163 protein-coding genes and 3 pseudogenes are annotated in these 171,409 nt (G+C 71.4%); 71 read left to right on the forward strand and 95 right to left on the reverse strand.

The features are described from left to right. Positions 1 to 993: 993 nt before the first annotated feature. Together Asi02nite_RS07010 and Asi02nite_RS07015 are read left to right on the forward strand one after the other, a co-directional pair. The gene (locus tag Asi02nite_RS07010; RefSeq protein WP_203711339.1) at positions 994 to 2,004 is read left to right on the forward strand and encodes an ATP-grasp domain-containing protein; all 1,011 of its coding nucleotides are present in this window, start codon (positions 994 to 996) and stop codon (positions 2,002 to 2,004) included. 635 nt (positions 2,005 to 2,639) lie between these two features. Further along, complete coding sequence (locus Asi02nite_RS07015) at positions 2,640 to 2,807, forward strand: hypothetical protein (RefSeq protein ID WP_203711340.1); 168 nt, start codon at positions 2,640 to 2,642, stop codon at positions 2,805 to 2,807. A gap of 142 nt (positions 2,808 to 2,949) precedes the next feature. On the opposite strand, the gene Asi02nite_RS07020 is transcribed toward Asi02nite_RS07015, so the two are convergent. Continuing rightward, positions 2,950 to 4,929, reverse strand: coding sequence for a DUF4209 domain-containing protein (locus tag Asi02nite_RS07020; RefSeq protein ID WP_203711341.1), 1,980 nt, complete (start codon positions 4,927 to 4,929; stop codon positions 2,950 to 2,952). A gap of 1,041 nt (positions 4,930 to 5,970) precedes the next feature. Between Asi02nite_RS07020 and Asi02nite_RS07025 the strand changes: the two genes are divergently transcribed. Next, a complete protein-coding gene (locus Asi02nite_RS07025; protein WP_203711342.1) occupies positions 5,971 to 6,879 on the forward strand; it encodes a hypothetical protein in 909 nt (302 codons plus the stop codon). A gap of 377 nt (positions 6,880 to 7,256) precedes the next feature. Here Asi02nite_RS07025 and Asi02nite_RS07030 read toward each other — a convergent pair whose 3' ends face one another. The 5 genes from Asi02nite_RS07030 to Asi02nite_RS07055 form a co-directional block, all read right to left on the reverse strand. Then, the gene (locus Asi02nite_RS07030; RefSeq protein ID WP_203711343.1) at positions 7,257 to 7,724 is read right to left on the reverse strand and encodes an NUDIX hydrolase; all 468 of its coding nucleotides are present in this window, start codon (positions 7,722 to 7,724) and stop codon (positions 7,257 to 7,259) included. Beyond that, positions 7,724 to 8,848, reverse strand: coding sequence for a DegT/DnrJ/EryC1/StrS family aminotransferase (locus tag Asi02nite_RS07035; RefSeq protein WP_203711344.1), 1,125 nt, complete (start codon positions 8,846 to 8,848; stop codon positions 7,724 to 7,726). Before Asi02nite_RS07035 ends, Asi02nite_RS07030 begins: the two co-directional genes overlap by 1 nt. After that, the gene (locus Asi02nite_RS07040; RefSeq protein WP_239126542.1) at positions 8,838 to 9,872 is read right to left on the reverse strand and encodes a zinc-dependent alcohol dehydrogenase; all 1,035 of its coding nucleotides are present in this window, start codon (positions 9,870 to 9,872) and stop codon (positions 8,838 to 8,840) included. Before Asi02nite_RS07040 ends, Asi02nite_RS07035 begins: the two co-directional genes overlap by 11 nt. A gap of 1,166 nt (positions 9,873 to 11,038) precedes the next feature. Further along, positions 11,039 to 11,338 (reverse strand): hypothetical protein, encoded by a 300-nt coding sequence (locus Asi02nite_RS07050; protein ID WP_203711345.1) that lies wholly within the window; start codon positions 11,336 to 11,338, stop codon positions 11,039 to 11,041. 438 nt (positions 11,339 to 11,776) lie between these two features. Then, on the reverse strand, positions 11,777 to 12,040 hold the full coding sequence (locus Asi02nite_RS07055) for a hypothetical protein (RefSeq protein ID WP_203711346.1): 264 nt from the start codon (positions 12,038 to 12,040) through the stop codon (positions 11,777 to 11,779). 567 nt (positions 12,041 to 12,607) lie between these two features. On the opposite strand from Asi02nite_RS07055, the gene Asi02nite_RS07060 reads away from it, so the two are divergent. Then, positions 12,608 to 13,171: an NUDIX hydrolase gene (locus tag Asi02nite_RS07060; protein WP_203711347.1), complete on the forward strand. Its 564-nt coding sequence runs from the start codon at positions 12,608 to 12,610 to the stop codon at positions 13,169 to 13,171. Here Asi02nite_RS07060 and Asi02nite_RS07065 read toward each other — a convergent pair. Together Asi02nite_RS07065 and Asi02nite_RS07070 are read right to left on the reverse strand one after the other, a co-directional pair. Next, positions 13,168 to 14,544 (reverse strand): helix-turn-helix domain-containing protein, encoded by a 1,377-nt coding sequence (locus Asi02nite_RS07065; RefSeq protein ID WP_203711348.1) that lies wholly within the window; start codon positions 14,542 to 14,544, stop codon positions 13,168 to 13,170. The genes Asi02nite_RS07060 and Asi02nite_RS07065 overlap by 4 nt on opposite strands. 86 nt (positions 14,545 to 14,630) lie before the next feature. After that, positions 14,631 to 15,485: a DUF2637 domain-containing protein gene (locus Asi02nite_RS07070; protein WP_239126543.1), complete on the reverse strand. Its 855-nt coding sequence runs from the start codon at positions 15,483 to 15,485 to the stop codon at positions 14,631 to 14,633. A gap of 471 nt (positions 15,486 to 15,956) precedes the next feature. Between Asi02nite_RS07070 and Asi02nite_RS07075 the strand changes: the two genes are divergently transcribed. Then, positions 15,957 to 17,339 (forward strand): hypothetical protein, encoded by a 1,383-nt coding sequence (locus Asi02nite_RS07075; RefSeq protein ID WP_203711349.1) that lies wholly within the window; start codon positions 15,957 to 15,959, stop codon positions 17,337 to 17,339. Between the two features lie 117 nt (positions 17,340 to 17,456). Here Asi02nite_RS07075 and Asi02nite_RS07080 read toward each other — a convergent pair whose 3' ends face one another. From Asi02nite_RS07080 to Asi02nite_RS07090, 3 genes are all read right to left on the reverse strand, one after another. Beyond that, a complete protein-coding gene (locus Asi02nite_RS07080; protein WP_203711350.1) occupies positions 17,457 to 18,590 on the reverse strand; it encodes a helix-turn-helix domain-containing protein in 1,134 nt (377 codons plus the stop codon). An 18-nt stretch (positions 18,591 to 18,608) separates the two neighbouring features. Beyond that, positions 18,609 to 19,559, reverse strand: a complete 951-nt coding sequence (locus tag Asi02nite_RS07085) for a pyridoxal phosphate-dependent decarboxylase family protein (RefSeq protein ID WP_203711351.1) — start codon at positions 19,557 to 19,559, stop codon at positions 18,609 to 18,611. Positions 19,560 to 19,656: 97 nt separating this feature from the next. Further along, positions 19,657 to 19,833 carry a hypothetical protein gene (locus Asi02nite_RS07090; protein ID WP_203711352.1) on the reverse strand — a complete coding sequence of 59 codons (177 nt, stop codon included), beginning with the start codon at positions 19,831 to 19,833 and terminating at the stop codon, positions 19,657 to 19,659. A gap of 202 nt (positions 19,834 to 20,035) precedes the next feature. On the opposite strand from Asi02nite_RS07090, the gene Asi02nite_RS07095 reads away from it, so the two are divergent. Continuing rightward, positions 20,036 to 20,578, forward strand: a complete 543-nt coding sequence (locus Asi02nite_RS07095) for a hypothetical protein (RefSeq protein ID WP_203711353.1) — start codon at positions 20,036 to 20,038, stop codon at positions 20,576 to 20,578. On the opposite strand, the gene Asi02nite_RS07100 is transcribed toward Asi02nite_RS07095, so the two are convergent. Both Asi02nite_RS07100 and Asi02nite_RS07105 read right to left on the reverse strand, forming a co-directional pair. Then, positions 20,579 to 21,826: a cupin domain-containing protein gene (locus Asi02nite_RS07100; protein ID WP_203711354.1), complete on the reverse strand. Its 1,248-nt coding sequence runs from the start codon at positions 21,824 to 21,826 to the stop codon at positions 20,579 to 20,581. Next, the gene (locus Asi02nite_RS07105) at positions 21,819 to 22,136 is read right to left on the reverse strand and encodes a hypothetical protein (RefSeq protein ID WP_203711355.1); all 318 of its coding nucleotides are present in this window, start codon (positions 22,134 to 22,136) and stop codon (positions 21,819 to 21,821) included. The genes Asi02nite_RS07100 and Asi02nite_RS07105 overlap by 8 nt, the downstream gene beginning before the upstream one ends. A gap of 137 nt (positions 22,137 to 22,273) precedes the next feature. Here Asi02nite_RS07105 and Asi02nite_RS07110 point away from each other — a divergent pair, with 137 nt between their 5' ends. Both Asi02nite_RS07110 and surE read left to right on the forward strand, forming a co-directional pair. After that, positions 22,274 to 23,023 carry a DUF72 domain-containing protein gene (locus Asi02nite_RS07110; protein ID WP_203711356.1) on the forward strand — a complete coding sequence of 250 codons (750 nt, stop codon included), beginning with the start codon at positions 22,274 to 22,276 and terminating at the stop codon, positions 23,021 to 23,023. Further along, positions 23,020 to 23,802 carry a 5'/3'-nucleotidase SurE gene (surE, locus tag Asi02nite_RS07115; RefSeq protein ID WP_203711357.1) on the forward strand — a complete coding sequence of 261 codons (783 nt, stop codon included), beginning with the start codon at positions 23,020 to 23,022 and terminating at the stop codon, positions 23,800 to 23,802. Before Asi02nite_RS07110 ends, surE begins: the two co-directional genes overlap by 4 nt. Here the strand turns inward: surE and Asi02nite_RS07120 are convergent, their stop codons facing one another. The 3 genes from Asi02nite_RS07120 to Asi02nite_RS07130 are packed head-to-tail and all read right to left on the reverse strand — an operon-like array spanning position 23,803 to position 25,834. After that, the gene (locus Asi02nite_RS07120; protein WP_203711358.1) at positions 23,803 to 24,258 is read right to left on the reverse strand and encodes a hypothetical protein; all 456 of its coding nucleotides are present in this window, start codon (positions 24,256 to 24,258) and stop codon (positions 23,803 to 23,805) included. 9 nt (positions 24,259 to 24,267) lie between these two features. Further along, on the reverse strand, positions 24,268 to 24,900 hold the full coding sequence (locus Asi02nite_RS07125) for a maleylpyruvate isomerase N-terminal domain-containing protein (RefSeq protein ID WP_203711359.1): 633 nt from the start codon (positions 24,898 to 24,900) through the stop codon (positions 24,268 to 24,270). Positions 24,901 to 24,916: 16 nt separating this feature from the next. Beyond that, positions 24,917 to 25,834, reverse strand: a complete 918-nt coding sequence (locus tag Asi02nite_RS07130) for an AEC family transporter (RefSeq protein ID WP_203711360.1) — start codon at positions 25,832 to 25,834, stop codon at positions 24,917 to 24,919. Between the two features lie 37 nt (positions 25,835 to 25,871). Here Asi02nite_RS07130 and Asi02nite_RS07135 point away from each other — a divergent pair, with 37 nt between their 5' ends. The 23 genes from Asi02nite_RS07135 (at position 25,872) to Asi02nite_RS07240 (ending at position 44,506) form a co-directional block, all read left to right on the forward strand. Beyond that, positions 25,872 to 26,543 carry a nucleoside/nucleotide kinase family protein gene (locus tag Asi02nite_RS07135; protein WP_203711361.1) on the forward strand — a complete coding sequence of 224 codons (672 nt, stop codon included), beginning with the start codon at positions 25,872 to 25,874 and terminating at the stop codon, positions 26,541 to 26,543. Positions 26,544 to 26,640: 97 nt separating this feature from the next. After that, complete coding sequence (locus Asi02nite_RS07140; protein ID WP_203711362.1) at positions 26,641 to 27,018, forward strand: TraR/DksA family transcriptional regulator; 378 nt, start codon at positions 26,641 to 26,643, stop codon at positions 27,016 to 27,018. Between the two features lie 9 nt (positions 27,019 to 27,027). Continuing rightward, positions 27,028 to 27,897, forward strand: coding sequence for a DUF72 domain-containing protein (locus Asi02nite_RS07145; RefSeq protein WP_203711363.1), 870 nt, complete (start codon positions 27,028 to 27,030; stop codon positions 27,895 to 27,897). A 64-nt stretch (positions 27,898 to 27,961) separates the two neighbouring features. Then, positions 27,962 to 28,897 (forward strand): tyrosine-type recombinase/integrase, encoded by a 936-nt coding sequence (locus Asi02nite_RS07150; protein ID WP_203711364.1) that lies wholly within the window; start codon positions 27,962 to 27,964, stop codon positions 28,895 to 28,897. Positions 28,898 to 29,122: 225 nt separating this feature from the next. Next, positions 29,123 to 29,389: a hypothetical protein gene (locus tag Asi02nite_RS07155; RefSeq protein WP_203711365.1), complete on the forward strand. Its 267-nt coding sequence runs from the start codon at positions 29,123 to 29,125 to the stop codon at positions 29,387 to 29,389. After that, positions 29,386 to 30,456: a hypothetical protein gene (locus tag Asi02nite_RS07160; RefSeq protein WP_203711366.1), complete on the forward strand. Its 1,071-nt coding sequence runs from the start codon at positions 29,386 to 29,388 to the stop codon at positions 30,454 to 30,456. Before Asi02nite_RS07155 ends, Asi02nite_RS07160 begins: the two co-directional genes overlap by 4 nt. Before the next feature lie 59 nt (positions 30,457 to 30,515). Then, positions 30,516 to 31,931 (forward strand): DNA primase family protein, encoded by a 1,416-nt coding sequence (locus tag Asi02nite_RS07165; RefSeq protein WP_373312178.1) that lies wholly within the window; start codon positions 30,516 to 30,518, stop codon positions 31,929 to 31,931. A 585-nt stretch (positions 31,932 to 32,516) separates the two neighbouring features. Then, the gene (locus tag Asi02nite_RS07170) at positions 32,517 to 34,034 is read left to right on the forward strand and encodes a terminase large subunit domain-containing protein (RefSeq protein WP_203711368.1); all 1,518 of its coding nucleotides are present in this window, start codon (positions 32,517 to 32,519) and stop codon (positions 34,032 to 34,034) included. A gap of 48 nt (positions 34,035 to 34,082) precedes the next feature. Beyond that, positions 34,083 to 37,067 (forward strand): phage portal protein, encoded by a 2,985-nt coding sequence (locus tag Asi02nite_RS07175; protein WP_203711369.1) that lies wholly within the window; start codon positions 34,083 to 34,085, stop codon positions 37,065 to 37,067. A 2-nt stretch (positions 37,068 to 37,069) separates the two neighbouring features. Further along, on the forward strand, positions 37,070 to 37,192 hold the full coding sequence (locus Asi02nite_RS42265) for a hypothetical protein (RefSeq protein WP_275410280.1): 123 nt from the start codon (positions 37,070 to 37,072) through the stop codon (positions 37,190 to 37,192). Beyond that, entirely contained in the window at positions 37,192 to 37,500 is a 309-nt protein-coding gene (locus Asi02nite_RS07180; protein WP_203711370.1) for a hypothetical protein, read from the forward strand. Before Asi02nite_RS42265 ends, Asi02nite_RS07180 begins: the two co-directional genes overlap by 1 nt. After that, positions 37,497 to 37,844: a hypothetical protein gene (locus Asi02nite_RS07185; RefSeq protein ID WP_203711371.1), complete on the forward strand. Its 348-nt coding sequence runs from the start codon at positions 37,497 to 37,499 to the stop codon at positions 37,842 to 37,844. The genes Asi02nite_RS07180 and Asi02nite_RS07185 overlap by 4 nt, the downstream gene beginning before the upstream one ends. Before the next feature lie 3 nt (positions 37,845 to 37,847). Next, positions 37,848 to 38,246 carry a hypothetical protein gene (locus tag Asi02nite_RS07190; protein WP_203711372.1) on the forward strand — a complete coding sequence of 133 codons (399 nt, stop codon included), beginning with the start codon at positions 37,848 to 37,850 and terminating at the stop codon, positions 38,244 to 38,246. Between the two features lie 10 nt (positions 38,247 to 38,256). Beyond that, positions 38,257 to 38,595 (forward strand): hypothetical protein, encoded by a 339-nt coding sequence (locus Asi02nite_RS07195; RefSeq protein ID WP_203711373.1) that lies wholly within the window; start codon positions 38,257 to 38,259, stop codon positions 38,593 to 38,595. Between the two features lie 10 nt (positions 38,596 to 38,605). After that, complete coding sequence (locus tag Asi02nite_RS07200; protein WP_203711374.1) at positions 38,606 to 38,941, forward strand: hypothetical protein; 336 nt, start codon at positions 38,606 to 38,608, stop codon at positions 38,939 to 38,941. After that, positions 38,919 to 39,095 (forward strand): hypothetical protein, encoded by a 177-nt coding sequence (locus Asi02nite_RS07205; protein WP_203711375.1) that lies wholly within the window; start codon positions 38,919 to 38,921, stop codon positions 39,093 to 39,095. Before Asi02nite_RS07200 ends, Asi02nite_RS07205 begins: the two co-directional genes overlap by 23 nt. Beyond that, a complete protein-coding gene (locus tag Asi02nite_RS07210) occupies positions 39,085 to 39,492 on the forward strand; it encodes an HK97 gp10 family phage protein (RefSeq protein ID WP_203711376.1) in 408 nt (135 codons plus the stop codon). The genes Asi02nite_RS07205 and Asi02nite_RS07210 overlap by 11 nt, the downstream gene beginning before the upstream one ends. Continuing rightward, complete coding sequence (locus tag Asi02nite_RS07215; protein ID WP_203711377.1) at positions 39,492 to 40,811, forward strand: hypothetical protein; 1,320 nt, start codon at positions 39,492 to 39,494, stop codon at positions 40,809 to 40,811. The genes Asi02nite_RS07210 and Asi02nite_RS07215 overlap by 1 nt, the downstream gene beginning before the upstream one ends. Continuing rightward, positions 40,804 to 42,915: a hypothetical protein gene (locus Asi02nite_RS07220; protein ID WP_203711378.1), complete on the forward strand. Its 2,112-nt coding sequence runs from the start codon at positions 40,804 to 40,806 to the stop codon at positions 42,913 to 42,915. Before Asi02nite_RS07215 ends, Asi02nite_RS07220 begins: the two co-directional genes overlap by 8 nt. A gap of 7 nt (positions 42,916 to 42,922) precedes the next feature. Continuing rightward, entirely contained in the window at positions 42,923 to 43,438 is a 516-nt protein-coding gene (locus Asi02nite_RS07225) for a hypothetical protein (RefSeq protein WP_203711379.1), read from the forward strand. Between the two features lies 1 nt (position 43,439). Beyond that, complete coding sequence (locus Asi02nite_RS07230) at positions 43,440 to 44,066, forward strand: hypothetical protein (RefSeq protein WP_203711380.1); 627 nt, start codon at positions 43,440 to 43,442, stop codon at positions 44,064 to 44,066. Further along, on the forward strand, positions 44,066 to 44,302 hold the full coding sequence (locus Asi02nite_RS07235; protein ID WP_203711381.1) for a hypothetical protein: 237 nt from the start codon (positions 44,066 to 44,068) through the stop codon (positions 44,300 to 44,302). Before Asi02nite_RS07230 ends, Asi02nite_RS07235 begins: the two co-directional genes overlap by 1 nt. Positions 44,303 to 44,311: 9 nt before the next feature. Beyond that, positions 44,312 to 44,506, forward strand: a complete 195-nt coding sequence (locus tag Asi02nite_RS07240; RefSeq protein ID WP_203711382.1) for a hypothetical protein — start codon at positions 44,312 to 44,314, stop codon at positions 44,504 to 44,506. A 67-nt stretch (positions 44,507 to 44,573) separates the two neighbouring features. On the opposite strand, the gene Asi02nite_RS07245 is transcribed toward Asi02nite_RS07240, so the two are convergent. Beyond that, on the reverse strand, positions 44,574 to 44,771 hold the full coding sequence (locus Asi02nite_RS07245; RefSeq protein ID WP_203711383.1) for a hypothetical protein: 198 nt from the start codon (positions 44,769 to 44,771) through the stop codon (positions 44,574 to 44,576). A gap of 99 nt (positions 44,772 to 44,870) precedes the next feature. Continuing rightward, positions 44,871 to 45,062, reverse strand: a complete 192-nt coding sequence (locus tag Asi02nite_RS07250; RefSeq protein WP_203711384.1) for a hypothetical protein — start codon at positions 45,060 to 45,062, stop codon at positions 44,871 to 44,873. A 146-nt stretch (positions 45,063 to 45,208) separates the two neighbouring features. Between Asi02nite_RS07250 and Asi02nite_RS07255 the strand changes: the two genes are divergently transcribed. Next, positions 45,209 to 45,460, forward strand: a complete 252-nt coding sequence (locus Asi02nite_RS07255) for a hypothetical protein (RefSeq protein ID WP_203711385.1) — start codon at positions 45,209 to 45,211, stop codon at positions 45,458 to 45,460. On the opposite strand, the gene Asi02nite_RS07260 is transcribed toward Asi02nite_RS07255, so the two are convergent. The 6 genes and pseudogenes from Asi02nite_RS07260 to Asi02nite_RS07280 all read right to left on the reverse strand — a co-directional run bounded on the left by Asi02nite_RS07260 (position 45,457) and on the right by Asi02nite_RS07280 (position 48,800). Beyond that, positions 45,457 to 45,882 carry a hypothetical protein gene (locus tag Asi02nite_RS07260; RefSeq protein ID WP_203711386.1) on the reverse strand — a complete coding sequence of 142 codons (426 nt, stop codon included), beginning with the start codon at positions 45,880 to 45,882 and terminating at the stop codon, positions 45,457 to 45,459. The genes Asi02nite_RS07255 and Asi02nite_RS07260 overlap by 4 nt on opposite strands. A 240-nt stretch (positions 45,883 to 46,122) precedes the next feature. Next, positions 46,123 to 46,662, reverse strand: coding sequence for a winged helix-turn-helix domain-containing protein (locus Asi02nite_RS42980; RefSeq protein WP_444541767.1), 540 nt, complete (start codon positions 46,660 to 46,662; stop codon positions 46,123 to 46,125). Further along, positions 46,617 to 46,916: pseudogene (locus Asi02nite_RS41460) on the reverse strand (rhodanese-like domain-containing protein); the annotation flags it as partial. The gene Asi02nite_RS42980 and the pseudogene Asi02nite_RS41460, both read right to left, overlap by 46 nt. After that, entirely contained in the window at positions 46,913 to 47,362 is a 450-nt protein-coding gene (locus tag Asi02nite_RS07270; protein WP_203711388.1) for a cysteine dioxygenase, read from the reverse strand. The pseudogene Asi02nite_RS41460 and the gene Asi02nite_RS07270, both read right to left, overlap by 4 nt. A 52-nt stretch (positions 47,363 to 47,414) precedes the next feature. Then, positions 47,415 to 47,630 carry a winged helix-turn-helix domain-containing protein gene (locus Asi02nite_RS07275; protein ID WP_203711389.1) on the reverse strand — a complete coding sequence of 72 codons (216 nt, stop codon included), beginning with the start codon at positions 47,628 to 47,630 and terminating at the stop codon, positions 47,415 to 47,417. A gap of 495 nt (positions 47,631 to 48,125) precedes the next feature. Further along, complete coding sequence (locus Asi02nite_RS07280) at positions 48,126 to 48,800, reverse strand: YdcF family protein (RefSeq protein WP_239126545.1); 675 nt, start codon at positions 48,798 to 48,800, stop codon at positions 48,126 to 48,128. Positions 48,801 to 48,891: 91 nt separating this feature from the next. Between Asi02nite_RS07280 and Asi02nite_RS07285 the strand changes: the two genes are divergently transcribed. Continuing rightward, the gene (locus Asi02nite_RS07285; protein WP_203711390.1) at positions 48,892 to 50,064 is read left to right on the forward strand and encodes an MFS transporter; all 1,173 of its coding nucleotides are present in this window, start codon (positions 48,892 to 48,894) and stop codon (positions 50,062 to 50,064) included. On the opposite strand, the gene Asi02nite_RS07290 is transcribed toward Asi02nite_RS07285, so the two are convergent. From Asi02nite_RS07290 to Asi02nite_RS07300, 3 genes are all read right to left on the reverse strand, one after another. Continuing rightward, complete coding sequence (locus Asi02nite_RS07290) at positions 50,016 to 51,383, reverse strand: serine/threonine-protein kinase (RefSeq protein WP_203711391.1); 1,368 nt, start codon at positions 51,381 to 51,383, stop codon at positions 50,016 to 50,018. The two genes, Asi02nite_RS07285 and Asi02nite_RS07290, sit on opposite strands and share 49 nt — an antisense overlap. A gap of 159 nt (positions 51,384 to 51,542) precedes the next feature. Next, complete coding sequence (gene fdhA / locus Asi02nite_RS07295) at positions 51,543 to 52,757, reverse strand: formaldehyde dehydrogenase, glutathione-independent (RefSeq protein ID WP_203711392.1); 1,215 nt, start codon at positions 52,755 to 52,757, stop codon at positions 51,543 to 51,545. Between the two features lie 149 nt (positions 52,758 to 52,906). Further along, entirely contained in the window at positions 52,907 to 53,701 is a 795-nt protein-coding gene (locus Asi02nite_RS07300) for an SDR family NAD(P)-dependent oxidoreductase (protein ID WP_203711393.1), read from the reverse strand. A 51-nt stretch (positions 53,702 to 53,752) separates the two neighbouring features. On the opposite strand from Asi02nite_RS07300, the gene Asi02nite_RS07305 reads away from it, so the two are divergent. Further along, positions 53,753 to 54,631, forward strand: a complete 879-nt coding sequence (locus Asi02nite_RS07305) for a LysR family transcriptional regulator (RefSeq protein WP_203711394.1) — start codon at positions 53,753 to 53,755, stop codon at positions 54,629 to 54,631. Here Asi02nite_RS07305 and Asi02nite_RS07310 read toward each other — a convergent pair. From Asi02nite_RS07310 to Asi02nite_RS07355, 10 genes are all read right to left on the reverse strand, one after another. Then, on the reverse strand, positions 54,628 to 55,761 hold the full coding sequence (locus Asi02nite_RS07310; RefSeq protein ID WP_203711395.1) for an ABC transporter substrate-binding protein: 1,134 nt from the start codon (positions 55,759 to 55,761) through the stop codon (positions 54,628 to 54,630). The genes Asi02nite_RS07305 and Asi02nite_RS07310 overlap by 4 nt on opposite strands. Before the next feature lie 16 nt (positions 55,762 to 55,777). Continuing rightward, positions 55,778 to 56,593 carry an ABC transporter permease gene (locus tag Asi02nite_RS07315; protein WP_239126546.1) on the reverse strand — a complete coding sequence of 272 codons (816 nt, stop codon included), beginning with the start codon at positions 56,591 to 56,593 and terminating at the stop codon, positions 55,778 to 55,780. Beyond that, on the reverse strand, positions 56,590 to 57,384 hold the full coding sequence (locus Asi02nite_RS07320) for an ABC transporter ATP-binding protein (RefSeq protein ID WP_203711396.1): 795 nt from the start codon (positions 57,382 to 57,384) through the stop codon (positions 56,590 to 56,592). Before Asi02nite_RS07320 ends, Asi02nite_RS07315 begins: the two co-directional genes overlap by 4 nt. After that, entirely contained in the window at positions 57,381 to 58,238 is an 858-nt protein-coding gene (locus tag Asi02nite_RS07325) for an ABC transporter permease (RefSeq protein WP_203711397.1), read from the reverse strand. The genes Asi02nite_RS07320 and Asi02nite_RS07325 overlap by 4 nt, the downstream gene beginning before the upstream one ends. Beyond that, positions 58,235 to 59,251, reverse strand: coding sequence for a TIGR03842 family LLM class F420-dependent oxidoreductase (locus Asi02nite_RS07330; RefSeq protein ID WP_203711398.1), 1,017 nt, complete (start codon positions 59,249 to 59,251; stop codon positions 58,235 to 58,237). Before Asi02nite_RS07330 ends, Asi02nite_RS07325 begins: the two co-directional genes overlap by 4 nt. Before the next feature lie 14 nt (positions 59,252 to 59,265). Beyond that, positions 59,266 to 60,747, reverse strand: a complete 1,482-nt coding sequence (locus Asi02nite_RS07335; RefSeq protein ID WP_203711399.1) for a CoA-acylating methylmalonate-semialdehyde dehydrogenase — start codon at positions 60,745 to 60,747, stop codon at positions 59,266 to 59,268. 10 nt (positions 60,748 to 60,757) lie between these two features. Next, complete coding sequence (gene hydA, locus Asi02nite_RS07340) at positions 60,758 to 62,164, reverse strand: dihydropyrimidinase (RefSeq protein WP_203711400.1); 1,407 nt, start codon at positions 62,162 to 62,164, stop codon at positions 60,758 to 60,760. 12 nt (positions 62,165 to 62,176) lie between these two features. Beyond that, complete coding sequence (locus tag Asi02nite_RS07345) at positions 62,177 to 63,016, reverse strand: nitrilase-related carbon-nitrogen hydrolase (RefSeq protein ID WP_203711401.1); 840 nt, start codon at positions 63,014 to 63,016, stop codon at positions 62,177 to 62,179. Between the two features lie 100 nt (positions 63,017 to 63,116). After that, the gene (locus Asi02nite_RS07350) at positions 63,117 to 63,521 is read right to left on the reverse strand and encodes an acyl-CoA thioesterase (RefSeq protein WP_203711402.1); all 405 of its coding nucleotides are present in this window, start codon (positions 63,519 to 63,521) and stop codon (positions 63,117 to 63,119) included. A gap of 6 nt (positions 63,522 to 63,527) precedes the next feature. Continuing rightward, complete coding sequence (locus Asi02nite_RS07355; protein WP_203711403.1) at positions 63,528 to 64,208, reverse strand: MBL fold metallo-hydrolase; 681 nt, start codon at positions 64,206 to 64,208, stop codon at positions 63,528 to 63,530. Positions 64,209 to 64,261: 53 nt separating this feature from the next. On the opposite strand from Asi02nite_RS07355, the gene Asi02nite_RS07360 reads away from it, so the two are divergent. The 4 genes from Asi02nite_RS07360 (at position 64,262) to Asi02nite_RS07375 (ending at position 66,819) form a co-directional block, all read left to right on the forward strand. Next, a complete protein-coding gene (locus Asi02nite_RS07360; protein WP_239126547.1) occupies positions 64,262 to 64,657 on the forward strand; it encodes an ankyrin repeat domain-containing protein in 396 nt (131 codons plus the stop codon). Further along, positions 64,654 to 65,568 carry a DUF3500 domain-containing protein gene (locus Asi02nite_RS07365; RefSeq protein WP_203711404.1) on the forward strand — a complete coding sequence of 305 codons (915 nt, stop codon included), beginning with the start codon at positions 64,654 to 64,656 and terminating at the stop codon, positions 65,566 to 65,568. Before Asi02nite_RS07360 ends, Asi02nite_RS07365 begins: the two co-directional genes overlap by 4 nt. A 104-nt stretch (positions 65,569 to 65,672) precedes the next feature. Then, positions 65,673 to 66,065 (forward strand): hypothetical protein, encoded by a 393-nt coding sequence (locus Asi02nite_RS07370; protein ID WP_203711405.1) that lies wholly within the window; start codon positions 65,673 to 65,675, stop codon positions 66,063 to 66,065. A 16-nt stretch (positions 66,066 to 66,081) separates the two neighbouring features. Next, positions 66,082 to 66,819, forward strand: a complete 738-nt coding sequence (locus Asi02nite_RS07375; protein WP_203711406.1) for a TIGR03089 family protein — start codon at positions 66,082 to 66,084, stop codon at positions 66,817 to 66,819. Positions 66,820 to 66,843: 24 nt separating this feature from the next. Here the strand turns inward: Asi02nite_RS07375 and Asi02nite_RS07380 are convergent, their stop codons facing one another. The 3 genes from Asi02nite_RS07380 to Asi02nite_RS07390 all read right to left on the reverse strand — a co-directional run bounded on the left by Asi02nite_RS07380 (position 66,844) and on the right by Asi02nite_RS07390 (position 69,619). Next, entirely contained in the window at positions 66,844 to 67,590 is a 747-nt protein-coding gene (locus Asi02nite_RS07380) for a DUF2231 domain-containing protein (protein ID WP_203711407.1), read from the reverse strand. 143 nt (positions 67,591 to 67,733) lie between these two features. After that, complete coding sequence (locus Asi02nite_RS07385) at positions 67,734 to 68,483, reverse strand: GAF and ANTAR domain-containing protein (RefSeq protein WP_203711408.1); 750 nt, start codon at positions 68,481 to 68,483, stop codon at positions 67,734 to 67,736. 203 nt (positions 68,484 to 68,686) lie between these two features. Continuing rightward, on the reverse strand, positions 68,687 to 69,619 hold the full coding sequence (locus Asi02nite_RS07390; protein ID WP_203711409.1) for an RNA polymerase subunit sigma-70: 933 nt from the start codon (positions 69,617 to 69,619) through the stop codon (positions 68,687 to 68,689). A 137-nt stretch (positions 69,620 to 69,756) separates the two neighbouring features. Between Asi02nite_RS07390 and Asi02nite_RS07395 the strand changes: the two genes are divergently transcribed. Both Asi02nite_RS07395 and Asi02nite_RS07400 read left to right on the forward strand, forming a co-directional pair. Then, on the forward strand, positions 69,757 to 70,494 hold the full coding sequence (locus Asi02nite_RS07395) for a DUF899 family protein (protein WP_203711410.1): 738 nt from the start codon (positions 69,757 to 69,759) through the stop codon (positions 70,492 to 70,494). Between the two features lie 14 nt (positions 70,495 to 70,508). Beyond that, the gene (locus Asi02nite_RS07400; RefSeq protein WP_203711411.1) at positions 70,509 to 71,564 is read left to right on the forward strand and encodes a substrate-binding domain-containing protein; all 1,056 of its coding nucleotides are present in this window, start codon (positions 70,509 to 70,511) and stop codon (positions 71,562 to 71,564) included. Between the two features lie 174 nt (positions 71,565 to 71,738). On the opposite strand, the gene secA2 is transcribed toward Asi02nite_RS07400, so the two are convergent. The 3 genes from secA2 to Asi02nite_RS07415 form a co-directional block, all read right to left on the reverse strand. Continuing rightward, positions 71,739 to 74,045: an accessory Sec system translocase SecA2 gene (gene secA2 / locus Asi02nite_RS07405; RefSeq protein ID WP_203711412.1), complete on the reverse strand. Its 2,307-nt coding sequence runs from the start codon at positions 74,043 to 74,045 to the stop codon at positions 71,739 to 71,741. A 100-nt stretch (positions 74,046 to 74,145) separates the two neighbouring features. Then, positions 74,146 to 75,246 (reverse strand): zinc-dependent alcohol dehydrogenase, encoded by a 1,101-nt coding sequence (locus tag Asi02nite_RS07410; RefSeq protein ID WP_203711413.1) that lies wholly within the window; start codon positions 75,244 to 75,246, stop codon positions 74,146 to 74,148. After that, entirely contained in the window at positions 75,239 to 76,408 is a 1,170-nt protein-coding gene (locus Asi02nite_RS07415) for a Gfo/Idh/MocA family protein (RefSeq protein ID WP_203711414.1), read from the reverse strand. The genes Asi02nite_RS07410 and Asi02nite_RS07415 overlap by 8 nt, the downstream gene beginning before the upstream one ends. A gap of 347 nt (positions 76,409 to 76,755) precedes the next feature. Between Asi02nite_RS07415 and Asi02nite_RS07420 the strand changes: the two genes are divergently transcribed. From Asi02nite_RS07420 to Asi02nite_RS07430, 3 genes are all read left to right on the forward strand, one after another. Then, positions 76,756 to 77,781 carry a glucosyl-3-phosphoglycerate synthase gene (locus Asi02nite_RS07420; protein WP_203711415.1) on the forward strand — a complete coding sequence of 342 codons (1,026 nt, stop codon included), beginning with the start codon at positions 76,756 to 76,758 and terminating at the stop codon, positions 77,779 to 77,781. A 91-nt stretch (positions 77,782 to 77,872) separates the two neighbouring features. After that, the gene (locus Asi02nite_RS07425; protein WP_203711416.1) at positions 77,873 to 79,018 is read left to right on the forward strand and encodes a glycosyltransferase; all 1,146 of its coding nucleotides are present in this window, start codon (positions 77,873 to 77,875) and stop codon (positions 79,016 to 79,018) included. An 86-nt stretch (positions 79,019 to 79,104) separates the two neighbouring features. Continuing rightward, entirely contained in the window at positions 79,105 to 79,638 is a 534-nt protein-coding gene (locus tag Asi02nite_RS07430; protein ID WP_203711417.1) for a hypothetical protein, read from the forward strand. Between the two features lie 300 nt (positions 79,639 to 79,938). Here the strand turns inward: Asi02nite_RS07430 and Asi02nite_RS07435 are convergent, their stop codons facing one another. Together Asi02nite_RS07435 and Asi02nite_RS07440 are read right to left on the reverse strand one after the other, a co-directional pair. Beyond that, positions 79,939 to 80,259, reverse strand: coding sequence for a hypothetical protein (locus Asi02nite_RS07435; protein ID WP_203711418.1), 321 nt, complete (start codon positions 80,257 to 80,259; stop codon positions 79,939 to 79,941). A 295-nt stretch (positions 80,260 to 80,554) separates the two neighbouring features. Next, positions 80,555 to 82,033: a glutamate-cysteine ligase family protein gene (locus Asi02nite_RS07440; protein WP_203711419.1), complete on the reverse strand. Its 1,479-nt coding sequence runs from the start codon at positions 82,031 to 82,033 to the stop codon at positions 80,555 to 80,557. Between the two features lie 156 nt (positions 82,034 to 82,189). Here Asi02nite_RS07440 and Asi02nite_RS07445 point away from each other — a divergent pair, with 156 nt between their 5' ends. Continuing rightward, complete coding sequence (locus Asi02nite_RS07445; protein WP_203711420.1) at positions 82,190 to 83,527, forward strand: AMP-binding protein; 1,338 nt, start codon at positions 82,190 to 82,192, stop codon at positions 83,525 to 83,527. 48 nt (positions 83,528 to 83,575) lie between these two features. Here Asi02nite_RS07445 and Asi02nite_RS07450 read toward each other — a convergent pair whose 3' ends face one another. Genes Asi02nite_RS07450 through kdpF form a run of 5 tightly spaced genes read right to left on the reverse strand, consistent with a single transcriptional unit; the run spans position 83,576 to position 90,967 of the window. Beyond that, entirely contained in the window at positions 83,576 to 86,158 is a 2,583-nt protein-coding gene (locus Asi02nite_RS07450) for a sensor histidine kinase (RefSeq protein ID WP_203711421.1), read from the reverse strand. Between the two features lie 21 nt (positions 86,159 to 86,179). Next, a complete protein-coding gene (locus tag Asi02nite_RS07455) occupies positions 86,180 to 87,082 on the reverse strand; it encodes a potassium-transporting ATPase subunit C (protein WP_203711422.1) in 903 nt (300 codons plus the stop codon). Then, positions 87,082 to 89,196, reverse strand: coding sequence for a potassium-transporting ATPase subunit KdpB (kdpB, locus tag Asi02nite_RS07460; protein ID WP_239126548.1), 2,115 nt, complete (start codon positions 89,194 to 89,196; stop codon positions 87,082 to 87,084). Before kdpB ends, Asi02nite_RS07455 begins: the two co-directional genes overlap by 1 nt. Positions 89,197 to 89,222: 26 nt before the next feature. Beyond that, a complete protein-coding gene (kdpA, locus tag Asi02nite_RS07465; RefSeq protein ID WP_203711424.1) occupies positions 89,223 to 90,878 on the reverse strand; it encodes a potassium-transporting ATPase subunit KdpA in 1,656 nt (551 codons plus the stop codon). After that, positions 90,878 to 90,967, reverse strand: coding sequence for a K(+)-transporting ATPase subunit F (kdpF, locus tag Asi02nite_RS07470; protein ID WP_203711425.1), 90 nt, complete (start codon positions 90,965 to 90,967; stop codon positions 90,878 to 90,880). Before kdpF ends, kdpA begins: the two co-directional genes overlap by 1 nt. A gap of 410 nt (positions 90,968 to 91,377) precedes the next feature. Here kdpF and Asi02nite_RS07475 point away from each other — a divergent pair, with 410 nt between their 5' ends. Genes Asi02nite_RS07475 through Asi02nite_RS07485 form a run of 3 tightly spaced genes read left to right on the forward strand, consistent with a single transcriptional unit; the run spans position 91,378 to position 92,729 of the window. Then, on the forward strand, positions 91,378 to 91,659 hold the full coding sequence (locus Asi02nite_RS07475; protein WP_203711496.1) for a G5 domain-containing protein: 282 nt from the start codon (positions 91,378 to 91,380) through the stop codon (positions 91,657 to 91,659). 45 nt (positions 91,660 to 91,704) lie between these two features. After that, positions 91,705 to 91,938 (forward strand): hypothetical protein, encoded by a 234-nt coding sequence (locus tag Asi02nite_RS07480; protein ID WP_203711426.1) that lies wholly within the window; start codon positions 91,705 to 91,707, stop codon positions 91,936 to 91,938. A 14-nt stretch (positions 91,939 to 91,952) separates the two neighbouring features. Further along, complete coding sequence (locus Asi02nite_RS07485; RefSeq protein ID WP_203711427.1) at positions 91,953 to 92,729, forward strand: DUF6236 family protein; 777 nt, start codon at positions 91,953 to 91,955, stop codon at positions 92,727 to 92,729. 3 nt (positions 92,730 to 92,732) lie between these two features. On the opposite strand, the gene treZ is transcribed toward Asi02nite_RS07485, so the two are convergent. The 7 genes from treZ to Asi02nite_RS07520 form a co-directional block, all read right to left on the reverse strand. Further along, the gene (treZ, locus tag Asi02nite_RS07490) at positions 92,733 to 94,478 is read right to left on the reverse strand and encodes a malto-oligosyltrehalose trehalohydrolase (protein WP_203711428.1); all 1,746 of its coding nucleotides are present in this window, start codon (positions 94,476 to 94,478) and stop codon (positions 92,733 to 92,735) included. Then, a complete protein-coding gene (gene treY / locus Asi02nite_RS07495) occupies positions 94,475 to 96,796 on the reverse strand; it encodes a malto-oligosyltrehalose synthase (protein WP_203711429.1) in 2,322 nt (773 codons plus the stop codon). The genes treZ and treY overlap by 4 nt, the downstream gene beginning before the upstream one ends. Before the next feature lie 10 nt (positions 96,797 to 96,806). Beyond that, a complete protein-coding gene (gene glgX, locus Asi02nite_RS07500; RefSeq protein ID WP_203711430.1) occupies positions 96,807 to 98,927 on the reverse strand; it encodes a glycogen debranching protein GlgX in 2,121 nt (706 codons plus the stop codon). A gap of 147 nt (positions 98,928 to 99,074) precedes the next feature. Further along, positions 99,075 to 100,358, reverse strand: a complete 1,284-nt coding sequence (locus tag Asi02nite_RS07505) for a citrate synthase (protein WP_203711431.1) — start codon at positions 100,356 to 100,358, stop codon at positions 99,075 to 99,077. A gap of 127 nt (positions 100,359 to 100,485) precedes the next feature. Then, a complete protein-coding gene (locus Asi02nite_RS07510) occupies positions 100,486 to 102,546 on the reverse strand; it encodes a sulfatase-like hydrolase/transferase (protein ID WP_239126549.1) in 2,061 nt (686 codons plus the stop codon). Continuing rightward, entirely contained in the window at positions 102,539 to 103,957 is a 1,419-nt protein-coding gene (locus Asi02nite_RS07515; protein WP_203711433.1) for a class I SAM-dependent methyltransferase, read from the reverse strand. The genes Asi02nite_RS07510 and Asi02nite_RS07515 overlap by 8 nt, the downstream gene beginning before the upstream one ends. Before the next feature lie 7 nt (positions 103,958 to 103,964). Then, positions 103,965 to 104,162, reverse strand: a complete 198-nt coding sequence (locus Asi02nite_RS07520; protein WP_203711434.1) for a hypothetical protein — start codon at positions 104,160 to 104,162, stop codon at positions 103,965 to 103,967. Between the two features lie 287 nt (positions 104,163 to 104,449). On the opposite strand from Asi02nite_RS07520, the gene Asi02nite_RS07525 reads away from it, so the two are divergent. Next, positions 104,450 to 104,842: a VOC family protein gene (locus tag Asi02nite_RS07525; protein ID WP_203711435.1), complete on the forward strand. Its 393-nt coding sequence runs from the start codon at positions 104,450 to 104,452 to the stop codon at positions 104,840 to 104,842. Positions 104,843 to 104,845: 3 nt separating this feature from the next. On the opposite strand, the gene Asi02nite_RS07530 is transcribed toward Asi02nite_RS07525, so the two are convergent. From Asi02nite_RS07530 to Asi02nite_RS07550, 5 genes are all read right to left on the reverse strand, one after another. Further along, positions 104,846 to 105,535, reverse strand: a complete 690-nt coding sequence (locus tag Asi02nite_RS07530) for a helix-turn-helix domain-containing protein (protein WP_203711436.1) — start codon at positions 105,533 to 105,535, stop codon at positions 104,846 to 104,848. 30 nt (positions 105,536 to 105,565) lie between these two features. Then, entirely contained in the window at positions 105,566 to 105,754 is a 189-nt protein-coding gene (locus Asi02nite_RS07535) for a hypothetical protein (RefSeq protein WP_203711437.1), read from the reverse strand. A gap of 62 nt (positions 105,755 to 105,816) precedes the next feature. Further along, positions 105,817 to 107,421, reverse strand: coding sequence for a sensor histidine kinase (locus Asi02nite_RS07540; RefSeq protein ID WP_203711438.1), 1,605 nt, complete (start codon positions 107,419 to 107,421; stop codon positions 105,817 to 105,819). After that, positions 107,399 to 108,148, reverse strand: a complete 750-nt coding sequence (locus Asi02nite_RS07545) for a response regulator transcription factor (RefSeq protein WP_203711497.1) — start codon at positions 108,146 to 108,148, stop codon at positions 107,399 to 107,401. Before Asi02nite_RS07545 ends, Asi02nite_RS07540 begins: the two co-directional genes overlap by 23 nt. Before the next feature lie 56 nt (positions 108,149 to 108,204). Continuing rightward, positions 108,205 to 108,807, reverse strand: coding sequence for a TetR/AcrR family transcriptional regulator (locus Asi02nite_RS07550; protein ID WP_203711439.1), 603 nt, complete (start codon positions 108,805 to 108,807; stop codon positions 108,205 to 108,207). Between the two features lie 36 nt (positions 108,808 to 108,843). Here Asi02nite_RS07550 and Asi02nite_RS07555 point away from each other — a divergent pair, with 36 nt between their 5' ends. The 5 genes from Asi02nite_RS07555 (at position 108,844) to Asi02nite_RS07575 (ending at position 115,180) form a co-directional block, all read left to right on the forward strand. Further along, positions 108,844 to 110,301, forward strand: a complete 1,458-nt coding sequence (locus Asi02nite_RS07555; protein ID WP_239126550.1) for a flavin-containing monooxygenase — start codon at positions 108,844 to 108,846, stop codon at positions 110,299 to 110,301. 281 nt (positions 110,302 to 110,582) lie between these two features. Next, positions 110,583 to 111,452 (forward strand): SDR family oxidoreductase, encoded by an 870-nt coding sequence (locus Asi02nite_RS07560; RefSeq protein WP_203711441.1) that lies wholly within the window; start codon positions 110,583 to 110,585, stop codon positions 111,450 to 111,452. Then, a complete protein-coding gene (locus Asi02nite_RS07565; protein ID WP_203711442.1) occupies positions 111,449 to 112,354 on the forward strand; it encodes an alpha/beta fold hydrolase in 906 nt (301 codons plus the stop codon). Before Asi02nite_RS07560 ends, Asi02nite_RS07565 begins: the two co-directional genes overlap by 4 nt. A gap of 64 nt (positions 112,355 to 112,418) precedes the next feature. Then, positions 112,419 to 113,603 (forward strand): low temperature requirement protein A, encoded by a 1,185-nt coding sequence (locus Asi02nite_RS07570; protein ID WP_239126551.1) that lies wholly within the window; start codon positions 112,419 to 112,421, stop codon positions 113,601 to 113,603. 32 nt (positions 113,604 to 113,635) lie between these two features. Then, positions 113,636 to 115,180 (forward strand): pentapeptide repeat-containing protein, encoded by a 1,545-nt coding sequence (locus tag Asi02nite_RS07575; protein ID WP_203711443.1) that lies wholly within the window; start codon positions 113,636 to 113,638, stop codon positions 115,178 to 115,180. A gap of 244 nt (positions 115,181 to 115,424) precedes the next feature. Here the strand turns inward: Asi02nite_RS07575 and Asi02nite_RS07580 are convergent, their stop codons facing one another. Together Asi02nite_RS07580 and Asi02nite_RS07585 are read right to left on the reverse strand one after the other, a co-directional pair. Further along, positions 115,425 to 115,931, reverse strand: coding sequence for a hypothetical protein (locus Asi02nite_RS07580; RefSeq protein ID WP_203711444.1), 507 nt, complete (start codon positions 115,929 to 115,931; stop codon positions 115,425 to 115,427). 103 nt (positions 115,932 to 116,034) lie between these two features. After that, complete coding sequence (locus tag Asi02nite_RS07585) at positions 116,035 to 117,291, reverse strand: CapA family protein (RefSeq protein ID WP_239126552.1); 1,257 nt, start codon at positions 117,289 to 117,291, stop codon at positions 116,035 to 116,037. A gap of 264 nt (positions 117,292 to 117,555) precedes the next feature. Between Asi02nite_RS07585 and Asi02nite_RS07590 the strand changes: the two genes are divergently transcribed. Further along, the gene (locus Asi02nite_RS07590) at positions 117,556 to 118,527 is read left to right on the forward strand and encodes a hypothetical protein (protein ID WP_203711445.1); all 972 of its coding nucleotides are present in this window, start codon (positions 117,556 to 117,558) and stop codon (positions 118,525 to 118,527) included. 58 nt (positions 118,528 to 118,585) lie between these two features. Here Asi02nite_RS07590 and Asi02nite_RS07595 read toward each other — a convergent pair whose 3' ends face one another. From Asi02nite_RS07595 to Asi02nite_RS07625, 7 genes are all read right to left on the reverse strand, one after another. Then, entirely contained in the window at positions 118,586 to 121,831 is a 3,246-nt protein-coding gene (locus Asi02nite_RS07595) for a hypothetical protein (RefSeq protein WP_203711446.1), read from the reverse strand. A 117-nt stretch (positions 121,832 to 121,948) separates the two neighbouring features. Continuing rightward, a complete protein-coding gene (locus tag Asi02nite_RS07600) occupies positions 121,949 to 122,284 on the reverse strand; it encodes an STAS domain-containing protein (protein WP_239126553.1) in 336 nt (111 codons plus the stop codon). Positions 122,285 to 123,162: 878 nt separating this feature from the next. Continuing rightward, positions 123,163 to 124,746, reverse strand: a complete 1,584-nt coding sequence (gene ppgK, locus Asi02nite_RS07605; RefSeq protein ID WP_203711447.1) for a polyphosphate--glucose phosphotransferase — start codon at positions 124,744 to 124,746, stop codon at positions 123,163 to 123,165. A gap of 47 nt (positions 124,747 to 124,793) precedes the next feature. Then, positions 124,794 to 126,803 carry a hypothetical protein gene (locus tag Asi02nite_RS07610; protein WP_203711448.1) on the reverse strand — a complete coding sequence of 670 codons (2,010 nt, stop codon included), beginning with the start codon at positions 126,801 to 126,803 and terminating at the stop codon, positions 124,794 to 124,796. A gap of 28 nt (positions 126,804 to 126,831) precedes the next feature. Continuing rightward, positions 126,832 to 127,515 (reverse strand): CPBP family intramembrane glutamic endopeptidase, encoded by a 684-nt coding sequence (locus tag Asi02nite_RS07615; protein ID WP_203711449.1) that lies wholly within the window; start codon positions 127,513 to 127,515, stop codon positions 126,832 to 126,834. Positions 127,516 to 127,583: 68 nt separating this feature from the next. Then, entirely contained in the window at positions 127,584 to 128,081 is a 498-nt protein-coding gene (locus Asi02nite_RS07620; RefSeq protein ID WP_203711450.1) for a hypothetical protein, read from the reverse strand. A 104-nt stretch (positions 128,082 to 128,185) separates the two neighbouring features. Beyond that, positions 128,186 to 130,060, reverse strand: coding sequence for a M6 family metalloprotease domain-containing protein (locus Asi02nite_RS07625; RefSeq protein ID WP_203711451.1), 1,875 nt, complete (start codon positions 130,058 to 130,060; stop codon positions 128,186 to 128,188). 233 nt (positions 130,061 to 130,293) lie between these two features. Here Asi02nite_RS07625 and Asi02nite_RS07630 point away from each other — a divergent pair, with 233 nt between their 5' ends. Then, positions 130,294 to 131,835, forward strand: a complete 1,542-nt coding sequence (locus tag Asi02nite_RS07630; RefSeq protein WP_203711452.1) for a serine/threonine-protein kinase — start codon at positions 130,294 to 130,296, stop codon at positions 131,833 to 131,835. A gap of 176 nt (positions 131,836 to 132,011) precedes the next feature. Further along, positions 132,012 to 132,326: a recombinase zinc ribbon domain-containing protein gene (locus Asi02nite_RS07635; RefSeq protein WP_203711453.1), complete on the forward strand. Its 315-nt coding sequence runs from the start codon at positions 132,012 to 132,014 to the stop codon at positions 132,324 to 132,326. A 13-nt stretch (positions 132,327 to 132,339) separates the two neighbouring features. Here the strand turns inward: Asi02nite_RS07635 and Asi02nite_RS07640 are convergent, their stop codons facing one another. The 5 genes from Asi02nite_RS07640 to Asi02nite_RS07660 all read right to left on the reverse strand — a co-directional run bounded on the left by Asi02nite_RS07640 (position 132,340) and on the right by Asi02nite_RS07660 (position 138,026). Then, the gene (locus Asi02nite_RS07640; protein WP_203711454.1) at positions 132,340 to 132,546 is read right to left on the reverse strand and encodes a hypothetical protein; all 207 of its coding nucleotides are present in this window, start codon (positions 132,544 to 132,546) and stop codon (positions 132,340 to 132,342) included. 73 nt (positions 132,547 to 132,619) lie between these two features. Beyond that, entirely contained in the window at positions 132,620 to 134,194 is a 1,575-nt protein-coding gene (gene aceB / locus Asi02nite_RS07645; RefSeq protein ID WP_203711455.1) for a malate synthase A, read from the reverse strand. Beyond that, positions 134,191 to 135,468: a (Fe-S)-binding protein gene (locus tag Asi02nite_RS07650; protein WP_203711456.1), complete on the reverse strand. Its 1,278-nt coding sequence runs from the start codon at positions 135,466 to 135,468 to the stop codon at positions 134,191 to 134,193. Before Asi02nite_RS07650 ends, aceB begins: the two co-directional genes overlap by 4 nt. Next, on the reverse strand, positions 135,469 to 136,575 hold the full coding sequence (locus Asi02nite_RS07655) for an FAD-binding oxidoreductase (protein WP_203711457.1): 1,107 nt from the start codon (positions 136,573 to 136,575) through the stop codon (positions 135,469 to 135,471). Beyond that, positions 136,575 to 138,026: an FAD-linked oxidase C-terminal domain-containing protein gene (locus Asi02nite_RS07660; RefSeq protein WP_203711458.1), complete on the reverse strand. Its 1,452-nt coding sequence runs from the start codon at positions 138,024 to 138,026 to the stop codon at positions 136,575 to 136,577. Before Asi02nite_RS07660 ends, Asi02nite_RS07655 begins: the two co-directional genes overlap by 1 nt. Positions 138,027 to 138,136: 110 nt before the next feature. On the opposite strand from Asi02nite_RS07660, the gene Asi02nite_RS07665 reads away from it, so the two are divergent. Further along, on the forward strand, positions 138,137 to 139,651 hold the full coding sequence (locus Asi02nite_RS07665; RefSeq protein ID WP_203711459.1) for an Nramp family divalent metal transporter: 1,515 nt from the start codon (positions 138,137 to 138,139) through the stop codon (positions 139,649 to 139,651). A 34-nt stretch (positions 139,652 to 139,685) separates the two neighbouring features. Here Asi02nite_RS07665 and selB read toward each other — a convergent pair whose 3' ends face one another. Then, positions 139,686 to 141,434, reverse strand: coding sequence for a selenocysteine-specific translation elongation factor (gene selB, locus Asi02nite_RS07670; protein ID WP_203711460.1), 1,749 nt, complete (start codon positions 141,432 to 141,434; stop codon positions 139,686 to 139,688). A gap of 37 nt (positions 141,435 to 141,471) precedes the next feature. Between selB and selD the strand changes: the two genes are divergently transcribed. Beyond that, positions 141,472 to 142,470, forward strand: coding sequence for a selenide, water dikinase SelD (gene selD / locus Asi02nite_RS07675; protein WP_203711461.1), 999 nt, complete (start codon positions 141,472 to 141,474; stop codon positions 142,468 to 142,470). On the opposite strand, the gene Asi02nite_RS07680 is transcribed toward selD, so the two are convergent. After that, positions 142,467 to 142,970 carry a winged helix-turn-helix transcriptional regulator gene (locus Asi02nite_RS07680; RefSeq protein WP_203711462.1) on the reverse strand — a complete coding sequence of 168 codons (504 nt, stop codon included), beginning with the start codon at positions 142,968 to 142,970 and terminating at the stop codon, positions 142,467 to 142,469. The genes selD and Asi02nite_RS07680 overlap by 4 nt on opposite strands. 85 nt (positions 142,971 to 143,055) lie before the next feature. Between Asi02nite_RS07680 and Asi02nite_RS07685 the strand changes: the two genes are divergently transcribed. Next, complete coding sequence (locus tag Asi02nite_RS07685) at positions 143,056 to 143,346, forward strand: putative quinol monooxygenase (RefSeq protein WP_203711463.1); 291 nt, start codon at positions 143,056 to 143,058, stop codon at positions 143,344 to 143,346. Here the strand turns inward: Asi02nite_RS07685 and Asi02nite_RS07690 are convergent. Continuing rightward, positions 143,343 to 144,284: a serine/threonine dehydratase gene (locus Asi02nite_RS07690; RefSeq protein ID WP_203711464.1), complete on the reverse strand. Its 942-nt coding sequence runs from the start codon at positions 144,282 to 144,284 to the stop codon at positions 143,343 to 143,345. The genes Asi02nite_RS07685 and Asi02nite_RS07690 overlap by 4 nt on opposite strands. 32 nt (positions 144,285 to 144,316) lie before the next feature. On the opposite strand from Asi02nite_RS07690, the gene Asi02nite_RS07695 reads away from it, so the two are divergent. The 3 genes and pseudogenes from Asi02nite_RS07695 to Asi02nite_RS07705 all read left to right on the forward strand — a co-directional run bounded on the left by Asi02nite_RS07695 (position 144,317) and on the right by Asi02nite_RS07705 (position 147,349). Then, positions 144,317 to 145,477 carry an ankyrin repeat domain-containing protein gene (locus Asi02nite_RS07695; RefSeq protein ID WP_203711465.1) on the forward strand — a complete coding sequence of 387 codons (1,161 nt, stop codon included), beginning with the start codon at positions 144,317 to 144,319 and terminating at the stop codon, positions 145,475 to 145,477. 55 nt (positions 145,478 to 145,532) lie between these two features. After that, entirely contained in the window at positions 145,533 to 146,366 is an 834-nt protein-coding gene (locus Asi02nite_RS07700) for a class I SAM-dependent methyltransferase (protein WP_203711466.1), read from the forward strand. A 282-nt stretch (positions 146,367 to 146,648) separates the two neighbouring features. Further along, positions 146,649 to 147,349, forward strand: a pseudogene (locus Asi02nite_RS07705) (SDR family NAD(P)-dependent oxidoreductase). 30 nt (positions 147,350 to 147,379) lie between these two features. Here Asi02nite_RS07705 and Asi02nite_RS07710 read toward each other — a convergent pair. From Asi02nite_RS07710 to Asi02nite_RS07745, 8 genes and pseudogenes are all read right to left on the reverse strand, one after another. After that, on the reverse strand, positions 147,380 to 148,192 hold the full coding sequence (locus tag Asi02nite_RS07710; protein ID WP_203711467.1) for a phosphotransferase family protein: 813 nt from the start codon (positions 148,190 to 148,192) through the stop codon (positions 147,380 to 147,382). Next, positions 148,189 to 149,442 carry a YibE/F family protein gene (locus tag Asi02nite_RS07715; RefSeq protein ID WP_203711468.1) on the reverse strand — a complete coding sequence of 418 codons (1,254 nt, stop codon included), beginning with the start codon at positions 149,440 to 149,442 and terminating at the stop codon, positions 148,189 to 148,191. The genes Asi02nite_RS07710 and Asi02nite_RS07715 overlap by 4 nt, the downstream gene beginning before the upstream one ends. Before the next feature lie 5 nt (positions 149,443 to 149,447). After that, complete coding sequence (gene nrfD / locus Asi02nite_RS07720) at positions 149,448 to 150,383, reverse strand: NrfD/PsrC family molybdoenzyme membrane anchor subunit (RefSeq protein ID WP_203711501.1); 936 nt, start codon at positions 150,381 to 150,383, stop codon at positions 149,448 to 149,450. 92 nt (positions 150,384 to 150,475) lie between these two features. After that, complete coding sequence (locus tag Asi02nite_RS07725; RefSeq protein ID WP_203711469.1) at positions 150,476 to 151,408, reverse strand: 4Fe-4S dicluster domain-containing protein; 933 nt, start codon at positions 151,406 to 151,408, stop codon at positions 150,476 to 150,478. 64 nt (positions 151,409 to 151,472) lie between these two features. Further along, positions 151,473 to 154,721: pseudogene (gene fdh, locus Asi02nite_RS07730) on the reverse strand (formate dehydrogenase); the annotation flags it as partial. 44 nt (positions 154,722 to 154,765) lie between these two features. Next, complete coding sequence (locus tag Asi02nite_RS07735) at positions 154,766 to 156,307, reverse strand: hypothetical protein (RefSeq protein WP_203711471.1); 1,542 nt, start codon at positions 156,305 to 156,307, stop codon at positions 154,766 to 154,768. Then, positions 156,308 to 156,652, reverse strand: a complete 345-nt coding sequence (locus Asi02nite_RS07740; protein WP_203711472.1) for a hypothetical protein — start codon at positions 156,650 to 156,652, stop codon at positions 156,308 to 156,310. It abuts the gene before it with no gap. A gap of 101 nt (positions 156,653 to 156,753) precedes the next feature. Next, positions 156,754 to 157,353 (reverse strand): TetR/AcrR family transcriptional regulator, encoded by a 600-nt coding sequence (locus tag Asi02nite_RS07745; protein ID WP_203711473.1) that lies wholly within the window; start codon positions 157,351 to 157,353, stop codon positions 156,754 to 156,756. A gap of 64 nt (positions 157,354 to 157,417) precedes the next feature. Here Asi02nite_RS07745 and Asi02nite_RS07750 point away from each other — a divergent pair, with 64 nt between their 5' ends. Both Asi02nite_RS07750 and Asi02nite_RS07755 read left to right on the forward strand, forming a co-directional pair. Beyond that, complete coding sequence (locus tag Asi02nite_RS07750) at positions 157,418 to 158,005, forward strand: dihydrofolate reductase family protein (protein WP_373312177.1); 588 nt, start codon at positions 157,418 to 157,420, stop codon at positions 158,003 to 158,005. Then, positions 157,990 to 158,526, forward strand: a complete 537-nt coding sequence (locus Asi02nite_RS07755) for an AAA family ATPase (protein ID WP_203711474.1) — start codon at positions 157,990 to 157,992, stop codon at positions 158,524 to 158,526. Before Asi02nite_RS07750 ends, Asi02nite_RS07755 begins: the two co-directional genes overlap by 16 nt. Here Asi02nite_RS07755 and Asi02nite_RS07760 read toward each other — a convergent pair. Next, complete coding sequence (locus Asi02nite_RS07760; protein WP_203711475.1) at positions 158,493 to 159,257, reverse strand: SDR family NAD(P)-dependent oxidoreductase; 765 nt, start codon at positions 159,255 to 159,257, stop codon at positions 158,493 to 158,495. The genes Asi02nite_RS07755 and Asi02nite_RS07760 overlap by 34 nt on opposite strands. A 169-nt stretch (positions 159,258 to 159,426) precedes the next feature. Here Asi02nite_RS07760 and Asi02nite_RS07765 point away from each other — a divergent pair, with 169 nt between their 5' ends. Continuing rightward, entirely contained in the window at positions 159,427 to 160,308 is an 882-nt protein-coding gene (locus tag Asi02nite_RS07765) for a phosphatase PAP2 family protein (RefSeq protein WP_203711476.1), read from the forward strand. Positions 160,309 to 160,312: 4 nt separating this feature from the next. On the opposite strand, the gene Asi02nite_RS07770 is transcribed toward Asi02nite_RS07765, so the two are convergent. Then, entirely contained in the window at positions 160,313 to 160,864 is a 552-nt protein-coding gene (locus Asi02nite_RS07770; protein ID WP_203711477.1) for a hypothetical protein, read from the reverse strand. 156 nt (positions 160,865 to 161,020) lie between these two features. Here Asi02nite_RS07770 and Asi02nite_RS07775 point away from each other — a divergent pair, with 156 nt between their 5' ends. After that, complete coding sequence (locus tag Asi02nite_RS07775) at positions 161,021 to 161,899, forward strand: hypothetical protein (RefSeq protein WP_203711478.1); 879 nt, start codon at positions 161,021 to 161,023, stop codon at positions 161,897 to 161,899. 68 nt (positions 161,900 to 161,967) lie between these two features. After that, positions 161,968 to 164,286, forward strand: a complete 2,319-nt coding sequence (lon, locus tag Asi02nite_RS07780) for an endopeptidase La (protein ID WP_203711479.1) — start codon at positions 161,968 to 161,970, stop codon at positions 164,284 to 164,286. 57 nt (positions 164,287 to 164,343) lie between these two features. On the opposite strand, the gene Asi02nite_RS07785 is transcribed toward lon, so the two are convergent. The 3 genes from Asi02nite_RS07785 to Asi02nite_RS07795 form a co-directional block, all read right to left on the reverse strand. Continuing rightward, complete coding sequence (locus tag Asi02nite_RS07785) at positions 164,344 to 165,252, reverse strand: hypothetical protein (protein WP_203711480.1); 909 nt, start codon at positions 165,250 to 165,252, stop codon at positions 164,344 to 164,346. Positions 165,253 to 165,428: 176 nt separating this feature from the next. Then, entirely contained in the window at positions 165,429 to 165,851 is a 423-nt protein-coding gene (locus Asi02nite_RS07790; protein WP_203711481.1) for a TIGR03668 family PPOX class F420-dependent oxidoreductase, read from the reverse strand. Beyond that, positions 165,848 to 166,672 carry a TIGR03619 family F420-dependent LLM class oxidoreductase gene (locus Asi02nite_RS07795; RefSeq protein ID WP_203711482.1) on the reverse strand — a complete coding sequence of 275 codons (825 nt, stop codon included), beginning with the start codon at positions 166,670 to 166,672 and terminating at the stop codon, positions 165,848 to 165,850. The genes Asi02nite_RS07790 and Asi02nite_RS07795 overlap by 4 nt, the downstream gene beginning before the upstream one ends. Positions 166,673 to 166,807: 135 nt before the next feature. On the opposite strand from Asi02nite_RS07795, the gene Asi02nite_RS07800 reads away from it, so the two are divergent. From Asi02nite_RS07800 to Asi02nite_RS42270, 3 genes are read left to right on the forward strand one after another with little or no spacing between them, the layout of a single operon-like run. After that, positions 166,808 to 166,993, forward strand: coding sequence for a hypothetical protein (locus tag Asi02nite_RS07800; protein ID WP_203711483.1), 186 nt, complete (start codon positions 166,808 to 166,810; stop codon positions 166,991 to 166,993). Further along, positions 166,993 to 167,958 (forward strand): golvesin C-terminal-like domain-containing protein, encoded by a 966-nt coding sequence (locus Asi02nite_RS07805; RefSeq protein WP_203711484.1) that lies wholly within the window; start codon positions 166,993 to 166,995, stop codon positions 167,956 to 167,958. The genes Asi02nite_RS07800 and Asi02nite_RS07805 overlap by 1 nt, the downstream gene beginning before the upstream one ends. Before the next feature lie 13 nt (positions 167,959 to 167,971). After that, positions 167,972 to 168,460: a DnaJ family domain-containing protein gene (locus Asi02nite_RS42270; RefSeq protein WP_203711485.1), complete on the forward strand. Its 489-nt coding sequence runs from the start codon at positions 167,972 to 167,974 to the stop codon at positions 168,458 to 168,460. On the opposite strand, the gene Asi02nite_RS07815 is transcribed toward Asi02nite_RS42270, so the two are convergent. Both Asi02nite_RS07815 and Asi02nite_RS07820 read right to left on the reverse strand, forming a co-directional pair. Beyond that, on the reverse strand, positions 168,437 to 169,402 hold the full coding sequence (locus Asi02nite_RS07815) for a hypothetical protein (RefSeq protein WP_203711486.1): 966 nt from the start codon (positions 169,400 to 169,402) through the stop codon (positions 168,437 to 168,439). The genes Asi02nite_RS42270 and Asi02nite_RS07815 overlap by 24 nt on opposite strands. A gap of 27 nt (positions 169,403 to 169,429) precedes the next feature. After that, entirely contained in the window at positions 169,430 to 170,335 is a 906-nt protein-coding gene (locus tag Asi02nite_RS07820; protein WP_203711487.1) for a hypothetical protein, read from the reverse strand. Positions 170,336 to 170,429: 94 nt separating this feature from the next. Here Asi02nite_RS07820 and Asi02nite_RS07825 point away from each other — a divergent pair, with 94 nt between their 5' ends. After that, on the forward strand, positions 170,430 to 171,119 hold the full coding sequence (locus tag Asi02nite_RS07825) for a DUF1345 domain-containing protein (RefSeq protein ID WP_203711488.1): 690 nt from the start codon (positions 170,430 to 170,432) through the stop codon (positions 171,117 to 171,119). Here Asi02nite_RS07825 and Asi02nite_RS07830 read toward each other — a convergent pair. Beyond that, on the reverse strand, positions 171,109 to 171,409 hold a 301-nt coding region (locus Asi02nite_RS07830), incomplete at its 5' end, for a Gfo/Idh/MocA family oxidoreductase (protein ID WP_203711489.1). The genes Asi02nite_RS07825 and Asi02nite_RS07830 overlap by 11 nt on opposite strands.

The following is a 171,409-nucleotide window of genomic DNA, read 5'->3' on the forward strand; positions in this document are numbered from 1 at the left end:
AGGAACGCAAGATCGACCGGATCCCCGCAAGGCATTTCAAGAGGTCCTCAGATAGCGAACAACTCCAAGTGCGGGCGTTCGCGTTAGCCACAGGCTGCCCAACATGTGGATAACTCGCGTCCGAACTCACTCGAAGGTTCAAGAGGGCGGAGTTGATCATCTTCACCGCTCCGTCCGCGTAGGTGGGCCAGGGGAGCACCGCGGCCCCATGCGACCCAGGAGTGCCCACGTCGGCCACGCCTACATGCCCCTTGTCCCTTTGCGACTCTGGTTGGCCGCGAACTACCCGGACCCGCCGCACACCAGTCGCAGCCAGACCGTGTCTGCTGGTCCAGGTCGTTCGTTTTCGTAGATCACCCGACCTTGGCCAGACGGACGCTGCTCGACCAGGCACGGTTTCCGAGTTGGCGGTCCGGACGGCCAAGGCGTCAAGTCGGTGGGCGGTGTGGCGGAGTTGGACGACCTCAAGCGGTGGCTGTCCTGCGGCGATTTCGCGGGAATCGACGTGCAACCGGTCGAGGTAGCTGAGCAATGGCTTGAGCTTTCCGACGCTATCCCGTGAAACGGCAAAGGCTCACCAGGCATCTCACCGGGTGAGCCCTTGCGTTCGACGGCGCATCGGAGCCGTCGCGATACGCAATGACGAGCACGATCCTTCCCGCCTCAATGTTGGTCGTCCAATGTCTAGGGTTCGCCCTCGCGCGGCGGCGATGCCGGCGACCAGTTGCCGTTGAGGTCGGCCTCCAGCACGCGGTCTGCGGCGCTCAGCGGCGTCCGGGGAATGGCCCCTCGTCCGGACTCGCCTTCTGACCAGGAAGCCCCCGGCCTTTAGACGACGTCGACCGGACCGTTGCGGCTGCCGCGCATCCACACCAACGACAACATGATCACCGAATGGATCAACCCGGGGGTCGTTACACTACGCGCTGTAGCTGGCCGCGCCCCGTGATTCAGGCCAGTGCATTCAAATGCCATAGTTATGTCCATGAACTCATGAACGGCTTGAAGGTCGGAGTTGGTCCCGCTGATGAAGATCGTTCGGGCTGGTTGCTGGAATCGGTGACAAACTTGAGTGCTCGCCCCGTAGTCATCGTCGGGAGTCCTTTCGACCCCCACGTTCGGGTCATCGCTGACCTCTTGCCGACTCGCGGCACTGTGGTCATCGACGCCAGCCGGCAGCATGAAGTCCTGCGGTGGCTTGATCTGCGGCAGACGGCACTGATCGATGCAGCCGGGGAGGTGCTCAAACTTGAGTCTGGCTGTCCCGGCCGCGGATGGCTTCGCCGGCTTGCGCCGGCGGGCTGGGATCGCGGAGTGGCGCTCGGCGGACACGCTGCCGCAGTGCTGTCGTCGCGGTTGTCTCTGCTAGCCACACTGCTCCGAGATCCCGGCCTGTCATGGGTCACCTCGGTCGATGCCCTTTACGCCGCCGAGAACAAGCTGGTGCAGTACCGAGCCGCGTTGCAGGAAGGGGTGCGCGTTCCATCCACCATGGTCAGCGGGTCCGCATCGGATCTCGCAGACGGACTGGGAGAACCGTTCGTGTTGAAGCCGTTTGGTCCCGGGAACTTCGAGGACGAAGGGCATCAGCAAGTCGTGCACGTCCACGCTGTTCATGCCGCTGACGTAGCCGAGGTGGAGCTGCTCGACGCGCCGTTCATTGCCCAGCAGGTCGTCCACGCGCACAAGCATCTGCGTGTGGTGACGGTGCAGGACCACGCGTGGGTGACCGAGCTGGACGCCACCGGGCTACCACTCGACTGGCGGGAACACGCACCCGCCCACCACGCCTTCACCGCCTCCGCGTGCTGGCCAGAGGTTGAGAGCGGGGCACTCCAGCTGGCTGCCGCGCTTCATGTGGGATTCAGTAGCCAGGACTGGGTGGTCGATAACGACGGCCCGCTCTTCCTCGACCTGAATCCTGGCGGCCAGTGGTTGTTCCTACCTGATCGTGTGACGACGCCGATCGCTCGTGCGCTCGCGGGCTGGTTGGCGGGAAGCTAGGTGCGGGTCATCCGGGGGAGGTTCGCCGAGCCTCGCGTCTATCTGTGGTACGTGTTCGCGTTGATCCGTCCGGGCATCGAAGTGCCGACGTTCGGCAAACCGGAGCAGTTCACCGGTGACATCGAACGGCTACCGCCCGACGATCTGAAGGTTGTCGTCGAGGAGGGACGTCGCCAAGTCGACCGTCAACTGGCTGACCTGGAGAAGAACCGTTCCCGTGCCGCGACGATGTTGACGATCGGTCTCGCGGAGGTGGCAGTCCTCTCCGCCAGCGCGCATCGAGTCTTCACCCATGGACCCTTTGTGACGCTCGTATGGACGACGAGCGTCGTCTTGGCCGTCCTCACCATCGGCGGCGCCGCGTCACTGTTAACGTCCCAAGCTGTATTCGGGCGCGTGGACACCCGACAGCTCGCGACGGGCCCCATTCCAGCGTTGCGTGAGGCGGCCCTCGGCTACGCACGCGCTGTGGGGCAAGGTGAGGAGACCATCCGGACCCGTATTACGGTGTTGCGCGATGGCGTGTCACTTGCCGTTGCGTCCGCATTGTTGTACGCAGTGATCTGGCCGTTCGTTGCGGCCTCAAGCAACCCGTCGAAGTCGGTGCCAAGCCCTCCATCCACAGGAGCGACCTCATGTCCCACGACTTGTACAAGTTCCTCGCCAAGCCCGCCGAGCCCGACGATGACCGCGACCCCAAGTCCGGCCGCGACAAACGGGACCCCAACACCGCCCTAACCGCCTCCGTAGAAACGATCGACAACGACCGGGCGACCTACCTGCTCGGGAACGTAAGCCTGTAGACCCGGGCGGACAAAGGGCACCCGGTGCCTTCGGCCATGCCCACGATGGCAGAAGGAGTGTTCACCGTCGGCCGGTGGACCTCAACGAGTTGATGGCGTGCAGTACGCAGCCTCCAGGCGGCTAGCTCGCCCTCGCCGCCGTTCACCGCGGGGCGGGTGGCTCGCCGCAGCGCTCCCGCCTTCCGTCCCGCTCCCGGGCGAGGCGCGCGCGGGCGGTCCGGACGCGCCACCATGCCCGCTCCAATATTCGGCCTCCAGCGGCCAACAGACCGTCGATGGGTCCGGACACAGGCGGGGGCGTGGCCAGTATCTTAACCAGATCGGAGCGCTCCCGGTCGCCGATCCCGACACCGTCCGGTCCGACTGGAGAGCTGACCAGCGCCAGTACAGCTACCGCGCGCAGGGTCAACGCGGCGTACTCAGGCGTTGTTTTCAGGGGCAGGCCGTGGGCCATGTTGTTGCGCAGGTTGGCCCCGAAAGGTCCGAGCAGTAGCCACCGCAAAAAGTACGCCCAGGACTCGTCGAGCGCGATTTGCTCCAGTTTGTCGAGCAGCACGTATAGGCCCGGATATCCGCCGGGATCCTTGGCCGCCTCGACCCGGTAGATGCCCTCGTCGAGTTCGAGGAGGAGGTTGCGGGCGGCGGTTTCCAGCCGAGGCGTCACCAGGTAGATGCAGGACTCGGTATCGCCGCGCCAGTAGTGGCGGAAGCCCTTGGCCAGGCTGCGCAGCAGGTTGACGTCGCGGCCACCGCGGCTGAGGAAGTAGTCGACCAGGTCGTCCTGGCCGGGAGTGCCGTACCGGTCTGCTATCCGACGGAGCCCCTCTGCCATCAGCCGGCCGATGTTCTCGGCACGGACCTGAGCGAACAGGCTCATGCCGAACCGGTCTTGCGCCTCCGGGTCACCGGCTGTGGCCCTGGGCAGGCCGTTGGCGAAGATCATCGGCGGGAGGATTCGGCTCAGTCCCTGGTGGGTTTGGCGACCGAGCTGTCGCAGCTGACCGATCGGCCCAGTGGGTGGGTCGTCGGCGAGGAATTCGTCGAGGGCGTCGCGCCAGTCCGCTGAGCGGGTGTACTCGCACAGAAACCCCTCGATCACGTGCGGCGGCAACGGTGATGACGCCTCGAAGGTCTTCAGTCCAAGCTCGGACGGAGCGATGCGTTGCATTGCTGAGACGATGTCGCGCTGCAGGTCGGGAAGGCTCCGAGCCCGGGCCACCTGGGCGGCCTCGCGGAGCCGGATCATCCTGACCGCCGGTTGGGTCGCCTGCTCGGCGTGGCGTTGGTGCCCGGTCACTTCGTCGCGGGCGATCAGTTCCAGCGTGGCGGTGTCGGCCGTCCGCCGTCGCCGAAATCCGGCGATCGCCGTGGCGTGGTTCCCGACGAACACTGCGGCAGCACGAACGAGTAGTTCGTCAACGTCGTGTGGATCAGCTGCATTGTCCCGCGCCGCCGTCTTGGGGCCGGCGGCGAGCGCACCAAGGAGCGGCACTACGACACCTGGGCTTTCGCCGGGACGGCGATCCATGACCTCCTCGAGGATTGCGGCCATCTGTGCCCGCGCCTGCGCTTCCAGGTCGTGGTTGCCGACAGACCGCGCCAGCGTCCAAGCCCGCACCACTGCATCGATCACGTCCATGCTGATGACGCCGCCCTGAGCCAGAGACAGGTAGGCCCCAGCAGACCGGCTTACCCGAGCTCGGCCATTGCCGTCGCGGCGGCAGAAGAGCAGGTCTTCAAGCCGTGCCACCGCCGCAGGGGCGGCAACGGCGGTGGCAGTCCCCCGCCACAACCGAACCACCTGGTCGGTGACCTCCCGCACCGGCGGGAGCCATCCGCCAAGCGCTACGAGCTGGCAGCCGTCCCGGCCGTCGAGGTCCAATCGCAACTGATAGGTGAACGCCAGCAGCAGTTCCCGCCGCAAGGCCTCACCCGCCGGCACACCGTCAGGGATCTCGGCCTGGGCCAGCGCGAGCGCGACGTCCGTGTAGTTTTGGGCTCCCGTACACGCCTCGTCGAGGAGTCGACCCCCCACGGCCGGGTGCGCCGAATCGAACTGGTACGGAATCCGCGGATCCATTGGGTCGTCGTCGGGTTTTTCCGCGAGCTCGGCGAGAGTCACATACATCTCCGTGTGCATCAGGTTGCGCCTGAAAAGGGCGCCATGGTTAGCAGACGGACGCATCCAAATACACGCCCCAATGAATGCACCGGCCGCCTTACCCAGCTTCTGTCGCCCGGACTCGAACAACTCTACATTCTGTCCTCCTCCCAGCTCCCGTAAAGGAAGTCCTGATGTACGTCCAGCATGGTCAACACGCCACCGTTAATTATGTCGAACGCCTCACGGAACGTCACCGCGAGCCGGCTCACATCGACCGCATAGGCTGTCGAGTTCAACTGGCCCGAGTAGCGGAAGGCTTCTCTAGCCGGGTCAATCTGGTGGATAAAGCGAAAGCACCTTCATCGTCACGTCCCCGAGGCCGCCGAGATTCAGCCTCGTGAGGAGAACCTGGAGCTGGGTAGCCAACGGCGCGAGCCTGTGGCCCTGCTTCCGCTTCAGATGAGTTTCAAGACTTTTGGCCCACGGTTCGGGTTCGCCGTTCCCGCCGAAGCAAACGCATGCCGCCGCTTGGCGGATGGCCTGCTTAGGGCGAGTTCGATGCCATGGCGGTAGTTGTAGATCAAAGGCAGGAGTACCCTGTCGTTCGGGTGAGGACCTAGCTGCCAAGCCACGAGGATGGCGTCCCCTGCCTTGGCCACCCTCCCGCTAGGCCGCGGTCGCCGTCGTAGTACTCGATCCATGCGGTGTCATCCGAGCACTCGCCGGGAAGTGCGCTGAGCAGATCACCCATGATGTGTAGTGTGGCCTGGCGTCTCGAACTCGTCATCCGAGTTCATTGGATCCCTCGATAGGGTGCCCCCGGCGCCAGTACCAGGTTCTAGGAGGTGCTGCGGTAACCACTCACGATCGAATTAGTGGTCGGGTTAAAGCATGGCGTGTCCCCCCGGGGCCAGAAGTGACGCCGAGACGCTCCGAGCAACGAGTTCACCAAAGAATCCAATAGCACAGCCCGGAACTATGGCCCGAGCATCGTGTGGTGAGCGCTACGCCGCTGAACGGCCAGCGGCTTGCAGCCGGCGCCTAAATTGGAAGGTCTCTATGCGATCCACCCAGCGTGAGAAGGACGAGATCCGCGCCTATGTAGAGGCTCAGGCCCACGAGGATGTCCTCCACCTCGAGAAGGCTGCCTCCGAGCTGATCGGCCCTGTGCGGCATGCCATCTGGGATGTGCATTGCGCGACGAGCCGCTGGTGGGTGCTTACGAACCCGACCAACCTATACGATCAGACGGACTTCAGAAGCCGTGACGTGGCGCTGACCTTCCATGTCGGACTGGCTTTACGTATGTCGTATCTCCAGGAGCGGGATGTGCTCGTCGCGCCGACACAGGCGGACCTGCTGCCTGGCTCGTGGCGGCGGTGGGAGCAGGCGTTCGAGGCATACGACAGCGGCGACGAGGCCGAGAACTTCCAGGCGGTCGGCGTTCGGCTACGCGAGTGTCTGGTGTCGTTCATCGGAGAGACGATGAGCGACGAGTTGGTGCCGACGGGCGTGGAACGTCCGAAGAACGCGGACTTCAAGGGTTGGACCGACCTGATAGCGAACGCGTTGGCTGGCGGCGACTCCTCAGCCAAGCTGCGGTCGTATTTGAAGGCGATAGCCGTCGAGACCTGGACGTACGTGAACTGGCTGACCCATGCGAAGAATGCTGTGCGGATGGATGCCGAGATCGGGCTAAAGACGGTTGAGCACCTGCTAGGGATGTTCACGGCCGCACGGCTGCGAACGAGTCGGGCCACTGGGCGTTGCGAAGAGTGTGGCTCGTACCGGGTGGTGGGTGGCGTATGCAAACACTGCGAGTGGGTTGATCCCAACTACGAGCCGCCTTTGCTGCCGCACTTGAGCGACGAAGAGCGGGCGCGGCGGCTGGCAGAGCCGTGCACGCCGAGTTCCGACATTGCGACGTTCATGAGCCCGGAGAGCGCTCGGCAAGAGACGAGTCGCTGATCTCGGCAGGAGCCCGCTTGGCGCACCGGCGTCAGCGCTCACCGCTACGCCTTCGCGTAGTCGATTGACGGGTGTCGGACCGGTGGCCTACTCATCCGAAGGTGTTCTCCCGGCTGGGCGGAAAATGCGCGATGACGACCAGTCGCACTCTCGTCAGCGTCCAGTGCGCGGCACGCGGCTGACGTCGGGCGTAGAACGCTAGCCAAAGACTGCCGAAGACGGTGCTCGCAGCCCATAGGTGGAGTCAGGTGAGGCCGTCCAGGTGGGCCAGTTCGGGCTGTCAGAACCACGCCCGCGAGCCGTATCGACCGCGGCCCGCGACCGGCTTGTTAAAGCCGCGCAACCTCACTGACATCGGTTTGCTGGCGTCGTCCGAGCTAGTGGGCCTTGGCCCAGCGTGCGGCTTCGGCGATGAGTTCGGGTAGTTCCGCAGGCGTGGGCAGGCTGACGATGCCGTCGAGTGGGACCCAGTGGGCGCCGGCGACTTCGTCGAGTTGGGCTGTGGGGAGGCCGGCGTCGGCTGGGGCGCGGCAGATGTAGACGTGGTCGATGTGGCGGTGTTCGCCAACTTTGGAGTCGGTGACGGTCATTTCGATGATGGCCCAGGGTGACGGGTGGCTGTCCACCGCGGCGTGAACGAAGGCGGGTATGCCGATGACGTGTGCGTGGATGCCGGTTTCTTCGTGGACTTCGCGGAGGGCGGCTTGGGCGGGGTCTTCGTTGGGGTCGATGTGTCCGCCGGGGTAGAGCCAGAGTCCGACTTTGTTGTGGTGGATGAGTAGGACGTTCTGGTGGGGCTCGTCGAAGACGATGGCGGAGGCGGTGTTGTGCCGGACGTTGGTCATCAGGGTTGTCCTTCGGCGAGCGCGTGGGTGCGGTCGGTGACCCATCTTAGGGCGGATGGGGTCATACCTGGGTGAACGGGTAGTTGGATGGTCGTCGCGGTGAGCTGTTCGGCGTTCGGGCATGGTGTGGCGTATTGGGCGAAGATCGGCTGGTGGTAGAGCGGCTTGTAGCGGTACCGACTGGAGTCGGGCGGCAACCCGGCCGCAGCGAAGGCGGTCGCCGTAGCTTCTGCTTTGTCGGGCCTAGTGGTCAGGACGAGGTTGTAGTAGTTGGGCTCGTCGCCTTTGGCGTACGGGAGTTCGGCCAGGATGCTGCCGTCGCGTGGTAGGCCGGCGAGGATCTGGTGGGCGTTGTCGCGGCGTTGCTGTAGTTGGGTGTGGAGTTCGCGTAGCCGAGTGAGTCCGATCGCGGCCAGCGGTGCGGCGAGTTTGTAGTTGACGCCGTGCTGTGTTCCTTTGAGGTGGCCGAGGTGGGTGTAGTGGTCGATGCGGTCGGCAAGCTCTAGATCGTCGGTGAGTACGAAGCCGCCTTCGCCGGTGGAGAGCAGCTTGCGGTCATGGGTGGAGAAGCAACCGGCGCGGTAACGGGTTCCGGCGTACTGACCGCGGATGCGGGTGCCGTGGGCCTGGCAGGCGTCTTCGATCAGCGGTACGCCGGCTTCGGCGAGAACGGTCGCGGCGTCGGCATCGTCGACCGGATATCCCCACAGCGGGAGGCTTATCGCGGCCTTGGTCCGCGCCGTGATCTTCGCTTTCAGGTCGGCTGCATGGAGGGCAAGGCTGCCGGGTCCGGTGTCGACGATGACGGGGATCGCGCCACACGTCAGGATCGGCAGAGCGGTGGGAATCGGGGCGGTCGCGGGGACGAGGACCTCGTCACCGGGTCTGACGTCCAGGGCGACGAACGCAGCGTGGATTGCGGAGCTGCCTGAGTTGACCGCTACGGCTCGCCGGACGCCGAACCAGTCCGCCAGTGCCCGCTCGTATTCGGCGAGGACGGGAGCGCCGCCGGAGAGGCGCCCGTCGGTGAAGACTGCGGCGATCTGGTCGAGCTCGCCGGTCTGTGGCGGGGTGTAACGGTCGTTGACGGGGTGGACCGCGTCGAAGGTGTCGCTAATGGTCATAGGTCAACACCACCTTGATCGTGTCTTGGGGCGTGTCGCTGATCAGCGTGTACGCGTCCGCCGCCTGGTCGAACGGGATGCGGTGGGTGATCAGGCCGTCGGTGCGGATCGTTCCGTCGGCGATGAGGTGCCAGGCGGTGCGGTTGAGTCGGTCGAGGGTCCACTGCGGGTGAGCCCGTTGCGGACACCCGTTGATCGTCATTGAGGAGATCAGCGTGATGCGGTTGCGGTGGTACTCCTCGCCGAGCCGCAGGCCGCTCTGGTCGCCGTGGTAGGAGGCGACCGTCGCGACGCGGCCGGCGACACGCAGGCAGCGGATCGCTTCGTGGAGTCCGCCGTAGGAGCCGGACGCTTCGATCGCGGCATCGGCGCCGGCTCCGTCGGTCAGGTCATGGACCTCGGCGGCCACGTCGATGGTGTCGGCATGGAGGCCGTGGACACCGAGCGCTTGGGCGGCTTGGACGCGCAGCGGGTAGCGGTCGACGCCGATCACGCGGGCGCCGGCGTGGCGGGCGTGTTGCGCGGCGAGCAGGCCCACCGTGCCGAGCCCCATCACGACCACCGTCTCGCCGACTCGTAGGGCCGCGTCATGGACGCCGGCGAGGGCGACGCGGGTGAGGATGTGGAACACGGCTCGTTCCGGATCGGTGTCGGCGGGCAGCAGTCCAGCAGTGGCCGCGGTCTCGGTGAGTAGGTGGCCCGTGGCGTGCGGGGCGTCGACAGCGACCAGGTCACCTACCTCGACGTGTGTGACAGCGCGGCCAATCTGGGCGACGCGGGCAATCGACTCGTACCCGGGCGCGACCGGATAGTCCCGGCCCTGTCCGTCGGTGTAGTAGCGGTGATCGGCATCCCAGGTGCGGTGCAGGGCGGCAGCGGCGCCGCCCAACCAGGCCATCTCGGTTCCGTGGCTGATGCCGGAGATCATCGTCTCGGCGAAGACGTCGCTGTCACCCAAGCGCGGCAGCCGCTGCTCGATAATCTCGACCTGCCCAGGCCCACAGATCAGGAGGCGTCTACACAACGGCCCTCCGCTGGGCTGGAGGGTGCGCCGAAGGGTGTGGTCCGTTGCGGTGTTGGCGGGGGTGGTCATCGGACCTCCAAAGTTGATGAGGCTGCCGCAACTGGGCGGCGAGCTCGTTGACGTGACTGTCGAGGAACGCGTCGAACGTCGATGCGTCCAGGCGGATCAGGCGCCGGTCCCAGGCGTCGTACGCGGCTTCGAAGGAGTGGGAAAGCGCGGCGGCTTCGGTTTGGCTGAAGGTCGCTTCCATGGGTCGGCCGCGTCCCCGTACTCGCTGGCATATGGTGGCCGGGTCCGCGGACATCCCGATCAGCACGTCCGGCTGCGGCACGCCCCGAGCCCACACCTGAACGGTCTCTGAGATCCGGGCAACGTCGATCTGGGGCAGCGTCGTTGCGGCGAAGATCGCCTGTTTGATCAGCGCCCAGTCAGCGATGACGTTCCGTCCGCTGGACAGGGCCTGACCGATCTCGCGTAGTTGGGCGATCCGGAGCGCGACGAATGTCAGCTCGACCCGTAACGCAGACGCGTTATCGGGACGCTCGCTTCGCAGGAGCGGTTCGAGGAACGGGTTGGCGTCGAAAGGATCCAGGACCAGGGGTTCCGTGCAGCGCTCGAGTGAGCTTTCTGGCGAGGGTCGTCTTGCCGACGCCGGTCACTCCTTCTACCGCGACGAAGAGCCCGAACGCCTTGAGCCCATCCGTCCGGACATCTCCGGTCGCGAAACAGGCCTGTGGTCCGTCGGAGTCTGGGTCGAACCGCGCCACGGACGACCCCGCGGTTTCCAGCCATTCGCTGAGGCCAGGAGCAGGGTCGTCTCGGCGGTTGCTGATGGCGCGGTCAGGCGGACCCGTCGCTGGCATCCAGGCCAGGGTCCGCTTTGCTGGCGATGCTGTCATCTGACCTCCTCGGGGGTTCCGCTCGTGCCGCGGTTGTCATACCGATCGAGAACTGCGAGCGCCCACCTGGCTTGCTCGCAGGGAAACCACACCATCCGCCGTTCGAGCCCACATCCGAGACAGAACCCGTCGTCGTCGATGTGGGTCTGAGCTACTTCCATCGCGGCGACTCGCACGCTGGACCATCCGGCATCAGCTCCGCCCGCTGCATCGGTGGGAGTCCCAGCAACCGGAGTAAAGCGAGCTGGATGCACTGCGGGTGGCCGTCTACTGCGTCGGACGCCGCTGCGCCTCCGCCCTCGTCGCCGCTGCTGGATCCGGGCCCCGGACGGGGCCGTAGACACCCCGGCGAACATCGCGGGCGAACGCGCGCATCTCGTCGGCCCAGAAGAACAACGCGTCCGCTTCCCGACCGCCTGGGGCGATCTTGATGGCGTGGCCGTCGCCGAGTTCCTGGACGTAGCGGGGTAGGTCGCCGGCCGCGATCGTCCGTAGCAGGTCCGCCCAGTCATCGCGGGTGAACCTGAGCTCCGGCCCGAGCTGCACGCGGGCGTTACGGACGAACACCGCCGTCGGCTCCTCCCGCACCGCCCAGTGAGAAGAGTCGTCACGTGCGTCCAAGCTGCTGGGAATGCCCGTGCGATACGGCATTATCTGCTCCTCCTCGGGTCTCAAGGCGTGGGGAATTCGTGGTACCGACGGCCTGGAACGTCACGGCTGCCGTGGGTGGGTTCAAGATCCGCTCGGTCACGGTCGGACCGCCGGCCCAGAACAGGAAGCGGCACGCCAGTAACCGCGGTTGCCCCTTCGCCGTTCCGTACAAGTCACTTGACGCCACGAACAGTTGACCGACCAGGTACACCGCGAGTGCGGCCTCGTCGCCGTCGAACCGCTGCGCCAGTTCTGTCCGTGCCCGAGGGCACGGCCAGTCGTCGCCGTCGACCGCACACAGCCAGCTGGGCCGCGCTGAGACATGCTCCGGTTTCGATGCACCAGACGTGCCGGTCATCGGCGCCGTCCCCGGTCACGCGGGTCTGCCACCACGCGCAAGCCAGCGACCTGTACGAACACGCAGCGACGCTCGACCGCGTCGCCTGCGGGCGTGATCTCATAGACGTCGATCCAGCACCAGCCGTCGTAAGTCGGCCAGTCATGGTGGCGGATCACCCTGGCAAGGATCGCGTTCGACCCAGCAAACTGGACACTCGCGGCGCGACTCAACACCAGAACCTCGCCCGAGCGGGGAAGCGTTGCCGCGGCTGATCTCACGCCACGCCGCCTAGCAACGACGTGCCCGCGTGAACCAGCCGTGCGCCCACCAACTCCGGGCGGGTCAGGCCAGGTCGGCGGCGCGGTAACCGGGCGCACCGCTCAAACACCCGGGCCGCCGCTTCGTGGTTCGTGCATGGTCCGAGGACCTTGCATTCCACGCACAGCCCGTCGCCGCTGGACACCGCGTGGCGATCCAGCACTGCCTGCGCCCGTTCAATCTGCTGACCGCCCGAATACGTCGCCATCTCACCGCCCTCACGTTCACGTTGGGTCGGGCGCGCCGCGCATACCCGGCGAGGTGCTCCTCCCCGGTGCATCACGCGGCACGCCCGACCCGATTCACCCGCCGCAACGGAGCCACGTGTCACGCAACGGCGGGGAGTTCTGTGCTGGCCCCATGGCGTGCGCGCCGTGGGCCGGTCGGGAACTTGCTGGTCGCAATGCCTTTCGGTCAGTAGCGTGGCGGTCGCGGACCGTTGAACTTAAGTCGACAGGCGTCAGCCGCTGTCAGCCGACACACGCCGGCGGAGTACAGGTCGGTGTACGAGCGGCTACCGTCCAGGCATGACGGCCGAACCCAAGCGCGCAAGTGAATGGACTATCCACGGGGAGCGAATTGTCGACGACACCCGGCGGGCGGTATTGAGCATTGCCGACGTGGAGCTACCCGATGGAGTTCGTTTCGAGCAATACGTGCTTCGGGTGCCCGGCGCCGCGATGGTCGTCGTTCTGGATGACGACGAGCGGGTGCTGATGGTGTGGCGGCACCGCTTCATCATGAAGCGGTGGGTCTGGGAGCTGCCCGGCGGCTACGTCGACCAGGCGGAGGATCCCCTGACCTGCGCGGCGCGGGAAGTCGAGGAAGAGACCGGATGGCGCCCGCGAACCATGGAAAAGCTCGTGACGTTTCAACCGATGGTGGGGACGATCGACCAGGAAAACGTGGTCTATCTCGCCCGTGGCGCTGACCCCACGGGTGCGGCGCCGGACATCAACGAGGCCGAGCGCGTCGGCTGGATTCCGTTGACTGAGATTCAGCAGCACCTGACCAACGGGACCATTGTTGGCGCGGGCTCCGTATCGGGTCTACTCGCTGTGCTGCTACTCAGGGCCTCTGGGAAGCTCTAGACCGTCCGAAGGACGGGCCTGGCCCGTTCGGCGAAATCGCGTACTGCGGGAAGGCCGGCATGCTTGCCGAGCCGACTTGCCAGATCGATCAGGTAGTCACGCGCCCGCGAGGAGTCGAGTCCTTCAGCGGCCTCAACCGCCTGAGTTCCCACGTGGGCCGCTTCCTCGACGTCTCCGGTTTGCGCGTGCGCGACCGCGAGGAGCGCAAGGTTGAACTGGCGACCCCGCGCGTACTGGCGTCCATCCATGTCGAGTGACCGTTTGGCGAACCGCTGGGCAACGTCACCTCGGCCGAGGGCGGTGAAGCAGTGGCCGAACTTCGCCGCGAGATACGCCTCGTCGAAATACCCGATCCACTGGGGATCGCTAGCCCGATCAGCCGTATCAAAAATTCTCTCGGCTCTGTCGAGAGCCGACGCGCACGCCGCCTCGTCGGCGCCCGCCGCGTGCCCCTGCGCCTCGAGCACGGCCGCCTCCGCCTGGATCGCGGCTACCCCCGCCTCGGTAGCGGCACGCCCGGCCGCACGGGCAAGATCTACGGCCTCGCCGGAGGCGCGCATGTACGCCGCCTGATGACTCATCGCCGCCAGAATCTCCGCACCCAACGCCCGGTCACCGGCGCTCGCCGCGAACCGCAACGCCTGGACCATGTAACGCTGAGCCAGGCCGTGCAGACCAGAATCGTATGAGGCCCACGCGGCAAGCTGCGTCGCCTCCGCGACAGCCGAGAAAAGCGCACGACCGGTTACCGGATCGAATCGGCCCCTGGCCAGTTCCGCGACGTCGCCATGGAGAAAACGAACTACGCTTTCTCGGATGTGACCGCCGCCGAACTGGTTATCCAACGTTCGGTACGTCGCGGTGATGCGGCGCACCGTCTCCACATCCGGTGAACCGATCAGCTTTTCTCCGTGACCGGCAGGTCGTTCATCCAGCGGCGAGATCAGCCACCGCATAGCGGGAGGCAGAAACGCCGCCGCGCTGAAACCCGCGGTCCGAAGTACGTCGCGCCGTTGCATGTCTCCCCGCCACAGCTCCGCGGCGACATCGATTCCGTGCCGCCAGTCCGGCGCGAACTCTAGCCCCGCCGGTGCCGCATGGGCGCCGCGTTCAACCCTGACGGGCCGTTCCTGGCTGTCGGCTGACACGGCGTACACCAAGGCTGACAGCTGTCCACCTGCGCCGAGCGCGGCGTCGAGCAGGGCCGCCACCGACACGCTCGGACGTTTGGTCCCGGATTCGAGATCCCAAAGGTAGCCGTGCGAGCAATGGATCTTCTGCCCAAGACGCCGCAACGACATACCAGACTGTTCCCGCAGTTCCTTAAGCCGCCGTCCGAAGCCCTGATCAACAACGACAGTCCGTCGCGGCATCGCTTCGCTCCCAAGGTCCAGACGAAATGTGGTTCCGTCACCCGATCGGCAATGGCGCGTTCCGCTAACGTTACCGCCACTGCGGTTCAAGCAGCGTTCTCAGTTTTGTCGGGGTCCGCCGGATGAGTTGGTGTGGACAATGGCCCGATCGTGGTCGTGTCCCGCTCGGCCTTGAGGATCTTGACCAGGAGGGATGCGCGTTCGTTGGACACGCCGTGACCACTGTCACGCAGGGCGTCCGCGAGGTTGTCTCGGGACAGTGAGCGCCCCTCGCGGGCCAACCGGGTGCGGGCGGTTCTCGCCGCCGGTATGAGGTGCGCGACGGTGCCTACGCTCGACGGCGAAGCCGGCTTGTTGTGGCCATCGATGCCTTCCGCCGCGCGGCCGACCACGTCAGCCGGGCCGGTCTCGAACGAGGGCCGGGTTTCCACCTGGTGGCAGGGGACGGTCTCGATCTCTGCTACGCCGTCCGGGTCGGCCGTCCGAACGCTTTGGGCGACGTCCGGGACTGTTGGGACCGTCCGCTGATCGTCCCGGGCGACCGCCCGATGGCTGTCCTGCGCATCAAACATGGCGAACAGCAACTTGACGGAGACGAGCATGGACAACGCCGGCCACCCAGCAAGCGCTTTGCCGATCGGATCCGCGCCACCCACCGCGACGTTCGCGGCCAGGCTCGCCGCAGTGCCGATGATCAACGCCACCCACGGAACCCAACCTGTCGGCCGCCCAGCACGACGCTGCGCGACCAGGAAGAGACTGGCCACGATTTCCAACCCGTCCACGCTGATCGGGAACGCGTACGACTTCCAACCGGTCTGGCCATGATCGGCGGCCAACTCGCGCATGTGCGCGAAACTGATCGCGCCCGCCACGATGGCAAGACCAGCGACGCAGACGGCCGTAAGGACCAACAGCATCTTGTCGGTTCGGGTCCTCATCCGTTCACCTCCACCTGAGGTGAGGCCGACCTGAGCAGCGTCACCAGGGCATCGAGCACCCGCTCGGCGGCGTCGGCGGGCATGGACAGGTGCGAGTCACCCACCTGCACATGCAGATAGGGCTCACACCGCCACGGAGCACACGCCTCCGTTAGCCAAGCCGTCCCGTCCCGAGTCGGTAGCCACTGAGCCGTCGTCAGACCCAGCGGAACCGGGGCCGACCTGTGCTCACCACCGACGCCGGACCGGTAGCCGTTGGCCTGGCTGGCCGGGTCAGCGGTGCAACGGCTGCGGTCACACCACGCGGGATGGCTTGGGACGTAACGGTTTCGGGAGCCGGACCGGGCATCAATCGATGCCTGCCTTTTTTCGCTCATTGACTACGGTGAAGCGGCACGGCCACGACGCGATACGCCGGTTGCGGGCGATCGCCCCGGACCTCGTCGACCGCGCGGCGGAGAGGAGCCCGCGATGACCGCCCGACTCCGCGAGTCGCTGCACGACGCGGCGACCGACGTCCCGGCGTACCCGGTCTACGAGAGGTCGCTCGCCACCGCCCGCCGGTCGCGGCGGCGTTCCGCGCTGGCGACGGCCCTGGTCCTGGTCGCGCTGGCCGGCGCCGGGGTGGCAGTGCCACTGGTGGCGCGGCCCGCCACGGAACCCGCCGTCGGCGCCGATGCCGGGGCCGCCCTGCCGGACCGCGTCGGTGTGCCGCCCCGCGGCAACCTGCACTCCACCGACTGGCCGCCGCTCGGTCCGGCATCGGTGGTCTTCGCGGGCCAGGCTCCCGGCCTGATGTGGGGCGACGAGGGCAGCATCATCACCATCGTCGGCGCGACCGACGACCGGTACCGGATCATCAAGGGCCGGAACGAGGCGCAACCCGGCGAGGACACGGTGTTGTCCCCCGACGGACGCCGGATAGCCGTCGGAACCGGCTCGTCCGCGCGCGTGGTGGACCTGATGACGGGGCGCAGCCGCGCTGTCGACACCGGCGTCTCCGACGTCGTGTCGTCCGAAGCCGCGGCCTGGTCGCCGGACGGTCGGGCCGTGGTGGTCCGGGAAACGGTGCCGGCCAACGCGGAAGGCAGCGCGTACCGGATGGTGTTGAGCCTCGTCCGGCTCGACGGGTCGGGGCGGGTGCGGCTGGCCGAGGCCGACCACGCCGCCGGCCTGGGCTCGCCGGTGGCTTTCGCACCCGACCGGCTCGCCTACCAGACAGGACGGACGGTCACGGTCGCGGGCCTGGACGGACGGCAGCAGTCGGCGTTCGCCCTCGCGCCCGACACGGAACTGGCCGGAAAGGGCGCCTGGAACGCGGACGGGACGCTGACGATCGCCCGGCGCGACGGCAGCGGTTGGAGTCTCCGGCGGGTCGACGCGCACACGGGTCGGGATCTCGGTGCGCTGGACACGCCGGCTGTCGCGGACGTGACCGCCATCCGGCTGCTGGGCTGGTCGGCGGACGGGTCCGCGCGGGTGGTCGCCTACGTGCCCTCCCCCACGGCACCGGCTGCGTTCGACGTGCCGCTCACGATGGACCAACGACTCGCGTACGGCAACGTCGGCACGGTCGAGGTGCTGGCGCTCGACCGGGGCGCCACCGCACCGACGACGTTGCTCACGGCCCCCGCCGACGTCGTCGCGATCGACGTCGCCGACACGGTGATCCGCAGCGGCCGCACCCGTGCCGCGACGCCGCCGGAGGGGATCGGCCCGCGCTTCTGGTTCTGGACGATCCTCCTCGTGCTGCTGGGTGTCGGCATCGTGGCCTACCGGCGCCGCGTCCAACTCGCCCTGTGGCTCGACGATCGCCGCGTCCGCCGCTCCCGCCGCCAGAGGCCACCGCGCTGAGCCTGATCGCGCGGCCGGCGAGGCAGGTGATGCCGAACGCGGTGGTGGTCATCCTGGTACCGGCGGCGCAGCGACACCAGTTCACGCCCGGCCCGCGGGCGTACGCCCGGGACGTGCTTACGGGTGGCGGCCCGCCGCCGCGAGGCTGAGTAGCGAGCGCACCAGGCCGTCGACGGTGTGCGGGTCCCAGCCCGTGATCTCCCGCCAGCGGGACAGCCGGTACTTCACGGTGTTCGGGTGCACGTGCAGCGCGTCGGCGCTGGCCGCGATCGAGAGGGCGTGCGCGGCGTACGCGGCCACCGCCTCGCCGAGATGCGGCTGCGGTGCCGCCGGCCCGGGGTCGATCAACGGCCGGAGGCGGTGCGCCTGCGGCAGCAGCGTGGCCAGCAGCCAGTCCGCCTCGAACCGCACGCTGGTGCCCCGGCTCTCGGCCAGCGCCAGCGCCCGGTCCGCGTCGGCGAGGCTGTCGGCCGCACCCGCCAGCCCTTCGCGGGACAGGCCGGAACCGGTGATGCCGCGCGTCTCCAGCGCGGCGAGGACCGTTGCCGCCGGAATGCCCTGCGCCAGCACGATCACCGTCGGACCGACCGTCACGACGCAGCTCGTGCCGCGGGTCAGCGCGCGCCGCAGGTCCCGCAACCGCTCCGCGGGCCAGTCCCGCGCCCGGCCGCGGAAGGCCTGGAAGGTGCCGTCGGGGTCGAAGCCGAGCCCGCGCGCCGCGGACCGCGCGGCTTCGGGGTCGGACCCGGCGACGAGGCCGGTGACCAGTGCCCGGGCCAACTCCGCCCGGACCTCCTCGCGATCCGCGGCCGCGGTGGCGTAGCCGTCGGCGACCGCGCCGGTGATCGCCCGTAGCCAGCCCCACATCAGGTCGATGACCGGCAGCAGCCGGCGTTCCTGGCCGGCGCCGTGGGCCGCCGCGCGCGACAGCAACTCGTCCCAGATGAGCTGGTAGCCGACGTGGTAGGCGCCCAGCGCCGTCTCGACCGGGATGCCCTGCTCGGCGCGGCGCCGGCCGAGCAGGCGCCCGTGGGCCGCCTCGGAGGCCGCCGGTGGCCGGCGCCCGGCCAGACCCGCGAGCAGGCCGCGAAACTCGCCGGTCACCATCTCGACCTGCTCGGGCTCCGGGACGACGGAGTATTCCGGAAGCTCCCGGCGGATGTGGGCGACGACGCGCGCCGCGATCGCGTCGACGTCGCGCTCCGCCTCGCGGCAGACTGCTTCGGCGAAATCCCAGGAGGATTCGTCCATCGCGTCGAGCGTACCCAGTCATGGTTCCGTCGCGAGGCGCGTGACACGCCGCAGCAGAGCCCGCAGCGTCTCCTCGTCGGTGGCCGGGGACATCGCGGTCAGCCGCAGGTGGCGCACGCCGCCGATCTCGACCGAGCTCAGGTGGAAGCTGCCCTCGTCGATCAGGCGGTCACGCAGCACGCGCTGGTCGCCGTCACCCACCCGGAAACAGACGATATTGCTGTCCGGCTCGTACGGGCAGTGCACGCCCGGATACTCGCGGGCGAGTTCCCAGAACCGGTGCGCCGTCTCGTACTGCCGCGCCACGTAGTCGCCCAGCCCGTCCTCGCCCCGCCACGCGACGTTGAGGAAGATCTTCAGTCCCAACGCGGCCTTCGTGCCCTCGACCGTGCGCCGCACCTGGTCGAACCGCTGCTCGCCGTAGAACAGATAGGACGCTTCCTGGTGGAACGCCGCGTCCAGCGCCGCCTCGTCCCTCGTGAGCACCGCCGCCGCGACCCCGGACGTGCGGAGCATCTTGTGGGCGTCCCAGACCACCGAGTCGGCGAGGTCGATGCCGTCCAGCAGGTGCCGGTGCCGCGGTGACAGCAGCGCGGACGCGCCGTGCGCGCCGTCCACGTGCAGCCAGATGCCGTGCTCCCGGCAGAACTCGCCGACACCGCGCAGGTCGTCGTACAACCCGGTCGCGGTGGCGCAGGCGTTCGCGACCAGAGCCTTGTCGAGCATCCAGCGCAGGACCTCGAACTCGACGGTGGCCGCGGCGGCGCCCATCTCGTAGACGGACATCACGTTGTTGGTGACGCCATGGACCAGATCCCCGAGCGCCGAGGGTACGTCCGGCGGCGCGGTCCGGCGGACCACCGGCACCTGCCCACGCTGACTCTCGTCGACGTACGCGGACAGCGCGTCGACGGTGACCGCGGCGGCCTTGGCGAACTCCCCGACGTCCCACGTCTGCGAACTGCTCATGGGGCCAAGTCTGGTGAGCGCGAGCCGCGCCGGCCTTGGTCACCGGGCCAAAGTCCGACCCCCGGGGCCTGCCGGTTCCGCCAACGGCGGGCTCGCCTCACGGCCGGCCGGCGGCCCGCCAGTGTCGAACGAGCGCGCGCCCGCCGACCGCGAGGCCGCCGAGGACGAGGAGAAGCCCGATGACCACGAGCCCCGGCGCGTCGTCGCTGCTCCCGTACACGACGGCCGCGACACCGAGCGCGGCCAGAACGAGCGTGACGGCAAGCGTCTTCATGGGATCCCCTTTCGCGTGCGACGAGAGGTTCAACGCGTCGCCCGGGCCAAGGGCACGTTTGCCTGCGGCTCCCGCGCGGCTGGAGGACGCTGAAAGGAAATCCGCCACTGCGTACACGGGGGTTGTCATGTTCGCGCGGTCTTCGACTCTTACCGCTCAGAAGTCCTCTATCGACCGGGGCATCGCGTTCGGTGACGAGTTGATGAGTGAGCTTCTGGAGATCGAGGGGTGCGTGGGGATGTCGCTCCTCGTCGACCGGGCGGGCGGCCGCTGTGTCGCCACCTCGTCGTGGCAGAGCGAGGACGCCATGCGGGCGAGCGAGAGTCGGGTGCCGCCGCTGCGGAAGCGGCTCATGGGTGCCTTCGGTGCCACCGATCTCACCAACGAGGAGTGGGACGTCGTCGTCATGCACCGGCTGCACCGCGCTCCCGAGGGTGCCCGCGCCCGGGTCGGCTACCTGAGCGGCGACGCCGCGCGGGCCGACGAGTGGGGCGACATCTTCAAGTCGCTGCTGCCCACGATCGAGAGCTTCTCCGGGTTCTGCAGCGCCAGCCTCCTGCTGAACCGCGACTCCGGCCGCGCGGTGGCCAACGTGATCTTCGACAGCGAGACCGCGCTCGAGCAGTCGCGCGACCAGGCCACCCGGATCCGCACCCGGGCCGCCGGGCGGATGGGTGCCGAGATCATGGACGTCGCCGAGTACGAGCTCGCCTTCGCCCACCTGCGGGTGCCCGAGCTGGTCTGACTAACCGGCGGGCACCGCGACGGCCTCGCGCAGGAGGCGGCGCGCCAGGACCAGGCGGGACTCGTCGTCGTCCAGGCCCGGCAGGTCGGCCACCCGGGTGACCGCGCCGTCCAGGAAGGCGCGCAAGGCCGGCTCGCAGCCCGCCGGGAACAGCACCGCCCGGTCGAAGACCCGCAGGCGGATCTGGCCGTCCGCCGGCTCGAGACGCCAGTGCAGACCCGGACGCGGCATGAGGTGGTCCGCCGGCGTCAGGCCCGCGACGAGACCCGCCTGGGCCAGGGGACGCAGCGGCGCCGGGCGCAGGGCCGGCCACGAGCGGCGGCGCAGCCGTTCAGCGACCGCGGCCGGTGACGCGGTCTCGAGCCACGACCGCAGCGCGGCCACCGTCTCCGTCAGCTCCGCGGAGAGCTGGTCCGGGTCGCTGACGTCCAGCCCGTACGGCAGCGACGCCCGCAGCCGCGGCGACTCCGCCGCCTCGGCCAGCAGCGCCTCCACCAGGGCGTACCTGGTCAGGGCCCGGATCCCGACCGTCAGGTGCAGCGACGAGTCGTCCTGCGCGGCCGCGCTGTGCAGCCAGCCCCGCGGCAGGTAGAGGGCGTCGCCGGGCGCGAGGACCACGTCGAGGGCCGGCTCGCCCGCCGCCGTCGCCGAGACCTCGTCGGCGCGGCCGCCCCACGCCTGCCGCTCCAGCGGGGCCTCCAGCACCGGCGGGTGGATCCGCCACCGCTTGCGGCCGTCGACCTGGAGCACGAAGACGTCGTGGGTGTCGTAGTGGGTCGAGAAGCCCTGGCTGCCCGGCGGGGTCAGGTAGGCGTTGATCTGCAACGGCTGGCGCAGCGCCGCGCCGAGCTCACCGGCGAACGCGATCAGCGGCGGCCACGTGCGGTGCAGCGCCTGCAGCACCAGGGTCGCGCCGTCCGCGTACAGGCCGAGGATCTTCTCGTCGAGAACCTGGTCGTCGATCTCGGCGCCGGCCCCGCCGCCGCCGGTGTAGCGCCCGGCCGGCACGAGCGCGCCGTCCTTGGCGACCCGAAGGAAGGGCGTCCGCAGGCCCCTCCGGCTCAGCAGCTCGTCGGCGTCCGCCGGGGACAGCAGGTCGACGAAGCCGTCGGGCCCGTTCAGCTCCGCGGCGCGCGACAACAGGGGCGCCTTGCCCCAGTAGGCGCCCGCGAACTGACCCGGGTCGACGCTGACACAACGGGTGAGCGCCGGGCGGTGCGCACCGCCCGGCGCGGTCCCGTCAGGCACCCCCGTCGGCCCCGCCGTCGTGGCCCTGCGGGTTCGTGCCGCCGTCCGCCGGGCCCTCGCCCGCGCCGCCGTCGGCGCCGCCGTCGTGACCCTGCGGGTTCGTGCCGCCGTCGGCGACGCCCTCGTTGGCGCCGGCGCTGCCGTCGGCACCACCGTCATGGCCGCCCGGGTTCGTGCCGCCGTCCGCGACGCCTTCGGCTCCGCCGTCCGCGCCACCGTCGTGACCCTGGGGGTTCGTCCCGCCGTCGGCCGGGCCTTCGCCCCCGCCACCGCCACCGGTCGTGGTCATGTCGTCGTCGTCGAGTGTCATCGAGTAGCCCCTTCGCGCTTATGACGCCCCCAAGGGGCGCTTCAACCGCTCCCGTACCCGTCGAACGATCACCTGTAACCCCAGAATGACCCGTCCGGGCGTGCCTGCGGGCGCGAATCCTGGGTAACCCAGGACCCGTGATTCGAGTCGGCACGTCCGGTTGGCAGTACCGGGACTGGCGTGGCACGTTCTATCCGGAGAAGCTCCCCCAGAAGTCCTGGCTGGAGCACTACGCCGCGCGGTTCGCCACCGTGGAGATCAACAACGCGTTCTACCGGCTCCCGGAACGCGACACGTTCGTCACCTGGCGTGAGCGGACTCCCGACGACTTCGCGGTCGGCGTCAAGATGAGCCGCTACCTCACCCACATCAAGCGCCTCAAAGACCCCGCCGAGCCCGTGAAGCGGTTCCTGGACCACGCGGAGGGCCTCGGCGACCGGCTCGGGCCAGTCCTGGTGCAGCTACCACCGAACCTGAAGGCGGTGCCGGAGGATCTGGCCGCCGTGCTCGCGCAGTTCCCCCGCGACGTCCGGGTCGCGGTCGAGCCCCGCCACGACACCTGGTGGACCCCGGAGATCAAGGCCATTCTGGAGAAGCACGGCGCGGCGTTGTCCTGGGCCGACCGGCTGGGCCGCCCGACGACCCCGCTGTGGCGCACGGCCGACTGGGGTTACCTGCGGTTCCACGAGGGCAGGGCGACACCGCGGCCACGGTACGGGCGAAGCGCGCTGCGCACCTGGGCCGGCCGGCTGAAGGAGGCGTTCGGGACCGGCGCCGACGCGTACGTCTACTTCAACAACGACCCGGGCGGCGCGGCCGTGGTCGACGCCGAGGCGTTCGCACGCGTGGCGGGCGGTGCGGGCCTGACCCCGACGCGTACGCCGTGAGCCCGCGCGTCCTGGTCACCAATGACGACGGCATCGACGCCGCCGGCATCCGCGCGCTGGCCGGGGCGTTGCGCGCGGCCGGCTTCGATACCGTCGTCGCGGCACCGAACATCGACGCCAGCGGCACGAGCGCCGCGCTGAACGCCACGGAGGAGGACGGCCGCGTGGTGATCGAGGAGCGGGATCTCGGGTACGCGATCGCCGGCTCGCCCGCGTACATCACGCTGCTGGGCCTGCACGGCGCCTTCGGTCCCGCGCCGGACCTGGTCGTCTCCGGCATCAACCGGGGCGCGAACGCGGGCCGGGCGGTGCTGCACTCGGGCACGGTCGGCGCGGCCCTGACGGCGTCGGCCGCCGGCTGCCGGGCCATGGCCGTCTCGCTGGACATCCTCTCCCCCGCGGCCGCGACCACGGCCAGCGGCGGCGCCGTCATGACGTTGTCCAAAGAGGACGAGGAGCGCCGCAACTGGGGCACGGCCGCCGCCACCGCGGTCGACCTCGTCGACGCGCTGCTCGCCGCCCCGGAGGCCGTGGTGCTCAACGTCAACGTCCCGGACCTGCCGGCGGACCGGCTGCGTGGCCTGCGGCGGGCCGGCCTCGCCGCCTTCGGCCAGGTGCAGATGACCGTGGTGGAGACCGGGCAGGGCTTCGTCCGCACCGCGCTGGAGGAGTCCGGCGAGCGGCTGGTGCCCGGCACCGACCTGGCGGCCCTGGCCGAGGGCTACGCCACCGTGACGGCCCTGCGCGCGCTGAGCGAGGTCGACCTGCCCGGCATCTGATCAGCCCGCGGCGGCGGCCGTCTCGGCGTCCCACTGGGCGATGACGACGCCGAGCACGAAGACCTGCGTCGGCAGGGGGACCGTCGGCAGCGAGAGCTCGACGTCGCGCCGCCAGACGCTCGGCCGGCGGGCATGGCCCACCGCGTTGTCACCGACGTAGAGGTCCTGCTGCTGGCTCCAGATGGAGCGGCGGCGGAACTCGAAGGCCTGGTCGCGGTAGGTCACCGTCCACCGCTTACGGCCGACCCGCGCGGCCGTCGCCAACTCGGCACCGGCCTCGTCGACCATTGTGGACCGGCCGCCCCAGGCTCTGCCGCGGACCTCGAAGCGGTGCCCGTCGAGGACGAACGCGCCTCCGTGCTTCCAGAACGAGGCTTCCCAGGTGGTCAGCGGCCGGCCGTCGAGCGCGACGTCGTAGCGGTTGCGCCAGGCGCTGACCGGGCGGGCGGTGAGCATGCACCCACGTTAGCCGCGCAGGGCAACCGGGCGGCCGTCCCAGCGCCACGATTCGCGCCGCGGGTGCCCGGGCAGCGCGATCCGGCCCGTCGCCCAGAGCAGCCGCTCCCACGGGTCGTCGTGCGCCGGGATGTCGGGGAACAGCCGCGCGACGACCCGCTCGCACAGGTCGGCCGGCGGGTGCCAGGGCAGGCCGAGGGTGCCGGCCACGTCGTGGGCGTGCACCACGGTCTCCACCACGCCCATGGCCGCGAAGCCTTCGGGGTCGCTGACGCCGTAGGTGTGGTAGGACAGCCGGTCGGCGGGCGCGGTAATGACCACGGCCGCGAGCAGCGCGCCGCACGACTCGAGCACCTGGAGCAGGCCGAGGGTGCCGGCGGCCCGCTCGACGAAGATCGTGCCGGGCGGGCCGCCGTCGCGCTCGTAGTGCCAGCGGGCCGGCACGTGCGTCTCCGTCGGCGCGTCGGTCGGGCCCAGTTGCAGCGCGTAGGCGAACAGGTCGTCGGCCGTGTGCTCGATCGTTTCCCAACACGTCCAGGTCAGGGCGCCCGCGGGCACGTCCCACGCGTCGTCGGGGACGTCGCGCAGGGTCGCGCGGAGCAACGCCACGGCGGTGGTCACGTCGGCAGGGGTAACCGTCACCGGCGGACCCTACCAATTACGTCAGCAGGGCCGCGACGACGATCAGCACGGGTACGGCCGCCAGGGTGGAGAGCACGATCGCGTCCCGGGCCAGCCCGGTGGCCCGGCCGTAGCGGGTCGCGTACACGAAGAGGTTCTGCGCGCTCGGCAGCGCCGACAGCACGACCGCCGACAGCAGCGCGTGACCGTCGAGGCCGAAGACGAAGCGCCCGATCGCCCAGGCGACCGTGGGCTGCACCACGACCTTGAGCGCGACGGCGAGGTACCGCTGCCCGGCGTCCGGGCCGCCGGCGAACGGACGGCTGCCGCGCAGGGCCAGCCCGAGGGCGAGCAGGGCCAGCGGCACGGCGGCGCCACCGACCAGTTCGAACGGGCGGAGCACCTCGGGCGGCAGGCGCCAGCCGGAGGCCGCCACCAGCAGACCGCAGAGGCAGGCGACGCTGATCGGGTTGCGCAGCGGGGCCGAGAGCAGCCGCAGCGGCGCCGGGCGGTGCCCCGCCGCGGTGACGTCGAGCACCGCCAGCGCCGTCGGTGTCGCGACCAGGAGTTGGAAGAGCAGCACGGGCACGATCAGGGAGGCGTCGCCCAGCACGTACGCGGCGATCGGCAGGCCGAGGTTGCCGGCGTTGACGTAGGACGCGCAGAGGGCGCCGATGGTCACCTCGGGCGCCGGCCGCGCGCGCAGGCTCAGGCCGACGTAGAGGCCGGCCGCCACGACCGTGCTCAGCACGAACACCGCCAGGGCCGGCGTGAACACCTTGTCGAGGCTCGAGGTGGCCAGGGTCGAGAAGAGCAGGGCCGGCGCGGCCAGGTAGAAGACCAGGCGGGCGAGGAGGGCGGTGGCGTCCGGGCCGAGGATGCCCAACCGGCCCGCCAGGTAGCCGGCCAGGGTCACCAGCCAGATACCGGCGAACCCGGTGAGCACCGCCCGCATGCCGGACATCCTGCCGGGGCCGGGGCATCATGGGCGGGTGCGTGTGCGGCCGATCACTCCGGAACTGTTCGTCGACGGGCTCGCGGAGCGGATCGCTCTCGTCGAAGGCCGGGTGCGGGTCGCGCTGGACGGGCCGCCGCCGGCCGGGGCCGGGCCGCTCGACCGCGACGGGGCCGCGGGCAGCCCACTGGCCGGGCCTGGGCCGCTGGCCGGCGCGCTGGTCGAGGCACTGCGGCTGCGCGGGCGCCCGGCGCATGCCGTACCCGCGAACGGTTTTCTCAAGGCCGCGTCGCTCCGGTTCGAACAGGGCCGGACCAACCCGGACGCGTTCTACACCGACTGGCTCGACGAGGCCGGGCTGCGCCGGGAGGTGCTCGACCCGGCCGGTCGCGGCGGCACGGGCCGGATCCTGCCCTCGCTCTGGGACCCGGCCGCGGACCGGGCGAGCCGGGCCGCGTACCAGCCGCTGGAGCCGGCCGCGGTGGTCCTGGTGACCGGCGGTTTCCTGCTCGGCGGCGGGCTCGCCTTCGACCTGACCGTCCACCTCGTCGTGTCGCCCGGCGCCCTGGCCCGCCGTACGCCCGAGGACTGGGCCTGGACCCTGCCCGCCTGGCGCCGCTACGCCGACGAGGTCGACCCGGCCGGCTGGGCCGACGTGGTCGTGCGCACCGACGACCCGCGCCATCCGGCCCTGGTGGAGCGCGAATGAACGGGAGTGAACGCCGGTAACCGCTGGTCACTTGTTTGATCGGTGCGCAGGATGGGTAAACGCCGGCACCTCCACCACGACCCGGAAGGCGGCCGCCATGCTGATCGAGGATGCGACCCGGTCCGAGCAGATCCGGCTCACGCTGCAGGCCCGCTACGACGAGCTGACCGCCGAGTACGAGGCGGAGCGCGAGCGCGGCCACCTGCTGCGCCTGGTCGAGGCGAGCGACTCGGCCGGTGACGACCAGGCCGACAGCGGCTCCAAGGCGGCCGAGCGCGACGCGGCCCGCTCGGTGCTCGGGGTCATCCTGGACCGCCGCACCCAGTACGAGCACGCGCTGGCCCGGCTCGCGGCGGGCGGCTACGGCGCCTGCGAGACCTGCGCCGCCCCGATCCCGGTCGAGCGGCTGGAGATCTTCCCCGCGGCGACGAGTTGCGTGGCGTGCAAGCAGACGAAGGAGCGCCGGGCGGCCTAGGGTCGTCCTGTGGGCGACATCAAGGTCGGCACCGCGTCGTGGACCGACAAGACGCTGCTCGAGTCGGGGTGGTACCCGCCGGGCGAGGACACGCCGGAGAAGCGGCTGGCGTACTACGCCGGCCGGTTCCCGCTGGTCGAGGTCGACTCGACCTACTACGGCCCGCCGGCGGAGCAGACGGCCGCGCTCTGGGCCGCCCGGACCCCGCCCGGGTTCACCTTCAACATCAAGGCGTACAGCCTGCTGACCGGGCATCCGACCCGCGTCAGCTCGATCTACAAGGACCTGCGGCCGGAGACCGACAAGACCAACATCTATCCGAAAGACCTGCCACCCCAGGCGTACGAGCAGGTCTGGGAACGTTTCCTGAGCGCGCTCGACCCGCTCGTCGCGGCGGGCAAGCTCGGGGCGTTGCTGTTCCAGTTCCCGCCGTGGTTCGGCATCCGCCGGTCCAACAAGAACTTCCTGCTGGAGGTACGCGACCGCGTCAAGCCTCTGCGGCCGGTCTTCGAGTTCCGCAACGCGGCGTGGTTCGAGGGCGACAACAAGGTGGAGACGCTGGAGTTCCTGCGCCAGCACCAGCTGCCTTATGTCGTGGTCGACATGCCGCAGGGGCACCGCTCGTCGATCCCGCCCATCGTGGAGGCGACCGCTTCGCTGGCGGTGGTGCGGTTCCACGGGCACAGTCTCAAGTGGACGAGCAAGAACATCTACGAGAAGTTCGGGTACGAGTACTCGCGCAAGGAACTGGCGGCGTGGGCGCCGAAGCTGCGCAAGCTCGCGTCGGACGCTGACGAGACGCACGTACTCATGAACAACTGTTACTCGGACTACGCGCAGAGGAACGCCAGTCTTCTGTCAGGCCTTCTGACCAGCTAGAACGTCCGCTCGTCGTCCGGTCCGGGGAGTAGTACAACGCTCCTAGTTGCGATAACCTACGCCCGTGACCTCGCCATCGCAAGACCGACACGCGGCCTTCGACGACCTGGCCGACAGCTGGGACCTTTCGCTCGACGCCGATGGCTACTCGGCCAACACCCGGACCGCCTACCGCAACGCGCTGCGCAGCCTGGGCCGCTACCTCGCCGAGCACCACCCCGACGTCCGCGAGTCCGGAGACGTTACCCGCGACCAGATCCGGGGCTGGATCGTCCACACACGAGAGTCGCTGTCGAGCGGCACGGCCCGCTCCCACTTCGCCGGCGCCCGTCACTTCTTCCGCTGGGCGGTCGCGGAGAGCGAGATCGAGCGCGACCCCACCGAAGGCATCCGGACGCCCAAGGCGAACGAGGCCCAGACGCCCGTGCTGTCCAAGGCCGAGGTGAAGAAGCTGCTCGCCGCGTGCGCTGGCACGGACTTCCGGGCCCGCCGCGACATGGCGATCATCCTGCTGTTTCTCGACGGCGGCCTGCGCCTGGCCGAGCTCACCGGGCTTCTGGTCGACTCGGTGTCGTTGCGCGACCGCGTCGTCTTCGTCGAGGGCAAGGGCAGCAACCGGTCGGGTCCACGGCGGCGCGCCGTGCCAGTCGGCGTCAAGGCGACCCAGGCGCTCGACCGGTACCTGCGGGAGCGTCGCAAGCACCCGTTCCAGGCGCGCGAGCAGCTCTGGCTCGGCGACCGCAACCGCCCGTCGCTGTCGGCCGAGGGCGTCGACATGGTCGTGCAGCGCCGGGCCACCGCGGCCGGCCTGACCGTCCACCCGCACCAGCTACGCCACACCTGGGCGTCCGAGGCGCGCGCGGCCGGGCTGTCCGAAGGCGACCTCATGGTGCTCGGCGGGTGGCGGTCCCGCGCGATGCTCGACCGGTACGGTGCCACCGCGGCGTCCGAACGGGCGGCTGACGCGTACCGCCGGTTGAGTCTTGGCGATCGCCTTTGACGGTGTGCTACCGTCGTCCCCAGCACCAAGGTCCACACGCGGCGCTTCCCTCCGCAGGATCTTGGTCGACCACCCGCTCATTGCGAGAAGCGACCGGCCAGGTGCTCGGTCCGGGGGTCCAGCGAGGCACTGACGAACGCAAGCACGTGTCGGGTGGCGCGGCCGTATAGGGAAGCGCGGACCACCAGCACGTGAAGATCACGACCCGTCAAGGGGTGACTTCACGTGCTATCCCCCGAGTCGCGCACCATGCGCGCCCGGATCGCAGCCCACACCAAGTGGGCCAACACCGACGACCCGTCCGCGGCGACGGCGCCCGCCCGCAAGGCGTTCGCTGACCGCTTCATCACGCAGGCCCGCGAGCAGTTCGGCGACCTGCCCGAGGCCGAGCTCACCCGGCGCGCCGAGCACCTACGTCAGGCCCACTTCCAGCGGATGGCGTTCCGCTCGGCCCAGGCCCGCAAGGCCCGCAAGGCGGGTGCTGCGGCATGACCCAGGACAAGGACACCCGGCCGGAGGCTAGCCGGCCGGGGGTCAATGAGACCTTACTCGCCGAATTCCGTCGGTATGCCGTCGCGTTGGCCGCTAACGACACGTGGGTGCCGTGGGCAGAGTTCGCGGAGAAGGTGTGGTTGTACCTGGCGCCCCGCCGCAAGGCCCACGACACCGCGAAGTGCGCCCGGTGCCAAGTTCACACCAACTGGGTGGCAGCGATCAGCGAACAGTTCCACGAGCGCCGTCGTGTGTACGACGAAGAATGGCGCAACGTGACCGCCAGGTCCGTCGCGAAGTACGGCGACCACCCGCTCAGCTTCGGTCAGCGGGCGCTGCTATCGAGAGAGGTGGACGCAGCCACCCGCGAGCGCGTACCCGACCCCACCCCACCTGCACTGCTCGACGCGGCCAGCCGGCACGTAGCCCGCGAGCAGGAGTATGACCAGGACGGCCGTCGGCGCATCGACGACTCACTCGGGGCCTGGCGGCAAGTCCGTGGCTTCGTGCTGAGCCAACTGTTCGAGTTGGGCCTAACCGGGACCGTGGTGCGTACGGACTGCGACCGACACCTCGCCGAGCACGAGGCGGACCTGTCTGGGCTGGTCCGCCTGCACACCGCAGATGGGCCACCTGAGTCGTCCCTACCATCGTGGGCTTGGCACGGCAGAGACACCCACGCCAAGCACGCCCTGAGGATGATGGCCAACTATGGCCTGATGCCGGCGAACGTTCCTACCGGATTGCGGGGGTTCTGCGGACAGCACACCGCCAAGCCCGACAGTCCAGTGTGGATGGATCACGTCAACGGATGGCTTGACGAAGAAGAGCTCCCCGTGCTCACCGTCGAGCCTTACGGGCACACCGACAACCCGCTGTTGCTCGCCGCCGAAATCGCTGCGTACATCGAGGAACAGGCGCTACCACTGGTAGTCGACGAGCCACGACCCGGCCTGTGGAACGACAGCACGACGCTGGTGATCCTGCGGTATGACCCCGAAGCCCCCGTGATCACCGCAGAACGGCGTGTTTACAGCCCCCTGACGCAGCGGATGGAGTCGGCGTGAACGGACCCCTGTCCGCGAGCTTCACCCAGTCGCAGCTGGCTGCGAACTTCGCCCTGAACGTGCTGACCCGGCGCTACCGGTGGGCCGACGCCCTCGGCTGGGTCGGCTGGGACGGCCGGCGCTGGAAGCCGTGCCCGGAAGAGGTCATCACCGAGCAGGCCCGCCAGTGGGCCAGCCGGATGCTGGAAGAGGCCAGCAAGGCGATGCGCACCGGCAACGGGAACATCGACGACGTCAAGGCGTGGTTCTCCGTCGCGAAGACCGCGGCCAGCCTGCGCGCCATCACCGGCCTGTCCCGCGGGATCGCCGGCGTCATCACCGAAGCGGAGCGGTTCGACACCTACCCCGACCTGCTCAACGTCGGCAACGGGGTCATCGACCTGCGTACGGGTGTGCTCATGCCGCACGACCCCGACCTGCTCATGACCAAGCTCGCCCCGGTCGACTACCACCCGGGGGCCACGCACCCGGACTGGGCGGCCGCGCTCGAGGCCCTGCCGGCCGAGGTGCGGCCCTGGTACCAGGTCCGCCTGGGCCAGAGCATCACGGGGCACATGACCCCCGACGACGTGCTCGTGGTGCAGCAGGGCGGCGGCGAGAACGGCAAGACCACCGTGCTGGGCTCCGTCGAGAAGGTGCTCGGCGACTACGCGGTGCTCGTCTCTGACAAGGTCATTCTGGCCGACCCGAAGGCGCACAGCACCGAGCGCATGGAGCTGCGCGGCGCCCGGTTCGCCCTGATCGAAGAGACCCCCGAGGCCCGCCGGCTGTCCGTGAGCCTGCTCAAGAAGGTGCTCGGCACACCCACCATGACCGCGCGGTACGTCCGGCAGAACGAAACGCGCTGGGACGCGTCGCACAGCCTGTGGCTCTCGACCAACTACCTGCCCATCGTGGAAGAGGTCGACCACGGCACCTGGCGACGCCTGCTCGCCCTGAAGTTCCCCTACACCTTCATCAAGCCGCCCGGGACGCCCCAGCACGCCACCGAGCGCCCCTCGGACCCCGGCCTACGAGACCGGATGCGCCTGAGCCCCGACAAACAGCACGAGGCCGTTCTGGCGTGGCTCGTGACGGGCGCTGCGGTCTGGTACGCCTCCGGGCGGCAGCTACCCCCGCCACCTGGCCTCGTCGCCGCTGACACGCTCGCCTGGCGCAAGGAGTCGGACTCCGTGCTCGCGTACGTAAGCGAGCGGCTGGAATTCGACCCGAATAGCCATGTAATCGCTACCGAGCTACTCGACGACTGGAATTCGTGGGTTAACCGACGTGGGGGTAAGACCTGGTCGGATAAGACCTTCGCCCAGCGGTTCGGGAACCACCACGAAATTGCGTCCCGGCACATTAAGAAGGACCGGGTGTCGCGAACCGAAGGGCTGTCCCGACCGAACCGAAGCGGGCCCGCTATGCCCGTCCAAGCGGCCCCTGACAGGTACATGGCGTGGTGGGGTGTGAGGTTCGCCGACGGGGCCTGACCTGCAAATCGTCAGGGTTGGCAGGGTCACTCCGTTAACCGGCAAATGTATATCTCACGTGGGACTTATGGGAGCGACCCTGCCAACCCTGACATGATCTTGAGAGGGCGATCATGGACATTGAAGTTGGTGACAACCTCGGCCTGGCGCTATTGGTCTTTGTGGCCTTGCTCGGTATTGCGGCGATCAGGTGGGCAGGACGTAAGTGAGCAAGCAATGGGAGCGCGGCAGCACCAGGGCGTGGCGGCGTATTCGCGCCTCGGTGCTGCTGCGTGACCAGGGCAAGGGGTGCAGGGCGCACAACGAGGGGTGGTGCACCCGGGCAGGGGTGGGCGCACACGGCTGCACCAACCGGGCCGAGCACGCGCACCACACGCTCGGCCGGGCGAGGACCGGCGACGACCCGCGGTACATCGTGAGCGCGTGCGCCACCTGCAACCTGGTCATCGGTGACCCGTCGAAGAAGGCAGACCCGCCAGGCAGGAGCGCAACGCGATGGTGACCCAGTTTTCCCCACCGGCCACCCCAGGGGACACCCGCCGCCCTGTTTCTTCTCTCTCTCCCGATCTTGCCCGACCCGGCCCGATGGGCGCCCCGGGCGGCCTGCTCGGCTCAACGGAACCCCGACTGTGGACGCCGCCGCTGCGGCCCCTCACGGAGGAGACCAGCTACGGCTTCGCGGTGGTCGCGTTCGCGCGTGACGTGCTCGGCATGCCGCTCGACCCGTGGGAGGAGTGGCTCGTCATCCACGCCGGCGAGATGCTGGAGGACGGCCGGCCGCGCTTCCGGACGCTGCTGGTGCTCGTCGCCCGGCAGAACGGGAAGACCCACCTGCTCACCGTGCTGGCGCTGTTCTGGCTGTTCGTCGAGCGGTGGCCGCTGGTGCTCGGCGTGTCGACGCTGCTCGACTACGCCAAGGAGGCGTGGGACGCCGCGGTGCAGTTCGCGCTCGACACGCCCGAGCTCGCCGAGCAGCTCCCCGTCGGGCGGCCGTCGGCGGTGAAGGAGGGCAACAACGACGTCCGGCTGCTGACTTCCCACGGCACGCGGTACAAGATCGCGGCGGCGAACCGGCGGGCCGGCCGGTCGCTGCGGATCGACCGGCTGATCGTGGATGAGGTGCGCGAGCACCAGACCCGCGCGGTGTGGAACGCGGCCTTCAACGCGATGAACGCGCGCCCGTTCGGCCAGTGCTGGGCGATCAGCAACCAGGGCGACGACACCGCGATCATCCTCAACGAGCTGCGCACCTCGGCGCTCGGCTTCCTCGAGACCGGCGAGGGCGACCAACGCCTCGGCCTGTTCGAGTGGTCGGCGCCGCTGGGCTGCGAGGTCGACGACCCCCGCGCGCTCGCGCAGGCCAACCCGAACGCCGGCCGCCGGCTGCACTGGGACGACCTGCTCGGCCCGGCCCGCCGCGCGAAGAAGGCGGGCGGCGAGGCTGAGGCCGACTTTCGCGTAGAGGTGCTCTGTCAGGCCGTGCCCAAGCTGCGCCCGGCGATCGACCCGGACGCCTGGCGGGCGGCGTACGAGCTGGGTGACCTGGCCGCGGTCCGCAGCCGGGTGGCGGTCGTGCTGGAGGTGGCGCCGGACCAGCAGCACGTCACCCTCTACGCGGCGGCGGTCCTGCCCGACGGCCGGGCGCGGGTCGACTTCGTCAAGGCGTGGGACGGGCCGGGCTGCGGCGACCGCGCCCAACGCGAGCTTCCCGCGCTGCTGGAGCGGGTCAAGCCCCGGGCGTTCGGCTGGCTGCCCAACGGGCCCACCGCCGCGCTCGCCGCCGCGCTCGCCGACCTGCGGGCGAAGGGTCGGCACGGCTGGCCGCCGCCCGGCGTGACGGTGGAGGAGATCAGGGGCGACGTCCCCGCGGTGTGCATGGGCTTCGCGCAGGCGGTGGTCGCCGGCCAGGTCGTCCACTCCGGTGACCCGCTGCTGGACTCGCAGGTGGCCGGTGCCGAGCAGTTGCCGCGCGGCGACGCCTGGGTGTTCTCTCGGCGCGGCGACGGCCACGTGGACGCCGTCTACGCGGCGGCGGCCGCGGTGCACCTGGCCCGGACCCTGCCGACGTCGGCGGGCAAGCCGCGGGTGCTCGTGGCACGCTGACCAGGCGTCCTATACCCATACCCCGCACGGGTATGCGAAACTGTGTCCGTGGGTATCTGGCGACGCGTCGGTTCGTTCCTCGGCGTGCCCGCCCACCAGTTCGCCGCCGATGAATCCGCCCCGCAGCCGATTGACCAGATGCTGCGCTCGATGCTCGCCTCGGCTGCGGTCGGCGGCCGGGTCAGTCGCAACGAGGCCCTGGCCGTCCCCGCCGTGCAGCAGGGACGGCGGATGGTCGGCGCCGTCGCCACGCTGCCGCTCGCTGCGTACCGGCTCGCCGACTGGGTGGAGATCGACAACCCGCTGCTGCGCCAGATCGACCCGGACGTGCCGAACGTGATCACGCTCGGCCAGACGATCGACGACCTGCTGTTCGACGCGGTGTCGTGGTGGCGGGTGACCGCCCGGGACTTCGACGGGTTCCCGATCTCCGCGCGGCACCTCGACCTGACCAGCGTGGTGGTCCGGCAGCGCAACGACCGCCAGTCGCCGGCGCCGCTGCCGTCGGGCATCGACCCCCGCGGGGCGACCGTCTACGTCGACGGCGTGCTCACCAGCTGGGCCGACCTGATCCGCTTCGACAGCCCGTCGCCGCCACTGCTCACTGTCGGCGCCCGTGCGGTCCGGCGGGCCCTGGCGATCGACAACGCCGCCGAGATGTACGCCAACGACCCTCGGCCGCTCGACTACTTCACCCCGGTGGAGGGCGCCGACCCGGTCGACGACGACGAGATCGTGGACTTCCTCGGCGTATGGCGGGGCGCACGCCGCGAGCGCAGCACCGCCTACGTTCCGACCGCGCTGAAGTACAACGAGGTGACCGCGCCCAGCCCGCAGGAACTTCAGCTCGTCGAGCTGCAGCGCCAGGCCACCCTCGACATCGCCAACGCGATGGGCGCCGACCCCGAGGATCTCGGCGTGTCGACGACCAGCCGAACGTACGCCAACGCGGTGGACCGCCGGCAGGACAAGGTCAACACCACACTGGCGCCGTTCATCCGCGCGATCACCGACCGGCTCTCGATGGGCGACGTGACCCGCCGCGGCTACGTGGTGCGGTTCGACCTCGATGACTTCCTCAAGGCCAACCCGACCGACCGCTGGGCGGTCTACTCGCAGGCGAAGGCGATGGGCGCGATGGGCGTGAGCGAGATCCGCACCAAGGAGAAGCTGGGCCCGCTGCCCGACGACGCCGAAGCCACCCCGCCGCCCGCGCCGCCGGCACCGGCCGAGGACGACGAGCAGGCAGACGCCGACCTGGCCGCCGGCCCGGTGCTGACGTTCGGCGGCGCCGAGCTGCTGACGTTCGCGGCCGACACCATCGAGTTCTCGGTCGACCGCGAGACCCGCACCATCCGCGGGACCGCGCTGCCGTACGGCAAGCTGTCGTCCACCAAGGGCGGCCTCAAGTACGAGTTCGAGCGCGGCTCTCTGCGCTGGGCCACCGACGTGAGCCGGACCAAGCTCACCGAGGACCACGAGATGACCAAGGCCATCGGCTACGCCCTTGAGCTGGGCGAGGCGCGCGGCGGCCTGGCCTCGGTCTTCAAGGTCGCCCGCGGTGCCGAGGGAGACCGGGCGCTGACGCTGGCCGAGGACAAGGTCAAGGACGGCCTGTCCGTCGGGCTCGACCCGGAGAGCGTCCGGGCCGTCCCCCACCCGCGCGTCAAGAACGCGCTGCTGGTCAAGAGCGCCTTCGTCCGCGAGATCGCACTCACTGCCGCACCCAGCTTCGACGACGCTCGCGTGAGCGCCGTCGCCTTCAACCAGGAGGACCAGATGCCCGACGAGCCGGAGCAGACCGCTCCCGCCGCTCCGGCCGCGCCGGCCGCGCCGGAGCAGCCCAACGACCAGGCCGCGCAGTTCGCGGCGTTCACCGCCTGGCAGGCCGAGCAGGCAAATGGCGGCCCGACCCGTCCGCCGGGCCCGGAGACCGAGCGCCCGCGGGTAGTCAACCCCACCCGGCCGGTCGCGTTCGTCAGCGAGCCGCAGCCGTACCGGTTCGACCGGGCCGGCAACTTCGTGCCCGGCCAGGAGTTCACCTTCTCCGCCGACCTGCACGCGATGGCCGCGGAGAACGACCCGTTCGGCACCAAGACCGAGGCGGGCAAGCGGGTCATGGCCCTGCTCGCCGCGACGTTCGACGTCGACTCGGCCGACATCAACGAGGTCACCCCGGCGATCAACCGTCCGGACATGTACGTCGATCAGCGTGACTACCGCACTCCACTGTGGAACTTCGTGAACAAGGGCGCCCCGCCCAACGGCATCACGCCGTTCATCTTCCCGAAGTTCAGCTCGGCGTCCGGCCTGGTCGGCGACCACACCGAGGGCACCGAGCCCACCGGCGGCACGCTCGTCACCACCAACCAGACCGTGACCCCGTCGGCCCTGTCGGGCAAGGCGTACATCACGCGCGAGGTGTGGGACATGGGCGGCAACCCGGCCGTGTCGACGCTGATCTGGAACCAGATGGTGCGCGGCTACCGCGAGGGCCTGGAGTCGGCGACGGCCACCTTCCTCAACACGCTGACCGCGGCGACCGACATCACGCTGCCGGCTGGCTCGGCGGACGAGACCCTGGCGGCCGCGTGGGAGGCCGCGGTGGCGGATCTCCAGTTCATCCGGGGCTACGACTTCGAGGCGTTCGCGCTGGAGAAGGAGCTGTACAAGAAGTTCGCCGCGGCCCGCGACACGTCGGAGCGGCCGCTGTACCCGATCCTCTCGCCCATGAACGCCAACGGCACCGCGGCGTCGCGGTTCCGGACCCTCAACCTGGCCGGCGTGACCGGCGTCCCGTCGTGGGCGCTGGCCTCGACGGCGGGCAGCCCGAACAACTCGTGGCTGTTCGACCCGACCACCGTCCACGGCTGGGCCACCGCGCCGCAGCGTCTGGAGTTCCCGGGCGGCTCGGACGACAACACCACGTACCAGCCGGTGGCCAAGGTGGGCCTGGGCATCTGGGGCTACAAGGCGTTCGCCAACAGCGACATCGCCGGCGTGCGCCAGGTCATCTACGACACCACGGCCTGATCATGCGGCTCAGGGAACTGGCCACCGAGGTCCAGCAGCTGCGCGAGGAAGTGGCGCGGCTGCGGACCCAGGTCGACGCGCTCACCCCCAAGCCCGCCAAGGCCGCGCCCGCGAAGAAGGTGTGATGCCGACCCCGACCGCCACCGACTGCGCCGCCTACCTCGGCGAGACGTCCTGGACCGAAGAGGAGATCCAGGGCGCGCTCGACGCTGAGCTGGCGGCGCAGGCGAAGGTGTGTCGGGTGCCGGTCGACATGCCGGCCGACCTCGCCGAGGCGGTCAAGCGCCGGGTCGCCCGGAACCTCGCCCTGCGGCCGCTGCCGCTCGCTGTGCTCCAGGGCGACGCGCAGGGCGGCAGCGACACCGTGCTGCCCGGCCGCGACCCGGAGGTGCGCCGGCTCGAGGCGCCGCATCGGAAGCTGGTGATCGGATGACCATGGCCAACGACCGGGAGACCCTGAAGGCCACGCTCGACGGGGTCGACGGGGTCAAGGGGTACGCCTACCGCCCGCGCGCGGTGAAGCCCGGGGACGCCTGGCCGATCCTGCGGTCGGTCGAGCTCGTGGACGGTCTGGCGTGGCAGCCGACGTGGGGCGCGATCGTGGCGCTCTCGCCCGACGAGCGCACCGCGGCCGAGTGGGTCGACACCCACTTCGAGGAACTGGTGCTCGCGCTGCGCGGTCCCGGGTTCCCCGACGGCGCCGAGATGGCGCTCATGGGCACCGAGGGCGGCCCGCTGTTCATCCTCGACATCACTCTCACGACAGACCCGGAGTAGGCCATGGGTTGGGTTCACGGCAAGAAGACGGTCCTCATCCTCAACGGTGTCGACATCTCGGCGTACTGCAACACCAGCGAGTTCGAACGCAACGCCGACAAGCACGACACGACCACGTACGGCAAGGACGACCACGAGTACGACGGCGGTCTGGGCGACGGCGCCGCGTCGTGCGGCGGCCTCTACGACAACACCGCCGCTGGCCCGCGCGACACCATCGAGCCGCTCGTCGGCACGAAGGTCACGCTCGTTCGCCGGCCGGAGGGCACCGGGGCCGGGCTGCCGCAGGACAGCGTGACCGTGCTGATCGAGAAGTACGTCGAGACGTCGCCCGTCGCGGAGTACGTCGCGTGGTCGTGCACCATGCAGCCGTCCGGCGCCGTCACCTCCACCAACCAGTAAGGGGCCCGCCATGGGTGCACTCGCCGCGACCACTCCGACCCGCACCGGCGCGACGTCGGCCGGCGCCGCCGTGGCGGCCTCGGACACCATCAACGTCTCCGTGATGGGCCCGCTCGGCTGCATCCTGGAGATCATCAACGGGAACGCGTCGCCGGACAGCATGACCATCTCCGACGACAGCGTCACGCCGTCCGGCGCGGCGGCCGCGGCCAACGCGCCGAGCGTCGCGAACGGCACCGCGAAGGTGTTCTTCATCAGCCGCAAGCAGGCGGCGCTGGCCACCGGCAACGTCACCATCACGCACACGGTCACCAGCACGGTGACGTACAAGCTCTACCCGGTCGGCTGAGGAGGCCACAGTGGACAAGAAGACGGTGCTCGCCGAGCGGTTCAAGACGGGTGATGTCGAGGTCGAGGGCGTCGGCACGTTCACCGTGCGCGGCATGTCCCGCTGGGAAGTCGCGATGGCCAACAAGGCGCTGGAGAAGGGCGGCGACCTGGAGTACGAGCGGTTCGTCCTGGCCCGCTGCATCCTCGACCCGGTGATGACCGAGGGCGAGATTGGCGAGTGGCAGAAGGTCGCCGGCCCGCTGGAGCTCGTCACCGTCGGCAACAAGGTCAACGAGCTGTCCGGCATCGGGAAGGGCGCCGACAAAAGCGACCTTCCTGAGGATGGAGACGAATCCGGATCTTGAGTTCGACCACTTCCTGGCCGAGAAGCTCGGGAAGTTCGTGCACGAGATCCGGGAGATGCCGGCCGCCGACTACTACGAGTCGGCCATCTACTACGCGCGCAAGGCCCAGCGGGCGCAGCTGGAGCAGTTGAAGGGAGGCGGCAGTGGCAAATGACCCGATCCACATCGTCGGCCTCCGCGAGTTCAACAAGGCGCTCAAGGGCCTCGACTCCAACCTTCCCAAGGGCGTCCGGCTCGCGCTGAACGAGGCCGCCAACCTGATCATCGACAAGGCCGTGCCCAAGGTGCCATCACGCACCGGGCGGGCCCGCCGGTCGCTGGCGGCCAGGTCGACGCGCACCACCGCCCGGGTCGCCGGCGGCGGCACGAAGGCGCCGTACTACCCGTGGCTCGACTTCGGTGGCACCAACGGACGCGGCGTGAAGAGGCCGTTCTACAAGGACGGTCGCTACCTCTACGCCACCTACTACGAGCACCAGGACGAGTTCGTCGGCGTCATGGCGCAGGCCCTCAATAAGGTCGCCGAGGACGCCGGGCTGGTGATCGACTGATGGCCGGCAACCAGGTAACCCTGACCTTCGCCGGCGACGCCAACAAGCTCGTCAAGGAGCAGCAGCGCGCGGCCAAGGCCACGCAGGAGTTCGCCGACGGCGCCACACAGGCGTCGCGTCAGGCGGGCGAGGCGGCGTCGGCCAGCTCCGGCCTGACCGACCGGCTGTCGAAGCTCGGCAACATCGCCGAGGGCGCGACGGCTGCGATCGACAGCGCCGGCTCCGGAATGCAGGCCCTCGTCGACATCCAGCAGGCCGGCACCGAACGCGCGGCCCGGCTCGCCCGCGCGGTCAACGACGTCAAGCAGGCCCAGGAGGACGCGGCCCAGGCCACCCGCGACTACGCGCAGGCCGGCATCGACTCCCGCCAGGCCGCGCAGGACGTCGAACAGGCCGAGCTGGACAAGAAGGTCGCGCTCGAGGACTACACCGCCGCGGTCAAGGAGCACGGCAAGAACAGCAACAAAGCGCAGCAGGCGTGGCTCGACGCGAAGCAGGCCGGCATCGACCTTGCCCAGGCCAACGAGGACAGCGCCCAGGCGACCCGCGACGCCAGCCAGGCGACCATCGACGCGGAGGCCGCGCAGCTCGACCTCAACGAGGCGCAAAGGGAAGCTAACCCGCCCGAGATGCAGGGGTGGGCCGACAAGCTGAACCTGGTCACCCCGCTCATCTCGGCGCTGGTTGGCGTCGTCACCCTGGCCACTGCCGCCCAGTGGAGCCTCAACGTCGCGTGGCTCGCCTCGCCCATCACGTGGATCGTGGTCGGCATCGCCGCCGTCGTGGCGGCCATCGTGTTGATCGCGACCAAGACCGACTGGTTCCAGAAGGCGTGGCGGGCGTCGTGGGGGTGGGTCAAGTCCGCCGCGTCGAACACCTGGGAGTTCCTGCAGAAGATCCCCGGCTGGATCGGCACGGCGTTCTCCAAGGTCAGCTCGGCCATCACCGCGCCGTTCCGGTCGGCGTTCAACTTCGTCGCCGACGCCTGGAACAACACCGTCGGCGCGCTGCACTTCTCCATTCCCGGCTGGGTGCCGGGCCTGGGCGGCAACAGCTTCGGCGTGCCGAACATCCCCAAGTTCCACACCGGCGGCATGGCCTCGGGTGCGATGGGCGGCGAGTTCCTAGCCGTGCTGCGCGCCGGCGAGCGTGTCACCCCGCCCACCGGGTCCGCCGGACGCGGCGCGCTCACCCTCGCCGCGTCCGGCAACGGCACCAGCGTCGACCGGGCGCTGGCCGAGATGGTCGTCGGCGCGATCAACCGGGGCGCGCTCAAGCTGACCGTCCGCAACGACCGGGTGGCGGCCGCCAATGGCTAAGCAGGACATCAAGGTCGAGGTGTTCTACGACGGCACCTGGCACGTCATCCCCGTCTACACCCGCAACCCGATCAGCATCAGCTGGGGCAAGGGCGACCCGCTGTCCGACCCCGTGCCGGCCTCGCTGACCCTGCAGGCCGACAACCGCGACGGCAACCTCAACCCCCGCAACCCGATGTCGCCGCTGTACGGCCTGGCCGGCCGGAACGCACCCATCCGGGTCACGCTCAACGGCACCGACGTGCGCCTGGTCGCCGAGATCGCGGAGTGGAACCTGCAGCGCACCGAGGAGTTCGTCGTCGGCGGCAAGCGCGGTGACTCGTGGGTCGACATCGTGGCCGGCGGCGTGCTGCGCCGGCTCGGCCGGGGCACCGACCCGCGGTCCGCGCTGTGGCGCACCATCACAGCAAGCAACCCCGTGGCGTACTGGCCGATGGAGGACGGCAAGGACGCCAACCGCGCCGCGAGCGGCATCCCCGGTGGCCCGCAGATGGTCATCGCCTCCGGGGTCATCGACTTCGAGACCGACGGCGCGCTGCCCGGCATGGCCGGCTACGCGCTGGTGCAAGAGGAGACCACCGCGCAGCTGACGGTGGACATCCCCGCCTTCACCAACACCGGCTGGTTCCAGCTATCGGCGTGGACCCGTGGCACGGCCGCGAACCCCACGGACTACGAGGAGTACGCCCCGCTGGGCGTCGAGTTGAGCTCGGGCCGCAAGTGGCTGTTCGGGCAGTCGACCGGCGCCGGCGTCCAACCCACGTTCTTCGTGTCCCTGCGCGAGAGCAACGGCGACTACGTCCTGCACGTCGGCTCACCCACGGCGCCCGCGCCAGGCCCGCTCGACGGCTCGTGGCACCTGATGCAGCTGTGGGTCGAGCAGGTCAACGCGACCGAGCAGGACGTCCAGTTGTGGGTCGACGGGAGCTTCGTCGACTCGGACACGTTCACCGAGAACAGCCTGCCGACCCGGCTGCTGATCCCCGACTGGATCGGCTCCATCGAGGTGGTCGACGTCGGGATCGCGCACATCGCCGTGCACAACAGCCAGAGCCTGGTGTCACAGTGGTACGCCGGCCTCGGCTGGCCGAACGAGTCCGCGGTGGCCCGCGTGCAGGGCCTGGCCAGCGAGCGTGGCCTGCCCGTCGAGGTCGTCGGCGACCCGGCCGGCAGCCAGACGATGGGCCCGCAGTACCCGGACACCACGATGAACCTGCTCGGCGAGACCGAGCGCACCGAGGCCGGCATCCTGTCCGACCGCCGCGACGCTCTCGGGCTGCGCATCCGGACCGGCCGGGACCTCTACCGCCAGGACCCGGTGCTCGAGCTGAACTTCGCCGACATCATGGCGCCGCTGGATCCGGTCTTCGACGACCGGGCCACCCGCAACGACGTGACGGTCAACCGCCGCGAGGGCGCCTCCGCGCGGGCGGTGCAGGAGACCGGTCCGATGAACGTCCAGGACCCGAGCGACGACCCCGACGGCGTCGGCCGGACCGTCGCCACCATCGACCTGAACCCGTCGACCGACGAGATCCTGCCCCACCACGCCACATGGCAGCTGCACCTCGGCGTCGTCGACGAGATCACCTTCGCCCAGGTGACCGTCAACGCCGACAAGGTGCCCGGCGTCTCTGCCGTGACCGAGGGCGACCTGATCACCATCGCCGGCCTGCCCGCCGACCTGACACCCGACCTCGCCCGGCTGATCGTCATCGGCGGCAAGGAGCGCATCGAGTCTCACCGCCGCACGGTCACGTTCAACTGCATGCCGGCCAGCCCGTACGACGTGGGTGAGTGGGACGAGGCGGTGACCCCCACGTCGACCCGCTGGGGGCCGTCGGTGTCGACGACCGCAGGGACCATCACCACCGGCACGAGCACCAGCCTGTCCGTGACCGGCGCCGAGGTGTGGACGACGTCCGCTGGCGACTTCCCGCTGGACATCAACCTGCTCGGCGCGCGGGTGCGGGTCACCAACATCACCGGGTCCAGCCCCAACTGGACGTTCACCATCTCCACCTCCGTGGTCAACGGGGTGCGGAAGTCGATCCCGTCCGGCACGCCGGTGCGCCTGTGGCAGCCGGCCCTCTGGGGACTGTGAGGCAGCCATGACCATCGCCGCAGGGGCCGACATCCTGGCCACCGACGTCACCGCGCTGACCACGCGCATCGCCGCGCTGGAGAGCCCGCCCCGCTGCCGGGCCTGGTCGTCGGCCGGCGTCGCCAGCTCCGCCAACAACAGCCTGGTTCTCGTGCCGCTGGACAGCGAGTCGTACGACTCGGCCTCGATGCACTCGACGGGGACCAACAACAGCCGGATCGTCATCCCGTCGGCCGGCACGTACAAGGTGCTGGCGCAGGCCAACTGGTCGGCGAACGCCACTGGCCGACGCGCGATCAGCGTCCGGCTCAACGCCGCCGGCAGCGGCAGCGGGGGCACGGAGATCATGCTGGCCAGCCGAGCGCCGGCGCCGGCCTCGGGTACGCAGCTCCAGGTCGCCGACGAGCTGGTGTTCGCGCAGAACGACTACATCGAGATGTTCACGCTCCAGTCCAGCGGCGGCACGCTCACCGTCGGCGGCGGCCAGTACGCGACGTGGCTCCTGGCCCGGAAGGTGGCCTGACATGGCTTGGCACCTGAACCCCGCCCTGACCCGCTTCCGGGCCGAAGTTGACGAACGGTGGCCGCGCCGCGACCGAGGTAGCGACGGCACGATCGGCGACGCGGCGCACCAGCAGACCGACTCCGACCACAACCCCGATGCCGACGGCTCCGTCGACGCGTGGGACATGGACAGGGACGGCGTCGACGTCAACGCGTGCATCGCGGCCGCGCTGCGCCACGAGTCGATCCAGTACGTGATCTGGAACCGGCGCATCACCTCGAGGTCGTGGGGCCTCGGGACCTGGCGGCCGTACACCGGCAGCAACCCGCACGACAAGCACGTGCACTTCAACACCCGCCCGTCCCACGAGCGCAGCACCAAGCCGTGGTTCCCGCCCGCCCCTCCGGAGGTAGAAGTGATCGAGGACAGCAAGGACGGCCAGGCCCTGATCTGGCGCGTCGAGGCGCTCGCCGCCGGTCGCGAGACCGTCGGCGGTGGCCCGCTCAAGGGCGAGCCGGTCGCCGTCGTCAAGGAGCTGCGCGCGCTCGCGCGGAAGGTCGACGCGCTGCCCGCGGCCGCGCCGGAGCTCGACTACGACCGCCTCGCCGAGGCCCTGCTCCGTCGCATCGCCGCGGGGGCCGGCTGATGGACCCGAACCACGGCGTCCAGATCACCGTCAAGGACGTCTACGACCAGGTGCTCGGCATGCGCTCCACCGTCGACGTGATGCTCCACCGCCAGACCGACGCCGAGGCCCGGGGCGTCGACCACGAGGCCCGGCTCCGCTCGCTCGAGCGCGGCCGCTGGCCGCTGCACACCGTGTCCGTCCTGCTCGCCCTGGCCGCCGCCGCGATCGCGCTGGTCGGCCTACTCACCCGTTAGGAGATCATCATGACCAAGGCCAAGGCGCTCGTCGCCGCCGTGATGGCGGTCGGCGGTGTGCTCACCGCAGCGTTCGCCGACGACGTGTTCGGCGCGTCGGAGGTCGGCACCACCGTGGCCGTGCTCGTCGAGCAGGCCATCGGCGTGTGGGCCGTCTGGCGCGTGCCGAACAAGCCGGTCCCGGCGTCCACGCGCCTCCGCTGACGAAGGCCCGCCGCGCCACCCCATGGGGGAGGATGCCGCCAAGCACCCGGGGCAGCGCGGCGGGAGTCTAGAGGCCGAGGATCTCTTTCGCCTCGGTCAACCGCGGGCAGACCAGCTGCCGCTTGCAGAACGCGCACGGCACCGAGCCGGTCGCGTGGTACGCCACGACCTGGCGGGCCATCCACTCGTCGCCGACCGGCGGCACGTCAACGTGCTCCCACCACCACTCGTCGTCGACGCGCTGGTACAGCTCGTACCTAGGCACGGCCGTCCACCACCAGCGACCAGAGCACCATGATGGCGACCAGCGTGATGAGGACCAGGCCGGGCCAGGACGCCTCGCGCAGCCGTCGCAGCAGCTCCCTCATCGGAGCAGGCGCCAGACCGGGCGGACGCCGGCCACCACGAACCAGGTGGCGACGGTGACGATCAAGATCGAGTTGCCCGCGTTGAACCAGGCGTCGGAGATCGCGGCGTACAGCAGGACGAACGCGACGCCGGCCACGAAGGCGGCGAGGATCGCGACACCCAGCGCGCGGCGGTTGCGGCGACTCACCTGGTCATCCCCCTCGCTGAATGGCACCGGGGCCCCGGGCCTTGCCAACTAGTGAAGCACAAGGTTGGCATACCTGGCTAGCACAACGTTGGCATACTTGATCCATACCCCATCTGGCCTGCCCAGCGACCTGGGACGATGCCTATGTGGATCAACTCGGCGAGGCGGTACGGGCGTTCAAGGCCGCACAGGCCGCGCTCCCCCGCGCCGAGGAACGCGCCGACCAGCTCGTCGCCGACGCCCGCGCCCGGATCAGCGAGGCCCGGGCCGCGCTCGCCGCGGAGATCGTGGCCGAGTACGAGAACGGTGCGCGGGTCAATGACCTCGCGCACCGCTCGGGTTACACCCGGGAGACCATCCGGCGCATCCTGCGCGCCGCCGGCATCCCGCCGGACTAGGCAGCCAGGTGGCCGGCCTTGATCAGGTAGAGGCCCAGCTCGACGGCCTGGCCGGGCGTCAGGTGCAGGCCGCGCTCGAACTTGTGGCTGGCCGACGCGCGCAGCTGGAACCGGACGCGAGCCGGGGCGCGCGTGTCGCCCTCGGTCTGCTCGACGGCCAGCCAGGTCGACACGGGCTCGTTGAGGGAGTCGGCGTCGGCCAGGTCCATCTCGGCGACGTCGCGGGTGTGGAACATCTCGCCGGTCGGCATCTGGCACCCCTCGCGGGAGCACCAGTCCGGGTGCGGCACCAGGAACGCGTCGATCGCGTCCTGCGTCACCTTCGAGCCGAGCGGGGCCATACGTCGAAGGTAGGCCACGGCATCGGGGATGTTGTCGGGTGTCTGGCTGCTCTGGGCATCCGGGGGCAGTACGGTGCTCATGGGTCGCCTCCTGCGGGCGATTCAGGGGGCTCGGCGCTCAGGTGGTAGGACACCTGCCGGGCCCATCTACTTTGGGGCTGGAGAGCCTCCGTAGTAGTCCCGATAAACTCCGCGCTACGCTTCCGCCCCACCTCAAGAAACCCCAGGTGGCACAACGCTTACGGCGTGGACAGACAACTGTTACTCGGACTATGCGCAGCGCAACGGCCAGGAGCTGGTCGACCTGCTCTCCTGAGGTCCTTACGCGGCTTCGGTCGCGCTGTCCGTGATCAGGGTGACGGGGGCCCGGTCGTCGAGGCGGTAGCCGACGCCGTAGACGGTGCGGACGAGCGGCGCGTCGAGCTTGCCGCGCAAGCGTCTGATGTGGACGTCGACGGTGCGCGGCCCGGCGATCTCGTAGCCCCAGACGTGGCGCAGGAGCTGGTCACGGGTGAACACCCGGCGTGGGTGGCGGGCGAGGAAGAGCAGCAGGTCGAACTCGAGGCGGGTCAGCGCGACCTCGAGACCGGCCTTGAGCACCTGGCGGGCGGCGACGTCGATCCAGACCTCGTGGTCGGTCCTGGGTGTCGGGAACGCGAGCAAGGTCGTGTGCGCGGGTGCGGTCACGATTCCTCCCGGGGGTGGGCGAGGGCGAGCGGCGGGGTGGGCCGGGGTGGCGGCAGGATCGGCAGGCCGGCGGCGCGCCAGGCGACGAAGCCGCCGGACATGTCGGTCGCCCGGTGCAGGCCGAGGTCCTGCAGCGAGGCGGCGGCCAGCGAGGACGAGTAGCCCTGCTGGCAGAACAGGATGTAGTGCGTGTCGTACGACTCGGCGATCGGCAGTCGCGCGTCGCAGCGGGGGTCGAGCCGCCACTCCAGCACGTTGCGGTCGATGATCAGCGCGCCCGGGATGGTGCCGGTCGCCTCGCGCTGGCCGACCGGCCGGGTGTCGATCAGGACGGCGCCCTCGCGAGCCGCGAGGTGGGCGGGCTCCGGGTCGAGCCGGATCAGGCGCTCGCGCGCCGCTTCGAGGATCTCGTCAATGGAACGACTCACCAGGCCACCCCCGCGCGGGCCACGTCGGCAACCCGGAGGGCGCCGTCGATCAGGTCATATCTGGTCATAGTAGTTAATTCCGGCGCGTAGCAGTGGACGCTGATCGCCGGGTCGGGGCCGTTGTTGCTGACCCGATGGACGTAGCGGGGGCCGAATCGGCGCCCGGCGCCGGGCGGCAGCGCCTTCGTGCGCAGGGTCCCGCGCTGGACGGTCTCCTCGGTCAGGGCGCCGGAGACGACGGTGAAGCCACCGCTGGCGCCGCCGTGGTCGTGCAGGTCGGTGTGCTGGCCTGGCAGCCAGGTGAGCAGCCAGACCTCGTGCTCGGGCGTGGCGGCGATCCGCTGGTACCACCGCTCGACGGGGTCGAACCGCGGCGTGACCGGCCAGGCGGCCGGGTCGCCGGCGTACCGCCGGGCGACGCTGAGCAGGTCATCAGGGAGGAACATGCGGCTCAGCATAGCCCACTAATCCTACTGGGTTAGTAGGTTGTCCCGCATGTCAGGAACGGACGTACCGCCCCTTGCCCGGCACGCCACGGATCAGCCCACGATCCTCCAGGGTCGTGGTGACGCGATGGATGGTGGAGATGCTGACGGTGTACTCGGCGGCGAGCCGCACGGTCGAGGGCAGCTTCTCGCCCGGTGCGAGCTCACCCGACGTGATCCGGCGGACCAGGTCATCGAGCACGCGCCGATATTCGGTGGTGGGTTCCACGATGGAGCTCGCTTTCCGGTTGGCCACCGCGAGTCCACCACACCGGACCTTGTCATGTCATCTTGTTGGAACAAGTTGAGATTGCATATTGACCAGATGGAACCAGTTGGAATAGGTTGGGTTCTGGAACGCGGCGGGTCACTTCCGGGTTGGCGCCTACGGTGACCACCCGCGTCCCGGGCGGACCACCGGCTGGGCAGCTCGGTGGCCAAGCCCCCTGCCGGCCGGCGACCCCCATCTCCGGCCGGCAGGAGACCCCTGCCGCGTGTGCGGACCTCAATTGCGACCGAGAGGCCGCGACGCACCCAGTCACCATGGACCCGGCGCCCCACCCAACCGGCAGCGCAAGCACAACCCCCCACCCAGCCGCCATGAACACCGCACCGCACCCAACCGCCCGCGCAGCGCAACCCCCACCAGCTGCCACGGACCCCGCGCCGCAACCCACCGCCAGGGGCTGCGGGCCTGAGCGGACGCCGTGCCCGCCGGTCGCGGTCAGGCGGCGAGGATGGGCTGGCGCCAGAGCCAGCCGAGGTATGCCCGTAGCTCCGCAGGGGTGGCCACCCAGCCGCGGTCCATGTAGGTGAGGATGCGTTTCAGCTCCCCGGGCACCAGGTCGAAGGCGGTGGCGCCGGTCTCCGGGATCCGCGCGTCCGGTGGCACCGCCGCCGGGACCGGGACGAGCGGCACCCGTTCGTCGCCGCACGCCTTCAGGAGCGTGAGGAACACCCGGGCCAGGTGGTACGGCGAGACCGTGAGCGCCAGGCTCGTGATGCCGAGGTCCCGCACCGTCGCGACGAGCCAGGCTGCCTGCAGGCCCGTGTTCGGTGCCGGCTCCGGCTGGATGCGGACGCCCTCCGTGCGGGTCAGGCCCAGGCCGCGCAGGTAGTCCGCCGTGATCGGCACGTACGTCCGCTCCAGCGGGTTGCCGTTCGCCACCAGCAGGTGACACGGTCCCGAACTCTTCTCCCAGCGCCCGATCGCCTCCGTCAGCCGCCACTCCTCGCCCTGGCCCGCGACCACCGCCAGCGCGTCCGCGCGGTCCGCCGCCGCCTGCGGCAGGGTGAGGATCATTGTCAGCGCGGTCACCGCGTCCACCAACCGGGCCGTGTCGAAACCGGCGAAGTCCGTGGCGCCGACCACGCGGGGTGTCCGCGACTCGTTCAGCACACGCGGAGGCTAACTGTCGATATCAAGGCCTACCCGTTCGTCGTGTCTGTGGCGTCCGTCGGACGGGCGCCCGGCAGGAGGGACAGCGGGCATGGCGCGTTGGGCGATCACCGCGGTTTTCGCGGCCAATGGATTGTTGGTGGCCTCGTTCGCGGCGCGGGCGCCGTCGGTCAAGGTGGATCTCGGGCTTTCCGCCGGGGAGCTCGGGCTCGTCACCGCCGCGTTCGGGGCCGCGGCCGTCGTCGCGATGCAGGGTGCCGGGCGGCTCGCCGCCCGGTTCGGGAGCCGCCGGGTCGTCCGCGCCGCCGTGTGCGTGCTGCCGGGCGCCCTCCTCGGCACCGCGTACGCCGGCGACCTGGTCAGCCTCGCCGCGGTCTTCCTGCTCGTCGGCGCCGTGCACGGGCTGCTCGACGTCGCGATGAACGCGCACGCCGTCGCCGTCGAGCGGGCGCTCGCCCGGCCGATCCTGAACGGCTGCCACGCCGCCTGGAGCATCGGGGCCGTCGGTGGGTCGTTGCTCGCCTCCGGCGCCGCGCAGCTCGGCTGGAGCCGGGCCATCCACTTCGGACTCGTCGCCGCCGTGCTCGTGCCCGTCCTCGCCGCCTGGACGCGGGCGCTGCTGCCGCCGGGTGCGGACCGCGCCCACACCGCCGGGAAGCGGATCGGGTGGAGCCGCCCGCTGGTCGTGCTCGGCGCGATGGGCGCGACCGTCCTCACCGTCGAGGCCGCCGTGGCCAACTGGAGCGGGATCCTCCTGCACGAACGGCTGGCCGCACCGCTCGGCGTCGCGGCGCTCGGGTACGTCGCGTTCACCGCCTGCCAGACCGCCGGCCGGCTGGTCGGCGACCGGCTGCTCGCGCGCCGGCCGCCGTACCAGTTGGTCCGGGTCGGCACCCTCGTCGCCGCCGGCGGGCTCGCCGTGGTCGTGCTCAGCCCGTGGCCGGCGCTCGCGGTCGCCGGGTTCGCCGTGGTCGGCCTCGGCCTCGCCACTCCCCTGCCGGTGCTGTTCGGCGCCGCCGGCCACCTGGGCGCCGCCACCGGTGACGCGGCGGCCGCGGTCGCGCGGTTCAGCACGATGACGTACACCGGGATCCTGGTCGCCCCCGCGATCATCGGCGCTGTCGCCGACCTGGTCGGTCTCACCTGGACGCTGGCCGCCCTCGCGCCGCTGCTGGCCCTCGTCGCCGCCGCGGACCCGCGGGTGGTGACCGGGACCTACCGGGACGCGGACAGGGCGTCGACGTCGCGGACCAGCGCCGCGTAGCCCGGGTCGGACAACTCGCCTCGTTCGCGCAGGTCCCCGAGCCGCGTACGCAGTTCCCGGATCTTCCGGTCGACCCCCACGTCGTCGCCGGCGTCGAGCCGACGCCCGATGTCGTCGGTCCGCTTCCGCAGGTCCTCCGCCGGCTTGGCCTTCAGCTGGCCGCTGTCCACCTGAGCGTCGATGGTCCGGCGCAACGCGACGACCGGATCGACAGGCGGCGGCACCGGCAAGCGGGTGAGTGTCGTGGTCGGTCGCGGTGCCGGCGGCGTCGACGGCGCCGGCACCGCCGCCGGGCTCGCCGTGCGGGGGCCTCGGCCGGGCGGCGCGGACGTCGGCGCGAGGGTCGGCCGCGCCGAGGCGGCGGCCGTCGACGCGACGGGCGGGGCGACGACCGTGCCCGGCACGCCGTCCCCGGCCGAGGCGAGCAACGAGACCAGCACCACGCCCGCGACAGCCGCCGCGCCGGCGGCGACGAGCCCCCAGACCAGCCGCCGGCGCCGTGGGGCGGCCACCGGCAGCGCGGCCAACCGGGCCCCCACCACCCGGGCGGAGCCCGGCCGGTCCTCCGGCCGCTTCGCCAGCAGGTCGGCCACCAGCGTCGCCAGCGCCGGCGGCACGTCGGGCCGGGCCCGCAGCAGGTCGGGCGGCGGCGTCGTGACGTGCTGGTGCACGACGGCGAGCGGCGTCGCACCGACGAACGGCGGTGCCCCGGCGAGCAACGCGTACAGCGTGCAGCCGAGCCCGTACAGGTCGGTCCGCGCGTCGACCGGCTCCCCGTTGACCTGCTCCGGCGCCATGTAGCTGGTGGAGCCCATGGCGATCGCGCTGCTGGTCAGTCGCTCCGCGTGCGCCAGGTGCGCCACGCCGAAGTCGCAGACCTTCACGACCCCCGCCGGCGTGCGGATCAGGTTGGCCGGCTTGACGTCGCGGTGGACGATCCCGGCGTCGTGCGCCGCCGCCAGCCCGGCGCAGGCCTGCGCCGTCACCTCGACCGCATCGGCGACCGGCAGCGGCCCGTCGGCCAGCACCGCGGCCAGGCTGCGCCCCTCGACGAGCTCCATGACCAGGTAGGAGTCGTCCCCGTCGGTGCCGAAGTCGTGGATGCCGACGATGTTCGGATGGTTGAGCAGCGCCGCGGCCCGGGCCTCGCGGGCGAACCGCTCGACCATGGTCGGATCGGCCGCCGCCGGACCGGACACGAGCTTGACGGCGACGGCGCGGTCGAGCCGCAGGTCGCGGCCGCGCCAGACGACACCCATGCCGCCGCGGGCCAGCACCTCCTCCAGCTCGTACCGGTCGGCCAACCGCCGTCCAGACACGCCGTCCTCCCCACGAGGGCATCGATGGACACGATACGCACGAGCCTCGACGACCGCCCGCGGCCGATCCGGATACCCGCGCTCTCCGCCGGCTAACCTCGGAGGTCTCCGCCGGTGGCGGCCGGTCACGGCCGCCACCGGGTGGAATCCGCAGGACGGCTAGACGAGCATGCCGTGCGGGTCGAGCACGTACTTGCGGGCCGCGCCCTCGTCGAACTCCTCGTAGCCGCGCGGGCTCTCGCCCAACGGGATCGGGGTCGCGTTGACGTTCTTCGCGATCTGGACCCGGTCGTTGAGGATCGCCATCATCAGCTTGCGGTTGTACCGCATCACCGGGCACTGGCCGGTGACGAAGGAGTGCGACTTGGCCCAGCCGAGGCCGAGCCGGATGGAGAGCGAGCCCTCCTGGGCCGCCTCGTCGCTCGCCCCCGGGTCGCCGGTCACGTAGAGCCCGGGGATCCCGAGCGCGCCGCCGGCGCGGGTGAGGTCCATCAGCGAGTTGAGCACGGTCGCCGGATGCTCGGTCGCGGCGTGCTCGCCGTGCCCGCGCGCCTCGAAGCCGACCGCGTCGACGCCGCAGTCCACCTCGGGCGTACCCAGGATCTGCTCGATCTGGTCCTTGGGCTCGCCGGCGGACACGTCCACGGTCTCGCAGCCGAAGCTGCGCGCCTGGGCGAGCCGCTCCTCCTGGAGGTCGCCGACGATCACCGTGGCCGCCCCGAGCAACTGGGCCGAGGTCGCGGCGGCCAGCCCGACCGGCCCGGCACCGGCGATGTAGGCCGTCGACCCGGTGGTCACCCCGGCGCTCACGCAGCCGTGGTAGCCGGTCGGGAAGATGTCGGCCAGCATGGCCAGGTCCAGGATCTTCTCCATGGCCTGGTCCCTGTCGGGGAAGACCAGCAGGTTCCAGTCCGCGTACGGGACCATCACGTACTCGGCCTGCCCGCCGACCCAACCGCCCATGTCGACGTAGCCGTACGCCGAGCCCGGCCGGTCGGGGTTGACGTTGAGGCAGACTCCGGTCTTGCCCTCCTTACAGTTGATGCACCGTCCGCAGGAGATGTTGAAGGGTACGGACACCATGTCGCCGACCTGCACGTACTCGACGTCCGGGCCCTTCTCCACCACCTCGCCGGTGATCTCGTGACCGAGGATCAGCCCCGCGGGCGCGGTCGTGCGACCGCGGACCATGTGCTGGTCACTACCGCAGATGTTGGTGGCGACGCACTTCACGATCGCCGCGTGGGGCACCTTCCGGCCCACGTTGTCCGGGTGTACGCCCGGCCCGTCCTTGAGCTCGAAGGTCGGGTAGTCGATCTCGGTGACCTCGACCTGACCCGGCTTGATGTAGGCGACCCCTTTGTTGCCTGTCATGACTCTGCTCCGATCCGATCCGCGCACGGTGGGCGGCCGGCATCGGATCGGCTGGGCACGGGGTCCACGCCGATCGGCGCGGCACCACCGCGCTCACCATGTTTCGGCGGGTTACATAGAGCGTTCCCGTTCGCCGGGAGATGAAACCGTCAGAAGGCGGCCAACAGGTCGCGGGTCAGGCCGCGCAGCCGGGCCCGGTAGGCGGGGTCGTAGATCTCCGCGGCGGCCCGGGCTTCGGTGCCGCTGTCGAAGTAGCGACCCGTCACGCCGGCCAGATCGGCGCCGTCGACCAGCCGCCGGGTGGCGGCCACCCCCTTCTCCAGGGTGTCGACCTGGTCCATGCCCGACGCTTTCGACATGGTCGTCGGCATGTACGAGGCCGGGTGCAGGCTGTTCGCGGTGACCCCAGTGCCGGCGAGGTCGGCGGCCAGGTCGATGGTGTGCGCGATGAGCGCGAGCTTCGACCGGCAGTACGCGGCGACCTCGGAGTAGTCGCGGGCGAACTGCGGGTCGTCGAAGTCCACCGGCGCCTGCCCGACCGAGGCGACGTTGACGATCCGGGCGGCGGGCGCCTGGTGCAGCAGGGGCAGCAGATGCCGGGTGAGCAGCACCGGGGCCAGATAGTTGACCGCGAGGCGCGACTCGTAGCCGTCCCGGGACAGCACCCGGGTCGTGCCGTCGACGTGGAAGCCGATGCCGGCGTTGTTGACCAGCACGTCGAGGCGGTCGTACTTGTCGGCGACCTCGGTCGCGAGCCGCCGCACGTCGGCGAGCGACGCGAAGTCGGCCTGGAACGGCGTGCCGCCCGTGGCGGTCGCCACCGCCGCGAGCCGGCCGGCGTCGCGGCCGTGCAGCAGCAGTTCGTGCCCGCCGGTCGCGGCGAGGTCTTCCGCCAGGGCACGGCCCAGGCCGTCCGAGGCTCCGGTGATCAGGATGCGTGACATGGCTGCGACGCTAGGCCGGTGAGCCATCACGCAACCAATAGGATTGATGCTATGACCACCAGGAATGCTGATGGGTCGCCGCTGGACCTGACGCAGCTCCGGACGTTCCTCGCGGTCCACCGCACCGGATCGCTGACGGCCGCCGCCCGCGCGCTCGGGCTGGCCCAGCCCACCGTCACCGCCCAGATCCGGGCCCTCGAGGAGCGCCTCGACCGGCAGCTCTTCGAGCGGCTCCCGCGCGGCGTCGCCCCGACCCCGGACGCCGACGACCTGGCCGCCCGCATCGCGGCTCCGCTGGACCAACTCGCCCTGGTCGCCGAGCCCGACCGGGCGCCGGCGGAGCCCGTCCGCCTAGCCGGCCCGGCGGAGATGGTCGCGGTGCGGATCATGCCGGTCCTGGCGCCGCTCGTCGCCGCCGGCACCCGGGTGCGGGTCGACACCGGCCTGGCCGACGACCTCCTCGACGGGCTGCGCGCCGGCCGCTACGACCTCGTCCTGTCGGCTGTCCGCCCGCGGGGCCGGTCCGTCGTGGCGAGCACCCTGATGGACGAGGAGTTCGTGCTGGTGGGTGCGCGGCGCTGGCGGGACGCGTACGAGACCGCACCGCTGCTCAGCTACGCCGTCGACCTGCCGATCCTGCGCCGCTACTGGCGCCACGTGTTCGGCCGGCGGCTGACCGCCGAGCCCGCGCTGGTGGTCCCCGACCTCCGCGCGGTGCGGGCGGCCGCGGTGGCCGGGGCGGGCGTCACCGTCCTGCCGAGGTACCTGTGTGCCGACGAGTTGCGGGACGGCACGCTCGTCGCGCTGCTGGACCCGGAGGATCCCCCGATCAACACCGGGTTCATCGCCGAGCGCGCCCACTCGGTGCTGAGCCCGGCGGCGACCCGGGTGCGCGATGCCATCCGGGTCGCCGCACGGGACTGGGCCTAGACGCCGCCCTCGTTGAGGGTGACGGTCTTCGGGGTGAAGCCCGTGCCGTTGACGTCCACGTTCTGCGACTTGAGCGTGTCCAGCGCCTTGCGTACGTAGTCGTTCGTGTAGGCCAGCCCCTCGGGCGCCTTGGTCAACACCGTCTGGCCGTCGGCGTTCTTCGTGGTCATCGAGAGGTCCACGGTGGCCTTCCAGGCGGCCTCGTCGATCACGCCTGCGCCGGCCGGTGACGGCCAGACCAGCTTGTTGGTCTCGTTGACCTGCCAGAGCTGGTGGCTCGCGCCGAGCTTCGAGCCGCGCTTCACGACCAGGTCGCGGCAGGCCTCGGGGTTGTCGCGGCAGTAGGCCCAGCCCTTGATCGAGGCGGCCAGGAACTTCACCGCGGTGTCCTGGTAGGACTGGTCCGACAGCTTCGAGGTGTTGGCCCACACCGCGTCCTGGAGCATCGCGGTGCCCTCCTTGTTCCAGTCGAGCACCGTGAACGCCTCGGGCTTGTAGAGCTGCCCCGTCGCCGGGTCCTTCGCCTCCAGGAGCTGCGCGTACTCGTTGTAGCTCATCGCCTGGGCCGCGTCGATGTCCTTGCGCAGCAACCCTTGCATGTCGAACTGCTGCTGCACCAGCGTCACGTCCTTGCCGGGGTCGAGCCCGGCCTTGGTCATCGCGGCGAACAGCTCGAACTCGTTGCCGAAGCCCCAGTTGCCGACCTTCTTCCCGCGCAGGTCGGCCGGCGACGTGATGTTGGACGAGGCGAACGAGACCTGGTAGGTCCCCGAGCGCTGGAAGATCTGACCGATGTTGGTGATCTCCGCGCCCTGCTCGCGGGAGGCGAGCGCCTTCGGCACCCAGGCGATCGCGAAGTCGGCCTGACCCTGGGCCAGCACGGTCTGCGGCACGATGTCGACGCCGCCCTCGAGGATCTCGACGTCGAGCCCCTGCTCCCGGTAGAAGCCCTGGTCGGCCGCCGCGATGTAGCCGGCGAACTGGCCCTGCACGAACCACTGCAACTGGAGCTTGACCTTGGTGGTGCCGCCGGCGCCGGACGGTGTCGGCTCGTCGGCCGTGCCACAGGCGGTGAGCATCAACGCGGACAGCGCGAGTGCGGCACCGGCCACGCGGATCAACTTGCGCATCTGGTCCTCCGGTTGTTCAGACCCTCCGCCAGGGCATAACGAGCCGCTCGAGCAGAAGGGCCGCCAGATAGAAGACGAGACCGAGCACGCACGCGCCGACCACGAAGGCCCAGGCGCGGGGGTACGCGGTGTTGGCCGCCGCCGAGGTGATCCGGGAGCCCAGGCCGTTCTGCAGACCGCCGAAGTACTCCGCGACCACCGCCGCGATCACCGCCAGGGAGGACGCCTGGCGCAAACCGGTGAAGACGAACGGCAGGGCGGCGGGGAGGCGGACCAGCCGGGTGACGGTCCAGCCGCGCGCCGCGTAGCTGGCCATCAGGTCCCGGTGGATCGGGTCGACCTCGCGCAGCCCGCGCAGCGCGTTGACGAACACGGGGAAGAACACCACGATCGCGACCACCAGCCGCCGGGGCACGCTGCTGGTCGAGTCGAACATGTTGTTGAGGATGGGTGCCAGGGCGATGATCGGCAGCGCGTTCAGCGCGGCCGCCACCGGGATCGAGACTTCACCGAGGTACGCGAAGCGGGCCGCCACCATCGCCGCGAGCAACCCCACCGCGGCCCCGACGAGCAGGCCGATCAGCGCGTTCCCACCGCTGGCGAGGCCGGTACGCCAGACGACCTCGCGGCTCTGCCAGAGCTGCTCGCCGATCGCGGACGGGGCGGGGAGCACGTAGGGCGCGACCCGGCCGAGCGTGACGACGGCCTCCCAGAGCAGCAGGCCGACGACGCCGACGAGCAGCGGAGGGACGAAGGCCGAGCCGTGCCGCCGCCGGGCCACTACGGGCGCGGCGGGGTCGGCCGCGACCACCGGGTCGACGGCCGTGGTCACGGCGCGACCAGGGGCTCGGCCGCCGGCACCGGGTCGCCGCGCAGCGCCTTGCGGACCTTGGTGATGCCGGCGAAGAACCCGGGCGACTGCCGGGTCGCCTCGGTACGCGGGCCGAGGTCGACCGGCACGACCTCGGTGATCCGCCCCGGCCGCGCCGACATGACGACGACCCGGTCGGAGAGGTACACGGCCTCGGGAATGGAGTGGGTGACGAAGATCGTGCTGGTGCCGGTGCTGGCGCAGATCCGCAGCAGCTCGTCCTGGAGCCGCTCGCGGGTCATCTCGTCGAGCGCCCCGAACGGCTCGTCCATGAGCAGCAACGGCGGGTGTACGGCCAGCGCCCGCGCGATCGCCACCCGCTGCTGCATGCCGCCGGAGAGCTGGGCCGGGTAGTGGCCGGCGAACTCCGCGAGCCCGACCAGGTCGAGCATCTCGCGGGCCCGGTCGTGACGCTCTTGACGGGGTGACCCACGCAGCTCCAGCGGAAGCTCGACGTTGCGCTGCACGGTCCGCCAGTCGAAGAGCCCGGCCTGCTGAAACGCGATCCCGTATTCCTGGTCGACGCGGGCGGTCCGGGCCGACTTGCCGGCGACGGTGATGGCGCCGCTCGTCGGTTGGATCAGGTCACCGACGAGCCGCAACAGCGTGGACTTGCCACACCCCGACGGACCGATGAGCGAGACGAACTCGCCGCGCGCGACGGTCAGGTCGACCCCGGTCAGCGCGGTCACCTCGTCGGCCCGACCCGCGTTGAACACCTTGGAGACACCCTCGAGCACCACACTCGTCATGCCCGCACCCTCCGCCGGCCGACCAGGAACTCGCCCAGGCCCACGATCGCGGCGACCGCCAGCCCGAGGGCGGCCGCGCCGACCATCGCCGTGAAGACCTTGGCGGGGTCGGTGGTGGCCTCCCGTGAGTATTCGATCACCAATCGACCGACGCCACCACGGGTGCCGGTGGAAATCTCGCCGACCACCGCTCCGACCACGGCCGCCGCGGCGGCGAGCCGCAGCGCCGGGAACAGGTAGGGAGTGGACGCGGGGAGCCGGAGCTTGACCAGCGTGCGCCACCAGCCGGCGGCGTAGCTGCGCATCAGCTCCTCGGCGATCGGTGCCGGCGACTGCAGGCCGCGCAGCATGCCCACCGCGACCGGGAAGAACGCCAGGTACAGCGCGATCACGGTGACGGACATCCAGGGCTGCCACGGGTACGGGCCGATCGCGAGGCGGCCGCCCCAGCCGGCGATGACCGGGGCGAGCGCGATCAGCGGCACCGTCTGGGAGAGGATCACGTAGGGCAGCAAGCCCCGCTCGACCACCCGCAGCCGCTGCATCAACACCGCGAGCAGCAGCCCGACGAGCGCCCCGGCGACGAACCCGATGGCGACGCTGCGCAGCGTGAACAGGCACGCCTGGAGCACCACGAGCCAGATCGGGTCGCCGCCGGCCAACTCGGGGTCGCCGAACCGGGACAGCACCGTCCACACGTGCGGCATGGCCGCGTCGTCGGTGCGCGGCAGGACGCGCGCTCCGAACAGGACGGTGCCGTCGGGGTCGCCGACCGCCTTGTAGCCCTCCCACAGGGCCACACCCACGAGCACGGCCCCCACCCCGCCGAGGGCCAGCCGCAGCCGCCGGTTCATCGCCGCGACGGTGCCGCCGTGGCCAGGGCCGGGATGATCTTCTCCCCGTACGCCTGGAGGGTGTTCTCCTTGTCGTCGTGTTGCAGGTAGAGCGCGAACTGGTCGACGCCCAGCTCGCGGAGGGCCGCCAGCTTCTCCAGGTGGGCCTCGACCGGGCCGAGCACGCAGAACCGGTCGACGATCTCGTCGGGTACGAACTCGGTGTGCGTGTTGCCGGCCCGGCCGTGCTCGGAGTAGTCGTAGCCCTGACGCCCGTGGATGTAGTCGGTCAGCGCCTGCGGCACCGCGCCCGACTCGCCGTACCGGCTCACGATGTCGGCGACGTGGTTGCCCACCATGCCGCCGAACCACCGGGTCTGCTCGCGCTGGTGGGCGAGGTCGTCGCCGACGTAGGCCGGCGCGGCGACGCAGAACGTGATCGACGCCGGGTCACGACCGGCCTTCTCGGCGGCGGCCCGGACCGACTTGATCATCCAGGCGGCGATGTCGGGGTCGGCGAGCTGCAGGATGTAGCCGTCGCCCACCTCCCCCGCCAACGCCAGCGCCCGCGGCCCGTACGCCGCGATCCACATCTCCAGCGCGCCGTCGCGTACCCACGGGAAGTGCACCGGGCGGCCCTTGTAGTCGGCCTCCCGCCCGTGCGCCAGGTCCCGGATCACCGTGACGCACTCCTTGAGCTCAGCGATCGTCGTGGGCTTGTAGCCCAGCGTCCGCAGCGCCGAGTCGCCCCGGCCGATGCCGCAGACCGTCCGGTTGCCGAACATCTCGTTGAGCGTGGCGAACAGTGACGCCGTCACGGTCCAGTCACGGGTCCCCGGGTTCGTGACCATCGGGCCGACCGTCACCCGCTCCGTCTGGGCGAGGATCTGGCTGTAGATGACGAAGGGCTCCTCCCAGAGCAGATGGGAGTCGAACGTCCACACGTGACTGAAACCGAGCGACTCCGCCTGCCTGGCGAGGCGGACGACCTCGCTGGCCGGCGGGTCGCACTGGAAGACGACACCGATGTCCATCTGGCGGAGCCTTTCTATCGGACTTTGGGGAACCCCAGGTCGACTTCGCTCGTGGCCGGATCCGGCCACCGGGAGGTGACCACCTTGGTGCGGGTGTAGAAGCGCAGGCCGTCCGGCCCGTACATATGCAGGTCGCCGAAGAGCGACGCCTTCCAGCCGCCGAAGCTGTAGTAGGCGACCGGGACCGGGATCGGCACGTTGACGCCGACCATGCCGCACTCGATGTCGTATTGGAATTGTCGGGCCGCCCCGCCGTCGCGGGTGAAGATGGCGGTCCCGTTGCCCCACGGGTTGTCGTTGACGAGCTGAACCGCGTCGTCGTACGTGTCGACGCGGACGACCGACAGCACCGGTCCGAAGATCTCGTCGGTGTAGTAGGCCGACGCCGGGTCGACCTTGTCCACGAGGGACGGCGCGAGGAAGAAGCCCGGGCCGCCCGAGATGTCGGCCTCGCGGCCGTCGACCACGATCTCGCCGCCCTCACCGTCCAGATAGGAGCGCACCCGGTCGCGATGCGGCGCGCTGATCAGCGGGCCCATCTCGGCGTCGGGGTCGCTGGCCGCGCCGACCTTGATGCGGCCGATCCGGGTGGCGATCTCCTCGACCAGCGTGTCGGCGACCGCGCCGACCGCGACCACGACCGAGACCGCCATGCAGCGCTCCCCCGCCGAGCCGAAACCGGCGCTGACGGCGGCGTCGGCGGCCGCCGGGACGTCGGCGTCGGGCAGCACCACCATGTGGTTCTTGGCGCCGCCGAGCGCCTGCACCCGCTTGCCGTTGCGGGTGCCGGTCTCGTAGATCGACTTCGCCACCGGGGTCGACCCGACGAAGCTGACCGCCTTGACGTCGGGGTCGGCGAGCAGCGCGTCGACCGCCTCCTTGTCGCCCTGCACGACGTTGAAGACGCCATCCGGCAGGCCGGAGCGGCGCAGCAGGTCGGCCAGCAGCAGCGAGACCGAGGGGTCCTTCTCGCTGGGCTTGAGGACGAAGCCGTTGCCGGCGACCAGCGCGTTGCAGAACATCCACATCGGCACCATCGCCGGGAAGTTGAACGGCGTGATGCCGGCGACGACGCCGAGCGGCTGCTGGATCGAGTAGACGTCGACGCCGCCGGCCGCCTGCTCGCTGTAGCCGCCCTTGAGCAGGTGCGGGGCGCCGGCCGCGAACTCGGCGTTTTCCAGGCCGCGGGCGACCTCGCCGGCCGCGTCCGCGACCGTCTTGCCGTGCTCCGACGAGAGCAGCGAGGCGATCTCCTTGCGGTGGCCGTCGACGAGGTCCCGGAAGCGGAACATCACCTCGGCGCGGCGGGACAGGCTGGCCGCCCGCCAGGCCGGTTGCGCGGCCCGCGCGGTCTCGACCGCCGTGCGTACCTCCTCGGCCGTGGCGGCGAGGACCTCGGCCTGGATCTCGCCGGTGGCGGGGTCGAAGACGGGCAGCCGGCGGGTGCCCGTGCCGGCGACCTCGCGTCCACCGATCCAATGTGGAATTTGCCGCATCGATCTCACCTCACCGTAGGTAGGAGGACAGGCCGCGCTTGACGTACCGGCCCCGGCCCTTGCGGCCGTGGTAGGTGCCGTCGCGGTCGACGAGGACCTCGCCGCGGGAGATGACGGTGTCGACCTTGCCCGCGATCTCGACGCCCTCCCACGCGGAGTAGTCCAGGTTCATGTGGTGGGTGGCGGCGCTGATCGTGGTGCGGCCGGCGGGGTCGTAGAGCACGATGTCGGCGTCGGAGCCCGGCGCGATCACGCCCTTGCGCGGGTAGAGCCCGAACATCCGGGCCGGCGTGGTCGCGATCGTCTCGACCCAGCGCTCGACGGACAGCTTGCCCTCGGCCACGCCCTGGTAGACGAGGTCGACGCGGTGCTCGACCGTACCGATGCCGTTGGGGATCTTGGAGAAGTCGCCGAGCCCCAACTCCTTCTGGTCCTTCATGCAGAAGGGGCAGTGGTCGGTCGAGACGATGGCGAGATCGTTGGTACGCAGGCCGCGCCAGAGGTCGTCGCGGTGCGACTCGTCCCGCGGCCGCAGCGGCGGCGAGGCGACCCACTTGGCGCCCTCGAAGCCGGGCGCGCCGAGCTGGTCCTCCAGCGTCAGATACAGGTATTGCGGGCAGGTCTCGGCGAACACGTTGCGGCCGGTGGCGCGGGCCGCGGCCACCTCGGCGAGGGCCTCGCTGGCTGACAGGTGCACGAAGTAGAGCGGGGTGTCCCGGGCGACCTGCGCGAGGGCGATCGCCCGGTGGGTGGCCTCGCCTTCCAGGATCGAGGGGCGGGTGATGCCGTGGTAAACCGGATCCGTCTCACCGCGGGCGAGCGCCTGGGCGACCAGCACGTCGATCGCGATGCCGTTCTCGGCGTGCATCATGATCGTGGCGCCGTTCTCCCGCGCGGTCTGCATCGCCCGCAGGATCTTGCCGTCGTCGGAGTAGAAGACGCCCGGGTACGCCATGAACAGCTTGAAGCTGGTCACGCCCTCGTCGGCGACGAGCTGGTCCATCGCCTTGAGCGCGTCGTCGTCGACCCCACCGATGATCATGTGGAAGCCGTAGTCGATGTGCGCGTTGCCGTCGGCGAGCGCGTGCCAGGCGGCCAGCCCGTCCTGGACGACCTCACCGGTGCGCTGCACGGCGAAGTCGACGATCGTCGTGGTGCCGCCGTGCGCCGCCGCCCTGGTGCCCGTGTCGAAGTCGTCGGACGCGTGCGTGCCGCCGAACGGCAGCTTCATGTGGGTGTGCACGTCGATGCCGCCGGGGATGACGAGCTTGCCGGTCGCGTCGATCGTCTGCTCGGGCTGGCCCGTCCAGGTGCCCGGTGCGAGGAGTGCGCTGATCGTCTCGCCGTCGACCAGCACGTCGGCGGCGAAGCGGCCGGTCGGGCCGACCACCTCGCCACCGGTGATGAGGAGGGTCATGCCGTCGGCTCCTTAAGGCTTGACGAGCTGGTCGTAGGCGTCCGGGCGGCGGTCGCGGTAGAACTGCCAGCGGTCGCGGACCTCTTCGAGGAGCTCCATGTCGAGGTCGCGGACGATCAGCTCGGGGTTGTGCGCGTCACCGACGTCGCCGACGAACTTGCCCTCGGGGTCGACGAAGTAGGACGTGCCGTAGAAGTCGTTCTCACCGAGGGGCTCGATGCCGGTGCGGTTGATCGCGCCGATGAAGTACTCGTTGGCGACGGCACTCGCCGGCTGTTCGAGCTGCCACAGGTAGCTGGACAGGCCGCGGTGGGTCGCGCTCGGGTTGAAGACGATGCGGGCGCCGGCCAGGCCCAGGGCCCGCCAGCCCTCGGGGAAGTGCCGGTCGTAGCAGATGTAGACGCCGATGCGGCCGACCGCCGTGTCGAACGTCGGGTAGCCCAGGTTGCCGGGCCGGAAGTAGAACTTCTCCCAGAAGCCCTTCACCTGCGGGATGTGGGTCTTGCGGTATTTCCCGAGGTAGCTGCCGTCGGCGTCGACCACAGCCGCCGTGTTGTAGAGGACGCCCGGCTGCTCCTGCTCGTACATCGGCAGGATCATGACCATGCCCAGCTCCGCGGCGAGGGCCTGGAAGCGCTCGGTGGTCGGGCCGGGGATGCTTTCCGCGTACGAGTAGTACTGCTTGTCCTGCACCTGGCAGAAGTAGGGGCCGTAGAACAGCTCCTGGAAGCAGATGACCTTGGCGCCCTGCGCGGCCGCCTGCCGGGCGTACTCCTCGTGTGCCTTGATCATCGACTCTTTGTCGCCGGTCCAGCTCGTCTGCACCAGAGCGGCGCGGATGTTCTCCGCCATCGGAACCTCCTCGTCCCAGGCCAGCGTGAATCCGTTCAGCCTATGACCGAGGGCCGGTTGACGACAGATTTCCGCGTCGTGGCGACGGGCCGGATTTGGCTCAGAGCCCCAGCACGGCGGGCCGCGGGGTCACCTTTCGCCACGCTTCGACGGGATCGGGCAGGAGTTTGCGGGCGCCCAGGTCGAGCATCCCGTCGAGCTCGGCGGCGAGGGTGCCGTCGGTCCGGCGGATCTCCTGGTGCATGCCGAACGTGCGGCCCTCGCCCCACCGGAACTCGCAGCTCACGTCGACCTCGTCGCCGGCGCGCAGCTCCCGGCGGTACTTGATCGTCGTCTCCAGGACCACCGGGGCCACGCCGGAGTCCAGCAGCGTCGCCTGCTCGAGGCCGGCGGCGCGCAGGATCTCCCAGCGCGCGTGCTCGGCGTACTGCAGGTAGACGGCCTGGTTGAGGTGGCCGAGGCTGTCGAGCTCGTAGCCGCGGACGGTGACCCTGACCTGGAACAACGTCGTCTAGTCCCTTCGCTCTCCGGGCATCCAGACGGCGGCGTCGTGTGCGAAGACGACCGCCTTGGGGTCGAGCTCTTTCAAGCGGTCGACCCATGTCGGGTACGGGACGTCGGGCGCGTGGTGGGCGAGCACGTCACGCCCGTACGCGGTGGCGTCGTCGCGGGCCTGACCGGCGAGGATCACCGTGCCGTCGTCGCGGCGCACGGCCACCGACTGGTGCCCGTCGGTGTGTCCCGGGGTCGGGATGATCCACACGCCGGGCCACAGCTCGGTCTCACCGCTGATCTCGAGGTAGTGGGCGCCGTCGAAGTCGACCAGCTCGGGGAGGGTGTAGTCCGGTGTGCTGCGGGCGCTTTCGAGCTCTGTGCGCTGCACGACGATCGGCTTGTTCCTGAAGCTGGGATTGGCGCCGCAGTGGTCGAAGTGCAGGTGGCAGTTGACGACCACCGTGACGTCTTCCGTTGTGACGCCGGCGTGCGCGAGCGCCTCGTCGAGCGGGCGGCGGGTCGGGCGGTAGTGGGCGTCGACGTCGGGGTGGCTGCCCATGCCCGTGTCGAAGAGCAGGAGGCCCTCGGGGCGGCGGACCAGGTAGCCGTAGACCGGCTCGACGCGGGGGTGCGCGGTGCCGGCCTCGTCCGCCGGCCGGACGAACCAGCCGAGGTCGATCCGGCGGACATCTCCCACGTTCTTGATCCTTGCATGGTGACGGCACGGGCGGGTGTGTGAGGCTGGACGTCGTGACCGAGGAACTCGACGACGCGACGCTGGCGTACGCGCACCGGATGTTCGACCTCGCCCGGTCCGGGGCGACGGAGGAGCTCGCGACTCAGGTCGACGCCGGGCTGCCGGTCGACCTGACCAACGACAAGGGCGACACCCTGCTGATCCTGGCCGCCTACCACGACCACCCGGCGACGGTCTCGGCGTTGCTCGCGCGGGGCGCGGACCCGGACCGGGCCAACGACCGCGGGCAGACGGCGCTGGCGGCGGCCGTGTTCCGGCAGAACCGCGTGTCGGTGGGCGCGCTGCTGGACGCGGGGGCGTCACCGGCCGCCGGTGGGCCGTCGGCGCTGGCGACCGCGGAGTTCTTCAAGCTGCCGGAGATGGCGGCGCTGCTGCGGGCGGCGTCATGAGCCTCGCCGCCGCCATGGACGAGGCGGCCCTGCGGCTGCTGTCGCTCGTCGGCCCGCCGCTGCCGTACCCGTTCGACGACGCGGGGCGGCGGTGGATCGAGTACCGGCCGCGGACCCGGCCCGGGGTGTCGCTCTCGGCGTTGGATCCGGCGGCGCGGAAGGCGGCGTTCCAACTCCTGGCGACCGGGCTTCGCGACCACGCGTACGCGCAGGCGTTGTCGATCGTGTCGTTGGAGGAGGTGCTGGACCGGTCGGAGTCGTTCGCCCGGGGGCGGCATCTCCTGGACTACTGGGTGTCGGTGTTCGGAACCCCGGGCTCGGACGCGCCTTGGTCGTGGCGGTTCGAGGGGCATCACCTGTCGGTGTCGATGACGGTGGTGGGGTCCGCGGTGTCACCGGCGCCGGTGTTCTTCGGGGCCAACCCGGCCCGGGTCGCGTACGGCGGGCACACCGTGTCGCGGCCGCTGGCGCCCGAGGAGGACGTGGCGCTCGCGCTGCTGGCCTCGTTGTCGCCGACGGAGCGGTCGCTGGCCGTGGTGTCGGACGCCCCGCCGCCGGACATCGCGAGCGGCACGTCGGAGGTCGCCGGTTTCCTGACACCGGCGGGTGTGTCGGCCACGTCGCTGAACCCGGCCGCCGGCGCGCTGCTGGCGCAGTTGGTCGAGGTCTACCTGGACCGGCTGCCGGAGTCGTTGGCCGAGGACCTGAGCCCGTCGCTGGAGTCGCTGCGGTTCGCGTGGTCGGGTCCGGAACGGCCGGGCGTCCCCGCCTACTACCGGATCCAGGCCGAGGACCTGTTGATCGAGTACGACAACACGGCGGGCGGGAACCACGCGCACACGGTGCTGCGCCGGCCGTCGAGCGACTTCGGCGCGGATCTGCTGGCTGCGCACCGCCGGGCGTACCACTGACGGGTTAGCCCGTTCGTGTGGTTCTTGTTGATCTGCACCACGAGCCGCTTTCGTCCGGTTGAATAGCTGGGTCCCGCTGGTGCCACCGCCACGGAGCTGCCCTGATGTCAGCGTCGCCGGTCGCCACGCCCGAGTGGCAGATGACACCCCGCGCCCGCAAGGCGTTCATCGGCCTGATCGTGGGCGCGGTGGTGGTGATCCTGCTGGGCAGCGCCTGGATGACCTACGACGTCCGGGTCGGCCAGGATCCGGGCCTGCGGGCGTGCGGGTCGTTCGCGCGCACGTCCGCGGTCGAGTTGAGCGAGGCGGAGTTCCGCAAGCTGTCGGCGATGTTCGCCCGGTCGACGCGCCCGGCGCTGCGCGAGCACGGCGGCCGGGCCCTCTCCGCGAGCGTGGTCTCCCAGGGTCCGACGCTCGTGGCGGTGCTGCGCCCGGCGGAGGGCGAGGCGGCGGCGCTGCGGGCGGCCTGCGTTGCCGAGGGTGCGCTGCCAGGCTGACGGTAGGGTGTCCGGCGTGGAGGACTCGCTGGTCTCGCCCGTCTCGCCTGCGGACCCGCCGCTGCTGACGTTCTACGACGACGCTTCGGGATCGCGCGTCGCACTGACCGCGCCGGAGTTGGGGCGGCTGGCGTCCTCGGTCACGTCGCTGCTGTCGTCGTGCGGCCTGGGCCTGGGCAGCCGGGTCGCGGTGCTGCTGCCGCCACACTGGCAGACGGCGGCGGCGCTGCTCGGCGCGTGGTCGGCGGGGGTGGCGGTCTCGTTCCGCCTGTCGGCGACGGCGGGCCTGCCGGCCCTGGACTCGGCGGTCGAACCGTTCGACGCGGTGTTCGTGTCGCGGGGCGCACTGGACGACTGGCTGGTCGACGTCCCGGCGGCGACGCACCGCCTGCTGTTCGACGTGGGCGACGAGAAACGCCCGGTCGCGACCCCGTCGGGCTACCGGGAGTTCCTGCCGTCGGTGGCGATGCACGCGGGCGACCCGGACCCGATGGTCTTCCTGCGGGCAACGGACCCGGCGAGCGCGGACGGCACGACGTACGCCCAGTGGGGTTCGATCGCGGTCGAGATCGCCCGACAGGCGTCGCTGTGCCGCGGTGACCGCCTCCTGATCGACGGCGCGGCGCACGAGCACCCGGTGAAGTGGCTCCTGGCACCGCTGTCGGCGGGGGCGTCGGTGGTGTTGTGCGCGAACCTGGACAGGTCACGGCTGGAGTCGCGGGTGGCGGCGGAGCGGGTGACGCGGGTCCTTTAGGCGCGGCCCGGCTGCAGCTGAGAACTAGACGGGGTTGCGAGTGTCGGTGCCGAGGTCGCCGAGGCCGGCGAGGCCCGGGCGGAACTCCGCGGTCATGTCGAGGTCGCTCGGCTCCGGCTGGCGGAACGCGAGGCCGGCACGGTGGGCGGCGCGGTTGGTCGCGTACACGGTGCCGGAACCGTCCGCCGCCGGCGTCGCGACCAGGCGGCGGCCCTTCGGGCCGACGCGGTCCCCCGCCATCGTGCCGAAGCGCCGCATGAGCCCGGCGCCGAGCCGGATCCCGAGCACGCCGACGCCGAGCGCGATCACCTCCATGACGACCATGGGCACGCTGGCGACCATGTGGCCGCTACCGGCCCGCATCAGGCAGACCACCAGGAAGATCCCGGCCATGGCGGCGTTGACGGCGTTGAAGGTCATGACGTCGCGGCGCGCGGGGCCGGCCGGCACGTCCCAGAGGTCGACCATGCCGGCCACCATCGTCAGAGCGGTAGCCACCAGCCCGGCCACGGCCGTCCAGTAACCCACTTCCCCGACGATCGCCGGCGCACCGACCAGCCGCCCGACGTCGAACACGACGGCACACACGTACAGACCAACCGGAAACGTCATCAGCACCGGCTGGATTGGATGGCCGGAGATCCGAAGGCGGGTATCCACGAGCTCCTCCAGCCTTGATAAGTCGTGGTCAGGGTGCCACGCGCCATTACCCGAAACCCGTGGACAAAAACCCACGTCGCCCGATTCACCCGATCGATACGGTTTGAGCATTGTAGGCACCATCCGTTCAGGCTCGCCGCTTCGGACAGCACTCATCCCCCGATCCGCCCGACCCTCCATTCCCGACATATCCGCCGAACCTCAGGAAAGCGGCGGCACGGGGGCGTGCTCGCCGATCGGGCCAGGGAGGGAGATCAGCCGGCGCTGGCGCGGGCGCGGTCCTCGGCCGAACGGACCAGCCGCCGGGCCACGTCCTCGACGGGAATGGAGAGCGCGGTGGACGCGCCGCGCAGGACGTCGAGGGCCTCGGCCGGCGGGCAACGGCGCTGCATCATCACGACCCCGATCGCCTGGCCGATCACCTCACCCGAGGCGAGGGTGTCGGCGAGATCGCTGGGCACGGAGTCGCGGCGGTCACGCTCCCGCACCGCCGCGAGCAGCAGACCGGCATGCTCGGCGAGCAACATCGCGGTGAGCTGGGCGCCCTGGCCGAGGACGCCGGGCGCACACGCGTACAAGCTGATCGATCCAAGCACCTGATCGTCAACGTCGACGGGCGCCGCGAGCACGGCGCAGGCGCCGTAGGTCACGGCCCGCGGCGTCCACTCGTTCCACCGCGTCTCGCTGTGAAGATCGTCGGCGAGGATGACCTCACGCTGGCGGATGGCACTCATCGCGGGCCCGTCGGCGGCGTACTGCAGCGAGTCCAGCCGCCGCGCCCGCCGATCCGACGCGGCGACACTGGCCGGCTCCCCCGCCCGCAGCAGGGTGACGCTGGACCACGCCACGCCGGGCAGCGCATGCCGGCTGGTCTTGGCCAGATGATCCAACGCCTCTTCGAGGTCGTTGCTGGCCAGAAGCCCGGCGGTCAGCTCCCGCAGCAGAGCGGCGGTCTCCACCGCCACCAGACTGGTGGGATCCCCGTCCGAACCAGGACCCGCCATCTCAGTTGTCCTCCCCCCGCACCGCGGACGCGAACGCCCCCTGTGCGACCGCGGCACCCCGTGTACCCAGGGTGCGCGCCTCCACGCCATACTGCCCGCACGGAGATCCCCCGGGGCAAGTTCCAGCGCGCTATGCGTTCCTGATCACTAAATCGACCGAACACGCCGTTCGCCCCCGGTGCCGGGTTCCCCCGGGGCGGCGTCTAGGGCTCGAGCGTGGCGGGCATGTTGAAGGCTGTGACGTGACGGGCGCCGATGAAGGCGTTGCTCTCTACGATCTTCCCGTTCTCGATGCGGAGCACGTCGACGACCAACGCCTCGTAGTGCGGGCTGCCGGGCCGGCGGAGATAGTTGATCAGTGCCGGGCGCCCGTTGGCGGAGGTGGGGAACGTACGCCAGTCGAGCGGTCGGCTGAGGAACTCCGTGGCCGCGTCGATCCCGACGACCGGCGGCTCGGGCGGCATCGTGATCCGTACGTTCTCGGCGAGCAGTGCCCGGAACGTCTCCGGGTCGTTCGCGTTGGCGTAGCGGCGCAGGATCTCTTCGTCCTCGCTGGTGAGCCGCGGGCGGCGCCAGTCCTTCGGGTCCGACGGGGCGTGGCTCCGCAGGGTGTGGCGGGCCCGCTGGAGGAGGCTGTTGACCGCCGCGACCGGGGTGTCGAGCGCGGCGGCGATCTCCTGCGGCGTCCAGCCGTGGACGTCGCGCAGCACGAAAGCCGCCCGCTGCCGAGGCGGCAGGTACATGAGCGCGGCGATCACGGCGAGCTCGACGGTCTCCCGGGCGGCCAGACGGGTCTGCGGGTCGGTCTGCGGGTCGTCGGCCAGCAGGGCGTCGGGGTAGGGGCCGAGCTCGGTGGACCACTCCAGCGGATCGCCATACGGCACGGTCCGGCGACCGGCCGCCTTGCGACTGTCGAGAAACACGTTCGTGGCGATCCGGTAGAACCAGGTGCGCGCCGACGCCCGGCCCTCGAAGCGGTCGCGAGCACGCCAGGCACGCAGGAAGGTCTCCTGCACGAGGTCGTCCGCGTCGGTGACGTTCCCGGCGAGGCGGTAGCAGTGCACGTGTAGCTCACGCCGGTGCGCGTCGAAGGCACGCTGGAGCCAGACCGCCTGCTCGTCGGGCGAGTCGGACATGTGGTCTCCCCGGGGCGCAGTGGTCCTCACCACCGTACTGACGACCGCCGACCCCATCCGTCATCGGTCACCGATGACGACCGCCGGCTCGGTCGTCTGTACCTGTGACCGATCACCACTCCACGAAGGAGACAGCCATGACGGCAACCCCCGTGTCCAGCGCCGCCGCGCCCCCGGTCGTCGACCGGGAGACCTGGCTGCGCAAGCGCGACGAACTGCTGGCCCGGGAGAAGGCCCACACCCGCGAAGCAGACGCGATCGCAGCCGCTCGCCGTCAGCTTCCCATGACCGTGATGCCGGCGGTGACGGTGCGGGGCCCGGGCGGGGACACCCCGCTGGTGGAGGTGTTCGAGGGCCGCCGGATGCTCATCGCCTACTTCCACATGTGGCACGACGGCAAACCGTACGAGCATCAGTGTGAGGGGTGCACGTTCTCGACCTGCCACGTGCGGACGCTGGACTACCTGCACGCCCGCGACGTCACCTACGCCGTGTTCTGCCAGGGCTCCTACGACGAAAGTGCCCCGTTCGCCGAGTTCATGGGCTATGAGTTCCCCTGGTATTCGGCGAAGGACTCCGACCCGGCTCTGGCCGACGGTCGCGACTTCGGGTTCATCGCGTGCTACCTGCGCGACGGCGACGAGGTCTACGAGACCTACTGGACCACCGGGCGGGGCGTGGAGGCGTTGATGACCACCTACCACGCCCTGGACCTCACGGTGTACGGCCGGCAGGAGAACTGGGAAAACTCGCCTGAAGGCTGGCCGCGGGTCACCGGGCACCCGTGGCGCCTCAACGGCCGCCCCACCGCGCAATGGTCACGCTCCGGCGCGGTGTCGTCAGCCTGCGGCTGCGTCGCGCCTGCTGGTCCGTGATGGCAGGAAGTCCCGTGCCGCCCAGGGACGGCCGCGCGACGCTGTCGACCGTCGCCAGGTCCGCCGGTGTCTCGGTCACCACCGTGTCCAAAGTGGTCAATGGACGCCCCGATGTCGGCGCCGGGACCCGCGCGCTGGTGGAGTCGCTGCTGGCGCAGCACGACTACATCGGCCGGCGGTCGCCCGCGGCCGAGGGCAGCCCGGCCACGGCGCGGATCGAGGTGGTCCTCGAGGGTGACCTCAACGCGTACTCCACCAAGATCATCCAGGGTGTCCTCGACGCCGGCGGCGAGGCCGGCATCGGGGTGGCGATCGGCACCCAGGCCGGCGCCGACGCCAGCCGTCCGCGGGGCTGGGCGCGCGACCTGGCCGCCGCGGGCCGGCGGGCGGTGATCGCGGTTGTCGACGAGCCCCCCTCCACCGACCGGGCCGCGCTTTCCCGCGCGCACCTGCCGCTGGTCGTCATCGCCCCGCTCAACCCGCAGCGGGAGCGAGTGACCAGCGTCGGCTCCACCAACTTCGCGGGCGGCATGGCCGCGGCACAGCACCTGCTCGCCCTCGGCCACCGCCGGATCGGCTACGTCGGCGGCTCGAGCCGGTCGGCCCGCGACCAGGCCCGGATGCACGGCTACCGGGCGGCGCTCGAGGCGGCCGGCGTGCCCGTGCCCGACGACTACCAGCGCACGGGCGACTCCCGCTATCAGGACGGGATCGCGGGCGGCGCCGCGCAGCTCGACCTGCCCGAGCGGCCGACCGCCGTGTTCGCCGGCAGCGACGAGACCGCGGCGGGCGTGATCGAGGCGGCCCGGGCCCGCGGGCTGCGGGTGCCCGACGACCTGAGCGTGGTGGGGTTCGACGACACCGAGGTCGCCCGCCTCACCTCGCCGCCGCTGACCACGGTGCGGCAACCGCTGCGCGAGATGGGCGGCGTCGCCCTGCGCACCGCACTGCGGCTGGCGGCCGGCGAGAAACTGGACTCGCACCACGTGGAGCTGGCCACCGAGCTGATCGTCCGCGGCTCGACCGCGGCCCGCCAGGTCGGTGGCGGGGCCGACCCGGCCACGCGGTAGCAGAAGACGAACGCGTGGCCGCGGCTGTCGGCGGTCCCGACGAACGGGCTCGTCGCGGTCGACGGACCACGAGGCGGCCATGACCGCGCCCCACGTAGCCGCGCCGCGCGAACCAAGCCGGGCGCCGCCCAGCCGGAGCGTGCGCGACGCCCGGCTGGGCAGGCCCGTTGGCGGTTAGTTGTTGCCGCCCGAGCTCAGGCGGCGGCCGACCGCTGCGATGAGGCGGTCGAGTTCCGAGCCGAACGGGTTGTCGTGGACCAGGTAGGTCCAGGTCGCGCTCGGGCGTACGAGCGTGTTGTCGTCCGGGGTCCAGTTCTCGTCGAACTCGTTCTCCTCGAACGTTTCGACCGTGCGCTCCTCGATCGCCGGCACCAGCGCGTTGAAGGCCGGCACCGCCGCGCGGTGGAACTCGTCGAGTGGGTCGAGGCGGCCCAGGGCGCGAAGGTGGACGCCCTCGCGGACCTCGGAGAGCTCCGCCAGGTGCTCTGCCCATAGCCGGTCGATGTGGAAGAGCGCGATCGACCGGGCCACCCGCGGCAGCAGGTCCTCGTCGAGTTCTTTCAGCTCTTCGGCCTTCTCCGGCTCGCGCTTCTCCAGCATCTCGGCGGCCACGTCGGTGGTCAGCACGCGCTCGCGGCGCTCGGAGAGTGCCTTGCGCTGCTGCTCGATCACCACGCTGTAGCGCCAGGTGTTGCGGTGGATCTCATGCTGCACGCCCTCGGACACCCGCTGGGCGTGTTCCACGGCGTAGTCGACCTGCTCGTCGGTGACCAGGCCGTCGAAGTTCATGCGCGGCGACGCCGGGATCGCGTCGGGGGCATTGCGCTGGATCAGGTCGTCCTCGAGGCTCACGAAGAACGTTGAGGCGCCCGGGTCGCCCTGGCGGCCGGCCCGGCCGCGGAGCTGGTCGTCGACGCGGCGGCTGTGGTGCCGACCGCCGCCGAGGACGTAGAGGCCGCCCAGCTCGGCGACCCGCTCGCGGTCGGACTGGTCGCTGCCGCCGAGCCGGATGTCGACACCGCGGCCCGCCATCTGCGTGGAGACGGTCACGGCGCCGAACTTGCCGGCCTCCGCGATGATCGCCGCTTCCTCGTCGTCGTTCTTGGCGTTGAGGACGCTGCACGGGATGCCGGCCTCGTCGAGCGCCTTGGCCAGGCTCTCGGACTCTTTCACGTCGAGGGTGCCGACCAGCACCGGCCGGCCCTTCTCGTGGCTGAGGGTGATCTCGGCGACCAGGGCGTCTTCCTTCTCCTGCCGGGTCGCGTAGATGCGGTCGGCCTCGTCGACGCGGATGCACGGCGTGTTGGGCGGGATGACCGCGACCTCGAGCTTGAAGTATTCGCGGAGCTGCTCGCCGACCAGCACCGCCGTCGCGGTCATGCCGCAGACCGTCGGGTAGAGCGCGATGTAGGCCTGGACCGTGATGGTGCCCAGCACCTCCCCCTCGGCGGTGGCGTCGAGCCCTTCCTTGGCCTCGACGGCGGCCTGGAGGCCGTCGGGCCAGCGGCGCCGCTGCGCCACCCGGCCGCGCATCTCGTCGACCAGCTCGACGGCGCCGTTGCGCACGATGTAGTCGACGTCGCGGTGCAGCAGTGCGTGCGCGTGCAGGGCGACGTTGACCGCGGAGAGCTGCTCCACGTGCTCGTCGTCGTAGAGGTCGATGCCACCGAGCTTGCGCTCGACGACCTCGAGCCCCTTGGTGGTGAACGCGACGCTGCGGCCGTCGTCGGCGATCTCGTAGTGCCGGCCGGAGCGCAGCCCGCGCACCACACCGGCCGCGACGTGCACCGGGTCCTGCTCGCCCGCCACCGCGCCGGCGAGCACCATCGGCACCCGGGCCTCGTCGATCAGGATGGAGTCGGCCTCGTCGACGATCGCCGTCGCCGGCGCCCGCTGGACCCGGTCGTCGATGTCGGTGACGAGCTGGTCGCGTAGGTAGTCGAAGCCGGCTTCGCTGACCGAGGCGTACGTGACGTCGCAGGCGTAGGCCGCGCGCCGCTCCTCGGGCGACGACGACTCGGTGACCCAGCCGACGGAGAGGCCGAGCAGCTTGTAGACCGGCTCCATCCACTCGGCGTCACGACGGGCCAGGTAGTCGTTGACGGTCAGCACGTGGACGGGGCCGTTGCCGCTGCGCACATGCCCGTACGCCGCGATCGCCGCCGTCAGGGTCTTGCCCTCACCGGTGGCCATCTCGGCGACGCTGCCGCCCAGCATCGCCAGCACGCCCAGGAGCTGCACGTCATAGGGGCGCTCGTCGAGGGCGCGCCGCGCTGCCTCGCGGCCCAGAGCAGCGATCTCGGCGACCCTGGTGGCCTCGGCGGCCCGCTCCGTCAGCGCCGCGTCGTCGAGCTCCTTGAACTCGTCCTCGAGGGCCTCGATCTCGGGCAGCACCTTCTGCAGCGGCGCCAGGTCGACCGTCGTGCCGGGACGCTGGAGGAACCGCTGGGTCCTGTTCTTCAACCGCTGCATGACTCCCATGGACCGAAACGGTACCTGGAAGACGCCTCGATTCGGAGCCCGGCACGAGCCTGTGGACAAGTGTTCGAAACTGCCTGTGGACAACCGACCTGATCTTGGTTCAGACGCGCAGAATCACCTGCAGTTCCTGGCGTTTGCGGTCCGCGAGGTCGGTGAGCAGCTCAGGCGCCGACTCGAAGGGCACGACGGCCGACACGACGTGGGTACGCAGCAGCGCGCCCGAGGGAGAACGGAGCAGGTCGATGGTTTCGGCGGAGAGGCGATCCCGGTCCCAGGCGTGGGCGAGGCCGCGCGGCACCCGCCCGATCTGCGCACAGCGCAGGGAAAGGCCGTTGTGATGGAACTCCTCGCCCAGCCGCACCGCGTCCGCCCCCGCCTGATAGAAGGCGAGGTCGACCACCGTGCCCTGGGGCCGCAGCAGCCGCAGGGCCAGTTGCAGCGCGAACGCCTGGCCCCGGCACTGGAACACGACGTCGGCGCCGCGGTCGCCGGCGGCGTGCCGCCACCGGGTCTTCATCACCACAGCCGGGTCCTCGGCGCCGTCCGGGTCCAGCACCTCGAAACCCAGGGCTGCCGCGACGGCCCGGCGGGCCGGCGTCGGGTCGACCACGACGACGGAGGCCGCGCCGTGGTGGCGGGCGAGGGCGGCGGTGAGCAGCGCGACGACGCCGGCGCCCACAACCGCGACCCGCCTCCCCCGCACCCCGTCGCCGAGCCCCCGCACGTCGCCGTGTGCGAGGTCGGCGGCGGCGTGGAGCAGCCCGTTGGCGCAGATCGGGCCCATGTGGGCGGCATAGACGCCGAGCATCGGGTCCAGGTCGGCCGGCAGGGGCACCACCCTGTCGACGAGCGGGTCGCCGAGATAGGCCGTGCGGTGGCCGTAGGTCATCGCGACCATGCCGCCCTCCGGGACCGCGGCGGTCCGGCTGGCCACCACCCGGCCGACCTCCATATATCCCAACCGCTCGACCGGGTACGGAGAAGCCGTGGCGCCGGGTTCGAACAGGCCGAGTTCCGCGTTCCAGGTTGACCCGAGATAGGGGTTGGTGCCTTTGAGGTAGCTCAGCTCGGTACCCGCCGAGATGCCGGTGAAGACGGTCTCGACCCGGAAGGTCCCGGGGCGCACCGGTTCGGCCTCGACGTCCCGGATGGCGACCTTGCCCGGCTCGGCCACCACCACGTTCCGGTCAGCATCAGCCATCGGCCGGCCCACCCTCCGCGGGCACCGACGTGGGTGCCGCGCCCTGACCGGTAGCTGCCGCGCCCGGTCCGACGGCTGCCGCGTCCGGGCGCCCGTCGCCGCCGGGTGCCGTCCACTGGCCCGGAATGACGCGGTCGACGGCCGCGCCTGACGGCGCCGGCGCCGCGCCGTCGGCCCCGACCGGCCCGGGGCTCAGCCGCACCACCTGGCCGGTCCGGGCCGACTCCGCGATCGCGCAGGTGACGCGGTGGGTCTCGAGGGCCTCGGCGTACGGCACGCGGATGTCGTCGCCCAGCCCGCGGACCGCGTCGACGAACGCGCGGTCGACGGCGACCCGGGCGGCGTCCGGATCGCCGGGGATGCGGCGTTCCTGTCCGGATCCGTCGCGTACGACCAGCTCGTCCTCGCCGACGAACAGCGCCAGCCCGTCGGCGATGATCTCCAGTCCGGCGCGCTGCTTCCAGCCGAGAACACAGGTGGAGCTGAGCGTCCCTACCGCACCACCCGCGAAGATCATCGTCGCGGCGGTGGCCGCGTCGACGTCGGCGTCGGCGACCGGGGGTGGCGCCCCGGTGCCGGCGGCGTAGACCGCGGTCACCGGGCCGACCAGCGCCCGCGCCAGGTCGACCACATGCGCCGCCTGTTCCACGACCGGTCCGCCGGACCGGTCGGACCGGATCCACCAGGCCACGGGAGGCACCTTGTCCCACCACATGCCGTTCACCAGCCGCACCTGGCGGCCGGCCAGCAACGTGGCCGCCGTGCGTACCACGTCGAGGTACCGCCAGTGGTGACCGACGGCCGTGCGCGTGCCGCGGCGGGCGACCTCCGCGGCCAGGCGGGTCGGCACCGTCAGGTCCACGCCCAGCGGCTTCTCGACGAACATGGCCGCCCCCGACGCCAACACCGCTTCTTCGGCATGGCCGTGGGCGAATGGGGGAACACATACGTAGACAGCGTCGGGTTCGAGCGAGAGGAGGGTCGCGGCGTCCGGGAGGGCTGGCGCGTCACACGTCGTGGCCAGGGCCTCGGCGGCGGGCGGCACGACGTCGGTCACACCGATGATCTCCACGTCGGCGAAGCTGGACAGCACGCGCGCGTGCCGTTGAGCGACATTTCCCGCGCCGATCATCCCTATCCGACACTTTTCGCTACTCGCCATAAACCGACCTTTCACCTCGAATGTCCGCGTCACACCAGTTACTTTTGCCACCGGCGTATGCGGATCAAACATCTGATATGAGTCGGGCATACGGAACCATCGACACCTGCAGCGTCATCAAACGTTCACACAGGTGAGTGGGCAATGCGCAATTCGATGATCAGTATGTGTAAAAGCGGGCGTGGTTTGCTTCGGGCAAACCGGGGAAATGGAACGCGCCCGCGGCGCCGCCGATGAGGCACGGCGGCCCGCGACTGCAACGCGCAACTGCCGTGTGACACGACGAAACAGCGCGCAACGGCACAGCAGAACTGAAGGCACAGCGGATCGCGTCTGGGGGTGTGCCTGTGTGGCACTCGCGTACAACAGTTTCACCAGTGGTCGAGGCCTGGTCGACCTACCGCACCGGCTCCGCGGGTCAGTGGACGCCGCGCCAGCTCGTCGCCGCCAAGCGCGGCACGACAGTGAGCGTCGTCATTCCCGCGCGTAACGAGGAAGCGACGATCGGTGCGATCGTCGCCACCATCCGCCAACAGCTCGTCGAGCGGGTCCACCTGGTCGACGAGCTCATCGTGGTCGACTCACGGTCGTCCGACGCCACCGCCCGGGTGGCGGCCGCGGCCGGCGCCCACGTGGTCAGCCAGGACCAGATGACTCGGGGTCTGCCCCGGCTCGAGGGCAAGGGCGACGCGCTCTGGGCCGGCCTGGTGGCCGCCAGCGGCGACGTCGTGGCGTTCGTCGACGGCGACCTCGAGGACTTCGACGCCCGGTTCGTCACCGGGCTGGTCGGGCCGCTGCTCACCGACCAGAGCGTCGGCTTCGTCAAGGGCTTCTACCACCGTGGCCTGCACCACTCCGCCGGCGTGGTCGAGGCCGATGGCGGCGGTCGGGTCACCGAGCTGACCGCACGGCCACTGCTGAACCTCTTCTGGCCGGAGCTGTCCGGATTCGTGCAGCCGCTCGCGGGTGAGTACGCGGGCCGCCGGACGCTCCTCGAGCAGCTCCCGTTCGTCTCCGGCTACGGCGTGGAGACCGCGATGCTGATCGACCTGCTGGAGCTCGTCGGCCTCGACGCGCTCGCCCAGGTCGACCTCGGCGAGCGGCGCCACCGCCACCAGAGCACGGAGGCGCTCGGCCGGATGTCCGCGCAGATCATGCACACGGCCTGGGTACGCCTGCAGCGCCAGGGCTGGGTCACCGCCGACTCGCAGCCCTCGACCCTGCTCACCCAGTTCCGCCGCGGCGGCACCGACGCGCTGCCCAACCTGGACCGCGAGATCGTCGTCACCGACGTGTCGGTCCAGGAGCGCCCGCCGCTGCGCGAGATGGCCGACCTGGCCAGCCGGCGCCGCCGCAGCCGGGTGGCCGCATGAACAGCAACGGCGCGCGGATGAACAGGCCGCGGGAGAGCCGCGGCGACGGCCACACCCGGATAGCCACCGCCGGCGGAAGCGGGGCGGCCGCATGACCTTCACCGTCCTGGTCAACGCCGGCCCCTGGCTGCCGGTCCCGCCCCGCGGCTACGGCGGCATCGAGAACATCATCGCGACGCTCGTGCCGGAGCTGCGCCGCCTCGGCGTCACCGTCGTGCTCGCCTCCGTCGGCACCAGCACCGAGCCCGTCGACGAGCTCCTCGCCACCTTCCCGGACGGCCAGTTCGGCTGGCTGCAACGCCCCTTCAACCAGGCGAGCGGCGTCGCGATCGCGCACCAGGCGTCCGTGGTCCGCACGATCCGGGAGCGCGACGACATCGACCTCGTGCACGACCACGTCGAGGCGATCGGTCTGGCCATGCTCGCCGCGATGGAGCCCGCCGCCACCCCGGTGCTGCACACGCTGCACTGGGACCTGGCAAAGCATCCCGAGTTCTACGGCTCGTTCGACGGCGGCGGCCGGATCAGCGTCAACGGCGTCAGCGCGTCGCAGCTGAGGAGGGCACCGCGCGCACTCCGCGCGCACGCCATAGGCCACGTGCACCTGGCCACGCCGCTCGCCGTACACGCGGAGCGAAGACCCGTCCCTGACCGCTCCGAGCACCTGGTCATGCTCGGCCGCATCACCCCCGGAAAGGGCCAGGACCTGGGCGTACGCCTGGCGCACGAGATCGGTTTCGACCTCGTGCTGGCCGGCCCGGTCGGCCCCTACAAGCAGCCCGACGACCTGGCCGCCGCCCTCCGCGACCCGGCCGCCGCCAACAACCCCGACGTCCGCTTCTGGCGCGAGCAGGTCGCGCCGCTCGTCGACGGCAGCCGCGTCCGCTGGGTCGGCACGCTCACCGGCGACGCGCGCGACACCCTCGTCGCCGAGGCCCGCGCGATGCTCGCACCGCTGCGCTGGGAGGAGCCGGGCGGCACGTTCGTCGTCGAGTCACTCGCCCTCGGCACGCCGGTCGTCGGCACGGCCCGCGGCTGCCTACCCGAGTTGATCGACCACGGCCGCACCGGCCTGCTCACCAACGACGAAGCCGAACTGGCCGACCTGGTCATCGCCGCCGGCAAGCTCGACCCCGCCGAATGCCGGCAGGAGGCGGCCACCAGGTTCACACCGGCGGTCATGGCCGAACGCTACGTCGAGCTCTACGAGGAGGTGGCCGGTCGCCCCGTCGGGTGATCTTCACGGCGATTCATTCACGGGCGATCATCAGCGCTGATCAATACACTGGGTGAACACGGCCTGACGCAAAGTGGTGGTCAGCGATGAATGACACGACGGTCTTCTACCACTCCGGACCGACCCTGACAGGCCGCGTCGTGCGGCTGATGCCTGGATACGCCCGCGAGATGAAGGTCGGCCAGCCGATCCTCGTAGCGGTCCTGGCAGCCGCCACCGTGGGGCGGCTGATCGGCCGCGCCATCCTCTCGGCCCTCCAGGCCGGCACCCGCGGCGCCGCGCCCCGCCGCTTCAAGGACCTGCGCAAGGCGCCGGAGTTCCTGGTGACGCCACTACGCCTCCGCGACACGGCCGGCCGCCTCTGCGAGGTCGAGATCCACGGCCACCTACCGCAGAGCGCGCTGGAGCCGTCCGACCACATCCAGGTGACGGTCGTCCGCCCGAAGGACCGCAGCACACCCCCCAAGGTGGAGCGCATCGTCAACATCACCACCGGCCAGTTGCTGCGCCCCCGCATCCCCACCCTGTGGTCCCACATCGGCCCGGCCCTCCTCCTCCAGGCAGTACTCGGCCTGACCCTCGTCGGCGTGATCGCCACCGCCTTCACCGCCGGCCGCTGAAACCAACCAGAACGCCGAACTGTGGCTCGGGTCCGCGGTGGTCCGGACCGTCGCTCCCGCCAGACACCGCTCGCTCCGCTTAGCTGCCGGGTCCGCGCCCCACACCCGAACCAGAAAGACATCACGAGACCAGCCACACCGCGACGACCGACGACGGCGTCGGGCGCGGGAACCCGCGTGCCCCCTGTTGGGCACAGTGAAGTCATGGGTCCCGCACACCGCGGACCAACCGGTAATCGCGTCTGCGCGACAGTGGTGGCGATCGCCTCGGCGAGCCAGTTACGGAGACAGAGCCAGAAGTTAGCCCGGGCGGTAGTAACGCGTCCAGCACCGCAACTGGCGCAGGGCCACAGCACCCGGCCGCCGGCCGCGGCGAGCGCCAAGCGGATGCCGTCCCCGGCCACTGTCGAATAGCAGCCAGCCGACGTCGCACCAGGTCGCCGGGTCACCGAGCGCCCAGTCCAGGCAGTCGAACTGCCGGGGCCGGAACAGTGATTTGTAGAGCCGGCGGTCGTGCCGGTACCGCCCGTCGGGCTCCCGCTGCGCGGACGGGGACGATCCTGTGCCACGCGTGCGGACCCAGATCTCACCCGGCGCCGACATGCTTTCGCATGTAGCCACGTGTCTAAGCATGTACGCGGCACCGGTGGTACCCCGCGACGGGCGGAACTGACCGGTTACGCCGCCTAACCCCCGCGAAAGCCAAGAAGCTCGACTCGATCGGTACGAGCGGCGGCCGGGTGGCTCGACCGGCGAGGTCGCGTGCGCGCAGGCGAGGCCGACGGGGGCTGTCGAACCGCCACACCACGACCGCGCAACCGGAAGCCAGGTCCAGCGGGCCGATCGCCTCGGCCGTTCGCGGCGCGACACCAAAGTGGACGGGGCTACGAGCACCCAGGACGTGGGCTGACGAGGCCTACGCGGAAGGCCACTCGTGGACCGGTTGGTTGCTGTGCATCAGGGGGACGTAGCGCTTCACTACCTCGCGGAGCGCCTCTCGGCGGTCGAGGTTGCCCTCCACCTCCAGATGGTGCAGGGTTTCCACCTGCCAGCTCGCCCCGTTGCGGCCCAGCAGGCAACGCTGTTCGATGATGCCGAGCAGGCGGTCGCGTTCCTCCGGGGCCACACCCCAGAGGTCCAGCCCCGAAGCGGCCAGCGGCAGCAGGCGGCGCAGCACGAGCTCCGTGACCGGGAGATAGCCCAGGCCCGGCCAGAAGACCTGGGCCGCTATGCCGTTGCGGGCGCAGTTGTGGAAGTTCTCCTCCGCCGCGCTGAAGGACATCTGGGACCACAGTGGGCGGTCCGACTCCGCCAGCGTGCGGACCACTCCGAAGTAGAACGCCGCGTTCGCGATCGTGTCGATGACCGTCGGGCCCGCCGGGAGGACGCGATTCTCCACCCGAAGGTGCGGGCGGTTGCGGACCACGTCGTAGATCGGGCGGTTCCACCGGTAGATCGTCCCGTTGTGCAACCGCAGTTCGGCCAAGGCCGGGGTGTCGCCCTGCGCCAGGGCCTCCGCCGGGTCCTCCGGGTCGCAGATCGGCAGCAGCGCCGGGAAATAGCGGACGTTCTCCTCGAACAGGTCGAAGACCGAGGTGATCCAGCGCTCGCCGAACCAGACCCGCGGGCGTACACCCTGGGCTTTGATCTCTTCCGATCTGGTGTCGGTGGCCTGCTCGAAGAGCGGGATCCGGGTCTCCCGCCACAGCTCCTTGCCGTAGAGGAACGGCGAGTTCGCGCCCAGCGCCACCTGCACCCCGGCGATCGTCTGGGCCGCGTTCCAGTAGGAGGCGAACTGCGCCGGCGACACCTGCAGGTGGAACTGCGTCGACGTGCACGCCGCCTCCGGCGCGACCGTGTCGGCCGTCGTGTTGAGGCGCTCGACCCCGTCGATCCGGATCGTCAGGTCCTCGCCGCGGGCCGTGAAGATCTGCTCGTTGATCAAGGCGTAGCGCGGGTTGGCCGACAGCGACTCGACCGTCAGATGGCTCTGCCGCAATGTCGGCAGGATGCCGATCATGACCATGTGCGCACCGACAGCGCGCGCCTTGTCCTCGGCGGCGTTCAGCGAGGCCCGGATGTCGGACTCGAACTCCGCCGAACCCCGCGTCCCAAGCCGCCGCGGCGCCACGTTGATCTCGACGTTGAACTGGCCGAGCTCCGTCTGGAAAGCGGGATCGGCCACCGCCGCCAGCACGTCGGCGTTGCGCATCGCCGGGTCGGCCGAGTCGTCGATCAGGTTGAGCTCGATCTCCATGCCGGTCAACGGCCGCTCGAAGTCGAAGCGTGACTCGCGCAGCATCTCCGCGAACACGTCGAGGCAGCGGCGCACCTTCTGCCGGTAGCGCGCCCGATCTTCGCGGGTGAACTCCCGCTGGTCGACCTCTTCGCCCATCAGTCACCGCCCGTAGGAGTGGGTCCACCCGATGTACCCACAAAGCTCCCACGACACGCGGCCCGTCGGAAGGGTTACGGCGCGTTGTCCTAGAACTACCCAACAACACTAGGGGTACGGGGGCCCCGACGGCGGCGATATGGCAGCGTTGGCCGCGTGTCCCTGCTGCCCGCCCTGACCGGCGCCCACGGCGACGCACCCGACGCGGTGCGGATCGGCGACGACGCCCTCTCCTTCGCCGACCTGGCCGCGACGAGCGCCGCCCTGGCCCGGCGCATCACCGGCGCCACCGCGGTCGCCGTCACCGCCACGTCCACCGTGGATACGGTCGTCGCGGTGCTCGCGGGCATCGCCGCCGGCGTACCCGTCGTGCCGGTCCCACCCGACTCCGGCCCGGCCGAGCGCGACCACATCCTCCGCGACTCCGGCGCGGAGCTGATCCTCGACGACGAGGCGGCCAGGACCGACGGCTCCGCCACCTGGCCGGACCCGACGGCCACGGACCGGCCGGCACTGATCCTCTACACGAGCGGCACCACCGGCCCACCCAAGGGCGTGCCCATCGCCGGCACCGCGATCGCGGCCTGCCTGGACGGCCTCGCCGACGCCTGGCACTGGACACCGGACGACCGCCTCGTCCACGCGCTGCCGCTCTACCACGTACACGGCCTGGTCCTCGGTGTCCTCGGTGCCCTCCGCACGGGCAGCCACCTGCACCACACCGGCAAACCCCGGCCCGACCTGCTCGCCGCGGCGAAGGGCAGCCTCTATTTCGCCGTCCCGACGATCTGGCACCGGGTCGCCGCCGCCCCGGACGCCGCTAGAGCTCTCCGCCACGCCCGCCTGCTCGTCTCCGGCAGCGCCGCCCTGCCGGCCGGCGTCTTCACGGCCATCGAGAGCCTGACGGGCCAGGCCCCGGTCGAGCGGTACGGCATGACCGAAACGCTGATCACCGTGGCCACCCGCGCCGACGGCCACCGGCGCCCGGGCGCGGTCGGCATCCCGATCGAGGGGGTCGAGACCCGCCTGGTCCACGACGACGACGACACCGCTCCGGGCGCGCTCGAGATCCGTGGCAGCACGGTCTTCGCCGGCTACCTCGGCCAACCGGACGCGACGGCCAGGGCTTTCACCGCCGACGGCTGGTTCCGCACCGGCGACGTCGCCACGATCGACGCGGACGGCGTGCACCGGATCGTCGGCCGCGCCTCCACCGACCTGATCAAGACGGGCGGCTACCGGGTCGGCGCCGGCGAGATCGAGGACGCGCTCCTCACCCACCCGGCGGTACGCGAGGCGGCGGTGCTCGGCCGCCCGGACGACGACCTGGGCCAGCGCGTGGTCGCGTACGTGGTCGCCGACGGCGTGTCAGCCGACAGCCTGATCCAGCACGTCGCGACGACCCTGTCGGCCCACAAGCGACCCCGCGAGGTCATCTTCGTGGCCGAGCTCCCCCGCAACGCCCTCGGCAAGGTCCAGAAGCACCGGCTCTAACCTGCGACGTCCGGACGATCTGCGGGTCGTCGACGACGAGCACCCGCATCATCGCCGGTGGCGGCGCTCCCGCACCGCCCGTTCGACCGCCTCGGTCGCCGCGCCGTCGCCTGGGGAGACCGCCGCCGGCAGGACGAGCACCATCGTCAGCCCGCCGCCCGGCGTGGTCTCCGGGTGCACGCTGCCACCCATCGCCTCGGCCAGGCCGCGGGACAGGGCCAGGCCGAGCCCGACCCCGTTGTGGTTGTCGTGGTCGCCCATCCGCTGGAACGGCACGAACACCTTGTCGCGGTCCTCCTCCGGGATGCCGGGGCCGTGGTCGACCACCCGCAGCTCCACGCGGTCCGCCTGGTAGCGGGCGGTGACCAGCGGCGGCCGGCCCGGCGGGCTGAACCGCAGCGCGTTGGCGATCAGGTTGACGAGGATGCGCTCCAGCAGCCCCGGGTCGGCGGCGACGGCCGGCAGGTCGGCCGTGATGTCGGAGCGCACCTCCGCGCCGAGCTCGTCGAGCGCCCGCGGCACCGCGTCCTCCAGCCCGATCTCGGCCACGGTCACGCCGAGCGCTCCGGCCTGCAGGCGGCTCAGGTCGAGCAGGTTGTCAACCAGCCGGGTCAACCGTTCCAACGACTCGCGGGCGGCGTCCAGCAGGTCGTCGCGGTCGTCGTCCGAGAACGCGACCTCCTCGCCGAGCAGGCTGTCGACGGCGGCCTTCGCGGAGGCGAGGGGCGTACGCAGGTCGTGGCTGACCGCGGCGAGCAGCGCCGTGCGCATCCGGTCGGCCTCGGCCAGCGGCCGCGCCTGGGCCGCCTGCTCGGCGAGCCGTTCCTGGCGCAGCGCGACCGCGGCCTGGGCGGCGAACGCCTCGATCAACCGCCGGTCGAAAGCGGCGGGGGTACGCCCGCGCAGGGCCAGGACCAGCCCGTCGTCGACGGCGACCTCCGTGGCCGCCTCACCGGGCGCGCAGCACGGCGGCCCGCCGACATTGGCGGCGACGTCCCAGGAGAGCGGGCTGCGGTGCCGGTCGGGCCGGTCGCCGGCGTCGGCCCGGCGCTCCAGCAGCGTCACCGCCTCGAGCCCGAAGGTCTCCCGGAGCCGCTCCAGCAGCGCGGTCAGCGGCCCGGTCCCGCGCAGCACGCTGCCCGCCACCGTGGACAGGGTCTGCGCCTCGGCACTGGCCTGGGCGGCCTCCCGGGTACGCCGCGCGGCCACGTCGACGATCCACGACACGGCGGCCGCGATCGCGATGAACACGGCCAGCGCCAGGATGTTCTCGCGCTGGGCGATCGTCCACTCGTTGGTCGGCGGGGTGAAGAAGTAGTTGAGCAGCAGCGACGCGGCGACGGCGGCGAGCAGCGCCGGCCAGATCCCGCCGACCAGCGCGATGCCGACGACGGCGGCGAGGAAGAGCAGCATCTCGCTGGGCAGTGACAGGTCGGGGCGCAGCGGCAGCAGGGCGCCCGCTAACAGCGGCAGGCCGAGGACGACCAGCCCGAAGCCGATCAGGCGGCGGCGCGGTGAGAGCGCGGGCGCCGGCACCGCCAGCCGGCCGCGGCCGACCTCGGCGTGCGGCACGAGGTGCACGTCGATCGCGTCCGAGCGGGCCGACGTGGTGACGCCGACGCCGGCGGCGAAGACCTGGGCCAGCCGCCCGCGCCGGCTCACGCCCAGCACGAGCTGGGTCGCGTTGACGCCGCGGGCGAAGTCGAGCAGGGCCCGCGGGATGTCGCCGCCGACCACCTGGTGGAAGCTGCCGCCGAGGCTCTCCACGAGCAGCCGCTGCTTGGCCAGCAGGGCCGGGTCGGCACCGGTCAGGCCGTCGGAGTTGGCCACGTGTACGGCCATCAGGTCGGTGCCCTTGCCCCGCGCGGCGATCCGGGCCGCGCGGCGGATCAGCGTGTCGCCCTCGGGGCCGCCGGTGACCGCGACGACCACCCGTTCCCGGGTCTCCCAGGTCCGGCCGATCCCGTGGGCGTCGCGGTAGCGCTCGAGCTGTTGGTCGACCTTGTCGGCCAGCCAGAGCAGGGCCAGCTCGCGCAGCGCGGTCAGGTTGCCGACCCGGAAGTAGTTGCCGAGCGCGGCGTCGATCTTGTCGGGGTGGTAGATGTTGCCGTGCGCCATCCGCCGGCGCAGCGCCTCGGGCGTCATGTCGACCAGCTCGACCTGGTCGGCCCCCCGTACGACGCTGTCCGGCACGGTCTCCCGCTGGACGATGCCCGTGATCTGCTCGACCACGTCGTTGAGCGACTCGAGATGCTGGACGTTGACCGTCGACAGCACCGTGATGCCCGCGTCGAGCAGCTCCTGGACGTCCTGCCAGCGCTTCTCGTTGCGCGACCCCGGCACGTTGGTGTGCGCCAGCTCGTCGACGACCGCGACCTCGGGCCGGCGCGCGAGGAGCGCGTCGACGTCGAGCTCGGTGAAGGTGGCGCCGCGGTACTCCACGGAGCGCCGCGGCACCACCTCCAGGTCGCCGATCATCCGGGCCGTGTAGGCCCGGCCGTGGGTCTCGACGAAACACACGGCCACGTCGGTGCCACGCTCGATCCGGCGGCGCGCCTCTTCGAGCATGGCCACCGTCTTGCCCACCCCCGGGGCGGCCCCGAGATAGATGCGTAGTTCTCCGCGTGCCATGTCGGAACCGCCCCGCCCCCGTCAGCGGGCCGGGAGGTCGCGGTCGAGCGCCAGGTTGAGCTGGAGCACGTTGACCGCGGGCTCGCCCATGAAGCCGAGCGCCCGGCCCGTCGTGTTCGCGTCGACCAGCTCACGCACCGCCGCCGGGTCCGCGCCGCGCTCGCGCGCGACCCGGGTCACCTGGAGCGCGGCGTAGTCCGCGCTGATGTGCGGGTCGAGGCCGGAGCCGCTGGCCGTCACCGCGTCCGCGGGGACCGCGGGCGAAGCCGGCGCGTCGCCCCGGATCGGCACCAGCACGCCGCCCGAGTAGTCGTCGCCGGGCTTGGCGGACTCGACGGTGACGCCCTCGTAGGTGGCGATGAACGGGGTCGCCGGGGCGGCCTGGTTGACGCTGACCGCCCGGGTCACGCTCCCGGTCAGACCGGACGAGTAGAAGACCCGCAGGACCGCGCCGACGCCGTCGGGCGTGCAGTACGGCCGGGCGCCGGAGACGCCCTCCCGCTCGCCGACCTCCAGGCTGCGCGCGCAGACCTGGGTGAGCAGGCTCTGCGAGCCCTCGTCGGGGTTGCCCTCGTCGTCGACCGCGCCCGGCACCGGCAGGGTGTCCTCGACGCTCTCCGGCCCCAGGTTCGAGGCCGCGGTCGAGGTCGGGTCGTAGCCGTCGCCGGCCGCGGACGGCCGGGACTGGAAGTACGTGAGCACCGCGTTGCCGTCGGCGTCGGTGAACGACTGGCCGATCAGTGAGCTGCCCACGTCCCGACCGTCGGCGGTCTGGATGACCGACCCGTTCGCGTTGTCGCGCAGGCCCGGAAGCTGGGCGATGCCCGTCATCAGGAACGGATAGGCGAGGCCGAGGATGACCGTGAACACCAGGACGGCGCGCAATGCCGCCAGGTGCTGTGAGATCCAGGAAGGAAGGCGCATCAGAAGATCCCTTGGATGATCAGGTCGATGATCTTGATGCCCACGAACGGGACGACGATCCCGCCCAGGCCATAGATCCAGAGGTTGCGGGTCAGCAGCTTCGACGCGCTGCTGGGCCGGTAGCGGACGCCGCGCAGGGCCAGCGGGATCAGCGCGACGATGATCAGCGCGTTGAAGACGACCGCCGATAGGATCGCCGACTCCGGGCTGCTCAGCCGCATGATGTTGAGCGCGTCCAGGCTCGGGTAGATGCCCGCGAACATCGCCGGGATGATCGCGAAGTACTTCGCGATGTCGTTGGCGATCGAGAAGGTGGTCAGCGCACCGCGGGTGATCAGCAACTGCTTGCCGATCTCCACGATCTCGATGAGCTTCGTCGGGTCGGAGTCGAGGTCGACCATGTTGCCGGCCTCTTTCGCGGCCGACGTGCCGGTGTTCATCGCGACGCCGACGTCGGCCTGCGCGAGCGCGGGCGCGTCGTTGGTGCCGTCACCGGTCATGGCGACCAGGCGGCCGCCCTCCTGCTCCTTCTTGATGAGGGCCATCTTGTCCTCGGGCTTGGCCTCGGCGAGGAAGTCGTCGACGCCGGCCTCGTCCGCGATGGCCTTCGCGGTGCGGGGGTTGTCACCCGTGATCATGACGGTACGGATGCCCATGCGCCGCATCTCGTCGAACCGCTCGCGCATCCCGGCCTTGACGACGTCCTTGAGGTGGACGACGCCGAGCGCGCGGGCGGGCTGACCCTCGACGTGCTCCGCCACGACCAGCGGGGTGCCGCCGGAGCCGGCGATCGCGTCGACGGTGTCGCCGACCTCCTCGGTCGGGTGGCCGCCGTTCTCGCGTACCCACTTCATCACGGCCGCGGCCGCGCCCTTGCGGATGCGCCGGTCCGTGAGGTCCACACCGGACATTCGTGTCTCCGCGCTGAACGGCACGAACGTCGCGTTCGGCATCACGCCTTCCGCGCGGGCCCGCAGCTCGTAGTCCTGCTTGGCCAGCACGACGATCGACCGGCCCTCCGGCGTCTCGTCGGCGAGGCTCGAAAGCTGGGCCGCGTCGGCGAGGGTCTCCGGGGTGACGCCCTCGACGGGCAGGAACTCCGACGCCTGCCGGTTGCCGAGGGTGATCGTGCCGGTCTTGTCGAGCAGCAACGTGTTGACGTCGCCCGCGGCCTCCACCGCACGGCCCGACATCGCCAGCACGTTGCGCTGGACGAGGCGGTCCATGCCCGCGATGCCGATCGCGGAGAGCAGCGCGCCGATGGTGGTCGGGATGAGGCAGACCAGCAACGAGACGAGCACGATGCCGGAGATGCCGTCCGCGTTCAGGGCCGCCGTGTCCGGCGCCGCGCCCTGGAACGCCTTGGCGAAGATCGCCATCGGCTGGAGCGTGACCACCGCGAACAGGAAGATGATCGTCAGCGCGGCCAGCAGGATGTTGAGCGCGATCTCGTTGGGCGTCTTCTGCCGGCTCGCTCCTTCGACCAGCGCGATCATGCGGTCGATGAAGCTCTCGCCCGGCTTCTGCGTGATCTTGACGACGATCCGGTCGCTCAGCACCTTGGTGCCGCCGGTGACGGCGCTGCGGTCGCCGCCGGACTCCCGGATGACCGGGGCCGACTCGCCGGTGATCGCCGACTCGTCGACGCTGGCGATGCCCTCGACGACGTCACCGTCGCCGGGGATCGTCTGGCCCGCCTCGACGTACACGACGTCGCCCTGCCGCAGTTCCGAAGCCGCGACGGACTCCTCGCGGTAGCGCGTGCGGTCCTGGCCCGGCGTCCATTCGGCCAGGCGGAGCGCCATGGTGTCGCGCTTGGCGGCCCGCAGCGTGGCCGCCTGCGCCTTGCCGCGACCCTCGGCCACGGCCTCCGCGAGGTTCGCGGAGAGCACCGTGAGCCAGAGCCAGATCGTGATCAGCCAGGCGAACAGCGACGGGTCGCCGATCGCCAGCACGGTGGTGAACACCGCGCCGATCTCGACGATGAACATGACGGGGTTGCGCCACAGGGTGCGCGGGTTGAGCTTGAGAAGTGCGTCGGGCAACGACTTCCAGAGCTGTTTCGGGTCGAGCAGGCCGCCGCCGATCCGGCCCGGCGTGGTGGTTGCAGTCATCTCCATTTTCCTTTGTGGACGGCGGCTCAGAGGCCCTCGGCCAGCGGGCCGAGAGCGAGCGCGGGCAGGAACGTCAGCGCGACGAGCACCACGGTGACGCCGGCGAGCATCGCGACGAACAGCGGCTTGTGCGTCGGCAGCGTGCCCTGGGACTCCGGCACCGGTTGCTGGCTCGCCAGCGAGCCGGCCAGGCCGAGCACCATGATGATCGGCAGGAAGCGGCCGAGCAGCATCGCGAAGCCGAGCGCCGTGTCCCACCAGCCGGTGTTGACCGTGATGCCGGCGAACGCGGAGCCGTTGTTGTTGGCCGCCGAGGTGAACGCGTAGAGCACCTCGGAGAAGCCGTGCGGGCCGACGTTCAGCATCGTCGTGTGGTTGCTGGTCGCCATCGCCGCCGCGACGCCGGTGAGCACCACCAGCGGCGTGATCAGGAAATAGAGCGACGCGAACTTGATCTCGCGCGCGCCGATCTTCTTGCCCAGGTACTCGGGCGTACGACCGACCATCAGGCCGGCGACGAAGACCGTGATCACGGCGAGCACGAGCATGCCGTAGAGACCCGCGCCGACACCGCCGGGCGCGACCTCGCCGAGCATCATGTTGAACATCGGCATCATGCCGCCGAGCGCGGTGTACGAGTCGTGGAACGAGTTGACAGCACCGGTCGAGGTGAGCGTCGTTATCGAGCCGAAGGTCGCCGAGTTGGAGACGCCGAACCGCATCTCCTTGCCCTCGAGCGCGGCCCCGATCGCCTGCGGCACCGTACCGCCGCCGTGGATCTCGAAGCCGTTCGTGAGCGCGATGCTGACGACGGCGAGGATGCCCATCACGGCGAGGATCGCGTACCCCTGGCGGTTCTGACCCACCATCCGGCCGAACACCCGCGGCATGGCCACCGGGATCAGCAGGATGAGGACCAACTCGACCCAGTTGGTCCAGCTCGTCGGGTTCTCGAAGGGGTGGGCACTGTTGGCGTTCATGAAGCCGCCGCCGTTGGTGCCGAGCTCCTTGATGACCTCCTGGCTGGCCACGGGGCCGCCGGTAAGCGTCTGCGTGCCGCCCGTCAGCGTGGTCACGTCGTGGCCGCCCGAGAAGTTCTGCACGACGCCGCCGACGATCAGGATGATCGTGCCGACGACCGCGACGGGCAGCAGGATGCGCAGCGTGATCCGGGTCAGGTCGACCCAGAAGTTGCCGAGGTCGTTGGTCTTCCGCCGGGCGAACCCGCGCACGAACGCCACGGCGACCGCGATGCCCACGCCGGCGGAGACGAAGTTCTGCACCGACAGGCCGGCCATCTGCGACAGGTGGGTCATGGTCGACTCACCGGAGTACGCCTGCCAGTTCGTGTTGGTCACGAACGAGACGGCGGTGTTCCAGGCGATGTGGTTCGTGACCCCGGGGAAGTCCGGGTTGGGCCAGAGCACGTGCTGGAGGCGCAGCAGCGCGTAGAGGAAGAGCAGGGAGACGGCGGAGAACGCGAGCAGGGAGCCCGCGTACGCCTTCCAGCTCTGCTCGCCCTCGGGGTTGACGCGGAGGACCTTGTAGATGCCCCGCTCGACCACGGAGTGCCGTCTTCCGACGACGACGCGGTACATGTAGTCGCCGAAGTACCGGTAGGCGACCGCCAGGACGGCGATCAGCGAGAGGACGAACACCACGCCGGCGGCAGTCATGCTCATCAGAAACGCTCCGGGAACAGCAGTGCGGCGAGAAGGAAGACGGCCAGCGCGGCCGAGACGACGAGCCCGATCAGATTGACGGCGCTCACAGCTTCGACACCCCCCGCACGACCAGTCCGAGGATGGCGAAGAAGGCCACCGTCACGAGTACCAGCAGCACGTCAATCACGTGCGAAACTCCTATTCATCGAATCGAGGGCAGCCTGGAGGTCGGACAGGTGCCGGAAAGGATGAAATCGCCTCGCGAGACGCCGCGGAACGGGTCCAGACGCCTTCCATACGCGGCCTGACGCTTTCTTGACGCCCTGACTACACGGGCGTGACGGGCACCACGAAGGGGCGGGGCCGGGTACGTATGGGTCGCGTCAAGACCCTTGGCGTTCCCGCGGCCGCGGTGGTGACCTGGTGAGGTGCTGACAACACTGGCGCTCACCGCCGCACTTCTGGTGCCGCTGATCCTCGGCCTGCGCTGGCTGAGCCGCCCATCGGACCAAACGACCTGGTAGTTCGGGAGACCCAGCGGATCGCGTTCTCGACCCGCACCTTGAAGGACGCGTCGCTTGCGTCCGGCACGCGCGAGGTGCGTACGAAGGGCGTGGCGGGGCAGACCACCCGCAAGTCCGACGCGAACTACAGCGGCTGCGTGCCGGTCGCATCCGATGTGGACTGCCCGGGCGGCGACGGCAACGGCCCGGCATACGTCCAGGGCCCGGTCAAAGTCATCGGCGGCGACATCTACGACCTGGACCGCGACGGCGACGGGACCGCGTGCGACAGCTGAATCAGGCCTGACCCACGACAGCGGCAGGCTGCTAGCATTCCGCAAATGCAGGCCGCCCTGTATTTTCCGTTCATCAATGTGCCGTCAACGGCCTGGTGGACTCGAACACTGCTTTACTGGGATCGCGTCGGGACGATTGTGCCGCACTCGTACCGGCACGAGCCGGAGAACCTTGGCTTGCACACCCTCGAACTTATCCGCGAGGGCTTGCTCGACCAGTACCCGCCCGATTTTGCTGGGTCGTCCACATCCACCGGGACAAGTGGACTACGCACATGAGTGGCCTAGGACAGGTGCGACGATGGGGGCTGGCCCTGCACGATCGGGAATCGACCCGTCGCGATGATTGGATCGCGGTCGAGCAGACCACCGCCAACGAGTTCATGGCTGCCCTCACCCTCGCAGTCCGCGAGGAACTCGATCGCGACCACCGGTTCAACCAGCCAAACCAACGGATGACCTGGGTTCCGACGACAGACCTGGCCGAGGCGGTGCAAGCACTACTGGCCGGCCTGCGTGCGGCCACCCCTGCGGATGACGATGCTCGCCTGCGCCTGCGCGTGAGTGGGGAACTGGCCGCAGCCGAGATCCGTACTGAACTGTTGCGCGATCTACTGCCAGTGCCGACCGAACCGCTTCCGGCGAGCAAGATCTTCGAGTTTCGTCGCAAGCACGGCAGCCTTCTACCTGACCTCCGCCGGCACCTCGAGAGCAAGATCGACGAAGCACTCGCGATCGAAGACGAGATCCTGCGCTTTCGCCTTCTTGATCGCGTGCGGGACCAACTAGAGGATCAGGTCAGTGAAGCTGAGACCTACCTGCGCGAACTTTCACTGAAGCGGATCTCCCGTTCCTCAATCCTCAAGATTTTGACGTTCGTGCCCTTTCTCAAGGATCCGATTGAAGCCGGCCAGGATCTGGCGGAGAGCGCCAGGACCAATCCCGCGTTTGATGCCGAACCCCTGGCGTACCTGGCGTTCGCGCGCACCGCCTTCGCCCCAGGACAACGCTTGGTCGCCGACGATTCTGCCCGCGCCACGTTGGTCGAGGCACTCGCAGACAGAAAGTAGCCCCTATGCCAGGGCGACGACCACCGCGGACTCGGCCGGGAGTTGGATGCCGTCGCGCATCACCGTGGTGCCGGTTTCCGTTGCCAGGAGGACCGACCGGATGAAGCCCGGCAGCGTGATGCGTTGTGGCTTGGGCGCCAGGTTCGCGGCTACCGCCACCCCGCCGCGGTGCATGACCAGCCACTGGTCGCCGTGGGTCACCTCGATCTTGTCGAGGCGCGGGTCCGACAGGTCCGGGTGTGACTTGCGCAGCGCGATCAACCGGCGGTAGAAGGCCAGAATGTCGGCGTGGTCGGGCTTGTCCAGCTCTGCCCAGTCCAATCGCGACCGGAGATACGTCTCCGGGTCCTGTGGGTCCGGGACCTCCGCCTCCGCCCAGCCGTGGGACGCGAATTCGCGGCGGCGTCCGTCGGCCACCGCCGCCGCCAGCTCCGGCTCCGGGTGGCTCGTGAAGAACTGCCACGGCGTCGTCGCGCCCCACTCCTCGCCCATGAAGAGCATCGGGGTGAACGGGGCCGTGAACAGCAGCGTCGCGCCGACGCGCAGCAGGCCCGGCGACAGCGTCGCCGTCAGGCGGTCGCCGATCGCGCGGTTGCCGATCTGGTCGTGGTTCTGCAGGTAGGCCACGAAGCGGTAACCGGGGATGCGTCCCCGGTCGACCGGGCGGCCGTGCACCCGCCGGCGGAACGACGACCACGTGCCCGCGTGGAAGAAAGCGCCCGTCAGCACGTCCGACAGCGTCTGCGGCGAGCCGAAGTCGGCGTAGTAACCCTGCCGCTCCCCCGTCAGCAGTGTGTGCAGCGCGTGGTGCGCGTCGTCGTCCCACTGCGCCGTCAGCCCGTAGCCGCCGCCCTCGCGCGGTGTGATCAACCGCGGGTCGTTGAGGTCGGACTCCGCGATCAGCGACAGCGGGCGCCCGAGGTGCGCCGACAACCCGTCGACCGCGACAGCCAGATCTTCCAGCAAATGTACGGCCCCGCGGTCGACGAGCGCGTGCACGGCGTCGAGCCGCAGCCCGTCGACGTGGTAGTCGCGCAGCCACGCCAGCACGCTGTCGACGATGTAGGAGCGCACCTCGCCCGAGAGCGGCCCGTCCAGGTTGACCGAGGATCCCCAACTGTTGCCGGGACCCTCGGACAGGTAGGGGCCGAACATCGGCGCGTAGGCCCCCGAGGGCCCGAAATGGTTGTAGACGACGTCGAGGACCACCCCCAGCCCACGCTGGTGGCACGCGTCCACGAACCGCTTCAGACCGTCGGGGCCGCCGTACGACTCCTGCGGCGCGAACCAGCAGACCCCGTCGTACCCCCAGTTGTGCTCGCCGTTGAACGCGTTGACCGGCAGCAGCTCGACCAGGTCGACGCCCAGGGAGACGAGATGGTCGAGGCGGGAGATGGCCGCGTCGAAGGTGCCCTCCGGCGTGAACGTCCCGACGTGCAACTCGTAGAGCACGCTGCCGGGCAGCTGGCGACCCGTCCACGACGCGTCGGACCAGCGGTAGGCCGACTGGTCGTACACCCGGCTGAAGCCGTGCACCCCGGCCGGCTGCCAGGCCGAGCGCGGGTCGGGCAGCGCCTTGTCGTCGTCGCCGAGCAGGAACGCGTAGTCGGTGCCCGGCCCGGCGGACGGCACGTCGAGGGTCCACCAGCCGGCCCGCGCCGGGTCGCGCTCCAGAGCCTGGTCGGGACCGGAGGCGAGACGCAGGCGCACCCGCGACACGTCCGGAGCCCACACGGAGAAGACAGTCACGGCGCCACCACGGGTTCGGCGGGGGTGGGGGTCAGCAGGGCGACCGGATAGCGGTCGAGCAGCGACGACACCGGCACCCGTCGCCCACTGTAGACCCGTCCGGTGAACGAATCAGTAAAACGCCGCGAAGACGCAGAGTCATCGGGAACGGAAGAATTGCCCGGAAGCGTCAGATACGTCTCTCCCCAGCCGCCGCGCAACGTCAGGCCGACGGGCAGCCGGGTCGCGACCGCCACCGCGCCGCCGCGGTCGAACGCGACCACGTGATCGGCCGCCGGACCAAACGCCGGGAGCTGCCGGTAGCCCGTGAACAGCGCCGGCTGGTCGCGCCGCAGCCGCAGGGTCCGGGACACCACCAGCAGCTTCGCGGCGCCGCCCGCGTCGACCGGCGGCTGCCAGCCCTCGTCGAGCCGGGCCAGCAGCGCCGCCCGGGCCGCGAAGTCGACCGGCCGCCGGTTGTCGGGGTCGACCAGCGAGTTCTCCCACAGCTCGGTGCCCTGGTAGACGTCGGGCACCCCGGGCATCGTCAGCTGCACCAGCTTCTGCCCGAGCGCGTTGGACCAGCCCGCCGGCGTGATCTCGTCGACGAACCGGGTTACCGAGGCCAGCAGCGCGGCGTCGTCGAAGATCAGGTCGACGACCTTGTGCAACCGCTCCTCGAAGGTGGCCGCCGGCGCGGTCCAGCTCGTCGACACCCCGGCCTCGCGGGCCGCCTTCTCGACGTACCCGTGCAGCCGGTCGGGCGTCAGCGGCCAGGCGCCGACCACCGTCTGCCAGAGCAGGTGGGCGAACGCCGGGTCCGGCAGCGGCGCGGCGGCCATCCAGGACGACAGCAGGCGCGACCACCGGTCCGGCACCTCGGCCAGCACGGCCAGCCGGGCACGGACGTCCTCGCCGCGCTTCGTGTCGTGCGTCGACAGCGCGGTCATCCCCCGCGGCCAGGTCCGCTGCCGTTGCGCGGCGGCCGCGTGGAACTCGCCCAGCCCCACCCCGAACCGCTCGGGGGCACCGCCGACCTCGTTGAGCGCGACGAACCGCGTCCACCGGTAGTAGGCGGTGTCCTCCACACCCTTGGCCATCACGGCGCCGGTGAGCTGGGAGAACCGCTGGCCCAACTCGTCGGCGGGGTCGCGCAGCCGGGCGGTCAGCGCGTCCAGCGTCGGGATCAGATCGGGCCGCCGCCGCCCGGCCTCGGACCGCGCCCGGGCCAGGTGCCGCAGCCCGTCGGCCCCGTACGACCGGTAGACCGGGAAGTTGGCGGCCAGCTCGGCGAGCCCCGCCGCCGCCTCGGGCAGGGCCGGCGCCAGGGAAGCCAGCCGGTGCAGCTCGGCCGGGAACATCCCCAGCGCGACCTCGAGCTTGCAGGCGTGCGTCAGCTCGGGCCAGGACACCTCGACCCCGGTCAGGGACGCGTCGAGCGTGGTGAACGCCCGCTCCCCCGCCGGGTCGACGAAGACGCCGCCGGCCTCGCGCAGGGCGTCGTACCCCGTGGTGCCGTCCACCGGCCAGCCGGTCGGCAGCGCCTCCCCGTACTCGAGGATCTTCTCGACGACCAGCCACACGTCGGGCGCGGCCGCCCGCAGCCGCTCCAGATAGCCGACGGGGTCGCGCAGCCCGTCGGGATGGTCGACCCGGATCCCGTCGACGTCGCCGGCCGCGACCCAGCGCAGGATCTCGGCGTGCGTCGCGTCGAAGACCGCCGGGTCCTCGACCCGCAGCCCGGCCAGGTCGCTCACCGCGAAGAACCGCCGGTAGTTGAGCTCGCTGTCGCCACGCCGCCAGCCGACCAGCTCGTAGTGCTGCCGGGCGTGCACCTCCCGCGGCGTCCCGGCACCGGTGCCTGGGGCGATCGGGTAGCGGTGCGCGTAGTAGCGCAGCTCCCCGTCCTCGACGCGCAGGGCATCGAGATCGCCGTCGGCGCCGAGCACCGGGATCAGGATCCGGTCGCGGGACCAGTCGATGTCGAACCAGTCCGCGTACGCCGAGCCCCGCCCGTTGCGCAGCACGTCCCACCAGGCCGGGTTGGCCGCCGGCACGGCGACGCCGGCATGGTTCGGCACGATGTCGACGACGAAGCCCAGCCCGGCCACCCGCAGCGCCGCCACCAGCCGCTGCCGCCCCTCCTCACCGCCGATCTGCGGGTTGGCGGACCGGTGGTCGACCACGTCGTAGTTGTGCGCCGAGCCCGGCGCCGCGGTCAGCAGCGGCGCGCTGTAGAGATGGCTGGCGCCCAGGTCGGCCAGGTAGCCGACGACGGCCGCGGTGTCGTCGAAGGTGAAGTCGGGGCGGATCTGCACGCGGTAGGTGGCGGTGGGCATCCGCGTCTCCCTAGACAGTGCGGTCGAGAACCACGAGGGACCGATCGGGTACGAGGATCGAGGCGCCCGCCTCCACCACGACCTGCTGCCCCTCTGCCGGATATTCGGCCGTGCTGATCACGGCCTCCCATTTCTGGCCGTACTCGTGTGCCGGGACCGTGAACCGCAGCCCGTCGTCGTGTGCGTTGAAGCAGAGCAGGAACGAGTCGTCGACGTGGCGCTGCCCGTACTGGCCGCGCTCTCTGATGCCCTCCCCGTTGACGAAGAGCATCACCGCCCGCCCGAAGTGGTTGCCCCAGTCCTCCCGCGTCATCTCCCGCCCGTCGGGGGTGAACCAGGCGAGGTCCGGCAGCGGCGCCCCGGCGCTGCGGGTCTGGACGGGCAGGCCGCTGAAGAACCGGCGGCGGCGGAAGACCCGGTGCCGGGCGCGGAACGCGGTCAGCGTACGGACGAAGGCCAGCAGGTGCTCGTCGACGTGCTCCCAGTCGACCCAGCTGATCTCGTTGTCCTGGCAGTAGGCGTTGTTGTTGCCCCGCTGCGTGCGACCCATCTCGTCGCCGTGCCCGAGCATCGGCACGCCCTGCGACAGCAGCAGCGTGGCGAGGAAGTTGCGCCGTTGCCGGGCCCGCAACGCGAGCACGCCCGGGTCCTCGGTCGGGCCCTCGACCCCGCAGTTCCAGGACCGGTTGTGCCCCTCGCCGTCGCGGTTGTCCTCGCCGTTGGCCTGGTTGTGCTTGTCGTTGTAGGACACCAGGTCGTTGAGCGTGAACCCGTCGTGGCAGGTCACGAAGTTGATGCTGTGGAACGGCTTGCGGCCGTCGTCCTGGTAGAGGTCGGCCGAGCCGGAGATCCGGGACGCGAACTCGGCCAGCGTCGCGGGCTCGCCGCGCCAGAAGTCCCGTACGGTGTCGCGGTATTTGCCGTTCCACTCGGTCCACACCGGCGGGAAGTTGCCGACCTGATAGCCGCCCGGCCCGATGTCCCACGGCTCCGCGATCAGCTTCACCTGGCTGACCACCGGGTCCTGCTGCACCACCTCGAAGAACGTGGACAGCCGGTCGACCTCGTAGAACTCCCGGGCCAGCGTCGCCGCCAGGTCGAACCGGAACCCGTCGACGTGCATCTCCTGCACCCAGTAGCGCAGCGAATCCATGATCAGCTGCAGGGAGTGCGGGCTGCGCATGTTGAGGCTGTTGCCGGTGCCGGTGTAGTCGACGTAGTAGCGGCGGTCCTGCTCGGAGAGCCGGTAGTAGCTCGGGTTGTCGATGCCCTTGAAGCTCAGCGTCGGGCCCAGGTGGTTGCCCTCGGCCGTGTGGTTGTAGACGACGTCGAGGATCACCTCGATGTTGGCCGCGTGCAGGGTCTTCACCATGCCGCGGAACTCCTGCACCTGCTGGCCGAGCCGGCCCATCGCCGAGTAGCCGTGGTAGGGGGCGAAGAAGCCGATGGTGTTGTAGCCCCAGTAGTTGCGCAGCCCCAGGTCCGAGAGCCGGTTGTCGTGCACGAACTGGTGCACCGGCATGAGCTCGATCGCGGTCACGCCCATCTTCTTGAGATGGTCGACGATCGCCGGGTGGCCGATCCCCGCGTACGTGCCGCGCAGTTCCTCCGGGACCTCGGGGTGCCGGCGGGTCAGCCCGCGCACGTGCGCCTCGTAGACGACGGACTCGTGATAGGGGATGCGGGGCGGCCGGTCGTTGCCCCAGTCGAAGTAGGGGTTGACCACCACGCTCTTCGGCACGAACGGGCCCGAGTCGGTGGTCGACATCCGGCCCGGGTCGTCGAAGTCGTAGTCGTAGACCGCCGGATCCCAGCGGACGTCGTCGTCGATCGCCTTCGCGTACGGGTCGATCAGCAGCTTGTTGGGGTTGCAGCGCAGCCCGGCGCTCGGGTCGAAGCGCCCGTGCACCCGGTAGCCGTAGCGCTGGCCCGGCTCGACGCCGGGCAGGTAGGCGTGCCAGACGTAGGCGTCGACCTCCTGCATGGTGACCCGGCGTTCGTTGCCGAGCCCCCACTCGTCGAACAGGCACAGTTCGACGCCCTCCGCGACCTCCGAGAAGATCGCGAAGTTGGTGCCGGTGCCGTCGTAGCTCGCACCGAGGGGATAGCGCTGGCCAGGCCAGACCTGCATGGGACGCGTGCCTCCTGTGTAGGAGCGGCACCGGCCGGGTCGACCCGGCCGGCGCCGCTTACTTCCCCACCGACGGTAGCGTCAATCCAGGAGGTCGTCCGGTCACGACCTCGTCGCGCGTTTTGCCGGATCTTGTGCAGATTACCGTCAGCGCTGCGCGATGGTGACGTAGTCACGCTGCGCGGCGCCCGTGTAGAGCTGCCGCGGGCGGCCGATCTTGGTGGCCGGGTCGGCGATCATCTCGCGCCACTGCGCGATCCACCCGGGCAGCCGGCCCAGGGCGAACAGCACGGTGAACATCTTGGTCGGGAAACCCATGGCCTTGTAGATCAGACCGGTGTAGAAGTCGACGTTCGGGTAGAGCTTGCGCGACACGAAGAAGTCGTCGGCGAGCGCGATCTCCTCGAGCTGCATGGCGAGGTCGAGCAGCGGGTCGGCCTTCGACATGCGGGACAGCACGTCCTGGGCCGACTTCTTCACGATCGCCGCGCGCGGGTCGTAGTTCTTGTAGACCCGGTGCCCGAAGCCCATCAGCTTGACGCCGGCCTCGCGGTTCTTGACCTTGTTGACGAACGCCTTGACGTCGCCGCCGTCGGCCTGGATCTGGTGGAGCATCTCGAGCACGGCCTGGTTGGCGCCACCGTGCAGCGGGCCCATCAGCGCGTTGACGCCGGCCGCGACCGAGACGAACATGTTGGCGTTGGCCGAGCCGACCAGCCGTACGGTCGAGGTGGAGCAGTTCTGCTCGTGGTCGGCGTGCAGGATGAACAGCATGTCGAGGGCCTTGGCCATCACCGGGTCGACCTCGTATTTGGTCGCCGGCACGCCGAAGGTCATGCGCAGGAAGTCCTCGACGTAGCCGAGGGAGTTGTCCGGGTAGAGCAGGGGCTGGCCGATCGACTTCTTGTACGCGTACGACGCGATCGTCGGCACCTTGGCGAGCATCCGGATCGTCGAGATCTCGACCTGGTCGCGGTCGAACGGGTCGAGGCTGTCCTGGTAGAAGGTCGACAGCGCGCTGACGGCCGAGGAGAGCACCGGCATCGGGTGGGCGTCACGCGGGAAGCCGTCGAAGAAGCCCCGGAAGTCCTCGTGCAGCAGGGTGTGCCGACGGATCTTGTCGGTGAACTCGGCGAGCTGGTCGGACGTGGGGAGCTCGCCGTAGATCAGCAGGTAGGTGACCTCGAGGAAGGACGAGTGTTCGGCCAGCTGCTCGATCGGGTACCCGCGGTAGCGGAGGATGCCCTCGTCGCCGTCGATGTAGGTGATCTCCGACGAGGTGGCGGCGGTGTTGACGAACCCCGGGTCGTAGGTGACGTACCCGGTCTCCTTGAGCAGCGCGCCGACGTCGAGGCCCGCTGGGCCCTCCACGGCCGGGCGTACCGCCATCGAGAGCTGTCCGGCCGGGTGGTCTAGCTTGACATCGGTCATCAGGTCCTCGCTTTTGACGGGTGGGGGGATGTCGCGTCGTTGTTACGCCTCAGTACAACGGTAATCGTTCGGCATGATCGGCCGGAATCTCGCCTGGGTCCCCGACCGGGAGGGATATGCCACACCCTCAGCCGTTTCGGAACCGCCGAAGCTCGTCGCCGGCCACCTCGTAGACCGCCACGGTGTTGGCGCCGGCCACGAAGAGCCCCTCGTCGGTCACCAGGGCGGCGAACCGGCGCCCCTGCTTGTCGGCCCAGGTGGCCTGGGTGACAGCGCCGATCCGCCCGTTGACCGCGATGGCCAGCGGCGTGCCGTCACGGACCGTGGCGGGCAGCTCACCATAGACCAGGGCCGGCAGACGGCCGGTCCCGGGAGTGACGTCGGCGAACGCGGAGGCATTGTCGATTTTCACCCGCGCACCCGGTTTCTCGCTGACCCGAAGCGCCTCGACGTCCCTGCCGATCAGGTCCGGCCTGACCGGCGGGTCCAGGTGCGGGCCGGCCTGACCCGAGATGATCTTCTGGAACGTGGTGGAATCGTCGATTTCGACGGGTTTGCCGGGAAGATCGCTGTAGACGTGGGCGTGGCTGTTTCGCGGCGGCGCGGACGCCGGCCGGCCGTCCACCTGCCACGGCACCGACACCCCCGCGAGCTCGGCGACCGTCGGCAGCAGGTCGACGTGCTGCCAGTTGCGGTCGTCGACCGCGCCCTGCCGCTGTCCGGGCGTCTTGACGAACGTCGGCACCCAGAGCACCTCTTCGGGAGAGGCCTCCACCGGGCCCATCCCCCGGCCCTGGTGGTCCATGGTGAAGGAGACGCCGTGGTCGGCGGTCACGATCACGACGGCCCGGTCCCAGAGCCCGGTCTGCTTCATCCGGTCGATCATCTTGCCGACCAATTTGTCGGTGTAGCCGACCTGGGCCAGGTGCCGGTCCCGGGCGGTCTGCAGCCAGCCGGGCCCGTCGAGCGGGAAGTCCTCCGGCGCGTCGTAGCGGGTGCCGGAGGACAGGTAGTTCCACGGCGTGTGCGGCATCAGGAGGTGCAGGAAGTGCAGCGTGGGCCGCGGGGTCGGCGTCAGGCCGTCGAGGAAGGCGGTGAACCGCGACGGCTGGTTGTCGTCGAGGGTGTCCCAGCGGAACTTCGGGTCGCCGGGCGCCACGCCCGAGCGCGCCTCGGCCAGCGTCGCCTCGCGGTAGGACGCCTCCGGGTCGCTGGCGGGCTCGTCGCGGGGCGAGGCGATCTGCCGGAACAGGCCGGCCACCTCGCGCAGCAGCGCCGGCAGTCCACCCGGGCGCTCGATCGCGTCACCGCACTCGCTGGGCGGGCACAGTTCGGTGATCGTCTCCTGCACCTCGGTCTCGTAGGTGCCGCCGAGGAGCGTGAAGAGATTGTCCGGGTACGCGGCGTAGTGCGGCGCGACCTCCCGTGCCGGGTGGCGGCCGGTGAGCATCGCGGGCATCGCGTACGGGGTCCAGCCGCTGACCCCGGTCGCGTTGCGGTACCAGGTCGAGGTGCCCGCCAGGGCGCCGATGTTGGGGTACTTGGCCTGGTCGATCCGGCCGTTCCCGTCGAGCAGCGAGACGAGGGGGAACTCGTCGAGCATCAGCATGACGACGGGCGGGTGGCTGGCCTTGGTCGCCGTGACGTCGGCCCGGGCGTCGAGGGCCGCGCTGGGCAGGACGACGGCGGAGGTCGGTGAGGCGAACGCGAACAGGGCGACGAAGACGAGCGGGCCGACCGCGGCGATGCGCATGAGCTGGCCGGGGACGCGCCAACGCCAGTAGGCGTACGCGATGCCGGCGCCGACGGCTGCGGCCAGCGCGGCCAGCGGGAGGCCGCGCATGGGGAGCACCTGCTTGCCGACCTGGACCGCGATGGCGGTGATCAGCAGGCCGACGGTGGCCGCGTGGGTGATCCGCCGCGTGCGCGGGCCGATCAGCCGGGTCGCGGCGCCCAGGAGCCAGAGGACCAGCGGGGGTACGAGGGTGACCAGCGCGACGAGCAGCAGGATCTCGCGGCGGCCCGCGCCGTAGAAGAGGAAGAAGTCGGGGCTCTTGCCGGTGACGTCGAGCAGCGGCTGGGCGATCGCCAGGCCGCACAGGGCCAGGATCTCGAGGAGGGGTGCCACCTCGCTCCTGGCCCAGGTGCGGATCTTCCTGGCTTTCGGTGCCGTGCTCTCGTCAGTCACGCCGGACACCCGCGATCAGGGTACGGCTGCCGCCCGGCAGCGTCTCCTTCCGCGCGATGTCGAAGCGTTCGCCGAGCAGTTTCTCGAACGTGTCCACGTGGTAGTCCGGGAACAGGCCGTCGGGCTTGTTGGCCAGCAGGCGCTGCGCCATCGGGTCCTCGGCGTGCACGAACTCGACGACGACCGTCCGGCCCATGCCGGCCAGCCAGTCGACGACGCGTGGGAGCGGCACGTTGCGGCCGATGGCGAGGTGGTGGACGAGGGCGAGGGCCAGGGTGACGTCGGCGCGCGCGGCCCTCTGCGGGAAGCCGGCCCGTTCCGTGCCCGCCCAGCCGCCGCCCGGTGAGGGATCGGCCAGATCCATCACGATCGGCAGGATCCGCTGCTCACCCTCGGCGCGGAGCTGCCGGTAGAGGGTGTCGACGACCGCCGGGTCGGCCTCGACGGCGACCACGTGCTGCGCCCTGGTCGCGGCCTGGCGGCTGAACACGCCGTCGTTGGCGCCGAGGTCGAGGACCAGGTCGGTCTTGGCGGCCGCCGTCAGTGCGGCGTCGACGAAGGCCTGCTTGGCCGCCCGGTCCGCCTCGCTGTAGCTGCAGGTCTCGCGGTAGTCGCCCCAGTGCGTGGCCGGTGGTGCCCAGTCGAGCTGGTCGACGAGCTTCGCCATGGCTTTCACGGCGGCCAGCACGAGCTCGCTGTTGAAGCCGGCGTCCTTGAGCTGCTCGCGGACGGCGCCGGTGCTGCGGTCGGCGTTGCGGGACTGGATGCTGTCGTGCAGGTGCACGTGCTTGAGCACGCCCCTGGCCAGCCGCTTGGTGCCGCCGAACATTCGGCGCATCTGGGCCGGCTCGACGCCGTCGATCTGGGCCCGCAGCAGCGGCCGCGGGTCGAGGTCGAGGTGCGCCTGGAGCATCAGCGGGTAGAGCAGCGTCTGGCAGAACTGGCGGTAGCCGGCCCAGGGCTCACCCGCTCTTGCCGGCTCGAACGAGCCGACGTCGACGAACTCCGGCGCGGCGCCCCGCCACTGCACGTTGTAGGCGGAGCCGTCCTTCATCGTGAAGCCCGCCGCCAGGGCGTCCTGGAGCAGGCGGAGGTGGAGCCGGGCCGCGTCCTGGCGCATCGCGTGCGACCACTCGTAGGGATAGGTCACGAACGGCAGCGGCTCGTGGCGCAGGGTGGCACTCCAGGTGCCGGGCGCGCCGGGCAGCTCCCGGTCGACCTCCTCGGTCCTCGTCACGGTGCGCTCGGCCTGGGTGCGGGCGAAGAAGTCGCTGGCGCGCAGCGCCTTCCAGTCCTGTGCAGCCTGCGCCCCCAGACCGCGCAGCACCTCGCCGTCGGCGTGGAAGACACGGGTCTGGGGGTCGCGGAAAGAGCCCGGCTCGGCCTGCGGCCGGGTGTGTTCTGGTGTCACCGGGCGCTCAGTCCCGGTCGGCCGTGGCCTTGGGCTGTTCGGCGACGGGTGCCGCCGGTTCTGCTGGCGTCTTCCTGCGGAAGACGCTGGTCAGCCGCCGCCAGTAGAGCTTCGCCGCCACGACTACGCCAGCGGTGCCGGCCACCACCGCTTGCACGATCAGGCTGCCCGAGCCCGCGTCCAAGTAGGCCAGATGAGGCTCCATCCCGCCTGTTCTCCTCCCTCTGTGACACCACGCGCCCACGCGACCGCCCCCGCGGTCGGCTCGAGCGTCGCGGTGTTGTCGGCCCCGTCCTCCCCGGCACCGCGTCATCGCGCAGACAACACCCGTATCCCACCGCGACAGGTGTTTGTCATGTGCCGTCCCCCGACCCTACGCTTGAGATCGCCTCGGCGCAGCGTCCGCAGCGCACCGTCCGACGTGTTTTGTCCGACATGCGAGGGTCTGATTCGTTCAAGACTCTGCTTCCGTACGCGGCCTACGGTGCTCCCATGACTGTTCACATCGATGTGTTCGGCGTGGTCGTGGCCGATATGGGCCGCTCGCTGGCGTTCTACCGCGCCCTCGGTCTGCCGGTGCCGGCATCGGCCGACACGTCTCCGCATGTGGAGGTGGCGCTGCCGGGCGGCCTGCGGCTGGCCTTCGACACGATCGACACGATCCGCTCGTTCGACCCGACGTGGCAGGCGCCGGTCGGATCGGCCCGCACGTCGCTGGCCTTCCGCTGCGACTCGCCGCCCGAGGTGGACGAGGTCTACACCCGCATGACCACCGACGGCTGGGGGGCTGGTGTCAAGCCCTTCGACGCGTTCTGGGGCCAGCGCTACGCAACACTGCACGACCCGGACGACAACGCGGTGGACCTGTTCGCAGCCCTCAGCTAGCGGTCAGTTGAGGTTCAGGTCGCTCAGGGGGACGCCGGCCAGGGCGCGGACGTCGCGGGACAGGTGCGGCTGGTCCGCGTAGCCCGCCTCGGCCGCCGCCCGTGCCTTCGGCGCGCCCGAACGCAGCAGGGCCAAAGCCCTGCGCAGTCGCAGGATGCGGGCCAGCGTCTTCGGGCCGTAGCCGAACAGGTCTCGGCTCGCACGGTGCAGATGGCGCTCGGTGAACCCCAGGTCCGCCGCGGTGGCGGCGACCGTGGCGCCGGCGGCGAGGCTGCGGGTGATCACCGCAGCCCGGGGATCGGGGCCGCCGACGGCGCGTAGTCGGGTGTCGGCGACGCGGTCCAGCAGATCACCGCCGCCGCCCCGGGCCATGCCCTCGGCGATCTCCGCCACCGTGGACGCCGACCAGAGCGCGGAGAGCGGCACCCGCTGGTCGGTGAGCGCGCCGGCCGGGACGCCGAAGACCGCCGGGCCCGTGCCCGGCGGGAACCGTAGGCCGACGATCCGGTCGCCGGCCCGCAGGTCGGCCAGCTCGGCCGTCGTGTCGGGCCCGGCGACGGTCAGGCCCGTGCGGCTCGACCAGATCAGGTCGGTGCAGCCGTCGGGCAGGATGCGGGCCTGGCGCGCGGTGGTCACCGTGCGCTGCCAGACGATCCCGCGGGTGCGGGGCGCGCGCGACTCGTACGGGCTCATGCTGTCGAGGTTCCCACCCGCGTACGACAGTTATCGGTCGTCCTGCCGCCCTGCGTCGGCGTCGTTGCTGCCGAAACCCAGCGCGATGCCGATCGCCAGGCCGATGCCGATGCCGGACGCGATGCCGGTGGCCAGGTTGTCGAAGACGAACACGCCGAGCAGGATGCCGACCACCACACCCAGCGCGACCCCCGTTGCCAATGTGCGAGCGCGGATCACGGGGCTCCACCTCCGTCGATGTCTCCCCTCCGCGTACCCGGCATGGTTGATGGGCAAACCGGTTATTTGTCCGTTTCGCCGCCCGACGTGAACAGCGGCAGCCGTACCGTGAACGCCGTCCGCCCCGGCTCGCTCTCGAGCGTGACCGAGCCGTGGTGCGCGCCCACGACGGCGGCCACGATGGCCAGGCCGAGCCCGGTGCTGCCGGCGGCCCGCGACCGCGACGAGTCACCGCGGGCGAACCGGTCGAAGACCTCCGGCTGCAGGGCCGCCGGAATGCCGGGCCCGTTGTCGATCACCGTGAGCACCGCGACACCCCCATCGGTGGCGAGCCCCGTGACCACCGTGGTCCCGGGCGGGGTGTGGGTGCGCGCGTTGGCGAGCAGGTTGGCCAGCACCTGGTGCAGCCGCTGACCGTCGCCGCCGACGACGATCGCCTCGGTCGGCAGGTCGAGCCGCCAGTGGTGGTCGGGCCCGGCCACGTGCGCGTCGCCGACCGCGTCGACCATCAGCGCGGTCAGGTCCACGGCCCCATCGGCCAGCGGCCGGCCGGCATCGAGGCGGGCGAGCAGCAGCAGGTCCTCGACCAGCGAGGTCATCCGGGCGCTCTCCGACTCGACACGGCGGATCGCGTGCGCGACGTCGTCGGGCACCGGGCCCGGGTTGCGGCGGCTCAGCTCGGCGTAGCCGCGGATGGCGGCGAGCGGCGTTCGCAGCTCGTGGCTGGCATCGGCGACGAACTGGCGTACCCGCGTCTCACTGGCCTGCCGCGCGGCGAGCGCGTCGCTGACGTGGGTGAGCATCCGGTTCAGCGCGGCGCCGACCCGGCCGACCTCGGTGTCGGGATCTTCCTCGGGTACGCGCATCGGCAGCGCGACCTCGCCCCGGTCGAGCTCGAGCGCGGTGACGGCGGTGGCGGTGGCGGCGACCCGCTCGAGCGGCCGCAGCTCCCGGCGGACGATGAGGGCCCCGGCCCCGCCGGCCAGCAGCAGCGCGGCGACCGCGAGGGCGGACTCGACGATCAGCAGGTCACGGACCGTGTCCTCGACCGGCTCCAGCGGGAGCCCGATCACGATGACGCTGCCGGCGTCCTCCTTGGCGGCCAGCCGGTACGCGCCGAGGGTGGGCAGATCCCGGGTGTACGCGTTGCCGTCGGCGGGGACGCTCGACAGCGCCGCGTGGGCGGCCGCCGGAACTTCGAGGATCTCCCTGTTGGACTCCGGGTCGCGGCGGCCGGAAAGCGTCACGGTGCCGCCGTCGACGCGGGCGGCGAGGGTGTCGGGTGGCTGTCCGTTGATGGCCGGGCCGACGTCGACCCAGGCGAACGGCGGTGGCGGCCGGTCGGGCGGGCCCCCGGGTGGCGGTCTTCGTCCGTCGTCGCCCGGGTCGCCCTCGGGCGGGCGGCGGTCGGGTGGCTCGAGAGGACGTTCGCCGGCGGGTGGGAGGCCGGCGCGGGCCTGACTCGCGGCGAGCTGGCGGTCGACCTGGCCGATCAGCGAGCCGCGCAGCGCGACCGTGGTGATCGCGCCGGTGGTGACGAGGACGATCGCGAGCAGGGCGATGACCGTGACCAGCAGGCGGGCGCGGAGCGTGCGTCGCCTCCTACGAGGCGCCGGAGGCGCTGGGGAGAGCGCCTCCGGCGGCTCAGTCGGCGGGCTTGAGGACATACCCGGCGCCACGCAGCGTGTGGATCATCGGTGCGTGCCCGGCGTCGATCTTCTTCCGGAGGTACGAGATGTAGAGCTCAACGACATTTGCCTGCCCGCCGAAGTCGTAGTTCCACACCCGGTCGAGGATCTGTGCCTTGCTGAGCACCCGCCGCGGGTTGCGCATCAGGAACCTGAGCAGCTCGAACTCCGTCGCGGTCAGTGCGATCAATGTACCGGCCCGGGTGACCTCGTGCGAGTCCTCGTCGAGGGTGAGGTCGCCGACGGTGATGACGGCCTCCTCGCGGGCGCTGACCCCGACGCCGGCGCGGCGCATCAGGGCGCGCAGCCGGGCCACGACCTCTTCGAGGCTGAACGGCTTGGTCACGTAGTCGTCGCCGCCCGCGGTCAGCCCGACGACCCGGTCCTCGACGGCGTCGCGCGCGGTCAGGAACAGCACGGGGACGTGGGGCGCGTGCACCCGCAGGCGGCGCATCACCTCGAGCCCGTCGAAGTCGGGCAGCATCACGTCGAGCACGACCACGTCGGGGTCGAAGGCCTTGGCCTCCTGTACGGCGTCGCCGCCGGTGCCGGCCGCACGGACCTCCCAGCCCTCGTACCGCAGCGCGAGTTGGAGCAGGTCGGTCAGCGTCGGTTCGTCGTCGACGACGAGCACCCTGATCGGCCCTCCGTCGATACGCCGGAAGTCCGCGAGCCGCCCATCGCCGATCGTGACCATGCGTCTCATCGTCATGGCGCTTCCTGTGCGCGGTTTAGGCCTTTCCTGTGTAGCACCTGTGTGTTCTATGTGGTCTTCTCGGGTACGACCGCGGTGAAGAGGGCGACCACCGGCTCCCGCAGGCCGGCGAAGCTGCCACCGGGCTCGCCGCTCGGGCCGACGACGTCGAGCATGAGCTCGGTGATGCCGCCGACCAGGGCGAGGGCCATCGTCGCCGTGAGTGGTCCGACGTGCGGGTTGGCGGCGCGGGCATCGTCGACGATGTCGACCAGGGTCTGCGCGAACTCGCGCTGCATGCTCTGGCGCATCCGGTACGCCCGTACGCCTGCCGCCTGCATCTCGACGACGACCGCGCGGTTGACCGGCAGCATCGAGTCGAGCGTGGCGAGGTAGGCGTCGGTCACGGCGCGCACCTGGTCGGGCCAGCTCTCCCGCGGTTTCGCGGCGCCGCGCAGCACCGTCATGATCTGGGTGCAGGCGTCGCCGTACAGTGCCAGCAGGCACTCCTCCTTGTCGGCGAAGTGCTCGTAGAAGGTGCGTTTGGAGACGCGCGCGTTCGTCACGATGTCCGCGATCGTGGTCGCGGCGTAGCCTTTCTCGGCAACGGCCTTGGCGAGGGCGAGCTCGAGGCTCGCGCGCACGTCGGCCCGGTTGCGCGGGGCGGTCATGGGTGTCGCCTCCGGATGGCTGCTGTGGGAGGTTTCGTGGACGCCGGCCCCCGGCACTGCCGGATCGCCGTCATCGGTGCGGGCTTCGGCGGCATCGCGGCGGGCCTGCGGCTCCGTGGTGCGGGACGGGACGACTTCCTGATCTTCGACCGGGGTACGGAGGTCGGCGGCACCTGGCGCGACAACACGTACCCGGGTTGCGCCTGCGACGTCCCGTCCCACATGTATTCATTGTCGTTCATGCCGAACCCGGCGTGGTCCCGCAGCTTCTCGGGGCAGCCGGAGATCTGGTCGTACCTGCGGCGGTGCGCGGCGTCGCTGCGCCCGCACCTGCGCCTGTCGCACGAGATCCTGGGCGCGTCGTGGCGGTCGGGCCGGTGGGTGCTCTCGACGTCGCGGGGTGAGTACACGGCCGATTTCCTGGTCGCGGCCGGTGGGCCGTTGTCTTCACCCGTGGTGCCCCCTCTGCCTGGACTGTCGTCGTTCGCCGGGTCGGCGTTCCACTCGGCGCGCTGGCGGCACGACCTGGACCTGACGGGCCGGCAGGTGGCGGTGGTGGGCACCGGCGCGTCGGCGGTGCAGTTCGTCCCGCGGATCGCGCCGCTGGTCGCGGGTTTGCGGGTCTTCCAGCGGACGGCGCCGTGGGTGCTGCCGCGCGGCGACCGTGACTTCACGGCGCGGGAGAAGCGGTGGTTCGGCCGGGTCCCGGCTCTGCGGCGGCTGGCCCGGGCGGGCGTCTACTGGGGACGCGAGATGGCGGCGCTGGGTTTCCTGCACCCACCGGTGATGCGGCTGGCGGAACGCACGGCCCGGCGCCACCTGGCGGCGTCGATCGCGGACCCGTCGCTGCGGCGGGCGCTGACCCCCGCGTACCGGATGGGTTGCAAACGGGTCCTGCTCTCCGACGATTTCTATCCGGCGCTGACGCGGCCGCACGTCACCGTGGTCACCTCGCCACTCACGGAGGTGACGCCGACGTCGTTGCGCACGGCGGACGGTTCGTCCCACCCCGTCGACACGATCATCTTCGGTACTGGGTTCGAGGCGACCGAGCCGCCGCTGGCCGCGCTGATCCGGGGCCGCGACGGTCAGACGCTGGCGTCGGCGTGGGGTGGCAGCATGCACGCGTACCTGGGGTCGGGGGTGTTTGGTTTCCCGAACCTGTTCCTGCTGCTGGGGCCGAACACGGGTCTGGGGCACACGTCGGTGGTATTCATGATCGAATGTCAGGTGGACCATCTGCTGCGGCTGCTCACCCACATCGACACGGCGGGCGGTGGGGCGTGGGAGCCGACGCGGGAGGCCCAGGATCGGTTCGTCGCGTCGATCGACCGCCGGATGACGGGGACGGTCTGGCAGTCGGGCGGGTGCCGGAGCTGGTACCAGGACCGCACCGGCCGCGTGTCCACCCTCTGGCCGGGACATACGTGGTCGTACTGGTTGCGCACGCGGCGCTTCGCCGCGAAGGCGTACCACCGCGTGGCGGCCTCCTGATGTCCGGAACCGCCCGATCAGGGGGCGCATGCGGTCGGGCCCGCAGAAGGTGCGCGGCGCTCCGGCAGGGCCGGGCCCAACCCCGACCCAAGCCGTCCGCCCCGGCTGGACGCCGCGCCCGAGTCCCGGCCGACATGCGCCCGCCCGTCCGAACGCCACGCCCGAGTCCCCGTCGACGGGCGCCAGCACGGCCGGACGCCGCGCCCGGGTCCAGGCCGACATGCGCCGGCCCGGCCCGGTCGTCGCGGCGCTCCCAACCGTCTTGTTCCGGAGGTGACCCGATGAAAGACAGCGTCCTGTTCATCACCGGTGCCGCGCGCGGGATCGGCGCGCACACGGCGCGGCTGGCCGTCGCCCGCGGCGCCCGGGTAGCCCTCGTCGGCCTCGAGCCCGCGCGCCTCGCCGACCTGGCGGCGGACCTCGGCGACGCGGCCCGGTGGTTCGAGGCCGACGTGACCGACCAGGCGGCACTCGACCTCGCGGTTCGCGGCACGGTCGACGCCTTCGGCGGCATCGACACGGTCGTCGCCAACGCGGGCATCGCCAACCGCGGCACGATCGCGGTCGGTGACCTGGAGGCGCTGGTCCGCACGATCGAGGTCAACCTGCTCGGCACCGTCCGCACGGTCGGCGCCACGGTCGCGGCGGTGTCCGCCCGCCGCGGGTACTACCTCCTCGTCTCGTCCGCCGCCGCCTTCGCGGCGTTGCCCGGCATGTCCGCCTACTGCGCGGCGAAGTCCGGCGTGGAGCACTTCGGCAACGCGATCCGCCTCGAACTCGCCCACCGCGGCGTCGGCGTCGGTACGGCCCACATGAGCTGGGTCGACACCGACATGGTCCGGGACGTGAAGGACGACCTGCCCACGTTCAAGGCCGCCCTCGACCGCCTGCCGGGCCCGTTCGGCCGCAGCGTTCCGGTCGAACGCTGCGCGGCCGCGTTCGTCGACGCGATCGCCCGCCGCCGGCGCCGCGTCTACGTACCCCGCGCCGTCGCCCTCGCCTCCGCGTTCCGCACGGTCGCGAACGGCCCACTCGGCGGTTGGATCAGCCGCCGCGCCGCCGCCACGTCCGTACCGGAGCTCGAAGCCCAACTCGACGCCCTCGGCCGCGGCTACGGCCGCAACACGGCACCGCAGTCGCAGTCACGATGAACGCGACCGACCTGGTCCACGAACGCCGGGGCGCGGGCCCACCGCTCGTCCTGCTGCACGGCATCGGCCACCACTGGCGTGCCTGGGAGCCCGTACTCGACCGCCTGGCCGAACACCACGACGTGATCGCGGTAGACCTGCCGGGCTTCGGCCGCTCCCCACGCCCGACCACTGACCTGAGCGGAATGGCGTCACTCGTCGAAGCCCTGACGTCCTTCTTCACCTCTCTCGGTCTCACCTCGCCTGCGCCGCCGGCCGCATCCGACGGCCCCACCACCCTGCAGCCGCCGACGGCCGGCACCGACCGCCACCCGCCGGCGGCTGCGTCCGAAGGTCTCGCGGACCCGCGCCCACACGTGGCCGGAAACAGCCTCGGCGGCGCGATCGCACTGGAGCTGGCCGCCGCGGGCCACGTCGCATCCGCGACGGCGCTGTCACCCGCCGGCTTCGCCACCGCCCGCCAGCTCCGCTACGCGGTCGCCATGCTCACCGCCCACCGCCTCGCGTCCCGCCTGCCCACTCCCCTCGTGCGTACGGTCCTGCGCTCACCCCGCCTCCGCTCCGCCGCCTTCGGCATGCTGCTGTCCCACCCGCGCCGGCTCACCCTCGACCGCGCCGTCGCCGACTCGCTGGCGCTGCGGAACGGCGCCGCGTTCCGGGCAGTCGCCCGCGCGAGCCGCGGCTACGCCTTCACCGGCGCGCCCGCCGTACCGGTCACCGTCGCCTGGGGCACCCGCGACCTGATCCTGCGGTACAGCCAGGCCGCCGTCGCCCGCCGCGGCCTGCCGAACGCGCGCCACGTCGACCTCCCGGGCTGCGGCCACGTGCCGATGAGCGACGACCCCGACCTGGTAGCCGACCTCATCCTGGCGACGACGGGCGCCAAATCGGCGCCGGCTTGAGCCACCCCGCCCGACCCGGCTGTCACGGTCCGCCCCGGGCCATGGCCTGTGGCAAAGTGCCTGCGTGACGACTGAGCGACGCCGCAACTGGTACCGGCCCATGCGGTCCCGGTCTTCGACCGAACCGCATCGCGCGTCGACGCCCCTGGAGCTGTTCTTCGACCTGAGTTTCGTCGTCGCGGTCGCTCAGGCGGCCGTGCTCCTCGAACACGACGTGGCCGAGCATCATTTCGCTCATGGGATCCGCTCCTACTTCATGATCTTCTTTGCGATCTGGTGGGCGTGGATGAACTTCACGTGGTTCGCGTCGGCCTATGACACCGACGACGACGTCTACCGCTTGTCGGTGCTGATCACGATCGTGGGCGCGCTGATCATCGCGGCCGGCGTGCCGCGGGCGTTCGACGACGGCGACTTCCTGATCGCCACGATCGGTTACTCGATCATGCGACTGGCCAACGTCGGCCAGTGGATCCGGGCTGCGATTTCGGACCCGCCCCACCGGAAGTCGGCGACCCGCTATGCGATCGGGACCGCCGTCGTGCAGGTCGGTTGGTGGCTGTTTCTCCTCACGGGCGGCACGGCCGTCTACTGGACGTTCCTCGGACTCGTCATCGCCGAGCTCCTGGTGCCGGTCTGGGCGGAGCGGCCGGCGGGGACCACCTGGCACCCGCGACACATCACCGAACGCTTCGGCCTGTTCACCTTGATCGTGCTTGGCGAAGCGGTGCTGGCCGCGTCGATCGCCTTCGAAGGCGGCCTCGATCTGGGCGCCAACGCGAAGCTCATCTGGCTCGCGGCGGCGGGCATCGTCATCGTGTTCGCGATGTGGTGGCTCTACTTCGACCGCGAGACGACGACGCCGCCGGGCTTGGCCGTTTTCCTCTGGTCGTACGGCCACTATCTGATCTTCTCCGCCGCCGCCGCGGTCGGGGCCGGCCTCGCCCTCTACGTCGCCTACCTGGCCCACGACACGGAGATCTCGCGTACGGCCGCCGGCTACGCGATCGCCATTCCGGTGTCGGTCTATCTCCTCGCGGTCTGGGGTCTGCACTACGTGCCGCATGAGCGTGGCCTCCTCCTCTTGGCACCGCCGCTGGGCGTGGTGTTGATCCTGTTGACGCCGTTGTGGCCCGCGACCCCGCAGCTGATCGCGGTGGTGCTGGCGCTCGTGGTGGCGGTTACCGTACTGCGGACGCGGCGCGCGTTTGAGTTATCCACAGGCGACAGTTATCCACAGGCCGACTGAGACGATCGCCGATCGGTGGCAAGCTGACCGCCGTGGCAGATCCCAAGCGCACCGACACCCTCCGCGTGATGCCCTGGTGGCTCGTGCTCCTCGGCGTGCTGCTGGCCGTCGCCCTGGGCTGGCTGGTCCTCGACTGGCTGCTCGGCGAGGCTGATCGCGCGACCGGTGTCGACACCCGCGCCACACTGCGCGTCGACGCCATCCGCACCGGCCTCACGGTCGTCGCGGGCACAGGCGGTGGCCTGGCGTTGCTGTTGGCTGCCCGCCGGCAGTGGTTGAGCGAGCGGGCTCAACGCCATCAGGAGTTCGTCGCGACCCGCGACCATTCCCACCGCGAACGCGTCCAGGCCCACACCGAGCAGGTCGCGGCCACCACGCACAAGAGCCAGGAGCAGCAGGCCCAGATCGCGGCGTACGACGCGACCGAGCGCCGTGTCACCGACCTCTTCACCAAGGCCGTCGACCTGCTGGGCAGTGACAAGGCGGCGGTACGACTAGGTGGCCTCTACGCGCTGGAGCGCCTGGCCCAGGACAACTCCGGCCAGCGGCAGACCGTGGTGGCCGTGGTCTGCGCCTACCTACGCATGAGCGACGAGACCAGCGAACCCATTAGCGACGAGACCGGCGCGGAGGCGCCCGGGTCCGGCGACACGAGCCACCGAGCACCCGCGGGGAGCGCCCACGGCGCTCGGCGCCCGGCGACGTCGCCGGACGACACCGGGTCGCAACAGGCCGGCGCCACGCCACGAGCGCCGGCCCAGGACGCGAGCTACGGTGCGCCGAAGGGGAACCACGAGGACGAGGTACGCCGCAGCGCTCAACGGCTGCTCACCCGACACCTGCGGGCGGACGTCGAGGACAGCTACTGGCCGCAGGTCCGGCTCGACCTGGCCGACACACGCTTGGTCGACTTCGACGCGAGCGGCTGCACGCTGGTCGACGCCGACTTCACCGGCGCCCGGTTCATCGGCCACACCCGCTTCACCGGGGCGATCGCCGAGGGCCGCCTCGCACTTGCCCGCGCCACCTTCGATCAGGCGACGTTCGACGACCTCACCGCCTCGGGAGAGGTCGTCCTGGACGCCGCCAGCTTCCAGGGAGAAGCCACCTTCGACCGCGCCACGTTCGGCGGCGAGCTCACGGGCCGCCGAGCCCGCTTCGCGTCGGCATCGTTCGTGGACGCGGTGTTCAGCGCGACTGTGACCTTCGACCACGCTCGCTTCGACGGCTCGACGTCGTTCTCCGGCGCCACGTTCCGCAGTGGGCTCTCCATCGAGCGCGGCACCTTCGCCTCTTACGCGGGCTTTCGGAAGGCGACGTTCGAAGACATGGCGTTCTTCCGGTGGACGACGTTCGAGGGCGACGCCTACTTCGAGAACTCCGTGTTCGAGGGCGCCGTCAACATCGGCAGGGCCGAGTTCCACGGCCGCGCGAGCTTCTCGGGCGCGACGCTCCGCCGCCGCCCGAACTTCGACCACGTCCGGGCCTCCGCGACCCAGACCCACAGGTGGCCCACCGGCACCACGACAGAGAAGGAGGACGACGACTGGATCGTGCTGATCGACCACCGGCCCTGACCGGCCCCACTCGCCGGCCGACTCAGGCCCGCGGACCGGGACCGCCAGTCCATCCCGCCCCCAGGACGGGGACCGCCCCGCCCCAAGGACGGGGACCGCCAGTCCATCCGACCCCGCGGACGGAGACCGGCAGGACCATCCGGCGCCAGGCTACGCAAGCAAGCGGGCCGCCCGCCGGCGGTGCGGGCCGAATGCCTGGAACCGCGTGCGGACGAACACCTCAACCGCGTGCAAGACGAATGCCTCAACCGCCCAGTCGGGACCGCGGCCCGAACCGTCGAGCCAGAACGAACCCCGCCCCGGCCAACGCGACCACGATCCCGACCGAGGCCACCAACGCCTGGGCCACCGAGCCGCCGGCGGGTTCGACTGTCGGAGGCCCCGCGGGCAGACCCACCACCAGGGTCGCGTCCCCGGCCAGGCCGTCGTCGCATTCGGCGCGGAGCCCGTAGGACCCCGGCGCCGCGGCCGCCGGGATCACATAGGCGACGCGGAAGGCGCCGGGCCCGCCGGCCGGGTACGGCTCGAGCGGAAGCTCCGGCGGCCCGCCGAACGGCATCACGTTCACGCTCGCCGAGGTCGCCTGGGCGCCGCACCACACGTCGATCATGGTGGTCCGGCCGGGCAGGCCCTTGGGGGCGTACACGGTCGCGTCGGCCACCGCCGGCGCCGCCCCGGCGAAGACGAACAACCCCACCAGGGCCGCGCCGCCGATGGACCGCGATACCACCACGCGCAGGCCTCGCCGCATGACGCCATCCACTCCCGCCGCTCGACGCTAGCCACAGGACACCAGAAAACCGCGAGCCACAGCCAGATTCCGCGATTCAGGCCCGCCGCCCCGCACGCTCCACTTAAGATGATCCGTCGATTCGCAGGCCCGCCTCCCGGGCGCCCCGCAGATCGAGATAGCCACTGATCCGCTCATGGACACGCGCCCAGTCGGCCCCTGCCCGCTGCGCCGCGGGAAGATCGACCACCCGCGCCGCCGGCTCGTACCGCATGAAGGTCGGCACCGCCGTGGCCGACGTCGCCACCCACCGACCCGACCCGGTCCGCTCGAACGTGAACGAAGCGATCACCGCGTCCTGCGTGTTCTCCGGCGACCCGTCGGGAAACCGCGTCGTCAGGTTCCCCAGCCCGTACGCCACCCACTTGTCGCCGATCTTCTCGAACGGCTGCACCACATGCGCGTGATGCCCCACGATCAGGTCGATGTCCGGCGACGCGAGCAGCTCCCGGGCCGTCTCGAGCTGAGCCTCGTCGGGCTCGTTCTGGTACTCGGTGCCCCAGTGCAAAGACGCCACCACGATCTCCGCGCCGGCCGCCCGCGCCTGACGCGCCGCGCCCAGCACGGAAGACGTCGACAGCAGGTTCGCCGACCACTCCTGACCAGGCGCACGCAGCAGCCCGTTGAAGCTGAACGTGTACGACAGATGGGCCACCTTGACCCCGCGTACCGTCAGAATTGTCGGTTTCATCCCCTCCGCCGCGGACCGCGCCGTGCCCGCGTGCCGGATTCCGACGCGGTCAAGGTTGGCGAGCGTCCGCGCGATGCCCTCCGTGCCGGTGTCCAGCGAATGGTTCGAAGCCGTCGAACACGTGTCGAACCCGGCCCAGGCCGCCGCATCAGCGAGCGACGGCGGCACGCTGAAGATCGGGTACCCGGTGAACGGCCCGCCCTCCTCCGCCAGCGGCGTCTCCATATGACAGATGCCCAGGTCAGCCGTCCGGATCCGGGGCGCGACACCGGCCAGCACCCGAGTGAAGTCGTACGCACCCGGCCGACCCGCGTCCGCCGCCGCCTGCGCGGTCAACTCCGGATGGACCAGCAGGTCCCCCGCCGCCGCGATCGTGATCGAGTCGGCCGCGGAGCCGTCCCGCGCCCCGCCCAGCCCCACCGGCAGCAAGCCCGCCAGCGCCGACACGGGCACGAACCAAGCCAGGGAAACCACGAGCACCGCCGGCACGATGCTCGCGACCAGGGCACGCAAGAAAACCGGCATTACCTGCTTAGCAGGCTTGTCGTCCATATCAGACAATATTGGGGCAATACGCATGCGGTCCGGAGATGAACGGCAAAAGACGATCAAGCCGCAGGTGTACGGCAAGCCGATCCTCGACTCGGCCCGTTGGCTACCGCTACTCCCCCATTCGACCGAGGCGGCGGCTTGGGCCCCGATTGCGGGCGAACGCTTCCGAACTGCCAGGCTTGTCCGCGTGTGCATGGATTAAACGGACAAGCCGGTCTGGCGCCTTGCCCTCCCAGGGTCTCCCGGGGTCGTCCCGCTTGACTAGCAGACGACCGCAAGACTGTGGCGCAGACCACAAAAGTGGCAGGTCAAACCCCTGCGACCCCTGACTAACCTGCTCGGGTGCCGCCCAAGGAAATCGGAAAACATCGACATGACGGAATTCGCCCGACTAGCCGTTCGGTTGAGGTCACTTCAGACGGACAGCCGGCCGGCCGCCACAGACGAGAGATCCAGCCGCAGGAGCTGAGCAAGCTCCGTACCTGGCTTCAACCGATATTCGCCACCCCCGCAGCGCGCATCGGTCTCGTCGCCGGTCTCGCCTGCTGCCTCGGTCTGGCGGCCGTGGTCGAGACCCGCGACGCCAACGCCCCGGCCCGGTCCATCACCTCGGTGGCCGCCGCCGAGCAGGCCGCCGCACAGGCAGCCGCCGAGCGCTCCCTGGCCGAGACGCAGCAACGCGCCTCCCGGGCGAACGACCGCACCGCCCTCATCCCCGAAAGTTCCCCCACCCCCACGCCGACGGCCAGCACCCCCGCCCCGCCGGCACCGACCAAGACCACCCCCACCCGTAAGCCGACCCCCCGCAACACGGCCACGAAGAAACCGACCCCCACCAAGGCCGCCACGACGAGCAAGCCGAAGCCGACGTCGACGGTCGTCGCGCCGGTCGCCGGCCTGACCCAGGCGCAGATGAACAACGCCGCCACCATCGTGCGTACGGGCGTCAAGATGGGCATCCCGGAGCGCGGCCTGATCGTCGCGATCGCGACCTCGATGCAGGAGAGCCGCCTCCTCAACCTGGCCAACACCGGCCTGCCGGAGTCGCTCAACTACCCCAACGAGGGCACCGGGTACGACCACGACTCGGTCGGCCTGTTCCAGCAGCGCACCAGCACCGGCTGGGGCACCGTGCAGGAACTGATGACGCCGTCGGTCTCGGCGTCGAAGTTCTTCGCCGCGCTCCAGCAGGTGCTGGGATGGCAGAACATGTCGATCGCCGGCGCCGCCCAGGCGGTGCAGGTGTCCGCGTTCCCCGACGCGTACGCCCAGCACGAGGGTGTCGCCACCACGGTGGTCGAAGCGCTCACCTGAGCGCACGACGACGAGGACCCGGGTGGCTCGCCGGCCGCCCGGGTCCTCCCGTCTTCACTCAGCGAATGACGGCGGTACGCCGCCCGCGTAGCCGCGGCCATTTCCCCTTGCGGCCCTTGCCGTCGTCGTCCTTGCCCTCGTCGGCCGCCGCGTCGGCGTCCTCTTGATCATCGGGTACGGCCGACCGGGGCGCCTTGGGCGCCTCGGAGCCGCCGCCCGCCGGCGCTCGGTCGTCGCGCGCCCCGTCGACGGCCGGCGCACCGGCCCGCAGGGGCGGCAACTCCGGCGCCTGGGTACGCAGCCCGTTGTCACCGACGTCGGCCTTCGCCGACAGCCCCGCCTGCTGCTCCGCCGCCGACTCACCAACGGCGCCGCCGCTTGGCGTACTTCCGCTTCGGCTGTCCTGCTCTTCCGCCCGTCGCTCCGGTGCCCGAGGGGCGCTGGTATGGCCAGATGGGCTGTTGTCCGCGTTCTCGACCGCCTTGCCTTTGTCGGACCCACCGGCGGCGGGCTTCCCGCCGCCACCGGAGCCGCCGGCAGCCCGCCCGGCCTGCCGGGTGCCACCCTCGGCCGACCGCCCACCACCGTGCGCGGGCCGCCCGGCCCGGTCACGCCCGTCCCCGTTCGCGGGCCGCCCAGGAGTCGCCGGCGCACCGGGCCGGATCCCCCCGCCGTCAGCGGGCGCGGGCGCCCGCCCGGTGATCGGCACCCCGGTCGGCGCACCCGCTTGCGCGTCACGGTTCCCCGCCGGCGCATCACCCGAGGGTTTGCCGTTGCCAGCCGCCGCGGAGGTGCCTGTCCTGGGTGCCTGGCCGGCCGCGGGCCGGCCGACGTATCCGTTGGATCCCGCCTGCCCGCTCGTCGTGGCCGAGGCGGCACCGGCCGCCGGCGTCTTGCCGGTGGTCGGGCTGGCATCCGGCCGGGTCGCACTCTCGCTGGCACCCGCGGCTGCCCGCTTGGCGGGCGCCTGGTCCGGCCCGGCCGCAGCGCCGCGGCTGGTCCCGGCGCCACCGCCACGCTTGGCGGGCGCCTGGCCAGAGCCAGCAGTCGCGCCGTTGCCACCGGCACCGCGACCTGCAGCCGCCTGACCAGCGCCACCGGCAGCGCCGTTGCCGTTAGCACCCCGGCCAGCAGCCGCCTGAGGGGAACCGCCGGCAGCGCCGTTGCCATTAACACCCGGGCCAGCAGCCGCCCGATCAGCAGCGCCGCCCGCGCCATCGCCGTTCGCACCCGGACCAGGAGCCGCTGGAGGAGGAGCGCCGGCAGCGCTGTCGCCGTTAACACCCCGACCAGCAGCCACCTGACCAGCTGCGCCGGCAGCGCCATCGCCGCTGACACCCCGACCAGCGGCCGCCTGACCAGCAGCGCCGTTGCCGTTGGCAGCGCGGCCAGCCGAAGCCGGGCCAGCTCCACCGCCTGCAGCGGCCGCCTGACCTGCGTTGGCGCGGACCCCGGAGCTGTTGCTGGCTGCGTCGTGACCGGACCCGGCCTCAGCCCCCGCGGCAGCGCCGTCGGTGGCCGCCCGACCCGATCCGGCGGGCCCGGCACCACTGCCATTGGGCACCTGGCCCGACCCGGTCGACGCCGGGGCAGGGCCGCTGCGACCAGCGGCCGCCTGGTTCGAAGAAGCGGCCGGAGCCTTGGCGCTGCCGCCAGCGCTACCCGCGGCATCGCGGCTGGCAGGTGCCTGAGGCGCACCGGCCGCCGTCCCCGCGGAGGCGTTGCCGCCACCAGCGCCACCCTGACCGGCAACCGCCTGGCCTGAGCCGGCCGGCACGGCGCCGCCCCCGTTCGCGCCAGTTGCGGCGCTACGACCGGAAGCTACCTGGCTCGAACCAGCCGACGCCGCACTTCCGCCATGTGCGCCGGCGCCGGCATCGCGGCTGGCCGCGGCTTGCCCCGAACCGGCCGGCGCCCCAGCAGCACTACTCCTCGCGCCACCAGTCGCGGCCGGCCCCGAACCAGCTGGCGCGCTCGCACCACCGTTCGCGCCAGCAGCCGCGTCCCGACCGGCACCGGGCTGACCCGTTCCAGCCGGCGCCCCGGTTGCGCCGTGACCGCCAGCAGCCGCGTCCCGACCGGCACCGGCCTGACCCGTTCCAGCCGGCGCCCCGGTGCCGTCATGACCGCCAGCAGCCGCGTCCCGACCGGCACCGGCCTGACCTGCGCCAGCCAGCGCCCCGGCGGCGCCGTGAGCGCCAGCAGACGGTTCGCGGTTGACAGCGGGCGAGGTCGTACTCCCCGGCACGCCTGCACGGCCCGTCGCCTTCGGTGGCGCGCCGTCGGCCGCCGATCCGCCAGCGCCGGACTCAGGTCCGGACCCCTTGGGCTCCGCAGCGCGGCGGCTGTTGCGCCCCTTGGGGGCGGCCGCCTCCGACTTGGCGTTCTTCGTCGTGCCGCCCTTGCCACGCCCCTTGCCCAGCAGCCCGCCCTTCCCGAACAAACCAGCCTTGCCGCTCTTCGACTCAGCCGAAGCCTCGGGGGCCGAGCCGGCCACGGGCGCGGCGTCGAGCACGGGTCCCATCTCACCGTTGACCGGCGTAGGCGACGGCCGCCCAGCCGCGGCGTCGTGCCGGCCCGCGGCGGCGTTGCCCTTGCCACCGGCCGCTCCGGCTTCGTGGTGGCGGGCACCGTCGTTGCCTTGCGGCCGACCGCCGGCTACAGGGCCGGCCGGTAGAACGGCAGGCCCGCCAACCGACGCGGCCGCGCCGGCAGCGGAAACAGCGGGTTTAGGAGCGGCACCGGCAACAGCAGGGCTCGAAGCGGCGCCGGCGGCGACCGGAGCGGACCCGGTAGCGCGGCTGCCGACGGCCTGGGCGCCGGCGAGGCTACGGCCGGCGCTGGGGGGCGCGGCGTAGGTACCCGGGGAGTCCGGCGCGCGCGAGAACGAGACCGTGGAGAGGACCTGGTCCGCCTTGTGCTCGCGCGAGCGGCGAGCGGCGAGCGCGAGCTCGAAGTCACGGCGGGCCTTGACCGCGTCGTTGTAGGCCTCCGCCCGGATCCGCTGCGCGTCCTCACGGGCCTTGGCCAGCACCTCGCGGGCCTCCGCGGTGATCTCGGCGGCCTCCTCCTCGGCGAGGGCGATCATCTGCTGTACGCGGAGGGTGTTGCGGTAGACCGCCGGCCGGGCCCGCAGCATCTCGTGCAACCGTTCGGCCTCGGCGCGCACCATGCCCAGCTCGACCCGCATCTTGGCGGCGCTCTCAGCCTGCGCGGAGGCCGCGGCGAGCTGCTCACCCAGGTCCAGCAGGCAACTCTCGACCTCTTCGCGGTCGTAGCCGGATTCGACGATGGAGAAGTCCATTAGCACGCCCCCAGGTAGCCAGTCGTTTCCCCTCCCGGCCATCCTCCCGAGGCATTACCCCGTTTCGGAGCATTTTGCGGAATTAAATCCACATTGGCCCAACGGGGGTCGCGCGCGCTAGGAGTCGTCGCTCAGTAAGGTATCCAGACCGCTGATCTTGAGGACCCGGGCTACGACCCCGCGCGCGCCGACCAGCCGAAGGTAGCCGCCGGCGGCGGAGCTCAAATGGTGGCCACGGATGAAGGCTGACATTCCGGTCGAGTCACAGAAGGTCACCTCATGAAGATCAACCACGATGGCGGTACGGCCGTCGCCGATAACCTCGTCGATGCGCTCGCTGAGATGCGGGGCGGTGCTCAGGTCGAGCTCACCCGCGAGCCGCAACACAACCACATCCGCCAGGTCCTCCCGGCGAACCGTCAATGTGACGGAGGCGTCGTCAATCGTTGCCACCCAGCAAGGATATAACCCACAGCGACCGTCCGCGCCTCGGGTACGCCCACCGTTATCAGCAGGTTACGCTCCCACGCCGCCCCACCTCGCCCGAACCACCCGACAGCCTTCGGCTCCCACGTTCACGACGACCACGACATCGACACGTCCGAAAGAGACGATCAAAACCCGGGTCATCCCGAGCTGCGCATAACCAGCCTCGCAAACGACCTCACCGGAAGGACAATGCGCGACGGGGCGCGGAGATCCGAGGCCCCGGAATGCGACGCGGGCAGGAGACGCACGCGGAAAGCGGCGCGCGGGCGGGAGACGCGCACGGGAGGCGGCGCGTCGATTCAGCCTGGGGAACCCGACGCGGGCGGGAGGCGGCGCAGGCGAGAGACGGTGCGTGAACGATGGCACCCGAGAGGCCGCACGCCGGGGCGCCCCAGGCGGGAGTCGGCGTGCGGGAGGCCGCGCGCGGCAGACGGTGTGGGCGTGAGACGGCGCGCGGGAGGCCGCGCGGAAGGCGGCCCGGCCGTGAGACGGCGCGCGGGAAGGCGGCGCGAGACGGCGCGCGGGGGCAGGAGACGGCGCCCGCCCAGCGGATGGAGACGGCGCGCGGGGGCAGGAGACGGCGCCCGCCCAGCGGATGGCAGCGGGTCGCATAGGGAGCAGGCACGGCCGAGAGCGCGGACAGGACGGATAGGCGGCGCGGACGCACGCAGTGCGGCGCGCGGGCCACAGCACGGAACGTGGCGCCTTGGAAGTCGGCCGTGCGAGCAGTGACAGCCTCGCATGACGGCCGCCTTCAGTGCTCCGGGAGGTGGGCCCTCCACTGTGGAGGGCGGCGGCAGCCGACGGCGCCGGGAGCCGTTAGGGTTCCCGGCGCCGGTGTGTTAACCGCGCTTTTGTGTCCTTGGGTTTTTGGGTGTTGTGCGGCGGATCTGGCTCGTGGCGCGGGGTGTCGATGTCGACTTGCGGGCCGCGCTTGTCGTCTTTCGCGTTCTGGTCGTCGACTTGCGGGCCGAGGTCGACTTGCGCGCTGCCGTTGCCTTGCGGGTCGAGCCCGTGCGGACCGAGCCTGCTTTGCGGGCCGTGCCTGCGCGGCGGGCGGGGCCCGTCGATGCCTTGCGCGGCGCGGTCGACTTGCGGGCCGTCGTCGACTTGCGCGTCGCGGGCGCCTTGCGGGCGGTCGAGGACTTGCGCGGTGTGGCGGCCTTGCGGGCGGTCGACTTGCGGCCCGTCGTGGACTTGCGCGTTGCTGTCGACTTGCGGGGCGTCGTCGACTTTGACGCCGCCGTTGACTTGCGGGGCGAGGTCGACTTCGACGCCGTCGCCGACTTACGCGGGGACGTCGACTTCGACGCCGTCGCCGACTTACGCGGAGATGTCGACTTAGAGGCCGTCGTTGATTTACGCGGAGACGTCGACTTAGAGGCCGTCGTTGATTTACGCGGAGACGTCGACTTCGACGCCGTCGCCGACTTACGCGCGGACGTCGACTTCGACGCCGTCGCCGACTTACGCGCGGACGTCGACTTCGACGCCGTCGTCGACGTGCGGGGCGAGGTCGACTTGCGGGTGCTTGCGGACTTGCTCGCCGTTGACTTGCGGGGGGTTGTCGACTTCGCCGACTTGCGAGCCGTGGGGCTGGAGGTCCCAGCCTTCTTCGCCGTCGTCTTGCGGGAGGTACCCGTCGTCTTGCGGGCGCCTGTCGACGTTGCCGGCATCGGGCGGCCCTCGGTTGCCTGCGGTGTCGCCAGCGCCGCGCCGATGATGCCGGCGTTGTTCAGGAGCATCGCGGGGACGACCTCTGTCTCGATGTCGATCCGGTCCAGGAAGTTGTCGGACTTCCGGCTCACTCCGCCGCCCACGATGAACAGGTCCGGGCTTAGCAGCTGCTCCAGGTGTTGCAGGTACTTCCGCACGCGTTTCGACCAGGCGCCCCAACCCAGGTCCTCGTCCTGCCGCACCCGGGCGGCCGCGCGCTTCTCCGCGTCGACGCCGTGCATCTTGATGTGGCCGAACTCCGTGTTCGGGACCAGCATGCCGTCGATGAAGACCGCGCTGCCGATGCCCGTACCGAAGGTCAGCATGACGACCTTGCCCTTGCGGCCCTTGCCCGCGCCGAACTCCATCTCGGCCATGCCGGCCGCGTCGGCGTCGTTGACGAGGGCCACCGGGCAGTGCAGCTCCTGCGAGAAGAGCTGCGCGCCGTTGGTGTTCATCCAACTCTTGTCGACGTTGGCCGCCGTGCGGACCACGCCGTTGGAGATCACGCCCGGGAAGGTGATGCCCACCCGCTCCGGGCGGCCACGGAAGTGGCCCACCACCTCGGCGACCGCCGAAACGACGCTCTTGGGGTTGGAAGGCTCCGGCGTGTCCACCCGGAAGCGCTCGCCGACCAGCTCACCCCGCCTGATGTCGACCAAGGCGCCCTTGATGCCCGAGCCGCCGATGTCGATGCCGATAACCGCCATGTTTTTCACGTTAACGCCCGATACGTGAGCCGCGCAGCGTTTCGGTGTCAGGACAGCGGCGGAGGGGTTACCTTGCGGTTCGGATCCACGTTGGATGACGGCCGGTAACGGGTCGCGCCCGCGTTCTTCTCGCGGCTGCCGACCCACGTGGCCGCCGGCGGCTGCCCGCCGACGCTGCGCGGCGACCGCCCCGGCTCGTCGAGGTCGCGGTCGCCGTCGCCGTCGCGGGTCGAGGGCTCCGACGGAACGGCACCAGCCTGGGGTACGGCCCCGTGGTCGCCCGGACGCGAGTCGTCGAGCACCTCCCCGACGAGTTCACCCGCGTCGGAGCCCGTGTCCGCCGGCACGGCCGCGTCGCCCGCCGACCAGGTCGACATGCCGGCCACCAACCCACCGGCGAACGCGCCGCACCCGGCCGCCGTCGCCCCGCCGATCATGCCTCCCTGCGAGTGGCACCCACCGCCGAAGGAAGGCTCGCAATCCCGCTCGGGCGGCGGACGCTTGGTCAGCCCGGCAACGGCAGCGCCAGCGCCAGCAGACGCGGAAGCGGCCGAAGCCGGCAGGCTCGCGAAGTACGGACCCGGCCCACCGACCGGCGACGCACCCGGCAGCACCGAAGGCGGCGCCGCCGGCCCGCCGAGCGCGGGCGGCGCGGCCGGCAACGGCCGCTCAGCCGGAGCCGCCACGTTGGCCGGCGCCCCGTCGAGCGGCGAAGGCGCGGCACTCGGCATCACGGTCTCCCGATCGGCGGAAGCGACGACCGGAAGAGCCCCGGGATACGCGCCCGGCCCGATGTCCGCGGCACCCGACGGCACCGCACCCGCCGACCCGGCGGACAGCGACGCCGCAGCAGGTGCGGCCGCGCCGCCACCCCAGGAAAGACGGCCGGCCCGCGACCCCGAAGCCCGCCCGGCCGCCACCGTCGCCGCCCCGAGGCCCGCCGCCACACCCGCACTGGCGGCGACCCGCGTCGGCGACGGCCGCCCGGCCTCCGCAGCCTCCGCGGACCCGTCATCCGCCGCAGCCTCGTCCCGCACCGCGCTCCGGATCGCATACTCGAGCGCGGCCAGCAACAGCAGATCGATCAACAGCGCCGGAATCGCGGCGAACTGGTAGACAGCGAACTCGAACACCCGCGTCAGCAGAAGGTCGATCAGCACGGCCCGCTGCAGCCACCGATAGCCCGTCACCCGGCGCTTCTGCCGCAGCCGCACCAACCCCCACACCACGCACGCCGCCGACACCAGCGAACTCGCCCCACCGACCGCGGTCGGCACCGGCTCGGTGAAGCGGAGCGTGACGTCCGCCCCCGCCTCGAACGCGAGCAGCGCCGACAGAATCAGCAACGCGAACCCCAGCGTCACCACGGTCTGCACCACCAGGATCACGATCGTCGTGACCATGGCCCACCGGGTCCGCAGCGACTTCGCGATCCGCCGCGCCACCCGGGTCCCGATCTGGCTGACGTCGTACTTCTCCGCCCGCCCGCGCGGAATCTCGTGCACCAGCGCCGCGGCGGCCTCCGTCCCCGGCAGGCCGCCGGCCGCGTGCAGCCGGCGCAGCGCCATCTGCCGCGAATAGTCCGTCATCCCGTTGGTCACCCCTGCCGCGGCGGTGGTGAGCGCGGCCGCGTACAGCTCCCGCGGTGACATGGGCCGGCGCCCGTGCAGGGCGTGGATCCCGAGCACCAGCAGCACGATCACCACGTACATGATCGCGATGCTCGGGGTGAAGAAGTAGTCGTTGTCGCTGGTCAGGAACTTGCCGACCTCGTCGATGAACAGTCCGAAGCCGACCCCGGCCAGGAACGACCCGATGGGTCTGATCACCCGCCCGTTGAACGACAGCAGCCCCATCACGCCGACGGCCATCAGCAGGCCGCCCCACAGGACGTGCGCGACGTGCAGGCCGCCGCCACCCAGGCGGGGGTAGCCGGTGATGAACAGGGCGAACCGGATGGACAGCACCGTCGCGACTGCGACGACGATGAACTCCATCAGCAGGGGCACGGCATTGGCGGCTCGTGGGAGCCCCCAGCGCACCAGGCGATCGCCCACACTTCTTCGTACCAAATGTGAAGGCTATTCAGCCCGAGATCGCCCAGATCGCCGCGCCCAGCAGGTAGCCGAGGCCGTTGGTCGCCCAGTGCAGGACGAACGGCGCGAGCAGGCTCCGGGAGCGCCACCGCAGGGCCGCGAAGAGCACGCCGGCCAGCGCGGTGGCGAGCACGGCCGCGAGAGTGATCAGGAAGGTCGAGCCCGAGAGCGCGCCGACCACCCGGTTGTTGCCGCCCAGCCCGAGCGACGGCAGCACGTGCCAGAACCCGAACAGCAGGGACGACACGAGCGTCGCCCAGACCGGCCCGCGCAGCCGGCACACCATCCCCCACAGCACGCCGCGGAAGCCGACCTCCTCGAGCAGCACGGTGCCGACCGGCACGCTCAGGAACGCGGCGTACAGCGCACCGCCGAGCGAGAGGTGCGCCCGCTGGTCGAGAAACGCGTCGCGCCCGGCCGGGAACGCCAGCGCGAGCAGGTAGAGGACCAGGACGACGGCGAACGAGACGGCACCCCAGCGGAGTCCGCGGCGCCACGTCGGGCGAGCCAGACCGAGATCATCCGGACGGAGCCCGGCGCCGGCGGCCAGCAGGAGGAGCACAAGGACCTCGACCAGGGAGATCCACGGGTACGCGCCCGGTAGCGCGACGTTGTTGAGCCAGTTCGCGGCGCAGAGCACCGCGACCACCGCCACCAACCACCGAACCCGCACGCAGACCAGTGTCGGGGGGTTGGCACAGGTCGTGTGCGGGTTCGGCGGTCCCTGAGGTCAGGCGGCGACTACTTCCAGTCGTGGCCTCCGCGGCCCTGCCAGCCGCCCCAACCGGCGCCACCCGGGCCGCCGGGGAAAACGCCCTTCTCGGCGGCCGCGATGATCGCGTCGGCCTGGGCCTGGGTCAGCTTGCCGTCCTTGACCGCTTTGGCGAGCCTATCCTTCAGCTGGTCGGCCCGCTCCGCCTTGGCGTCGCTGGCAAGATCTTTCTGCACCTTGGTCAGCGCGTCGGCGACCTTCTTCTGGTCGATGCCGAGTTCCTTGGCCAGGGCCGCGGCCAGCTTCTCCTGCCGGTCGGCGCGGGCCTGCTTGGCCTTCTCCTGCCAGTCCTTGTCGTGCCCCGCCTTGCCGTGCTCCGACGTGGCCGGAGCCGGCGCCGACGCGGTCGAGGACGGCGCGGGTGACGGACCGTCATTGCCCGCCGCGAAGGCCGGCACGCTGATCCCGATGGCCAGAACGCCGGCCGCACCGGCTCCGACCAGCGCAAGCTTCCTGGGTACTCGCATGAGTTCTCGCTCCTGGTGTTGAGGGGACCCGGAGCACTCTGCGTTATCCCCCTGAGGGAAACATTGGGGGCAGCTATGAAGTTCCTGGCAAATACGACAAGTGGCTATGTGCCGACGGTGATCTCGATCCGCCACCGCTCGAGGGTCCCGGCGTCGTCCGAGGACGCGTCGGTGACCCGGAGCAACCAGTCGCCCGCGACCGGCTGACCGACCATCGGGGCGAGCGCCGACGGCGGCTCCGAGTCGAGCTCGAGGTGCAGGTTGCGGCCGGTGCGGACCCGGTCGTGCAGCACGGCCCGCCGGCCGGTCGGCGAGAGCAGCACGATCCGCAGGTCGCCGGCGAACGGGTGGGTGATGTCGGCCTCGAAGGTCATCGCGCGGACGGTGCCCGGCGAGTCGAAGGTGATCGTGTCGGCCACGCCGTTCATGTCGCCGTCGGGGATGACCGCCCGCGGCTCGGACTTGCCGACCACCGACGCACCGGCGTCGCCGACCTCGCCCACCTGGAAGGTGATCACCTCACCGGGCGCGCTGACGTCGGAGATCGTCAGGCCCGACTCGACGCCGTCCCAGCGGCGGGTCGCCGGCCGGGTGGCGTGCGAGACCGCCGTGCCCACGACCCGGCCGAACAGGTCGCCGCCGTCGCCCTGGTTGGCGTTGGCCTCGAGGTCGAGGTGGCCGTCGGCCTGCAGCACCGCGCACTGGTAGTGCTGCTCGCGGGTGCCCTGCTGGAACTCGTTGGAGCCGCGGGTGTCGCAGTGGTAGACCGCCAGCCCGCTGGACGGCAGGTGCAGGTCGAACCCGGCCCGCGCGCGGTTCTCGACGAGGAAGTACTCGTTGTCGAGGCCGGTGGACCAGCGCATGACCGTGTCGTAGTCACCCTGCTTGGCCTCGAACCGCCCGCCCGCGTTGAGGTCGACCTCGGTGCCGGTCCAGCCGACCAGGTTCCGCAGGTACGCGGAGATCGGCGCCGGGGTGCGGCCCCGGTCGAGGTGGTTGCCGGCGCCCATCACGCAGTACATGCCGACGCCGGCGCTCTTGAAGTCGTCACCCTCGCGCTCGGCGAGCCCGTAGTCGTAGAGGTCCGGGAAGCGGCAGAGCATGTGCCCGGCCTCGTGACAGAACGTGCCGATGCTGAGGTCCTCGGCGCGCCGCCCGGCGCTGGTGACGATGTAGAGCTCGGTGCGGACACCGTTGTATTCCTCGCGGTGCACGAAGTTGTGCGGCCACAGGTCGCCTTTGTATTCCGTCTGGCCCGCGTACATGATGCAGAGCGAGTCGACGATGCCCTCACCGCACGAGTCGAACCGGGTCAGGTCGACGCCGGCGGCCAGCGCGAGCTGGATCGCCTCCGGCACCAGTTGGCCCTCGGTGTTGGCATAGAAGAGCCGGGGTCGGCTCATCCGGAACGGGCCGACGACCACGTTGCTGAAGTCGAGCCGGCCGGTCGACATCGTCCGGAAATAGGAGCGCACCGAGCCCGCGTTGCCGCCGCCCGTGTAGGCGGTGCCGTTGAGCAGCCCGTCGACCTCCGGCGCGGCGACCGCGGCCGGGTTGTCGGGGAAGTCGACGAGGATGGTCAGGCCCGTGACGGCGCCGGAGCTCAGCCGCCGGCCGGGCAGCAGCCCGCCGCTGGGGCCGAAGGTCAGGAACTTCTCGCGCCCACCGGCCGCCTCCCCCGGCGGCACCATCGCCTCGTGCCGCGCCTTTACCCGACCGTTACGAACGGCGGCGGACTCGTGCAGGTGGCGCTGGGAGCCGGGCGGCGGCGGGCCGGCGTCGACCCGGTGCCCCGTCGAGGCGAACCGCCCCTCGTCGAGGTCGGCGTAGCAGTAGGCGCCGGTGTGCTGGTCGTAGACCGCGGTGTAGCCCTCCGGCGTCTCGTAGCGCGCGTACATCTCGTCGCCGAGCACCACCAGGGCCACGTCGTCGCCGTCGCGCTGCTGGAACCGCAGCGTCTCGCCGAAGATCGCACTCATCCCGACACACCCGCCTTCGCCTGTGGACGGACCGACGCTAGTCCCGCACGACCGTGACGGCAGTCACGGATCGGACATTGATCGTGACGCCCGCCGGACGGGCGACGCTGTCCGTAGGACGGACCCCCGCGCCCGGTGGCGGTCGGGGCCGGGCCGCTAAGGTTGCCCGGGTGGAGGGCACGGTCTTGCCCTAGCGGGGCGTAGCACCTCGCAATACGGGGTACGGAGGCATGATGCTCAATCCCGGAGACGCGCTTGGCGGGCGCTACCGGCTGGAGGAGCCCATCGCCAGCGGCGGCATGGGTGAGGTCTGGCGTGCCACGGACGAGATCCTCGGCCGGACCGTCGCCGCCAAGGTGCTGCACCCCCGCGCCGTCGGCGACCCGGGCTTCAGCGCCCGCTTCCGCGGCGAGGCGCGCACCATGGCCACGCTCCACCACCCCGGTGTGGTCGACGTGTACGACTTCGGCGAGGACACCGACAGCGACGGCAAGTCGGTCGTCTACCTGGTGATGGCGTTCGTCGACGGTGAGCCCCTGTCGCAGCGGATCAAGGCGGCCGACCGGCTCAGCCCGGCCGAGACCATGGCGATCGTGGCGCAGACCGCGCACGCGCTGCAGGCCGCGCACGAGGCCGGCGTCGTGCACCGCGACGTCAAGCCGGGCAACCTGATCGTGCGGCCCGACGGCCAGGTCGTGCTGGTCGACTTCGGAGTCGCCCGGTCCGCGGAAGCCGCCGACCTGACCGGGGTCAACGAGCTCGTCGGCACCGCGCTCTACATGGCACCCGAGCAGGTCGCCAAGCGGAAGATCACCCCCGCCACCGACATCTACGCGCTGGGCGCGGTCGCGTACCACTGCCTGTCCGGGCATCCGCCCTTCATGGGCGACAACGCGCTGACGATCGCGCTGTCCCATCTCGACGACGAGCCGCCGCCGCTGCCCGACGAGGTGCCGCAGGCCGTGCGCACGGTCGTCGCGACGGCGATGGCCAAGGATCCCGCCGACCGTTTCAAGAACGCCGCGGCGATGGCGCAGATCGCGGAGGCCGCCGTCGCCCGCGATCACCCGTCGGAGACCGCCACCGCGCTGAACCGCACGGCCGCGACGGCGCTGCTCGCCGGCGGACCGACGACGACCAGGCCCCGACCCGGGTACGCGCCCGGCGCGGCTCCGGTCGGCGGCCGCCCCGGCGACACGTTCGCGGGCAGTGACCCCCGACTGACCGGCAGTGACCCCAGGCTGACCGGGACCAACCCGCGGCTTGCGGGGAGCGATCCCCGGTTGACCGGCACCGGCACCGTGCCCGGCGGCTTCGTCGGCGCACCCGGCGCACCCGGCGCACCCGGCCCGGCCGGCCCGCCGCCCGGCCGGCGCAAGCGGCTCACCGCCACCCACCGCGCGGGCATCGTCGCCGCGGCCGTGATCGGCGTCGCCGCGGTGGTCATGCTCATCGCGCTGACCAATCTCGGCGGAAAGGGCGGCAAGGACGGCGGCACGGTGCCGACGCAGCCGACCGCGCCCAGCGTCGCCCCGGCCCAGGGCGGCGTGACGGATTCCGCCGAGCCCGCCGAGAGCAGCCCGACCCGCACGCGGACGAACCCGCCGCGCAACAACCCGCCGCCGGCCACGGTGAAGCCGACCGGCCCGGCCACGCCGACACCGGACGACGACGACGAGGAGCCGACGACGGACCCGACGACGGAGCCGACGGCGACGGCGACCCCGGACGGGCCGGGCGGCACGACCGCGCCGCCGGCGGGCGGGGGCAACTGAGCCGGGCAACCTGCGGACGGCAACCGCCAATCTGCAAGTTGCCCCTGGTCAGGACCCGTTTGGGATCGTTTGATCGGCGACCGCCGTGACCCGTGCGGGTGCGATCGCCCGCCGGTCTGCCATCGCTGCGGCGACCCATTGAGTTGGTGAACGGACGGTGAATAGCCTGTCCACCGATGGGAACCGAATCGACGCAGGAGCCCGTGGTCGCCAGGGGGCTCCTGAACGGACTTGTCCACTGCGGCACCTGCGGTGCCGAGATGACCGTCGAGACGATCCGGGGGCTACGGCGGTACATCTGCCGGTGCAGCCGGGCCGTGCCGGCGGACGAGCTCGACGTGCTGGTGCTCGGCCGGGTCTACGACCGGAGACGGTCGACGGGCCGGGCCGACCCGGTGCGCCTCTGCGACGAGGCGCACCTGGTCGACACCTATCTGCGCGGTGTCACGGTCGGGGTCGACTGGACCCGCCCGACCATCCGCTGGGCCTGACGCGGCCCCTGACCTACCGCGACGGCTCGGGGACGTCGCATTCGATCTTCGGGTTGACGCCGAAGTAGTTGAGCGGGCCCGCGATGATCGTCACGATCGTGTTGCTCGCTTCAGCGCAGTTGGTGTCGTCGTTGCTGAAGTAGCCGCGCTGTCCCGCCGCGATCGCGCCGATGATCAGCCAGATCACGACTATCAACCCACCGATCCCGGTTGTGCGCACAGTCCCTCCCAGGTCCACAGTTCCCGCGTGCGCGGGTGTGCACTGGTACCCGATCTATGCGTGCGCGCAAACCCTAGAGCAATTCATATGCCTCGAGGGTCAGGAACTCCGGCATCGTGTCGCCGAGGGTGACCGCGGTGAACACGGCCTTCGTCTCCTCCGGGCGGCCCTTGTGCCAGACGTCGTCGCCGACCTCCGCCCGGATCGTCGCCATCTCCTCGTCGAGGACCTCGGCCACCAGCTCCCGGGTCACGACCCGGCCGTCGTCGAGCGTCGCGCCGTGCCGGATCCACTGCCAGAGCTGCGTACGGGCGATCTCGGCGGTCGCCGCGTCCTCCATCAGGTTGTTGATGCCCGCCGCGCCCCGTCCGGAGAGCCAGAACGAGATGTAGCGGAAGCCGACGCTGACGTCGTTGCGCAGCCCGGCCTCGGTGATCGCGCCCGGCGTCGCGCCCGCGTCGAGGAGCTCGCCGGGCTTGACCGCGACGTCGTCGCGCAGCCGGTCGATCTGGTTGGCCCGCTCCCCCAGCACCGCGTCGAACTCCGCGGTCGCGACCGGCACCAGGTCTGGGTGGGCGACCCAGGTGCCGTCGAAGCCGGCGCCGGCCTCGCGCCGCTTGTCGGCCCGGACCGCGTCGATCGCGCGCGCGTTGGCCTCCGCGTCGGTGCGCGACGGGATCAGCGCGGCCATGCCGCCCATCGCGAACGCCCCGCGCCGGTGGCAGGTGGCCACGAGCAGCTCGGTGTACGCACGCATGAACGGCGCCGTCATCGTCACCGAGAGCCGGTCGGGCAGGACGAACGCGGGGTTGTCCCGATAGGACTTGATCATCGAGAAGATGTAGTCCCAACGGCCGGCGTTCAGCCCGTACGAGTGGTCGCGCAGCTCGAAGAGGATCTCCTCCATCTGGAACGCGGCCGGCAGCGTCTCGATCAGCACGGTGGCCCGGAACGTGCCGTGCGGCAACCCCAGCGCCTCCTGGGTGAACACGAACACGTCGTTCCAGAGCCGCGCCTCGAGGTGGTGCTCCATCTTGGGCAGGTAGAGGTAGGGCGCCTTGCCGCGGTCGAGCAGCGCCTGCGCGTTGTGGAAGGCGTAGAGCCCGAAGTCGACCAGCGCACCGGCCGCCGGCCCACCGGCGGAGCCGAGCAGGTGCTTCTCCGGCAGGTGCCAGCCGCGCGGGCGGACGAGCAACGTCGCGATCTCGTCGCGCAGCGCGTAGTGGCGGCCGTCGGACGAGTCGTAGGAGATGGTCCCGCGTACGGCGTCGACGAGGTTGACCTGCCCCTCGACCTGGTTGCTCCAGGTCGGGCTGTTGGCGTCCTCGAAGTCGGCCATGAAGCCCTTGGCGCCCGAGTTGAGCGCGTTGATGACCAGCTTGCGGTCGGTCGGCCCGGTGATCTCGACGCGCCGGTCGGCGTAGTCGGGTCGGGGTGGCACGACCCGCCAGTCGCCGCCGCGCACGTCGGCGGTCTCGGCCAGGAAGTCGGCGGGCGCCGCCCGTTCACGGCGGGCCGCCACCAGTGACCGGCGCCGCCCGTCGAACCGCTCGTGCAGGTCGCCGAGGAACGCGAGCGCCTCGGCGGAGAGGATCTCGGCGCGGGCGCGCTCGCTCAGGTCGGGTTGGTCGACGGGGCGCAGCGTCATGGCGCGACTCCTCGGATGGATGCGTCCAGCAGGGTCATCGGATGGTAGATCGGCACGGCCCGGTCGCGGCCGAGGTGGGCGGTGATCTGCAACGCACAGCCGGGGTTGGCGGCGGCGATCGCCTCCGCCCCGGTGGCGGCGAGGTTGTCGGCCTTGCGCTTGCCGAGCGTGGCCGCGGCGTCGGGCTGGAGCAGGTTGTAGATGCCGGCCGAGCCGCAGCACAGCTCCCATTCCCGCGGCTCGACGAGGGTGATGCCGGGGATGCCGCGCAGCAGCGCCCGCGGCGGGATCCGGACGCCCTGGGCGTGGGCGAGGTGACAGGCGTCGTGGTACGCGAGCTTCAGCGTGACCGGGTGCCGGGTCGCCTGCGCCGGGTGGGCGTCGAGCAGTTCGTGCACGTCGCGCACCTTGGCGGAGAAGGCCGCGGCCCGGTCGGCCCAGGCGGGATCGTCGGCGAGCAGGTGCCCGTAGTCCTTCATCGCCGACCCGCAGCCGGCGACGTTGACCGCGATCTCGTCGAAGCCCTCGTAAGCGGCGATCGTCTCGCGGGCGAGATCCAGCGCCGAAGGCTCGAACCCCGAGTGCAGCTGGAGGGCGCCGCAGCAACGGGGCCGGCGGGGCGCGTGCACCTCCCAGCCCTCGGCGGCGAGCACCCGCACGGTGGCCGCGTTGACGTCGCCGTACAGGACCCGCTGGATGCAGCCCTGCATGAAGGCGACCCGGCCACGTGCTTCGACGCCGGTCGCGGCGGTGGTCACCACGGCGAGCTGCCGCGTCGTCGCCCGCATCGGCACCTTGGGTGCGAGAGCCAGCAGCGCGCCGATCCGGGTACGCAGGGCGCGGTCCCCGAACAACGACGCCAGCCGCAGCCGGCCCTGCGCCGCGATGGCCGGCACGAGCGCGCGCAGCCGGCCGGGGTGGGTGAACAGCGCGAAGATGGCCGCCCGGTGCAGCCGCTCGGTGCGCGACCGCAGGGGGCTGCGTTCGAGCTGCGGGCGGACCTGCTCGATGAGCCGGTCGTACTGCACGCCCGACGGGCAGGCGGTCACGCAGGCCATGCAGCCGAGGCACCGGTCGAAATGCTCCACCATGGACGACGACAACGGGTCCTCGTGCCCGACCCGCATCAGCAGGATCCGGCCGCGCGGCGAGTCCATCTCGTTCTCGAACACCGTGTAGCTCGGGCAGGTCGGCAGGCAGAAGCCACAGTGGACGCAGTCCTTGATCAGCTCCGGGCTCGGCGGCCGCTGCGCGTCCCACGCGGTGTCGGTCATTCAGATGCCTCCCACGTAGGCGCCGGGGCGGAAGGTGGCCGTCGGGTCGAACCGCTCCTTGACCCGGCGCATCAGCGCGAGCATGCCGGGATCGGGCGCCGGCCACGGCTGCTCGACCAGGCGGGCGCCGTCGAGCACGACCGTCGGCCGCGGCGCGAGCGCGGTGCGGGCGGCGGCCACCCGGGTCGCCAGGTCGTCGCCGGCCGGGAAGGAGAGCCAGGAGACACCGAGCGCCGCCCGCGACACGACCGTGGCGGGGCCGGCCGCGGCGAGCACGGCGGGCAGGTCCGTCGGCAGCGCCGAGACCTTGACCACGGCCGCGCCCCGCTGGGCGGCCCGCTGGGCGGCCCAGATCGACTCGTCGTCGCGCACCACCGTGACGTCCACGCCGGTCAGCAGCCTGGTCGCCGCCTCCGCCCGCGCCGCCGCGGTCACCCCGCCGAACCGGACCAGCAGGCGGCCCTCGCCCGCGCGCCAGAGCACGTCCAGCGACAGCGCCTCGAGCGGATGGCGGGACATCGCGAGCACGGCCGCGGTCAGCGCCGCCGGGTCGTCGGTGGTCGCGACCACGGTCGCGGTGCCGGCCGGCAGCGGGTGCAGGCGGACGGCGACCTGGGCGACCAGCCCGAGCGTGCCGTACGAGCCGGCGAACAGCTTGCCGAGGTCGTACCCGGCGACGTTCTTGATGACCGTGCCCCCGGAGCGGGCGACCGCGCCGTCGCCGAGCACCGCGGTGATGCCGATGACCAGGTCGCGGACCCCGCCGTAGCGGTGCCGGGCCGGCCCGGAGTCGGCCGTGGCGACCAGCCCGCCGACGGTGCCGCCCCGGTCGGGCGGGTCGAGCGCCAGCCACTGCCCCTCCCGGGCGAGGTGGCGTTGCAGGTCGGCCAGGGGCACGCCGGCCTGGACGATCGCGGTGAAGTCACCGGGATTGTGCGCGACGATCCGGTCCAACCCTCCGGTGTGGACGGTCACGGCGCCGGCCGGATCGGACCCACCCCACTCGGCGCGACTCCCGGCGCCCGCGGGACGGACCACCGCGAGGTCGGCGATCGCGGCCGCCGCCTCCTCGATCGAAGCGGGTCGCACCGCCGCCGCCGTCGTCATCAGAACCGCTCCGCGAGACCGGCGGCTTCGAGCGGATGCTGCCGATAAACCCCTGGCACCTCGCCGCACAGCCGCGGCGTCGGCATCACCTTGCCGGGGTTCGCCCGCCCCTCGGGGTCGAAGGCGCAGCGCAGCCGCTGGAACGCGGCCAGGTCGTCCTCGCCGAACATCTTGGCCATGTGCTTGCGCTTGTCGACGCCGACGCCGTGCTCCCCCGTGATCGAGCCGCCGGCCTCCAGGCACACGTCGAGGATGCGCCCGGCCAGCTCCTCGGCCCGCGCCGCCTGCCCCTCGACGGCCGCGTCGAAGCAGACCAGCGGATGCAGGTTGCCGTCGCCGGCGTGGAAGACGTTGGCGACGGTCAGCCCGTATTCGGCGGCCAGCTCGTCGATCCGGACCAGCACGTCGGGCAGCGTGGTGCGGGGCACGACGCCGTCCTGGACGAAGTAGTTGGGCGAGATCCGGCCCATCGCCGGGAACGCGGCCTTGCGGGTCTTCCAGAACAGCGCCCGCTCGGCCTCGTCGCGGCTGACCCGCACGTCGTCGGAGCCCTCGGCGGCGCAGATGTCGGTGACCTGCGCGAACTGCGCGTCGCACTCGGCCTCGGCTCCGTCGAGCTCGACGAGCAGCGCCGCGCCCCGCCCGACCGGATAGCCGGCGTGCGCCATCTCCTCGGTCGCCCGGATCGTGGTCGCGTCCATCATCTCGATCGCGCCGGGCACGATGCCCGCCTGGACGATCGCCGAGACGGCCTCCCCCGCCTGCCGGGTCGAGTCGAAGAACGCGACGAGGGTACGGGTGGCCTCCGGCACCGGCACCACGCGCAGCCAGATCTTCGTGGCCACGCCGAGCGTCCCCTCGGAGCCGACGAACGCGCCGAGCAGGTCGTACCCGGGCGGGTCGAGCTCCTTGCCCCCGATCGTGACCACCGCGCCGTCGGGCAGCACCACCTCGAGCCCGGTCACGTAGTTGGTGGTGAAGCCGTACTTGAAGCAGTGCGCGCCGCCCGAGTTCTCCGCGACGTTGCCGCCGATCGTGCAGACGATCTGGCTGGACGGGTCGGGCGGGTAGAAGAAGTCCGGCGCGACCGCGGTGGAGACGGCGGCGTTGGTGACGCCGGGCTCGACGCAGACGCGGCCGTTGTCGAGGTCGACCTCGAGGATCCGGTTGAGCCGCGACAGCACGATCAGCACGCCGTCCTTGACGGGCAGCGCCCCACCGGACAGGCCCGAGCCGGCACCGCGGGCGACCCAGGGCACGCCGGCCTGCGCGCACGCGGCCACGCACTCCCGCACCTCGTCGCCGGTGCCGGGCAGCACGGCCAGCCGCGGGACCTGCTGATATTGCAGGAGGCCGTCGGACTCGTAGGTGCGCAGGTCGTGTGCGTCGAGCAGCAGCCAGCGGTCGCCGACCACGCGACGGAGCCGCTCCACCAGTTCGTGCCCGTCCATCAACCATGACCTTACGCCCGGACGGCGGTGATCGCGCCTGTTGCCATGACCGCTATCGATGGACGACTATGGATCTCTACCCCGGGGGCTCTTCCACGCAAGGAGGCGCCATGGATCAAGCGACAAACGTCCGTCCCGATTCACCCGGGTCCGCGCAGCTCGGCGTCAGCCGGCCACCCCTGGCCGTAGCCGACCTGCCCGATCCGGAAGAGGTGTTCGGGGTCCGGAAGATCGGGCCCCGCGAGCTGTTCCAGTACGCCGTGGGGCCGAGCCTCATCGCGCTCGGCATCTCCATCGGCAGCGGCGAGTGGCTGCTCGGCCCGCAGGCGGTGGGCCAGTACGGTTTCGTCGGCGTCGGCTGGGTCATCCTGGTCTCCGCCGTGCTGCAGACGTTCTACAACGTGGAGTGTTCGCGCTACGTGCTGGCGACCGGCGAGGCGCCGGTGGTCGGCTGGGGCCGGGTGCCGCCCGGCTTCAAGCTCTGGGTGCCGATCTCGGTCTTCGTCGTCATCTTCTCGTTCATCGCGGGTGGCTGGGCGGCCGCGGCCGGGCAGGGCGTCTACGCGCTGGTGCACGGCGAGGTGGCCGCGGCCGGTGCGGAGGAGCCGCGACTGTGGGCGATCGGCCTGCTGCTGGTGGTCTTCCTGATCACGGTGGCGGCCAAGCGGATCAGCCGCGCGCTGGAGCTGGCCAACTGGGTCATGGTCGGCTCGATCCTGGTCGGCCTGCTGCTGATCGACCTGTTCGTGGTGCCGTTCGAGCTCTGGTGGGAGGGCATCCGCGGCTTCTTCACCCCGGCGGCGCCGCCGGCGGGCATCACCGCCACCCAGCTCGGCGGCCTGGCCGGCTTCACGGCGCTGGCTTCCGGCCTCAACTGGTACGTGATGGGCCACTACCGCGACAAGGGCTACGGCATGGGTTACCGCACGGGCTACATCTCGGGCCTGCGCGGCGACCGCAAGGAGCTGCTGGCCACCGGCGTCACGTTCCCCGACGACGCGGCCAACACCGCCCGCTGGAAGCGCTGGTACCGGCTGCTGATCGTCGACATGTGGGGCGTCTTCTTCGTCGGCGCGATGCTCGGCATGCTGCTGCCGACGATCCTGATGGCCCACGCCGTCAACATCTCCGGTGAACGGCCGACGGCCGCGTCGGTGCCGACGTTCGTCGCGTCGGCGCTGGACGCCGAGTACGGCCGCTGGATGTTCTACCTCGCACTGATCCTCGGCGTGCTGGTGCTGTTCAGCACCCAGCTCGGCATCTTCGAGGGCATGGTCCGGGTCACCACCGACGCCGCCCACGCCACCAGCCCGCGGCTGCGCCGCCTGCTGGAAGGCGACCCGCGCCGGTTCTACTACCCGTTCATGCTGCTGCTGCTGGTGATCATCGGGGTGGTCCTGCACCTCGCCGTGCCGGTCAACCTCGTCCAGTGGTCGGCCAACATGTCGAACTTCGGCGCGTTGATCTACCCGTTCATGCTGATGTATCTCAACGCCCGGCTGCCCAAGGCGGCCCGGCCACGCCCGTGGCACTACGTGCTGCTGGGCATCAACGTCCTGTTCTTCGGCTTCTTCTTCGTCAACTTCATCGCCGACTTCTTCGGCGACCCGCTCGTCGTCTTCTGACCCGTCTCCACCCCCGGGAGCGACCGGCGGCCCGTCACACGACGGTCCGCCGGTCATCGGCGTCGCGGGCGGTGACACCTCGCCGGTCGAGCAGCTCCAGCAGGGGTACGGCGACGCGGCGGGTGGTGTCGAGGGCCTGGCGGGCCTCGCTGAGCGTGAACGGGCCTCCGATGTCCCGGAGCACCGCGACCGCCCGGTCGATCGACGCGGGTGGCAGCACGATGCCGTCGGCGATCTTGAAGAGGGCACCGGCACGGACGGCGGCGGCGATCTCCCGCGGGCCCAGGCCGAGGTCCTCGAGGCGGTGGGCGTCGGGGGCGTGGAACGGCCGGTCCCGCAGGTCCGCGGCGAGCTCGTCGAGGGCGTCCTGGATCGGCTTCGGGAGGGTGGGACCGCCGGTGCGGGCGACGCGACCGTCGTGGCCGCGCAGGGGCGGCGTGACGAGCGCGTCGACGAGCGCGCGGTCCGGCAGGCCCAGGGCGCGGCGCAGCGCCTCGACCGGCATGCCGGGCTCGAGCGGGTGCGCTGCCGCGTAGCGGTCGACCTCCTTGCCCAGGCGCTCGCCCAGCGCGGCCCAGAGCGCGGGGTCGGCGTGCCAGTCGCCGGCCACCGGCCGCGCCGCGACCGTGGTCACGCCGAGCGTGCGCAGGTGCCCGGTCGTCAGAAGGCCGCGCCGGCGCAGCTCGTCGGCCGCGTCCGGGCGACCGTCCATGGTGGCCAGCTCGGTGGCGCGGGTCGCCGCCGCGCCTCTGCGGCGCAGGGCCGGCGGCAGCGGGTCGAGCACCGTGACGCCGCCGGCGACGTGGTGGCGGCCCGGGTCGCGGAGCAACGCGCGGTCGCCGATCCGCAGCGGGAGCGGGCGGGCCAGCCGCAGCCGGACGGTGTCCTTGCCGAGCGGGCGGACCGTCACGGCGACCGCGGCCGAGCCGATGTGCAGGGTGAGGGTGGCCGGCAGGTCGGCGGCCGGGTCGCCGTGGACCCGCACGTCGACCAGGTCGGTGTGCCGGAACGCGTCGGGGGTGAGCAGGGCGTCGCCGCGGGCCACGGCGTCCTTGGGCACGTTGCGCAGGTTGATCGCGACCCGGGCGACCGCGGCCACCTGGTCGGCCGGCCGACCGAGCGACTGCAGGCCCTTGACGCGTACGCTCCGGTCGCCGAGAGCGAGAGTGTCGCCCGCGCGCAGCGTGCCGGCGCCGAGCGTACCGGTGACGACCGTGCCACTGCCCTGAATCGTGAACGCGCGGTCGACCCAGAGCCGCACCGGTGCGGCGGGGTCGGCCGGGGGCAGCGCGGCGACGAGGCGGTCGAGGGCGTGGCGCAGGTCGGCGAGGCCCGCGCCGGTGGTGCCGCTGACGGCGACCGCTTCGACCGCGCCGAGCGTACTGGCGACGATCTGGGCCCTGGCCTGTGCCGTGGCCGCCGCCGGGTCGGCCAGGTCGGCCCGCGTCACCACCAGCAGGCCGTGGGTGACGCCCAGCGCGTCGAGGGCCGCCAGGTGCTCGGCGGATTGCGGCATCCAGCCCTCGTCGGCGGCGACGACCAGCAGCGCGGCCGGCACGGGCCCGACGCCGGCGAGCATGTTGGGCACGAACCGCTCGTGGCCGGGCACGTCGACGAACGCGACGGTGGCGCCGGAGGGCAGGTCGGTCCAGGCGAACCCGAGGTCGATCGTCATGCCGCGGCGCCGCTCCTCGGCCCAGCGGTCGGGTTCCATCCCGGTGAGGGCGCGGACCAGCGTCGACTTGCCGTGGTCGACGTGACCCGCCGTGGCGACGACGTGCACCACGCAACTCTGCCACCGTCGGGGCAGGATTGTCGGCATGACCTACCGGCTGACCCAGTACGCGCACGGCGGCGGCTGCGCCTGCAAGATCCCACCCGGTGAGCTCGAGGGCGTCGTCGCCGGCCTGGTCGGCGGTGCTCCCCCGGCCGGTCCGGGCGAGCTGATCGTGGGCCTCGACGACGGCGACGACGCGGCGGTCGTCCGCATCGCCAACGGCATCGCGGTCGTCGCCACGGCCGACTTCTTCACGCCCGTGCTCGACGACGCGTACGACTGGGGGCGGGTGGCGGCGGCCAACGCGCTGTCCGACGTGTACGCGATGGGCGGCACGCCGGTCGTCGCGGTCAACCTGCTGGGTTGGCCGCGCGACGTGCTCCCGCTCGAACTGGCGGCCGCGGCGCTGGCCGGTGGGTTGGACGTGGCCCGCGAGGCCGGCTGCCACGTCGCCGGCGGGCACAGCGTCGACGACCCGGAGCCGAAGTACGGCATGGCGGTGACCGGCATCGCCGACCCGGCGCTGCTGCTGCGCAACGACGCGGGCGCGGCCGGGATGCCGCTGACGCTGACGAAGCCGCTCGGCATCGGGGTGCTCAACAGCCGGCACAAGCAGACCGGCGAGGTCTTCCCGGAGGCCGTGGCGATGATGACCACGCTCAACCGCGACGCGTCGGCGGCGGCGCTGAAGGCGGGCACGGTCTGCGCGACCGACGTGACGGGCTTCGGTCTGCTCGGCCACCTGCACAAGCTGGCCCGCGCGAGCGGCGTGACGGCCCGGGTGTCGGCGGCGGCGGTGCCCTATCTGGACGGTGCCCGCGACGCCCTGGCGGCGGGCTACGTCAGCGGCGGCTCGCGCCGCAACCTCGACTGGGTGCGGCCGCACCTGGACCCGGGCTCGGTGTCGGAGGACGAGTTGGTGCTGCTCGCCGACGCCCAGACCTCCGGCGGCCTGCTGGTGGCCGGCGAGCTGCCCGGCTGGCCGGTGGTGGGCGAACTCGTCCCGGGCCGGGCCGACGGGGTGACGCTGGAGGTGCGCTAGATCGGCTCGAGCAGCCTGCGGGGGGCGTTCATCTTCGCCGAGACGGGGTCCTTCGCGGGGCCCGTCGACTCGAAGCCGGGCCCCGGGGCGATCTGGATCTCGGGGACTTCGACGAGGTCGCCGCATCGCGTGCAGCGGCCGCGGGCGTCGATCGGGCCGTCGTCCTCCGCGTGGTGGAGGGCGCGCTTGACGCCCTTCGGCGAGTAGAAGTCGTCGCCCCAGGCCATCAGGGCGCGGATCGCCGGCCAGAGCGCCACGCCCTTGTCCGTCAGGCGGTACTCGCCGTTGTCGTCGCGGGCCAGCACGTCCTCCTGGACGAGGGCCTTCAGCCGCGTGGTCAGGCTGGCGCGGGGGATGCCGAGCTGGGTCGCGAAATCGCCGAAACGGCGCACGCCGTAGAAAGCGTCGCGGACTATCAGCAACGTCCAGCGCTCGCCGACGATCTCCAGGGCACGCGCCAGCGAGCAGTTGCGGTCCGCGTACGTGCTGGGAAGGGCCATGTTCGTCATTCTAGTTCATTCACTGAACCACCGGTGCTAGGCTCGGGTGGTTCACTCATTGAACTAGCACGGGGAGGCTTTTCCGATGTTCCAGTTCCTTGTTTCCTTCACCGTCGAGCCCGCGCACCGCGACGACTTCGTCCGGGCCGCGAAGCGGACCGCGCGCGACTCGCTCGCCCACGAGCCCGGCTCGGAGCGCTTCGAGGTGATCGCCGACGAGAAGGACCCGGACGTCTACTACCTCAACGAGGTCTACGCGGACGCCGCGGCCTTCGACGCGCACGCGAACGGGCCGTACTTCGGCGCGTTCTTCGCCGAGGCGAGCGGGTACGCGACGGGCCCCACCTGGCTGATGCGGGGCACCGTCGTCGGCTAGATCTCGACCGCGGTGGTGTTGGCGCCGCTGAGGACGAAGACCGGGATCTCGTCGGGTGCCGGGACGTAGCGGCCGCTGAGCAGCGCCGAGAAGGCGGTGGCGCCGCCCGGCTCGACCACCACGCGCAGCGTCTCCCAGAGGGCGCGCTGCGCGGCGCGGATGGCGTCGTCCTCGACGAGCAGCACGTCCTGCACGCCGGCGGCGATCACCGGGAACGTGTTGACGCCGATCCGCAGGGGCGCCAGCGAGTCGAGCGCGACGCTGCCGACCGGGGCGTCGACCGGCTCGCCGGCGTCGAGCGCGTGGCGCAGCGTCGGTGCGCCGGTCGGCTCGACGCCGATGACCGGGCCGTCGTGGCCGGCGACCAGGCCGCCGAGCAGCCCGCCACCGCCGACGGCGGCCAGCAGGGTGGTGCGGCCGGGCACCTGGCGGGCGACCTCGACCGCGATCGTGCCGGTGCCGAGCATCGTCTCGATCTCGTCGAAGGCGTGCAGCCGCAGCGCGCCGGAGGTTGCCCGGAACCGCTCGCTGGCCGCCAGCGCGTCGTTGTAGTTGTCGCCCTCGACCACCAGGTCGGCGCCGTAGCCGCGGATCCGGGCGATCTTGGCCGGCGACGAGACGGTCGGCACGAAGACGTGGGCGGGCACACCCAGGGCGCGGGCCGCGTACGCGGCCGCCGCGCCGTGGTTGCCGCCGGACGCCGCGACGATCCCGGCCTTCGGCACCTCGCGCAGGAGCAGGTTGGCGAACGCGCCGCGGGCCTTGAACGAGCCGGCGTGCTGCAGGAACTCGAGCTTGAAGGCGACGGGCCCGGGCGCGAGCCCGAAGTCGGCCCGATCGGCGAGCAGCGCGGGCGTCTCACGCACGTGGGGACGGATCAGCCGGGCGACCCGCGCGATCTCGGCGCCGGTCACCAGCTCAGGGGCGGTGCTAGTCACGCTGCCGACCTTAGCTCCGCTACGTTAATGTCGTGCAGTCGCACTCCGACGCTTATCTTCGGCTCGCCTGCCTGTCGTACGACGAGGAGGACGACGAGGCGCCTCGGCGGGCGCTGGCGGCGGCGCGGATCCTGGCCGAGGATCCGGGGCTGCCCCGCTCCTCCGCCTTCGTGGCCGCGGCCGCGTCCGATGTGGACGCGCTGCGCGAGCTGCTCGACGTCGACCCCGAGGCGGCCAATCGACGCGGTGGGCCGTACGACTGGCCGCCGTTGCTCTATCTCTGCTACGCCCGGCACGAGCCGGCCCTCGACGAGGCGGCCGTGCTCGCCACCGCCCGGCTGCTGCTGGCCGCCGGCGCCGACCCCGACGCCCGCTTCCACTGGCGTGGGCTCGACCCGCCGTTCACCGCGGTGACCGGGGCGCTCGGCGGCGGCGAGCGGAGCCAGCCGCCGCACCCGCACGGCACCGCGTTGGCCCGGGTGCTGCTCGACGCGGGGGCCGACCCCAACGACGGGCAGGCGCTCTACAACCGGATGTTCACGCCCGACGACAGCCACCTGGAACTGCTGTTCGCGCATGGGCTCGACGACCAGGCCCTGCTCCGCGACCAGCTGCACTGGGCGGTGACGCACGGCATGAGCGCCCGGGTACGGCTGCTCGCCACGCGCGGCGTCGACGTGACCACACCGTTCCGCGACGGCCCGACGCCGGCGGCGCTGGCGCTGACGTCGGGCTATCCGGAGATGGTGGCGGCGCTCGGGGTGCCGGTGCCGACCCTGACACCGGCGGACGCGTACGTGGCCGCCGCCCTGGTCGTCGACCACGCGGCCTGCGACGCGCTGGTGGCCGCGCACCCCGGCCTGCTCGAGTCGCTCCGCGCGGACCGACCCGGCCTGCCCGTCTGGGCCGCCGCCCACGGCCGGCCCGGCGCGGTCGGCCTGCTGCTCGACGCGGGCTGGCCCGTCGACGCGCTCGGCCGCACCGACCTGCCGCGGGAGGACCCGTGGGAGACCGCGCTGCACGCGGCGGCGGAGCTCGGCGACGCCGCGCTGGCCCGCGACCTGCTGGCCCGCGGCGCCGACCCCGCGAAGCGGGACGCCCGCTTCGACGCCACCCCGGGCGACTGGGCCCGCCACTTCGACCGCCCGGAGCTGGCCGCCCTGCTGACCCCCTCCGACCCGGACGGGTCTTGAAGTAAATTCGCTTTTGTGGTATGATGTCCGGGTTGGGCGGCTAGGGTTCGCGTCCGTGCAGACTTCCACGCCCAGCCAGACCGCCTTCCTCGCCGCGGCGGCCCGCGCCGCCCACCGCATCGTCGACGGCGCGCCCCGCATCCTCGACGACCACCTCGCCGCCGCGCTGCTCGGCGACCGCGCCGACGAGCTGATCCCCTACCACCGCCAGCACGGCGACCACCCGATCCTGGCCGGCGCCCGCGCGCAGGCGGTGGTCCGAAGCGCGTACGCGGAACGCGCGTTCGTCGAGTTCGTCCATCGTGGACCGTCGCAGTACCTGCTCCTCGGTGCGGGCCTGGACAGCTCCCCCTACCGCCTGGACCTGGCCGGCACGCCGGTCTTCGAGCTGGACCACCCGGCCACGTCGGCGGCCAAGCAGTCGGCGCTCGCCGCCGCGGGCATCCCGACGGCCGGGGCCACGTTCGTACCCGGCGACCTGCCGCGCATCGACCTCGACGGCGCCCGCCCGACGTTCGTGTCCTGGCTGGGCGTCGTGATGTACCTGTCGGCGGCCGAGGTCGCCCGCACCCTGCGGGACCTGGCCGCGCTGCTCTCCCCCGGGTCGGAGGTGGTCTTCGACCACGTGCTCCCGCCGTCTCTGCGGGACGCGGCCGGCACCCTCTACGCGGAGCAGGTGAGCGCCGTCGCGGCCGACGGCGGCGAGCCGTGGGGCTCGACGTTCACGCCCGAGGAGGTCGCCGACCTGCTCACCGGGACCGGCTGGACGGTCCTCGCCCAACCCGACACCCGCGCGGCCGTGCCGCCGGGAGCCTGGCACCGCACCGACGCGCTGCGCCCGCTCGGCCTCTCGGCCCTGACCCACGCCCGCCTCGGACCCTCCACATAGGAGAGAACGTCGGGAAGCGGACCTGGCTCGACGCGTCAGCGAGTTTGTCCGGCGGGAGCAACGGTCCGGACCACCGCGGACCCGGGACCGGGTTCGTGGGATTCCCCCATGAACTTCCTCTCGCCCGCGCCGTCGTCGACGAGATCGACCGGCCGCGCCACCACCGGGCGGTGGTCGCGGTCGGCCCGTGACTGTCCCCGGCGCTCCCAGGAAGAGCACGGCCAGGTACGGCGGTGCGCGGCGCGGCAGGCTCGGGCCGACCTGCACGGAAGGGAGCGGCGGATGACCGTCACGCTTGTCACGGGAGCCAACAAGGGGCTCGGTAAGGCGACCGCGAAGCGGCTCGTCGCGTTGGGGCACACCGTCTGGCTGGGGGCGCGCGACCCGGGCCGGGGGCGGGCGGCGGCGGCGGAGGTCGGCGCCCGGTACGTCGCGCTCGACGTCACCGACGACGCCTCGGTCGCGGCCGCCGTCGAACCGTCGAGAGCGCCGACGGTCACCTCGACGTGCTCGTCAACAACGCCGGTGTCTTCGAGGGCATGGTGGGGCCCGACGACGTCGACGTCGCGCGGGCCGAGCAGGTCTTCGCCGTCAACGTGCTCGGCGTGGTCCGGGTGACGCGGGCGTTCCTGCCGCTGCTGCGCGCGTCTGCGCACCCGGTGATCGTCAACCTGTCCACGGTGCTCGGCTCGTTCGGCGTGGTCACCGACCCGGCCAGGCCGCAGAGCGGATACAGCCTGCCGTTGTACGCGGCGTCGAAGGCGGCCCTGGGCATGCTGACGGTGCGGTATGCGAAGGGCCTGCCCGACATCAAGGTCAACGCGGTCGAGCCGGGCTTCTGCGCGACCGACCTGCACGGCATGACCGGCCACGGCATCCAGACACCCGAAGAAGGCGCGGAGATGGTGGTCAAGCTGGCCACGATCGGCCCGGACGGCCCGACGGGCACCTTCGAGGACCGCGACGGCACCCTGCCCTGGTGACGGGTGACCCGCGGCGGGGCGAGGCGGCGGTCAGAACAGCCAGTCCAGCGCGGCCAGCGATTTGGCGACATAAGGGGCGCGGCCGTACGCCAGGTCCTCGAAGAGGGTGCACCGGGCGTAGAACACGGCGCGCTCGCGCAGCGCCGCGTCCGGGCCGTAGCGGGCCAGCGCCGCGTCGAGGGCGGCCGGGCCCAGGTCGCGGTGGATCAGGCCGAAGTCGTAGGCCGGGTCCACCAGGGCCGCGTCGCTCCAGTCGATGATCCCGGTGACCGCACCGCTCGCCGGGTCGACGAGCACGTGTTCGATGCCGAGGTCGTTGTGGGAGAAGACCGCCGTCCCGTCGTCGGGCGGTGGCGGGGCGGCGAGGAACGCCTCGACGGCGGCGCGGTGCGGTGCCGGGATCTGGCCGGCGACCGACGCGTACGTCTCCGCCGCCTCGGCCAGCCACTCCGCCAGTGGCAGCACGTCGACCTCGGCCAGGCCGGCCCAGGTCGCGGCGGGCGCCCGGTGCAGCGCGGCGAGCACCTCACCGAGGGTGACCGCGGCCCGGGCTGAACGCTCCGGCAGGTCCAGCAGCGGCACGCCGGCGAGCGTGAAGTAGGCCAGGCAGCCCAACTCGGCGACGGTGAACACCGGCTGGGGCACCGGCACCGGGACCACGCCGGCGACCGCGGCCAGCAGGCGCGCCTCCCGCGACGTCTCCGCCGGGTCCGGCTCCTGGCTGATCCGGACGATCAGCTCGCCGTTGACCTCGTACGCGACGTTGTCCAGGCCGGAGCCGATCTCCACCACCGAGTCGACCCGGTAGCCCGGCAGCCGCGCGGCCACCAGGTCCGCGATCACCGGCCCTCGTCGTCGGCGAGCGCGGCCAGCACCTCGGACCGGTCGGCCCGCGGCTTCGGCGGGCGCGGGGCCCGGGGCTTCGACGGCCGGTGGGCCGCGGTCGCGACGAACGCCGCCAGCGCCGTCGTGATCGGCACGGCCGCGATCAGCCCGAGCGTGCCGACCACGCTGCGGACGATCTCCTGGGCGATGAACTCCGTGGTCAGCACCTCGCCGACCCCGCGCCCGCCGGCGACCACGAGCAGCAGGACGGGCAGGGACGCACCCGCGTACGCCAGGACGATGGTGTTGACCGTCGAGGCGATGTGCGCGCGCCCGACCCGGGTGCCGCCCCGGTACAGCTCGCGCCGCGACAGTGACGGGTTGGCGCGGGCGATCTCCCCGACCGTCGCCGCCTGGGTGACCGTGACGTCGTCCAGCACGCCGAGCGAGCCGATGATCATGCCGGCCAGCAGGAGGCCGTGCAGGTCCACCTCGCCGTGCAGGAGGGAGAGGGTGATCGCGTTCTCGTCGCCGTACCCGGTCAGGTGGGTCAGGCCGATCGCCAGCGTGCCGATGGCGCCCGCGAGCACCAGGCTGGCCAGGGTGCCGAGCACCGCGACCGAGGTCTGCGCGCTGATCCCGTGGGTCAGGTAGAGCACCACGAACATGATCAACGCGGCGCCGGTGACGGCGATCGGCAGCGGCGGGCCGCCGTCCAGGATCGCCGGGAGGACGAACAGGAGCAGCACGCCGAAGCTGACCGCGAGACCGGCCAGGGCGGCCAGCCCGCGCCAGCGGCCGAACGCCACGATCGCGACGCCGAACGCCACGACGAGCCAGAGCAGCGGCGAGCCGCGCTGGTGGTCGGCGATCGTGTAGACCGTCGCGTTCGGGTCCTCGGAGTCGGTCAGCGGCGTGACGATCACCGCGTCGCCGACGCCGACGGACGGTGAGCCGGGCCCGGCCGGCAACTCCGTCTCCCGGGTCTGCCCCTGGTCGGGACCCGAGTCGAGCGTGACGGTCGCGATGCCGCACGGGCCCGGGTCGGGCGGTCCCTCGGGCGTCGGCGGGCAGGCCTCGCTGACCACCTTCGTGACCGTGGCGTGGAAGCGGGGCACCGGGTCGGTCTCGTCGGCCTTCGGCACGTCGCCCGGCCAGAGGATCAGCGTGGCGATCACGGTGACGAGGAACGCCGGCACGAGGACGGCGGCGAGCATGATGCGCAGACGGCGGGGCGCCCGCGGTGCGGGCTGGTGGTCGTGGGCCATCGGGACTATGCGTCTCCGCGGGCGGCGAGGCGCTCACGCTGCGGCAGCACGGTGTATTTCGGGTCCTCGGCCGACGCCCGGCCGGCCTCGAACACGCCGAACCGGGTCGCCGCCGAGCCCGCCAGCAGGGCCACGCCGGCCAGCGCCGACACCGCGCGGCTGCGGGCGCCGACCAGGGCGCCCACGGCGCCGGCCGCGGTCAGCAGCCGGGCGGCGCGCAGCAGTCTGCCCGCCTTGCCGGTGCGGTAGGGCTCGCTGAGCAACCCCATCCGGTGCTCGACACCGTGGGTCGCGGTCAACTCCAGCGCCGCCCCGGCCACCGCGAGCGTGCGGGCCGGGCCCGCCTCGGCCACCGGCGCGCCGATCAGGCCCGCCGCGCCGCCGCTGGCGAGGGCGCTGCCGGCGAAGACGAACGGCAGCCGCGGGTAGGCCTCGTGCCAGGACGGGGCCGCGGTGTCGGCGAGCAGCACCGCGGTGTAGGTGGCCAGCGCCGGCGCGGTCCCGGCGGCGACCAGCCCGCCGACCCGGCCTGCCGTGGGCAGCGCGCGGGCCGCGAGCCCGAGCGCGCCGCGCCGGGGCAGGTAGGGCGCGGCCTCGGCGACCGCGGCCGCGCCGGCCGCCGCCCCGAAGGCGGTGAGGATCCAGGTGCCCATCGACATCGGCGACGTCGGCTTGGCCACGCGGAGCATGTTGAGGAACCGGCCCGGCCGGCCCAGGTCCTTGACCAGCAGGTAGCCGCTGGCGCCGACCGCGGCCAGCGCGGCGACCCGGCCGGTGGCGCGCAGCGCGGGCCGGCCGGTGAGGTCGGCACCGGCCGCGACCAGGGCGGAGCCGGCCGCCAGGCCACCGGTGAAGAGGTAGGCGGCGACGTCGTGCGTCCAGACGGGCGGCTTGACGATCGGCCGGCCGTAGTAGGACCGGAACTCGGCCGGCGGCACCATCACCCGGTCGCCCTTGCCGCCGCCCCGACGTCTCCCCGAGCCCTGGCCGTTTCCGCGCACGGTCTCGGCACTCACGTGTGCGGCGTGGTCACTCACGGCCGCCGCCCCAGGAACGCCACGACCGCCGCGGCCGCCATCGTCAACGCTGCCACGCCCGCATGCTTCCACATCGCCGGCAGGTCGCGCGTGGTGACCACGGGATCCGGCGGCAGGCCGTACACCTCGGGCTCGTCGAGCAGCAGGAAGAACGCGCCGTCGCCGCCGACGCCGTCGGCCGGGTCGTGACCGTAGAGCCGGGCCTCGGGGACCCCGCGCTGGTGCAGCACCTCGACCCGCTTGTCGGCGCGGTCGCGCAGCTCGTCCAGCTCCCCGTACTGGATCGACTGGGTCGGGCAGGCCTGCGCGCAGGCGGGCGTCATGCCCTCGCCGATCCGGTCGTAGCAGAGCGTGCACTTCCACGCCCGGCCGTCGTCCTCGCGCCGGTCGATCACACCGTAGGGGCAGGCCGACACGCAGTAGCCACACCCGTTGCAGATGTCCTCCTGCACCACGACCGTGCCGTATTCGGTGCGGAACAGCGACCCGGTCGGGCAGACGTCGAGGCAGGCGGCGTGCGTGCAGTGCTTGCAGACGTTCGACATCATCAGCCAGCGCAGGTCGCGGTCCTCGCGGCCGGAGCTGCCGGGCAGCGTCGACGACGGCATGCCGAGGAACTGCGTCGACACCGACGCCTCGGCCTCGCGCAGCACGTCCATCGCGGCCTCGCTCGGCGGCGCGGCCTGCTCGATGAACGCCACGTGCCGCCAGGTGTTGGCCGAGAGCTGACCGGTGTTGTCGTAGGACATGCCGAGGAGGTCGAAACCGTCGTCGGGTACGGCGTTCCACTCCTTGCAGGCGACCTCGCACGCCTTGCAGCCGATGCAGACGCTGGTGTCGGTGAAGAACCCCATCCGCGGCGGCGCCTCGGTCCAGCCCGCGTCGGCCGCCGGGTCGATCGGCCCGTAGAAGCTGTTGGGTCCGGCCATGGCTCTCAGGTCCTCCGAACCCGGTCCGCTGACGCGGCCCCGCTTCGTCCGGTCATCACTCCCCCGCTCCCGGTGTCTCCAGCGGCGCGTAGTGCGACGCGTCGAGGCCCGCGCGCCGAAGGTAGTCGGCGATGTAGTCCAGCAGTGCCCGCCCGGTCGGTCGCCGGCCCGGGCGGATGTCGCAGGTGCCGACCTTGCTCTCCTGGATCAGCACGTTGGGGTCGAGGGTGATGCCGAACAGGTCGTTCGCGGAGTCACCGGTGATCAGACCCGAACCGCCCCAGTGGTACGGCAGCCAGATCTGGTGGATCACCCGGCCGTCGAGCCGCAGCGGGCGCAGCCGGGCCGTGACCATGACCCGCGCCTCGACGGCGGCCCGACCGGTGACCACGTGCGCCCAGCCCAGGTGCTCGAGCCCGCGCTCTTCCGCCAGCGCCGGCGACACCTCGACGAACATCGCCGGCTGGAGCTCCGACAGGTAGGCGAGCTGCCGGCTCATCCCGCCGGCCGTGTGGTGCTCGGTCAGCCGGCTCGTCGTGAAGATGTACGGGAACACCTCGGAGTGCGCGTCCGGCGGCGTCGGGTTGAGCTGGTTGTCCGGGCGGTCGTACACCTTGCGGGTGGGGTTGGCCTGCTGGGCGTAGAGCGGGTTGCGCAGCGGCGACTCCGCCGGCTCGTAGTGGGTCGGCAGCGGACCGTCGATCAGCCCCTGCGGCGCGTACAGCCAGCCCTTCCCGTCGCCCTGCATGATGAACGCGTCGTCGCCGCGCAGCGCGGCCACACCCGTCGCGTCCTCGGCCGGCCGGTACGAGGGCTCCTTGGTCTTCTCGAAGTCGGGGTTGTCGTGGCCCGTCCACTCGCCCTTGTCGGCGTCCCACCAGACGTACGCCTTGCGCGGGCTCCACGGCACGCCGTGCGGGTCGGCGGAGGCGCGGTTGTAGAGGATGCGCCGGTTGGCCGGCCACACCCAGCCCCACTCGGGCGCGACCCAGCTCTGCTCGCTGCCGGGCTTGCGGCGGGCGGCCTGGTTGACCCCGTCGGCGAACACTCCACTGTAGATCCAACAGCCGCAGGCGGTGGAACCGTCGTCCTTGAGCTGCGTGTAGCTGGACAGCGGCACACTGCTCGCGACGTCGTACCCGTTGATCTCCTTGAGCACCGCCTCGGCGTCGGGCTCGGCGTGCTGCCCGGAGGTCGGGTAGCTCCACGCCAGGTTCATGACGGCGCGGTCACGCTCCAGATCGGACGCCGCGAGGCGCTCGCGCACGAGCCGACCCAGGTGGTAGAAGAACCACAGCTCCGAGCGGCAGTCCTGCGGCGGGTCGAGGGCCTTCTCCCGCCACTGCAGCATCCGCTGCGTCTGGGTGAACGTGCCCTCCTTCTCCACATGGGACGCCGCCGGCAGGAAGAACACCTCGGTGCGGCACTCCTCCGTGACGATCTCGCCGGTCTCGATCTCGGGCGAGTCCTTCCAGAACGTCGCGCTCTCGATCATGTAGAGGTCGCGGACCACGAGCCAGTCGAGGTTGGCCATGCCGAGCCGCTGCGCGCGGCCGTGGGCGGAGCCGACCGCCGGGTTCTGGCCGAGCAGGAAGTAGCCCTTCACCTTCCCGTCGATCATGTTCAGGACCTGCTGGTACGTGCCGTGGTCGCCGGTCAGTCGCGGCAGGTAGTCGTATCCCCAGTCGTTGTCCGCGGTGGCGTGCTCGCCGAAGTAGGCCTTGAGCAGGCTCACCGCGTACGTCCGGGCGTTGTTCCAGAAGCCCTTCTGCCCTGGATGCCTTATGGCGTCGACCCACTGGTCGAAGGTCTCGTGCTGCTGGAAGTGCGGCATCGGCAGGTAGCCCGGCAGCAGGTTGAACAGCGTCGGGATGTCGGTGGAGCCCTGGATGCTGGCGTGCCCGCGCAGCGCCATGATGCCGCCGCCGGGCCGGCCCATGTTGCCGAGCAGGAGCTGGATGATCGCGCCGGTCCTGATGTATTGCACGCCGACGGTGTGCTGGGTCCAGCCGACGGAGTAGACCAGCGCGGTGGTGCGCTCGCGCCCCGAGTTGCGGGTCCACGCCTCACAGACCTTCAGGAACTGCTCCCGGGGTACGCCGCAGACCTGCTCGACGACCTCGGGGGTGTAGCGGGCGTAGTGCCGCTTGAGGATCTGGTAGACGCACCGGGGGTGCTGCAGCGTCTCGTCGCGGTTGACGCCGGCGGGCACGGGCGGCCCGTGCGACTCCTGCTGCAGCCCGGCGCCGGTCTCCCGCTGCATGTGCGTGTCACCGCGGCTGGGCGCGTGCTGCTCCTGGCCCTCGTACTGCCAGCTGACCGGGTCGTAGACGCCCTTGTCCGGGTTGTAGCCGGAGAACAGGCCGCCGAGGTCCTCGGTGTCCGCGAACCGCTCACTGACGATCGTGGCGGCGTTGGTGTACGGGACGACGTACTCCCGGAAGTCGAGCTCGTTCTGCAGGATGTAGTTGATCACCCCGCCGAGGAACGCGATGTCGGAGCCGACGCGCAGCCCGACGTACTGGTCGGCCACGGCGCTCGTCCGGGTGTAGCGGGGGTCGACGTGGATGACCGTCGCACCGCGCTTCTTGGCTTCCATCACCCACTGGAACCCGACCGGATGTGCCTCGGCCATGTTGGACCCTTGGATGACGATGCAGTCGGCGTTGGCCAGGTCCTGCTGGAACCCGGTGGCCCCGCCACGGCCGAAGGAGGTCCCCAGACCGGGGACGGTGGAGGAGTGTCAAATACGGGCCTGGTTCTCGATCTGGATCGCGCCCATCGCCGTGAAGAGCTTCTTGATCAGATAGTTCTCTTCGTTGTCCAGCGTGGCGCCACCCAGGCTCGAGATGCCCAGGGTGCGGTTGAGCGGACGCCCGTCGTCGTCCTTGTCCTCCCAGGTCTCGGCCCGCGCCTTGACCACCCGATCGGCGATCATCTCCATGGCGGTGTCGAGATCGAGCTCTTCCCAGTCCTTCGCGTACGGCCGCCGGTAGAGCACGGTCCGGATGCGGCGGTCGCTGGTGACGAGACTCTTGCTGGCGGACCCCTTGGGACAGAGGCGACCGCGCGAGATCGGGCTGTCGGGGTCGCCCTCGATCTGGGTGACCTTGCCGTCCTTGACGAAGACCCGCTGCCCACACCCGACGGCGCAGTAGGGACAGACGGACTTGGCGACGGAGTCGGCGGTCTTGGTCCGGGGTTCGAGGGCGGCGGAGCGCGCGGACTGAGCGGCCTGCCCGCGACCGAGCGGATCAGTGCCGGTGAGCTGGCGGTAGACAGGCCAGCCTTCGATCCACGTCCGGACCCCCACGCCCCCACCCTAGATCACGGCCGGCCACGCCGCATCGCATGCGCTCAGGCTGCCTCGGCACGCCGCTCCTTCCTCGACCACACCATGCGCTGGACCACCCGCTCGACCCGAGCGTTCTCCCAGGCGACCGCCAGTTTGGAACGGCGCTGGGCCGGGCCGGAGATCCCGACTCCGACCTCCACCCGTTCCCCGCTCACCAGCGACATTGCGAACCGGTGGTTGACCGAGATCGTCGCGTAGTTCCCAGAGCCATCGTCGAAACGGATTCGCACCTCGTCCGACGCTTTGGCCCCCTCCGACACGGTCCGAGACGAGATGGAGACGACGTCGTCGTAGTGAAAGGTCTGTGTCGACTCCGTCAGCAGAACTCGCCGAGCGAAGTCGAGGTCGCACTCGAAAACCGCGACTCGCTGCTCGGTCAGGAAGATGACCATGATCCGGTAGTGGTCTGACCTCAGCTTCCCGTCGGAGCCTGTGCGCACCTTGGCGAGCGGTGTCCGCGCCCGACCTCCATCCCTCCCCAACTGCCGGTAACCGGCGCCGACGCGTTCGATGAGTTCGCCACGTCGCAGATTGGAAACGCCCACCGCGGTCTGTGGTTCGACGATCAGGCCTCCGCGCCCACCCGTGACCGACTTGTCGAGGCGATGCCGCCGCGCGGCGATCTCGGCGATGCGGACGACGTCGTCTTCCAACCAGGTATCCATTTGTCGGTCCGAGGGGCGGCGCGCCGTCTGCGCCTTGGCTTCCTCCCACTCTCGTTGACGCACGCGATCAGTTTGGAAGTCGCGGTAGGCGGTCACGGAAAAGAAGAAAAGCAGAACCGCGGCGACGACGAACGGCCCCGCTATGGCCAACTGGATGTGCCACGCCACACCGTCGAGCACGCCCACGAACGGCGTCACCAGCGCGAGGACCCCGGCGCCGGCCCTCACCGCCGCGGGGGTGGAGTTCGGAGGCAGTGGCTTACGCGGCATCGGATAGAAGTAGAGGGGCACACCGATCTGCCGCTCGGGAGACGCGACCGGCAGCGTGGCCGGCTCCTCGTAGCGGTCGACCCAGACGCCTCTTCGATCGGCCTCAGCCGCGAATGCCGCCCACGCCGGGCCTCGGCAGGGGCGCGTATGAGTGGCCAACAGGGCGAATTCCGACCGGCTCAGCCGGCGTGGGTCGGCCGTGCGTGAGAGCGAGTCAAGTCTGCTTGGCACAGTCATACCGTCAGAGCCGAAGTAGTCGTCGCGGACCAGAGCGGCGATCACCGTCGCCAGAGCAACCGCACGGGCGTTGACCACATGATTGACGACAGCGTGAACCTCATCGGGCGATCGATACGACGGCCGACGCCCGGCGAGGATCGCCAACGCGGCGTACGCGTGCGCACGCATCCGTCGCTCAGACGCGATGGCGCCGTCGTCGTGGGCCTCCTTGACCAGCAGGTCGTCGAAACAGTTCCGCGCCTCACGGTAGAGGCCCTCGTGAAGGAGTCGAAGACCGGTCTTCAGCCAGTCCCGAGTTTCGGCGTAGAACGCGTTGACGATCTGGTCGGCATTCTGAATGAGGCCGTGCTGTTCGCCGTCGAGCCGCATTCACACCACCGACCCGGGGCCGGCGAACATGGCCGCGATCCTTGCGGCAGCCTCCGCCAGTGGCGCCGCACCCGACGCGGCGCTGAGGAGATCACGCGCCCGCTCGACAGCCGAACGCGCGTCCCGTCCCTCTCCCGCCTCGACGGCCCGCACCAGGTCACCCGCCGCGGCGTCGAGCACGTCCCGATCAACAGTGCCGGCGGTCCTCGACGCGGCCAGATCAGCCAGCAGACGCCGTATGTCGTCGGTCCGCCCGAGTGCCGATACGACCGATGTGGTCGGCCCTTGATTGAGAATGCGGTCGGCGTTCTGGATCGTGCCGAATTGATTTCCATGGATCTCCACAACCACCTCCGTTATGCGTGACCGATTCGGGCACGCAAACGGGGAGTTTGCTGGATCACTCAGTGGTAAAGGTACAGCCGTACAGACATGATGGTTTTCAATCACGTGAGTGATTGTCGAGTCGCGTCGCGCGGGCCGATTGCTCGGTCGACCATGGTCGCGATCAGCGTGTCGTAGGGGTAGGGCGTGAGTACGTCCGGGACCGTGAGGTCGTCGATCAGTAAGCCCGACATCGCCAGATACAGCAGAACCACCGTCGTCTCGTCGCCCGGGAGGTCCGCGTCCAGGTGGAATTTGATGCTTTCCCGCAGGTTCTCGCTGAAGACGTCGACCAGCACCGCGCGGAGTTCCGGGCGGCGGGTCGCCTCCAGGCGTAGCTCCAGCATCGCCAGGTAGGTCGGGCGGTCCTGGCGCATCCTGTCCAGGAGTTGGTGCATCAGGAGCGTGACCAGGTCGCGGGTGCGGGGCGCGCGCATCGTCCGCCTCACCTCCGACTCCACCGGAGTCAGGCGTTCGCGCGTGCGTTGCGCCACCTGGGCGATCAGTTCGTCGCGGCTCGTGAAGTAGTTCGATGCCGTGCCTGTCGGGACGCCCGCCAGGGCGTCGACCGCGCGGAAGGTCAGGCCGCGGGAGCCGTCGCGGGCCAGCACCTCGATGGCCGCGTCGAGCAGGGCCGTCCGGCGGGCCAGGTTCTGCCTCATACGCACACTCCCAGAGTTGACACCACTGCAAGTGTAGTACTACGTTCTGACCACTACACGAGGAGTGGTCAGACTGCGCAAGCTCACGTACTACGTCGCGGCCAGCATCGACGGGTTCATCGCCGATCCGGCCGGGCGGTTCGACTTCTTTCCGATCGAGGCCGACGTCATGGCGGCCATGAACGCCGTGCGGCCCGAGGCCGTGCCGACCGCGTTCCGGGCCGCGATCGGGATCGCCGACGACACACCGAACAGGAGCTACGACACCGTCCTGATGGGACGGCACAGCTACACGCCGGGGCTCGAGGCCGGGCTGACCAGCCCGTACGCGCACCTGCGGCAGATCGTCTTCTCGACGACGCTGACCAGCCCGGACCCGGCGGTCGAGGTCGTCGCCGCCGACCCGCTCGGCACGGTCCGGAAGCTCAAGCAGGAGGACGGCCTCGGCATCTGGCTCTGCGGCGGCGGCACCCTCGCGAGCCACCTCCTCCCGGAGATCGACGAACTGGTGATCAAGCAGTACCCGCTGGTCCTCGGCGCCGGCATCCCGCTGTTCGCCGACGCCGTCCCGGCGCACCGGTTCAGCCTCGAGGAAGCGCGGACCTTCGAGTCCGGCGCGGTCGTCCTGACGTACGCGTGCCCAAGCTCGTGATCCTCACCGGCCCGATCGCGGCCGGCAAGAACACCGTCGCGGACCGGCTCGCGGCACGGCTGACCGCACGCGGGCGCACCGTCGTCGTGGTCGACGTCGACGACGTCGCGGCGATGGTGGGCCCGCCCGGTGCGGCCGCGGCCGGGCTCTGGTTCGCGGCGCACGAGGCGCACGGCGCGCTCGTCGGCCAGTGGATGCGCTCGGCGGTCGACCACGTGGTCGTCGTCGGGCCCGTCTACAGCCCCGCGGAGCAGGCCGCCCTGACCCGCTGGCTCCCGGACGAGGCCGTGCCGCTCTGGGTCGTCGTCGACGCGCCGGTGGCGGTGACCTTCGAACGGGCCCAGGCGGAGGCCAGTCGCGGGTTGTCCCGCGACCCGGAGTTCCACCACGCCGCGCACCGCCGTTTCCGCGACCTGCTGCCGGCGATCCCGGCCGACCTGGTTTTCGACTCCGCCCGGCGCGACCCCGACGAGATCGCCGACGCGATCTACCAGGCGGTCGAGCCGCCCTCGACCGGATAGTTCGCGCCCGTGATGTAGGAGGCGCGGTCCGAAGCCAGGAAGACCGCGAGTTCCACCACCTCGTCCGGCCGCGCGAAGCGCTTCAGCAGCGTCTTGCTCGTGATGGCGTCGCGGGCCGCCTGGTCGTCGCCCAGGTCGCGGTCGCTGAGCGGCGTCAGCGTCGGGCCCGGGCTGATCGCCACCGCGCGGATGCCGTGCGGCGCGCCCTCCAGGGCCAACTGCCGGGTCATGCCGATGACGCCGGCGTTCGCGGCGGCGTGGGCGACCATCGGCGGGTTCGCGCCGGCGATCATCCCCGCGATCGACGCGACGTTGAGGATGACGCCGCCACCGCCGGAGACCAGGTGCGACCAGGCGAAGCGGGACACGAAGAACGGGATGTCCAGCTCGCCGGCGATGGTCGTGCGCCAGTCCTCGACCGAGAACGCCGACATCGGCCCGAAGCGCACCAGGGCGGCGTTGTTGTAGATCACGTCGAGCCCGCCGTACGCGGCCGCGGCCTCGTCGACGGCGACGCGCACCTGGGTCGGGTCCCTCAGGTCGACCGGTGCGATGCCGGTCATCTCGCCGCCGGCCGCGCGTACGAGTCGCACGGTTTCGTTATTGGCCTCGGTGTTGATGTCGAGCCCGACGATCCGCGCGCCCTCCCGGGCGAAGGCCAGCGCCGAGACCCGCCCGATCCCGCCGCCGCTCCCCGTGATCAGCACGACCTTGCCCTCCACCAGTCCCATGAGCCTCTCCCGTCGCAGTCACTTTCCGTTTATGTCCTTGCAGAGTCAAGCAACTGCTTGCACGGTCAAGCAACTTCCGGGGCCATGTCACCGGTCACACGCCGTTCTGTGACGAAACCAAGACATGGAGCGGACGAGACACGGAAACCGGGGCGTCAGGATCATCAGCGTGAATCCGCGATCGCCAGCCGCCGCCCGGCTGCTCGCCGCCGCGGCCGCCTGCGCGGTCGCCTTCTGCGTGACGTGGCTGCTGTTCGTGCGGACGTCCACGGGGCAATGGCTCGACGGTGAGTTGCTGCCGCGCAGCGAGATGGGCGGCTCGTACGCGCAGCCGACCATCCTGCTCGGCCCGGCGACGCAGGCCCTCGGCCTGTTCGGCGACCGGTTGCTGCTCGGCACCACGGTCGCCGTGCTCGCGGTCGTCGCGGTGCTGACCCGGCGGCTCTGGGCCGGTGTCGCGGGGGTGGCGCTGTTCGTCTGCTCGGCCGCCGCCGCAGGCCTGGCCAAGGAGACGCTGCAGCGGCCGGAGCTCGGCGTCCTCGGCTCGTCGACCCACAACAGCTTCCCGAGCGGTCACGTCACGGCCGCCGCCGCGCTGCTGCTCGGGTTCATGCTCGTGCTGCCGGCACGGGCGCGCTGGTGGTTGGCGGTGCCCGGCACCACGGGGGTGTCGGTCATCGCCGCCGCCACGATGATCGTCGGCTGGCACCGCTTCAGCGACGTGGTCGGCAGCCTGCTGCTGGTGGCCACCCTCTTCTGCGTCGCGGCGGCCGCGCTGTCCCGCCTACCCGGCCAGGAGGTCCGGCCGGAGGACGACGACTCGGCGGTCACCGGCCTGCTGCTCCAGGCGATCGCCCTGACCCTGCTGGTGATGCTCTCGCTCGCGCTGGCCCCGGACGCCGGCCTACGCCTGCTCCTGGCCATCGTCGCGGTGAGCGGCACCACCCTGGTGGTGGTCTCGGGCGCGCTCTGGCTGGCCCAGCCGGCGATCGCGCCGGCTCAGGAAGACGCCGAGCCGACGAACGAGTATTCCGACACGCGCCGTCGGTAGCAGGTCAGGAGCCGCGCCGGTCGGCGTCCAGCAGCTTCAGCGTCAGGACAGATCCGTTGGGGATGCCGGCGTCGTTCACCGACCGGTCGTCGCAGCGCAGCCCGTTGCGCCTCGCCCAACCACGGCCCATGTCGTAGTAGGCGGTGCCGCGGGCCTCGTCGACGAGCACCCAGGTCTCCCCGTACGTGTAGGCCGGGCGCCGCGACTGCAGGAAGCGGATGAACAGCTCGTCGAGCCAGCTGTCGACGGTCTCCTTCTCCAGCTCGGGGAAGGTGAGCAGATCGAAGGCCGGGTCGACCTCGCGAAGGTCGACCAGCACGGTCTGTCGAAGCCGCGGCGTCCTGCCCCCGGGTTCCGGCCGGTTCAGCGCGCGTACCAGGGACAGGATCTCGTCGATCTTCTCGCCACTGCTCCGTTGCTCCGTCACCGTCGGCACCGCGGGCGCCTCCGCCAGTTTCTCCACGAAGGCCGCGAAGTCGCCCCAGGCACGGTCGAAGGACTGCCGGAGCAGGTCAGCCCCGAGCTGCTGTGCGCACCCCTTGTTGAGGGAGACCATCAGCCGGAAGACGTCATCGCGATCGTCGGCCGACGTCGTCTGGAACTGGGCGAGCGGCCCGGTCAGGTCCGTCGGCCGGAGGCCGAGGAGGATCGGCCGCGAGCGAGGTTATCGCGCGGGGCAGCGCCGTGGGCGGGCGCCTGCCATCGTGTACGGATGCGGTGGCTGCGGATCGCGCCCGTGTTCGTGTTGCTCGTGGCCGGGTGCACCGGTGGGCCGCGGGACGTCGATCCCGGGCCCGGGCTCGCGGCGCAGCGGCGGACGGCCGGTGACGTGCTCGCCCGCTGGGACCGGGCCGCGACCGGCGGCGAGATGGTCGTGGTGGGCGGTCTCGGCGGGCTGCGCCAGGTCGGCGACTGGGAGACCTCCGTCGGTGACAACAACAAGGCCGCCCTCCAGGCCGGGCTGTTCGAGGCGGCCGGCGGCCTGCCCGCGGCGCCCGATCGCGCGGTCATCCGGCCGGTCCAGGGCCCGGAGCGACCGGTGCGGACGCTGTCGGCGGCCGCGGCCCTCGACCGCGCGAAGCGGGCCGCGACCCGGGCGGCGCCCGCCGCGTGCGGCACCTGTGAACCTTTGCGGGTCACCGGAGCCGATCCGACAGAAACCGACCTGCTGACCGTCGGCGGCCCCGTCACGGCGCCGGCCTGGGAGTTCCGCCTCGAGGGCACCGAGGTGCGGCTCGTCGCCAGCGCGGTCGCGGACGGCGAGGCCACCGAGTTGGCGGCCTTCGGCCGGCCCGCCGACCAGCCGGCCGCGAACTGGGTCGAGAGCGCCCGGCCGCTCGAGGGTCCGGCGCTGGACGTCAGCTTCAGCGCGGCGCCGGGCGGCGCCGACGAGCCCTGCGGGGCCGACTACACCGGTGCGGCGGTCGAGTCGACGCGCGCGGTGGTGGTGCTGGTGGGGATGACGCGTACGCACGAGGCCGGTGTGTGTCCCACCATCGCCGCCGTCCGGCGGATCACCGTCCCGTTGCGGGAGCCGTTGGGTGACCGGGTGGTGCTCCAGCTCTACACAGGCTTACCCATACAGGGATAAAACGACAGTGGCCTGGGTCACAAGGCGGCCCGGGAACAGAGTGCATGCTTTGTAACTTGAGTACGTACATGGCAACTCTTCCCGTCCTGCCGTTGACCGACGCCGTACTGCTTCCGGGCATGACCGTGCCGGTCACCCTCGATAACAACACTCAGGCCGCCGTCGACGCCGCCCGCGCCGCCGGCGACAACCGCGTGCTTGCCGTGCCGCGAGTCGACGGCGAGTACGGGCCGGTCGGCGTCATCGCGCTGATCGAGAAGGTGGGTCGCCTCCCCAGCGGCGAGCCCGCCGCCGTCATCCGTGGCGAGGCCCGGGCGCGGATCGGTTCCGGTGTCCCCGGACCCGGCGCCGCCCTCTGGGTCGAGGCCACCGAGCTCGACGAGACCCCGCCCGCGGGCAAGGCCCGTGAGCTGTCCACCGAATACAAGGCCCTGGTCAGGTCGCTGCTCCAGCAGCGCGGCGCCTGGCAGGTTATCGACGCCGTCGAGCGGATGACCGACCTGTCCGAGCTGGCCGACTCGGCCGGCTACGCGCCGTGGCTGTCGCTGGAGCAGAAGATCGAACTGCTCAACTCGCCGGACGTGACGGCCCGTCTCGAGCTCCTCGTCGGCTGGGTGCGTGACTACCTGGCCGAGCAGGAGGTCAACGAGCAGATCACCAACGACGTACGCGAAGGCCTCGAGAAGTCGCAGCGCGAGTTCCTGCTCCGTCAGCAGCTCGCCGCGATCCGCAAGGAGCTGGGTGAGGACGAGCCCGACGGCTCGGCCGACTACCGGTCCCGCGTCGAGTCCGCCGAGCTGCCCGAGAAGGTGCGCGAGGCGGCCATGCGCGAGGTGGGCAAGCTGGAGCGCGCGAGCGACCAGTCGCCCGAGACCTCGTGGATCAGGACCTGGCTCGACACCGTACTCGAGATGCCCTGGTCGACCCGGACCGACGACAACACCGACCTGAAGGCGGCGCGTGAGGTGCTCGACACCGACCACGCCGGGCTGGCCGACGTGAAGGACCGCATCCTGGAGTACCTCGCGGTCCGCAACCGGCGTGCCGAGCGCAACCTGCAGGTGGTCGGCGGCCGTGGCTCCGGCGCCGTGCTGGCCCTCGGTGGCCCTCCCGGTGTCGGCAAGACCAGCCTCGGCGAGTCCGTCGCGCGGGCCCTGGGCCGCAAGTTCGTCCGGGTCAGCCTCGGCGGCATCCGCGACGAGGCCGAGATCCGCGGCCACCGGCGTACGTACGTCGGCGCGGCTCCCGGCCGGATCGTCCGGGCGCTCAAGGAGGCCGGTTCGATGAACCCGGTCGTGCTGCTCGACGAGGTCGACAAGCTGGCCGTCGGTTACGCCGGCGACCCGGCCGCGGCCCTGCTCGAGGTGCTCGACCCGGCGCAGAACCACACGTTCCGTGACCACTACCTGGAGGTCGACCTCGACCTCTCGGACGTGCTGTTCCTCGCGACCGCCAACGTCGTCGAGAACATCCCGGGCCCGCTGCTGGACCGGATGGAGCTCGTGACGCTCGACGGCTACACCGAGGAGGAGAAGGTCGCCATCGGCCGTGACCACCTGTGGAAGCGGCAGGTGGAGCGGGCTGGTCTGACCGACGACGAGGTGTCGATCTCCGACGAGGCGCTGCGGGCGATCGCCGGTGAATACACCCGGGAGGCAGGGGTACGGCAGCTCGAGCGCGCATTGGCCAAGGTGCTGCGCAAGGTCGCGGTGGCCCTGGCTTCGGAGCAGGCCCCGATCCGCGTCGACGAGACGGACCTTGTCCGCTACCTCGGCCGTCCCCGGTTCACGCCGGAGTCGGCGGAGCGCACGGCGACGCCGGGTGTGGCCACCGGCCTGGCCGTCACGGGCGCGGGCGGTGACGTGCTGTTCATCGAGGCGACCTCGATGGAGGGCGAGCCCGGCCTGACCCTGACCGGTCAGCTCGGCGACGTCATGAAGGAGTCGGCGCACATCGCGCTCTCCTACCTGCGGTCCAACGGCAAGCGCCTGGGCATCGACCCGAACGCGCTGGCAGCCAAGCGGATCCACCTCCACGTGCCGGCCGGCGCGGTGCCGAAGGACGGTCCGTCCGCGGGCATCACGATGGTCACCGCCCTGGCGTCGTTGGCGACCGGTCGCCCGGTCCGCCCGGAGTTCGGCATGACCGGCGAGGTCACCCTCTCCGGCCGCGTCCTCCCGATCGGCGGCGTCAAGCAGAAGCTGCTGGCGGCGCACCGGGCAGGCCTGACGGAGGTCATCATCCCGGCCCGCAACGAGCCGGACCTGGACGACCTGCCGCAGGAGGTCCGGGACGCCCTGACCATCCACGTGCTGGGTGACGTCAGCGACGTGCTGGCCCTGGCGCTGCGCCCGGCCGACGAGCGCGAGCTCCTGGCCGCGGCATAACTCCAGAAGAAACACACGAAAGCCGCCCAGGGTGTACGCCCTGGGCGGCTTCGTCTGTCAGCCGCCCGTCTGGTCCGCTACGGGTAGGCCCGTGTGGAGCTGGAGCACCACTCGATCGCCGAGCGGCGCGTCGAGCGGCACGGTGAGACGATTGGCGCCGGCCTCCGACGTGCAGCGGCTCTGGGGGTACGTGCGCCTCGGGGCCACGAGAACCACGACGGCCCGCCCCGACTCGACCGCCTCGCCGGTGTAGTCGACGCCGCACGGCCGATCCGCGGGACGGGGTGCGCCCAAGAAGGTGACGGCCAGCGCCGGCCCGTCAACGGCGTGGGCGACCTCGACCCAGACGCCCGTGTCCCGAGGGGCGGTCTCGTGGAGCGGGGCGAGCAGGGTGACCGCCTTGTCCGGGACGGCGGTGGCGATCAGCCGCACGTCGCTGCCCTCCAGACCGAACTCCCATGCCGGCGCGATGGCCGGGCCGGCGACGGTGTCGAGGGGTGCGACGATCGCCCGCGCGGCGGTCACCCGCAACGGCCGGCAGGCGGGGCACCTGGCCGGTTCGTTCCATTTCACGGGGACGCCCCGCCGGACCCGATCCAGGGTGGCCGCCGGGTCGAGCGGCGCGACCGACCGGGTCCGCCCGTCGGGGAGTTCGATGAGCGCCCGACCGGGCGGCGGCGGCAGGGCGCGGGCCGCCTCGATCAGGCCGGTCCGCAGGGCGCCGTCGTGGTTCTCGGCGACGTCCGCCGCCCACTCGCCGATCTGACGCGCCCCGCCGTAGCCCTCGACCACGACGATCTCGGCACCGGTCGCGGCCTGATCCCACCGGGCGAGCACCTCGCCGGCCATCGGCCGCTGCGTCGCGAGCGCCGGCCCGGGATCGACCTCCACCGGCCCACCCGACCCACCACCCGAACAGCCGGCGGCCGACAGCACGACCACCGCCACGACCCGTAGCCCGCGCATCCATCCACCATGGCAGATGCCACGGGCAGGCCGGCTCAACCGCCCGGGCGGAGCTTCGCCGACGGGGCGGCGGGGCGACCGTCGTGCGCGCGCCGCACGACCTCGGGCTGACAGAGCCGGCCGCGGACGGGCCGCCCGGGCGGACGGGCCGGCCGGGCGGACGGGCCGGCCGCCACCTAGCCGGCTGTGGACTGGCCGGCCGCCGACCAGCCCACCCAGCGGGTCACGTCGACGGCCAGCACCGGGCCGCGCAGGGCGAAAGCGGCATACCGCTCCCCCAGCAACGCCGCCGCCCGCGCGGCCTCCGGTGCGTCGGCGGGCAACGTCCGGGCGGTACCGTCCGCCCGGACCCACCAGAGCTTCGACCAGTCCTCGTCGTACTCGTCGACCAGCAGGGACACCAGCGGGTTGGCCGCGACGTTGGCCAGCCGGCGCAGGGCCGTCGAGCGTTTGGGCTTCGCGTCGACCGCGCTGTAGACCGTGTCGCCGGAGAGCGCGAACGTGACCGGCACCAGGTGGGGCTGACCGGATGCCGAGACCGTCGCGAGGCGGGCGACCCGGGCCGACGCGAACCGGGCCCGGGCCTGCGCCGGCGTCACTCCGGGTTGTATTCCGCGATCGCCGACTCCCACTCGTCGAACGCGCGCTCGACCCGGGCCCGCGGGCCCGAGGGGAACCAGCGGGCCACCCGGTGCACCCCGGCGTCGCGCAGCGCGGCGAACACCTTCGGGTCGGCGGGGACGCTCATCACCTGCACCTCGACGGGGCGGTCGGCGCGGGCCCGCAACTCGGCGATCCGGTCGATCAGGCCGTCGTGGTAGTTCGGGAACCAGGCGTCGCCGAACGCCAGCACCCGGTCGAGCACCGTCGGCCCGGCACCGCCGACGAGGACCGGCGGGTGCGGCCGCTGGGCCGGCTTCGGCCACGACCAGACGCGCTCGAAGTTGACATATTTGCCCGCGTAGCTGGCCTCGTCCTTGGTCCAGATCTCCTTCATCGCCTCGACGCGTTCGCGCAGCACGCGCATGCGTACGCGTGGGTCCGTGCCGTGATGGCGCATCTCGGTGCGGTTCCAGCCGGCGCCCACGCCGAACTCGAGGCGGCCGCCGGAGAGGTGGTCGACGCTGGCGACGGCCTTGGCCGTGGCGATCGGGTCGCGCTCGACGACCAGGCAGATGCCACTGGCCACGCGCAGCCGGGTCGTCGCCGCCGCGGCCGCCGTCAGGGCCACGAACAGGTCGTACGTCTTCCAGTATTTGTTGGGTAGGGGTTGGCCGGGAAACCGGTCGGTCTCGGCCGCGGGGATGTGGGTGTGCTCGGCGAAGTAGATCGCGTCGGCGCCGCGCTCCTCGGCGAGGCGCGCGACCTCACCGGGCTTCATGCCGTCGTACGTGGGGAAGTAACCGACTCCGAACTTCATGGCAAAGGTCTACCACGCTCCAGATGAAAGTATCCTTCACTGTCCACAAACGCATTGGAAACTATCGACATAGACGGTCTTCACGGTATAGCGTGCGGCTCACCCACCACACCACCCGTCGCCTCAAGGAGTGCCGTGACCGTCTTCCCATCGCGCCGGCTCGGCCGGCGGGCCGTGCTCGGCCTGCCCGCGCTGGCCGCCGCAGCCGTGACCGTGACCGCGACCGCGAGCCCCGCCGCCGCGGCCGCCCCGAAAGCCAAGGCGCCCGAGTGCGTCGCCGACCTGATCACCGCCGAACCCAGCCTGGCGCGAGGTGCCTGATGCCGAACGTTCCCTGGTTGCTCGACGTCCTGCGCGGTGCGGGCGTCACGGTCGTCGTCGAGGGTGACTGGCTCAACCGCTACCGCCCTGGCTCGTTCGACCCGATCGGCGTGCTCTGGCACCACACCGCCGCCACCTCCAGCGCCAGCAACCCCCACCCGGCGCTGAACGTCTGCATCAACGGCCGCTCCGACCTGGCCGGCCCGCTCTGCCAGGCGCTCGTCGACTACCACGGCGTCTTCCACCTGATCTCCGCCGGCCGGTGCAACCACGCCGGCGCCAGCCGCGGCAGCGGGCCGATCCCGGCCGGCGACGGCAACACGCTCATGATCGGCTGGGAGATCGACTACAACGGCGTCAACCAGTCGATGACCAGCGCGCAGTACAACGCGTCCATCGCCGCGACGGCGGCCGTGCTGACCCGGCTCGGCCGGAACTCGAGCTATGCCCGCGGGCACCGGGAGACCAGCACCACCGGCAAGATCGACCCGTCGTTCATCGACCTCGACGTGATGCGCGCCGACGTCGCCGCAAGGATGAGCGGTGGCGGCGGCACCTGGTCGCAGATCGTCGACAACGCCACGGCGGGCCGGTTCACCGCGAGCGCCAACTGGGGCACGTCGGCCTACTCGTCGCAGCGCTACGGCACCGAGTACCGGTTCGCCGAGCCGGTCGCCGCCAGCGACCCCGCCTGGTTCAAGTTCAACGTGCCGACCGCCGGCAACTACCGGGTCGACGTCTGGTACGCGGCGAACGCCGGCTACAACACCGCGGCGCCCTACATCGTCGCGACCACGGGCGGAAACCAGACGGTCAACGTCGACCAGCGTACGGGCGGCGGCGCCTGGCGCTCGATCGGCACCTTCAGCCTGCCCGCGGGCGACGCCAACCGCGTCGCGGTCAGCCGCTGGACCTCGGGCACGGGCCTCGTGATCGCCGACGCGGTCCGGCTCACCAGGCTCTAGCTATATTTGATCGATGAGCGACCGGATCGAGTCCCTCATCGACGCGCGGATTCGTGCGGCCCGGGAGAGCGGCGAGTTCGACGATCTCCCGGGCGCCGGCAAGCCGCTGCCCGGCCACGCGCAGCCCCACGACGAGCAGTGGTGGCTCAAGGAGTTCGTCCGGCGCGAGGGCATCGACGCCGCCATGCTCCCGCCGTCGATCCACCTCGCCCGCCAGGTCGAGCGGCTCGCCGACGAGGTCCGCCGGCTGCCGTCGGAGCAGCGGGTGCGCGAGACGGTCGCCGACCTCAACCGGGAGATCCTCGACTACCAGGTGCGCCCGTCGCCGCCGTTCGTGCCGGTGCGCCGGGTCGACGCCGACGCGATGGTCGCCCTGTGGCGCGCGGCGCTGGAGGAGCGCTTCGCCGCCGCGCGGCAGCCCGCTCCCCCGCCCGCACCGAGCCCGCGCCCGCGCCGCCGGTGGTTCCGGCGCGGCCGCTCAGAAGCCCCAGGCGACGCGTAGCCACTCCGCGAATGCCGGGCTGGTCGGTGGCCAGGTCAGGGCCTGCGCCCATTGGAGCAGCGCGACCGTCCCGAGGAACACGCCGAGCCGGCGGCTGGGCGCGCGCGGCACCGCGACGAGGGCGACCAGGGTCAGCAGGAGGTACGCACTGACGGCCGAGTACGGCAGCCCGATCAGCAACGTGGCGAAGACGCAGAGCGCCGGCACCAGGTAGCCGATCAGGGCACGCGGGCGGCGGAACGCGTAGATGACGCCCACCGCCGCGTAGAGCGGGGTGTGCGCCACCGCCACCAGCGCACCGCCGACGGCGCCGCCGAGGCCGGCCGAGTCGAGCGACAGCCCGACCTGGCCCGTGAGCCGCCATTCGAGGACGATCCGGCCCAGGAAGAGGGCCACCGCGGGGAACAGCAGGACGGCCCACGACGGCGGCCCCGGCCGGCGGCGCTCGGCGGCGACGTACGGCGCCGCGATCGCGAACGCGGCCGCGTACCCGATGGCCATGGGGTCGAAGAGCGCGGCGACGCCGAGGGCCAGCCCGACGCGGACCGCCCCCTCCGGCCGGCCGGCGACCGCGAAGTGGACGAACCCCTCGACCGCGAGCGCCAGGCAGGCCAGCGTCACCATCGCGGCCGGGTCCTGGGAGCCCTGGAAGGCCAGCGCGGGCACGAACACGAACGGCACCACGAGCCGGATCGGCACCTGCCAGGCGAGCAGCCGCTCCCCCAGCGCGCCCAGCACGATCCCGGTGACCAGGCCGGCGGCCAGGGCCGGCCCGGGTGCGACGTAGCCCTGGTGTGCGGCGTGCAGGGCGAGGCCGACGAACGGCAGCGCCAGCAGCACCCGCAGCAGCCAGCGGATGACCGCGCTGCCGGGCCGGCGCTCCTCGGCCGGGCTCCAGCGCTGCCACCGCGGGATCGCGACCGTGGGCGGTGCGATTGCCATGGAGTGTCCTTTCCGGGCCTCGGGCTCTCAGGTGAGCAGCCGCCAGAGCGTCTGGTAGGCGGTGGCGGACTGGCGCAGCCAGCGCAGCGGGCGCAGCAGGGCCGTGCCGGCGGACGGGCGGCGACCGTGCCGGAACGCGTCGAGGATCTCGACGTACGCCAGCAGGGTGTTGCCGACCAGCAGGCTGGCCAGGGTGATCGCGACGAGCCAGGCGGGCACGACCCGCTCGGCCGGCAGCGCCAGGGCGGCGCCGAACAGCACGTAGAGCGGCGGGGTGAGCAGCAGGGCCGCCGGGCCGCCGCCGGTGCGCAGCAGCACCGCCGGCGCCTGGGTGAAGCCGTGCTCCCGGGTGAGGGCGCGCGGGTGGCGCAGGTGGTGCAGCAGCGTGCGCAGGTCGTCGCCGGTCGGCTCGCCGGCGTCCGCGCGCAGCCGGACCGCGGCCGCGGCGCCGACACCCAGCAGGAAGCCGCCGCTGGTCAGGGTCGCGACGGCGAGCAGGGTCGGCCCGGCGGCGAAGAACAGCGCGGCGGCGAGGGCCAGCAGCGCGGGTACGGCGAGGAGCCGGCCGCCGCGCCTGTTTCTGGCCCTGGGCTCGGGAGTCGACGGTGCGTAGGCACGGGCGATGGCCGCGTCCAGGTCCCAGTCGCTGGTGACCGCCAGGCAGACCGGAGCGCCGACCGCCTCCTCGATCATGCGTACGTAGTCGGGCGTGGGCTCGACCGACGTGGCGACCAGCACGTACCCCTCGTCGTCGTGGTGCAGCGGCAGCCAGGCCTCGTTGGCGAGCGCCACCGGGTCGTACGCCTCCTGCAGTCCGCGGTCGAACCACTCCTCGTCGATGTCCAGGTAGCCGCAGTTCCAGTCGGCCGCGCGCGCCCGGAACAGGTCGCGGCGCTCTTCGACCTCGTCGGTGAGCTGTTGGGCATGCACCATGACCTCGATGCTCCCGTGCCCAACCCCATTTGTCCGGTTAGCGGGATCCGGCGTGTCTGGATCACGGCGTGGCTTCCCTGCCAGACTCTCCAGTGTGGCCAGCCTGCCGGAGCCGACGCGCTACCACCGCATGCTGGGCTGGCACGCGCCGGCGATCCGCCGGGCCGCGACGGTGGTGATCCTCTGGGTGGTCATCGCGACCGCCCTCGCCGTCACGCCGCTGGACTGGGAGCTGGCGGTGATCGCCGGCTGGGACGCGGCCTCGCTGGTGTTCCTCGGCTCGGTCTGGCCGATCTTCGTCAAGGCCGACGGCACCAAGACCGAGGCGCTGGCCAGCCGGGAGGACCAGACGCACGGTTCGGCCACGGCGCTGCTGGCCGCCGCGTGCATGGTCAGCCTGCTCGGCGTGGCGTTCGCGCTGGGTCGGGCGGCCGACGAGCACGGCGCGTTCCGCGGTGTGCTGATCGGGATCGCGGTGCTCACCGTGGCGTCGGCGTGGGTCACGATGAACACCGTCTACACGCTGCGGTACGCGAAGCTCGACTACCAGAGCAAAGGGACGCGGATCGACTTCGGGGAGCCGCTGTCGCAGCACAAGCCGACCTACCGCGACTTCGCCTACCTCGCCTTCACGATCGGCATGACCTACCAGGTCTCCGACACGACGCTGCGCAGCTCGCCGATCCGGCGGACGGCGCTGGGGCACGCGCTGCTGTCGTACGTGTTCGGGGTCGCGATCGTGGCCGGGGCGATCAACCTGCTGGCCGGGCTGGTCAACAACTGAGCAGGTGCTGCAGGCGCAGGCCGTGGTCGGCGTCGAGGTGGTGCGGCGTGCCGGTGCGGACGGCGTGGGCGAACTCCCGCCGGAGGACGGGCCAGCACTCGTCGTGGTCGATCGTGGCGAAATCGATCTCGTGTACGCCGTCCGGGCCGTACAGCTCGATTCCGGCTCGGGATCGGGGGATCCTGACCGCGCCGGAGAGGCTGAGCTGGCTGATCGCCCCCGTGTCGTGGGTGCAGGTCAGCTCCAGCCAGCTCCGCGGGTCGCCGTGCCTGTCGATCGTGGCGATCGGG

The organism is Asanoa siamensis (assembly GCF_016862555.1).
In the GTDB taxonomy this organism is placed as follows: Bacteria; Actinomycetota; Actinomycetes; order Mycobacteriales; family Micromonosporaceae; genus Asanoa; species Asanoa siamensis.

Excerpts from the sequence above, each read along its gene's own strand:
- Asi02nite_RS07010 (WP_203711339.1), top strand. The coding sequence starts at position 994 with ATGAACGGCTTGAAGGTCGGAGTTGGTCCCGCTGATGAAGATCGTTCG.
- Asi02nite_RS07015 (WP_203711340.1), top strand. The coding sequence starts at position 2,640 with ATGTCCCACGACTTGTACAAGTTCCTCGCCAAGCCCGCCGAGCCCGAC.
- Asi02nite_RS07025 (WP_203711342.1), top strand. The coding sequence starts at position 5,971 with ATGCGATCCACCCAGCGTGAGAAGGACGAGATCCGCGCCTATGTAGAG.
- Asi02nite_RS07030 (WP_203711343.1), bottom strand. The coding sequence starts at position 7,724 with ATGACCAACGTCCGGCACAACACCGCCTCCGCCATCGTCTTCGACGAG.
- Asi02nite_RS07035 (WP_203711344.1), bottom strand. The coding sequence starts at position 8,848 with ATGACCATTAGCGACACCTTCGACGCGGTCCACCCCGTCAACGACCGT.
- Asi02nite_RS07060 (WP_203711347.1), top strand. The coding sequence starts at position 12,608 with ATGACGGCCGAACCCAAGCGCGCAAGTGAATGGACTATCCACGGGGAG.
- Asi02nite_RS07065 (WP_203711348.1), bottom strand. The coding sequence starts at position 14,544 with ATGCCGCGACGGACTGTCGTTGTTGATCAGGGCTTCGGACGGCGGCTT.
- Asi02nite_RS07070 (WP_239126543.1), bottom strand. The coding sequence starts at position 15,485 with ATGAGGACCCGAACCGACAAGATGCTGTTGGTCCTTACGGCCGTCTGC.
- Asi02nite_RS07075 (WP_203711349.1), top strand. The coding sequence starts at position 15,957 with ATGACCGCCCGACTCCGCGAGTCGCTGCACGACGCGGCGACCGACGTC.
- Asi02nite_RS07080 (WP_203711350.1), bottom strand. The coding sequence starts at position 18,590 with ATGGACGAATCCTCCTGGGATTTCGCCGAAGCAGTCTGCCGCGAGGCG.
- Asi02nite_RS07085 (WP_203711351.1), bottom strand. The coding sequence starts at position 19,559 with ATGAGCAGTTCGCAGACGTGGGACGTCGGGGAGTTCGCCAAGGCCGCC.
- Asi02nite_RS07090 (WP_203711352.1), bottom strand. The coding sequence starts at position 19,833 with ATGAAGACGCTTGCCGTCACGCTCGTTCTGGCCGCGCTCGGTGTCGCG.
- Asi02nite_RS07095 (WP_203711353.1), top strand. The coding sequence starts at position 20,036 with ATGAGTGAGCTTCTGGAGATCGAGGGGTGCGTGGGGATGTCGCTCCTC.
- Asi02nite_RS07105 (WP_203711355.1), bottom strand. The coding sequence starts at position 22,136 with ATGACACTCGACGACGACGACATGACCACGACCGGTGGCGGTGGCGGG.
- Asi02nite_RS07120 (WP_203711358.1), bottom strand. The coding sequence starts at position 24,258 with ATGCTCACCGCCCGCCCGGTCAGCGCCTGGCGCAACCGCTACGACGTC.
- Asi02nite_RS07130 (WP_203711360.1), bottom strand. The coding sequence starts at position 25,834 with ATGCGGGCGGTGCTCACCGGGTTCGCCGGTATCTGGCTGGTGACCCTG.
- Asi02nite_RS07140 (WP_203711362.1), top strand. The coding sequence starts at position 26,641 with ATGCTGATCGAGGATGCGACCCGGTCCGAGCAGATCCGGCTCACGCTG.
- Asi02nite_RS07160 (WP_203711366.1), top strand. The coding sequence starts at position 29,386 with ATGACCCAGGACAAGGACACCCGGCCGGAGGCTAGCCGGCCGGGGGTC.
- Asi02nite_RS07170 (WP_203711368.1), top strand. The coding sequence starts at position 32,517 with ATGGGCGCCCCGGGCGGCCTGCTCGGCTCAACGGAACCCCGACTGTGG.
- Asi02nite_RS42265 (WP_275410280.1), top strand. The coding sequence starts at position 37,070 with ATGCGGCTCAGGGAACTGGCCACCGAGGTCCAGCAGCTGCGCGAGGAA.
- Asi02nite_RS07180 (WP_203711370.1), top strand. The coding sequence starts at position 37,192 with ATGCCGACCCCGACCGCCACCGACTGCGCCGCCTACCTCGGCGAGACG.
- Asi02nite_RS07185 (WP_203711371.1), top strand. The coding sequence starts at position 37,497 with ATGACCATGGCCAACGACCGGGAGACCCTGAAGGCCACGCTCGACGGG.
- Asi02nite_RS07190 (WP_203711372.1), top strand. The coding sequence starts at position 37,848 with ATGGGTTGGGTTCACGGCAAGAAGACGGTCCTCATCCTCAACGGTGTC.
- Asi02nite_RS07195 (WP_203711373.1), top strand. The coding sequence starts at position 38,257 with ATGGGTGCACTCGCCGCGACCACTCCGACCCGCACCGGCGCGACGTCG.
- Asi02nite_RS07205 (WP_203711375.1), top strand. The coding sequence starts at position 38,919 with ATGGAGACGAATCCGGATCTTGAGTTCGACCACTTCCTGGCCGAGAAG.
- Asi02nite_RS07215 (WP_203711377.1), top strand. The coding sequence starts at position 39,492 with ATGGCCGGCAACCAGGTAACCCTGACCTTCGCCGGCGACGCCAACAAG.
- Asi02nite_RS07220 (WP_203711378.1), top strand. The coding sequence starts at position 40,804 with ATGGCTAAGCAGGACATCAAGGTCGAGGTGTTCTACGACGGCACCTGG.
- Asi02nite_RS07225 (WP_203711379.1), top strand. The coding sequence starts at position 42,923 with ATGACCATCGCCGCAGGGGCCGACATCCTGGCCACCGACGTCACCGCG.
- Asi02nite_RS07230 (WP_203711380.1), top strand. The coding sequence starts at position 43,440 with ATGGCTTGGCACCTGAACCCCGCCCTGACCCGCTTCCGGGCCGAAGTT.
- Asi02nite_RS07235 (WP_203711381.1), top strand. The coding sequence starts at position 44,066 with ATGGACCCGAACCACGGCGTCCAGATCACCGTCAAGGACGTCTACGAC.
- Asi02nite_RS07240 (WP_203711382.1), top strand. The coding sequence starts at position 44,312 with ATGACCAAGGCCAAGGCGCTCGTCGCCGCCGTGATGGCGGTCGGCGGT.
- Asi02nite_RS07260 (WP_203711386.1), bottom strand. The coding sequence starts at position 45,882 with ATGAGCACCGTACTGCCCCCGGATGCCCAGAGCAGCCAGACACCCGAC.
- Asi02nite_RS07270 (WP_203711388.1), bottom strand. The coding sequence starts at position 47,362 with ATGTTCCTCCCTGATGACCTGCTCAGCGTCGCCCGGCGGTACGCCGGC.
- Asi02nite_RS07285 (WP_203711390.1), top strand. The coding sequence starts at position 48,892 with ATGGCGCGTTGGGCGATCACCGCGGTTTTCGCGGCCAATGGATTGTTG.
- fdhA (WP_203711392.1), bottom strand. The coding sequence starts at position 52,757 with ATGACAGGCAACAAAGGGGTCGCCTACATCAAGCCGGGTCAGGTCGAG.
- Asi02nite_RS07300 (WP_203711393.1), bottom strand. The coding sequence starts at position 53,701 with ATGTCACGCATCCTGATCACCGGAGCCTCGGACGGCCTGGGCCGTGCC.
- Asi02nite_RS07305 (WP_203711394.1), top strand. The coding sequence starts at position 53,753 with ATGACCACCAGGAATGCTGATGGGTCGCCGCTGGACCTGACGCAGCTC.
- Asi02nite_RS07310 (WP_203711395.1), bottom strand. The coding sequence starts at position 55,761 with ATGCGCAAGTTGATCCGCGTGGCCGGTGCCGCACTCGCGCTGTCCGCG.
- Asi02nite_RS07320 (WP_203711396.1), bottom strand. The coding sequence starts at position 57,384 with ATGACGAGTGTGGTGCTCGAGGGTGTCTCCAAGGTGTTCAACGCGGGT.
- Asi02nite_RS07325 (WP_203711397.1), bottom strand. The coding sequence starts at position 58,238 with ATGAACCGGCGGCTGCGGCTGGCCCTCGGCGGGGTGGGGGCCGTGCTC.
- Asi02nite_RS07330 (WP_203711398.1), bottom strand. The coding sequence starts at position 59,251 with ATGGACATCGGTGTCGTCTTCCAGTGCGACCCGCCGGCCAGCGAGGTC.
- Asi02nite_RS07335 (WP_203711399.1), bottom strand. The coding sequence starts at position 60,747 with ATGCGGCAAATTCCACATTGGATCGGTGGACGCGAGGTCGCCGGCACG.
- hydA (WP_203711400.1), bottom strand. The coding sequence starts at position 62,164 with ATGACCCTCCTCATCACCGGTGGCGAGGTGGTCGGCCCGACCGGCCGC.
- Asi02nite_RS07345 (WP_203711401.1), bottom strand. The coding sequence starts at position 63,016 with ATGGCGGAGAACATCCGCGCCGCTCTGGTGCAGACGAGCTGGACCGGC.
- Asi02nite_RS07365 (WP_203711404.1), top strand. The coding sequence starts at position 64,654 with ATGAGCCTCGCCGCCGCCATGGACGAGGCGGCCCTGCGGCTGCTGTCG.
- Asi02nite_RS07370 (WP_203711405.1), top strand. The coding sequence starts at position 65,673 with ATGTCAGCGTCGCCGGTCGCCACGCCCGAGTGGCAGATGACACCCCGC.
- Asi02nite_RS07380 (WP_203711407.1), bottom strand. The coding sequence starts at position 67,590 with ATGCTCAAACCGTATCGATCGGGTGAATCGGGCGACGTGGGTTTTTGT.
- Asi02nite_RS07385 (WP_203711408.1), bottom strand. The coding sequence starts at position 68,483 with ATGGCGGGTCCTGGTTCGGACGGGGATCCCACCAGTCTGGTGGCGGTG.
- Asi02nite_RS07390 (WP_203711409.1), bottom strand. The coding sequence starts at position 69,619 with ATGTCCGACTCGCCCGACGAGCAGGCGGTCTGGCTCCAGCGTGCCTTC.
- Asi02nite_RS07395 (WP_203711410.1), top strand. The coding sequence starts at position 69,757 with ATGACGGCAACCCCCGTGTCCAGCGCCGCCGCGCCCCCGGTCGTCGAC.
- secA2 (WP_203711412.1), bottom strand. The coding sequence starts at position 74,045 with ATGGGAGTCATGCAGCGGTTGAAGAACAGGACCCAGCGGTTCCTCCAG.
- Asi02nite_RS07410 (WP_203711413.1), bottom strand. The coding sequence starts at position 75,246 with ATGGCTGATGCTGACCGGAACGTGGTGGTGGCCGAGCCGGGCAAGGTC.
- Asi02nite_RS07415 (WP_203711414.1), bottom strand. The coding sequence starts at position 76,408 with ATGGCGAGTAGCGAAAAGTGTCGGATAGGGATGATCGGCGCGGGAAAT.
- Asi02nite_RS07425 (WP_203711416.1), top strand. The coding sequence starts at position 77,873 with ATGACCTTCACCGTCCTGGTCAACGCCGGCCCCTGGCTGCCGGTCCCG.
- Asi02nite_RS07430 (WP_203711417.1), top strand. The coding sequence starts at position 79,105 with ATGAATGACACGACGGTCTTCTACCACTCCGGACCGACCCTGACAGGC.
- Asi02nite_RS07440 (WP_203711419.1), bottom strand. The coding sequence starts at position 82,033 with ATGGGCGAAGAGGTCGACCAGCGGGAGTTCACCCGCGAAGATCGGGCG.
- Asi02nite_RS07450 (WP_203711421.1), bottom strand. The coding sequence starts at position 86,158 with ATGGCACGCGGAGAACTACGCATCTATCTCGGGGCCGCCCCGGGGGTG.
- Asi02nite_RS07455 (WP_203711422.1), bottom strand. The coding sequence starts at position 87,082 with ATGCGCCTTCCTTCCTGGATCTCACAGCACCTGGCGGCATTGCGCGCC.
- kdpB (WP_239126548.1), bottom strand. The coding sequence starts at position 89,196 with ATGACTGCAACCACCACGCCGGGCCGGATCGGCGGCGGCCTGCTCGAC.
- kdpA (WP_203711424.1), bottom strand. The coding sequence starts at position 90,878 with ATGAGCATGACTGCCGCCGGCGTGGTGTTCGTCCTCTCGCTGATCGCC.
- Asi02nite_RS07480 (WP_203711426.1), top strand. The coding sequence starts at position 91,705 with ATGCAGGCCGCCCTGTATTTTCCGTTCATCAATGTGCCGTCAACGGCC.
- treY (WP_203711429.1), bottom strand. The coding sequence starts at position 96,796 with ATGCCCACCGCCACCTACCGCGTGCAGATCCGCCCCGACTTCACCTTC.
- glgX (WP_203711430.1), bottom strand. The coding sequence starts at position 98,927 with ATGCAGGTCTGGCCTGGCCAGCGCTATCCCCTCGGTGCGAGCTACGAC.
- Asi02nite_RS07505 (WP_203711431.1), bottom strand. The coding sequence starts at position 100,358 with ATGACCGATGTCAAGCTAGACCACCCGGCCGGACAGCTCTCGATGGCG.
- Asi02nite_RS07520 (WP_203711434.1), bottom strand. The coding sequence starts at position 104,162 with ATGGAGCCTCATCTGGCCTACTTGGACGCGGGCTCGGGCAGCCTGATC.
- Asi02nite_RS07525 (WP_203711435.1), top strand. The coding sequence starts at position 104,450 with ATGACTGTTCACATCGATGTGTTCGGCGTGGTCGTGGCCGATATGGGC.
- Asi02nite_RS07530 (WP_203711436.1), bottom strand. The coding sequence starts at position 105,535 with ATGAGCCCGTACGAGTCGCGCGCGCCCCGCACCCGCGGGATCGTCTGG.
- Asi02nite_RS07540 (WP_203711438.1), bottom strand. The coding sequence starts at position 107,421 with ATGTCCTCAAGCCCGCCGACTGAGCCGCCGGAGGCGCTCTCCCCAGCG.
- Asi02nite_RS07545 (WP_203711497.1), bottom strand. The coding sequence starts at position 108,148 with ATGAGACGCATGGTCACGATCGGCGATGGGCGGCTCGCGGACTTCCGG.
- Asi02nite_RS07550 (WP_203711439.1), bottom strand. The coding sequence starts at position 108,807 with ATGACCGCCCCGCGCAACCGGGCCGACGTGCGCGCGAGCCTCGAGCTC.
- Asi02nite_RS07560 (WP_203711441.1), top strand. The coding sequence starts at position 110,583 with ATGAAAGACAGCGTCCTGTTCATCACCGGTGCCGCGCGCGGGATCGGC.
- Asi02nite_RS07565 (WP_203711442.1), top strand. The coding sequence starts at position 111,449 with ATGAACGCGACCGACCTGGTCCACGAACGCCGGGGCGCGGGCCCACCG.
- Asi02nite_RS07580 (WP_203711444.1), bottom strand. The coding sequence starts at position 115,931 with ATGCGGCGAGGCCTGCGCGTGGTGGTATCGCGGTCCATCGGCGGCGCG.
- Asi02nite_RS07595 (WP_203711446.1), bottom strand. The coding sequence starts at position 121,831 with ATGGACTTCTCCATCGTCGAATCCGGCTACGACCGCGAAGAGGTCGAG.
- ppgK (WP_203711447.1), bottom strand. The coding sequence starts at position 124,746 with ATGGCGGTTATCGGCATCGACATCGGCGGCTCGGGCATCAAGGGCGCC.
- Asi02nite_RS07620 (WP_203711450.1), bottom strand. The coding sequence starts at position 128,081 with ATGCGAGTACCCAGGAAGCTTGCGCTGGTCGGAGCCGGTGCGGCCGGC.
- Asi02nite_RS07625 (WP_203711451.1), bottom strand. The coding sequence starts at position 130,060 with ATGAGTGCGATCTTCGGCGAGACGCTGCGGTTCCAGCAGCGCGACGGC.
- Asi02nite_RS07630 (WP_203711452.1), top strand. The coding sequence starts at position 130,294 with ATGCTCAATCCCGGAGACGCGCTTGGCGGGCGCTACCGGCTGGAGGAG.
- Asi02nite_RS07635 (WP_203711453.1), top strand. The coding sequence starts at position 132,012 with ATGGGAACCGAATCGACGCAGGAGCCCGTGGTCGCCAGGGGGCTCCTG.
- aceB (WP_203711455.1), bottom strand. The coding sequence starts at position 134,194 with ATGACGCTGCGCCCCGTCGACCAACCCGACCTGAGCGAGCGCGCCCGC.
- Asi02nite_RS07650 (WP_203711456.1), bottom strand. The coding sequence starts at position 135,468 with ATGACCGACACCGCGTGGGACGCGCAGCGGCCGCCGAGCCCGGAGCTG.
- Asi02nite_RS07655 (WP_203711457.1), bottom strand. The coding sequence starts at position 136,575 with ATGACGACGGCGGCGGCGGTGCGACCCGCTTCGATCGAGGAGGCGGCG.
- Asi02nite_RS07660 (WP_203711458.1), bottom strand. The coding sequence starts at position 138,026 with ATGGACGGGCACGAACTGGTGGAGCGGCTCCGTCGCGTGGTCGGCGAC.
- Asi02nite_RS07665 (WP_203711459.1), top strand. The coding sequence starts at position 138,137 with ATGGATCAAGCGACAAACGTCCGTCCCGATTCACCCGGGTCCGCGCAG.
- selD (WP_203711461.1), top strand. The coding sequence starts at position 141,472 with ATGACCTACCGGCTGACCCAGTACGCGCACGGCGGCGGCTGCGCCTGC.
- Asi02nite_RS07680 (WP_203711462.1), bottom strand. The coding sequence starts at position 142,970 with ATGGCCCTTCCCAGCACGTACGCGGACCGCAACTGCTCGCTGGCGCGT.
- Asi02nite_RS07685 (WP_203711463.1), top strand. The coding sequence starts at position 143,056 with ATGTTCCAGTTCCTTGTTTCCTTCACCGTCGAGCCCGCGCACCGCGAC.
- Asi02nite_RS07715 (WP_203711468.1), bottom strand. The coding sequence starts at position 149,442 with ATGGCCCACGACCACCAGCCCGCACCGCGGGCGCCCCGCCGTCTGCGC.
- nrfD (WP_203711501.1), bottom strand. The coding sequence starts at position 150,383 with ATGGTGCCGCCGGCCGAGTTCCGGTCCTACTACGGCCGGCCGATCGTC.
- Asi02nite_RS07725 (WP_203711469.1), bottom strand. The coding sequence starts at position 151,408 with ATGGCCGGACCCAACAGCTTCTACGGGCCGATCGACCCGGCGGCCGAC.
- Asi02nite_RS07735 (WP_203711471.1), bottom strand. The coding sequence starts at position 156,307 with ATGCGGCTCGACGGCGAACAGCACGGCCTCATTCAGAATGCCGACCAG.
- Asi02nite_RS07745 (WP_203711473.1), bottom strand. The coding sequence starts at position 157,353 with ATGAGGCAGAACCTGGCCCGCCGGACGGCCCTGCTCGACGCGGCCATC.
- Asi02nite_RS07760 (WP_203711475.1), bottom strand. The coding sequence starts at position 159,257 with ATGGGACTGGTGGAGGGCAAGGTCGTGCTGATCACGGGGAGCGGCGGC.
- Asi02nite_RS07770 (WP_203711477.1), bottom strand. The coding sequence starts at position 160,864 with ATGGTCTCCCTCAACAAGGGGTGCGCACAGCAGCTCGGGGCTGACCTG.
- Asi02nite_RS07775 (WP_203711478.1), top strand. The coding sequence starts at position 161,021 with ATGCGGTGGCTGCGGATCGCGCCCGTGTTCGTGTTGCTCGTGGCCGGG.
- lon (WP_203711479.1), top strand. The coding sequence starts at position 161,968 with ATGGCAACTCTTCCCGTCCTGCCGTTGACCGACGCCGTACTGCTTCCG.
- Asi02nite_RS07785 (WP_203711480.1), bottom strand. The coding sequence starts at position 165,252 with ATGCGCGGGCTACGGGTCGTGGCGGTGGTCGTGCTGTCGGCCGCCGGC.
- Asi02nite_RS07795 (WP_203711482.1), bottom strand. The coding sequence starts at position 166,672 with ATGAAGTTCGGAGTCGGTTACTTCCCCACGTACGACGGCATGAAGCCC.
- Asi02nite_RS07805 (WP_203711484.1), top strand. The coding sequence starts at position 166,993 with ATGCCGAACGTTCCCTGGTTGCTCGACGTCCTGCGCGGTGCGGGCGTC.
- Asi02nite_RS42270 (WP_203711485.1), top strand. The coding sequence starts at position 167,972 with ATGAGCGACCGGATCGAGTCCCTCATCGACGCGCGGATTCGTGCGGCC.
- Asi02nite_RS07815 (WP_203711486.1), bottom strand. The coding sequence starts at position 169,402 with ATGGCAATCGCACCGCCCACGGTCGCGATCCCGCGGTGGCAGCGCTGG.
- Asi02nite_RS07820 (WP_203711487.1), bottom strand. The coding sequence starts at position 170,335 with ATGGTGCATGCCCAACAGCTCACCGACGAGGTCGAAGAGCGCCGCGAC.